The sequence below is a fragment of the Bradyrhizobium diazoefficiens genome (assembly GCF_016616885.1).
Lineage (GTDB): Bacteria > Pseudomonadota > Alphaproteobacteria > Rhizobiales > Xanthobacteraceae > Bradyrhizobium > Bradyrhizobium diazoefficiens_F.
The window spans coordinates 6,522,432-6,751,727 of sequence record NZ_CP067102.1 but is presented as its reverse complement, the minus strand read 5'-3'; the positions used below and the strand labels follow the sequence as shown (position 1 = coordinate 6,751,727).

204 protein-coding genes, 1 tRNA gene and 3 pseudogenes (2 of these 208 running past the window's edge) are annotated in these 229,296 nt (G+C 64.0%); 133 read left to right on the top strand and 75 right to left on the bottom strand.

The features are described 5' to 3' along the window. On the top strand, positions 1-138 hold the 3' end of the coding sequence (locus tag JJC00_RS31405; RefSeq protein ID WP_200474295.1) for a TetR/AcrR family transcriptional regulator. 432 nt of this gene lie to the left of the window's left edge; 138 of the gene's 570 nt are visible here — the last part of the coding sequence; its start codon lies beyond the left edge, outside the window; the stop codon is at positions 136-138. 24 nt (positions 139-162) lie between these two features. Here the strand turns inward: JJC00_RS31405 and JJC00_RS31400 are convergent, their stop codons facing one another. After that, positions 163-405, bottom strand: coding sequence for a DUF1127 domain-containing protein (locus JJC00_RS31400; protein ID WP_200469671.1), 243 nt, complete (start codon positions 403-405; stop codon positions 163-165). A 176-nt stretch (positions 406-581) separates the two neighbouring features. Here JJC00_RS31400 and JJC00_RS31395 point away from each other — a divergent pair, with 176 nt between their 5' ends. From JJC00_RS31395 to JJC00_RS31350, 10 genes and pseudogenes are all read left to right on the top strand, one after another. Further along, complete coding sequence (locus tag JJC00_RS31395) at positions 582-2,147, top strand: winged helix-turn-helix domain-containing tetratricopeptide repeat protein (protein WP_246773982.1); 1,566 nt, start codon at positions 582-584, stop codon at positions 2,145-2,147. A gap of 265 nt (positions 2,148-2,412) precedes the next feature. After that, entirely contained in the window at positions 2,413-3,582 is a 1,170-nt protein-coding gene (locus JJC00_RS31390) for a cytochrome P450 (protein WP_200469670.1), read from the top strand. Between the two features lie 512 nt (positions 3,583-4,094). Beyond that, positions 4,095-5,294, top strand: coding sequence for an IS256 family transposase (locus tag JJC00_RS31385; protein WP_200467897.1), 1,200 nt, complete (start codon positions 4,095-4,097; stop codon positions 5,292-5,294). 90 nt (positions 5,295-5,384) lie between these two features. Then, positions 5,385-6,338 (top strand): sulfonate ABC transporter substrate-binding protein, encoded by a 954-nt coding sequence (locus JJC00_RS31380; protein WP_200469669.1) that lies wholly within the window; start codon positions 5,385-5,387, stop codon positions 6,336-6,338. A 39-nt stretch (positions 6,339-6,377) separates the two neighbouring features. Continuing rightward, complete coding sequence (locus JJC00_RS31375; RefSeq protein WP_200469668.1) at positions 6,378-7,331, top strand: sulfonate ABC transporter substrate-binding protein; 954 nt, start codon at positions 6,378-6,380, stop codon at positions 7,329-7,331. Beyond that, positions 7,328-8,506: an FMNH2-dependent alkanesulfonate monooxygenase gene (gene ssuD / locus JJC00_RS31370; protein ID WP_200469667.1), complete on the top strand. Its 1,179-nt coding sequence runs from the start codon at positions 7,328-7,330 to the stop codon at positions 8,504-8,506. Before JJC00_RS31375 ends, ssuD begins: the two co-directional genes overlap by 4 nt. Next, a complete protein-coding gene (locus JJC00_RS31365; RefSeq protein WP_200469666.1) occupies positions 8,503-9,309 on the top strand; it encodes an ABC transporter permease subunit in 807 nt (268 codons plus the stop codon). Before ssuD ends, JJC00_RS31365 begins: the two co-directional genes overlap by 4 nt. A 208-nt stretch (positions 9,310-9,517) precedes the next feature. After that, positions 9,518-10,153 (top strand): annotated as a pseudogene (locus JJC00_RS31360) (ATP-binding cassette domain-containing protein); the annotation flags it as partial. 32 nt (positions 10,154-10,185) lie between these two features. Beyond that, positions 10,186-10,767, top strand: coding sequence for a flavin reductase family protein (locus JJC00_RS31355; RefSeq protein WP_200469664.1), 582 nt, complete (start codon positions 10,186-10,188; stop codon positions 10,765-10,767). Between the two features lie 99 nt (positions 10,768-10,866). Beyond that, on the top strand, positions 10,867-11,025 hold the full coding sequence (locus JJC00_RS31350; protein ID WP_200474376.1) for a hypothetical protein: 159 nt from the start codon (positions 10,867-10,869) through the stop codon (positions 11,023-11,025). Between the two features lie 130 nt (positions 11,026-11,155). Here the strand turns inward: JJC00_RS31350 and JJC00_RS31345 are convergent, their stop codons facing one another. From JJC00_RS31345 to JJC00_RS31305, 9 genes are all read right to left on the bottom strand, one after another. Further along, entirely contained in the window at positions 11,156-12,304 is a 1,149-nt protein-coding gene (locus JJC00_RS31345) for a M20 family metallopeptidase (RefSeq protein WP_200469663.1), read from the bottom strand. 183 nt (positions 12,305-12,487) lie between these two features. Continuing rightward, complete coding sequence (gene flbD, locus JJC00_RS31340; RefSeq protein ID WP_200469662.1) at positions 12,488-13,873, bottom strand: sigma-54-dependent transcriptional regulator FlbD; 1,386 nt, start codon at positions 13,871-13,873, stop codon at positions 12,488-12,490. A gap of 103 nt (positions 13,874-13,976) precedes the next feature. Beyond that, a complete protein-coding gene (gene fliN, locus JJC00_RS31335; RefSeq protein WP_200469661.1) occupies positions 13,977-14,327 on the bottom strand; it encodes a flagellar motor switch protein FliN in 351 nt (116 codons plus the stop codon). 3 nt (positions 14,328-14,330) lie between these two features. Then, positions 14,331-14,951: a FliH/SctL family protein gene (locus JJC00_RS31330; RefSeq protein ID WP_200469660.1), complete on the bottom strand. Its 621-nt coding sequence runs from the start codon at positions 14,949-14,951 to the stop codon at positions 14,331-14,333. Beyond that, complete coding sequence (fliG, locus tag JJC00_RS31325) at positions 14,951-16,048, bottom strand: flagellar motor switch protein FliG (protein WP_200469659.1); 1,098 nt, start codon at positions 16,046-16,048, stop codon at positions 14,951-14,953. Before fliG ends, JJC00_RS31330 begins: the two co-directional genes overlap by 1 nt. Positions 16,049-16,065: 17 nt before the next feature. Next, positions 16,066-17,679: a flagellar basal-body MS-ring/collar protein FliF gene (gene fliF / locus JJC00_RS31320; protein ID WP_200469658.1), complete on the bottom strand. Its 1,614-nt coding sequence runs from the start codon at positions 17,677-17,679 to the stop codon at positions 16,066-16,068. Positions 17,680-17,870: 191 nt separating this feature from the next. Next, positions 17,871-18,146 carry a DUF1153 domain-containing protein gene (locus tag JJC00_RS31315; protein WP_002714638.1) on the bottom strand — a complete coding sequence of 92 codons (276 nt, stop codon included), beginning with the start codon at positions 18,144-18,146 and terminating at the stop codon, positions 17,871-17,873. A gap of 267 nt (positions 18,147-18,413) precedes the next feature. After that, positions 18,414-19,124, bottom strand: a complete 711-nt coding sequence (locus JJC00_RS31310) for a flagellar hook assembly protein FlgD (RefSeq protein ID WP_200469657.1) — start codon at positions 19,122-19,124, stop codon at positions 18,414-18,416. Positions 19,125-19,137: 13 nt separating this feature from the next. Continuing rightward, positions 19,138-20,790 (bottom strand): flagellar hook-length control protein FliK, encoded by a 1,653-nt coding sequence (locus JJC00_RS31305; RefSeq protein WP_200474294.1) that lies wholly within the window; start codon positions 20,788-20,790, stop codon positions 19,138-19,140. 341 nt (positions 20,791-21,131) lie between these two features. On the opposite strand from JJC00_RS31305, the gene mnmA reads away from it, so the two are divergent. The 4 genes from mnmA (at position 21,132) to JJC00_RS31285 (ending at position 23,987) form a co-directional block, all read left to right on the top strand. Further along, positions 21,132-22,313 carry a tRNA 2-thiouridine(34) synthase MnmA gene (mnmA, locus tag JJC00_RS31300; protein WP_200469656.1) on the top strand — a complete coding sequence of 394 codons (1,182 nt, stop codon included), beginning with the start codon at positions 21,132-21,134 and terminating at the stop codon, positions 22,311-22,313. Between the two features lie 253 nt (positions 22,314-22,566). Further along, the gene (locus JJC00_RS31295; RefSeq protein ID WP_200469655.1) at positions 22,567-23,205 is read left to right on the top strand and encodes a class I SAM-dependent methyltransferase; all 639 of its coding nucleotides are present in this window, start codon (positions 22,567-22,569) and stop codon (positions 23,203-23,205) included. Positions 23,206-23,251: 46 nt separating this feature from the next. Then, complete coding sequence (locus JJC00_RS31290) at positions 23,252-23,614, top strand: hypothetical protein (protein WP_200469654.1); 363 nt, start codon at positions 23,252-23,254, stop codon at positions 23,612-23,614. 296 nt (positions 23,615-23,910) lie between these two features. Further along, positions 23,911-23,987, top strand: a tRNA-Met gene (locus tag JJC00_RS31285). A gap of 264 nt (positions 23,988-24,251) precedes the next feature. Here JJC00_RS31285 and JJC00_RS31280 read toward each other — a convergent pair. After that, positions 24,252-25,457 (bottom strand): IS481 family transposase, encoded by a 1,206-nt coding sequence (locus tag JJC00_RS31280; RefSeq protein ID WP_200469653.1) that lies wholly within the window; start codon positions 25,455-25,457, stop codon positions 24,252-24,254. A 267-nt stretch (positions 25,458-25,724) separates the two neighbouring features. Beyond that, positions 25,725-26,117, bottom strand: a complete 393-nt coding sequence (locus JJC00_RS31275) for a VOC family protein (protein ID WP_200469652.1) — start codon at positions 26,115-26,117, stop codon at positions 25,725-25,727. A gap of 447 nt (positions 26,118-26,564) precedes the next feature. Here JJC00_RS31275 and JJC00_RS31270 point away from each other — a divergent pair, with 447 nt between their 5' ends. The 4 genes from JJC00_RS31270 (at position 26,565) to JJC00_RS31255 (ending at position 31,166) form a co-directional block, all read left to right on the top strand. Further along, positions 26,565-27,041, top strand: a complete 477-nt coding sequence (locus JJC00_RS31270; protein WP_200469651.1) for a hypothetical protein — start codon at positions 26,565-26,567, stop codon at positions 27,039-27,041. A gap of 658 nt (positions 27,042-27,699) precedes the next feature. Then, complete coding sequence (locus JJC00_RS31265) at positions 27,700-29,466, top strand: adenylate/guanylate cyclase domain-containing protein (RefSeq protein WP_246774302.1); 1,767 nt, start codon at positions 27,700-27,702, stop codon at positions 29,464-29,466. 1,113 nt (positions 29,467-30,579) lie between these two features. Continuing rightward, the gene (locus JJC00_RS31260) at positions 30,580-30,741 is read left to right on the top strand and encodes a DUF2934 domain-containing protein (RefSeq protein WP_200469650.1); all 162 of its coding nucleotides are present in this window, start codon (positions 30,580-30,582) and stop codon (positions 30,739-30,741) included. A 131-nt stretch (positions 30,742-30,872) separates the two neighbouring features. Further along, complete coding sequence (locus tag JJC00_RS31255; protein WP_200469649.1) at positions 30,873-31,166, top strand: DUF2934 domain-containing protein; 294 nt, start codon at positions 30,873-30,875, stop codon at positions 31,164-31,166. Positions 31,167-31,414: 248 nt separating this feature from the next. On the opposite strand, the gene JJC00_RS31250 is transcribed toward JJC00_RS31255, so the two are convergent. Further along, the gene (locus tag JJC00_RS31250) at positions 31,415-33,202 is read right to left on the bottom strand and encodes a peptide ABC transporter substrate-binding protein (protein WP_200469648.1); all 1,788 of its coding nucleotides are present in this window, start codon (positions 33,200-33,202) and stop codon (positions 31,415-31,417) included. A gap of 192 nt (positions 33,203-33,394) precedes the next feature. Here JJC00_RS31250 and JJC00_RS31245 point away from each other — a divergent pair, with 192 nt between their 5' ends. Continuing rightward, positions 33,395-35,716 (top strand): molybdopterin guanine dinucleotide-containing S/N-oxide reductase, encoded by a 2,322-nt coding sequence (locus tag JJC00_RS31245; RefSeq protein WP_200469647.1) that lies wholly within the window; start codon positions 33,395-33,397, stop codon positions 35,714-35,716. 2 nt (positions 35,717-35,718) lie between these two features. Here the strand turns inward: JJC00_RS31245 and JJC00_RS31240 are convergent, their stop codons facing one another. Next, the gene (locus JJC00_RS31240; RefSeq protein WP_200469646.1) at positions 35,719-36,297 is read right to left on the bottom strand and encodes a TetR/AcrR family transcriptional regulator; all 579 of its coding nucleotides are present in this window, start codon (positions 36,295-36,297) and stop codon (positions 35,719-35,721) included. 144 nt (positions 36,298-36,441) lie between these two features. On the opposite strand from JJC00_RS31240, the gene JJC00_RS31235 reads away from it, so the two are divergent. The 11 genes from JJC00_RS31235 to JJC00_RS31185 all read left to right on the top strand — a co-directional run bounded on the left by JJC00_RS31235 (position 36,442) and on the right by JJC00_RS31185 (position 49,364). After that, a complete protein-coding gene (locus JJC00_RS31235; RefSeq protein ID WP_200469645.1) occupies positions 36,442-37,896 on the top strand; it encodes an MATE family efflux transporter in 1,455 nt (484 codons plus the stop codon). Positions 37,897-38,059: 163 nt separating this feature from the next. Further along, positions 38,060-38,854, top strand: coding sequence for a MetQ/NlpA family ABC transporter substrate-binding protein (locus JJC00_RS31230; RefSeq protein WP_200469644.1), 795 nt, complete (start codon positions 38,060-38,062; stop codon positions 38,852-38,854). 131 nt (positions 38,855-38,985) lie between these two features. Further along, the gene (locus JJC00_RS31225) at positions 38,986-40,020 is read left to right on the top strand and encodes a putative FMN-dependent luciferase-like monooxygenase (protein WP_200469643.1); all 1,035 of its coding nucleotides are present in this window, start codon (positions 38,986-38,988) and stop codon (positions 40,018-40,020) included. A 32-nt stretch (positions 40,021-40,052) separates the two neighbouring features. Continuing rightward, complete coding sequence (locus JJC00_RS31220) at positions 40,053-40,652, top strand: CMD domain protein (protein WP_200469642.1); 600 nt, start codon at positions 40,053-40,055, stop codon at positions 40,650-40,652. 14 nt (positions 40,653-40,666) lie between these two features. Beyond that, positions 40,667-41,245: an alkylhydroperoxidase domain protein gene (locus JJC00_RS31215; protein WP_200469641.1), complete on the top strand. Its 579-nt coding sequence runs from the start codon at positions 40,667-40,669 to the stop codon at positions 41,243-41,245. 61 nt (positions 41,246-41,306) lie between these two features. Beyond that, positions 41,307-42,464 carry an ABC transporter substrate-binding protein gene (locus JJC00_RS31210; RefSeq protein WP_200469640.1) on the top strand — a complete coding sequence of 386 codons (1,158 nt, stop codon included), beginning with the start codon at positions 41,307-41,309 and terminating at the stop codon, positions 42,462-42,464. 53 nt (positions 42,465-42,517) lie between these two features. Then, on the top strand, positions 42,518-44,341 hold the full coding sequence (locus tag JJC00_RS31205) for an ABC transporter permease (RefSeq protein WP_200469639.1): 1,824 nt from the start codon (positions 42,518-42,520) through the stop codon (positions 44,339-44,341). Continuing rightward, complete coding sequence (locus JJC00_RS31200; protein ID WP_200469638.1) at positions 44,341-45,189, top strand: ABC transporter ATP-binding protein; 849 nt, start codon at positions 44,341-44,343, stop codon at positions 45,187-45,189. The genes JJC00_RS31205 and JJC00_RS31200 overlap by 1 nt, the downstream gene beginning before the upstream one ends. Then, complete coding sequence (locus JJC00_RS31195; protein ID WP_200469637.1) at positions 45,186-45,926, top strand: ABC transporter ATP-binding protein; 741 nt, start codon at positions 45,186-45,188, stop codon at positions 45,924-45,926. The genes JJC00_RS31200 and JJC00_RS31195 overlap by 4 nt, the downstream gene beginning before the upstream one ends. 104 nt (positions 45,927-46,030) lie before the next feature. Continuing rightward, positions 46,031-47,095: a HoxN/HupN/NixA family nickel/cobalt transporter gene (locus JJC00_RS31190; protein ID WP_246773981.1), complete on the top strand. Its 1,065-nt coding sequence runs from the start codon at positions 46,031-46,033 to the stop codon at positions 47,093-47,095. Further along, positions 47,076-49,364 (top strand): TonB-dependent receptor, encoded by a 2,289-nt coding sequence (locus JJC00_RS31185; protein WP_200469636.1) that lies wholly within the window; start codon positions 47,076-47,078, stop codon positions 49,362-49,364. The genes JJC00_RS31190 and JJC00_RS31185 overlap by 20 nt, the downstream gene beginning before the upstream one ends. Positions 49,365-49,371: 7 nt before the next feature. On the opposite strand, the gene JJC00_RS31180 is transcribed toward JJC00_RS31185, so the two are convergent. Then, complete coding sequence (locus JJC00_RS31180; protein ID WP_200469635.1) at positions 49,372-50,883, bottom strand: ATP-binding protein; 1,512 nt, start codon at positions 50,881-50,883, stop codon at positions 49,372-49,374. Between the two features lie 358 nt (positions 50,884-51,241). Here JJC00_RS31180 and JJC00_RS31175 point away from each other — a divergent pair, with 358 nt between their 5' ends. Then, positions 51,242-52,306: a ketopantoate reductase family protein gene (locus JJC00_RS31175; protein WP_200469634.1), complete on the top strand. Its 1,065-nt coding sequence runs from the start codon at positions 51,242-51,244 to the stop codon at positions 52,304-52,306. Positions 52,307-52,869: 563 nt separating this feature from the next. On the opposite strand, the gene JJC00_RS31170 is transcribed toward JJC00_RS31175, so the two are convergent. From JJC00_RS31170 to JJC00_RS31155, 4 genes are all read right to left on the bottom strand, one after another. After that, positions 52,870-53,505, bottom strand: a complete 636-nt coding sequence (locus tag JJC00_RS31170; RefSeq protein ID WP_200469633.1) for a MarR family winged helix-turn-helix transcriptional regulator — start codon at positions 53,503-53,505, stop codon at positions 52,870-52,872. A 674-nt stretch (positions 53,506-54,179) separates the two neighbouring features. Further along, the gene (gene fliI / locus JJC00_RS31165; protein ID WP_200469632.1) at positions 54,180-55,505 is read right to left on the bottom strand and encodes a flagellar protein export ATPase FliI; all 1,326 of its coding nucleotides are present in this window, start codon (positions 55,503-55,505) and stop codon (positions 54,180-54,182) included. A gap of 36 nt (positions 55,506-55,541) precedes the next feature. Beyond that, positions 55,542-56,270 (bottom strand): flagellar basal-body rod protein FlgF, encoded by a 729-nt coding sequence (gene flgF, locus JJC00_RS31160; RefSeq protein WP_200469631.1) that lies wholly within the window; start codon positions 56,268-56,270, stop codon positions 55,542-55,544. 3 nt (positions 56,271-56,273) lie between these two features. Continuing rightward, on the bottom strand, positions 56,274-57,065 hold the full coding sequence (locus JJC00_RS31155) for a DUF1217 domain-containing protein (protein WP_200469630.1): 792 nt from the start codon (positions 57,063-57,065) through the stop codon (positions 56,274-56,276). Between the two features lie 142 nt (positions 57,066-57,207). Between JJC00_RS31155 and motA the strand changes: the two genes are divergently transcribed. From motA to JJC00_RS30965, 38 genes are all read left to right on the top strand, one after another. Beyond that, on the top strand, positions 57,208-58,104 hold the full coding sequence (motA, locus tag JJC00_RS31150) for a flagellar motor stator protein MotA (RefSeq protein ID WP_200469629.1): 897 nt from the start codon (positions 57,208-57,210) through the stop codon (positions 58,102-58,104). Then, positions 58,101-59,042, top strand: coding sequence for a flagellar motor switch protein FliM (locus JJC00_RS31145; protein ID WP_200469628.1), 942 nt, complete (start codon positions 58,101-58,103; stop codon positions 59,040-59,042). The genes motA and JJC00_RS31145 overlap by 4 nt, the downstream gene beginning before the upstream one ends. Beyond that, positions 59,023-59,337, top strand: a complete 315-nt coding sequence (locus tag JJC00_RS31140; protein ID WP_200469627.1) for a hypothetical protein — start codon at positions 59,023-59,025, stop codon at positions 59,335-59,337. The genes JJC00_RS31145 and JJC00_RS31140 overlap by 20 nt, the downstream gene beginning before the upstream one ends. 75 nt (positions 59,338-59,412) lie before the next feature. Further along, a complete protein-coding gene (gene fliN / locus JJC00_RS31135) occupies positions 59,413-59,787 on the top strand; it encodes a flagellar motor switch protein FliN (protein ID WP_200469626.1) in 375 nt (124 codons plus the stop codon). A gap of 2 nt (positions 59,788-59,789) precedes the next feature. Then, complete coding sequence (locus JJC00_RS31130; protein WP_200469625.1) at positions 59,790-60,830, top strand: flagellar motor switch protein FliG; 1,041 nt, start codon at positions 59,790-59,792, stop codon at positions 60,828-60,830. A gap of 13 nt (positions 60,831-60,843) precedes the next feature. Continuing rightward, complete coding sequence (flhB, locus tag JJC00_RS31125; protein WP_200469624.1) at positions 60,844-61,929, top strand: flagellar biosynthesis protein FlhB; 1,086 nt, start codon at positions 60,844-60,846, stop codon at positions 61,927-61,929. Positions 61,930-61,993: 64 nt separating this feature from the next. Then, the gene (gene flgB / locus JJC00_RS31120) at positions 61,994-62,395 is read left to right on the top strand and encodes a flagellar basal body rod protein FlgB (protein ID WP_200469623.1); all 402 of its coding nucleotides are present in this window, start codon (positions 61,994-61,996) and stop codon (positions 62,393-62,395) included. A gap of 11 nt (positions 62,396-62,406) precedes the next feature. Beyond that, complete coding sequence (flgC, locus tag JJC00_RS31115) at positions 62,407-62,823, top strand: flagellar basal body rod protein FlgC (RefSeq protein ID WP_200469622.1); 417 nt, start codon at positions 62,407-62,409, stop codon at positions 62,821-62,823. A 2-nt stretch (positions 62,824-62,825) separates the two neighbouring features. After that, a complete protein-coding gene (locus JJC00_RS31110) occupies positions 62,826-63,155 on the top strand; it encodes a flagellar hook-basal body complex protein FliE (protein WP_200469621.1) in 330 nt (109 codons plus the stop codon). A gap of 17 nt (positions 63,156-63,172) precedes the next feature. Next, positions 63,173-63,964, top strand: coding sequence for a flagellar basal-body rod protein FlgG (gene flgG / locus JJC00_RS31105; RefSeq protein WP_200469620.1), 792 nt, complete (start codon positions 63,173-63,175; stop codon positions 63,962-63,964). Between the two features lie 13 nt (positions 63,965-63,977). Continuing rightward, entirely contained in the window at positions 63,978-64,454 is a 477-nt protein-coding gene (gene flgA, locus JJC00_RS31100; protein WP_200469619.1) for a flagellar basal body P-ring formation chaperone FlgA, read from the top strand. Then, positions 64,451-65,581: a flagellar basal body P-ring protein FlgI gene (gene flgI / locus JJC00_RS31095; protein ID WP_200469618.1), complete on the top strand. Its 1,131-nt coding sequence runs from the start codon at positions 64,451-64,453 to the stop codon at positions 65,579-65,581. Before flgA ends, flgI begins: the two co-directional genes overlap by 4 nt. Positions 65,582-65,648: 67 nt before the next feature. After that, positions 65,649-66,419 carry a MotE family protein gene (locus JJC00_RS31090; protein ID WP_200469617.1) on the top strand — a complete coding sequence of 257 codons (771 nt, stop codon included), beginning with the start codon at positions 65,649-65,651 and terminating at the stop codon, positions 66,417-66,419. Beyond that, positions 66,416-67,111 (top strand): flagellar basal body L-ring protein FlgH, encoded by a 696-nt coding sequence (flgH, locus tag JJC00_RS31085; protein WP_200469616.1) that lies wholly within the window; start codon positions 66,416-66,418, stop codon positions 67,109-67,111. Before JJC00_RS31090 ends, flgH begins: the two co-directional genes overlap by 4 nt. Positions 67,112-67,141: 30 nt before the next feature. Then, positions 67,142-67,585 (top strand): flagellar basal body-associated FliL family protein, encoded by a 444-nt coding sequence (locus JJC00_RS31080; protein WP_200469615.1) that lies wholly within the window; start codon positions 67,142-67,144, stop codon positions 67,583-67,585. Further along, positions 67,582-68,322 carry a flagellar type III secretion system pore protein FliP gene (gene fliP / locus JJC00_RS31075; RefSeq protein ID WP_027535969.1) on the top strand — a complete coding sequence of 247 codons (741 nt, stop codon included), beginning with the start codon at positions 67,582-67,584 and terminating at the stop codon, positions 68,320-68,322. The genes JJC00_RS31080 and fliP overlap by 4 nt, the downstream gene beginning before the upstream one ends. Positions 68,323-68,554: 232 nt before the next feature. Beyond that, positions 68,555-69,460, top strand: coding sequence for a flagellin (locus tag JJC00_RS31070; protein ID WP_200469614.1), 906 nt, complete (start codon positions 68,555-68,557; stop codon positions 69,458-69,460). Positions 69,461-69,730: 270 nt separating this feature from the next. Then, positions 69,731-70,639, top strand: a complete 909-nt coding sequence (locus tag JJC00_RS31065) for a flagellin (protein WP_200469613.1) — start codon at positions 69,731-69,733, stop codon at positions 70,637-70,639. 273 nt (positions 70,640-70,912) lie between these two features. Beyond that, entirely contained in the window at positions 70,913-71,821 is a 909-nt protein-coding gene (locus JJC00_RS31060) for a flagellin (protein WP_200469612.1), read from the top strand. Between the two features lie 302 nt (positions 71,822-72,123). After that, complete coding sequence (fliF, locus tag JJC00_RS31055) at positions 72,124-73,749, top strand: flagellar basal-body MS-ring/collar protein FliF (protein ID WP_200469611.1); 1,626 nt, start codon at positions 72,124-72,126, stop codon at positions 73,747-73,749. Continuing rightward, positions 73,746-74,450, top strand: coding sequence for a hypothetical protein (locus tag JJC00_RS31050; RefSeq protein ID WP_200469610.1), 705 nt, complete (start codon positions 73,746-73,748; stop codon positions 74,448-74,450). Before fliF (JJC00_RS31055) ends, JJC00_RS31050 begins: the two co-directional genes overlap by 4 nt. Positions 74,451-74,457: 7 nt before the next feature. Next, positions 74,458-75,777 carry a MotB family protein gene (locus JJC00_RS31045; RefSeq protein ID WP_200469609.1) on the top strand — a complete coding sequence of 440 codons (1,320 nt, stop codon included), beginning with the start codon at positions 74,458-74,460 and terminating at the stop codon, positions 75,775-75,777. Then, positions 75,774-76,958: a chemotaxis protein gene (locus JJC00_RS31040; protein ID WP_200469608.1), complete on the top strand. Its 1,185-nt coding sequence runs from the start codon at positions 75,774-75,776 to the stop codon at positions 76,956-76,958. The genes JJC00_RS31045 and JJC00_RS31040 overlap by 4 nt, the downstream gene beginning before the upstream one ends. Further along, a complete protein-coding gene (locus tag JJC00_RS31035; RefSeq protein WP_200469607.1) occupies positions 76,955-78,262 on the top strand; it encodes a flagellar hook-length control protein FliK in 1,308 nt (435 codons plus the stop codon). Before JJC00_RS31040 ends, JJC00_RS31035 begins: the two co-directional genes overlap by 4 nt. Continuing rightward, positions 78,213-78,794 carry a transglycosylase SLT domain-containing protein gene (locus JJC00_RS31030; RefSeq protein ID WP_200469606.1) on the top strand — a complete coding sequence of 194 codons (582 nt, stop codon included), beginning with the start codon at positions 78,213-78,215 and terminating at the stop codon, positions 78,792-78,794. Before JJC00_RS31035 ends, JJC00_RS31030 begins: the two co-directional genes overlap by 50 nt. 115 nt (positions 78,795-78,909) lie before the next feature. Beyond that, positions 78,910-80,145 (top strand): flagellar hook protein FlgE, encoded by a 1,236-nt coding sequence (locus JJC00_RS31025; protein WP_200469605.1) that lies wholly within the window; start codon positions 78,910-78,912, stop codon positions 80,143-80,145. A gap of 57 nt (positions 80,146-80,202) precedes the next feature. Next, positions 80,203-81,678: a flagellar hook-associated protein FlgK gene (flgK, locus tag JJC00_RS31020; RefSeq protein WP_200469604.1), complete on the top strand. Its 1,476-nt coding sequence runs from the start codon at positions 80,203-80,205 to the stop codon at positions 81,676-81,678. A gap of 2 nt (positions 81,679-81,680) precedes the next feature. Further along, entirely contained in the window at positions 81,681-82,727 is a 1,047-nt protein-coding gene (locus JJC00_RS31015) for a flagellar hook-associated family protein (protein WP_200469603.1), read from the top strand. Between the two features lie 71 nt (positions 82,728-82,798). Next, positions 82,799-83,143 carry a flagellar biosynthesis regulator FlaF gene (gene flaF, locus JJC00_RS31010; protein ID WP_200469602.1) on the top strand — a complete coding sequence of 115 codons (345 nt, stop codon included), beginning with the start codon at positions 82,799-82,801 and terminating at the stop codon, positions 83,141-83,143. After that, positions 83,143-83,553: a flagellar biosynthesis repressor FlbT gene (flbT, locus tag JJC00_RS31005; protein WP_200469601.1), complete on the top strand. Its 411-nt coding sequence runs from the start codon at positions 83,143-83,145 to the stop codon at positions 83,551-83,553. The genes flaF and flbT overlap by 1 nt, the downstream gene beginning before the upstream one ends. Before the next feature lie 14 nt (positions 83,554-83,567). Then, complete coding sequence (flgD, locus tag JJC00_RS31000) at positions 83,568-83,978, top strand: flagellar hook assembly protein FlgD (protein WP_200469600.1); 411 nt, start codon at positions 83,568-83,570, stop codon at positions 83,976-83,978. A 2-nt stretch (positions 83,979-83,980) separates the two neighbouring features. Next, positions 83,981-84,247 carry a flagellar biosynthesis protein FliQ gene (gene fliQ / locus JJC00_RS30995; RefSeq protein ID WP_200469599.1) on the top strand — a complete coding sequence of 89 codons (267 nt, stop codon included), beginning with the start codon at positions 83,981-83,983 and terminating at the stop codon, positions 84,245-84,247. Between the two features lie 79 nt (positions 84,248-84,326). Next, positions 84,327-86,408 carry a flagellar biosynthesis protein FlhA gene (flhA, locus tag JJC00_RS30990; RefSeq protein WP_200469598.1) on the top strand — a complete coding sequence of 694 codons (2,082 nt, stop codon included), beginning with the start codon at positions 84,327-84,329 and terminating at the stop codon, positions 86,406-86,408. After that, positions 86,405-87,157: a flagellar biosynthesis protein FliR gene (gene fliR, locus JJC00_RS30985; RefSeq protein ID WP_200469597.1), complete on the top strand. Its 753-nt coding sequence runs from the start codon at positions 86,405-86,407 to the stop codon at positions 87,155-87,157. Before flhA ends, fliR begins: the two co-directional genes overlap by 4 nt. Before the next feature lie 6 nt (positions 87,158-87,163). Continuing rightward, a complete protein-coding gene (locus JJC00_RS30980) occupies positions 87,164-87,583 on the top strand; it encodes a hypothetical protein (protein ID WP_200469596.1) in 420 nt (139 codons plus the stop codon). Continuing rightward, a complete protein-coding gene (locus JJC00_RS30975; protein WP_200469595.1) occupies positions 87,580-88,059 on the top strand; it encodes a rod-binding protein in 480 nt (159 codons plus the stop codon). Before JJC00_RS30980 ends, JJC00_RS30975 begins: the two co-directional genes overlap by 4 nt. A 44-nt stretch (positions 88,060-88,103) precedes the next feature. Further along, a complete protein-coding gene (locus JJC00_RS30970; protein ID WP_200469594.1) occupies positions 88,104-88,673 on the top strand; it encodes a flagellar biosynthesis protein FlgN in 570 nt (189 codons plus the stop codon). Continuing rightward, a complete protein-coding gene (locus JJC00_RS30965; protein WP_200469593.1) occupies positions 88,670-89,128 on the top strand; it encodes a hypothetical protein in 459 nt (152 codons plus the stop codon). Before JJC00_RS30970 ends, JJC00_RS30965 begins: the two co-directional genes overlap by 4 nt. Before the next feature lie 116 nt (positions 89,129-89,244). Here the strand turns inward: JJC00_RS30965 and JJC00_RS30960 are convergent, their stop codons facing one another. After that, on the bottom strand, positions 89,245-90,015 hold the full coding sequence (locus JJC00_RS30960; RefSeq protein ID WP_027535948.1) for a response regulator transcription factor: 771 nt from the start codon (positions 90,013-90,015) through the stop codon (positions 89,245-89,247). An 819-nt stretch (positions 90,016-90,834) separates the two neighbouring features. On the opposite strand from JJC00_RS30960, the gene JJC00_RS30955 reads away from it, so the two are divergent. Further along, positions 90,835-91,767 carry a hypothetical protein gene (locus JJC00_RS30955; protein ID WP_200469592.1) on the top strand — a complete coding sequence of 311 codons (933 nt, stop codon included), beginning with the start codon at positions 90,835-90,837 and terminating at the stop codon, positions 91,765-91,767. 13 nt (positions 91,768-91,780) lie between these two features. Here the strand turns inward: JJC00_RS30955 and JJC00_RS30950 are convergent, their stop codons facing one another. Further along, positions 91,781-92,359, bottom strand: coding sequence for a MarR family winged helix-turn-helix transcriptional regulator (locus JJC00_RS30950; protein WP_200469591.1), 579 nt, complete (start codon positions 92,357-92,359; stop codon positions 91,781-91,783). Positions 92,360-92,937: 578 nt separating this feature from the next. On the opposite strand from JJC00_RS30950, the gene JJC00_RS30945 reads away from it, so the two are divergent. Further along, a complete protein-coding gene (locus JJC00_RS30945; RefSeq protein WP_246774301.1) occupies positions 92,938-94,164 on the top strand; it encodes an MFS transporter in 1,227 nt (408 codons plus the stop codon). Between the two features lie 100 nt (positions 94,165-94,264). After that, positions 94,265-95,154, top strand: a pseudogene (locus JJC00_RS30940) (dienelactone hydrolase family protein). Positions 95,155-95,195: 41 nt separating this feature from the next. On the opposite strand, the gene JJC00_RS30935 reads toward JJC00_RS30940, so the two are convergent. After that, positions 95,196-96,053 (bottom strand): SDR family oxidoreductase, encoded by an 858-nt coding sequence (locus JJC00_RS30935; RefSeq protein ID WP_200469590.1) that lies wholly within the window; start codon positions 96,051-96,053, stop codon positions 95,196-95,198. A 145-nt stretch (positions 96,054-96,198) separates the two neighbouring features. On the opposite strand from JJC00_RS30935, the gene JJC00_RS30930 reads away from it, so the two are divergent. Then, positions 96,199-96,930: an HAD family hydrolase gene (locus JJC00_RS30930; protein WP_200469589.1), complete on the top strand. Its 732-nt coding sequence runs from the start codon at positions 96,199-96,201 to the stop codon at positions 96,928-96,930. Between the two features lie 34 nt (positions 96,931-96,964). Here JJC00_RS30930 and JJC00_RS30925 read toward each other — a convergent pair whose 3' ends face one another. Together JJC00_RS30925 and JJC00_RS30920 are read right to left on the bottom strand one after the other, a co-directional pair. Then, complete coding sequence (locus JJC00_RS30925; RefSeq protein ID WP_200474290.1) at positions 96,965-97,372, bottom strand: nuclear transport factor 2 family protein; 408 nt, start codon at positions 97,370-97,372, stop codon at positions 96,965-96,967. A gap of 89 nt (positions 97,373-97,461) precedes the next feature. Beyond that, on the bottom strand, positions 97,462-98,946 hold the full coding sequence (locus JJC00_RS30920) for a mannitol dehydrogenase family protein (RefSeq protein WP_200469588.1): 1,485 nt from the start codon (positions 98,944-98,946) through the stop codon (positions 97,462-97,464). Positions 98,947-99,084: 138 nt separating this feature from the next. On the opposite strand from JJC00_RS30920, the gene JJC00_RS30915 reads away from it, so the two are divergent. The 8 genes from JJC00_RS30915 to JJC00_RS30880 all read left to right on the top strand — a co-directional run bounded on the left by JJC00_RS30915 (position 99,085) and on the right by JJC00_RS30880 (position 106,897). Beyond that, complete coding sequence (locus JJC00_RS30915) at positions 99,085-99,894, top strand: FadR/GntR family transcriptional regulator (protein ID WP_200469587.1); 810 nt, start codon at positions 99,085-99,087, stop codon at positions 99,892-99,894. Positions 99,895-99,974: 80 nt separating this feature from the next. Beyond that, positions 99,975-100,940 (top strand): sialic acid TRAP transporter substrate-binding protein SiaP, encoded by a 966-nt coding sequence (locus JJC00_RS30910; RefSeq protein WP_200474289.1) that lies wholly within the window; start codon positions 99,975-99,977, stop codon positions 100,938-100,940. Positions 100,941-101,076: 136 nt separating this feature from the next. Beyond that, positions 101,077-101,655, top strand: coding sequence for a TRAP transporter small permease (locus JJC00_RS30905; RefSeq protein WP_200469586.1), 579 nt, complete (start codon positions 101,077-101,079; stop codon positions 101,653-101,655). 4 nt (positions 101,656-101,659) lie between these two features. Then, on the top strand, positions 101,660-103,066 hold the full coding sequence (locus JJC00_RS30900; RefSeq protein ID WP_200469585.1) for a TRAP transporter large permease: 1,407 nt from the start codon (positions 101,660-101,662) through the stop codon (positions 103,064-103,066). Next, positions 103,063-104,124, top strand: a complete 1,062-nt coding sequence (locus JJC00_RS30895; RefSeq protein WP_200469584.1) for an L-idonate 5-dehydrogenase — start codon at positions 103,063-103,065, stop codon at positions 104,122-104,124. The genes JJC00_RS30900 and JJC00_RS30895 overlap by 4 nt, the downstream gene beginning before the upstream one ends. Continuing rightward, on the top strand, positions 104,124-105,311 hold the full coding sequence (uxuA, locus tag JJC00_RS30890; protein WP_200474288.1) for a mannonate dehydratase: 1,188 nt from the start codon (positions 104,124-104,126) through the stop codon (positions 105,309-105,311). The genes JJC00_RS30895 and uxuA overlap by 1 nt, the downstream gene beginning before the upstream one ends. A 34-nt stretch (positions 105,312-105,345) precedes the next feature. Then, positions 105,346-106,497 (top strand): alpha-hydroxy acid oxidase, encoded by a 1,152-nt coding sequence (locus tag JJC00_RS30885; RefSeq protein ID WP_200469583.1) that lies wholly within the window; start codon positions 105,346-105,348, stop codon positions 106,495-106,497. 241 nt (positions 106,498-106,738) lie between these two features. After that, positions 106,739-106,897, top strand: coding sequence for a hypothetical protein (locus tag JJC00_RS30880; protein WP_200469582.1), 159 nt, complete (start codon positions 106,739-106,741; stop codon positions 106,895-106,897). Positions 106,898-106,912: 15 nt separating this feature from the next. Here the strand turns inward: JJC00_RS30880 and JJC00_RS30875 are convergent, their stop codons facing one another. Both JJC00_RS30875 and JJC00_RS30870 read right to left on the bottom strand, forming a co-directional pair. Next, positions 106,913-108,244, bottom strand: a complete 1,332-nt coding sequence (locus tag JJC00_RS30875; protein WP_200469581.1) for an MFS transporter — start codon at positions 108,242-108,244, stop codon at positions 106,913-106,915. A gap of 247 nt (positions 108,245-108,491) precedes the next feature. Further along, positions 108,492-109,328 carry a transporter substrate-binding domain-containing protein gene (locus JJC00_RS30870; protein ID WP_200469580.1) on the bottom strand — a complete coding sequence of 279 codons (837 nt, stop codon included), beginning with the start codon at positions 109,326-109,328 and terminating at the stop codon, positions 108,492-108,494. Between the two features lie 210 nt (positions 109,329-109,538). On the opposite strand from JJC00_RS30870, the gene JJC00_RS30865 reads away from it, so the two are divergent. The 9 genes from JJC00_RS30865 (at position 109,539) to JJC00_RS30825 (ending at position 117,752) form a co-directional block, all read left to right on the top strand. Beyond that, positions 109,539-110,456: an NAD(P)-dependent oxidoreductase gene (locus JJC00_RS30865; RefSeq protein ID WP_200469579.1), complete on the top strand. Its 918-nt coding sequence runs from the start codon at positions 109,539-109,541 to the stop codon at positions 110,454-110,456. Positions 110,457-110,472: 16 nt separating this feature from the next. Then, the gene (locus JJC00_RS30860; protein WP_200469578.1) at positions 110,473-110,826 is read left to right on the top strand and encodes a RidA family protein; all 354 of its coding nucleotides are present in this window, start codon (positions 110,473-110,475) and stop codon (positions 110,824-110,826) included. A 129-nt stretch (positions 110,827-110,955) separates the two neighbouring features. Further along, positions 110,956-112,617 (top strand): thiamine pyrophosphate-binding protein, encoded by a 1,662-nt coding sequence (locus JJC00_RS30855; protein WP_200469577.1) that lies wholly within the window; start codon positions 110,956-110,958, stop codon positions 112,615-112,617. 3 nt (positions 112,618-112,620) lie between these two features. Continuing rightward, positions 112,621-113,886 (top strand): NAD(P)/FAD-dependent oxidoreductase, encoded by a 1,266-nt coding sequence (locus JJC00_RS30850; RefSeq protein WP_200469576.1) that lies wholly within the window; start codon positions 112,621-112,623, stop codon positions 113,884-113,886. 9 nt (positions 113,887-113,895) lie between these two features. Next, entirely contained in the window at positions 113,896-114,639 is a 744-nt protein-coding gene (locus JJC00_RS30845; RefSeq protein WP_200469575.1) for an aspartate/glutamate racemase family protein, read from the top strand. Between the two features lie 102 nt (positions 114,640-114,741). Further along, positions 114,742-115,446 (top strand): GntR family transcriptional regulator, encoded by a 705-nt coding sequence (locus JJC00_RS30840; RefSeq protein WP_246773980.1) that lies wholly within the window; start codon positions 114,742-114,744, stop codon positions 115,444-115,446. A 330-nt stretch (positions 115,447-115,776) separates the two neighbouring features. Further along, complete coding sequence (locus JJC00_RS30835; protein WP_200469573.1) at positions 115,777-116,319, top strand: thiamine pyrophosphate-binding protein; 543 nt, start codon at positions 115,777-115,779, stop codon at positions 116,317-116,319. A gap of 5 nt (positions 116,320-116,324) precedes the next feature. Next, positions 116,325-116,915 (top strand): thiamine pyrophosphate-dependent enzyme, encoded by a 591-nt coding sequence (locus JJC00_RS30830; RefSeq protein ID WP_200469572.1) that lies wholly within the window; start codon positions 116,325-116,327, stop codon positions 116,913-116,915. Positions 116,916-116,972: 57 nt separating this feature from the next. After that, entirely contained in the window at positions 116,973-117,752 is a 780-nt protein-coding gene (locus tag JJC00_RS30825; protein ID WP_200469571.1) for an SDR family NAD(P)-dependent oxidoreductase, read from the top strand. Between the two features lie 228 nt (positions 117,753-117,980). Here the strand turns inward: JJC00_RS30825 and JJC00_RS30820 are convergent, their stop codons facing one another. From JJC00_RS30820 to JJC00_RS30810, 3 genes are read right to left on the bottom strand one after another with little or no spacing between them, the layout of a single operon-like run. Beyond that, positions 117,981-118,775 (bottom strand): IclR family transcriptional regulator, encoded by a 795-nt coding sequence (locus JJC00_RS30820; RefSeq protein WP_200469570.1) that lies wholly within the window; start codon positions 118,773-118,775, stop codon positions 117,981-117,983. A 19-nt stretch (positions 118,776-118,794) separates the two neighbouring features. Then, positions 118,795-120,528 carry an FAD-dependent oxidoreductase gene (locus JJC00_RS30815; RefSeq protein ID WP_200469569.1) on the bottom strand — a complete coding sequence of 578 codons (1,734 nt, stop codon included), beginning with the start codon at positions 120,526-120,528 and terminating at the stop codon, positions 118,795-118,797. A gap of 8 nt (positions 120,529-120,536) precedes the next feature. After that, on the bottom strand, positions 120,537-121,751 hold the full coding sequence (locus JJC00_RS30810) for an ABC transporter substrate-binding protein (RefSeq protein WP_200469568.1): 1,215 nt from the start codon (positions 121,749-121,751) through the stop codon (positions 120,537-120,539). Between the two features lie 362 nt (positions 121,752-122,113). Here JJC00_RS30810 and JJC00_RS30805 point away from each other — a divergent pair, with 362 nt between their 5' ends. Next, entirely contained in the window at positions 122,114-123,415 is a 1,302-nt protein-coding gene (locus tag JJC00_RS30805; RefSeq protein WP_200469567.1) for an MFS transporter, read from the top strand. 6 nt (positions 123,416-123,421) lie between these two features. On the opposite strand, the gene JJC00_RS30800 is transcribed toward JJC00_RS30805, so the two are convergent. After that, positions 123,422-124,954, bottom strand: a complete 1,533-nt coding sequence (locus tag JJC00_RS30800; protein WP_246773979.1) for a hypothetical protein — start codon at positions 124,952-124,954, stop codon at positions 123,422-123,424. A gap of 165 nt (positions 124,955-125,119) precedes the next feature. On the opposite strand from JJC00_RS30800, the gene JJC00_RS30795 reads away from it, so the two are divergent. After that, the gene (locus tag JJC00_RS30795) at positions 125,120-125,527 is read left to right on the top strand and encodes a hypothetical protein (RefSeq protein ID WP_200469566.1); all 408 of its coding nucleotides are present in this window, start codon (positions 125,120-125,122) and stop codon (positions 125,525-125,527) included. 76 nt (positions 125,528-125,603) lie between these two features. On the opposite strand, the gene JJC00_RS30790 is transcribed toward JJC00_RS30795, so the two are convergent. Continuing rightward, entirely contained in the window at positions 125,604-126,455 is an 852-nt protein-coding gene (locus tag JJC00_RS30790) for an HpcH/HpaI aldolase/citrate lyase family protein (protein WP_200469565.1), read from the bottom strand. 184 nt (positions 126,456-126,639) lie between these two features. On the opposite strand from JJC00_RS30790, the gene JJC00_RS30785 reads away from it, so the two are divergent. Further along, a complete protein-coding gene (locus JJC00_RS30785) occupies positions 126,640-127,806 on the top strand; it encodes an acyl-CoA dehydrogenase family protein (protein ID WP_200469564.1) in 1,167 nt (388 codons plus the stop codon). A 21-nt stretch (positions 127,807-127,827) separates the two neighbouring features. On the opposite strand, the gene JJC00_RS30780 is transcribed toward JJC00_RS30785, so the two are convergent. From JJC00_RS30780 to JJC00_RS30765, 4 genes are all read right to left on the bottom strand, one after another. Next, complete coding sequence (locus JJC00_RS30780) at positions 127,828-129,390, bottom strand: AMP-binding protein (protein WP_200469563.1); 1,563 nt, start codon at positions 129,388-129,390, stop codon at positions 127,828-127,830. Positions 129,391-129,423: 33 nt separating this feature from the next. After that, the gene (gene upp / locus JJC00_RS30775; RefSeq protein ID WP_200469562.1) at positions 129,424-130,059 is read right to left on the bottom strand and encodes a uracil phosphoribosyltransferase; all 636 of its coding nucleotides are present in this window, start codon (positions 130,057-130,059) and stop codon (positions 129,424-129,426) included. A 161-nt stretch (positions 130,060-130,220) separates the two neighbouring features. Continuing rightward, on the bottom strand, positions 130,221-130,364 hold the full coding sequence (locus JJC00_RS30770; protein ID WP_200474375.1) for a hypothetical protein: 144 nt from the start codon (positions 130,362-130,364) through the stop codon (positions 130,221-130,223). Between the two features lie 38 nt (positions 130,365-130,402). Then, on the bottom strand, positions 130,403-130,870 hold the full coding sequence (locus tag JJC00_RS30765; protein WP_200469561.1) for a hypothetical protein: 468 nt from the start codon (positions 130,868-130,870) through the stop codon (positions 130,403-130,405). 440 nt (positions 130,871-131,310) lie between these two features. Between JJC00_RS30765 and JJC00_RS30760 the strand changes: the two genes are divergently transcribed. The 6 genes from JJC00_RS30760 to JJC00_RS30735 all read left to right on the top strand — a co-directional run bounded on the left by JJC00_RS30760 (position 131,311) and on the right by JJC00_RS30735 (position 139,562). Beyond that, entirely contained in the window at positions 131,311-131,400 is a 90-nt protein-coding gene (locus JJC00_RS30760; RefSeq protein ID WP_128263844.1) for a K(+)-transporting ATPase subunit F, read from the top strand. Between the two features lie 112 nt (positions 131,401-131,512). Continuing rightward, entirely contained in the window at positions 131,513-133,216 is a 1,704-nt protein-coding gene (kdpA, locus tag JJC00_RS30755; protein ID WP_200469560.1) for a potassium-transporting ATPase subunit KdpA, read from the top strand. A gap of 18 nt (positions 133,217-133,234) precedes the next feature. Next, complete coding sequence (gene kdpB / locus JJC00_RS30750) at positions 133,235-135,349, top strand: potassium-transporting ATPase subunit KdpB (RefSeq protein ID WP_200469559.1); 2,115 nt, start codon at positions 133,235-133,237, stop codon at positions 135,347-135,349. A gap of 157 nt (positions 135,350-135,506) precedes the next feature. Beyond that, a complete protein-coding gene (locus JJC00_RS30745; protein ID WP_200469558.1) occupies positions 135,507-136,112 on the top strand; it encodes a K(+)-transporting ATPase subunit C in 606 nt (201 codons plus the stop codon). A 40-nt stretch (positions 136,113-136,152) separates the two neighbouring features. Then, complete coding sequence (locus JJC00_RS30740) at positions 136,153-138,876, top strand: sensor histidine kinase (protein WP_200469557.1); 2,724 nt, start codon at positions 136,153-136,155, stop codon at positions 138,874-138,876. Next, the gene (locus tag JJC00_RS30735) at positions 138,873-139,562 is read left to right on the top strand and encodes a response regulator (RefSeq protein ID WP_200469556.1); all 690 of its coding nucleotides are present in this window, start codon (positions 138,873-138,875) and stop codon (positions 139,560-139,562) included. Before JJC00_RS30740 ends, JJC00_RS30735 begins: the two co-directional genes overlap by 4 nt. Positions 139,563-139,699: 137 nt before the next feature. On the opposite strand, the gene JJC00_RS30730 is transcribed toward JJC00_RS30735, so the two are convergent. After that, positions 139,700-140,587: a Ku protein gene (locus tag JJC00_RS30730; protein WP_200469555.1), complete on the bottom strand. Its 888-nt coding sequence runs from the start codon at positions 140,585-140,587 to the stop codon at positions 139,700-139,702. A 118-nt stretch (positions 140,588-140,705) separates the two neighbouring features. Between JJC00_RS30730 and ligD the strand changes: the two genes are divergently transcribed. Continuing rightward, positions 140,706-143,381: a DNA ligase D gene (ligD, locus tag JJC00_RS30725; protein WP_200469554.1), complete on the top strand. Its 2,676-nt coding sequence runs from the start codon at positions 140,706-140,708 to the stop codon at positions 143,379-143,381. Between the two features lie 99 nt (positions 143,382-143,480). Here the strand turns inward: ligD and JJC00_RS30720 are convergent, their stop codons facing one another. Next, positions 143,481-143,645 (bottom strand): DUF3309 family protein, encoded by a 165-nt coding sequence (locus JJC00_RS30720; RefSeq protein WP_084298933.1) that lies wholly within the window; start codon positions 143,643-143,645, stop codon positions 143,481-143,483. A gap of 182 nt (positions 143,646-143,827) precedes the next feature. Between JJC00_RS30720 and JJC00_RS30715 the strand changes: the two genes are divergently transcribed. Beyond that, positions 143,828-144,145: a polyhydroxyalkanoic acid system family protein gene (locus JJC00_RS30715; protein ID WP_200469553.1), complete on the top strand. Its 318-nt coding sequence runs from the start codon at positions 143,828-143,830 to the stop codon at positions 144,143-144,145. Between the two features lie 3 nt (positions 144,146-144,148). On the opposite strand, the gene treY is transcribed toward JJC00_RS30715, so the two are convergent. The 6 genes from treY to JJC00_RS30685 are packed head-to-tail and all read right to left on the bottom strand — an operon-like array spanning position 144,149 to position 158,160. Continuing rightward, the gene (treY, locus tag JJC00_RS30710) at positions 144,149-146,935 is read right to left on the bottom strand and encodes a malto-oligosyltrehalose synthase (protein WP_200469552.1); all 2,787 of its coding nucleotides are present in this window, start codon (positions 146,933-146,935) and stop codon (positions 144,149-144,151) included. 1 nt (position 146,936) lies between these two features. After that, entirely contained in the window at positions 146,937-148,691 is a 1,755-nt protein-coding gene (gene treZ / locus JJC00_RS30705; RefSeq protein ID WP_200469551.1) for a malto-oligosyltrehalose trehalohydrolase, read from the bottom strand. Further along, entirely contained in the window at positions 148,688-150,766 is a 2,079-nt protein-coding gene (gene glgX / locus JJC00_RS30700; protein WP_200469550.1) for a glycogen debranching protein GlgX, read from the bottom strand. The genes treZ and glgX overlap by 4 nt, the downstream gene beginning before the upstream one ends. Positions 150,767-150,769: 3 nt before the next feature. Next, positions 150,770-152,917: a 1,4-alpha-glucan branching protein GlgB gene (glgB, locus tag JJC00_RS30695; RefSeq protein ID WP_200469549.1), complete on the bottom strand. Its 2,148-nt coding sequence runs from the start codon at positions 152,915-152,917 to the stop codon at positions 150,770-150,772. Continuing rightward, positions 152,910-156,203 (bottom strand): maltose alpha-D-glucosyltransferase, encoded by a 3,294-nt coding sequence (gene treS, locus JJC00_RS30690; RefSeq protein ID WP_200469548.1) that lies wholly within the window; start codon positions 156,201-156,203, stop codon positions 152,910-152,912. The genes glgB and treS overlap by 8 nt, the downstream gene beginning before the upstream one ends. 10 nt (positions 156,204-156,213) lie before the next feature. Continuing rightward, positions 156,214-158,160, bottom strand: a complete 1,947-nt coding sequence (locus JJC00_RS30685; protein ID WP_200469547.1) for a maltotransferase domain-containing protein — start codon at positions 158,158-158,160, stop codon at positions 156,214-156,216. A gap of 205 nt (positions 158,161-158,365) precedes the next feature. On the opposite strand from JJC00_RS30685, the gene malQ reads away from it, so the two are divergent. Continuing rightward, complete coding sequence (gene malQ, locus JJC00_RS30680) at positions 158,366-160,327, top strand: 4-alpha-glucanotransferase (RefSeq protein ID WP_200469546.1); 1,962 nt, start codon at positions 158,366-158,368, stop codon at positions 160,325-160,327. A 30-nt stretch (positions 160,328-160,357) separates the two neighbouring features. Beyond that, entirely contained in the window at positions 160,358-162,163 is a 1,806-nt protein-coding gene (locus tag JJC00_RS30675; RefSeq protein WP_200469545.1) for a glycoside hydrolase family 15 protein, read from the top strand. Between the two features lie 171 nt (positions 162,164-162,334). Here JJC00_RS30675 and JJC00_RS30670 read toward each other — a convergent pair whose 3' ends face one another. From JJC00_RS30670 to JJC00_RS30645, 6 genes are read right to left on the bottom strand one after another with little or no spacing between them, the layout of a single operon-like run. Beyond that, a complete protein-coding gene (locus JJC00_RS30670) occupies positions 162,335-163,147 on the bottom strand; it encodes an HAD family hydrolase (protein ID WP_200469544.1) in 813 nt (270 codons plus the stop codon). Beyond that, entirely contained in the window at positions 163,144-163,686 is a 543-nt protein-coding gene (locus tag JJC00_RS30665) for a gluconokinase (RefSeq protein WP_200469543.1), read from the bottom strand. Before JJC00_RS30665 ends, JJC00_RS30670 begins: the two co-directional genes overlap by 4 nt. Further along, a complete protein-coding gene (gene pgl / locus JJC00_RS30660; RefSeq protein ID WP_200469542.1) occupies positions 163,673-164,422 on the bottom strand; it encodes a 6-phosphogluconolactonase in 750 nt (249 codons plus the stop codon). Before pgl ends, JJC00_RS30665 begins: the two co-directional genes overlap by 14 nt. Then, on the bottom strand, positions 164,422-165,933 hold the full coding sequence (gene zwf, locus JJC00_RS30655; RefSeq protein WP_200469541.1) for a glucose-6-phosphate dehydrogenase: 1,512 nt from the start codon (positions 165,931-165,933) through the stop codon (positions 164,422-164,424). The genes pgl and zwf overlap by 1 nt, the downstream gene beginning before the upstream one ends. A gap of 36 nt (positions 165,934-165,969) precedes the next feature. Beyond that, positions 165,970-166,968 (bottom strand): phosphogluconate dehydrogenase (NAD(+)-dependent, decarboxylating), encoded by a 999-nt coding sequence (gene gnd, locus JJC00_RS30650; RefSeq protein WP_200469540.1) that lies wholly within the window; start codon positions 166,966-166,968, stop codon positions 165,970-165,972. Positions 166,969-166,980: 12 nt separating this feature from the next. After that, on the bottom strand, positions 166,981-169,830 hold the full coding sequence (locus JJC00_RS30645) for a bifunctional transaldolase/phosoglucose isomerase (RefSeq protein ID WP_200469539.1): 2,850 nt from the start codon (positions 169,828-169,830) through the stop codon (positions 166,981-166,983). A 311-nt stretch (positions 169,831-170,141) separates the two neighbouring features. Between JJC00_RS30645 and JJC00_RS30640 the strand changes: the two genes are divergently transcribed. The 4 genes from JJC00_RS30640 (at position 170,142) to JJC00_RS30625 (ending at position 175,534) form a co-directional block, all read left to right on the top strand. Next, positions 170,142-170,462 (top strand): hypothetical protein, encoded by a 321-nt coding sequence (locus JJC00_RS30640; protein WP_246773978.1) that lies wholly within the window; start codon positions 170,142-170,144, stop codon positions 170,460-170,462. A 299-nt stretch (positions 170,463-170,761) separates the two neighbouring features. Continuing rightward, positions 170,762-172,705, top strand: coding sequence for a PrkA family serine protein kinase (locus JJC00_RS30635; protein WP_200469537.1), 1,944 nt, complete (start codon positions 170,762-170,764; stop codon positions 172,703-172,705). Positions 172,706-172,724: 19 nt separating this feature from the next. Beyond that, positions 172,725-174,002, top strand: coding sequence for a YeaH/YhbH family protein (locus JJC00_RS30630; RefSeq protein ID WP_200474286.1), 1,278 nt, complete (start codon positions 172,725-172,727; stop codon positions 174,000-174,002). Beyond that, the gene (locus JJC00_RS30625; protein WP_200469536.1) at positions 173,999-175,534 is read left to right on the top strand and encodes a SpoVR family protein; all 1,536 of its coding nucleotides are present in this window, start codon (positions 173,999-174,001) and stop codon (positions 175,532-175,534) included. The genes JJC00_RS30630 and JJC00_RS30625 overlap by 4 nt, the downstream gene beginning before the upstream one ends. Before the next feature lie 15 nt (positions 175,535-175,549). On the opposite strand, the gene JJC00_RS30620 is transcribed toward JJC00_RS30625, so the two are convergent. From JJC00_RS30620 to JJC00_RS38385, 5 genes are all read right to left on the bottom strand, one after another. After that, entirely contained in the window at positions 175,550-175,990 is a 441-nt protein-coding gene (locus JJC00_RS30620; protein ID WP_200469535.1) for a DUF1801 domain-containing protein, read from the bottom strand. A gap of 13 nt (positions 175,991-176,003) precedes the next feature. Continuing rightward, on the bottom strand, positions 176,004-176,210 hold the full coding sequence (locus JJC00_RS30615) for a hypothetical protein (RefSeq protein WP_200469534.1): 207 nt from the start codon (positions 176,208-176,210) through the stop codon (positions 176,004-176,006). 45 nt (positions 176,211-176,255) lie between these two features. Continuing rightward, positions 176,256-176,687: an SRPBCC family protein gene (locus JJC00_RS30610; RefSeq protein ID WP_200469533.1), complete on the bottom strand. Its 432-nt coding sequence runs from the start codon at positions 176,685-176,687 to the stop codon at positions 176,256-176,258. Then, positions 176,684-177,007 carry an ArsR/SmtB family transcription factor gene (locus JJC00_RS30605; RefSeq protein ID WP_200469532.1) on the bottom strand — a complete coding sequence of 108 codons (324 nt, stop codon included), beginning with the start codon at positions 177,005-177,007 and terminating at the stop codon, positions 176,684-176,686. The genes JJC00_RS30610 and JJC00_RS30605 overlap by 4 nt, the downstream gene beginning before the upstream one ends. A gap of 162 nt (positions 177,008-177,169) precedes the next feature. Continuing rightward, on the bottom strand, positions 177,170-177,559 hold the full coding sequence (locus tag JJC00_RS38385; protein WP_246773977.1) for a DsrE family protein: 390 nt from the start codon (positions 177,557-177,559) through the stop codon (positions 177,170-177,172). Between the two features lie 199 nt (positions 177,560-177,758). On the opposite strand from JJC00_RS38385, the gene JJC00_RS30590 reads away from it, so the two are divergent. From JJC00_RS30590 to JJC00_RS30580, 3 genes are all read left to right on the top strand, one after another. After that, a complete protein-coding gene (locus tag JJC00_RS30590) occupies positions 177,759-178,343 on the top strand; it encodes an STM3941 family protein (protein WP_200469531.1) in 585 nt (194 codons plus the stop codon). Positions 178,344-178,616: 273 nt separating this feature from the next. Further along, a complete protein-coding gene (locus tag JJC00_RS30585) occupies positions 178,617-180,182 on the top strand; it encodes an SUMF1/EgtB/PvdO family nonheme iron enzyme (protein WP_200469530.1) in 1,566 nt (521 codons plus the stop codon). A 41-nt stretch (positions 180,183-180,223) separates the two neighbouring features. Continuing rightward, complete coding sequence (locus JJC00_RS30580) at positions 180,224-180,667, top strand: DUF4399 domain-containing protein (RefSeq protein WP_200469529.1); 444 nt, start codon at positions 180,224-180,226, stop codon at positions 180,665-180,667. Positions 180,668-180,682: 15 nt separating this feature from the next. On the opposite strand, the gene JJC00_RS30575 is transcribed toward JJC00_RS30580, so the two are convergent. From JJC00_RS30575 to JJC00_RS30560, 4 genes are all read right to left on the bottom strand, one after another. Next, positions 180,683-181,738 (bottom strand): 2-oxoacid:ferredoxin oxidoreductase subunit beta, encoded by a 1,056-nt coding sequence (locus tag JJC00_RS30575; RefSeq protein ID WP_200469528.1) that lies wholly within the window; start codon positions 181,736-181,738, stop codon positions 180,683-180,685. Then, positions 181,735-183,582 carry a 2-oxoacid:acceptor oxidoreductase subunit alpha gene (locus tag JJC00_RS30570; protein WP_200469527.1) on the bottom strand — a complete coding sequence of 616 codons (1,848 nt, stop codon included), beginning with the start codon at positions 183,580-183,582 and terminating at the stop codon, positions 181,735-181,737. Before JJC00_RS30570 ends, JJC00_RS30575 begins: the two co-directional genes overlap by 4 nt. Beyond that, positions 183,552-185,351, bottom strand: a complete 1,800-nt coding sequence (locus tag JJC00_RS30565; protein WP_200469526.1) for an FAD-dependent oxidoreductase — start codon at positions 185,349-185,351, stop codon at positions 183,552-183,554. Before JJC00_RS30565 ends, JJC00_RS30570 begins: the two co-directional genes overlap by 31 nt. A gap of 234 nt (positions 185,352-185,585) precedes the next feature. Beyond that, the gene (locus JJC00_RS30560; protein WP_200469525.1) at positions 185,586-186,473 is read right to left on the bottom strand and encodes a LysR family transcriptional regulator; all 888 of its coding nucleotides are present in this window, start codon (positions 186,471-186,473) and stop codon (positions 185,586-185,588) included. A gap of 98 nt (positions 186,474-186,571) precedes the next feature. Between JJC00_RS30560 and JJC00_RS30555 the strand changes: the two genes are divergently transcribed. Beyond that, on the top strand, positions 186,572-187,288 hold the full coding sequence (locus JJC00_RS30555; protein WP_246773976.1) for a nitroreductase: 717 nt from the start codon (positions 186,572-186,574) through the stop codon (positions 187,286-187,288). A 98-nt stretch (positions 187,289-187,386) separates the two neighbouring features. Here JJC00_RS30555 and JJC00_RS30550 read toward each other — a convergent pair whose 3' ends face one another. The 7 genes from JJC00_RS30550 to pqqA all read right to left on the bottom strand — a co-directional run bounded on the left by JJC00_RS30550 (position 187,387) and on the right by pqqA (position 192,503). Next, a complete protein-coding gene (locus tag JJC00_RS30550) occupies positions 187,387-188,070 on the bottom strand; it encodes a DUF4286 family protein (RefSeq protein ID WP_200469524.1) in 684 nt (227 codons plus the stop codon). A 24-nt stretch (positions 188,071-188,094) separates the two neighbouring features. Beyond that, positions 188,095-189,081 (bottom strand): prolyl aminopeptidase, encoded by a 987-nt coding sequence (pip, locus tag JJC00_RS30545; RefSeq protein ID WP_200469523.1) that lies wholly within the window; start codon positions 189,079-189,081, stop codon positions 188,095-188,097. Beyond that, complete coding sequence (gene pqqE, locus JJC00_RS30540) at positions 189,071-190,264, bottom strand: pyrroloquinoline quinone biosynthesis protein PqqE (RefSeq protein ID WP_200469522.1); 1,194 nt, start codon at positions 190,262-190,264, stop codon at positions 189,071-189,073. The genes pip and pqqE overlap by 11 nt, the downstream gene beginning before the upstream one ends. After that, positions 190,261-190,572: a pyrroloquinoline quinone biosynthesis peptide chaperone PqqD gene (gene pqqD / locus JJC00_RS30535; protein ID WP_200469521.1), complete on the bottom strand. Its 312-nt coding sequence runs from the start codon at positions 190,570-190,572 to the stop codon at positions 190,261-190,263. The genes pqqE and pqqD overlap by 4 nt, the downstream gene beginning before the upstream one ends. A 12-nt stretch (positions 190,573-190,584) precedes the next feature. Further along, positions 190,585-191,364 (bottom strand): pyrroloquinoline-quinone synthase PqqC, encoded by a 780-nt coding sequence (pqqC, locus tag JJC00_RS30530; protein WP_200469520.1) that lies wholly within the window; start codon positions 191,362-191,364, stop codon positions 190,585-190,587. Between the two features lie 11 nt (positions 191,365-191,375). Then, positions 191,376-192,305: a pyrroloquinoline quinone biosynthesis protein PqqB gene (gene pqqB, locus JJC00_RS30525; RefSeq protein ID WP_200469519.1), complete on the bottom strand. Its 930-nt coding sequence runs from the start codon at positions 192,303-192,305 to the stop codon at positions 191,376-191,378. Between the two features lie 117 nt (positions 192,306-192,422). Beyond that, on the bottom strand, positions 192,423-192,503 hold the full coding sequence (gene pqqA, locus JJC00_RS30520; RefSeq protein WP_007595659.1) for a pyrroloquinoline quinone precursor peptide PqqA: 81 nt from the start codon (positions 192,501-192,503) through the stop codon (positions 192,423-192,425). 251 nt (positions 192,504-192,754) lie between these two features. Here pqqA and JJC00_RS30515 point away from each other — a divergent pair, with 251 nt between their 5' ends. From JJC00_RS30515 to tarD, 5 genes are all read left to right on the top strand, one after another. Next, positions 192,755-193,012, top strand: a complete 258-nt coding sequence (locus JJC00_RS30515) for a DUF6894 family protein (RefSeq protein ID WP_200469518.1) — start codon at positions 192,755-192,757, stop codon at positions 193,010-193,012. A gap of 80 nt (positions 193,013-193,092) precedes the next feature. Next, entirely contained in the window at positions 193,093-194,493 is a 1,401-nt protein-coding gene (locus JJC00_RS30510) for an amidase family protein (RefSeq protein ID WP_200469517.1), read from the top strand. 2 nt (positions 194,494-194,495) lie between these two features. Continuing rightward, positions 194,496-194,972 carry a glutathione peroxidase gene (locus JJC00_RS30505; RefSeq protein WP_200469516.1) on the top strand — a complete coding sequence of 159 codons (477 nt, stop codon included), beginning with the start codon at positions 194,496-194,498 and terminating at the stop codon, positions 194,970-194,972. Further along, entirely contained in the window at positions 194,969-195,226 is a 258-nt protein-coding gene (locus JJC00_RS30500; protein ID WP_148754636.1) for a DUF3297 family protein, read from the top strand. The genes JJC00_RS30505 and JJC00_RS30500 overlap by 4 nt, the downstream gene beginning before the upstream one ends. Before the next feature lie 165 nt (positions 195,227-195,391). Continuing rightward, complete coding sequence (gene tarD / locus JJC00_RS30495; RefSeq protein ID WP_200469515.1) at positions 195,392-196,561, top strand: D(-)-tartrate dehydratase; 1,170 nt, start codon at positions 195,392-195,394, stop codon at positions 196,559-196,561. A 200-nt stretch (positions 196,562-196,761) separates the two neighbouring features. On the opposite strand, the gene JJC00_RS30490 is transcribed toward tarD, so the two are convergent. The 3 genes and pseudogenes from JJC00_RS30490 to JJC00_RS30480 all read right to left on the bottom strand — a co-directional run. After that, a complete protein-coding gene (locus JJC00_RS30490) occupies positions 196,762-197,907 on the bottom strand; it encodes a DUF418 domain-containing protein (protein ID WP_200469514.1) in 1,146 nt (381 codons plus the stop codon). A 201-nt stretch (positions 197,908-198,108) separates the two neighbouring features. Beyond that, positions 198,109-199,455, bottom strand: a complete 1,347-nt coding sequence (locus JJC00_RS30485; protein ID WP_200469513.1) for a malonyl-CoA decarboxylase — start codon at positions 199,453-199,455, stop codon at positions 198,109-198,111. Between the two features lie 269 nt (positions 199,456-199,724). Then, positions 199,725-200,519 (bottom strand): annotated as a pseudogene (locus tag JJC00_RS30480) (AraC family transcriptional regulator); the annotation flags it as partial. A gap of 59 nt (positions 200,520-200,578) precedes the next feature. On the opposite strand from JJC00_RS30480, the gene JJC00_RS30475 reads away from it, so the two are divergent. Together JJC00_RS30475 and JJC00_RS30470 are read left to right on the top strand one after the other, a co-directional pair. Beyond that, positions 200,579-201,751, top strand: coding sequence for an MFS transporter (locus tag JJC00_RS30475; RefSeq protein WP_200469512.1), 1,173 nt, complete (start codon positions 200,579-200,581; stop codon positions 201,749-201,751). A gap of 372 nt (positions 201,752-202,123) precedes the next feature. Next, complete coding sequence (locus JJC00_RS30470) at positions 202,124-204,391, top strand: cation:proton antiporter domain-containing protein (RefSeq protein WP_200469511.1); 2,268 nt, start codon at positions 202,124-202,126, stop codon at positions 204,389-204,391. Here JJC00_RS30470 and JJC00_RS30465 read toward each other — a convergent pair. Both JJC00_RS30465 and JJC00_RS30460 read right to left on the bottom strand, forming a co-directional pair. Then, positions 204,388-207,546: an efflux RND transporter permease subunit gene (locus JJC00_RS30465; protein WP_200469510.1), complete on the bottom strand. Its 3,159-nt coding sequence runs from the start codon at positions 207,544-207,546 to the stop codon at positions 204,388-204,390. The two genes, JJC00_RS30470 and JJC00_RS30465, sit on opposite strands and share 4 nt — an antisense overlap. Before the next feature lie 12 nt (positions 207,547-207,558). Next, positions 207,559-208,737 carry an efflux RND transporter periplasmic adaptor subunit gene (locus JJC00_RS30460; RefSeq protein ID WP_200469509.1) on the bottom strand — a complete coding sequence of 393 codons (1,179 nt, stop codon included), beginning with the start codon at positions 208,735-208,737 and terminating at the stop codon, positions 207,559-207,561. Positions 208,738-208,995: 258 nt separating this feature from the next. On the opposite strand from JJC00_RS30460, the gene JJC00_RS30455 reads away from it, so the two are divergent. The 4 genes from JJC00_RS30455 to JJC00_RS30440 all read left to right on the top strand — a co-directional run bounded on the left by JJC00_RS30455 (position 208,996) and on the right by JJC00_RS30440 (position 214,336). Then, positions 208,996-209,787, top strand: coding sequence for an ABC transporter substrate-binding protein (locus JJC00_RS30455; protein WP_200469508.1), 792 nt, complete (start codon positions 208,996-208,998; stop codon positions 209,785-209,787). A 159-nt stretch (positions 209,788-209,946) separates the two neighbouring features. Beyond that, entirely contained in the window at positions 209,947-211,104 is a 1,158-nt protein-coding gene (locus tag JJC00_RS30450; protein ID WP_246773975.1) for an alpha/beta hydrolase family protein, read from the top strand. A 160-nt stretch (positions 211,105-211,264) separates the two neighbouring features. Then, entirely contained in the window at positions 211,265-212,974 is a 1,710-nt protein-coding gene (locus JJC00_RS30445) for a phospholipase C (protein ID WP_200469506.1), read from the top strand. A gap of 18 nt (positions 212,975-212,992) precedes the next feature. After that, positions 212,993-214,336 carry a cytochrome-c peroxidase gene (locus tag JJC00_RS30440; protein WP_200469505.1) on the top strand — a complete coding sequence of 448 codons (1,344 nt, stop codon included), beginning with the start codon at positions 212,993-212,995 and terminating at the stop codon, positions 214,334-214,336. Positions 214,337-214,463: 127 nt separating this feature from the next. Here JJC00_RS30440 and JJC00_RS30435 read toward each other — a convergent pair whose 3' ends face one another. The 3 genes from JJC00_RS30435 to JJC00_RS30425 form a co-directional block, all read right to left on the bottom strand. Further along, positions 214,464-215,537, bottom strand: coding sequence for a hypothetical protein (locus JJC00_RS30435; protein WP_200469504.1), 1,074 nt, complete (start codon positions 215,535-215,537; stop codon positions 214,464-214,466). 84 nt (positions 215,538-215,621) lie between these two features. Further along, a complete protein-coding gene (locus JJC00_RS30430; RefSeq protein WP_200469503.1) occupies positions 215,622-216,071 on the bottom strand; it encodes a cupin domain-containing protein in 450 nt (149 codons plus the stop codon). A 271-nt stretch (positions 216,072-216,342) separates the two neighbouring features. Further along, entirely contained in the window at positions 216,343-216,975 is a 633-nt protein-coding gene (locus JJC00_RS30425; RefSeq protein ID WP_200469502.1) for a cupin domain-containing protein, read from the bottom strand. A 203-nt stretch (positions 216,976-217,178) separates the two neighbouring features. Between JJC00_RS30425 and JJC00_RS30420 the strand changes: the two genes are divergently transcribed. The 7 genes from JJC00_RS30420 (at position 217,179) to JJC00_RS30390 (ending at position 225,765) form a co-directional block, all read left to right on the top strand. Further along, on the top strand, positions 217,179-218,870 hold the full coding sequence (locus tag JJC00_RS30420) for a peptide ABC transporter substrate-binding protein (protein WP_200469501.1): 1,692 nt from the start codon (positions 217,179-217,181) through the stop codon (positions 218,868-218,870). A 27-nt stretch (positions 218,871-218,897) separates the two neighbouring features. Continuing rightward, a complete protein-coding gene (locus tag JJC00_RS30415) occupies positions 218,898-219,848 on the top strand; it encodes an ABC transporter permease (RefSeq protein WP_200469500.1) in 951 nt (316 codons plus the stop codon). Positions 219,849-219,851: 3 nt separating this feature from the next. Beyond that, positions 219,852-220,727, top strand: coding sequence for an ABC transporter permease (locus tag JJC00_RS30410; protein ID WP_200469499.1), 876 nt, complete (start codon positions 219,852-219,854; stop codon positions 220,725-220,727). A gap of 43 nt (positions 220,728-220,770) precedes the next feature. Then, the gene (locus JJC00_RS30405) at positions 220,771-222,099 is read left to right on the top strand and encodes an NAD(P)/FAD-dependent oxidoreductase (RefSeq protein WP_200469498.1); all 1,329 of its coding nucleotides are present in this window, start codon (positions 220,771-220,773) and stop codon (positions 222,097-222,099) included. A 7-nt stretch (positions 222,100-222,106) separates the two neighbouring features. After that, positions 222,107-223,033, top strand: a complete 927-nt coding sequence (locus JJC00_RS30400) for a 2-hydroxyacid dehydrogenase (protein WP_200469497.1) — start codon at positions 222,107-222,109, stop codon at positions 223,031-223,033. A gap of 9 nt (positions 223,034-223,042) precedes the next feature. Continuing rightward, positions 223,043-224,911 carry an ABC transporter ATP-binding protein gene (locus tag JJC00_RS30395; protein ID WP_200469496.1) on the top strand — a complete coding sequence of 623 codons (1,869 nt, stop codon included), beginning with the start codon at positions 223,043-223,045 and terminating at the stop codon, positions 224,909-224,911. 338 nt (positions 224,912-225,249) lie between these two features. Further along, positions 225,250-225,765: a hypothetical protein gene (locus tag JJC00_RS30390; protein WP_200469495.1), complete on the top strand. Its 516-nt coding sequence runs from the start codon at positions 225,250-225,252 to the stop codon at positions 225,763-225,765. A 145-nt stretch (positions 225,766-225,910) separates the two neighbouring features. Here JJC00_RS30390 and JJC00_RS30385 read toward each other — a convergent pair whose 3' ends face one another. Further along, positions 225,911-227,134 (bottom strand): polyhydroxyalkanoate depolymerase, encoded by a 1,224-nt coding sequence (locus tag JJC00_RS30385; RefSeq protein WP_200469494.1) that lies wholly within the window; start codon positions 227,132-227,134, stop codon positions 225,911-225,913. A 124-nt stretch (positions 227,135-227,258) separates the two neighbouring features. Here JJC00_RS30385 and JJC00_RS30380 point away from each other — a divergent pair, with 124 nt between their 5' ends. Further along, on the top strand, positions 227,259-227,915 hold the full coding sequence (locus tag JJC00_RS30380; RefSeq protein WP_200469493.1) for a glutathione S-transferase family protein: 657 nt from the start codon (positions 227,259-227,261) through the stop codon (positions 227,913-227,915). Between the two features lie 281 nt (positions 227,916-228,196). Here the strand turns inward: JJC00_RS30380 and JJC00_RS30375 are convergent, their stop codons facing one another. Continuing rightward, on the bottom strand, positions 228,197-228,421 hold the full coding sequence (locus JJC00_RS30375; protein ID WP_027529381.1) for a hypothetical protein: 225 nt from the start codon (positions 228,419-228,421) through the stop codon (positions 228,197-228,199). Between the two features lie 183 nt (positions 228,422-228,604). Here JJC00_RS30375 and JJC00_RS30370 point away from each other — a divergent pair, with 183 nt between their 5' ends. Both JJC00_RS30370 and JJC00_RS30365 read left to right on the top strand, forming a co-directional pair. Then, positions 228,605-228,958, top strand: coding sequence for a hypothetical protein (locus JJC00_RS30370; protein ID WP_200469492.1), 354 nt, complete (start codon positions 228,605-228,607; stop codon positions 228,956-228,958). 87 nt (positions 228,959-229,045) lie between these two features. Then, positions 229,046-229,296: the beginning of an AraC family transcriptional regulator gene (locus JJC00_RS30365; protein ID WP_200469491.1), read on the top strand. It continues 583 nt past the right edge of the window; 251 of the gene's 834 nt are visible here — the first part of the coding sequence; the start codon lies at positions 229,046-229,048; its stop codon lies off the right edge, out of view.

Here is a 229,296-nt window from a genome sequence, read left to right as displayed (position 1 = left end):
TTCGCTGCCGCGCGCGCATCCTCTAGCGCAGCCGCATTGGTCGCCGCCATCGAAGGCGCACGAACGATTGCCCGTGTGGAACGCGCGCCGGTTGTATTCGAGGCGCTGGCGGATATCTTTTGCCAAAGGTGCCTGTGATCTTCCTCCGAAGGAGTGGACGAGTCATCCGACCGATCTTATGCCTCGCGGGTCGGTATTTCGGTTCGAGGCCACGTAGTCGATCTCGCCAAATGCAATCCCGATATCCATGAGCTCCCGATCGCTAAGGCTGCAGAGATCGCGCCGCAGTCGCTCCCATTTCCGCCACTCTTGAAAAGCGGTCCAACAATTCTCGAAAGCGCTGACATTGCGTCGCTGCGAAATGGCCCTCTGGACCAAGTCCGTTGTCTGAAAAATCGTGCTCATTGCAGCATCCTCGGGTATGTTTCCACCCGGACAAGCTCGCAAGATCCGGCCCAGCGCGCTTGACCTGCTGCTTACATTTTCCTTACGGGCGGCTTATTCTTTAACTTTTCAGGTGTTGCCAACTTTCCAGGTGTTGCCCGGCCTGACCGGCGACCGCCCTAAAGGGATTTCGCGTCTTGCGCTATCTCTTCGAACACTACGAACTAGATTCCGGCCGTCGCGAGCTATATCGCGACACAAATATCGTCGCCCTGACGCCACAGGCCTTTGACCTGCTCGACTATCTCATCCGCAACCGCGAGCGCGTAGTTGGCAAGGACGAACTCATCACAGCCATTTGGAAGGGGCGGTGCGTGTCGGATGTCGCGCTGACGACCCGGCTAAATGCCGCTCGGTCCGCAATTGGCGATTCCGGAGAGAAACAGCGGTTGATCAAGACGCTGCCGAGGAAGGGCTATCGCTTTATCGGTGCGGTGCAAGAAACCCCGACCGCAGCAGTGACCGAACCCCAAAGGGACACGGCTCAGCCCGCCTTCGCACTTCCCGACAAACCGTCGCTTGCCGTTCTCCCCTTCACCAATCTGAGCTCAGATCCGGAGCAGGAGTATTTCGCCGACGGGATGGTCGAGGACATCATCACCGGCCTTTCACGGTCCAAATCGCTGTTCGTCATCGCGCGACAATCCACTTTTACCTACAAGGGCAAGGCTATCGACATCAGGCGGGTCGGGCGCGAGCTAGGCGTTCGGTATGTGCTCCAAGGCAGTGTGCGCAAATCCGGCGATCGAGTTCGCATTTCGGGGCAGTTGATCGAGGCCACGACGGGGGCCCATCTTTGGGCGGACCGCTTCGACAGCCAGCTCAACGATATCTTCGATCTGCAGGATCAAGTGACGAGCAGCGTGATCGGCGCCTTGTTTCCTCAATTGGAGCGCGCCGAGATAGAGCGTGCAAAACGTAAGCCAGCCGAAAATCTTCAGGCTTACGACTATTATCTTCGTGCACTCTCGAGCTTCTATCAATTCACCCGCGACCAAAACATTGAAGCCCTCCGACTGACGCGGCTTGCTGTCGAAGTCGATCCCGGCTTGGCCGCCGCATACGCGCTTGGTGCTTATTGCTATCTGCAGCGGAAGGTTTTCGGCTGGACGATCGATGCGGATCAGGAACGGAACGACACCCGACAGTTGGCAAGGCGCGCAATTGAGCTCGACAAGGAAGATCCAACCGTTCTCGTGAGGGCCGGACAGGCTATTGCCGCTGTACTGTACGAGATCGACGATGGCGTGACCCTCGTCTTCCAAGCGTATGAACTCAACCCAAATCTGGCTGTCGCACGATATACTATCGGCTGGGAACACATACGCCGCGGCGATGTAGAGGCGGCGCTGAAGCAGTTTCACTCCGGGCTGCGTTTGAGCCCTATGGATCCGTTTCTTTTTCTGATGCAGACCGGAATAGCGTTTGCGCATTTCTTGACAGATCGATACGAGGAAGGGTCGTCATGGGCGAAATCGGCCGTTCTGCACCGGCCCAACTATCTAAACGCACAATTCATTCTGGCGGCATGCCATGCAATGTCCGGAAGGGTCGAGGAAGCCCGGATGATCGGCGCGCGCTTGACGGAAGCGAGGCCGGCTCTGCGCATTTCCATACTCGTTCCCAAGCTTGCTAGAATTTACACGCCGGAACACCTCGAAAGGATAGCGCGAGCTTGTCATATCATGGGCCTACCCCCATGATTGCGCACGGTGTTCAGGAAATGCTGATCTCATTCCAATTCGCATCACCGTGCAGCATTGAATGCCAGCTTCTGGGCCCTTAACGAACGTTCGCTCATGCGTTTGTCGATGTCTGTCGTTGGGGGCTATAAGGACCTCGCTATCGCGACCGCGCACCAACTTGTGAAGACGCGCCCTGATGTCTGTCCCTATCGCTTGGGACAGACGCCGGCACCCGAGTTCGCTAGTCTGGCCTGGATCACACGAGAATCCTGGGGAGACCGCCTTGAGCACTGCGCCGCGCATCGATATTGACCCCGCCGCGTTCTGGGCCGACCCCTATCCGATGCTTGCGAAGCTGCGGAAGGAGGCGCCGATCGCCTTCGTGCCGCAGCTCGGCTCGACATTGCTGGCCAGCCGCGATGACATCTCGATCTCCGAGAAGCAGATCGATGTGTTCTCCTCGCACCAGCCCGCCGGTCTGATGAACCGGTTGATGGGCCACAACATGATGCGCAAGGACGGCGAGGCACATCAGGTCGAGCGGCGCGCGATGTTTCCGACGGTGTCGCCGAAGACGGTGAAGGCGCACTGGACCGCGCTATTCCAGGCCCACGCCGATCGCATTCTCGATGCGATCGAACCCGGCAACCGGATCGATTTCATGCGCGACTTCGCGCTGCCGTTCTCCGGCGAATGCCTGAAGTCGATCACCGGCCTCACCAATATCGGCTTTGACGACATGGATGCGTGGTCGCAAGGCATGATCGAGGGCATCGCCAATTATGGCGGCGACCCCGCGGTGGAGGCGCGCTGTCATGTGGCGACGTCAGGCATCGATGCTGCGATCGACGATATCCTGCCGGTCATGACGAAGAATCCCGATCAGAGCATTCTCGGCGTGCTGCTCGCCGCGGGCATGCCGATGGAGAGCGTGCGCGCCAATGTCAAGCTCGCGATATCAGGCGGCCAGAACGAGCCGCGCAAGGCGATCGCCGGCACGGTGTGGGCGTTGTTGACGCATCCCGATCAGCTCGAGCTCGTGCGCAAGGGCGAGGTGTCGTGGCTCCAGGCCTTCGAGGAATACGCGCGCTGGATCTCGCCGATCGGCATGTCGCCGCGGCGGATTGCCAAGCCATGGTCGATCCGCGACGTCACGTTCGAGACCGACGAGCGCGTGTTCCTGATGTTCGGTTCCGCCAACCGCGACGAGAAGCATTTTGAGCGCGCCGACCAGTTCGACGTGCGGCGCGACACCTCGAAGAGCGTCGCCTTTGGCGCGGGGCCGCATTTCTGCGCCGGCGCCTGGGCCTCGCGCGCCATGATTGCCGACGTCGCGCTGCCGACGGTGTTCGCGCGTGCCGGGCACATCGAGATCGCCGACAACGAGCCGGTGCGGATCGGCGGCTGGGCGTTCCGGGGCTTGCAGAATTTGCCGGTGAGATGGCTGCAATAGCCCGGCACGGGCGGTCGATTCCGAATGCCGCCATCATGCCATCCTGCTCGTGTTTTGCCCGACGTGTCAAATTTATTTTGGATAATTCGTAAGTTGTTGTTTTTGCACGCCCCGGCTACTGTGCATGGGGTTGTTTTCGAAATTTGTGTTCCGGGCCTGGGAGCGCTGGACCAAATCTGTGCAGCTCTCACATTCGCGTGCGGAAAAAATCCCTCTGCATGAGTGCGACTGCTTGAAAGATTAATCATGCACTCCGCCACGCGCGCAGTGTCCGCATCGCTATTTTTCCGCGCGTCTCGACACCTCCGCTGACCCGCACCATCATTCCCGAACGAGAATGATGACGGCCGCTCGCGGTCGTGTCCCAGCTGATGGTGTAGCTCGGTAGAGCAAAGCCGTCCGCACGCGCGCCCCCACATAGCGCCGTAGCGGGCGGACGGCTTTGCGGTGGTCATCGATGATTCGTCGGTAGGGTCGGGTTGCTGACACCAACCTGATTCGAGGAACCACCGATGACCGACGAGATGATGAACCTGCGCGCGCTCATGGAGAAGACCCCTGATGCCGATCTGTTGCGCGAGATGATCGGCTTTGCGGCCCAGCGGCTGATGGAGCTGGAAGTCGAAGGCCAGACCGGAGCGGGCTATGGCGAGAAGAACCCCGAACGTCTGGCCCAGCGCAACGGCTACCGCGACCGGATCTGGGAGACCCGCGCCGGCGCAGTTGAGCTGCGTATTCCCAAGCTGCGCAAGGGCTCCTACTTCCCGGGCTTCCTGGAGCCACGCCGCATGGCCGAGAAGGCGCTGACCGCCGTGGTGCAGGAAGCCTATGTGCAGGGCGTCTCGACCCGCTCGGTGGACGACCTCGTGCAGGCCATGGGCATGACCGGCATCTCGAAGAGCCAGGTGAGCCGGCTGTGCGGCGAGATCGACGACAAGGTGAAGGCCTTCCTCGCCCGGCCGATCGAGGGCGACTGGCCATATCTGTGGATCGACGCCACCTACGTGAAGGTGCGCCAAAATGGCCGCATCGTCTCGGTCGCGGTGATTATCGCGGTCGGCGTCAACAGTGACGGCCGCCGCGAAGTGCTCGGCATGGACATCGGTCCCTCCGAAGCCGAGACGTTCTGGACGGCATTCCTGCGCAAGCTTGCTCGCCGCGGCCTGCGTGGCGTCAAGCTGGTCGTCTCCGACGCTCACGAGGGCATCAAGGCCACCGTCGCCAAGGTGCTCAACGCCACCTGGCAGCGTTGCCGCGTCCACTTCATGCGCAACGCGCTGGCGCATGCCGGCAAGAGTGGGCGGCGCGTCGTCTCCGCCTTCATTGCCACCGCGTTCGCCCAGGACGATGCCGAGGCCGCGCGAACCCAATGGCGGAAGGTCGCCGATCAACTCCGCCCCAAGCTGCCCAAGCTGGCCGGCTTCCTCGACGAAGCGGAGACCGATGTGCTGGCCTACATGACATTCCCGCCGCAGCATCGAACCAAGCTGCACTCGACCAACCCGATCGAGCGCCTCAACGGCGAGATCAAGCGGCGCACCGAGGTGGTCGGCATCTTCCCCAACGAGGATGCCATCGTCCGCCTCATCGGCGCGATCCTGCTCGAGCAGAACGATGAATGGGCCGTCCAGCGCGCCCGCTACATGACGCTGGAAACCATCGCGCCGTTGAGCGATGATCCAACCGTCAGCTTTCCGGCTATCGCCAGCTGACCAGTCCGGCCCTTGCCGGCGAACGCGGTGTCCCACCGCCAGTTACACCACTCCCTGGGACACGATCCCGCTCGCGGCCGGGAGTGTGGAATGCAACGTCGGGACTTTCTCAAACTCTCTGTTGGAACTGCGGCCGCGGCCGCCTTCGCATCGCGCGCAAATGCGCAAGGCGCGGTGAAGGAAATTCGTGTCGGCTACCAGAAGACCGGCGTGCTGGTGATCACGCGCCAGCGCGCGACCCTGGAAAAACATTTCGCTCCGCAAGGCATCGACGTGAGATGGGTCGAATTCTCCTCGGGGCCCCCGATGATGGAGGCCATGAATGTCGGCAGCGTCGATTACGGTGCGGTCGGCGATTCCCCGCCGGTGTTCGCCCAGGCCGCGGGCGCGGCGATCGTCTACGCCGCCGACCAGCCCATCACCAACGGCCAGGGCATTCTGGTGCCGAAGGACTCGCCGATCCGCGCCATCGCTGACTTGAAGGGCAAGCGCGTCGGCTTCACCAAGGGCTCCAGCGCCCACAACGTCGTGGTGCAGACGCTGGAGAAGGCGGGCCTGACCTACGCGGACATCACCCCGGTCTATCTGACGCCGCCGGATGCCGGTCCCGCCTTTGCCAATGGCAGCATCGAGGCCTGGGCGATCTGGGATCCTTATTTCGCGATCGGCGAGACCAGGCAGAATGGCCGCATCCTGATCAATGCGCGCGAGGTCACCAAGACCAACTCCTTCTACATCGCCAACCGCGACTTCGCGAAGAACCACGGCGCGATCCTGCAACAGATCGTCGACGTAACGACCGCGACCGGAAAATGGGCCGAACAGCACCGCGACGAGGTTGCCAGCTCGCTGGCCGCGATCACCGGCGTCCCGCTGGACATCCAGACCGTGGCGGCCGATCGCGCGAATTTCGTGATCGGCCCCGTCACCGACGACATCGTCGCGACCCAGCAGGGCGGCGTCGCCGATCGCTTCTTCAAGCTTGGCCTGATTCCGAAGCCGATCGTCATCCGCGACATCGTCTGGCGCAACCCGGCAGCGTGAATCGTGCCAACCAGTCTCCCCATTTCAAAAGGTCTGAACATGAGGCGCATCATTCAGCGTCTGATCGCGGCCATCGTGCTCTCGATCGGCATCGTCGCGGCCGCGGTCGGTACCTCCTACGGTCAGGACAAGGTAGTCCGCATCGGCTACCAGAAATACGGCAAGCTGGTGCTGCTCAAGAGCAAGGGCACGCTGGAGCCGAAGCTTGCCGCCAACGGCTACAAGGTGGTGTGGACCGAATTTCCGTCCGGTCCGCCGCTGCTCGAAGCGCTCAATGTCGGCGCGATCGATTTCGGCAACACCGGCGAAGCCCCGCCGATCTTCGCGCAGGCCGCCGGCGCGCCGATCCAGTACGTCGCCTACGAGCCGCCGGCGCCGAAGGGCGAGGCAATCCTCGTGCCGAAGGACAGCCCGCTGAAATCGGTTGCTGATCTCAAGGGCAAGAAGGTCGCGCTCAACAAGGGCTCCAACGTTCACTACCTCCTGCTCAAGGCGCTGGAGAAAGCGGGCGTCAAATATTCGGAAATTGAACCGGTGTTCCTGGCGCCGGCCGATGCGCGCGCCGCCTTCGAGCGCGGCGCGGTCGATGCCTGGGTGATCTGGGATCCGTTCCAGGCCGCAGCCGAAGCGGCGACCGGTGCACGCACGCTCGCTGACGGCGCCGACATCGCCGCGAACTACCAGTTCTATTTCTCCTCGAAGAAATTCCTCGACGCCAATCCTGAGATCGTCGACGCCGTGCTCGCCGAGCTGAGCTCGGTCGACGACTGGGCCAAGGGCGACATCCACGCGGTGGCCAAACAGCTGGCGCCGGCGATTGGCCTGTCCGTCCCGGTGGTCGAGGTGGCGCTGAAGCGGCAGGCCTACGGCATCAAGCCGCTGACCGATGCCGTGATCGCCGATCAGCAGCAGGTCGCCGACGCGTTCTTCGCGCTCAACCTAATTCCCAAATCCATTAAGATTTCCGACGTGGCGCGGAGGCCAGGTTCATGAGCAAGGTCACAAGCAAACAGTCCAACGCCAACATCCTCTGGTTCCTGCCGACCCACGGCGACGGCCGCTATCTCGGCACCGGCATCGGCGGCCGCGAGGTCAATTTCAACTATCTGCGCCAGATCGCGCAGGCGGCCGATCAGCTCGGCTATTTCGGCGTGCTGTTGCCGACGGGACGGAGTTGCGAGGATTCCTGGGTCGTCGCCTCCTCGGTCGCGCCGTTCACGGAGCGGCTGCGCTATCTCGTGGCGGTCCGTCCCGGCTTGCAATCGCCGACCGTGGCGGCGCGCATGACCGCGACGCTCGATCGCATCACCAACGGCCGGCTTCTCGTCAACGTCGTCACCGGCGGTGATCCCGTCGAGAACAAGGGCGACGGCATCTTCCTCGGCCATGACGAGCGCTACGAGGTCACGCGCGAGTTCCTCAACGTCTATAGCGATTTGCTGGCGGGCAAGACCGTCAATGTCGACGGCAAGCACATCCACGTCGAGGACGGCAAGCTGCTGTTCCACCCCGTGCAGTCGCCGCGGCCGCCGCTTTATTTCGGCGGCTCGTCGGATGCGGGCATTGATGTCGCGGTTGACGCCGTCGACAAATATCTCACCTGGGGCGAGCCGCCGGCGCTGGTCGCCGAGAAGGTCGAGAGGGTGAGGGACATCGCCGCCGCGCGTGGCCGAAAGCTCTCCTTCGGCATCCGGCTTCACGTGATCGTCCGCGAAACCAACGAAGAAGCCTGGCGCGCCGCCAACGAGCTGATCAGGCATGTCAGCGACGACACGATTGCCACCGCGCAGAAGAACTTCGAGCGCATGGATTCGGTCGGCCAGCAGCGCATGGCGCAGCTCCATGGCGGCAAGCGCGACAAGCTCGAGATCGCCCCGAACCTCTGGGCCGGTGTCGGCCTGGTGCGCGGCGGTGCCGGCACTGCGCTGGTCGGCGACGCACAGACCGTCGCCGCGCGTACTAGGGAGTATCAGGACATCGGCATCGATACCTTCATCATGTCGGGCTACCCGCATCTGGAGGAAGCCTATCGCTTCGCCGAATTGGTCTTCCCGCTGCTCTCGCTGGAGCGGCCGAGCAACGTGACCAAGCTGCACTTCAACGGCGGTCCCTTCGGCGAGACGGTCGGCAGCGACTACCGTCCGCAGCATCGGGTGTCGCAATCATGAGCCTCATCGACAGCGTCTCTCTCCCCCGCAATTTCCGCCTGCCGCGCGTCGACGGCCTGGTCCAGTGGATCGTCCCGCTCGCCATCATCGCGATCTGGCAAGTGGCGAGCATCACCGGCTTCGTCCCGGCGCGCGTGCTGCCGGCGCCGAGCGATGTCGCGCTGGCGGGCTGGAAGCTGCTGCTGTCCGGCGAGCTCGGGCGCAACATCTGGGTGTCGTTCTGGCGCGCCTCGATCGGCTTCCTGATCGGCGGCAGCATCGGCTTCGCCTTCGGGCTTGCCAACGGCCTGTCGCAGCTCTCGGCAAAACTCACCGACACCACGCTGCAGATGGTGCGCAACGTGCCGCATCTGGCGCTGATCCCGCTGGTCATTCTGTGGTTCGGCATCGACGAGAGTGCAAAACTGTTTCTGGTGGCACTCGGCGTATTCTTCCCGATCTATCTGAACACGTTGCACGGCATCCGTACCGTCGATCCGCAGCTGATCGAAATGGGCCGCATCTACGGCATGCGTGACGGCGAACTGTTCCGCCGCGTAATCTTCCCGGGCGCGCTGCCGTCGATCTTCGTCGGCATCCGCTTCGCGCTCGGAATCATGTGGCTAACACTGATTGTCGCCGAGACCATCGCGGCGTCGTCGGGCCTCGGCTACATGGCGATGCAGGCGCGCGAATTCATGCTGATCGACGTCGTCGTGCTCTCGATCCTGATCTACGCGCTGCTCGGCAAGCTCGCCGACAGTGCCTCCCGCGTGCTGGAGCGCCTGACGCTCTCCTGGCACCCCGCTTTCCAGAAACGTTGAGAGTGACATGCAGACAGCGCTTCGTACGTCCCTTCCCGAGACCGAACTCGCCAGCCGCGCCAATTTTGCATCTCACGCCCGGGTGGCGCGCGAGGAGCGGCCGCTGCATGTGAGTGGCCTGCCGCTCAACATCCGGGGCCTGCGCAAATCCTTCGGCGACAACGAGGTGCTGCGCGGTATCGATCTGCACATTCCGGCCGGCCAGTTCGTCGCGATCGTCGGCAAGAGCGGCTGCGGCAAGAGCACGCTGCTGCGCCTCATCGCCGGCCTGGAAAAGATCGACGCCGGCAGCATCAGTTTTGGTGACGAGGTCCAGGCAGAAGATATCCGCGTGATGTTCCAGGAGCCGCGGCTGTTGCCCTGGGCGCGGGTGCTGTCCAATGTCGAGGTCGGTCTCGGCTGCGATCGTGCCTCCGATGACGCGCAGTCGCGTGCGGAGAAGGCGCTCACCGAGGTCGGGCTCGTCGACAAGCGTGACCAATGGCCCTCGGTGCTGTCGGGCGGCCAGAAGCAGCGCGTCGCACTGGCCCGCGCGCTGGTCTCCCATCCGCGAGTGCTGGCCTTCGATGAACCCCTCGGCGCGCTCGATGCGCTGACCCGGATCTCGATGCAGCGGCTCTTGGAGCGGGTCTGGCGCGACCAGGGCTTTACCGCGATCCTGGTGACCCACGACGTTTCCGAAGCGGTCGCGCTCGCCGACCGGGTGCTGGTGATCGACGAGGGCCGGATCGCGCACGATGTCATGGTTAACACCGCCCGGCCGCGTGCGCGTGGCTCGGTCGAGCTTGCTGGCCTCGAAGGCTCGATCCTGAGCCATCTTTTATCGCCGGACGATCGCACCTAAATAGAAGGGAACCCCGCTTCGGGGAGCATGCCATGAATGTTGTCCCGCGCGATCTCATGACTGAAATTCCCGTCTCGTCCGCCGATTTCCGCGGCGCCATGCGCCACCTCACCGGCGGCGTCAGCGTCATCACCGCCGGTCGGGGCAGGGACATCACCGGCATGACGGTTACATCAGTAACATCGCTGTCGGTCGATCCGCCGACGCTGATCGTCAGCATCAACCGCGATGCCTCGTCATTCCCGCTGATCCGCCGCCACGGTGCCTTCGGCGTGAACATTCTCGCAGCCGATCAGCTCGATGTCGCCGAACGCTTTGCCGGCAAGGGTGGCCTGAAGTGGGCCGATCGTTTCGCCGGCGCCCAGTGGGTCACGGCCGTCTCCGGCGTGCCGCTGCTGGTCGGCGCGTTGTCCGCCGTCGATTGCGAGGTCGAGGAGATCGTCGAGCGGCACTCGCACGGCATCGTCATCGGCCGCGTCAGGGACATCAAGAACTCGCTCCGGACGGCTGCGCTCGCCTATTGGCACGGCCAGTATGTAGCGGTGGACCAGGACGAGGACGCCGCAAGGCTCGCGGAAGTCAGCGTTCCCGCGCGCAGCTTGCGCGGCGCTTGATCGCCGCAGGCATCAAGCTGCGCAGGCTGGCCTTTTCTCCCTCATCGCTCTAGAAGCCGTTCCTGAGCCTCCCGTATCTGGAGGCAACGGAGCGAGATGATGATGAAGCGCGTCGGGACCTGGGCCTTCTATGCCGTCGGCGCGCTGGCGATCGTGTATCTCGCTCTCTATGCCTATGCGATGTTCCGTGGCCAGCCGTTCGTGCCGGGCGATCCCATCCACATTTTCCGCAAGCCCGACGCGCCGAGTTATTCGTAGAACTTGAGAGGTCTCGTAGGGTGGGCAAAGGCGCACTCGCGCCGTGCCCACCATCCCTCGGCATGGCGAAAGGATTGGTGGTGGGCACGCTTCGCTTCGCCCACCCTACGGGACCGTCACCGTGGCACCTTCACCCCCGCAAGATCGCCAGCGCCAGCGTCTGCGCCCGCGGCACGATGCTGTCGAGCTCGAGATATTCCTCCGGCGTATGTGCGAGACCGCCGACCGGTCCGACGCCGCAGATCGTCGGCGTGCCGACCGCCGCCGTGAAGCCGGAATCGGCGCAGCCACCGGAGAACTCGCCTTGCAGCGTGGCGAGGCCGGCCTGTTTCGCCGCGGCCTGATAGTTTTCGAACAGGGCCTTGGAAGCCTCGCTCTGCACCACCGGCACGAACTCGCCCTTGATCGTCAACGTCGCGCTGGTGCCGGGCACGTAAGGCGTCGCGATGATCCGCTCGATCTCGGCCATCACGGTGGCGCGGTCCTTCGGATCGACATAGCGCATGTCGATCTGTCCCTCGGCGTAAGGAGCGGTCGTGTTGACCGACTGGCCGCCTGAGACGAGGCCGACATTGAGTGTGATGCCCTTGGTGAGGTCGGTCAGCGCGTGGATCTGGATGATCTTGTGCGCGAGCTCGCCGATCGCGCTGATGCCCGCGGCAAAATTGGCACCGGAATGCGCCGCCTTGCCGGTGACGGCCATATGCATGAAGATGCCGCCCTTGCGGCTGGTGACGACATTGCCCGTAGGGCGGCCTGGCTCGGAGTTGAACACCGCGCGCGCGGCGCGTCCTTCGCGCTCGATCACCGGCCGCGACGATGGCGAGCCGATCTCCTCGTCCGAGGTGATCAGCACCTTGATCGGATGCGGTGAGCCGCCGAATTTGTGGAAGGCGGTGGCCACGAACACGTTCATGACGAGACCGGCCTTCATGTCGGCGACGCCGGGTCCGTAGGCGCGGCCGTCCTTGATCGCGAACGGGCGCCGTCCGGCCTCGCCCTTGCCGAACACGGTGTCGCGATGCCCCATCAACAGCACCGGCTTCTCGTTGCTGCCGGGCTTTGCCACTTCGGCGTGGAGCGCGTCGCCAAACGTGCCGTGGCTCTCCCGGCGCGAGGGAATGCCGTGCTCGGCAAAGTGCTGCTCGAACCGCGCACCGACCGCATCGACGCCCTCCTTGTCATAGGACCCGGAATCGATGTTCACGACGTCGCGCAACAGATCGATCATCGCCTGCCGCTGCGACGCCAGCCAATCCGTGATTTGAGCTTCAGACATGTGGTTCCTCGCGTGGGCCTCATGCGGCTTATAGGGCCTGGCCTCGCGATGGCCTAGTCACGTGGCGCGGCCCGGTTATGCGAAGGATGCTGTTGAGGCCCGTCATTGCGAGCGAAGCGAAGCAATCCCGAAAGAAAATGCCCGGGACCAGCCCGGGCATTCTTTCAACAAGCGTGGGGCCGCTTACGCCCCCACCATCGGCATCCGCGGATATTCACCCGGCGTGCCGGCCGGCGTGATCGGGATGCCGCCGTCGGCGTATTCGTTGAGCTTGTTGCGCAGCGTGCGGATCGAGATGCCCAGGATGTTGGCGGCATGGGTCCGGTTGCCGAGGCAGTGCTTGAGCGTCTCCAGGATCAGGTCGCGTTCGACGTCGGCGACGGTGCGGCCGACGAGGGCCCGCGTCACCTGCTCGGCGGCCATCGTGGCGTGCGCCACGGCTGGTGCCGTTTTGGCGAGGTCGAGGCGGTCGCCGTCCGGCGTCAGGATTGCATCGGGCCCGATCTCGTCGCCCTGCGCCATCAGCACCGAGCGGTGCATGGTGTTTTCGAGCTCGCGGACGTTGCCCTGCCAGCGGTTGGTGGAGAGCACGCGGCGGGCTTCAGTCGAGATCGGCCGCATCGGCACGCCGTTGGCCTCGGCATATTTCTTCACGAAGTGCTGGGCGAGTTCGAGAATGTCGGCGGGACGCTCGCGCAGCGGCGGAATCTTCAGGTTCACGACGTTGAGGCGGAACAGCAGATCCTCGCGGAACGTGCCTTCGCGCACGGCTTCCGCCAGGTTGCGGTTCGAGGTCGCGATGATGCGGATGTCGACCGGCACCGGCTTGGTGCCGCCGACGCGGTCGATGACGCGCTCCTGGATGGCGCGGAGCAGTTTCGATTGCAGGCGGACGTCCATCTCGGAGATTTCGTCCAGCAGCAGCGTGCCGCCGGTCGCTTCCTCGAACTTGCCGATGCGGCGGGCGATCGCGCCGGTGAAGGCGCCCTTCTCGTGGCCGAACAGCTCGGACTCCAGCAGATGCTCGGGGATCGCGGCGCAGTTGATCGAGATGAACGGACGTTTGGCGCGGGCCGAGCGGGTGTGGACGTAGCGCGCCAGCACTTCCTTGCCGGTGCCGGATTCGCCGGTGATCATCACCGAGGCGTCGGAGCCTGCGATCTGCTGGGCGAGCTTGACGACCTTCGCCATCGCCTCGTCGCGGTAGATCAGCTCGCGGGAATCGTTGGCGACGGCGGCCAGCACGGCGGCGATCAGCTCCGGATCCGGCGGCAGCGGGATGTATTCCTTGGCGCCGGCATGGATCGCGGCGACCGCGGCGCGGGCGTCGTTGGTGATGCCGCAGGCGACGATCGGGGCGTGGATGTGCTCGGCCTCGAGCCGCATCACGAGGTCGCGGATGTCGAGGGCGACGTCGACGAGCAGGAGGTCGGCGCCCTTGCCGCCGCGCAGCACGCGCATCGCCTGCTCGTGATCCTCGGCATGGGTCACGGTGGCGCCGTTTTCCATCGCGATCTTGGTGGCGGTGGTGAGCTGGCCCTTCAATGTGCCAACGATGAGAAGCCGCATGTCAGTCTCCTGTCCGTCTGTTCGCGCTGCCGCGCTTTATTCCTGTGCGCATGATCTCGAAAAGTGCGAAGCGGTTTTCCGACAAGATCATGCTCAAAAAAGCCTAGCCGCGTTCCGTCCTGATGATTTCCGTCATGGTCACGCCGAGCTTGTCCTCGACCAGCACCACCTCGCCGCGGGCGACGAGCTTGTTGTTGACGTAAATGTCGATGGCCTCGCCGACGCGGCGGTCGAGCTCCAGCACGGTGCCGGGCCCGAGCTTCAACAGCTCGCCGACGTCCATCTTGGAGCGGCCGAGCACGGCCGAGACCTGCACCGGCACGTCGAAGACGGCCTCGAGGTCGGCGGCGACGCGCGAGGCATATTCGTCCTCGTTGTAGCTCACATCGGTGCCGGTCGGCGGCAATGGGCCGTTGAGGTCGGGCAGCGGGACCTGTCCGTCGTTGTCGCTCATGGCTTAGTTCCCCCTGCGAGACGCGATATAGCGTCCGACCATGTCGTCGATCTTGGCCGCGATGGCACTGCGCTCCAGCACGACGCCGCCATCGGCCCATTCGATCCGGCAGTCGCCGGTGGCAATTTCGGGCTCGGCCAGGATCACCAGCCGTCCTTCGAAGCCGCTCTGCTTGGCGAGCCGCTCGATCTTTTCGCGCGCGCTGTCGTAGAGCGCGTCGTTGATGCGGACGACGAGATGCGGCGTCGCGACCAGATGCGAGAAGCAATCCTTGACCAGCGCCATGATCTCGCCGAGCGGCTCGGCCGCGACCAGGTCGGCGCAGAGCTTGCGTGCGACCGCGACCGCAACGTCGACCGCCTCGGTCTCCATCTTGCTCTCGATATTGCCGATGCCGGAGGCGATGCCCCGGATCGCGATATTGATCTCTTCCATGGCGAGCGCGACGCGGCGGTCGCTCTCGGCCTTGGCCTCGCGCTGGCCCGCGGCAAAGCCGTCCTGATAGGCGCGCGCTTCGGCTTCCGCGACCTTCTGCGCGATCTCGGCCGCGGTCGCGGCCTTCTCGCGCGTCCGGTCGGGCGCGGCGAAGTCGGTATCGAACAGGAATTTGGCCGGAGCGCCCATCAATACACCAGTTCGTCGTCAGCGCGGTTCTTGGTCAGCATGATCTCGCCCTTAGCGGCGAGGTCCTTTGCGAGATTGACCAGCAGAGCCTGGGCCTCGTCGACGTCGCGCAAGCGCACCGGGCCCATCGCGGCCATGTCGTCCTGCAGCATCTTGGCCGCGCGCGAGGACATGTTGCCGAAGAAGAAGTTGCGGACGTCCTCGTTGGCGCTCTTCAGCGCCACGCCGAGCTTGTCCTTGTCGACGTTGCGCATCAGCGTCTGGGCCGAGCCGGAATCGAGCTTCACGAGGTCGTCGAAGGTGAACATCAGCGCCTTGATCCGCTCGGCGGACTCGCGGTTGTCCTCTTCCAGCGAGGTGATGAAGCGGGTTTCGGTCTGGCGGTCGAAATTGTTGAAGATTTCCGCCATCACCTCGTGGGCGTCGCGGCGGCGGGTCTGCGACAGATTGGACATGAACTCGGTGCGCAGCGTCTTCTCCACGCTCTCGATCACCTCCTTCTGCACCGCCTCCATCTTCAGCATGCGATTGACGACATCGAGCGCGAGGTCCTCGGGGAAGATGCCGAGCACGCGCGCGGCATGCTCAGGCTTGAGCTTCGACAGCACCACCGCGATGGTCTGCGGATATTCGTTCTTGAGGTAGTTGGCGAGAACCTCTTCCTGCACGTTGGACAGCTTCTCCCACATGTTGCGGCCGGCAGGTCCGCGGATCTCGTCCATGATGCCGTTGACGCGCTCGGGCGCCAGATATTGCTGGAGCAGGCGCTCGGTGGCGTCGAAATTGCCCATCAGCGCGCCGGAAGCCGACATGCGCGAGACGAATTCGAGCAGCATGTCCTCCACCGTGTCGACCTCGACGGTGCCGAGCGTCGACATTTCCAGCGACAGCTGACGCACCTCGTCGTCGTCGAGCAGCGACCAGATCTTGCCGCCATATTGCTCGCCGAGCGCCAGCATCAGGATCGCGGCGCGCTTCGGCCCCGCCACCGCTTCGGCCTTGGCGCCGGCCGCTGCGCGGGTGCCGGCACGCTGACCGAGCGTGGAGATCACGCTGGTGATGTCGTTGGAGTTGGCGTTCTGCAAGCTGGCGGCCATGTCAGTTCACTTCTCGATTATTTCGCGGGTTCGGTCAGCCATTGACGAATGATGGCGACGGTTTCGTTGGGGTTGCGCTCGGCGAGCTCGCCGACGCGATGAACGGACTGGGCGTGGACCTGGCCCTGGATGGTGGCGACGTCGATTGCGCTGGCGGCGCCGCTCGGCAGCAGCGCCTGGCCGGCGGCCGGCGCGGCTTCCTCCGAGGCGGAGGGGCCGGAGAGCACGCCGGAGATGGCGGCGGCGACTTCGTCGGAGGCGAGGATGCGCTTCACCAGCGGGCGGATCACCATGAACATCACGACCAGGCCGAGCAGCATCATCACGCCGAGCTCGACGAAGTACATGACGTCGTCCTTGGTGAACTGCAGCGCGCCCAGGAAGCCGCTTGGCTCGGCGATCGGGGCGGTGGAGGGGGCGTCGGCAAAGCGCAGATTGACGACCTCGACCTGGTCGCCGCGCTTCTGGTCGAAGCCGATCGCCGAGCGCACCAGGGTGGCGATGCGGTCGAGTTGCTCCTTGGTGCGGTCGGTGTAGGCGAGCTCGCCCTTGTCGTTCTTGGTGTAGATGCCGTCGACCAGCACCGCGACCGAGATGCGGTTGACCCGGCCGGCCTCGGTCACTTCGGTCTTGGTGGTGCGGGAGATCTCGTAATTGTTGGTCTCTTCGGTCTTCTTGCTCTGGTCCTTCGCCGCCGGGCCGCTGTTCTGCTGCTGGCCGGGGAGCTCGTTGTTGACCGTGACCTGGCCGTTATTGTCGGCGGTCATGCTCTGCTCTTCGCGGGTCTGGGTCGAGCGCAGCACGCGGCCTTCGGGATCGAACTTGTCCGAGGTCTGGGTGACCTTGTTGAAGTCGAAATCGGCGGAGAGCTGGACGCGGGCGCGGCCCGAGCCGACCACGGAGGAGACGATGTCCTCGACCTGCTTGCGCATCCGCTTCTCGAAGGTGGTGCGGCGCTCGTCGCCGAGCGCCTGCTCCGGATCGGTCGCGGCACCGTCGGCGAGCAGCTGGCCGGCTTCGTCGACGATCGAGACCCGCTGCGGCTTCAACCCGTTGACAGCGGAGGCGACGAGGTGGCGGATGGCGCGGATCTGCTGGGCTTCGAGCGAGCCGCGGACCCGGACCACGATCGAGGCCGATGGCTCCGGCGCCTCGCGCGAGAACAGCGGACGCTCCGGCAGCACCAGATGGACGCGGGCGGCCTGGATCCGGTCGATGGCGCGGATGGTGCGGGCGAGCTCGCCCTCCAGCGCACGCAAGTGATTGATATTCTGGACGAAAGAGGTGGTGCCGAGCGCGTCCGACTTGTCGAAGACTTCATAGCCGATGCCGCCGCCCTTGGGCAGGCCGCCCTCGGCGAGCTTCATCCGCAGACGGGTGACCTTGTCTTTGGGCACCATGATGATGCTGCCTTCATTGCGCAGCTCGAACTGGATGCCCTGGCGTTCCAGGTCTTTGATAATGCCGGAGGAATCCTCGACCGACAGGTCGGTGAACAGCGTCGTCATCTGCGGCGTGGTGACGCGCATGATGACGAAGGCAAAGAAGCCGACGAGCGCGGCGGTGACCGCGATCATCGCCCCGAAGCGAGCGGCGCCGATACCTTTTAAAAAGTCCGCAAGACCTTGCAAGCAACCGCCCCGAAGCTTCGACCCGCATTCCAAGAGCGGCCGAGTGGGCAATTATTGCCTAGGTGATGGTTTCGATATGGTTAACGAAGATTAAGAGCTGGGACAAAAGTAGTGCCAAAAGCAAACATGAAAAAAATCGGCCTCGCAGTGCGGGGCCGATTTTCGTCAAAAGCAGCAGATTTCCGGATCGCTTACTGGCGATATTGCTGGATGCGGGTGGTGCGAAGGCCCGCCAGACCGTGCTGGTCGATGGAAAACTGCCAGGAGAGGAATTCGTCAACCGTCAGGGTGTACCGGCTGCAGGCCTCCTCGAGCGAGAGAAGTCCGCCACGAACGGCAGCGACGACTTCGGCCTTGCGGCGGATGACCCAGCGTTTCGTGCCGGGTGCGGGCAGATCTGCAATCGTCAGCGGACTGCCGTCCGGCCCGATGACGTATTTTACCCTCGGGCGATGGGGTTCTGTCATGGCGTACTCACAAACTCTCAACCACTGAACTCACTTCACGACCCTACGCATGCCGGCTTAAAAATCCGCTAAGCCTAAGGCTTCAATACAATTCTCGTTGAAACTTGCGGGAACGCGGTCGGCCCGGGGGCTGAAAACGCAATTTCAGCGGGCCGAGGGGGGTGTTCGTAAGTACTTTACTAACGCCGAATGACTTTGACGGGCTAGCGCGAGCCCGGAACTCGGATCCACCTCTTTCAAAGGGAGAGGTGGCGCACCTCGCGCGCCTTAATTGCTGCTGGTCGCGACGATGCTCTTCACCTGGCTCAGCGTGTAGCTCTGGCCGTCGATGGTAAGCAGCGGCGGCGACTGGGTCAGGTCGACGGACGACACCGTGCCCTGCACCTGCGCGGCGATGCCGACATTGTTGTTCGCGACGTCCTTGCCGGTCGCCGTGATCGTGTATTTGCCGTCAGGCCATTGCGTGCCGTCATTGCCCTGGCCGTTCCAGGTGAAGGGAACGTCGCTGGCGGCACCGGCGGTATATTTGCCGGTGAACACGGTCTGGCCGCTGGAATTGGCGATCGAAATATCGACGGTCGCATTGGTCGGCACGTTGAGATGCCAGGTCGCCGACGAACTCTTCATGGTCGCGGTGGTGCCGTCGACCACGGCGGTCTTGCCGACGAAGCCCAGCGCCTGGGTCGCCTGCGTGGTCTGCTGCAGCGTGACGAGCTGCGACAGCGAGTCGTTGGTCTTGAGCTGCTGCTCGACGCCGGCGAACTGCACCAGTTGCTGGGTGAACTGGTTGGTGTCGAGCGGATCGAGCGGGTTCTGGTTCTTCAGCTGCGTGGTCAGCAGCGTCAAAAAGGTCTGGAAGTTGCCGGCAAGCGTCGCGCCCGTGGACGAGCCCAGGCTCGAGCTCGACGAGGACGACGACGAGGTCTGCGTGGTGCCGGAGACGACGGCAGGCGCGGTGGCGGAATTCGTGGTGGTCATGTCGAATTACTCCTCACACTCTGATGTCGACGCCGCTGCTCGATCCGAGCATGCGGCCATAGCTGCGGCTGACGGGCGCCGCTACTGACTGATCGTCTTCGCTGATGATCAGCCGGCGGGAATTGCCGCTGTTGTCGTTGTTCTGGCCGGAGTTCTGCCCCGACGAATTCTGGTCGCGCAGGCTGAAAGAGAGCCCGTTGCTGCCGGTCTTGAGGCCGGCATCGTCGAGCGCGCGCTGCAATTGCGGCGCGTCCTGCCGCAGCATCTGCAGCGTCTCCGGCTTCTCGACGGTGAGATGCGAAGTGACCTGGCCGTTGCGGTCGACATTGATGCGGACGTCGATGCGCCCCAAGTCGACCGGATCGAGGCTGATGTCGAAGCGCGTCTTGCCGGAGCGCGCGGCGGCCGCGATCTCGACCGGAATGCCGTTGATCGGCACCGCCGTCGAGGTCGCCGCGGTCGCGGTCAGCGTCGCGGTGGACGCGGTGGCCGTCGATGTCGTGTTGGTCAGCGGCGCCTGCACGGCGGAGGCGGCTTGCGCGCTGGCGTCGGTCGCAGCGGCAACGGCTTGCGTGTCGGCATGCGCGTGCGTGGTCGGCGCGGCCGGCGTCGCATCAGCGGTGCGATTGGCCGCATCGGCCTTGGCGTCGACAGCCGTTGCGTCAGCCTGCGGCTTTGCGGCTTGCGGATGCGCGGCGGCATTGGCCGTCGTCGCGGTTGCGGGATTTTGTGCGGTGGTGGCGGCCTGCGCGGTCTTGCCGGTGTCCTGGCCGATGTTGGAGACGTCGCTCTCGCCTTGCGCGGTTACAGCCGCCTTGAACGAGGTCTTCGGCGTGCCCTGGTCGACGGCCGTGAGCTGCGCGGCGTTGGCTTTTGTCTCGGTTGCGGCGGCGTCGGTCGCATCGCCAGCCGCATCGCCGAGCGCAGCCTTGGCGTCGGTGGTCTTGGCGTCGGTGGTCTTGGCGTCGGTCTTGGCAGTCTTGCCGGTGGCATCCGTCTTGGCGCCGGCGATCTGCGCCGCGGTCGAGGCGCTGGCGGCGATGCCGGCCGCGGCAATCGTCAGCGGTGAGGAGGCGGTGTTGGCGGCCTGGTTGGCCGCCGCATTCGGATCGACCGGCACGACCGGCGCGACAACGGGGACAGCGGTCGGATCGACTGCAGTCGCCGGCGTTGCAGCCGCTTGGGCTGCGGCAGCGGCATCGACCGCGGCGGCGAGGCCATCGGCGGTGCCGTCGGTCTTGTCGCTCTTGCTGTCCTTGGAATCCTGCGACTTGTCGCTGGCCTTGGTGCCGGAGGCGTCGCTCTTGTCCTTGGTCTTAGCCGTCGCCTTGGTCGGATCGGCCGTCGTGTCGCTCGCGGCCGTCGTCGAGGAATCCGTGCCGTCGCCCGCCTGGCTCTGCGAGGAGGGGTCGGTCGAGGACGAGTCGCGCGTGCTCCGGTCGGACGAGGAGGACGGCGACGATGATGATGATGAATCGGTCCGCCGCGGCGTGTTGTCCTGGCTCGCGGACGAGGCGCTATTGCTGATGGCCTGGGTGTTGCTGTCGACCAGCGAACCGAAGGAGGAGCTCGGGGTCGTGTCCTTGGAGTTTTGGGAACGGGCAGGCTTTTGCTGTGCGCTGGCGACCTGCGCGCTTGCCGCTACGTCTGACGTGACACCGACCACAGGCAACCCCTTGAAAACATCTTCGGACAAGGAGGTCAGCAAGGAGCGGGCCAATCGTCCACGCCGCTATTTTATATAATGAAATCAATGCTTTGATAAATCGGGGCTGCTCCCACAGGTTCCCCGCCGGCCCCGCCATTTCTGCCGCCCCGGCAAGAATTGCCTTAAAGCTTGCGGCGCGATTGCTTCACCGGAATGCCACCTATATTAAAGGGTGCTCTCAGCCGCTTTCGACCGGGACAGCCGTGCCCTTCGGGAACTCTCAGTTCCCGGGGACCGCCGATGCCCCGGCGCAAGCATCATGAATCGCGGATCGCCGCCGTCACGTCAGCTTAAGTGCCATGCTCAACAGTCTGGATCTCGAAGGCCGTCCTGAGGATACCAGGGTCGTCGTTGCCATGTCGGGCGGCGTCGACTCCTCGACGACGGCTGCGCTGTTGAAGGCGGAAGGTTACGACGTCGTCGGCATCACGCTGCAGCTCTACGACCATGGCGCGGCGACCCACCGCAAGGGCGCCTGCTGCGCCGGCCAGGACATCCACGACGCCCGCGACGTTGCCGCCAAGCTTGGCATCCCCCATTACGTGCTCGATTACGAGGACCGCTTTCGCGAGTCCGTCATCGACAATTTCGCCGACAGCTACGCGCTCGGCGAGACGCCGGTGCCGTGCATCGAGTGCAACCGCTCCGTCAAATTCCGCGACCTGCTGAAGACCGCGCGCGAGTTAGGGGCGCAGGCGCTCGCCACCGGCCACTACGTCGCCTCGCGCCGCCGCGACGACGGCTCACGCGCGCTGGTCTGCGCCGCCGACAGCGACCGCGACCAGAGCTATTTCCTGTTCGCGACCACGCAGTCACAGCTCGATTTCCTGCGCTTCCCGCTCGGCGACATGACCAAGCCGGAGACGCGCGAGCTCGCGCGCCGCTTCGGTCTCTCGGTCGCCGACAAGCACGACAGCCAGGACATCTGCTTCGTGCCGACCGGCCGCTACACCGACATCATCACCCGGCTCCGTCCAAACGCGATGGATCCCGGCGACATCGTCGATCTCGACGGTCGCGTGCTCGGTCAGCATCACGGCATCGCCAATTTCACCATCGGCCAGCGCCGCGGCCTCGGCATCGCGGCCGCCGCGCCGCTGTACGTGGTGCGGCTCGAGGCCGCCAACCGCCGCGTCGTGGTCGGCCCGCGCGATGCGCTGAGGATGCACCGCATCGCCTTGCGCGACGTCAACTGGATCGGCGGCGGCGACATCGATCGCGCGATCGGCTCTGGCCTCGAGCTGTTCGTCCGCGTGCGCTCGACCCGCAGCCCCCAGCCGGCATGGCTGCGGAGTGCCGACGGCCATTACGAGGTCGAGCTCGTCGCCGGCGAAGAGGGCGTCTCGCCCGGCCAGGCCTGCGTGTTCTACGACGCAGCCAGCGGCCAGGCCCACGTGCTCGGCGGCGGCTTCATTCAGAGCGCCGCGGCGAAGCTTGGCGCAGCCACCGCGCGTCCCCTCGCGGAAGCGGTCCGCGGCTGAGGGATGACAAGTTTGGATCGCACGCTAGCGGCAGTGGAGGTGCGCTCCCTCCCCCGCTTGCGGGGGAGGGTTGGGGAGAGGGCTCCATCCACCAGCGATATCTCGCGAGCGGAAACAACCCTCACCCGCCACGCTCTTGCGAGCGTGCCGACCTCTCCCGCAAGCGGGAGAGGCGCTAGACCGAGCGCGGGGCGCGGACCGACATCATCGATGACCATCACTCTTCAGTAGAATATCAGGCAGGGCAGGGGGCATGGCAGCAGACATCTCGCGGGCCGGGGTCGAGAAGGCCTATGGCCGCTGGGCGCCGGTCTATGATCTCGTGTTCGGCAAGGTGTTCGATGCCGGCCGGCAGTCGACCATCGCGGAGGCCGACCGCATCGGCGGCCGCATCCTCGACGTCGGCGTCGGCACCGGGCTTTCGCTCTCGGATTATTCGCGCACCACAAAAATCTGCGGCGTCGACATTTCCGAGCCGATGCTGCGCAAGGCGCAGGCGCGCGTGCGTGCGTTGCGCCTCTCCAATGTCGAAGTGCTCTCGGTGATGGACGCGAAGAACCTCGCTTTCCCGGACGCCGCCTTCGATGCGGTGGTCGCGCAATATGTCATCACCGCCGTGCCCGATCCCGAAGGCACGCTCGACGAGTTCGTGCGCGTGCTCAAGCCCGGCGGTGAGCTGATCCTGGTCAACCACATCGGCGCCGAAAAGGGTTTTCGCAAACTCTCCGAGCTCGCCTTCGCGCCGCTCGCCCGCCGCCTCGGCTGGCGCCCGGAATTCCCGTGGCAGCGCCTGGTCGACTGGGCCGCCAGACACGGCGGAATCACCCTGGCCGAGCGCCGCCCGATGCCGCCGATGGGCCATTTCTCGCTGATCCGCTACCACAAATCGTAATGTTCAGCGGTGGGAACGCCGGGCGGTGCCCCCGCGTTTCCTTCCCATGCGCACGACATCAAACATCATCCTGGCCAGCCTCCTGATCGCCGCCTCAGGCGCCGCGATCGCGCAGGCACCGCCCGCCCCGGCGACGCCGCCGCAAGCGACCGCGCCGCCATCCCCGCAACACGCCGCCAACTGCGTGCCTCAGGACCGCCCGAACCGTCCCACCGCGCCGGATGGCACGACGACCGGCCAGTCCCGGGAACCGCTCGGCGACAAGCTGGCCAAATCGGAGGGCGTGCTCTGCCCGCCCCCCGGCGTCGACCCCGAAATGCACGCCCCCGCGCCGAGCACGGGCGACAGCATGCCCGTCGTCCCGCCCCCCGGCAGCCCCGGCGGCGACCCCACGATCAAGCCGAAATAGGGCATAGTTCCGCACCCCAATTCTCGTCATGCCCGGGCTTGTCCCGGGCATCCACGTTCTTGGCCGCGAATGAAGGCGTGGATGGCCGGGACAAGCCCGGCCATGACGGATAGGGCGGCGACTCTGGCCAAAACCGCCCAATTCGCGCACCCGCGGACCTGTAGCGCCGACTTATCCGCCGGTGCAGGCGAAACCTTTCGCGAGAGCGGAAGCAAACGCGGATTGACTTCCCGCCGCCCCCTTCTTTATATGCCGCGCGTTCGCGAGATCGGCCGTTCCGCCGTTCGCGACCCTGTGGCGGGGTAGCTCAGCTGGTTAGAGCACGGGAATCATAATCCTGGGGTCGGGGGTTCGAGTCCCTCTCCCGCTACCAAACCTACAATTGTCCAGCCCGGAGACATAGGTAACAGGTCGTACCTAAGACATGGGTGACAACCTCGTGCCGAACGGGTTGTCGAAGGGTTGCAGGGTCACTCACTCCACGCATTCGTTGGCATGGCCATTATTGCTCGGCCCGCACTTTCGCCGTCAAGCCCGCGCGCCAAGGGCGCGCCCCCTACGGGGCTTCGGGGGTTGACGGCTCAGCGCGGCCAAGCCGGTGGCTGCCATGCCAAGAATGAGCAAGAGTGCATCTCGGTCAGAGCGACAATGTCGTACCGGGAACATCGGTGACGGGCTTCGGGCCGAATGGATTGTCGAGGGGTTGCAAGGTCTTTTGCTCGAGGTCGAAGTATCCCAGATCGTAGTGCATGAAGCTGACGAGCCAAATGCCATCGTCGACTTCCTTGATGCCGAGCTTCTGGCCGGCCAGCACGCTCGAGATGTTGATCCTCTTGCGATGCAGGCAGAGCCGTCCGCAGGCCGTGACGAGGACGTCGCGGTCATGGAATGGATAGGACAGTTCGGGCAAGCCGTCATAGTGGCGCGGTGAAGCCGCATACAATTCCGCCGGACACTTCATGTCGAGCGCCTCGTGCGGTCTTTCCGTGTTGAATTCGTGAACGAAGGCATCGAAGCGGTCTTGTTGTTGCAGAATATTCGAGCCTGGCGGCCGGGTCGCCTCCTTCTTCAGCGTCAGGTGCATGCGCTCGTGACGGCCATTCTGCTGCGGATGGCCAGGCTTGATGCGTTCGATGGCGATGCCGAGACGAAGCCACCAGACCGAGAGCCTTGACAGGTTGAACAGCGCATTGGGGCTGGCGAACGGTACGCCATTGTCGGAGCGGATCGACAGCGGCAGCCCGCGTTCGGCAAACAGCCGCTCGAACGCCGTAACTGCCAGTTCCTCTCGCGTCGACTCCAGAGCTTCGCACATGAGCAAGAACCGCGAAGCCTGATCGGTCACGGTGAGTGGGTAGCAATAGCGCCCATTGCCGAGCTTGAACTCGCCCTTGAAGTCGGCGCACCAGAGGTCATTGGGCGCAACCGCGGCCGACAACCGCGTGCCCTGCGCCGGGGTCTTCCGTTCACGGGCGCGCTTGACCAGGCCCTGGCGGTCGAGCACGGCATGGATGGTGCTCTTGGCCGGCACCCTGACGTCACCATCCAGCCGCCGGACCAGGAGCTCGCGGATTTTGCGGGCTCCCCAATGTGGCTTCTCGGTTTTCAGGCGTACGATCAGGCTTTCGAGCTGCTGCGGCAGCTGGTTGGCGTAGCGGACCGGCCGCCGCGACCGGTCCGTCAGGGCCTCAAGCCCGTGCTCCTTGTACCGACCAAAGATCTTGTAGCCGGTCTTCCGCGATATGCCGAAATCCCGGCATACGTCCGTCATTGCCTCGCCATCCAACAGCCGGGCAACAAACCGCAGGCGCTCCTCCATCACCGAACTCGCTTTCCACGGCATCCACACCTCCCGCAGAACAAAAGCGGAAAGTGTAACCCATGTGTCCGGTACGTTTTGTCACCTATGTCTCGGGCCGCTCAAATTTTGCACGCCAAGCTGCGATCCGGGCGATTCTTCGCCCCGAAGCCTCTATCCAGCAGAGCGGCCGAGTTATTGGCTGAAGAACTTGTCGGATTCAAAATGTGTCGAGACAGGCTCCGCCGTCGATCAAAGTGTTCTGTCCAGTGATGCAGCTCGCCCGAGCTGAGCAGAGTAAGGCACAACCGGTTACGGATTCCAGCCGCCGCTGCCGTACGGGCGCGTAATGATTTCGAGCAGGTGCCCGTTCAGGTCTTCGAAATAGAGGCCGCGCCCGCCGTCGTGATCGTTGACCTCGGTTGGCTTCTGCTGCGCGGGATCAGCCCAGTAGGTCAGCTTCCGCTTCTGAATCCGATCAAAGATCGCATCGAACTCGGCGTCACCAACCAGGAAAGCGTAGTGCTGACGCGCGAACTCTCCTTGCTTATCCATATAGTCGAGGTTGGCGTCGTTGTCGGTCCTGACCATATAGAACGGCCCCCAGCGCCGCGGCGCCTGCAGCCCCAGCATCTCAGCCAGGAAATCGGCCGACGCCTTGCTATCGCGAGCTGACAGAATCGTATGATTGAAGTCGATAGCCATGTTCAGATCTCTGCAACGCAATGATCGGTGACATCAAAACGAGTCAAACACAGAGGTGGTTCCCACTCGAATGCGCCGACGCGCGAGGACATTCAGTTCCCAGCAACAGGAACGAACCAGTACGTAGGATGGGTAGAGCACTTGCGAAACCCATCGTGCTCATTGTCGCAAAAGGCTTTGATGGGTTTCGCTTCGCTCTACCCATCCTACGCGCTTCAGGCTGTTTTTGTTGCCAGTTGCAAAGCGCTTGCCCGCGTATAGCTCAATCGTCCTGAGCGTCTCGTTCTGGGAAACCTTGTAGCCGAGGACAACCTCGATCGTCTCCGAAGAATACTCGTCACGCGCGTTCTACGAATTCATAGATGGAATCCATTGAGAGAACCGCAATCTTAGGCTTAGTATGCGGCTAATTGCTTCTTCACGCAAAGTATTGGTAGGGATAAGGAAATGAATACAACGCGAATGGTCTCGCGCGCTCTTATCGGCGGATGTATTTGGGTCGCAAGCTTGGTGGGGGCATCCGCGGACTGCGGAAAAAACGCGATGGTCTTCCGAATTCAGGACGGAGCCGACTACCTTATCAAGGTGTCTTACATCGACAATCGCACGTCGGTGTCGGTGAACGGCCAGCAAGTGTTGAACGAAAGTGGAAACGGCACCGTGTCCTATGAGGTGAACATCTCGGCGTATTTTAAGCCAGCACCTGCTAGAAATTTTGTAACTGTCGAAGGATATAACCAAGCATACCCAGGTGGGAACGGCGCAAACCCCGGCCGGCTAGATTTCACGCTCGTGCGCAACACAGCGCCGCCATCGACGATACTTACTGCTTCTTGCACGATGGGTGACTACCGAGGGAATATGGAAGCTCTATTCGTCGGCAAGGGATACGAATTTACCTCTGAATCCGTGCCGACCAATTAGCAGATTGCAAACCTCGATGAAGAGGTCATCCGATAAGACTTTGACGGCTCTCGCTTCGCTCTACCCATCCTTCGAGCTAAGGGTGGGAAGAAACAGTTCATTCTGGCAAGCTCCGAACTGACGTCAGCGCCGCACTACGTTGTGGGTTGCGTTCTCTTCCGTCTAGTGACGGCTAGAGGAGGAGAAATCGCGACAGCTTGGGTGGGGTCTTGGTATATCGACCCCAAGGTCAAGGATAACGAATTCGATGCCGCTCGCACTCCACAAGCGCCCTCTCCCTACAACCGCTCACCGCTTCTGCTTGTAGATCGTTGGAAGCTGCGCTGGTTTTCAGATCAATGAAGCCACCGGAGGGCGCCATCATGAGAACGATAGGTGCTAAGCCGCCAAGACTAGTACTGCGACGCCAAGATGTTGCACGTGGTAGCAATAGCGGGGTAGCCAAGCCCATTTGCTATTGAATTCTCAGGCATTTTTCCATTGCGCTTCGTTTCACCCACGGCATTCCGACCGACCTGCCGCATCTTCATACGACAGAGTGGTTGACCCGGTTCAGCCAGGTCGCGCGTACTCCAAGTCACATCGCGTCTTTTTATCAGCCCTTGCTTCCCAGTTGCGCCCTTGTGCAGAATGCCACGCAAAGGAACGTGGTTTGGCCGTGGAGCAAAAACAGCCAGCACGGGTTGGACGCAGGTTGGCAGCCATAGTCGCCGCTGACGTGGCGGGCTACTCGCGGCTTATGCACCACGACGAAGAGGCCACGCATACTTGCTTCATGGCGCTCCTGAAGGGCGCCATAGAGCCTGCAATCGCGGAGCACGGAGGCCGCATTGTCAAGAGCACTGGCGATGGGTTCTTGGCCGAGTTTCCGAGCGCTGTCGAGGCGGTTCGGGCCGCAGTGCAATTCCAGACCCGCGTCAAGGAACATACGACAGCTGAAACAGAAGACCGGCGTATTGGTTTTCGCGTGGGCGTCAATATCGGTGACGTAATCGTCGAACCCCACGATATCTTCGGAGACGGCGTTAACATTGCAGCCCGGCTTGAGAGCCTCTCAGAACCCGGTGGCATTTGCATCTCGTCTTCCGTCTACGACCAAGTCCGAGGTAAGGTCGGGATTGAGTTCGCCGATCTGGGCGAGCAGAACCTCAAAAACATTGCCAAGCCTGTCCGCGTTTATGCCGTATGTGCCGGAGCCCGCGGCACGGCGATCAGGCGGACAAGTGCCGATCCTCCACTTCCCGACAAGCCGTCGATTGCCGTGCTGCCGTTCGAGAACCTGGGCGCTGATCCTGCGCAAGAATATTTCGCCGACGGTATCGCTGAAGACGTGCTGACCACCTTATCGAAGATCCAAGAGCTGATGGTCATAGCTCGCAATTCGAGCTTTGTATTCAAAGGGCAGACAAGGGACATCCGCGAAATCGGGCGAACACTTGGCGTCCGGTATGTGCTGGAAGGAAGCGTACGTAGGGCCAGCAATCGAGTGAGATTGGCGGCACAGTTGATCGACAGCCTGAACGGCAGCCACGTATGGGCCGACCGTTTTGAGGGCGACCTCGACGACGTATTCGAGCTTCAGGATCGTATAACGCAGGACATCGTTGCCGCGCTCGAGGTCAAGTTGACACTTGGCGAAGAGGCACGGTTGGGCAAACGCTCTGGCAGCCCGTTGGTGTACGAGCATGTCCTTAAGGGTCGGAGCCTGTACGTCAACTTTGCCAAGCATACCCACGCACAAGCACGCAGCCAATTCGAACGGGGTTTGGCAATAAACCCTGTCTATACGCCGGCGCTTAGCTTCTTGGGGCTCACACTGACCGACCAAGCTCGCTTTGGTTGGGAAAAGGACGAGGCGACGACCTACGAAGCGGCGCTGGAATGTGCGGCTCGTGCTTTGAAAATCGACCCCGAGAGCCCTGACGCATACTCGGCGTTGGGTTACACGCGCCTGTTTCAACGTCGCCACGACGATGCCTTGGCTGCTGGAGAGAGGTCAATCGCCCTCGGCCCCAGCGGCGCGGGCGCCTATCATATGGCAGGTATGTTTCACGGCTATTCTGGCGATTTTCGGAAATCCGTTGAGTACGAGCAGCAGGCGCAACGACTTAGCCCTCTTGCCCGCAGCGAGAGTATGGTGGACGAGGCCAGGGCAAGATTTCACCTCGGTGACCTAGTGGCGGCACGAGACATTGCCTCGCGCGTTTTGATCGAGAAGCCACGTTGGCTGACCGCGCAAACGGTCCTTGTGGCTGCGCTCTGGACCCTCGGTAGCGAAGAAGAGGCGCGCATCGCCGTAGGGAAAATTCTGGCCAACCACCCGAACCTGACCACCGGTCGCTGGGCGCAGGGATTGCCCTACCGCCACCAGAAAGACCTCGATGCACTAATAAAGCCGCTACGTCTCGCCGGATTGCCCGAATGAGCCCGATGCGCCGCCTCATTCTCCGTGGTGTACCCGCCTTCGTAGTAACGTGCGCAACGGCTGCGGTCAGCACGCACGGCGTTGCAGGTGGTAGCAAACGGTGGTAGCAACGGGTCAGCAGAAAAGCTGATTTGCCTTTGTTTTTGCGGGACTTCCTGAGTTTCGCTTCGTCTCCCCTAGGGAGCGCCACTCGGAGCAGTCGGCCGTCTTAGCATCCGACCTCCGGATCGACCCGTCGGGCAAAACACCCTTCACCCCGTCAACCCCTCCCCGCAAAAATATTCCACTTTACCGAAATTCGGAAATGTCGTATGTGTCGCGGCATCCCGGCTCATCCTTGAGGGGCGATCTCGTGTCGTCAATTTCGCGAGCCGGGCTTGCGGTGGACGCGGGCAGCGTTGGGTGCGAGAGGTGCGGGCAGGGCGGGTAGTCCCTGTGAGCCCGAAACCGCGTGTCGACGAGCGGCGCTGTCAGGTTCGTCTCGCCGGCGGGTTCTTGGCTTTGTCGACAGGGCCTAAGAAAACTGCGGCGAACCAGCGAGCCGTGCGTACGGCAAAACCGTGTGGTCCTGGCCGTCGTTGCTACGGTCAAGCTGTCGCGGAGGTGTGGAGCGCCCAACCGGGTCAACCGCATCGTCAATTCGCGGAAGTGAGGGAGGCCAGAAGGAACTCGGCTCCCGGGAGAGCACGGCATAAGCCGTCAAACCACTGCGCAGGGAAGGCCGAGTGATTGGCACCACCTGTATGCTGCTGTGCGGTCTCCTTGCGCTACATTTTCGCGCAGCGGACCGCGGGTGCGAGGTCAGCACCCGGTCTTCCCTGCACCCTCTTGGTCAAGAGGGCGGCAAGAGAGTGGAGAGACGAAGCAAAGCTCGGGCAAATTGCGCCGCGAGGCGCCGAGGCGCGTCTGCTGTTTGAAAACCGGGCCAGCGGCAAACTCGTCGGTCAAAAATGAAATCCTTCGGGCGACCGCGTGCCGCAGGAACTCTCAACATCATCGGCGCTTGAATCGGTGGGCCAGCCTCGCCGCCATTGGCTGGCCTGCGTGGGCCCCGCCCCCCCCAGCCCCCCAAAGCCCCCAAGGTGGGGCTGCGCTTCATGACAGGAGGTGCAATTGCCGGAGCCGAGTGAGCAGGAGATCAGGGAGCGCGCGCACCAATTGTGGGAGCGCGCCGGCAAGCCCGAGGGCCGCGAGGACGAGTTCTGGCACGCGGCCGAGCAGGAGCTGCGCAACGAGGACAGGTCGAACCCCCTTCGGACGCCGGATACGCTGTGACGATACGCTGTGATCTGGCATGAGGCGGAATTTCGGCATATCCGCGCGTGTGGAAGGAACGGAGCTTTCCAGAAAGGAATTATGCATTCTTGAGCAGCACGGGCCGGGGTGCAGGCCCGTTCGAAAGGGCAATGTTTGCCGTGGACGAACAGCAGAAGATCGAGCACCAGATCGAACTCGCGACGCGAACGGCCGCGCTCGTGAAAGACGAAACCACCGTCCATCGCTTGAAAACCTTCGCCGAGGAGATGAGCCGGAAGCTGCTGCGCATGATGCGGCGCGGCAAGGTGCGCGCACGCGCCTACGAGCTTTGGGAGCAGGCCGGTCGTCCGGCCGATCGTGACCTGGATTTCTGGCTCGAAGCGGAACGGCAGATCGAAGACGAACACGACGAGCAGAGGCGCCCGGACGGCCCCGAGCGATAGAGGCGGCTTCTCGCGACAAAAAAGAAGCCGCCGGGTTCTCCACCCTGGCGGCTTCGATAAGTCCCAAGCTGTCGATCGCCGCCGCAGCCTCGTGCGTACCGCCGTTACCTTGTTTGCGGCCATGCCAAGGCGTTCTAGGCGAAGGCGCCTGATTCTGCTGTGACCCGAAGCACACAGTGCACAGATGCTGTCGGGAAGCGCGGGAGGCAAAGCCCGAGGAGCGCAGGGGTGGTGACAATGACCCGCCCTCAGGCCCGATACCAGCTCGCCAGATTCCACGTCGTGACGTCCCATCCCGAGATGTCGGTCATGAGGCTGTTGACGGCGCCGCCGACGATGTAGCGCGACAGCAGCGGCAGGAAGATGTTGGCCTCGCAGAAGATCTCGTTGACCTTGATCAGCAGCGCGGCGCGCTTGACCGGGTCGAGCTCCCGTTGCGCGGCCTTGTAGGCCTTGTCGGCCTCCGGATCGGACCAGCGCGAGACGTTGCGGCCGAGCCATTTGTTGTCCTTGTTGGCGATCTCCCAGGAGACGCACTGGTTCAGGAACCGCTCCGGATCAGGCTGCGGCATCGTCGTGTTGTACATCTCCATGTCGCAATAGAATTTCGAGTAGGTGTCGGGGTTGCCGACGTCCGACGAGAAGAACACCGATGCGGTGACCGACTTGAGCTCGATCTCGATGCCGGCCTTCTGGCAGGCCTGCTTGATGATCGCCTGCGTCTTCTGGCGCGGGGAGTTGATCGAGGTCTGGAACACGTATTTGAGCTTCTTGCCGTCCTTCTCGCGAATGCCGTCCGCGCCCATCTTCCAGCCGGCCTCATCAAGGATCTTGTTGGCCTTGTCGACATTGAACTCGTAGGTCAGCTTGCTCGACTTGAACTGCGGGGGCTGGTTGACGAAGCTCGCGGTCGCGACAGCGGCGCGGCCGTAGATGAATTTCTGGATCCCGTCGCGATCGATCAGCAGGTTGAGCGCCCGTCGCACCGCCGGATCGGACAGCGTCGGGTGCCTGGTCTTGGCGCCGGAACGTTCGCCATCGACCTCGGTCCACGGGTCCGTCGTGTTGAGGATGATGAACTCGACGCCGCCGGAGGTCGTGAACTCCACCTTGCCTTTGCCGCCGGCTTCCATGCGCTTGAGGATCTCGTCCTCCACCAGCAGGTTCCAGGCATAGTCGTATTCGCCGGTCTGCAGCACGGCGCGCGCCGCGGAGACCGCGTCACCACCGCCCTTGATCTCGAACGTGTCGAAATAGGGCTGGTTCTTGACGTGATAGTCGGCGTTGCGTTCGGCCCGGACCAGATCGCCCGGCTTGAACTCGACGAACTTGTAGGGACCGGTGCCGACCGGTTTCAGATTGCCCGGCGCATCGCGCGATTTCGCGCCGGCATAGTCGCCGAAGTAATGCTTCGGCAGGATCTGGCCGACCGCGCCGACGAAAGGGTCGGCCCAGAACGGGGTCGGGGCCTTGAAGGTGACCTTGACGGCGTGGTCGTCGATCTTCTCGACCGTGATGTTCTGATACGACCCCGTGGTGTAGGCGGCGGTGGCGAGATCCGCGGCGTAGGCCCAAGTGAAGACGACGTCGTCGGCGGTGAAGGGCTTGCCGTCGTGCCACCTCACGCCCTGCTTGAGCTTCCAGATCACGGTGGTGCCGTCGGCGGAGAGGCCGCCATTGGCCTTGGTCGGGACTTCGGCAGCGAGGCAGGGGATGAGGTTGCCCTCCTTGTCCCAGCCGGCGAGCGGCTCGAAAAACACGCGCGAGGCGATCTGGTCCTTGGTGCCGAGCGCGAAATGCGGATTGAGCAGCGTCGGCGCCTGCCAGACCAGCATCTTGAGCGGACCGCCGCCGCCGGCCTTGGTCGGCTTGTAGGCCAGCGTGGCGTCCGCCATCGCCACGTCGTTCCAGAGCAGGATCTGGCTCGCGACCGGAGCTGCGATCCCGACCGCAGCCATGGTCTGGAGGAACGAGCGTCGCGACAGCGTGCCCTGCTTCACCTCGGCCACCAAGCCTCGGATGTCGTGTTCGTCCATCAGATGACCTCCACCTGCCACAAGAACAGTCGTCACCGGCAGCCCATCATGTTGCATCAGGAGCGAGGCGGCAATGACGACGAGGCGGTTCCGGGCATCGGTAATCCGTTGCCCTGCACGCGTGCCTCATTATATTGGCTCCATGATTGCGACCGGAGCTGCCCGCGGCGCTCCTGCGATGAGGGCCACGCGATGGACGATACGATCGGCTTCCCCGACCCCGGCCTGGATTTGTCGGACGGCTTCAAGCCGCACACCTCGCATTGGGGCGTGTTTTCCGCCCGCAACAGTGCGGCCGGCCTCGAGGTCAGAGCGTATCGCGGCGATCCCGATCCGAACGGCATCATCGACAATTTCCCCGGTGCCTTGCGCCACCAGGCGCGGATCGCCCAGCCTGCCATCCGCCGCGGCTGGCTCGAGCGCGGGCCCGGTCCCGATAACAGGCGCGGCCGCGACGAATTCGTCTCCGTCAGCTGGGAGAAGGCGCTGGACCTGCTCGGCGACGAGCTGATGCGCATCCGCGACACGCGCGGCCCCGGCGCCGTGTTCGGCGGCTCCTATGGCTGGTCGAGCGCGGGCCGCCTCCATCACGCGCAGAGCCAGGTGCATCGCTTTCTCAACATCGCGATGGGCGGCTATGTCCGCTCGGTGAATTCTTATTCGTCCGGCGCGTCCTCGGTGCTGCTGCCGCAGATCCTGGCGGGCTACGAGGACATCACCAAGCGCAACGTCACCTGGGAGCAGATCGCTGATAAGACCGAGATCGTGCTCGCATTCGGCGGCATGGCGCTGAAGAACTCGATGGTGGCCGGCGGCTCGATCAGCAAGCATGTCGAGCGCGGTGCCATGGAAGCGGCTCGGAAGCGCGGCTGCGAGTTCATCCTGATGAGCCCGCTGCGCGAGGATTTGCCTGTGGAAGCCGGCGCCGAGTGGATGACCTGCATCCCCGGCACCGACACCGCGCTGATGCTCGGCATCGTCCACACGCTGGTCAGCGAAGACCTGCACGATCAGGCCTTCCTCGATCGCTACACCGAAGGCTGGCCAGTATTCTTGCGCTATCTCACCGGCGAGAGCGACGGGCAGGCCAAAGATGCCGCATGGACCGCCGCGATCTGCGGCGTCGACGCAGGCGCGATTCGCACGCTGGCGCGGCGCCTTGCCGGCAAGCGCGCGCTCATCACCGTCTCGCATTCGCTGCAGCGCGCCGAGCACGGCGAGCAGCCGGTGTGGATGGGCATGGTGCTGGCGGCAGCCCTCGGCCAGATCGGTCTTCCCGGTGGCGGCTACGCTTATTCGCTGGGCGCGATCGGCTATTACGGTCGCCGCGTCAACGACGTGCCGGGGCCGACGCTGGGGCAGGGGCGCAACGGCGTCCGTGATTTCATTCCGGTGGCGCGCATCGCCGACATGCTGCTCAATCCCGGCAGCACCTATCGCTACAATGGCGAGACGCGCACCTATCCGGATATCCGCATGGTCTACTGGGCCGGCGGCAATCCCTTCCACCATCACCAGGACATCAACCGCCTGCGCAAGGCGTTTGCGAAGGTCGATACGCTCGTGGTGCACGAGCTCGCCTGGACCGCGACCGCGCGCCACGCCGACATCGTGCTGCCCTCGACCATGACGCTCGAGCGCGAGGATATCGGCTATTCCACCAACGATCCCCTGATGGTCGCGATGCACCGCATCGCCGAACCGTTCGGGCTCGCGCGCGACGACTACGAGATCTTTGCCGATCTCGCCGATCGCCTCGGCGCGCGCGAGCCGTTCACGGAGGGACGCACCTCGCGGCAATGGTTGGAGCACCTCTACGAGCCGACGCGCGCTTCGCTCGCCAAGCGTGGGCTCGAGGCCCCGAGCTTCGAGGAGTTCTGGCAGCGCGGCAGCTTGGTCGTGCCGCAACAGCCCGACGATGGCGGCCGGCTGCGCAGTTTTCGCGAGGACCCGGTCGCGCATCCCCTGCCGACACCGAGCGGACGCATCGAGATTTACTCCGCGAAGATCGCCGGACATGGCGATGCGGATTGTCCGGGCCATCCGGTCTGGCTCGAGAAGAGCGACATGCCGAAGTCAGGTGCGCCGTGCTTCCTCGTCGCCAACCAGCCGGTGACGCGGCTGCACAGCCAGCTCGACTTCGGCGGCCATTCGCTCGGCGCCAAGCATCGTGGCCGCGAGGTCGCGCGGATGAATCCGCGCGATGCGAGCGCGCGCGGCATCGCAGATGGCGACATCATCCGCTTGTTCAACGAGCGCGGTGCGTGCCTTGCTGCCGTACACGTCACCGACGGCATCGCGCCCGGCGTGGTGCAGCTGCCGACCGGCGCATGGTACGATCCGATGGATCCCGAGGACGACGCGCCGCTCTGCGTCCACGGCAATCCCAACGTGCTGACCCGCGATATCGGCACCTCGTCCTTCGCGCAGGGCTGCACCGGCCAGCTCACCACGGTGGAGGTGGAGAAGTTCACCGGCAATCTGCCGCCGATCCGGGCGTTCGATCCGGTGTAGCGTCAGCGTTCGTTCGCAATGGCAATCGCAGTCTTCACCGCGTTCTCCAGGATCTCATCGGACAATCGCCGGTCGTTGACCGCCCGCGACAATTGCAGGGCGCCGACCATGATGGCGTAGATCGCGATCGCCTTGTGGCGCCGTTCCTCGGCAGAACCTTGCCTGATCTGCTCCGCCATCAGCGCGATGAGGTCGGACATCTTTCCGGTGAAGGCCTCGCGCGTTGCCTTCGGATGCCGCGCGATCTCGGCGACCAGCGCGGCGGTCGGGCAGCCGGCGCCGGCGTGGTCGCGGTGCCGCGTCGAAAGGTAATCGCGGATCGTGGCCTCGAGCGCGACGCCGTTTTCCACATTGGCCTTGTGCCGCTCCTCGCGCCGGTTGAGCGCCTCACTAAGCATCTCGCGCACCAGCTCCTCCTTGGAGGCAAAGTGGGTGTAGAACGCGCCATTGGTGAGGCCCGCCTCCGACATGATGCCGGCAAGCCCGACCGCGGCGATGCCGCTCTCGCGGAATTGCGTTGAGGCGACATCGAGGATGTGCCTGCGGGTTTCGTCCTTGTGTCCCTTTTCGTAGCGCGCCATCGCCTCCTCCTGCAAACGGGACAGCCCTGGCCGCAAAATCGTAAGCGTCGCCCTATTGCATTATGATCGTAATAGTACATTATGGTCATAATGTAAATGGGGCGGTCGACGAACCGCGCCTTCAGGAACCACAGGATCGTACCCATGTCAGTCGAGGATGCCGCCGCGCCGGCCCCGTCCGCCGCGCAAATCGTAGCCCGCACCGCGGCGCCCCTTCGCCAGGAGGCGACATCCGCGCCGACGCCCGCCGATCAGCGGCGCGCCGCGCTTCTGACCGCGCCGATCCTGCCGACGCTGCTCAAGCTCGCGCTGCCGACCGTCACCGTGTTGGTGGCCCAGACCGCGGTCAATATCGCGGAGGCCTATTATGTCGGTTATCTCGGCACCGATGCGCTGGCCGGTGCTGCGCTGGTGTTTCCGATCTTCATGCTGATGACGATGATGTCGAATGGCGGGTTCGGCTCCGGCGTCGCCTCGTCGGTGGCGCGCGCGGTCGGCGCCGGCCGCCGCGACGATGCCGACGCGGCGCTGTTCCACGCGATCGTGCTTGCAATCATCGCGGGCGCGGTGTTCACCCTAGGGGTACGCCTCGGCGGTCCGGCGCTGTATCGCGCCCTCGGCGGCCGCGACGGCGCGCTCGAGGCTGCCACCGTCTATTCCAACTCTCTCTTCGCCGGCGCGATTCCGGCGTGGATCGTCAACCTCCAGGCCGCTGCTCTTCGCGGCTCCGGCAATGTCAAGGTGCCGGCGCTGGTGACGCTGATCGGCGCGATCGTGACGATCCCGGTTTCGCCGCTGCTGATCTTCGGCTTCGGACCCGTGCCGGGCCTCGGCATCGGCGGCGCCGGTGTTGCCTTCGGCCTCTATTACAGCGCGGCGATGCTGTTCCTGCTGCGCTACATGTCCTCGGGCGCATCCGGCCTGCGGCTGCACATCGTGCCGCTGCGCGCAAAGATCTTCGGCGACATGCTGAAGGTCGGCATCCCCACCGCGTTCAACGCCGTACTGACCAACCTCACCGTCATCCTCGTCACCGGCGCGGTCGGCCTGTTCGGCACCTCGGCGCTCGCCGGCTACGGCATCGCCTCGCGGCTCGACTACATCATGATCCCGCTGCTGTTCGGCATCAGCACGGCGACGCTGACCATGGTCGGCGTCAACATGGGCGCAGGCCAGACCGCGCGGGCGCAACGGATCGGCTGGGTCAGCGGCGCCGCCGGCATGATCATGACCGGATCGATCGGCCTGCTGGTCGCCATCTTTCCGACCGGCTGGCTGCATCTCTTCAGTCACGACGCCGAGGTCGTGAACGAGGGCGCGACATATTTGTGCATCGTGGCGCCGGCCTATGCCGCGCTGGGCTTCGGCTTCGTCACCTCGTTCGCCGCACAAGGCACGGGCCGGGCGATGGGCCCGCTGATGTCCGCGGTCGCGCGCATCCTGATCGGGGCCGGCGGCGGCTGGATTGCGGTTGCATATTTCGGCGCGGGAATGACCGGGCTTGCCGCCATGGTGACGGTGTCGCTTGCCGCCTACGCCGTGATCTGCGTGCTGATCATGGTCTCGCCGTCGACCTGGCGCGCCGAGCTGCACGCCTAGGAAGGGCTTGCGCGCGGCTTGCCGCGGCCCCAATCTGCGTTCGTTTCCTATTTAGCGGTGAACGGAGAAGCGTTGCCCGCCGCAGGCGGCCAATATGGATTTTCATTTCATTGATTTCGCCCGGCGGAGAAGCGAATACGGTTCCAGTCATTGCCGCTGAGACATGGAGACCAAGATGTCGTTTCGTCCCGCCCTGATCCTCGCAACCGTGCTTGCCGCATGGTCGGCCGCAGCAAACGCTGAGACCATCAAGATCGGCGTGACGCCGGGTCCGCATGCGCAGATCTTCGAGGCCGTGAAGCCGGTTGCCGCCAAGCAGGGGCTCGACATCCAGCTCATCGAATTCTCCGACTATGTGGTGCCGAACGCGGCGCTCGATGCCGGCGAGATCCAGGCCAATTCGTTCCAGAACCAGCCTTATCTCGACAACCAGAAGGCCGATCGCGGCTACAAGATCGAGCCGGTCGGCTTGACCGTGAATTTCCCGATCGGCGTCTATTCGAAGAAGCACAAAGCTTTCGCTGACATTCCCGACGGCGGCAAGATCTCGATCCCCAACGATCCGACCAATGGCGGTCGCGTGCTGCTGCTCTTGCGCGACAAAGGACTGATCAAGCTGAAGGACGGCACGGGTTTCAAGCCGACCGTGCTTGATATCACCGAGAATCCGAAGAAGCTGAAGTTCATCGAGGTCGATGCGGCCCAGGCGCCGCGCGCGCTCGACGACGTCGACGCGGCCGCGATCAACACCAATTATGCAACCCAGGCCGGCCTCGATCCCGTCAAGGATCCGATCCTGCGCGAGGACCCCAAGGGCCCCTATGTCAACCTGATCGCGGTGCGCAGTGCCGACAAGGACAAGCCCTGGGTCAAGATCCTGGTCGACAGCTATCACACGCCTGAGGTGAAGGAGTTCATCCTCACCAAGTTCAAGGGCGCGGTGTTGCCGAGCTGGTAGGCAATCTGCCTAGCCAGGGTCCAGCGTGAGGGGACGATCCCGGCGGGCAGCCTTGCGCTTTGCCCGCTTGTCTCGGGCCGCGGCAACCGACATCATCGGGGCCGTGGCCATCCTCGCCCGACAGGGGTCGTATGAAACGCTTTGCAAACCTGAAACGCCTGGGATTCTTCACACGGCTGCTCGATGAGGCGCCGCCGGCGGAACGATATCGCTTCGCCGCCGAGCAGATCGTGCGGGCCGAGAAGGCCGGTCTCGATTCCGCGTGGATCGCCCAGCACCATTTTCACGAGCGCGAGGGTGGCCTGCCGTCGCCCTTCACCTTTCTCGGCTATGTCGCGGCGCAGACCTCGCGCATTCGCCTCGGCACCGGCATCGTCACCTTGCCGCTGGAGAGCGCAGTGCGGGTGGCGGAGGATGCCGCTGTGCTCGATCTGCTCTGCAACGGCCGATTTGAGCTCGGGGTCGGCACCGGCGGCAACCCGTCCGCCTTCGCCGCCTTTGGCCTCGACGGCACCCAGCGCAATGAGATCTTTGCGCGCAATCTGGAGGTCGTCCGCAAGGCGCTGACCGGCAAGCAGCTCGACGGCGGCGACACGCTCTATCCGCAGCGGCCGCAACTGGACAAGCGCATCTGGCAGGCGACGTTCTCGGTGGCGGGCGGCGCGCGCGCCGGCAGGGCCGGCGACGGTCTGCTGCTCTCGCGCACCCAGCCGCGGGCCAAGGACGCGCCAACGGCCACGCTCGCCGAGATCCAGACCCCGATCATCGATGCCTATCTCGCAGCGCTGCCACAGGGCTGCGAGCCACGCATCATGGCATCGCGCAGCGTGTTCGTCGCCGATGATCATCGCGAGGCGATGCGGCTCGCCGATATCGGGCTGCGGCGCGCACTGCCGCAGTTTATGAAGAGCGGTCACCTTCCCCCGGGCGAGACGCTGGAGGAGATGATCATGGCGTTCGACACCCATGTCGGCGGCGCCGATGAGGTCATCGGCTCGCTGCGCACCGATGCGACGCTGGAGCGGGTGACGGACCTGGTCTTCCAGGTCCATTCGGTCGATGCGCCGCACCCCCACGTTCTGCGCTCGATCGAGCTCGTGGCCGACAAGGTCGCGCCGGCGCTGGGCTGGACCAGGGCAGCGCCCGAAGTGGCCTTGGCGGGCTAGCCGGAAATTTATGGATTGCACGAGGCCTTATGATGAGTACGCCTGACATCATCGACACGCTCGCCGGGATCAAGCCTGGATCGGCGCTGGACGCCATTCGCGCCCGGCGCTTGCAGGCGCGCGACAACGCGCAAAAGAGCTATCTCTCCCTGTTTGAGCCGATCGACGCCGGCGACTTTTCGCTGCTCGAACGCGCCGCGGTCGCGGCCTTCGTGACCGGGCTCCACGGCGAGTCCCCCGTTGCCACCTTCTATCGCGACAAGCTTGCAGCGAGCGCGGGTGGCGCGGCTCTCCTTGAAGCGATCGAGGCCGAAATCGCGCGGGGCAAGACCTCGGGGCCGTATGGCTCGTTTCCGGCGGGTCCGCTGTCGGTCGAGAACACGGCCGGTCTCATTTATCGCGTGAGTGCGGCGAGCAAGTCCGTTCTCGGCGCCAGGCTCGTCGCGGCGTTCGAGCATGCGCATCTCCTGGTGTTCCGGCCGCGTGATGCGGCATCCACCGATATGAAGGCGTTGCTTGCCGCTGGCTGGTCGAACACCGGCATCGTCACCTTCTCCCAACTCGTCGCGTTCCTGTCGTTCCAGGTGCGGGTCGTCAGCGGCTTGCGCACGCTCGCCGCTGCGAACGCATAAGAGGAGGCTGCATCATGAGCGCCACCGTCAATCCGCCCGTCGTCTTCACCCAGGACGAGCTCGGCTGGGTCTCCTGGATCGAGCCGCTGCCCGAGGCCGAGCTCACCGAGCGGCATTTCGCCGGCCTGGTCGATCGCGCCCGCGCCAAGTCGGAATATTTCCGTCTGCTGGTGCGTGATCCCGAGGTGCTGGAAGCCCGCACCAAGACCGACAAGGACATCTTCTACAACGTCGCCGACGGCCTGCCGCGCGCAGAGCGTGAGCTCGCCGCGGCTGCGACCTCGCGCTACAACGGCTGCATCTATTGCGCCTCGGTGCATGCGCGCTTCGCCAGCACCTATTCCAAGCGCCGTGAGGACGTGCAGAAGCTGCTGGATGAAGGCGTCAGTGCCGATCTCGGAGAGCGTTGGAATGCCGTGGTCAAAGCCTCGGCGGCGCTGGCGTCGACGCCCATCGCGTTCGGCCCCGACAATATCGCGGAGCTGCGCCGCGCCGGTCTCGACGACGCGGAGATCGTCGACGTCATCAACGGCGCCTCGTTCTTCAACTGGGCGAACCGGCTGATGCTGTCGCTCGGCGAGCCCTCGAAATAGCCGATCTCACCGGCATAAGAATTGCTGCTTGTTTGTAACACCTGACTGGATGGAGCCTCCCATGAGCAACATCAATCGTCGAACCCTGGTCAAGGGCTCGCTGGCCGCCGCAATCGCGGGAACAGCATTTTCGCGCGCGACCCTCGCGGACAACGCCGAGCCGATCCTGCTCGGCGTTAGCGGTCCCCTCACGGGGCCGAACGCGCAATATGGCACGCAATGGAAGCAGGGCTTTGATCTCGCGCTCGACGAGATCCTCGCATCCGGCGGGATCAACGGCCGCAAGCTCGCCTATACCTTCGAGGATAGCCAGAGCGACCCGCGCCAGTCGGTGGCAATCGCCCAGAAATTCGTCTCCGATCCGCGCATCGTCCTGGAGCTCGGCGATTTCTCCAGTCCGGCGTCGATGGCGGCCTCGCCGATCTATCAGCGCGGCGGCCTCGTGCAGTTCGGCTTCACCAATTCGCACCCTGACTTCACCAAGGGCGGTGACTTCATGTGGAGCACGTCTGTCAGCCAGGCCGACGAGCAGCCGCTGCTGGCGGCCTATGCCGTGAAGAAGCTGGGCCTGAAGAAGCTTGCGGTGCTGCACCTCAACACCGATTGGGGCCGCACCAGCCGCGACTACTTCAACAAGGCCGCCAAGGAATATGGCGCAGAAATCGTCGTTACCGAAGGCTATATCGCCGAGGAGCGCGACTTCCGCTCCACGCTGGTGCGCGTGCGCGACGCCAATCCGGACGGGCTGGTCCTGATCTCCTACTATTCCGACGGCGCGCTGATCGCGCGACAGGCGCGGCAGGTCGGGCTGAAGCAGGTGATCTGCGCCGCGAGCTCGGTCTACTCGCCGAAATTTCTCGAGCTCGGCGGCGACGCGGTCGAGGACGTCCATGTCGGCACGCGCTACTTCCCGGAGGACCCGCGGCCCGAGGTGCAGAAATTCATCGCCGGCTTCAAGAAGAAGTACAACGGGGTCGAGCCCGACGCCTTCAACGCCTACGCCTATGATGCCATGAACATGGCCGCTGCCGTGGTGAAGATCGGCGGCACCGACCGCAAGGCGATCCGCGACGCCTTTACCAAGGTCAAGGACGTCCCGAGCGTCATCTTCGGCACCGCGACGTTCGACGTTGCGAGCCGCCGCGTCAAGGGCGCGATGAATGCCGAGCTTGTCGTGCGCAAGGGCCAGTTCGCGCTTTGGGACGGCAAGCCGACCTGACATGATGGCCGGAGCGCTCGCGCCGGCCTTTCTCCGTTCATTAGGAATCCTGCGTGTCTTCCTGGCTCGACTACACCATCAACGGGCTGATCGTCGGTAACGTATACGCCCTTGTTGCGGTCGGGCTCGCGCTGATCTTCGGCGTCAGCCGGCTGATCAACTTTGCGCAGGGATCGATCTATCTCGTCGGCGGCTATATCGGCTGGGTCGCGGTGGTGCAGCTACATACGCCGCTGCCGCTCACCATCATCTTCGTCGCGGTGGCGGCGGCGCTGGTTGGGCTGATCATCGAGCGGTTCGGCCTGCGGCCGCTGCAGAACTCGGTGCGCATCGCGCCGCTGCTGGCGACGATCGGCATCAGCTTCGTGCTCGATCAGCTGGTGATGCTGACCTTCTCGCCCAATCCACGCGCGTTACCGAGCCAGTTGCCGGACGTGCGCTTCCAGGTCGGCGGCGGCACGATCGGGCCGCTTGATCTGCTCATCGCCGGCGTCGGCATCAGTAGTGCGCTACTGCTGTTCGTGTTCCTGCGCTACAGCAAGCTCGGCTGGGCGGTGCGCGCGGCCTCGCAGGATCGCGACGCCGCGATGCAGATGGGTGTCGACGTCAACCGCGTCAATCAGGCGGTGTTCGGCATTGCCGCTGCGCTCGGCGGCGTCTCCGGCCTGCTGGTCGGCATGTACTACAACCAGATCGACACCGCGATGAGTCTGCAGGCGACGCTGAAGGGCGTCGTCGCCGAAGTCGTCGGTGGCGCCGGCAACGTGCCGGGCGCCGTGGTCGGCAGCCTGCTGCTCGGGCTTGTCGAGAGCTACGGCGTTGCCGTGTTCGGCACCAGCTATCGTAATCTGTTCGCCTTCCTGCTCTTGGTCGTCGTTCTCGTGCTGCGGCCGAACGGCCTGTTCGCAAGCGCCCGGCAGGCGCCGCCTGAGCCGCTCACCGGCACGTTCATCGCCCCAAGCCGGCCGGTGCGCATTCCGCGCTGGGCCTTGGCTGTCGCGGTCGCCGTCTTCGCGATCCTGCCGCTGCTTCCGGTGTCCTTTTACGTGCTCCAGACCCTGATCAACGCCTGGCTGCTCGGCTTGCTCGCGCTCAGCCTCACGCTGGTGGCCGGCACGATCGGCCAGGTCTCGCTGGGCCACGCCGCACTGCTCGCGATCGGCGCCTATACGTCGGCGCTGCTGTCACTGACATTAGCCGTTCCCGTCGGTCTCGCCATCATCGCCGGCGGCCTGATGAGCGCGGCGCTCGGCACGCTTCTGATCTCGCCGTCGTTCCGCCTGCGCGGGCATTACGTCTCGATCGCGACACTCGCCATCGGCGAGATCGTGTCGCTGGTGATCTTGAACTGGGAAAGCGTCACCCGTGGCCCGATCGGCATCTCCGGCATCCCGCCGCTGTCGCTGCTCGGCTATGATCTGATCAGCCCCACGTCTGTGTACTGGTTCAGCTTTGGCGTGATGGTCGCGCTGGCGCTGCTCCAGGCGCGGCTAATCTCATCGCATCTCGGCCGCAGCTTTCGCGCTATCCGCGACGACGACATCGCCGCGCGCGCCTATGGCCTCAGCCTGAACCGTTACAAATCGCTCGCCTTCATCTTCGGCGGGTTTGCAGCGGGCGTCAGCGGCGGTATCGCCGCGCATCTCTATTCCTACATCAACCACGAAACCTTCAACACGCAGCAATCCATTTTGGCGCTGACGGTCGTGATCCTCGGCGGCCTCGGCAACGTCGTCGGTGCCGTCGTTGGAGCTGTTGCGCTGGTCGGTCTGCCGGAAGTGTTCCGGATCGCCGCTGAATATCGCATCCTGATCTACGGCATCGTGCTGTTGCTGCTCGTGCGATTCAGGCCGCAGGGCCTGTTGGGGACGATCTGATGGCGGACACGGATGCACCGCTGTTGTCCCTGCGCGGCTTGACCCGGCGCTTCGGCGGCCTCACGGCCGTTGACGGTATCGATCTTGACCTCGCCAAGGGTGGGCTCGTCAGCATCATCGGCCCGAACGGCGCCGGCAAGACCACGCTGTTCAATCTCGTGACCGGGCTCGACCGGCCGGATGCAGGCGAGGTCCGGTTCGAGGGACAGGACATCACCGGGCTTTCGCCGGAACGGCTGGCTGGCCGTGGCATCGCGCGCACGTTCCAGCTCGGCCGCGTCTTCGGCAATCTCAGCGTGATGGACAACGTCCTGATCGGCGCCCATACGCGCCTGCGCGCCGTGAAGCCGGCCGTGCCGGTGATCGGCCCGCTGCTCGAGTTGGGCCTGGCGCTGTTGCGCCCTTCCGGCGTCAAAGCCGAGGAAGAGCGCCTGCGCGAAGAGTTGAAGGCCATTCTCGCCCGCTTTGGCGAGCGGCTGCTGCCACGGATCGACCAACCCGCCTACAGCCTCTCTTACGCCAACCGCCGCCGCGTCGAAATTGCGCGAGCGCTCGCGCTGAAGCCGCGCCTGTTGCTGCTCGACGAGCCCACCGCCGGCATGAACCCGAGCGAGACCGCGGAGATGCAGGGCCTCGTCGCCGAACTGAAGGCGGAGGGGCTGACCATCGTCCTGATCGAGCACAAGCTGGAGATGGTGATGCGCCTCTCCGACCGCGTCATCGTCATGGACGAAGGCAAGAAGATCGCGGAAGGGCGGGGCGACGAGGTTCGCAACGATCCCAAGGTGATCGAGGCCTATCTCGGCCACGGCCTGTCGGGGACCGCAGAGCAGGAGAGTGCGGCATGATGGCGAGCGCACCCGAACCGCTGCTGGCGCTTTCGAACGTCAACACGTTCTATGGCCAGGCCCAGGTGCATTTCGACCTGTCGATATCAGTCGGCCGCGGCCACATCGTCTGTCTGCTCGGCGGCAATGCCAGCGGCAAGTCGACGACGATGAAGATCATCCTTGGTCTGGTGAAACCGCGCTCGGGCGAGGTGACGTTCGACGGCGCCTCGCTGATCGGGCTCACCACGCCGCAGATCGTTCGCCGCGGCATCGCCTCGGTGCCGGAGGCGCGGCGGTTGTTCGCGGACATGAGCGTGCGCGAGAACATCTTGATGGGCGCCTTCGTGCGCAACGACCGCGAGGCGATCGCGCAGGATCTCGACAAGATGCTGACGCTGTTTCCAAAACTCGGGCAGCGGCTGTCGCAGCGCGCGGGTTCTTTGTCCGGCGGCGAGCAGCAGATGGTCGCGATGGCACGCGCGCTGATGAGCCGTCCCAGGATGATCGTGATGGACGAACCGACGATGGGCCTGTCGCCGCTCTATGTCGATCGTGTGCTGGAGCTGATCCGCACCATCAACCAGGAGGGCGTCTCGGTCTTCATGGTCGAGCAGAACGCCAGCCTCGCGCTCGAAATCGCGCACGAGGCCTATGTGCTCCAGACCGGCAAGATCGTGCTGTCGGGCTCGGCCCGGACGCTGAAGGACGATCCCCGCGTGCGCGACGCCTATCTCGGCGGATCTGAAGCGGCGTAAGACGCTATGCACGAAAACTGTCCCGGTGCCGCCGGATTGCACTGGTTAGTATGACCATTTTCTGAAAAGATCATACCATTGACGCAACGAGGCGCGGCGGCGGGATGAGTTTCGTGACGAAGTCTTTGCGGGCGGCCGAGCCCAAAATGGTGCTGATGTTCGGCGGGCTCGTCGCTGCCAACATCGCCGCATGGGCCTGGGCGTTCGCGCTGTTTTCCGACCGGCCGACTGTCATGGCGACCGCGCTGCTCGCCTGGGTGTTCGGCCTGCGTCACGCCGTCGATGCCGACCACATCGCCGCCATCGACAATGTCGTGCGCAAGCTGATGCAGGCGGGCGATACGCCGCGATCGGTCGGGCTCTATTTCGCGCTCGGCCATTCCAGCGTGGTCGCGGTCGCGACCATGCTGCTTGCGCTCGGCGTGGTCAGCCTCGGCGGCGACAGCCTGCTGAGGGAGATCGGCAGCCTGATCGGCACGTCGGTGTCGGCGCTGTTTTTGCTCGTGATCGCAGCGATCAATCTCGTCATCTTCGCCGGCCTGTGGCGAACCTTTCGCGCGGCGCGCGCGCAGGGCGTTCATGACGCAAGCCAGCTCGACGCGCTGCTTGCCCATCGCGGATTTCTCGCGCGCCTGTTCGGTCCGCTGTTCCGCCTGGTGACAAAACCCCGGCACATGTTTCCGCTTGGATTGCTGTTCGGGCTCGGCTTCGACACCGCGACCGAGATTGGCCTGCTCAGCATCTCCGCCACCGAAGCGGCGCGCGGTGCCTCGCTCGCCGACATCCTGGTCTTCCCCGCACTGTTCGCTTCAGGCATGGCGCTGGTCGACACCGCCGACTCCGCGCTGATGGTGAGCGCCTATCGCTGGGCCTTTGTCGATCCCATGCGAAAGCTCTGGTACAACCTCACGGTCACTGGCGCGTCCGTAGCGGTTGCGCTGTTCATCGGCGGCATCGAGGCGCTTGGCCTGATCGCCGATCGCCTCGGCCTTTCCGGTGGCATTTGGTCGCTGGTCGATAGCCTCAACGAGTCGCTCGCCAATGTCGGCTTCGCGGTGATCGCGCTGTTCGCGATCGCCTGGCTCGTCTCAAGCGTGCTCTACCGCCGTATGTTCGCAGACGCGCGCGGCGCCGCGCCGGATGGTCTCGATGCGACCGAGGCTGCCTGAGCGCTGCCGTCGTTGCGTCATTCTCGCGGCGCTTCCGGCCTTCGTCCTCGTCGCAGATGACGGCTGCGCGTTCGCGCAGAGCGAGCTGCCGCCGATCCTGGTCACCGGCGGTGAGGCGCCGCATCGCAAGAGACCGCCCACGCCGCGACGCGCTGTTGAACCGACCGCGGTAACGCGCCATGTCGTCGCCCCGCCGGCGCCTGCTTCCGCAGGCATCGCCTCCGGCGCCAAGGGCCCGCCGAGCATGGCGAGCGAACGCACAATCTCCGGCGAAGCGATCAACGCACGCACCTTCACGCGGCCGGGCGAGGCGCTCGAAGCCGTGCCGGGGTTGATCGTCACCCAGCATTCCGGCGAGGGCAAAGCCAACCAGTATTTTCTGCGTGGCTATAATCTCGACCACGGCACCGATCTCGCGATCTATGTCGACGATGTCCCTGTCAACATACGCACGCATGCACATGGCCAGGGCTATGCCGACCTGAACTGGCTAATCCCTGAGACCATCGGCGCGATGGACGTGCGCAAGGGGCCGTATTTCGCCGACGAGGGTGATTTCGCCTCGGTCGGCAGCATTCATATCGGCCTGATCGACCGCGCCGAAAAAGGCCTCGCGCAAGTGACCGTCGGCAGCTTTGGCTATCTTCGTCTGCTCGGCATGAATTCTACCAAAGTGGGTGATGGGTCGTTGCTCGTTGCCAGCGAGATCGGCACCTATAATGGTCCCTGGGACAATCCGGACAATATGCGCAAGCTCAACGGGCTCGTGCGTTACAGCCAGGGCACCGCGACCGACGGCGTCTCCGTCACCGGCATGGCCTACACGAACAAATGGAATTCGACTGATCAGGTGCCGCAACGCGCGATCACCAGCGATTTTCTCGATCGCTTCGGCGCGGAAGATCCGACCGACGGCGGCAACGCCAACCGCTTTGCGCTGTCGGGCCGCGTGGCGCAGAGCGACGATCTCGGCTCCTGGAAAGCGAATGCTTATGTAGTGAAGAGCCAGCTCGACCTCTTCAACAACTTCACCTACTTCCTCAGCGATCCCGTCTTCGGCGACCAGTTTCACCAGCACGACGACCGCCTGATGGCCGGCGCCAACATCTCACGCATGCTAAACGGCTCGTTCGCTGGCCTGCCGATGCAGACGACATTTGGTTTGCAATCGCGCTACGATGCGATCGACCTCGCGCTCTCCAACACATTCCAGCGCGGTTTCCTGTCAAATATCCGCAGCGACAAGGTGGGCGAGGGCAGCGTCGGCGTTTATGCCGAGAACACCGTGCGCTGGACCGACTGGCTCCGGACCACGGTCGGCTGGCGCGGCGAATACTACGCCGCCGACGTCACCTCGCTGTTCAATTCGAACAACTCCGGCAGCGTCAACGCCTCGCTCGGCAGCCCGAAATTCAGGGTGGTACTCGGGCCCTTCAACCAGACCGAATTCTTCCTCGGCGCCGGCTATGGCATGCATTCGAATGATGCGCGCGGCGCGACAACGACGGAAGACCCGGGCGATCCCGGCACAAAACTCTCGCCGTCACCGCTGCTGGTGCGCACGCGCGGTGCAGAGGTTGGCGTTCGCACGAGAATCATCCCTGGGCTCGATAGCTCCTTCAGCGTCTTTATCCTCGACCAGGATTCCGAGATACTGTTCTCGGGCGATGCCGGCGATACCGAGGCGACACGCGCCAGCCGCCGTTACGGGTTCGAGTGGACCAACCATTACCGCCCAAGATCCTGGATCGACATCGATGCCGACCTCGCGATGACGCATGCGCGCTTTCGCGGCTCCGATAGTGAGCAGGCCGCGGTCTATGCCTCGCTGGCCGGCTATCCGGAGGCACAGATCGGCAATGCGCCCGGCAATTACATTCCGAACGCGCCGCCAATGGTGGCGTCGGCCGGCATCACGCTCGGCGAGAAGACCGGCTGGTTCGGTGGTGTGCGCTGGCGCTATCTGGCAGCGAGCCCGCTGACGGAGGACAACGCGTTCCGCTCATCAGCGACCAGCATCTTCAACGGCCGCCTCGGCTATCGCGCCGACAATGGCTGGCGCATCCAGCTCGACGTGCTCAATCTGTTCAACACGCAGGCAAACCAGATCACCTATGCTTATGGTTCGCTGCTCAAGACCGACACGCTCTACAATCTCTGCACGTCAGGCGTTGCACCGATCGCAGTCTGCCAGAACGGTGTGATGGATTACGTGCTGCACCCGGTCGAGCCGCTGACGTTTCGCCTCACCGTGGCGGGCGCCTTTTAGTGTGCGATCAGGCCGTCGCCGCGCTCGCGACCTGCTCCGCCGGCAGATCGTCGCCATTGGGATCGCCCGGCGCAGTCGCCCAGGCCAATTCCACCAGCGTCACAAACCTGCGTCCGCCGCCGTCGAGCTGGACGACGATCAGGCCCTGCTCCTCCATATAGCCGAGCAGGCGCTGCGCCCGGCGCAGCGAATGCGAGCCGTAGGCGCGCGCGATCGCGGCATCGCCGGGGCAGGGCCAGCCTTCCTTTGCCGCGCGCGCGATCATCATGAACACGCCCTGCATGTCGTCGGGCAGGATCGAGGCGCGCAGCGTCACCTCCTGCCAGGCATCGTCATCGGCGATCTCGGTGCCGAGGCCGGCGCGCGCGTGCGTCAGCATGCGGCGGAATTCGCCGAGGTCGGGGACGGCCGCGCCGAGGCCCTCGATGCGGCAGCGGACCACGAATTCCTGATAGAGCACGCCGATGGCGCGGAAGCCGGCATCGGGCGCGGCCAGCACGGCGCGCAACGTACGATCGACGCGTTCGCGCCGTTCCGCGAGCTCCTCGGGACTGACCGGGATCTCGACCACCTCGGGGCTGACCTCAGGCACTGCCGCCTTTGCCGCGCGGAGCTGCTCGAGCAGGTCCGGCGCCGGTCGGCGCTGCGGCCGGCTCGCATCCGGCGGTGGCGCGGCCAGGATCACGGCGCGCGCATCCTCCAGCATCGCTTCGGGCATCGGCATCAGCCGTGGCGTCGAATTGCGCGGGGAGGTCGTGGTGGGGCCGATGTTCAGCCGCAGCGGACGGCGCGACAGCGCGGGTCCCAGCGCCATGAACTGCCCGCGTTCGAGATCGCGAAAGGCTTCGGCCTGCCGCCGCTCCATGCCGAGCAGATCGGCGGCGCGCGCCATGTCGATGTCGAGGAAGGTCCGGCCCATCAGAAAATTCGAGGCTTCCGCCGCGACGTTCTTGGCGAGCTTTGCCAAACGTTGCGTCGCGATGATGCCGGCGAGGCCGCGTTTGCGGCCGCGGCACATCAGATTGGTCATGGCGCTGAGCGAGAGTTTGCGCGCCTCGTCCGACACTTCGCCCGCGACCGCCGGTGCGAACAGCTGCGCTTCGTCGACGACCACCAGCATCGGGTACCAATGGTCGCGCTCGACGTCGAACAGGCCGCCGAGGAAGGCGGCTGCGCGCCGCATCTGGTTCTCGGCATCCAGCCCTTCGAGATTGAGCACGGTGGAGACCCGATGCAGCCGCGCGCGCTCGCCCGCGACCTGAAGGCCGCGCTCGGTGTGATCCTCGCCCTCGATGACCAGATGGCCGAAGCGCTCGGCCAGCGTGACGAAATCGCCTTCGGGGTCGATGATGGCCTGCTGCACCCAGGGTGCGCTCTGCTCGAGCAGGCGCCGCAACAGATGCGACTTGCCGGAGCCGGAATTGCCCTGCACCAGGAGACGGGTCGCCAGGAGTTCCTCGAGGTCCATGGCCGCCCCGGCGCCCGCCGTGGTCAACCCCATCTCGATCGCAACCGTCATGTCCCGACTCAGGCCCTTCCATTCGCCGAGAGCGGCTTATCAATCGGATCGGGATGCGTCGAGTGAAACACGGCGAACCACGCCGCGTTGCCCACGGCGGATTTCAGTCGAGATTCGAAAACCGTAGAAGTGCGGCCCGGGATGAAGGGCGGATGACCGGCGATCCAGACTTCGGTAAAACAGCATTTACTTCAAGGGGGCCGCGCCGGTGGATTCGTCCGCACAGTGGAATATCCGGTGGCTCCTTGTATGCATTATCCCAGTTGCCATCCCCAGCCAGTTTGCCTTACATGCCGCCAACGCACCTGAGGATGACGCCCGGGGCTCAAAAAACCGCACAATTTGTCGAGGGACGAACATGGCGCGTAACGTTCTGATTCTGGGAGCTTCTTACGGCTCCCTGCTGGGCACCAAGCTGCTGATGGCTGGGCACAACGTGACCCTGGTCTGCCGGTCCAAGACCGCGGAGTTGATCAATCGCGACGGCACCGAGGTGCGCATCAAGCTGCGCGACGAGGCGGTGCATCGCGCGATCTTCTCGCGCGACCTGCCCGGCAAGCTCGACGCGGTCACGCCGCAGAATGTCGACGTCTCGCGCTATGATCTCGTCGGCCTTGCGATGCAGGAGCCGCAATACACCAACCACACCGTCCGCATGCTCATGATCAAGATCGCCGCGGCGAAGCTGCCGTGCCTCTCGATCATGAACATGCCGCCGCTGCCTTATCTCAAGCGCATTCCGGCGCTCGCCAACATGGATCTCGAGGAGGCCTACACCAATGCGCAGGTGTGGGAGCGGTTCGAGCCGGGGCTGGTGACGCTGTGCTCGCCCGATCCGCAGGCCTTCCGTCCGCCGGAAGAGGCGGCGAACGTGCTGCACGTCGGCCTGCCCACGAATTTCAAGGCCTCGGCCTTCGCCGACGAGAAGCACAACAAGGTGCTGCGCGAGCTCGAGGCCGATATCGACGCGGTGACGCTCGACGGTCGTGACGTGCCGGTGAAGCTGAAAATCTTCGAGTCCCTGTTCGTGCCGCTGGCGAAATGGTCGATGCTGCTCACCGGCAACTACCGCTGCATCACGCCGCATGAGCCGCAGTCGATCCGCGACGCCGTGCACGGCGACTTCGCGCGCTCGCAGATGATCTACGACCATGTCGACGCCATCGCCCGCCGCCTCGGCGCCGATCCGAAGGACCAGGTGCCGTTTGCGAAATACGCCAAGGCCGCCGAAAGCCTGCTCAAGCCGTCGTCGGCGGCGCGGGCCGTGGCCGGCGGCGCGCCGTTCATCGAGCGCGTCGACCTTCTGGTGAAATTGATCTCGCATCAGATCGGCGCGCCCAATGCCGAGATCGACCGCACGGTCGATACCGTCGATCAGAAGCTGAACGAAAAGATCGTGCAGGGCGGATCGGGCGCGCAGTAGCGGCGCGGGCGCCCGGCGGGCAAAACACCTGAAAGGGCTGTCAATCCGGGTCGGTAAAGATATTCCACTTTTACCGAAATTCGGATTTTGCGTATGCGTTCGCCCATTCCGGCTCATCTTAAGGGGCGATCGTAAGCCCGGTCTTCCCCTGCGCCCTTGGACAAAGGGTGGAGTGATCAAGCAAAGCTCGGGCGAATTGCGTCGCGAGACTGCGAAGGCGTGTCTGGAGCTGCACACTCGCTGTCATCGCCCGGCTTGCCCGGGCGATCCAGTCCTCCGAGGCGGTTGTAATCGATCCGAGAGGCCGCGGCGTACTGGATTCCCCGCCTGCCGCCTACGCTGAAGCTTCGGCGCGCCAACACGACAAACCTCGGCGAAGCCTTGGCGTAGCCGGGTCGCGGGGAATGACAGCGTCATTTGGAGAGCGAAGCCGTTGCATCATACTCCGTCATTGCGAGCGCAGCGAAGCAATCCAGAATCCCTCCGCGGAAAGACTCTGGATTGCTTCGCTGCGCTCGCAATGACGACGTAGAGGCAGTAATGCGTCACATCGCGCCGTCGCCTCAACTCTGGCTTGCGACGCGCGCGCGATCGAGATGCTCCTCGATCTTGGGGCGGTCACGGGTGCGCTCGAAGCTGGTGCAGAGCAGCTCCGTCTCCTCGAGCGAGATGGGCGCGCGATACAGCCGGCACATGAACTCGGCGGTGGCGCGACCCTTGCCGGTGCCGGGGCTGCGCTCGGCCAGGAACATGCAATCGCGACAAATGCTGGCATCGAGCCGCTGATGGGCTGCGTCGAGATGATTGAGAACCTCGCGGAGCGAGTCGCGCAGCCGGAGGCGTTCGTCCGTCTCGAGGGCACTGACTGCGTTGACAACGTGATTGATCGGATCGTGCTGGCTCAAGCATTTCTCGCCCTGCGCGGTGACGTGGAGCACGACAGAACGCTTGTCTTCCTGCGACGGTTTCCGCACCAGGAAGGATTTGCTCTCGAGCGTCTTCACGATCTGAGATGCGGTCGCCCTGGTCGCGCCGATGAAACCGGCCAGCGCCGATGGTGTGCGCGAGAAACGATTGGCGCGGCCGAGAAAGCGCAGCGCCATCCATTCCCGATCGCGCAACCCGTGTTGATTGCCTTCGAAATACCAGGCTCTGGCCGCCTGAACCAGCAGCTCGACGGCTTCGCGTGCCAACGGCATAAATTCCTACCTCGCCCCGGGAATCGCGTGTGCGGCGCCCCGAAGCCGCTTTCCACCATGGCGCATGCCCGGGCTGCCGTCAGTGCCGGACGATGGATCGGAGTTGTACAACCGAAGCCCCTGAGTTCAAGTCGCACGCAGACGTTCCTTATGTGCGACCGAAACGATGAATGAGCTTCTCAACAAAATCAAGTCAAGACACTCGTGGCGAACAGATGTCGTTGCAGACGAATGTAACGTTCAAGACAAGATCGTTGTTCAGGACACATGATGGTGAACGCAGTGCGCAGTCTAACGCGCTAGATGCACGTCGTTCTACGCCGGTTTGATTGCACGGATATTGCTGTCCGTTGTTGATGCAGGATGATCGAAGCTTGTGCACGACAGGCGCCGCGCAACACGAAAATCATCCACAGCTTCCGCGATCTGCTTTTCGGAATCGTCAGGTTGGCGTCAGTGGAACTCGAGAGGATTACACGTGACGGTTGTTGCAGTGTCGTGGCTGGAGTATCATCCGCGTGTCGTATTCCACGACTATGCTGATCGTCTCGTCCAAATGGTTGAGATTCGCGCGGCGACCATTGCTGGCGAGCAAACGCCTATGCGGTTTGTGCCACGACATGCGCGCATCGAGGGCAAGATGCGCGGACGCGCCCGGCTGGCAGCCTGCGCCGCTAGTCGCCCTTGAGCATGTCCCTGAGCTCGCGGAACGGATCGGCGCTCGGCGGAGCGGAGGCGTCCTGGCGCATGGCGTTGTAGATTCGCGGGACCATGTCGACCGCCTGGTCGAGCCCCGAATCACGTCCCGCCTGGTATCCGCCCATCAGGCGAAGGTCGCGGGTGTCCTCGTATTTGGCGATCAGGGTGCGCAGTTTGCTGACCAATTCACGCTCCTCGGGGTCCCAGACGTTGTGGGCGAGGCGGGAAACCGAGGCCAGCACGTCGACGGCGGGATAGCGCGCCTGGTCCGCAATGTGCCTGGAGAGCACGATGTGCCCGTCCAATGTGCTGCGGATGGTGTCGGCGATCGGCTCGTTATGGTCGTCGCCGTCGACCAGCACGGAGAAGATGCCGGTGATGGTCCCGGATCCTTCCTCGCCGGGTCCGGCGCGCTCCAGCAGGCGCGGCAGGTCGGTGAAAACCGTCGGTGCATAACCGCGCGCCACCGCGGGCTCGCCGGCTGCAAGGGCGACCTCGCGGGCGGCGTGGGCGAAACGGGTGATCGAATCGACCACGAGCAGCACCGATTCGCCGCGGTCGCGGAAATATTCGGCCACGGCCATTGCCGTCTTCGGCGCCAGCCGCCGCATCATCGGGCTTTCATCACCGGTCGATACGATGGTGACAGAGCGGTTGCGGTCGTTGCCGAGCACGTCCTCGATGAATTCGCGCACCTCGCGGCCGCGCTCGCCGACCAAAGCCAGCACGACGGTGTCAAAACCCTGGCTGCGGGCGAGCATCGCGAGCAGCGTCGATTTGCCGACGCCGGAGCCGGCAAAGATGCCGACGCGCTGGCCGGCGCAGATCGGCGCAAACAGATCGATGACGCGGACGCCGGTGCGCAGCGGCTTGTGGACGCGCGCCCGCTTCATCGCCGGCGGCGCGTCCGTCTCCGCCGAGACCGCACGCGATCCCGGGGTGAGCGGACCCATTCCGTCCAGGGGCGCGCCGAGCGCATTGATGACGCGGCCCTTCCAGCTCGGATCCGGCGCGAACGACAAGGCCGGCATGCGGTAGGCGACCGAGCCGAGCCCGCCGGCGAATTGCCGGTCGAACGGCTTTGCGACGATGCCGTCGCTGTCGATCCGCACCACCTCGCCGATCTGGGGCTTGCCGCCGGAATGGACACCGATCAGCTCGCCGAGCTTGACGGCGCGCGACAGGCCGGAGACGCGGAAATGCGTCGGCGCGATCTCGGAGATCGCGCCGCTGACGCTTGCCAGCGGCGTACTCTGCTGGAGCTCGAGCAGCGCCCACTCAAGTTGACGAAGAGCGTTCAAGGAAACCGTCCACCCAAATTACGCGCGACGCGCGGCCTACTTGCTGGGATCGCCCAGCGTCTGAATTGCATTCCGGAGCGTGCTCTCGGTGCCATCGATCAGCGAGTTGGTGCTGTCGAAGGCGCGGGAGGCCGACATCAGCTTTGTCAATTCCATCATCGGATTGGCGCTGGAGCCCTCGACATAGCCCTGCTTGAAGCCGTCCCGGCTGAAATCGCCGATGGCGGTCGCGGGCCGGTCGGGCGTGACGCTGGAATTGCCGTAGCGGTCGAGGTTGGCGTCCGCCGGAATGTTGAACAGGCCGATGGTGCCGATCTCGTTGTTGTCCTGGGTGATGGTACCGCTGCGCGAGATCGAGACCGGTCCGCCGTTCGGGTCGAGCGAGATCTGCGCACCGCCGGAATCGATGACGGGGAAGCCCGACACCGTTTGAAGGTCGCCGTTGGCGGCGAGTTGGAGCCGGCCGTCGCGGGTATAGACCGTGCCGTTGGGGCCGGCGAAGGCGATCCAGCCCTGTCCGACCACGGCGACGTCGAGCGGGTTGCCGGTCTCGGTGATGTTGCCGGCTTCGCGCGAGATGATGTTCTCGCCGGGCGAGGAGAACGCGACCGGGGTCGCGGCAGCCTTGGACAACACCGTCTCGAATTTCACCACGTCGGTGCGAAAGCCGGCCGTGTTGACGTTGGCGACATTGTTGGCGATCGTCTGGAGGCGCTTTTCGAGCGCGACCTGGGCCGACAATCCCACATAAAGAGCCGATTGCATGGCTTACCTGTTGAACTTGATGTTCTGAAGTGTCGTGAGCAAGTCGGTGTCCATGCTGGTCGACGACGTCGACGCGCCGGTGATCAGGACCAGCGCGGGGTTGGTCGAGGTGTCGCTCTGGGCCTGGATCGCGTCCCACATCGCGGCGAAGCGCTGCACGAACTTGGTGACCTTGGTCGGGTCCTGGAAATCGGCGAGATTGATCTTGTCGGTGATCATCTTGGCCTGCATGTCGATGTCGGACGATGAGATCGTCGACGACCAGCCCATCGCGGTCTGCACCACCTGGGTCAGGGCCTTGTCGGCGAGGATCTGGTAGGGGCTCGTGATCGAGGAGACCTTGCGCGTGAAGTAGAGCGCAAGCCGCAGACCCTCGTTCTGGTCGCCGGCATCCTGCTCCAATGTCTGGGTGGCATATTGGCTGGTCGTGCCGGTCGTGGCCGCGGTGCTCTGGGTCGCATTGGCGCCGAGCGCCGCGAAGTTGAAGGCGGCGGCGAAGTCCCGGTAGCGGCTGTCGCTCAGCTTGTTGGCAAAGGCGTCCTTGTCCGTGATGCCTTCGGTCAGCACCTTCCGCATGAACGCCTTGGCGTAGATCATGTCGTCCAGGCCGTAGGCCTTCATTGCATAGGAGTAGAGCTTATAGTTGTTGAGGAAATCGTCGATGCTCTTCACGTTGCCGATATTGGCCAGGTAGTAGGCGGTATCGCGGCTGACGTCAGGTTGCTGCTCGACCTGAGTCAGCGACTTGCTCATGTCCGTGGTCAGTCTGGTGTAATCCGCGATCGTGGATAGCATGGCACGCGTCCCTTTGGCCGCTATTGCGACATCGTCTCAAGCTGCCGCGAATTGCTTGCGCGGGGCTGGCCATGCCGAAGCCAGCTTCGCGCAAGCGTCGCCGACTAGATATTCCCGATGGGATCGGCGATGGAGTGGCGCGTTGCTCAGTTTCGTGGGGATTTTCATCACGGTGGCAGCACTGCTCGGCGGATTTGCCGCCATGGGCGGCCATCTGGCCGTGCTGATGCAGCCGTGGGAATTCGTGATCATCGTGGGCACCGCGGTCGGCACCTTCATCGTGGCCAATCCGTGGAAGACGGTCGTCGATACCGGGGTGGCCTGCATGCAGGCGATCACCGGCGCGGTGCCGGGTGAGCGCTATTATCTCGATCTGCTCGGGGCGCTCCATGCTCTGATGCGCGAGTTGCGCGGCAAAGGCCGCAACGAGGTCGAAGCGCATATCGACGATCCCTCGTCCTCGGAGATCTTCAAGGCGTTCCCGAGCGTGCTCGGCGATCCGGCGTTGCTCCAGTTCATCTGCGATTATGTTCGCCTCATCATCATGGGCAATGCGCGCACCCATGAGATCGAAGCGCTCATGGACGAGGAGATCCACACCATCGTGAAGAGCAAGCTGACGCCCTACCATGCGCTGGTGACGGTGTCCGAGGCGCTGCCGGCGCTCGGTATCGTTGCCGCCGTGCTCGGCGTCATCAAGGCCATGGGTGCGCTCGATCAGTCGCCGAAACTGCTCGGCGGCTTCATCGGCGCGGCGCTAGTCGGCACTTTCGCCGGCATCTTCCTGTCCTACGGCATCATTTCGCCCTTCGCGCTGAAGATCAAAATGACGCGCGAGAAGAAGTGCCGGCCCTACATCATCGTCAAGCAGACGCTGCTCGCGTTCATGAATGGCGCCATGCCGCAGATCGCGGTCGAGCACGGCCGCAAGATGATCGCGAGCGGTGAGCGGCCCTCGATCGACGTCGTCGAGAACGAGACGATCGCGGGTCCAAAAGCCGTCGTGACTGACGCTGAACCCAAGGCCGCACGCGCATGACGATGCAAGACGTCGAGACCGATCAGCGGAAGCAGCTGCCGAACTACCTGCTGGACGCAGCCGGCATCTCGATCGAACGCATGCCGATGCTCAATGTGATCTTCGATCGCATGGCAGCATCGTGCACGGACAGTCTGCAGCCGATAGCCGGAACACCCTGCTACTTCTCGGTCAATGGCATCGTCAACGACCGGGTCGGCGATATTATCAAGGACTACGAGGGCAACGCGGTCGCGGCCGTGCTCTACGCCGAACAGTGGGACTCCCGCGTCATCATCGTGCTCGACCGCGATTTCGTGTTCACGATGGTCGAAGCGATGTTCGGCTCCGACGGCGCCGAACCTCCACTCGACGTCGAGCGTTCGTTCTCGAATATCGAGATTCGCCTGGTCCAGGCGCTGTTCGAGCGGTTCGCCAAGGCGCTGCAAACCGCTTTCGCCGGCACCTCCAACGTCACCTTCCGTGTCGAGCGGGTCGAGACCGCCATGGCGTCGCTGGCGATCGGGCGGAGCGGCAACATGTCGATCTGCGCCAACATCATGCTGCAGGCGCTCTACCGCGGCGGCCAGATGTTCCTGATCGTTCCGCACTCCGCGCTCAACCCGCTGCGGCAGAAGCTCGCCCACGTCGTCGTCAGCGACGGTCGTGCGGCCGACCCGCGCTGGCGCGAGCAGATGGAGAGCGAGGTTCACCGCACCGAGGTGACGCTGAGCGCGGTGCTCGACGAGAAGATGATATCCCTCGAGGACGTCGTGAAGTTCAAGGTCGGACAGGTGCTCGAGCTCGAAGCCACGCCGCGCACGCTGGCGCGGCTCGAGAGCAACAACCAGGTGCTGTTCTGGTGCCAGATCGGCCAGCTAGATGGCTACTACGCCATGCAGGTGGCAGATCCCGTCGATCAGAAGCGGGAGTTCGTCGATGATATCCTATCTCGTTGATGCGGTGTTGCTGATCGCGCTGGCCTTCACCAGCATGCGGGTGACCCGGATGCACCGCGAGCTGGCGCGGCTGCGCAACTATCAGGGCGAATTCTCGACCATCGTTCACGAGACCGCGGGCGCCTTCGATACGGTGATCACCGCGGCGCATGATTCCACGGCAAATCTCGGCCGGCTCGCCAACGTGCTGAGCACGAAGATCGACCAGGCTCACGAGGTGATTGCGGCGCTCGATGCACGAACCGGGCTCCAGCCCGTTGCGACCGCGAACGGCGCTGAGGTCAACAAGCATTAGGGCCGGGACCGGCTGAACGGATAGATCGGAGCGTCGCGGCGCTCCGGGAGCGGAAATACCAAGAGGCGATACCAAATGGCGCAATCCTTCGACTACGAGTCAGCTACCGCATCCGATGATGCCGAGACGTCCCCGCTGGAGCGGCTGGCGGAGATCGCCGCGCGCACCGCGGAGGAGACCGGCAAGTTCGCCAATGTCGATGCCATCCTGCGCATTCCCGTCACCATGCAGGTGGTGCTGGGGTCGGCGACCATCCCGGTGGCGAACCTGATGAAGCTCGGCCGCGGCGCCGTGGTTCCGCTGGATCACCGCGTCGGCGAGCCCGTCGACGTCGTGGTCAACGGCCGTGTCGTCGCCCGCGGCGAGGTGGTCGTCGTTGAAGAGGACAATTCGCGCTTCGGTGTGTCGCTGACGGAGATCGTCGGCCCACTGGGGCAGAGTGATTCCTGACCATGGCGGCACAGGTCGGCATCGCTCCCATCAAGCAGCGAGGCGTTGCCACGCTGCGCGGAACGGAAAAGGTCGCGGCGCTCCTGCTGGCCATGGGCCGGCAGGCGGCCGCGAGCGTGCTCGCGCAGTTCGAGCCGCAGGACATCCGCATCGTCACCAAGGCCGCGGCCGAGCTACGGCCGATCACGGCGCAGGAACTCGAGTCGATCGTCGAGGAGTTCGCCCAGCAGTTCTCGATGGGTGCGAACATTCTCGGCACCCTCGGCGGCCTCGAAGCCGTGCTCGGCGATGTGCTTCCCGCCGATCAGGTCTCGGCGATCATGTCGGACCTGCTCGGCAATTCGAGCCGGTCGGTGTGGGACCGCGTCTCGTCGGTGTCGGAAAACTCGCTGGCGACCTACCTCTCCAAGGAGCATCCGCAGACCGCGGCGCTGATCCTGTCCAAGGTCAAGCCGTCCTGCGCCGCCAAGGTGATGAGCCAGTTGCCGTCAAGTCTGCGCAACGAGCTGATGCGGCGCGTGCTCAGCCTCAAGCCGATCGTCGATGACGCGCTGAAGGTTCTCGAGAAGACGCTGCACGAAGACCTGACGCTCAATTTCGCCCGCAACCTCGGCGCCGACACCTACGCCCGCGTCGCCGACATCATCAACAAGATGGAGCGCGGCCATATCGAGGACATGCTGAAGAGCCTGTCGGAGAAGCGGCCGAAGTCCGCCGAAGTGCTGAAGGAGCTGCTATTCACCTTCGACGACGTCATCAACCTGGCACCGAAGGCGCGCACCATGATCTTCGACCAGGTGCCTACCGATCGCATCGTCGTGGCGCTGAAGGGCACCGACAAGCACTTCCGCGAGTTGATCCTGTCCGCGGTCGCCTCCCGGGTCCGTCGCGTCGTCGAGCACGAGCTCGCGATCGGCGAGCCGTCGAACCAGCGCGATGTGCTGGAGGCGCGCCGCGTCATCACCGATCTCGCCCTCGACCTCGCCGAGAAGGGTGAAATCGAGCTCAATCCCGACCAGGAGGATGAGCTGGTCTTCCGCTGACCGCGAAACGGGCATGGCAGAGACATCCGACCAGGAGAGCAAAACAGAAGAGCCGAGCGAGAAGAAAGTCCGCGATGCGCTCGAACAAGGCAATATTCCGGTCTCTCGGGAGGCGTCCATTTTGGCGACCATGGCGGCGCTGATGGTGATTCAGGCGTTCCTGATCGGCCAGGGCGTGCAGGGGCTGACGCCGACCTTGAGGAGCTTTATCGACGAGCCCGATGGCTTCCCGCTCAGCACCGCGGCCGACGCACTGAATCTTCTCACCGTGGTGGGCCTCGAGGCGCTGCGATTCCTGGTGCCGCTGGTCGTGATCATCGCGGCATTCGGGCTCGCCGCCTCGTTGCTGCAAAACGCGCCACGGCTGGTGCTGCAGCGCATCCTGCCTGACTTCTCCCGAATCTCCCCGGCCAGCGGCTGGAGCCGCATTTTCGGAACGCAGGGTCTGGTGGAGTTCGCCAAGTCGATGTTCAAGCTCGCCTCGGTGACCGCCGTCGTCTGCTTCGTGCTGCGATCGTCGGAGGCGAGGGCGTTCGAGGCGATGTACACCGATCCTGTCGCGTTGCCGGAGATGATCCTCACCATCGCGATGCGGATCGTGTCGGCGATCTGCATTGCGACGATCGTTCTGGTCGCGATCGATCTCGCCTGGGCGCGCTTCCGCTGGCGGCGTGAGCTGCGCATGACCAAGCAGGAGATCAAGGACGAGCACAAGCAGGCCGAGGGCGATCCGCTGATCAAGGCGCGGCTGCGTTCGCTCGCGCGCGACCGCTCGCGCCAACGCATGATCGCCTCCGTGCCGCGCGCGACGCTGGTGATCGCAAATCCGACGCACTTTGCGATCGCATTGCGCTACAACCGCGAGGAAAACCCGGCGCCGCTGGTGGTCGCCAAGGGCATGGACGTGATCGCGCTGAAGATCCGCGAGGCCGCCGAGCAGAACAGGATTCCGGTGATCGAGAACAAGGCTCTCGCACGCGCGCTCTACGAAGCGGTGCAGGTTGATCAGGTCATCCCCGCCGAATTCTTCCGCCCGGTTGCCGAGATCATCTACTTCCTGCAGTCGAAGCAAACGCCGCGGCCCGAGAAGGTTCAGTAGATTTACGAGGATGGTGCTTCGCCCAACAGCTTGACGAAAGCTTAACGCCCTAGGGTTCTCTCCAATGAATCATAATGGGGCTGTCGTGGGACCGCTTTTTCTCTTCGAACTCGCATCGTCGCAGGCGCGCTGGCTCGAGCTTCGTCAGTCGACCATCGCCACCAACGTCGCCAACGCCAATACGCCGGGTTTCAAGGCGCGCGACGTCGAGCCGTTCAACAAGGTGCTCGACGGAATGCCGGTCAGGCTTGCGACGACATCGCCCACGCATATGCAGCTGTCCCCGGCCGAAACCGATACGCGGGCAACCGCGAAAAAGGACAGCTGGGATGTCGTCCACTCCGGCAACTCGGTCAGCCTCGAGCAGGAAATGATCAAGGGTAGCGACGTCAATCGCGACTATTCGATGAACTCGGCGATCGTGCGCTCGTTCAACCGCATGATCCTGACCAGCGCGAAAACCTGAGGTGAACTGAGATGCTGGACGCTCTACAGGCTTCATTGACGGTCGCAAGCTCCGGGCTCGAAGCGCAGTCGACGCGCATGCGGGTTGTCTCGGAAAATCTCGCGAATGCGAGCTCGACCGGGCGCACCGCCGGCGCCGATCCGTATCAGCGCAAGACGATCACTTTCGATGCCGCGATGGATCGTGCCTCGGGCACGCAACTGGCGAAGGTCAAGGAGATCGGGGTCGACACCACGCCCTATCGCGTCGAGTACGATCCGGGACATCCCGCGGCCGACAAGGCCGGTTACGTCAAGATGCCCAACGTCAACATGATGATCGAGATGGCGGACATGCGGGAAGTCAACCGGTCCTACGAAGCCAATCTCCAGGTCGTGAAGCAGGTCAGATCGATGCTCGGCATGACCATCGATCTTCTGAGGAGCTGACAATGCTAGAGGCGATTTCATCCACTGCGATCACGGCAGGGCAGGCGGCATCCCGGATCACCGAGACGCAGACCATTGCGCCCAGCGCGACGTCCCCGGTTCAGGCCGGCGACGATGTTGGCTTCGATTTCGTGATGAAGCAGGTGACCACGGACGCGATCGGCACGCTGAAGGCCGGCGAGAGCGCGTCGATCTCGGCGATGCAGGGCAAGGAATCGACGCGGAAAGTCGTCGAGGCGCTGATGTCGGCCGAGCAGGCCTTGCAGACCGCAGTCGCGGTCCGCGACAAGGTCGTGCAGGCCTACCAAGAAGTCGTTCGTATGTCGATTTGATCTGAAGGAATGACGCTGTGAAATCACTCGCCATCGCGGCCACGGGCATGAATGCCCAGCAGACCAATATCGAAGTCATCGCGAACAACATCGCCAACATCAACACCACGTCGTTCAAGCGCGCACGTGCGGAATTCACCGATCTGTTCTACCAGATGGATCGCATGCAGGGGGTCGCGAACGTCAACGGCGCCTCGCCGATCCCGGAAGGCGCCAATCTCGGCCTCGGCGTCAAGTCGGCCGCGATCCGCAAGCTGCACATCCAGGGCGCGCTGACGCAGACTGGCAACCCCTACGACATGGCCATCAACGGTCGTGGCTGGTTTCAGGTGCTCGGCCCGAACAACGAGGTGCAATACACCCGCGCGGGCTCGTTCAACACCAACGCCACCGGCCAGCTGGTGACGATGGACGGCTACCTGCTGGATCCCAACATCACGGTGCCGCAGGGAACGGTGCAGGTCACCGTCAACCAGACCGGGCAGGTGTTCGCCAAGCTGGACACGGAAGTCAATCCGCGACAGATCGGCCAGCTCAACCTGGCCAACTTCGCCAACGAGGCGGGCCTCGAGCCGCTGGGCAGCAATCTCTATCGCGAGACCACGGCATCAGGCGCGCCGGTCGTTGGCCTCCCCGGCGATGCCGGCTATGGCAAGATCAACCAGCAATATCTCGAGGCCTCGAACGTCGATCCCGTCAAGGAAATCACCGAGTTGATCTCGGCGCAGCGCGCCTACGAGATGAACGCCAAGGTCATCCAGGCGTCGGATGAGATGGCGCAGACGGTGTCGAAGAATCTCAGTCGCTAGTTCCGGTGTATCGATGTTGAACTGGGTGGGTCTGATCGCGCGCGGGTTGGCCGCCGCGCTGCTGGTTCTCGTCTCCGCGCGGCTCGCCGCCGCAGACGAGCGGCGGCTTCCGGTGCCGGCGGTAGCGATCCGGGCCGGCGAGCTGATCAAGGACGACATGATCACCGAGCGCACCTTTGCGCCGAACGTGCTCGGCGTTGCCATGTTCATCGAAGGGCGTCAGGTCCTGGTCGGCCGCATGGCGCGGCGGGCGCTGCTGCCGGGCCAGCCAATCCCGACCAATTCGGTGGAGGATCCCTGGACCATCGCCCGCGGTGCCATGGTCAAGGTCGTGGTCGAGGACTCCGGTCTATCGATCGTGACCTACGGCGCGGCCATGCAATCCGGTGCACCTGGCTCGCTCATTACCGTGCGAAACACCGACACGGGCGTGATGATCAGGGCCATCGTCCAGCCGGACGGCACCGTCAAGGTCGCGGACGGGTCATGATCAGAATCCTGATTGCGCTTCTCCTCATCGTTTCCGCCGCCAGCGCCCAGGCCGCCGTCCGCATCAAGGACATCGCGGACATCAAGGGGCTGCGCGAAAACCAGATCGTGGGCTACGGCCTCGTCATCGGTCTCAACGGCACCGGTGACACCCTCCGCAACGCGCCGTTCACGGAACAGTCGCTGCAGTCGATGCTCGAAAACATGGGCATCAATGTCAGGAATGAGACGACCAGCACGAACAACTCGTCGCGGCCGACCACACTGCGCACGCGCAACGTCGCCGCCGTGATGGTGACCGCGGACTTGCAGCCGTCGATCGGACCCGGCGAGCGGATGGACGTCACGGTGTCGTCGCTGGGAGATGCGACGTCGCTGCTCGGCGGCACGCTGGTGATGACGTCGCTGCGCGCGGCCGACGGTGCAGTCTACGCAGTGGCACAAGGTGCGGTCACGGTCGCCGGTTACAGCGTCGGAGGCCAGGCCCAGAACGTCAGTCAGGGCACGCCGACGGCGGGCCGCATTCCGAACGGCGCGCTGGTCGAGCGAGAGGTGCAGGGCAGCCTCCACGAGATGGAATATCTGGTACTCGAGCTGAAGAACCCCGACTTCGTCACCGCGACGCGAATCCTGGACGCCGTCAATCGCTATGCGGGCGGCCGCTATCGCGCCCAGATCGCCTTCGAGCGCGACTACCGGACCATTGTGCTCTCCAAGCCGCGCTACGTCGGCCCGGTCCGCTTTCTCGCCGAGATCGGCGAGCTCACCGTCGAGCCCGACACGCCGGCGCGGGTGGTGATCAACGAACGCACCGGCACGGTGGTGATCGGACGCGACGTGCGTATCTCCACCGTCGCCGTCACCCACGGCAATCTGACGGTCCGTGTCACCGAGCTGCCCGTGGTGTCGCAGCCGGCGCCGTTCTCGCAAGGCCAGACCGTCGTGGTGCCGCAGACCATAGTCGAGGCCAACGAGGCCGGATCGCAGGTTGCGATCCTGAGCGGTGTCGATCTCCAGCGCCTCGTGCGCGGGCTGAACCAGATCGGACTGAAGCCGTCCGGCATCATCGCGATCCTCCAGGCGATCAAGACGGCCGGCGCGCTGCAGGCTGAAGTCATCGTGCAATGATGCATAAGCGTCGTGCAAGCTTGGTCGCTCAATGCTCTGGTCTCGACCGAGAATCGCACGCGACCCGATGCTGAAGCTGGATCACATAGCGCAACTTCTTCTCCTGGCGGCGATGTTCGCGCTCGCAGGCGCTTCGCCCGCGCTGGCGCTGGATGAGCCGAAGCCGTCGAAGCCGCTCAATCTGCTCTCGTTCGCGCGTGCGCGCGCGCCCGGGCCGCAAAAGCCGCAGGCGCCGGCCACGCCAGTTCCGGGCGATAATTCACGGGCAACCGCCTGGGCGGCCGAAGATTCGGGTCCCGCGATCACAGGAGCGGTTCCGACCGAGGTTCCTCCGCCGGCACCTAGCCCCGCACCTGCGCCGGCGCGTCCGGCGAAGTCCGGCAGCGTTACGGCGCCGCCGAAGCCGGCGCCGGCTCAAGCTGCCGCGCCCGGGGATAACGAAGTTGCGCTGTTCTGCAGCAACGTGGCCGATCCCGCCGTCGACGCCAGGCTCGCCTGGCAACTGAAGGAGCTGGAGAAGGCCGAGAGCCTGCTGCGGGAGCGGATCGCCGAAGTCGAGGCCAAGCGCGCCGAATACGAGAAGTGGATGGCGCTGCGCGACGACTTCCTGAAGAAAGCGGAAGCGAGCGTCGTCGAGATCTACTCGCGCATGAAGCCGGACGCTGCCGCCACCCAGATCGCCGGCATGGCGGACGAGACGGCCGCCGCGGTGCTGGCAAAGCTCAGCCCGAGGAGTTCGAGCGCAATTTTCAACGAGATGGAGACCGGGCGCGCAGCACATCTCGCCGACCTGCTCGGTGGAATGCGTCGCGTGGATGACGGAAGACCAAGTAAATGAAGACGCTGATCCTCATCCTGTCGCTCGTGCTTCTTGGCGGATGCTCACATGATCCGGCAGAACTTCTGACTGGCCCGAAACTGTCGCCCGTGGGCAGCGGCCTGAGGACGCCAGCCGATCCGATCCCGGTGACGCCGCGCATGCGCACGCCCGTCAGCTATCGCTCGACCTGGGATGACGGCACCGATCTCTACCGCGATCCCCGCGCCCGGCGCACCGGCGACGTCGTGACGGTGATCATCTCGATGCAGGACAAGGCCAAGCTCGACAACAAAACCGGCCGCTCGCGCGATTCGCAGATCCAGTTCGGGCTGAACTGGCTGATGGACGTCGCAGGATGGCAGGACAAGGGTCAAGCCAACGCCAACCTCAACACCAATACCCAGATCAAGGGCAACGGCCAGATCGATCGCTCCGAGGACATCAAGCTTTCCATTGCAGCCGTCGTCACCGACGTGTTGCCGAACGGAAATATGATGATCAGCGGATCGCAGGAGTTTGGTATCAACACGGAGCTGCGCGTGCTCAATGTCGGCGGTATCGTGCGTCCGCGCGATATTTCGCGAACCAACACGATCTCCTACGAGAAGATCGCCGAGGCGCGCGTGTCCTATGGCGGTCGCGGAAATCTGTCTGACGTGCAACAACCTGGATGGGGGCACCGGATCTATGACGCCGTGGCACCGTTCTAAGGCTCGCGCGTCGTGGGAACGGGGGGCGTCATGCGCCTGATCGCCGCGATCGTCGTGCTGACCCTGGTCGCGATCGGCGCGGGCGCGCTTGCGGGCCTGCACCTGATCGCCACCGCCGAACGCGTCGCCGACGCAAAGAAGGGCGCCACCCCGCCGCCGGTCGCGTCGAGCTACGCCGGCAGCGCGCGGCTCAGGAAGCTGTCCCCGATCGTGACCAATCTCGCGGCGCCGGCGAACAACTGGGCCCGGGTCGAAGCCTCCATGGTGACCGACAGCATGAGCGACGAGGATGCCGGCATCCTGGCCGCCCATATCAGCGAAGATATCGTCACTTACTTGCGGTCCGCCTCGGTCACGCAGTTCGAAGGCACGCGCGGGCTGCAGCATCTGCGCGACGACCTGTCCGAACGCGCCAGCATCCGCTCGTCCGGCAAAGTCCGCGAATTGATCATTGAGACGTTGGTGATCCAGTGAAATTGAGAGTCCTGCTGCTTGCGTTGTTGCTGGTCGTGCTGCCCGAGGTGGCGTTCGCCCAGATCCCGGACCTCAATTCGCTGCTGCCGCCGGGCAACGGCTCGACCAGCGGCCGCATCATCCAGCTCATGGCGCTGCTGACGGTGCTGTCCGTCGCACCTGGGCTGCTCATCATGGTGACGAGCTTCACGCGCTTCGCCGTCGCGCTCTCGTTCCTGCGCGCCGGCCTCGGCCTTCAGACGACGCCTCCGAATCTCGTGCTGATCAGCCTCGCCATGTTCATGACCTTCTACGTCATGGCGCCGACCTTCGACCGCGCCTGGGAAACCGGCGTGCAGCCGCTGATGAAGAACGAGATCTCGGAGGAGGAGGCTTATCTCAAGATCAGCGATCCGTTCCGCGAATTCATGCTGGCACATGTCCGCGACAAGGACCTGCAGACATTCGAGTCGCTCGCCGCGGAAAGTTTCCGCAGGAAGTTCGACGACAAGCGCATCGACATGCGCGTCATCATCCCGGCTTTCATGATCTCCGAGCTCCGGCGTTCGTTCGAGATCGGCTTCCTCATCATCCTGCCATTCCTCGTCATCGACATGATCGTGGCGACGCTGACCATGTCGATGGGTATGATGATGATGCCGCCATCGATCCTCGCGCTGCCGTTCAAGGTGCTGTTCTTCGTGCTGATCGACGGCTGGAACCTGCTCGCCTCCGGACTGGTGCGATCGTTTTCGTAAGAGCGATCATTCACCTAACGATTGGTTAAGGTTAGCAAAGAGTAATGTTAACCATATGATTTTACAGCGAAATTCAAGCTCGTCTTAATCCGGAGGCAAGATTCGGCGTGCTAGCAATGCGGCACGGCGGGTTGGACCCCAGTCCAAAGGCATGATGCCGCCCCTCCGTACCGGTGAAAGCCCGGTATGTCCCCTCGTGAAAATGTAACGCGTACATAAAGGGACATTCGCAATGTCAAGCCTGCTTACGAACTCGACCGCTATGACCGCCCTCCAGACCCTGCGGTCTGTGAGCTCCCAACTCGCCACCACGCAGACCCGCATCTCCACCGGCCAGCGCGTCTCGACCGCTTCGGACAACGCCGCCTACTGGTCGATCGCGACGTCGATGCGTGCCGACAACGCCGCGCTCTCCGCGGTCTCCGACTCGCTCGGTCTGTCGGCCGCGACCGTCGACACCGAGTACACCGCTCTGACCTCGGTTGTTGGCGACAGCACCGGCGGCTTGACCAAGCTGCAGTCGCTGCTGGTCGAAGCGAAGACCGCCGGTATCGACCGCGCCAAGATCCAGGCTGACGTCACCCAGATCCAGCAGCAGATGAAGGGTACCGCTGATGCGGCGACCTTCAACGGCGTGAACTGGCTCAGCACGACGACGGCCACGCCGACGACGGTCAACCTGGTGTCGTCGTATTCCCGCGTTGGCGGCACGCCGACCACCGGCTCCATCGGCCTGACCGTTGCCAACTACTCGCTCTATACGTCGTCCACCAGCGGCATCCTGGACACGGTGAGCGGCGGTGCATCGGTCAACACGATCGACATCACCTCGCTGACCGACTCGGCGGCTGACCAGACCACGCTCGATGGCTACATCGCACAGGTCACCGGAGCGATCAACTCGGTGGCTTCCGCCGCCGCCAACCTCGGCGCCGTCAAGAACCGTATCTCGACCAACACGGACTTCGTGAAGTCGCTGATGGACTCGGTGAGCCGCGGTATCGGCCAGCTCGTCGACGCCGACATGAACCAGGAGTCCACCCGCTTGTCGGCCCTCCAGGTCCAGCAGCAGCTCGGCGTTCAGGCGCTTTCGATCGCCAACAGCAGCAGCCAGAGCATCCTCTCGCTGTTCCGCTAAGGCTGAAGAACATCTGAGGGGCCGCGCTTCGCGAGAAGCGCGGCCCTTTCGTTTGACCTGGCGTCCGGCCTACGCCGCAATTCCGCCTGCCCTGTTGCAGCCAGGACACAGAGCCACAAGCCTCGCACAAGCTTCGCGGGCTAGGGTCGCCGCTACGACAGGTTGGGCCTTAACCGCTTTTCCGCAGCCCAAAGGCATGACGCCGCCCTGTCGTACCGGTGCAAGTCCGGTATGTCCCCAAATCAACTCAATCTTCAAAGGGACATTAAAATGGGTTCTAGCCTTCTCACCAACTCCGCAGCCATGACCGCGCTGCAGACCCTCCGCAACGTCAGCATGAACTTGCAGACGACTGAAAACCGGATCTCGACCGGCCAGCGCGTGGCCACGGCTTCGGACAATGCCGCCTATTGGTCGATCGCGACCTCGATGCGTGCCGACAACGCCGCGCTCTCCGCCGTCTCCGACTCGCTCGGCCTGTCGGCTGCGACCGTCGATACCGAATATACCGCTCTCACCGCGGTTGTCGGTGACAACACCGGCGGCCTGACCAAGCTCCAGGCGCTGCTGGTCGAAGCCAAGACCGCGGGTATCGACCGCGCCAAGATCCAGGCCGACGTCACCCAGATCCAGCAGCAGATGAAAGGCACCGCCGCTGCGGCGACCTTCAACGGCGTCAACTGGCTGAGCACGACGACGGCCACGCCCGCGACCTTCGACCTGGTGTCGTCGTTCTCCCGCGTCGGTGGCACGCCGACCATCGGCTCCATCACCCTGACGATCTCCAACTACTCGCTCTATACGTCGGGCACCAGCGGCATCCTGGACACGGTGAGCGCCGGTGCGTCGGTCGACACGATCGACATTACCTCGCTGACCGACTCGGCGGCTGACCAGACCACGCTCAGCGGCTACATCACGCAGGTCACCGCTGCGATCAACTCGGTGGCTTCTGCCGCTGCCAACCTCGGCGCCGTCAAGAACCGCATCTCGACCAACACCGACTTCGTCAAGACCTTGATGGACTCGGTGAATCGTGGTGTCGGTCAGCTCGTCGACGCCGACATGAACGCGGAATCCACCCGCCTTCAGGCGCTCCAGACCCAGCAGCAGCTCGGCGTTCAGGCGCTCTCGATCGCCAACCAGAACAGCCAGAGCATCCTCTCGCTGTTCCGCTAAGGCTGAAGAACATCTGAGGGGCCGCGCTTCGCGAGAAGCGCGGCCCTTTCATTTTGGCGTGCGTGTTCGGACGTCAAAGGCGCGATACCGCGCCTCGAATTGCGGTCCGGCCACAGAGCCATAAGCCTCGCGCAAACTTCGCGTGCTATCGCCGCCGTTACGACAGGTTGAGCGCGCTTTTTCGCAGCCCAAAGGCATGATGCCGTCCTGTCGTACCGGTGCAAGCCCGGTATGTCCCAAAAAATTCAATTCGTTTTCAAGGGGACGTCAAACATGAGTTCTAGCCTGCTCACCAATTCCGCAGCCATGACCGCGCTGCAGACGCTGCGCAACGTCAGCTCCAGCCTACAGACCACCGAAAACCGCATCTCGACCGGCCAGCGCGTGGCCACCGCTTCGGACAATGCCGCCTATTGGTCGATCGCGACCTCGATGCGTGCCGACAACGCCGCGCTCTCCGCCGTCTCCGACTCGCTCGGCCTGTCGGCTGCGACCGTCGATACCGAATATACCGCTCTCACCGCGGTTGTCGGTGACAACACCGGCGGCCTGACCAAGCTCCAGGCACTGCTGGTCGAAGCCAAGACCGCGGGTATCGACCGTACCAAGATCCAGGCCGACATCACCCAGATCCAGCAGCAGATGAAAGGCACCGCCGCTGCGGCGACCTTCAACGGCGTCAACTGGCTGAGCACGACGACGGCCACGCCGGCGACCTTCGACCTGGTGTCGTCGTTCTCCCGCGTCGGTGGCACGCCGACCATCGGCTCCATCACCCTGACGATCTCCAACTACTCGCTCTATACGTCGGGCACCAGCGGCATCCTGGACACGGTGAGCGCCGGTGCGTCGGTCGACACGATCAACATCACCACGCTGACCGACTCGGCGGCTGACCAGACCACGCTCAGCGGCTACATCACGCAGGTCACCGCTGCGCTCAACTCGGTGGCTTCTGCCGCTGCCAACCTCGGCGCCGTCAAGAACCGCCTCGCGACCAACACGGACTTCGTCAAGACCTTGATGGACTCGGTGACCCGCGGCGTCGGTCAGCTCGTGGACGCCGACATGAACGCGGAATCCACCCGCCTTCAGGCGCTCCAGACCCAGCAGCAGCTCGGCGTTCAGGCGCTCTCGATCGCCAACCAGAACAGCCAGAGCATCCTCTCGCTGTTCAAGTAAGCTCCAGTCGAAAAACGACCGTGCTCCCAAGGGAGCACGGCCTCGCCGTAACCGGCGGAAGTAACGGCACATGACGTGCCCGCAATCGACCTCTCGACGCCAGACCTGTGCAATACGCTGGAGCCGATCGCGCGGTAACGCGTTCGATCGTCCGTCTGTTGCCATCGACCTGCCTGCGTCGCTCAAAGCTCTTCTAAAATTGCAACGCCTCGCCTGCGAAGCGACACATTCGCGTGTTCGCGCAACCTTCAGACAAGGTTGACAGCGGAATGTCCTCACCGTTAGCATTGGTACGAGGTCATATGCTCAGTCGCGCGCAGCTACAGCAGCTGCTCAACAATCTGCTGGAACTTGGGCCGCGACGTCTGATGGCCTTGGGACTGATCGGCTTCGCGGTCCTCGTTACCGTGGTCGGGGGCGCCTATTATCTGAGCCGGCCCGAATTCGAGACGCTCTATACCGGCCTCAACCGCGAAGACGTGACGCGCATCGGCGCCGCGCTGCGCGAGCAGAGCATCACCTTCGACATCAGCGCGGCCGGCGATGCCGTCTCGGTGCGGCCGAGCCAGACTGCGCAGGCCCGGATGCTGCTGGCCGAGAAGGGGTTGCCCACCAGCGCAAATGCCGGCTACGAGCTGTTCGACAAGATCGGATCGCTCGGATTGACCTCGTTCATGCAGGAGGTCACGAAGCTTCGCGCACTCGAGGGCGAGATCGCGCGTACCGTTCAGCTGATGAAGGGCGTCAAGGCGGCCAGGGTGCACATCGTGATGCCGGTGCGCGGCTCGTTCCGTGCGACGCAGCAGCCGCCCTCCGCGTCGGTCGTGCTGCGCACTGACGGTGCGATCGAGGCTCGCACGGCGCAGTCGATCCGCCACCTCGTCGCGGCCGCGATTCCCGGCATGACGCGCGACAAGGTCACCGTGCTTGATGCCGACGGCTCGATGCTGCTGGCCGAGGAGGACGAGGCCAGCGCCGCGCCGACCAAGATGGCGAGCCTCCAGAAGACAGTCGGCGGAATGGTGCAGGAGAACATTCGCAAAGCGCTGACACCCTATCTCGGCCTGGACAATTTCGAGGTCAGCGTCGCGCCGCAGCTCTCTACCGACAAACGCCAGATCAACGAGACGGTCTACGATCCCGAGACCCGCGCCGAGCGTTCGGTCCGCAATGTCCGCGAAAACGAAAAATCGTCGAACGCCGATCGATCGACGCCAACGACCGTCCAGCAGAACCTGCCGGACCAGCAGGTCAATGCCGGCGGCACCAAGAACTCGAGCGAGGACAAGACGCGCCGCGAGGACGTTACCAATTTCGAGGTCTCGTCCAAGACCACGACGACGGTCAGCGACGGTTATTCGGTCAAGAAACTCTTCATCGCCGTCCTGGTCAATCGCACGCGGCTCGTCGCCGATCTCGGCGACAAGACCAACCAGGCCATCGTCGACAGCAAGCTCGCCGAGATCAGCCAGCTCGCAGCGACCGCAGGCGGACTGGACAAGGCGCGCGGCGACCAGATTCAGGTGACTGCGGTCGACTTCGTGGAGGGCTCGCGCGAGCTCGCGCCGGTGCCGCCGATCAGCTTCGTCGAGATGATGAACAAGCAGCTCGGCAGCGTCATCAACGCGGTGACGATCCTGGCCGTCGCTTCGATGCTGGTCTGGTTCGGGCTTCGACCCGCGGTCAACGGCATTCTGACCCATCGCGCCGCGCAGGAGCAGACCGAGGCGGCCGAGGCCGCCGAGCTCGAGGCTGCTTCGGCCCTCGCATTGGCCGACAGCCAGGATCCCGAGCTCAACCTTGTCGAGGACCTCGAAGGCAAGATGCAGCGTACGCCGCAGAAGCGGCTGGAGCAGATCGTTCGCCTCGATCAGATGCAGGCGGCAGCAATCCTTAAAGACTGGATGCGACGCGAGGAGGCGGCATGAACGCGGCAATCGGAAAACTCCTGACGCAATTCGACGCGAACGGCCGGGCCAAGTCGCCGCCGCCTCCGCCGCCGAAGATCCAGGACGTTCTGACGAGAAAGGAAGTCCGGCGCGAGCCTCAATCGCAGTCGCAGCCTCAACCGCAGCGTCAGGCGCAGGCGCAGCCCCAACTTCAGGCGCCTCCGGCGCCCACGCCGGAGGCCGCGCCGGTCAATCTGCTCGAAGACGCCTATCGGCGCGGCCATACCGCAGGCCTTGCGGAAGGCGAAGCCAAGCTCGCCGAAGAGCGTGTCCGCAGCGCGATCCGGCTCGGCGAGGAGCGGGCCAAATGGTCCGACCAGCAGGCGGTCGCGATCGTCAACGGTTTTGACGCGGCCTGCCGCGAGATCGAGAGCAACATTGCAAGCTCGGTCGCGCGGATTTTGCTGCCGTTCCTCGCCGATGCGGTCCGCGACAAGGCGATCGGATCCCTGGTCGAGCAGATCTCTGCCCTGACCTCGAATTCCCCGGTGCCGGCGTTCCGCGTCACCGGACCCAGCGAGCTCATCGACCTCGTCAGAACGCAACTCAATCTGGCCGGCCGCTCTGGCGTCGAATACCAGTCCGCCGACACCGTCGAGGTTCGCGTCCTCGCCGATCAGACCAAGATCGAGACGCAGATCTCGACCTGGATGGATCGGCTGAACGAGGCGCGCCGGTAGCTTCACCATGGAAGAGGTCAAGCACGAGCTCGTCATTATCCGCCGGCGGAGCGCTTTCGAAGACGAGAAGGCGCACGGTGGCGTTTGGAAGATCGCCTACGCGGACTTCATGACCGCGATGATGGCGTTCTTCCTGGTGATGTGGCTGCTCAATGCGCTGAACCAGGACCAGAAGCAGGTGGTCGCGAGCTATTTCAACCCGATCAAGCTCGCGGAGAACGCACCTGCGCCGAAGGGATTGAAGGATCTCACCAAGAAGGAGCCGACGACGTTCGAGGGGCAGGATGGCAAGCGCCAGCCGTCCGGGCCGAACGAGGAGCGCCGCGGCGACTCGCCGACGGCCGAGAAGCCGCCGTTCTACGAAGAGAAGGTTCTGTTCCGCGATCCCTACGCAACGCTCGCCGAAATCGCGGCGAGCTCGAACCAGGCCTCGGGCCAGCGGCGCGCCGGTGCGCTGACGTCGGCCGAAGAGGATGGCCTCAAGGGCGGTGACGCCTATCGCGACCCGTTCGATCCCGGCTATTGGAAGCTCGCGCCCGAGGCTTCGAAGGAAGCCGACAGGATCATGGATGGCGAGCCGAAGCCGAACGACTCCGCGCGCGACAATTCGGCCGGCACAAATCAGGGCGAGCCGCGCCGCGGCAGGACCGATGATGCCGGCGGCAGCGTGGCGCCCGACGCGCCGGCGTCGTCCGCGAGCCAGTCGCCATTGTTGCCGCCGGGACCGGCGCCATCATCGTCTGCCCGCGACGGCATCGTTCAGCCGAACACGCAGGCCAACCTTCAGGCCAACGCCGCGCCGCAGGCACGTCCGACCGACGCCTCGAAGGACGCCGAGCCGCGTGACGCGGCCCAGACCCAGCAGCCGACGGTCAAGCAGCTTCAGTCTGCGATCGCCGATGCCCTGTCGGATATCAAGGCCGGCGCCGGACCGGTGGCCGAGGTCCGTCAGGTCGAGGAGGGCTTGTTGGTCAGCCTGACCGACGATGCGAGCTTCGGCATGTTCGCGGTCGGATCGGCGGAGCCGCGGCCCGAGCTCGTTCGCGTCATCGACAAGATCGGCCCGCTGATCGCGAAGCGCCGCGGCATGATCATCGTTCGCGGTCATACCGACAATCGGCCCTACAAGTCGGATAACTACGACAATTGGCGGCTGTCCACGGCGCGCGCGCAGATGGCTTACTACATGCTGGTTCGCTCCGGCATCGATGCGCAGCGGATCGAGCATGTCGAAGGCTATGCCGACCGCCGGCCGAAAATCCAGAACGATCCGGCGGCCGCGCAAAACCGACGGATCGAGATCCTGATCCGGGAGAAGCGCCCTTGACCAGGCCGCTGCTCCGCGCCGTGATGCTGATGGTGCTGTCGCTCGTGGCGACACGCGTTTCTGCTGAACCGGCAGCGCCGTCCGGCGAGCCGTTCGAGCTCGTCCGCGCGCTGCAGGCGGTGCAGGACGGCATCGCCAATGGCGACACCGCGGCGCACGCCAGCCACATCGCGCTGATCCGGCAGATCGGCGAAAAGTTTCTCGCCGCCGACGCGAGCGTGTGGAGCAATCCGCAGAACGGCCAGGCGGTCGTGATCTATCTGCTCAGCGGCGGCGCGCCGCAGATCGTCCGCAAGCTGCCGCGCGACAAGATCAATGTGGATTCGCGGCTGTTCGACGGCGCGCTCGCTTATGTCGAAGGCCGGCAGGACGAGGCGAGGGATCTGCTCAAGGACGTCAAGCCGCGCACGATCTCGTCCGGCATGGGCGGGCAGGTCGCACTGGTTCAGGGCGCGTTGTTCGCACGTTCGGAAGCCTCGCTCGCGATCGAGCGGCTCGACGACGCGCGCCTGCTGCTGCCGGGCACGCTGGTCGAGGAGGCGGCGCTGCGGCGCGAGATCCTGCTGGTCGGGCAAGCCGAGGATTTCGACAAGTTCGAGTTCCTGACGCTGGCCTATATCCGCCACTACCGCAAGTCGGTCTATGCCGGCGATTTCTGGCAGCGCTTCTCCACGGGCCTGACGCAATCGAGTCTTGCGCTGGATGATCGCCGTTTTGCGCGGGTCGCAGCGCTGCTGGAACAGGTCGACCGCGCCAGCCGCCTCAAGCTCTATCTGGTGATCGCACGCGGCGCGCTGGTTCGCGGCAAACTCACTGTCACCCGGCTCGCAGGCGAGCGCGCGCTGACGCTCAGCGCCGATGCCACGCCCGATCGCGAGCGTGCCCATTTCTACCGCGGCGCATCCCGCGCGCTCACCGACGAATATGACGGCGGCTTTGCCGAGCTGAAGGCGATCGACCGGGCGAAGTTGGCGGAGCGCGACGTCCTGCTCCTCAATGCAACCCTCCAGCTCGCGCTCGACGTCCGTAAGCCGATTGCAGGTTCAACTGCTGCCATGTCGGCCGACAAGCCGCCGCCCACGCCGGCGCGGATCGATCTGGCGTCGTCGAACGCAATGCTCGCGCGCGCCCAGACGCAGCTCGGCGAACTGGAGCTTCTCATCAAGGATCGCCGTCCATGACCAAGCTTAGCGGAACTTCCGGACAGCTTTTTGCAGGCCTCGCGGAAACGCTTACGCGTGGGGTGTCCCGCTCAGCGAAAGGCACGCCGACGACGGGTGCAAAATCGGCGGACGATTCATCGTTTCACGATCTGCTCCACACGGTCTCGAACATGGCCAAGCGGGCGCTGGACGATCAGGGCAGCGACACCACCGCAAAGGCTGCTTCGGTACGCCCGCGTCTGGCTCAGCTGGCCGAGCCCGATACGCCGAAGGACGAGCTGGTGCACCAGCGCTCCGAGGAGCCGAAGTCGGCCAAGAAAGACCCGGTCGATCAAACGCCGAAGGCTGACGTCCCGAGCAGACTGAGCGTTCCGACGATTGTGGGGCAGGAACTCGCCGCCGCGCAAGTCGTGACGATGCAGACGCCGCAGCCGTCGAATGACAAGAAGGACACCTCGGCCCGCGACGAACGACCCTCCACAGCGAAGCGCGAAGTTCAAGGCATCACCGACGCAAAGGCGGCGACGGCAGATGTCGCGCGATCTGCTGCAGCGTCATCGGCCGTCGCGCGCTCCACGACGGCGGCGACCCGGCAGGCGATGCCGGAGGAAAGCGACGTGCAACCGAAAGCCATGCCCGCCGCCACATCCGGGTTCGAAGCCGTCACGGCGAATGTCGAGCGCGCCGCAAAGTCCGCAGGCCGCGATGCCTTGCCGGAAACAACCAAGGTCACGGTGGTTCAGCAGGAGACGCATCTGCCTCCCGTGCCGCAGTTCAGCGCGACCCAGCAGGTCGCAAACGCCGTGGTGTCGGAGCTGAAGGGCTCGCCTGCGTCGGCCGCATCCGCCGCCGCCGATCTCGTGGGCGGCCAGAACAATACACCGGATCAGCCGCTCAGGATCCTCACCGTCAATCTCGAGCCGCCGGATCTCGGCAATGTCACCATGCGCCTTCGTCTCGTCGGCAACGAGGTGTCGGTTCAGCTCGCTGCCCAACGCAAGGACACCAGCACGATGCTGGACCAGCAGCGCGACCAGATTCGCGACCTGATGCAGTCGGCGGGCTACGTGGCCGACGTCGCGCCCGTGCAGCACGGCTCACTCGACGGATTCCAGGCCGGATCCGGCCAGTCACAGTCGCAGCTCGCGGGCCAGCAACAGCAATCATCCCAGTCGCAAGGCGCGTTCAGCGACGCGGGCACGTCGTCCGGTCAGTCGGACGGCGGAGCCAGGCAAGCCCGGCAGGATCAGCAGCCCAACCAGGAGGCACGCCATGACCAGGACGTGGCGCCGCATACTCGTCGCGGCCCTGTTTATCTGTAGCACCGGCGCCGCCGCGGCGGCGACCGACAGTGCGCGCCCCTGCGAGCGCGAGATGGCGCGCGCCTCGCAGCAGCACGGGATTCCGCTCGGCATTCTCTATGCCGTAGGCCTCACCGAGACCGGCCGGCGCGGCGCGCTCTATCCTTATGCGCTCGGCGCGGAAGGGCAGACCGTGTTCGCCAGGGACATGGATGACGCGATGGCGAATTTCGAAGCGATGCGTAGCAAAGGCATCAAACTGATCGATCTCGGCTGTATGCAAATCAACCATTATTTTCACGGTGACAAGTTCACGTCGGTGCGGGCGATGTTCGATCCTGCCAAGAACGTCGACTACGCCGCGCGCTTCCTCAAGGAGCTGAAGCAACGCGAGGGAAGCTGGACCATGGCAGTCGCCCGCTACAACGCAGGCCCCAACAATCAACCGGCGCAGAAGCGCTATGTCTGCCACATCGTTGCGCATCTTGTCTCCAGCGGCTTCGGCGCGTGGACCGACAAGGCGCGTTCGTTCTGCCAACCCAAAACAACATGAATCAACGACGTGAAATGGCGATGCCTCGCATGAAGTTGTGCATCGTCGCTGACCATCAGCCCCGCGCAAGCAAGACCCCCCATTGTAAACACAACTCACCGAAGGAGCCAAATTCATGAGCCTGTATGGTGTTATGCGCACCGGCGTTTCCGGTATGTCTGCGCAGTCCAACAAGCTGTCGACGGTTTCCGACAACATCGCCAACGTCAACACCACCGGCTACAAGCGGGCTTCGACCGAATTCTCCTCGCTGATCCTGAAGAGCGGCTCCGGCAATTACGATTCCGGCGCCGTTGAGACCGACGTTCGCTACGCCATCTCCGATGCCGGACATACGCAATTCACCACGTCGACGACCGACCTTGCCGTTCAGGGGAATGGCTTCTTCGTGGTTTCGAATGCCGCCAATTCGCAACAATTCCTGACGCGTGCCGGCTCGTTCGTGCCGGACAGCCAGGGCAACCTCGTCAATGCGGCCGGCTACTATCTTCTGGGCAAGTCCGGCCGCGTACCCAATTTCTCGCAGAACAGCCTGTCTGGAATGCAGATCGTAAACATCGCTCAGGTATCGCAGGTGCCTGTGCCCTCGACACTAGCGACAGTGACGGGCAATCTGGATCCCAGCGCGGCCATCGTGCCGCCTGCGTCCCTGCCGCCGGGGCCGACATCGTATTCGTCGAAGAGTTCGATCGTGGCTTACGACAACATCGGAAATGCCAAGACGCTCGACGTCTATATGGCGAAGACCGGTTCAGTTGCCGGTACGGACACCTGGCAGATCCAGGTCTATGATTCGGCTGCGGGCACCCCGCTTGCGGGTGGTCTTGGCACATTCAACTTCGATACAACGGCAGCCGGAAAGGGCAAGATCACCGGCCCAAGCTCGCTGACGGTGCCCGTCCCCAACGGTACGAGCCTCACAATCGACATGTCGGCCATGACGCAGGTAGCCTCGAGCTTCGACTTCAAGGCCAACGTCAATGGCAGCGTTCCCTCCGGCATTGACAAGGTCAACGTCGACACCGGGGGGTTCGTGACCGCCGTGCTGAAGAACGGTCAAACGTTGAACCTCTTCACCATCGGGCTTGCCAACGTTGAGAGCCCCGACAATCTCACGCCCGAAGCGGGGAACGTCTATTCGACCAATCTCAATTCCGGGAACGCGAATGTCGCGAATGCCGGAAGTGGCGGGTTGGGCACGATCCAGTCCGGCGCGCTCGAGGACTCCAACGTCGATCTCGCGGACGAGCTGACCTCGATGATCGAGGCACAGCGCGGCTTCACCGCGAACTCGAAATCGTTCCAGACCGGCGCCGACCTGCTGGATGTCGTCGTCAACCTGAAGCGCTGAGTCCCTCGGCGCCGATCCCGGGCAAGAGAACGTTCAAGAGCACGCCAAGAGCACGCTATGTCCCTTACCTCAGCCCTCGACTCCGCCCGCAATTCGCTCATGGCGTCGGGCGTCCAGTCATCGACCGTCTCGCGCAACATCGCCGGCGCCAGTTCGACCGGCTATTCGCGCAAGATCACGGTGCTGGACAATCTTCCCGGCGCCGGCGTCTATGTGGCTGCAATCCAGCGCGCCGCCTCCTCCGGCCTGTACAGCAACGTTCTGACTGCGACCTCTGCGGCCGCCACGCAGAGCGCGATCTATGACGGTCTTCAAAAGATCGCGTCTGCCACGGTGGACGATCCGCAGCTCGATCAGTCGCCGACGGCGCAGCTCAATGCGCTGAAGCAAGCGCTTCAGCAATATGCCAACGCCCCGGATAATGCCACGCTGGCACAGGCCGCCGTCACGTCCGCCAAGGACATGGCGAGCGCGCTCAACCAGGCAACCCAGACCGTGCAGTCGGTCCGCGAGAGCGCGGATGCCGACATGAATATTTCGGTCCAGAACATCAACCAGCTGCTCTCCCAGTTCCAGACCGTCAATACGGCGGTCGTGAAGGGGACGATCGCCGGCGACGACGTGACCGATTATCTCGACCAGCGCGACAGCATCGTCTCGAAGCTGTCGCAGGAGGTCGGCGTCACGATGTCGATCCGCACCAACGGCGACGCCGCGCTCTACACCGACAATGGCGGGGTGCTGTTCGATAAGGTGGCGCGGACGGTAAGTTTTACGCCGACTGGCGCCTACACGCCGGGCACCACCGGCAACGCGATCTATATCGACGGTGTGCCTGTGACCGGCGCCAATTCGGTGATGCCGATCAAGTCCGGCAAGCTCGCCGGTCTCGCCCAATTGCGCGACAACGACACGGTCACCTATCAGAGTCAGCTCGACGAAGTCGCCCGCGGCCTGATCAATGCCTTCAAGGAAAGCGACCAATCGGGCGCGGGGCTGCTCGACGTTCCCGGTCTCTTCACCTATCCCGGTGCGCCGACGATGCCGGCAAGCGCAACCGTTTCGGTGGGGCTGGCGGGCACGATCTCGGTTGCCGCATCGGTCGATCCGGCGCAGGGCGGCAACCCGAACCTGCTGCGCGACGGCGCGATCAGCGGCAACGTCGCCTACCGGTATAACACCGCCGGCAGCGGCGGCTATTCGACCCGGCTTCAGCAGCTCATCAGCAACATGGATGCGTCGCAGCCGTTCGATGCGACCACGCAGGGCAAGCCGAATGGCAGCCTGATCGACTTCGCGGCGTCGTCGACGAGCTGGATCGAAAACCAACGCAAGACCGCCAACGACAACTCCCAGTACCAGAGCACGTTGCTTGACCGCAGCACGACCGCGTTGTCGAACGTCAACGGCGTCAACATGGACGACGAGATGTCGTTGATGCTTCAGGTCGAGCGTACCTATTCGGCCTCGTCGAAGATCATTTCGACGGTTGATCAAATGTTGCAAGCCTTGCTAGCCGCCGTGGGGAACTAGTCATGATGAGCGCCAACTACATTTCCACCCTGATGTTGTCCTCGTCATTGAGGTATTCGATCACGAACAACCAGGCTGCGCTGAGCAAGGCGTCGACCGAGGCGACCACCGGCCGCTTCGCCGATGTCGGCCTCGAGCTCGGTGCTACGACGGGCGGCGACGTCACCCTGCGGGCGGACTGGAACTTCGCCGGTCAGCTCATCGATACCAACGGGCTCGTCGCGGGACGCCTGGACGTGACCCAGAACCGGATGACCGAGCTCGGCTCGACTGCATCGGACTTCCTCAAGGACCTGATCGCGGCCCGCAGCACCGATGGCGGCGGCCGGATCGTCCTGCCGCCTGCGTCCGCCAACCTCCAGGACCTGATCGGCGCGCTGAATGTCTCCTATAACGGTTCCTATCTGTTCTCGGGCATCAACACGCAGAACCAGCCGATCACGGCCTACACCGCCGGCTCGGCCAGCAAGAACCAAGTCGACGCCGATTTCCTTTCGACCTTCGGCTTCTCGCAATCCTCGCCCAGCGTGAGCAGCATTACCCCCGCTCAAATGCAGACTTTCCTCAACACCACTTTCGATGCCGAGTTCGCGAGCCCGGCCTGGAACACCAACTGGTCATCGGCCACTGATCAGGTCATGCAAAGTCGTATCTCCACGACCGAGATCGTTGATACGTCCGTCAGCGCCAACCAGACTGGCTTCCGCAAGCTTGCCGAGGCCTATACCATGATGTCCGATCTCGGGAACATCAACCTGGACCAAACGACGTTCCAGACCGTCGTGGACAAGGCCATCGGCCTTGTCGGCAGCGCCATCACTGACCTCGCCACGCTCGGCGGCAACGTCGGCGTGGTCCAACAGCGGCTCACCACGGCCACCGACAAGCTCAATGCCCAGAAGGACATTCTGAACAATCAGATCGTCGGCATGGAGAAGGTCGATCCGACGGAGGCATCGGTGCGCGTCAATGCGCTGCAGACCCAGATCCAGACGGCGCTCGCGCTCACCTCGCAGCTTCAGAAGATCAGCCTCATCAACTATCTCTGAGCCCGAGCGGCGGTCGCGTTCGCTCTTAGTTTCTTGTAGTTTCTTGCAATTTTCTGCGCAGAGTTGTCCGGATGACTTTTGAAGCCTACGAAACGGTCGTTGAAGACAGCGGCTACGAGGCGCGGGGGCGCGAGCGCCAGGCGCTCAGCCTCGGCATCGACCGGCTGGAGCGGCTCCAGAACGAACACTACAGCACGGAGGATCAGGTCCAGAGCCTGCTCTACGTCCGGCGGCTGTGGACGATCTTCATCGAGGATCTCGCGCATCCGGAGAACGGACTGCCTGAACAGCTGCGCGCCGACATCATCTCGATTGGCCTGTGGGTCGTCAAGGAAGCCGATCGCCTTCGCGAAGAGCGATCGAACGACGTGATGCAGCTCGTCGAAATCAACCGCATGATCCGAGACGCGCTTTAATGAAGATTTCCTTGCGGGCGGGCGAACGGGTCTACATCAACGGCGCGGTGCTGCGCGTGGACCGCAAGGTCTCGCTCGAGCTCGTCAACGACGTGATGTTCCTGCTCGAGGGGCAGGTCATGCAGGCCTCCGACGCCACCACGGCGATGCGCCAGCTCTATTTCATCGTCCAGCTCATGCTGATGAACCCGACCGATATCGCCGCCGCCGCTTCGCTTTATGGGCAGCACCACGCGGCCCTGCTGGCTGTGTGCGAGAACCGCGAGATGCTGGACGGGCTCTCCGCGATCGACGAGATGGTCGGCGGGACCCGCTACTTCGAGGCGCTCAAACGGATCCGGGCGCTGTTTCCCCTGGAGCAGGCGATCCTCGCCGGCGCCACCACCGAATCTCCATTCAAGGCTGCCTGACAGCGGAGAGGCACATGAACGTCCCCAGCGCGACCGATACCACAAGCACCAATTCGACGTCGTCCACCACGACGAAATCGAGCAACACCGTCGACTACAACACGTTCCTCCAGCTCCTCATCGCCGAGATGAAGAACCAGGATCCGACCAATCCGATGGATACGTCACAATATATGAGCCAGTTCGCCCAGCTGTCGTCGGTCGAGCAGGCGATGCAGACCAATACGAAGCTGGACTCGCTACTGTCCTCGCAGGCGCTGTCGCAGGCGGACGGGCTGATCGGGAAGAACGTCAGCTTCACCGACTCGACCGGAGCGACCTTCACCGGCAAGGTCGCGTCGATCTCCATCAACAGCAATGGCTCGGTCGCGACCCTCGATGACGGCACCAAGGTCGCGGTCGGCCCCGGCCTTACCATCAGCTAGCCATGAACGAGCGGGACGCCCTCGACATCGTCCAGGCGGCGATCTGGACCATCCTTGTCGCCTGCGGACCCGCGGTCGGCGCAGGGATGCTGGTCGGCATCGGTATCGCGCTGATCCAGGCGCTGACCCAGATCCAGGAGGCGACGCTGACCTTCGTTCCGAAGATCGTCGTCATCCTGGTGGTCGTGGCCGTCTCCGGCTCCTTCATCGGCGCGCATATCTCTACCTTCACCGAGATGGTCTATTCGCGGATCGAGCACGGCTTCTGATCAGCGGAACGCTCCGGCCACCACCCTCGCGTAAGCTTTGCGGGGCAAATTGCAGGGCGGACCCTGCTGCCGGTGACCTATGGCCGATACTCTAGCTGCTAGCCTGCCGAACCCGCGACGCTTCGGCGCGGACGCCTTTTTCGCGGGCGGTATCGTGGCCATGCTCACGATCCTGTTCCTGCCGATACCTCCGATCCTGATCGACCTTGGCCTTGCCTTCTCGATCGCGCTGTCGGCCCTGATTCTGATGGTCGCGCTGTGGATTCAGCGGCCGCTCGACTTCTCTGCGTTTCCGACCGTGCTACTGATCGCGACGATCCTGCGGCTGGCGCTGAACGTCGCGACGACCCGCCTGATCCTGTCGCGCGGCGGGGAGGGCGAAACCGCCGCCGGCCACGTCGTCGCCGGCTTCTCGAAGTTTGTCATGGGCGGCGACTTCGTCATCGGCCTGATCATCTTTGCGATCCTGGTCACGGTGAATTTTGTCGTGATCACCAAGGGCGCGACCCGCATCGCGGAGGTCGGCGCCCGCTTCACCCTGGACGCCATCCCGGGCAAGCAGATGGCGATCGACGCGGACCTGTCGGCTGGCCTGATCGACGACAAGGAAGCCCAGCGTCGACGCCGCGAGCTCGAAGAGGAAAGCTCCTTCTTCGGCGCGATGGACGGTGCCTCGAAATTCGTCCGCGGCGATGCCATCGCCGGCCTGATCATCACCGCGATCAACATTTTCGGCGGCATCGTCATCGGCGTCACTCATCACGGTCTGACGCTGTCGCGCGCTGCCGACGTCTACACAAAACTCTCCGTCGGCGACGGTCTGGTCACACAGATGCCGGCACTGATCGTGTCGCTGTCGGCGGGCCTGCTGGTCTCCAAGGGCGGCACCAGGGGCTCGGCGGAGCAGGCAGTGCTCCGGCAGCTCGGCGGCTACCCGCGTGCGGTGTCGGCGGCGTCGTTGATGATGTTCGTGCTCGCCTTGATGCCGGGGCTGCCGATGGCGCCATTCGTGCTCCTGGGCGGCGTCATGGCCTTCGTCGGCTACTCGCTGCCGAAGCGGCAGGCGGCCGCGCAGCAGAAGGAGGCGACGCGCAAGGCGGAAGAGCGTGCGCAGAGCGATGCCAAGGAATCCGTCAAGGAGTCGCTCAAGACCGCCGAGATCGAGCTGTCGCTGGGCAGCCATCTGTCGGTCCACCTGCTCGGCTCGCGCAACGAGCTTGCCCACCGCGTCAGCAAGATCCGCAAGAAGTTTGCCAAGCAGTACGGCTTCGTCGTTCCCGAGATCAAGCTGTCGGACAATTTGTCGATCGATCCCAAGGGCTATCAGATCCGGATCCACGATACCCGCGTCGCCCATGGCGAGCTCAGGATCGGCGAGGTGATGGTGCTGGTGGACAAGGACGGCAAGCCTGATGTGCCCGGCGACGAGGTGATCGAGCCCGCGTTCGGCATGAAGGCGCTGTGGGTGACCGAAGCCTTCACCGACGAGGTCAGGCGGCAGGGCTGCAAGCCGGTGGACAATCTGTCGGTGCTGCTCACCCATCTGAGCGAGGTGCTCAGGGCGAACCTCTCCCAGCTGCTGTCCTACAAGGACATGCGCGGACTGCTTGACCGGCTCGAGCCGGAGTACAAGCGCCTGGTCGACGATCTCTGTCCGTCGCAGATCTCCTATTCGGGCCTGCTGGCGATCCTGAAGATCCTGCTGGGTGAGCGGGTATCGATCCGGAATCTTCATCTGATCCTCGAGGCGATCGCCGAGATCGCGCCTCACGTGCGGCGGTCTGAGCAGGTGGCCGAGCACGTGCGCATGCGTCTGGCTCAGCAGATCTGCGGCGATCTCTCCGACAATGGCGTGCTCAACGTCCTTCGCCTCGGCAACCGCTGGGATCTCGCCTTCCACCAGAGCCTGAAGCGCGATGGCAAGGGCGACGTCGTCGAGTTCGACGCCGACCCGCGGCTGATCGAACAGTTCGCGACCGAAGCCAGTACCGCGATCCGGAAATTCACCGAGGACGGCACCAGCGTGGTGCTGGCGGTGACCCCGGAGGCGCGCCCCTATGTTCGCATGATCCTGGAACGGGTGTTCCCGACATTGCCGATCCTGTCGCATGTCGAGGTCGCTCGCAGCGCCGAGATCCGGGCGCTCGGAGCCATCTCGTGATCAGCGGCCTTACCGACAACGTGCTCGCCACGTTCATCGTGTTCTGCCGCATCGGCTCCTGCCTGATGCTGGTGCCCGGCTATTCCAGCACGAACGTTCCGCCGCAGATCCGCCTGTTCGTCGCGCTTGTTACGACGTTCGCACTGTCGCCAATTCTGGTCTCGGTCCTGAAGCCGCTCGTGGACGATGCGTCCCCGCTGACGCTCGCGCTGCTGATCGGCACCGAAATCCTGGTCGGCAGCGTCATCGGTCTCGGCGGGCGCGTGTTCTTCCTCGCGCTCCAGACCATGTCCACCGTCATGGCGAGCGCGATCGGGCTCAGCAACATCCCGGGCGTGCCGATCGGCGACAACGATCCGACGCCGGCCTCGGTGCCGCTGATCATGGCCGCGGTCACCACGCTGTTTTTCCTGACCGACCAGCATTGGCAGGTCCTGCGCGGATTGATGAACTCCTACGACGTCTGGCATCCCGGCGAGAAGCTGAGCGGCGAGATGGCGCTGAACCAGCTGACGAGCCGCCTTACGGACGCATTCGTGCTGACGCTGCGGATCACCAGCCCCTTCATCGTCTATTCCGTCATCGTCAATTTTTCGGTTGGCCTCATCAACAAGCTGACGCCCTCGATCGCGGTCTATTTCGTCTCGGTGCCGTTCGTCCTGGTTGGCGGTCTCCTGCTGCTCTACCTCACCAGCGACGAAATGCTGACGCAATTCATGCTCGGCATGTCGACATGGCTGGCGGGATGACGGACCATGACCTCGCGCGCGGACAAGCTCGGTCGGATCGTCGCGCTGGTGAAGCTTCAGCTCCGCCTGTCCGAATGGCAGCTCGTGCAATTGCGGCAGCAGGAGCAGACCATGCAGGATGAGCAGGCGTGGCTGGTCGGGACTCTGAACGAGGGGAAACCGCCGGCCGGGTCCTCGAGCGAGTCGCTTGCGAGGCGCCTCAACAGGACGACCGTCGGCGCGCGCGCCGTGCAGGAGCGTGCCGCGATGCAGCTCGACAAGATCCGTTCGGAGAGCCGGCGCGTGAAACAGCTCGAGGAGGTCGCCAAGGTAGCGCTGGCCGAAAAGCTGCGCGACGCCGAGAAGCGCTCGCTCGAGGATATGACGGAGACTCACGCCGCCGTGCGCGATTTGACGCCGCGGCCAGCTAGCCGGAACAAGACATGATCGTGACGGCGACACCCGACCTCGTCCTCGACGTCCTCGACGCCGCCGATCCGGTGGCGCAGCGCACCGCGACCGCGAAGCTCGACGCGCTGAAATCGTCGGGCGCAGATTTCGCCGCGACGATGGACGCCGAGGCCAGCAAGGCGGCCGCGGCAGCGGCCGATCAATCCGCCGCAAAGGTGGCGGAAGCGCAGTCCGGGGTGGTGAACGGGCCGCCGGTGCAGGTGATCAAGAAGCCCGGCCCGGACGAGGTCTATCGCAAGTTCGAGGCATTCATCCTCCAGACCTTCGTCGAGACGATGCTGCCGAAGGAGTCGGAGGAGGTGTTCGGCAAGGGCACCGCCGGCGGCGTCTGGAAATCGATGCTGGCCGAGCAGCTTGGCGCCCAGCTTGCGAAGGGCAAGGGCATCGGAATTGCCAAGCAGCTCGCGTCCGCGCATCCGGCTGGTCCGGATGTGACGGGCAAGTCGGGCTGATGGATCTGGGACATGGGTGACGAAAGTTGAAGGGTGAATTTGCTATGCAGGTGGAACAAGGCGCGACACTTCCAGTGATGGAGCAACCGGGCATTGAACGGCAGGTCTTGGAACGGCAGGTCTTGGAACGGCAGGTCTTGGCCTCCGAGGTGATGACGGGGGCACTGCAGGGCGATGCTCTGTTGCCCGTGCTCCTGCCGAATGTCGGCGGCGACATGCCGTTCGACGACGCTGAAGCGGCAAGATTGGAGGCGACGCGGTCCGAGGAGGTCAGTGGCCTGCTATCGGCGATTCGCCGGCTCGAGACCATCGTCGAGGAAGAAACCGTCGCGCTCGCGACGGGACAGAAGGTCGATTTCGACGATTTCAGCATGCGCAAGAGCCGAAGCATGCTGGAATTCGTCCGCCTGATGCGGGCGCGGATGCATCTCGGCGGTGAGACCGAGATCACCGACGAGATCCAGCGGCTGCGCGAGAAGCTCGAGCGAAACCGTTCGCTCCTCGAAATGCATTACGACGCCGTGCGTGAGGTCGCGACCATCATCGTCAGGGCGATCAAGGACGCCGAGTCGGACGGCACCTACACCGGTCGCGCAGCGCGGGACGGAAAATGATCAAACTGGTGCTGGCCGGGCTCTGGGTATGCATCCTCACCGCGGGCACAAGCTACGGCGTGGCCTATTGGAAGGAAAACGGCACCCTGCTGCCCGCGAAGGACGAATATCTCGACGGGCTGCAATACCAGAAGACCCGGGCGCTGAGCATACCCATGGTCGAGAGCGGCGCCGTGCAGGGCTACATCGTCGCGCGCTTCGTCTACACGGTCGAGGCGCGAACCATGCATCAGCTCACTGTTCCGCCCGAGCCGTTCGTTGTGGACGAGGCCTTCCGCAGAATCTACGCTGACGACAAGCTCGATTTCAGGAAGCTCGCCCGCTACGACCTCTCCGTCCTTACCACCGCGATCAAGCAGCGCGTCAACGAGCGGATGCAGGCCGACATCGTCCAGGACGTGCTGGTCGAGGACTTCAACTACGTCTCCAAGGAAGAATTCCAGCAGAAGCCGTAACGCGCCGGGCCGCGAGGCTGCACCGGCGTAATGACGTTTCTGTCGCTGAATACAAATCGGCCTCTGCGGGTGTCCCGCAGAGGCCGATGGTCGTTTTTGAGCGGCGCTGTGGCGCGTCAGTTGCCGGGCTGGTACGCCGCCGGGGCAGCGTGTGCCCGGTTCAGAAGGATGCCGACCTCGTCGAGCTCCTGCATCGGCTCGTCGATGGCCTCGCTGGCAGGGATGTTGAGCCGGTATCCGACATAGCGCCGTGCCACGATCGCGTCGAAACCGAGCCGGTCACGCAGCTTCTTGCGCAGCTTGCTGACGTGGCTTTCGATCACGCTCTCATCGAACGTGGATTCGAAGATGCCGTAGACCGCGTTGAAGATCTGCGTCTTGGTGATCCACTTGCCGTGATTGCTGACCATATACTCGAGAATGCGCAGCTCGCGGCGGGGCAGGGTGAGGGCGTGGCCCGCGATCTCGGGGTCACGTCCGTTGAAGAAGACCTGGATCCTGGTCTCGCAGGGCCTCGGCAGCTCGCCCACCCGGCGGCGGGCGATCGCGGCCGTTCGGGCGAGGATCTCACGCAGATGAATCGGCACGTGAACCACGTCGTCCACGCCGGATTCAAACAGCTCCAGCGTGTTCTTGAGCATCTTCTGGCCGCTCATGGCGATGATCGGAGCCGTGGACCGCTTACGCATCGCCCGTGGCAAGCTTCCGCGGGCATCGCAGTCCCCCAGAAGGAAGGCATCGACCGCCGCCAGGTCCGATTCGTTCGCGGATTGCAGCCAGTCCCAGAATTCTCCGGAGGAGAAGCCGATCGACGATACACCCTCGCGAACGAGCCCTCCTACGTAGCTGTTCGTGACGCTCTCGCGATCATCAACGATAATATACATCAGTCAGTCGCCCCTGTTTCGCACTTGCAGCGGCCGGGAGGTTCTTGTGATGCCCCGGCGCGACGCCATGCTGTTTGACGATATTTCCCTCCCGCGAACCGTTGTTATGGTTTCGATATTCGCGGGCAGCCCTACGCATTCAGTGCCTGCGTGAGCAGGCCTGCTACTTCGACTCGATACTGAACGCTTACTGCGTGAAGCCCGGCGGGTGTGTTACGGATCACCTTGCGGGGCGGATTGAGAAAGCGACCTGGTACAGTTGCGTTACGTTGCTCATCGCGTCTGAACACTACTGAACTCAGTCGTTCTCCTCACCAACGGGCGAGAATCACTTGAGTAGGACCGTAACAATTGCCGATTTCCGATCAAGCGTGCGGAACAAAGCGTTTGCTACGTGTGCTTGATGCTGTTGGTTTGTTTCTGGTTGTTTCTTTGTAAGTCAAAGCTCATCAGTTGATTTGGTGCTCAAACCACTTTTGCACCGTGACGATCATAATGTTCCATATGCCCGTAGAAACATAGCTATTTTGGGTAGTGCTGCCGGGCAGCCGCGGGGAGGAGTTTTCAACCCCGGATTGACTCTCCTGGTCGCGCACCCGCCTGCGACAATTCGACTCATGTATGGCGGCGAGACTCCAGCTTGGCGAAATCTTGGCGAGTGTGTGTCTTTCGAGTCGCACTTTCGCCTCGTGCATGACGCGTTTGACTCATTCGATGTCGCATTGATTGTGACGAAAAGATTTTTTGATGCGCACGTTTCAGGCAAGCTTCGCCAACTAGCTTCGTTCAACAGATCGAAAACGAACGGAGCATTTTCAAATGTTGTCCGATGGAAAGACGCGTCCCGCCGAAACTGCGGATTTGACCGCAGCGGCGAAGCCGGCTCCGGAAGCGCGAGATACGAAGACCAATGGTGCGCCGCGCGCGGCCAAGCCCGCGTCAGGCGTGAAGCCCCTATCGGCTGCGAGCGACGAAGTTGCAGCCAAAGCAGCGCTGGAGGGATTGAAGCGCATCCGCGCCAAAGCGCGCCTTGATAAGATGGCGATACCAAAGCCTGCGCCGGTGGTGATCAAGCCGGCGGTGATCGTGGCCAAGCCGCCGCCGCCGCGTCCGACATGGGTCGCACCGCTCGCGACATTGGCGGTTGCCGCCATCCTGGTGGTCTGCGCCTGCACCGGCGTCATTGCCTATCTCACCACGCAGCCGAGCCAGACCAATGCCGCGGCCAATGCGGAGATCAGGAATCTGCGCGATACCGTCGCACAGCTGCGCAAGCAATTGTCCGGTGTGTCCGAGAATCTCGACGGCCTGCGAACCGCGGTCGATCAGTCGAGCAAGGCGACCAGCGACCGTTTCGGCCGGTTCGCCGAGAATCTGGATCGCATCGAGCGGGTGAGCTCGTCCTCGACCGCGAAGCTTGACAGGCTCGCCCAGGTCCAGGTCCAGCCGCCGACTCCCGTTGCTGCGCAGCCGTCGCCGGCGATGCCGATGATGGCCTCGGTCGCTGCACCCGAGACCACGGGGTCGGTGGCTCCAGCCGAACGCACCTCGGCGCCGCGAAAGGCGGTCAAGGGCTGGTCGGTCCGCCAGGCTTATGAAGGCATCGCGATCCTGCAGGGGCCGAGCGGTGTCGTCGAGGCCGTGCTCGGCCAGCAGGTCCCCAATCTCGGTCGCATCGAGGAGATCAGGAACGAGAACGGCCGTCTGGTGGTGGAAACCAGTGGCGGTGTCGTCTACTCAGCGCGCAAATAAGCGGCGGACAGTGCTATTGGCGGTGATGCTCGAAGCTGGTGCATAGCAGGTCGACCTCGGCTTCGGCGATCGGCGCGCGAAACAGCCGGCAGGTGAATTCGACCGTCGTCTTGTTCTCGGAAGCAGTGCGGTCCTCCCGGAGGAAGATGCATCGCTTGCACACGTCGGTGTGGTGCCGCTGCTCGGCGGCATCCGCCTGATCGAGCACGTGCCGCAAGGTGTCGCGAAAGCGGATCTTGCCGTCTTCATCGAGGACGGCGATGGCTTCGACGAAGCCATTGACGGGATCGCGCGCCAGGAACTTCTTGCCCTGCTGCGTCACACTCAGCGTCACCGACCGCTTGTCCTTGGTGGAGCGCTTCCGCTCCACATAGCCGAGGCGCTCGAGCTCGCCGATGATGAACGAGGCGGTGCCGCGCGTTGTGCCGACATAGCTTGCCAGCGCTGAAGGCGTCCTTGAGAACCGGTTGGCACGGGAGAGAAAGCGCAGCGCCATCCACTCGCGATCGCGCATGCCGTGCTTGGTGCCTTCGAACCACAGGATTCTCGCCACCTGTCCCAGTAATTCAATTGCTTCGCGCGCCAAATTCATGTCGATGCCAGATCGGATAAAGCTTTATTCAATTGAGCCGGTGGTTGCGCAATCGCCGTGGGTCAGAATGAAGCTGTCGAGCTTCGTTCGAAGCGGAAACAATTGCCGCGCTTGGAAGACGCTTCTCCGTTCTGGAGATGGAACATTCGGCAGTGGAACTAGAGCGTCGCGAAGAAAGTTCGAGTAAATATGACGGCTCAACTGATCTGAAAATTTCAGTCAAATGGCCTGGGCTCGCGCTCAAATATCGGGCGGTGTGCTGTGCCTGGGCAATATGATGTGTCGTTGCGGCCACGATCGAGCCGATTGTTGCGGCGAAAGGTTCGAATTGCGCGAAACCGCACACAACCTGCAACGCGTGATGGCGCCGCGGGCAGCGGGAGAACCCCTTTTTTCGGTTAATGGATGTTGCGACGCAATGCGGTCACGCGGTTAAATCGGGACAATCACCGGGGAATTCGAGAGTGTCGAGAAACGAGCAAGCCAAGCCCTCCCAAGCCAAGCCCTTCCAAGCCAAGCCTCTCCAAGCAAAACCGTTCAGCGTCAAACGCGCCGCACTGGCCGCCACCGTTGGCAACATGCTCGAGTTCTACGACTTCATCACCTACAGCTTCTTCGCGATCCAGATCGGCCACACCTTCTTTCCGACCGGAAGCGAGTATGGCAGTCTGATGTTGTCATTGGCGACCTTCGGCGCCGGCTTCGTGACGCGGCCGATCGGCGGCATCGTGCTCGGCATCTATTCCGACCGGATCGGCCGGCGGCCCGCCATGCTGCTGAGCTTCGCGCTGATGGGGGCGGCGATCCTGACCATCACGTTCACGCCGTCCTACACTACGATCGGCATCGCAGCGCCGATCATCGTGATCGCCGCCCGCATGGTGCAGGGGTTTGCACTCGGCGGTGAGGTCGGGCCGACCACCGCCTATCTGATCGAGATCGCGCCGCCGGAACATCGGGCGCTGGTGGTGGCGTGGCAGCCGGCGAGCCAGGAGATCGCCGCAACGGCAGGCGCCCTTGTCGGCGTCATCCTCAGCAAGAGCATGGCGCCGGAGATGCTGGACGCCTACGGCTGGCGGGTGGCGTTTCTGATCGGCACGGTCTGCCTGCCGTTCGGTGTCTGGATGCGCAGGACTCTGCCGGAGACGATCCCGCAGGCCGAAGCCGGTGCCGCCGCGAAAGAAAGCACGGGCCATTTCTCGCAGGCCCACCGCCACACCGGTCTGATCGTGCTGGCGCTGATGGTTCTGGCCAGCGGCACGATCTCGACCTATGTCACGCAATACATGACGACCTATGCGCAGAACACGCTGCATGTTTCGTCGACGCTCGCCTTTGCCGTGTCGCTCGTCAGCAACGGCATTCAGTTCGCCGGCGCGCTGGCCGGGGGCTGGCTCGCCGATCGTCTCGGCCGCAAGCCCGTCATGATCTGGCCGCAGCTTGCAACGCTGCTGCTGACTTATCCGGTCTTCCTGTGGATCGTCCATGCGCCCGGCACGTTGTCGCTCCTGGTCGGTTTCGGTCTGCTCTCCGTCATCGGCTCGCTGCCTTTCACGGCATTCTATGCGACGTTCACCGAGGCGCTGCCACAGAACATCCGCGGCGGTGTGTTCGCCACCGTCTACGCAGTCGCGATCGCGAGCTTCGGCGGCACGGCGCAGCTCGTGGTCACCTGGCTGCTCCATGTCAGCGGTGATCCGCTGGCGCCGGCCTGGTATCTGCTGCTTGCCGGGATCGTCGGCCTCGTCGCGATGAGCCTGATGCCGGAGACTGCGCCGGTGAAGCAGCGCGATCGCCGGATCTGAAAGTCCGGCGATCGCAGGCTGGTGATTTGCGTTTCGCCGGCAATTATTGGCGAATGCGTCGCCTGAAGGATCAGGGCTAGGCATCAGGAAGGATCAACCGATGAGTATTGAAACCACCATCACACCCGACGTCTTAGGGCTGATCAAGCCGTCGCCGGTCTCGAGTCGCGGATTCATGAGCGCGACCGCGGCCGTCGCCGCCGGCTCTACACGCTTGCGGCAGGTCCCGTCCGCGCCGAGGTGATCACGACCGACACCAGCGGCCTCCAGGCCGGAGATGCCAAGATCAAGGTCGGTTCCGAGGAGATGCCGGCCTATTTCGCCCGTCCGGCCGGCAACACCAAGGCGCCGGTGATCATCGTCGCGATGGAGATTTTCGGCCTGCACGAATACATCAAGGACGTGACGCGGCGCCTCGCCAAGTTCGGCGCATTCGCCGTCGCGCCCGATTATTACTTCCGCAAGGGCACTGACCTCACCAAGGTCACCGACATGAAGGATCTGCTGCCGATCGTCAACGCCAAGCCGGACGCCGAACTGCTGTCGGATCTCGATGCGACGGTGGCCTGGGCGGGATCTCAAGGCGGCGACACTGCGAAGCTCGGCATCATCGGGTTTTGCCGCGGTGGCCGCACGGTCTGGGAATATGCCGCTCATAACGGCACGCTCAAGGCCGGCGTCGCCTTCTACGGTCCGCCGGTCGATGCGCCCAATCCGCTCTGGCCGAAGAGCCCGATGCAGCTTGCGCCCGAGATGAAGGCGCCGGTGCTCGGCCTCTATGGCGGCGCCGACACCGGCATCCCCGTGGCCCAGGTCGAGCAGCTCAAGGCGGCGCTCGAGCAGAACAAGAAGACGGCCGAATTCAAGATCTATCCGGAAGCGCCGCACGGCTTCCATGCCGACTACCGTGGCAGCTATCGCAAGGATGCGGCGGAAGACGCCTGGAAGCAGGCGCAGGCCTGGTTCAAGAAATACGGCGTTCTGAGCTGACGCTGAAGATCAAAGGGCGGCCGATCGGCCGCCCTTTCTTTTTAGCAGCGCAATCGCTCTTCACCATCGCGCCACAGCGCATCGAGGCCATGCCGATAAGTCGGATAGGTCAGCGTGACGCCGAGCTCGTGCTTCAGCCGCGCGTTGGAGACGCGGGCGCTGCTGGCATAGAAGCTGCGCGCCATCGCCGACATCTCGGCGGTCGCGAACGCTTCCTCGGCCGGCGGGGCGATATCCATCAACTGCGCGGCATAGGCGATCACGTCCTGGGGCGGTGCGGGCTCGTCGTCGCAGACATTCCAGGTGCCACTGCTGTTGTGGTTGATCGCGGCCATGATGGCGCTGGCGATATCGTCGACATGAATGCGGTTGAAGACCTGGCCGGGCTTGATGATGCGGCGCGCCGTGCCGCTGCGTAGCGTCACCAGCGCGTTGCGGCCGGGGCCGTAAATGCCGGCAAGCCGCAAGATCGCGACGTCGCCTTGTACTGTGTCCGTCCAGGCCCGTTCCGCTGCGACCCGCATCCGGGCGCGGTCGAGACCTGACTGTGGCGGCGTGCTCTCGTCGACCCATCCGCCGGCGTGATCGCCGTAGACGCCGATGGTGGAGAGATAGACGACCTTGCGGCGGCCCGCCGCGATCACGTCGCCGACCGCCGCGAGTGCGGGATCTCCCGTGCTGCCCGGCGGGATCGAGATCAGAAGGACATCAGCATTGCGGATACGGTCGACCGTGGCGTCAGCCGGTCGGCTGCCGGAAAAGGCGTGCAGCTCGATCCCGGCGAGGTCGTCCCGCCTGGCGGGATCGCGCACCGTGCCGGCGACATGCGAGAAGCTGCCGCCGAATTTGCGGACGAAATGCTGGGCGCTATAGCCGAGGCCGAGGATGAAGAGCCGCATGCGTCTCCCGTGCAGGTCTGAGTTCCCGTTCGCGCTAGCCGCGCACCTCCGCTCATAAGAGATTTTTGGGTCCGGCAAAAGATATTGCGATTTTACTCGCCTGCCGGTGCGGGCGATGGTTGCGCTTTACAGGGGAGGCTCGACCATGCAGGCGGAAGCGGCCACCATTGCGCCATCCGGCGCGGCGGAGTTGGTCCGGAACGCGGCCGCACTGATCTTCGACGTCGACGGGACCCTGGCCGAGACGGAGGAGCTGCATCGGCAGGCCTTCAACCACGCCTTTGCCCGTCATGGCCTCGACTGGCATTGGGACCGTGCCGTCTACACGGAGCTGCTACGGGTGACCGGCGGCAAGGAACGCATCCGCGCCTTCCATACGAGGCACTGGGCCGGGCCGCTCTTGTCGGATGCCGATATCGCCGAGCTTCACCGCATCAAGACCGCCCATTATGCCGAGCTGGTCGAGACCGGTTGCTGCGCCTTGCGGCCCGGCGTGGCGGACCTGCTCACTGCTGCCCAGGCGCGTGGCCAGCGGCTCGCGATTGCGACCACGACCTCGCACGGCAATATCGATGCGCTGCTGTCGCGGGCGCTGGGAACGCGCTGGGCTGCCGACTTTGATGCGATCGTTGCCGGTGATGATGTGAGGCACAAGAAGCCGGCGCCGGATGTCTATCTCGAGGTCCTGGCGCGGCTGAAGCTCAACGCGTCCGACTGCGTCGCGATCGAGGATTCCGCCAATGGGCTGATCGCGGCCTCGCGGGCCGACCTTCCCGTGCTCATCACCCGCAGCTTATTTTTCCGGGATGATGATTTCAGCGCGGCGCGGGTGGTGCTGGACGAACTGTCGGAACTCGACGCCGAACAAAAAACCTGAAAACAACCCCATGCACAGTAGAACGTCGCCGCGGTCAGTGCACCCGGTGACTTGCCCTATCGTCCTCGGCCTGCTCGACAATCTGCGCGATTGGGCTCGACTGGTGATGCACCAGCCGCCAGCCGTCGCCGACGCGCCGAAAATGGTTGGCTGCGGCCAAGGCGGTGCCGTCGACGATCTCAATGCAGAGCACGCGCGCACTGTCGCCGTCGACGATCGCCTGCGGCTCGGCACAGACGATCTGCGGACGTTCCGGGTTCTGCAGGATGTCGCGCCAGCTTCCGATTACGGTGGCATGGCCGACGATCGCGGGCCAGCCGGGATGAATGCAGGAAATGGCGTCGTCATCCGCCCACATCCGCTTCATTTCGTCAAAATCGCCCGACGAAAAGGCGGCGTAAAAAGCCGCGTTCGCGGCGATGACCTTGCTGTCCTTTGCCATGCCTCTCGGGTGGGCCAATGGCAGGTAAAAATCAAGCGCGACTTCAGTCCGACTTTGAACGCAGTGCAGCATTGCTGCCCACTTTATGATCACGCCGAAACGAGCTTCTCCACTGCGCGCCGCGCACCTTCCTTGTAGAGACGGTCGAGCGCCGCGGTCACGGCCTCGCGCAGGCGCGGCTCGGTGCCGAGCGGCCCGAACACTCTTGTGACGCCGAGCAATGCGGGCGCCAGCCGCTCGGCGACGGGACCGGCCTCGCGCGCCAGGCCCGCGAGCTCGGCAGCGAGGGGATCGCGCACGTCGATGGCGCGGCCCTGCTCGTCGCGCGCGGTGACGTAGCGCATCCAGCCGGCGACCGCGAGCGCATGCGTTGCGATCGGCAAATTCGTAGCGAGGCGATCCTGCATCGCGCCGAGCAGGCGCTGCGGCAGCTTTTGCGAGCCGTCCATTGCGATCTGCCAGGTGCGGTGATGCAGCGCCGGATTGGCAAAACGCTTGAGCAGCGAGGCGCGATAGGCGGCGAGATCAGTCCCTGCGGGCATCGTCAGCGTCACCGCGGCCTGTTCCATCACCTGCGCGGCGAGCCGCGCGAAATGCGGATCCTGCATGGTATCGGCGATGGTCTCATAGCCGGCGAGATAGCCGAGATAGGCCAGCGCCGAATGGCTGGCGTTGAGCAGCCGCAGCTTCATCAGCTCGAACGGCTTGACGTCGGTGACGAGCTCGACGCCCGCGGCAGCGAGATCGGGCCTGCCCGCGGCAAAGCGATCCTCGACCACCCATTGCGTGAACGGCTCGGTCATGACAGGCCAGGCGTCACGCATCCCGAGCGCCGCGGCGATCGCATCGCGGTCCGTATCCGTCGTTTCCGGCACGATGCGATCGACCATGGTGCAGGGGAAGGCAACGTTATCCGCGATCCATTTGCCGAGATCCCTTGAGCGAAGCGCGGCGAATTGGGTCACGATCCGTTGCACTGTGTGGCCGTTGGCGGCGAGATTGTCGCAGCACAATACGGTGAAGGGTTGAACGCCGAGCGCTCGCCGGCGCGCCAGCGCGGCCACGATGAAGCCGGGTGCCGAGCGCGGCGCATCGAGGTTGTTGAGATCGTGCACGACGTCGGAATGCCGCTCGTCGAGATCGCCGGTTTGCGGCGTGTGGCAATAGCCCTTCTCAGTGACCGTCAGCGAGACCATGCGAATGGCGGGATCGGCCATCCGCTCGACCAGCGCAGCCGGCTTCTCGCGCGCGACGACGCTGTCGAGCAGCGCGCCGATGACGCGATGCCCGGTGCCCTCAGTGGCGCGCACGGCGACGGTGTAGAGATGATCCTGCGGGGCGAGGGCGTCGCGCGTGTCCGGACTGCGCAGGCTTGCGCCGACGATACCCCAGGACGTGGCGCCGGTGGCCAGGCAATCGTCCATGACGACAGCCTGGTGGGCGCGATGAAACGCGCCAAGGCCGAGATGCACGATGCCGGGCGTCACGCGTGAGCGGTCATAGGCCGGGCGGCGAATGGCCGGCGGCAGCCGGTCGAGATTTGAGCGGCCAAGACGCGTTGAATTAAGCCGCATGGTCGGCTCTCCCTGTGTTTGGCCGCTGCTTGACATGGCACCCGTCCTCGGTCAATGCTCCGGTCAATTGGTAAGGCCAATTATCCAAAATTGGCGGGCCGCCGGATCGACCGGCGCGGCCTCTGGGGGAGGGCCAGCGTGCCGCTGGAAGCTGTGGAGGCGAGACGGCTTTATCGCCAAATCGCCGATCAATTGCGAAGCCTGATCGACAGCGGCGAGTACGCGGTCGGCAGCCGCTTACCGACCGAGCGCGAGCTTGCCGATCAGCTCAAAGTGTCGCGGCCAACGGTGCGCGAGGCGCTGATCGCGCTCGAAGTGGAAGGACGCGTCCGCATCCGCGTCGGGTCCGGCATCTATGTGATCGATCCTTCGGACGCTACGCCGGCGCCGTCCGCCGTCATCGAGGGGCCATTCGAGCTGTTGCGCGCCCGCGAATTCCTGGAAAGCGCGATTGCCGAGCAGGCCGCGCGCGTGGCGACGAAGGACGATATCGCGCGCATCGATGCCGCCCTGATCGCAATGGAGAACGTCGCACATCCCGGCGAAGCCTCGATGGTCCACGACCGCGCCTTCCATATCGCGATCGCAGGCTGTCTCGGCAATGCCGTGCTGGTGCGCGTGGTCGGCGAGCTGTTCGACCAGCGCCTCAATCCCTATTTCGCGCAGCTCGCGCATTATTTCGAAAACCCCGGAACCTGGCGCACTGCGCTCGACGAGCACCGCGCCGTGCGCGATGCCATTGCGGCGCGCCGGCCAATGACAGCTCACGACGCCATGCGCGACCACCTCGCGCATTCGCAGGAACGCTTTGCGCAGAACTTTGGCGCCGAGACCGGCGCAGGGGCGCCGGCGGCGCGGAAGCTGGTGGCGCGATCCGGGACTCAGCCGGCGAAACCAAAGCGACCGTCGAAGAAGCAGGCCAAAAGCGGCAGCGCGCGACGGCGATGAGACTGGGCGGCTCGCCTCGTTTCGGGCGGGTGAACAAGAAGCAGACTTAAGTCAGTGGAGGATATTCAGTGTTGAAGAAGATGACGACGGTGCTGGCGGTCTCGGCCGCGGCGATGCTTGCCACTACCCAGGCCGGCCTGGCGCAGACCAAGTTGAAATGGGCCCATGTCTACGAGACCTCGGAGCCGTTCCACACCGCTTCGGTCTGGGCCGCACAGGAGATCGGCAAGCGCACCAACGGGCGCTACCAGATCGACGTCTATCCGGCGTCGCAACTCGGCAAGGAAGCCGACATCAACCAGGGCCTTTCGCTCGGCTCGGTCGACATCATCATCTCCGGCTCGAGCTTCGCGGCCAAGAGCTTTCCGCCGATCGGCGTGACCTATTATCCCTACACCTTCCGCGACGCCGATCATCTGCTCGCCTACACCAAGAGCGACATCTTCAAGGAGCTCGCCAAGGGGTATGAGGACAAGAGCGGTCATCACATCATCGCGGTGACCTATTACGGCGTGCGCCAGACCTCGTCGAACAAGCCGATCAAGACCTGCGCCGACCTCAAGGGCCTGAAGATGCGCGTGCCCGACGTGCCGGCCTATCTCGCCATGCCGCGCGCCTGCGGCGCCAACACCGCGCCGATCGCATTCGCCGAGGTCTATCTCGCGCTCCAGAACGGCACCGTCGAGGCGCAGGAGAACCCGCTGCCGACGATCGAGGCCAAGAAGTTCTACGAGGTACAGAAGCACATCGTGCTGACCGGCCACATCGTCGACCACCTCAACACCGTCGTCGCTGGCGCGCTCTGGAAGAAGCTCTCGGACGAGGACAAGAAGATCTTCACCGACGTCGCGCAGGAGGCTGCCGCGAAAGCGACCGAGGAGATCAAGCAGAACGAGGCCAAGCTCGTCGCCTTCTTTAAGGAAAAGGGCCTGACCGTGACCGAGGTCGACAAGAACGAGTTCCGCGACATCGTGCTGAAGAACGTTCCGTTCGAGACCTTTGGCTATCGCAAGGCCGATTGGGAACGCATCCAGGCGGTGAAGTGACGGCGTAGCCGTCATTCCGGGGCGGTCCGTAGGACCGAACTCCGGTGCGCAATTGCGCACCGGAGAATCTCGAGGTTCCGGGTTCGATGCTCACGCATCGCCCCGGAATGACGTTCGGGTTTTGAGGAGTAACCACATGTCGACCGCCGAAGCGCACCGGCAGATCACCGGGGACGAGATTGCCCATACCTTCGAGGAGGAGGCCATGCCGAAGGTCGATCTCGGCATTTACGCATTCGAGGATTGGGTGGCGCTGGCGATCTTCTGGGTGATGGCGCTCGCCGTCTTCCTGCAGTTCTTCACCCGCTACGTCCTCAACGACAGCTACGCCTGGACCGAGGAGATCGCGACCTATTGCCTGATCGGCGTGGTCTTCATCGGCGCCTCGATGTGCGTGCGGCTGTCGCGGCACATCCAGGTCGACCTGATCTACCGCTATCTGCCGCATGCCGTGGCGCGCGCGCTGTCGACGGTCATCGACCTGATCCGGATCGCCTTCTTCGGCTACGCCGTCAAGCTGGTCTGGGTCTACATCCAGATCATCGGCGACGAGTCTATGACCACGATCAACTTTCCCAAGAACTACGTCTACTACGCCGTGCTGCTCGGCTTCGTGCTGATGTTCGTTCGCTCGCTGCAGGTCGCGCTGCAACATTTGCGGCAGGGCTATTCGATCCTCGAACGCCCCGGCGCTTACGACGGTTTTGAAGGGTAATTCCATGTTGCTGTTGCTCGGAGGTTTCCTCGTCCTGATGCTGCTCGGCGTTCCCGTGGCGATTGCCATGGCCGCGTCGTCGCTGCTCTACATCCTGGTCAGCGGCGTGACGCCCGATGTCACGCTGGCGCAACGCATGATCGCGGGCGTCGAGAGCTTTCCGCTGCTCGCCGTGCCCTTCTTCATCCTGGCCGGCAATCTCATGAACATCGCCGGCGTCACCGGCCGCATTTACAAGTTCGCGGTTGCGCTGGTCGGCTGGATGCGCGGCGGCCTCGGCCACGTCAACATCATCGGCTCGGTGATCTTCTCCGGCATGTCCGGCACCGCGATCGCGGACGCCGCCGGTCTCGGCACCATCGAGATCAAGGCGATGAAGGACCACGGCTACACCACCGAGTTCTCCGTCGGCGTCACCGCGGCCTCTGCGACGCTCGGGCCCATCATCCCGCCGTCGCTGCCCTTCGTGATCTACGGCATGATGGCAAATGTCTCGATCGGTGCGCTGTTTCTTGGCGGCGTCATTCCCGGCGTGGTCCTGACGCTGCTGATGATGGCGACGGTCACTTACTTCGCCTACCGGAATAAATGGGGCAGCGACACCCCGTTCTCCTGGCCGCAGCTCGGCTCGGCCGGCCTCGAGATCGTCGTCGTGCTGTCTTTCCCGCTCGCGATCTGGCTGATGACGCTGGCCGGCCTATCGACCAACCTCGCGGTCGTCATCGGGCTCGGCGCGCTGCTCGCGATCGACTGGTATTTCGACTTTTCGGCGGTGATGGCGCTGATGGCGCCTGTCATCCTGATCGGCGGCATGACGCTCGGCTGGTTCACGCCGACGGAGGCCGCGGTCGCCGCCGTGATCTGGTCGCTGTTCCTCGGCCTCGTGCGTTACCGCACCATGACCTTGAAGACCGTGGCGAAGGCGACCTTCGATACCATCGAGACCACGGCCTCGGTGCTGTTCATCGTCACCGCCGCCTCGATTTTCGCCTGGCTGCTGACGGTGTCGCAGGCCGCCCAGCTGCTCTCGGACTGGATGCTCAGCATCACCCACAACAAATGGGTGTTTTTGGCGCTCGCCAACGTGTTGATCCTGTTCGTCGGCTGCTTCATCGACACCACGGCGGCGATCACCATCCTGGTGCCGATCCTGCTGCCGATCGTGCTCAAGCTCGGCATCGATCCCATTCATTTCGGCCTGATCATGACGCTGAACCTGATGATCGGCCTGTTGCATCCGCCGCTCGGCATGGTGCTGTTCGTGCTCGCGCGCGTGGCGAAGCTCTCGGTCGAGCGCACCACGGTCGCGATCCTGCCCTGGCTGGTGCCGCTGCTGGTCGCGCTGATCGCGATCACCTACATTCCCGAACTGACCCTCTGGCTGCCGAAATACATGGGACTTTCCAAATGACCTCGACCTCTCTCGCCGCAACCCTGTTCGGCCCCGAAGATCTGCGCATGATCGAGCATCCGCTCGACAGGCTCGCAGACGGCATGGTGCGCATCCGCTTCGGTGCCGGCGGCATCTGCGGCTCGGACATGCATTACTTCCGCCACGCCCGGACCGGCGACTTCGTGGTGAAGTCGCCGCTGGTGCTCGGGCACGAGATCTCGGGCCAGGTCGCGGAGATCGCCGGCTCGGCGGCGAACCTGAAGGTCGGCGACCGCGTCGCCGTCAATCCGTCGCGCTGGTGCGGCCATTGCACTGCCTGTCGCGAGGGTCGTCAAAACCTCTGCGAAAATATCTACTTCATGGGTTCGGCGTCGAAAACGCCGCATATGCAGGGCGGTTTTGCCAACTATTTCGATGCGATCCCGGCGCAGTGCGTGAAGATCCCGGACCATGTGTCCTATCAGGCCGCAGCGCTCGCCGAGCCTCTTGCGGTCTGCCTGCACGCCGTCGCGCGTGCCGGTAACATCCAGGGCAAGCGCGGCATCATCTTTGGCGCCGGTCCGATCGGGCTTCTGACCATGTTGGCCGCGCACCGCGCCGGCATGGCCGATATCACGGTGGCCGACATCGCATCGGCCCCGCTGGCCTTCGCGACCCGGCTCGGCGCATCGCATGTCGAGAACGTCGCAAACGGTGAAGAGGGCCTGAAAGCGCAGGCGGCCTCGCGTCCCTACGATGTCGCGTTCGAAGTCTCTGGCACGGCCGCGGGTCTTGCCAGCGCCATCGGCATTGTCAGGCGCGGTGGTATTGTCGTGCAGATCGGCAACCTGCCGGGCGGCCAGATTCCGACGCCGTCGAATGCGGTGATGGCGAAGGAGATCGACCTGCGCGGCTCGTTCCGCTTTGGGCTCGAATTCATGACCGCGGTGGAACTGATCGGTGCGGGCAGCGTCGACGTGCTGTCGCTGGTCACGGCCGAGCGGCCGCTGTCGACTGCGCCGGACGCGTTGCGGCTGGCGCTCGACCGCTCGCAGAGCGTCAAGGTCGTGCTGACCGCTGACCGGAGAGATCCATGATGCTAGAGGGATGGCGCTGGTACGGGCCGGATGATCCGGTCTCGCTCGACGATGTCAGGCAGGCCGGGGCGACAGATATCGTCTCGGCGCTGCATCAGGTCCCGATTGGGGAGGCCTGGACGCGCAAGGCGGTCGAGGAGCGCAAGGATTTCATCGAGCGCGGCCAGCCCGGCCGCTCGCAGCTGACCTGGTCGGTGGTGGAATCGATTCCGATCCCCGACGACGTCAAGCGCCTCGGGGCCAAGGCAACGAAGTCGATCGAAGCGTGGATCGCGAGCCTGGAGGCGGTGGCCGCTTCCGGCATCAAGATCATCTGCTACAATTTCATGCCTGTGGTCGACTGGTGCCGGACCGATCTGGAATGGGAGCTGCCGAACGGCGCCCGCGCCATGCGCTTCGACCAGGACCGCTTTGCGGCGTTCGAGCTGCATATCCTCAAGCGCCCTGCGGCCGCGCAGGAATATTCGCAGGAAGCGCAGGCGCGCGCGAAGGCGCGGTTCGAGAAGATGAGCCAGGCGGACATCGACTATCTCATCATGGCGATCGCCAGCGCGCTGCCGGGCTCGACCACCGAGCCGATGACCATCCCGCAATTCCGCGATCGGTTAGAGACCTATCGTGACATCACGCCAAAGGTCCTGCGGCAGCATCTCGCCGAGTTCCTCGCGCGTGTCGCGCCGGTCGCCGAGCAACTCGGCGTGTCGCTGACCCTACATCCGGATGATCCGCCGCGCCCGCTGTTCGGCCTGCCGCGCGTCGCCTCGACCGCCGACGACTACCAGGCGCTGTTCGGTGCCGTGCCGTCCCAGGCCAACGGCATCTGCCTGTGCACCGGCTCGCTCGGCGTGCGTGCCGAGAACAATCTGCCTGCGATGGCCGAGCGTTTCGGCCCGCGGATCGCTTTCGCGCATCTGCGTGCGACCAAGCGCGAGGCCGACGGCCTGACGTTCTACGAGTCCGATCATCTCGATGGCGACGTCGACATGGTCGCGGTGCTGAAGGTGCTGTTGAAGGAGAACGCGCGGCGTTCGCCGGACAAGCAAATCGTGTTCCGTCCCGATCATGGCCACCGCATGCTCGACGATCTCGCCGCCACCAAGCGCACCAATCCGGGCTATACTGCAATCGGCCGCCTCCGGGGGCTCGCCGAGCTCCGCGGCGCGATCCGCGCGATCGAGCATCAATAAGAGATCTGTGGCAGTGTGTGAGCGGCGGTGAAAGATGCGACTGGCACAATGTCATAACTTCCACGACTTCCGGCGGCTGGCGCGTCACCGGCTGCCCGGCCCGATCTTCAACTATATCGACGGCGCCGCCGACGATGAGACGACCCATCGCCGCAACAGCGCCAGCTTCGAGCATTGCGATTTGCTGCCCAACGTGCTGCGTGGCGTGCAGCAGGTCGACCTTTCAGTGACGGTCATGGGCCAGAAGCTCGCGCTGCCGTTCTATTGCTCGCCGACCGCCTTGCAGCGGCTGTTCCATCATGACGGCGAGCGCGCAGTCGCCGCGGCGGCTGCGAAATATGGCACCATGTTCGGTGTCTCCTCGCTGGGCACGGTGAGCCTCGAGGAACTGCGCAAGGCCTACGACACGCCGCAGGTCTATCAGTTCTATTTCCACAGGGATCGCGGCCTCAACCGCGCCATGATGCAGCGCGCCAAGGAGGCCGGCGTCGAGGTGATGATGCTGACGGTGGACAGCATCACTGGAGGAAATCGCGAGCGCGATCTGCGCACCGGCTTCAGCATTCCCTTCCGCCTGACGCTTGCCGGCATGCTGCAGTTCGCGATCAAGCCGCGATGGGGCATCGAGTATCTCACCCACGAGAAATTCAGGCTGCCGCAACTGGAGGAGCACGTCGACATGGGTGGCGGCGCCATGTCGATCGGCCGCTATTTCACGGAGATGCTGGATCCCGCGATGAACTGGGACGATGTCGCGGAGATGGTGCGAACCTGGAACGGGCCGTTCTGCTTGAAAGGGATCATGTCGGTGGAAGACGCGCGTCGCGCAGTTGATATCGGCTGTGCCGGGATCGTCCTGTCCAACCATGGCGGCCGCCAGCTCGACGGCTCCCGCTCAGCCTTCGATCAGCTCGCCGAAATCGTCGATGCCGTGGGTGACCGCATCGATGTGATGATGGATGGCGGCATCCAGCGCGGAACTCATATCCTGAAAGCGTTGTCGCTCGGAGCCAAGGCGGTCGGGCTTGGACGATATTATCTGTATCCGCTCGCCGCCGCCGGCCAGCCCGGTGTCGAACGGGCCCTCGGCCTGCTGCGCGCCGAGCTCGAGCGCGGCATGAAGCTGATGGGGTGCACGTCGATCAGCCAGCTGTCGCGCGCCAATCTGCGCTTCCGGCCCGGGTAGCGCGCGGCGAGAAGACACGCGCGACTAGAGCCATTTCCGTTCCGATGGAATCGGAACGGGGCTCTAGATTCTTGTATTGACGCGTTTTCTTGACGCGAACCGGCATCCACTTCGCTTGAAAACGCTCTAGCGCGGGGCCAATAGCCGAGGCCCACCTGTAATCTGCTTCACAGGCAGGCGCGCCGATCTGCGCTAGATGAAGTCAGGCCTCGCGTCCGCGCGGCCGGCTTCGGAGCTGGCGATGATTGCTGCACTGGCAAGGGCAATATCCCGCGCGACGGGAACCAATGTCGACGTCGAAACTCTGAAGATCCTGGTGATCTTCTCGGGCGCGGGCCTGCTGGTCTCGCTCGTGGCCGCGATGATCTACGGACAGGCTCTCAACGCCGCTTTGTTCTGAGCCTGTCGCGATCCGTCAGGCCACCGGGTCCTTGGAGCGGCTCCGTTTCTCCGGCGCCAACGGTGGCGCGCGCTTGAGGGGAGCGTTCTCTTGTGGTGCGGCGTCACTGCCCGAGACGTGCTCGACCGGTGTCGAGCCGCCGTCGCGATAGGCGACGATCCAGATCAGAAAGCCCACGACCGCCAGCGCGGCGCCGACGGGGCCGGTGGAGGTCCAGCCGAGCCCCTGGCGAATGGCGAGGCCGCCGAGGAATGGGCCGAGCGCATTGGCGGTGTTGAACGCCGAATGGTTGAGCGCGGCCGCGAGCGCCTGCGCGTCTCCCGCGACGTCCATCAGCCGCGTTTGCAGCACGGCCCCGAGCGCGACGCTGGCGCCGATCGCAAAAATGTCGATCGCCAGCAGCCAGGGATTGCCGGCGGCCAGCGGAAACACCAGCAGCGCGACGGCTGCAAACAGCAGGATGCCGCCCGCCGTCGGCATCAACGCGCGATCGGCGAAGCGCGGCACGAACAGATTGCCGAGCGTGGCGCCGATGCCGAAGATCGCCAGGAAGAACGGAATGACCTCGGTGCGGACCTTGGTGACCTCGATCAAGGTCGTCGCCAGATAGGTGTAGACGGCGAACATGCCGCCGAAGCCGATGGCGCTGATCGCGAGCGTGATCCAGACGCGGCGGCTTTTGAGCGCGCCGAGCTCGCGCAGTGGATCCGACCGGCCAGCCCGGTCGCGCGGTGCGAACAGCGCGCACAGCAGCATCGTGAGCAGCGCCAGTGCCGAGACGAGGCCAAAACTCGCGCGCCAGCCGACCGCCTGGCCAATCAGATTGGCCAAGGGAACGCCGATGATGGTGGCAACGGTCAGGCCCAGCATCACTTGGCCAACCGCCTGCGAGCGGCGGTGTTGCGGAACAAGCGAGGCCGCAACCAACGCGGCGATGCCGAAATAGGCGCCGTGGGGCAGGCCTGAGAGAAAGCGGGCGGCAATCATCGCGCCAAAGCTCGGCGCAAGCGCGGTGAGGGCATTGCCGAGCGCGAACACCGCCATCAGCACCAGCAACTGCGTGCGCCGTGCGAATCGTGCACCGAGCACGGCAATCAGCGGCGCACCCAGCACCACGCCGAGGGCGTAAGCGCTGATCGCGTGTCCAGCCGTCGGCTCGTCGATGTGAAGGTCGGCCGCGAAGAACGGCAGCAGGCTCATCGATGCGAATTCGGTGGTTCCGATCGCAAACCCGCCCATCGCGAGCGAGAACAGGACGATGGCGAGATGAGGGGGCGCGGAAGCCGAATTCGATGTCGTGCTTTGCGAGTTCGTTTTTGGCGAGGTCGCGTGAGGCGAGGTCGTCATATGTCCTGCATTGGTGGCGTCGAGGGAAACCAGCCCAGCAAACGTCGCCACCCCCGCAGATTTTATCTTACCTACTTAAGCGCGCATGGGTCCGCGTCAACACCGGAAGCTCCACGTAACGCCGTCTGCATATCAGCCTCCCGGTTTGCTCGGGGCATCCCGCGTCAATGTGTCTCGTGAGACCGGTCCAAGAACGCCTTCGGCCGCTCGTTGCGCGGCCGAAAAGGTCCTGGACATACATGGTCGATCAGAACTGCACTTCGCTCGGGATGTCCTCGGCGCTGAGGCCGACGGTTTCATAGGCCTTCAGCAGCCATTCACGAGTCTGGCCCAGCGAACGGTTGTAGTCGGCCCAGGCACTGAGGAAATCCTTGTAGCGAAGATCGGCTTCGGCGCGGATGCCGAGGTTGGTCGGCAGCGTCAGCAGCGGGCGCGGGATCGCGAGTTCGCCAAGCGTCGGATTCTTCTTCAGCGTGAAGACCGAAAGCACCGCCAGCGAGACATTGCAGTCGGCCCGGCCCGTCGACACCGCGAGAATCGCTTCGTCGCGCGTCTTGAAGCCGAGGATGGTCGCCTTCGGGCAGTAATGGCGCGCGATCGTCTCGTGCGTCGAGCCGATGTCGACGGCGATCTTGACCTCGGGCTTGTTGAGCTCGCCCCAGGTCTGAGGCTTGGCGAAGCCCTTCTTGGTGATGACGGTGAAGGAGTGCACCAGGATCGGCGTCGAGAAGTCGATCACCAGTGCGCGCTCCGGCGTCGGGTTCACGGCAAAGGCGAGGTCGATCTTGTCGGCCTGGAGATCGAGGATCTGGTTGCCCCAGGTCGATTCCAGTGTCTCGACCTTGACGCCCAGCTTGCCCGCGATGTCGTTCGCCATGTCGATGCAAGCGCCCGACCATTGATTGGTCGCGAGGTCTTTGTGGAAATAGGGATCCTGACCGGCGATCACTGCGATCCGCAGCACGCCGCTCTTCTTGATGCGGTCGAGCGTGGAGGTCGGGGCGGTGTCGGCCTTGGCCGCTGCTGTCGTGGCCATTGCCGCGCCCGCCAGCGCGACGGTGGTGAGTGCGTCCCTGCGGTTCATGGTCAGTGCTCCCTGGGGAATGATCGACAACTCCGATTCAAGGACTATTTCTGTATTCAGACCGTAATGCAATATGGTATTGCACCTCTGCCGGCAATTTGAGTGATCGGGCGATGGAAGCCTAATCCTCTGGCAAAGCGAGAGAAAATCGCGTGACGCCTGGTGGACCATGGTCTGGTTTTGCGATCCGGGAATGAGAGGAGAAAGTCTGTGCGTGCTGTTTTCGTCGATGCCAACGACACGCTGGCCGCGGTTACCGAGAAGCTGCTCGGCGTGGCGAAACTGCCCGTCGGCATCAACCGCAATCCCTCGATCAAGCCCGATGATCTGCCCGGCCTGCTCGGCGATGCCGAGATCATGATCGTCGATCACACCGCCGTACCCTCAGCCATTGCCGGGAAGTGCGCGAAGCTAAAGCACGTCGTCTTCCTCGGCACCGGCGCGCGCAGCTACATGAACCCGGAGGAGCTCGCCGAGCGCGGCATCGCCGTCCACACCATCAAGGGCTATGGCGACACCGCCGTGGCCGAATGCGCGATCGCGCTGATGTGGGCCTCTGCCAAAAGCTTCGGCGAGATGGACCGCGGCATGCGCGAAGGCAACTGGCTACGGCGTGATGCCGTGCAGCTCACCGGCAAGACCCTCGGCCTGATCGGCTTCGGTGGCATCGCGGCGGAAGCCGCGCGCATGGCGGCGGGCTGCGGCATGAAGGTGATCGCCTGGAACAGGACGCCGAAGACGCATCCGGGCGTCGAATTCGTGTCGCTGGAGAAGCTGCTGGCGGAGAGCCATGTCGTTTCGCTGCATCTTCTGCTCAACGACGAGACCAAGGGCTTTCTGTCGCGCCAGCGCATCGCGCAGATGCGCAAGGGCAGCATTTTGATCAACACCGCGCGCGGCGCCGTCGTGGACGAGGACGCGATGCTCGATGCGCTGCGCTCGGGCCACATTGCCCATGCCGGCCTCGACGTCTTCACCGTCGAGCCGCTGCCCGCTGGGCACGCCCTGACAAAGCTGCCGAACGTGACGCTGTCGGCGCATTCGGCGTTCCGCACGCCCGAGGCGAGCGACAACCTGATCGGCGCGGCGCTCGATCATTGCCGCCGCATCATCGCCACCGGCAAGTAAAGCAATAAGGACCCCCATGTCGGACATCACCCGCATCGACCAGAACGCCCGCCGCAGCCGCGCTTCCGTATTCGGCGATCTCGTTTTCCTGGCGGGACAAGTGGCTGATACCAAGACCGCCGACATCACCCAGCAGACCAATGAGGCGCTGGCAAAGGTCGATGACATGTTGGCGCGCGCCGGCACCGACAAATCGCGACTGCTCAGCGTGCAGGTCTGGCTCAAGACCATGGACGATTTCGACGCCATGAACGCGGTCTATGATGCCTGGGTCGTGCCGGGCAATGCGCCGACCCGCGCCTGCGGCAAGGTCGAGCTCGCCGATCCGGCCTGCCGCATTGAGGTGATCGCAATTGCCGCGCGGCGCTGACATGCGTGCCGATGCCCGCTGCACTGTTTGTTTCGGCCTTGCACCTTATTTCCGCCTGTCCTACGCCACCTCGGAACAAAACTTGCGCGAGGCCATGATGTCCATCGCCAAAGCCTGCAGGGAGCTGTCATGACCATTCGCAACACCCGCACCGGGGGCCAGATCCTGATCGATCAGCTGGTCGCCCAAGGCGTCGAGCGCGTCACCTGCGTGCCGGGCGAGAGCTACCTCGCCGCGCTCGACGCGCTGCATGACAGCCCGATCGACGTCGTGATCTGCCGCGCCGAAGGCGGCGCTGCGATGATGGCGGAAGCCTATGGCAAGCTCACCGGGCGTCCCGGAATCTGCTTCGTCACCCGCGGCCCCGGCGCCACCAACGCCAGCCACGGCGTTCACATCGCGATGCAGGATTCGACGCCGATGATCCTGTTCGTCGGCCAGGTCGATACCGGCATGCGCGAGCGCGAGGCGTTCCAGGAACTCGACTACAAGGCGGTGTTCGGCTCCATGGCGAAATGGGCGGTGGAGATCGATCGACCCGATCGCATTTCGGAGCTGGTCGCGCGCGCCTTCCGCGTTGCGTTGCAGGGCCGCCCGGGTCCGGTCGTGATCGCGCTGCCGGAGAACATGCTGACCGAGACTGCGGCCGTCGCCGATGCCATGCGCATCGAGCCGGCGGTGAGCTGGCCCGCGCCCGCTGACATCGAGCAGGTCAGCGCGATGCTTGCCAGCGCCAAGGCGCCGCTCGTCATCCTCGGCGGCTCGCGCTGGACCGATGAAGCGACCAAAAGCATCGCGCGTTTTGCCGAACGGTTCGACCTTCCGGTCGCGACCTCGTTTCGCCGCGCGTCGCTGATCGACGCCGACCATTCGCATTATGCCGGCGATCTCGGCATCGGGCCGAGCCCGGGCCTGAAGGCGCGTATCGATAACGCCGACGTCATTCTGCTGATCGGCGGCCGCATGTCGGAGATGCCGTCGTCGTCCTACACGCTGCTCGACATTCCGACGCCGAAGCAGAGGCTGATCCACGTGCATCCGAGCTCCGAAGAGCTCGGCCGCATCTATCAGCCCGCGCTCGCGATTCAGGCGACGCCCGCCGCGTTCGCTGCGGCGGTTGAGACGCTGAAGCCCGCAGGCTCAGTTGCCTGGAAGGGCGAGGCCGCCAAGGCGCATGCCGATTACCTCGCCTGGACCGACAAGGCGCGCGAGCTGCCGGGCACGTTCCAGTATGGTCGGGTCATGACCTGGCTGCGCGATCGCCTGCCGAAGGATGCGATCGTCTGCAACGGCGCCGGCAATTATGCCGGCTGGATCCATCGTCATCATCGCTTCCACAGCTTTGCGGCCCAGCTCGCGCCGACCTCGGGCTCGATGGGCTATGGCGTGCCGGCGGGCGTGCTGGCCAAGCGGCAATTTCCGGATCGCGTCGTCGTCGCCTTTGCCGGCGACGGTTGCTTCCTGATGAACGGCCAGGAATTCGCAACGGCCGTGCAGTATGACGCGCCGCTGATCGTGATCGTCGTCGACAATTCGCAATACGGCACCATCCGCATGCACCAGGAGCGTGACTATCCCGGTCGCGTCGTCGGCACCCAGCTCAAGAACCCTGATTTTGCGATGTACGCCAGGGCGTTCGGCGGCCATGGCGAGCGCGTCGAGCGCACCGAAGAATTCGCGCCGGCATTCGAGCGCGCGCTCGCGTCGGGCAAGCCGTCGATCCTCCATTGCATCATCGATCCACGCGCGATGTCGGTCGGCAAGGATTTCACGCCGGCGGTGAAGGCGTAGCCGATGGCAGAGGGCCGCCACGTCGCCATCATCGGAGCCGGCGCGGTCGGTGTGATCAGCGCCATCGAGGCGCTGCGCGAGGGTCATCGGGTCACGTTGATCGATGCAGGCGAGCCCGGCGGCGAACAGGCGGCGAGCTACGGCAATGCCGGCTGGCTCTCCTCGCATTCGGTGATCCCGCCGGCGGAGCCGGGCGTCTGGAAGAAGGTGCCGGGCTATCTGATCGACCCGCTCGGCCCGCTCGCGATCCGCTGGTCTTACTTGCCGAAGGCGCTGCCCTGGCTGATCAAGTATCTGCTGTCGGGCTGGACCGAGGCGCGGGTCGAGAAGACCGCGTTTGCGCTCCGCGATCTCCTGAAGGACGCGCCGCTGCTGCACAGGAAGCTCGCGGAGGAGGCCGGCGTGCCCGAGCTGGTCGAGCGCAACGGCGTGATGCACGTCTTCCCGTCGCGCGGCAATTTCGACAACGATCTCGGCTGGCGCCTGCGCAAGAAGGTCGGCGTCGAATGGATGGAGCTGAACGCCGACGAGATGCGTCAGCGCGAACCGGACCTGCACCCGCGCTACACCTTTGGCGTGGTGGTGGAAGAGGCCGGACGCTGCCGCGATCCCGGCGCTTACGTTGCGGCGCTGGCAAATCATGCACTGGCGAACGGGGCCAAGCTCGTGCGCGCCAAAGCCACCGGGCTGAAGTTGAATGGCAACAAGCTCGTCGCCGTCCTCACCGAGACCGGCGAGATTCCCTGCGATGCTGCGGTGGTCGCGGCCGGCGCGCATTCAAAGCGATTGACGGCATCGATCGGCGATCCGCTGCCGCTCGAGACCGAGCGCGGCTATCACGTCATGATCGAGAACCCGGAATCAGGTCCGCGCGGCTCGATGATGGCGTCTGACGCGAAGATGGTGGTGAACTGGACCGACAAGGGCCTGCGCGCCGCCGGCACGGTCGAGATCGCCGGCCTCGAGGCTGCGCCGAACTGGAAGCGCGCCGAGATTTTGCGCAACAACCTCCTCAGCATGTTCCCAAAACTGCCGAAGGACATCCCGGCCTCGCGCATCAAAACCTGGTTCGGGCATCGGCCGAGCATGCCCGACGGCATTCCCTGCATCGGCTACGCACGCGCGTCGCGTGACGTCGTCTATGCCTTCGGCCATGGCCATATCGGTCTGGTCAGCTCGGCCCGCACCGGCCGCCTCGTCGCGCAGCTCCTGAGCGGCAAGCAGCCAGAAATTCCGCTCGCACCGTTCGCGCCCACCCGCTTCCTCTGAGATCGCACCATGACTTATCCAGCCAACTCGCCTTCTCGTATTGCCCGTGGCGGCAAGGCCATCTACGGCGCGCCGCTCGGCATCCTGATGCTGGAAGCGCGCTTCGCTCGCATTCCCGGCGACATGGGCAATGGCACGACCTGGCCATTCCCGGTGCTCTATCGCGTGGTGAGCGGCGCGTCGCCGGAGAAGGTGGTGTTGAAAGGCGCGGCCGGCCTGTTGCCTGACTTCATCGATGCGGCCAAGCACCTGGTGCGGCTCGGGGCCGAGGCCATCACCACCAATTGCGGCTTCCTCTCGCTGTTCCAGAAGGAGATCGCGGCCGCCGTCGGCGTGCCCGTCGCGACCTCGTCGTTGATGCAGGTGCCGTGGGTGCAGGCGACCCTGCCGCCCGGCAAGCGCGTCGGTCTCGTCACGGTGTCAGGCTCGACCTTGACGCCGGCCCATCTCGAGGGTGCCGGCGTGCCGCTCGATACGCCGCTGGTCGGGACCGAGCACGGCAAGGAATTCTTCCGCGTGCTGATCAAGGCCGAGAAGGACGACATGGACGTCGGCTTGGCCGAGCGTGACGTGGTCGAGGCTGGCAAGCAGCTGGTCGCCAAAAACCCCGATGTCGGCGCGATCGTGCTCGAATGCACCAACATGCCGCCCTATGCCGCAGCTTTGCAGGCTGAAGTGGGGCTCCCGGTCTACGACATCTATTCCATGATCACCTGGTTTCATGCTGGACTGCGTCCGCGCGTCTTCGCCTGATTCCGGCCGTTGCGAAGCGCTTCACGGTCCTCCTCTCGTTTGCATTGCAATCGCTCCCGCAGGCTCGGTATATTGGGCTGTGTTCGGTTATGAATGCAGCTTATGAAGAGCAACGTGGAACTGGCTTCCGATAGTATCGTCGATCGCGTCTATGAACAGCTCAAGGCGATGGCCGTGAGCTATGAGTTCAAACCGGGCGAGCGGCTCAACGAAGGCGAGCTGGCCAAGCGCCTTGGCGTCAGCCGCACGCCGCTGCGCGAAGCGCTCAACCGTCTCAACACCGAGGGCTTCCTGCGCTTCACGCCGGGCAAGGGCTTCTTCTGCCGCGAGCTCGACGCGCACGAGATCTTCGATCTCTACGAGCTGCGCAAGTCGATCGAGGTCGCCTCGGTCCGCCTCGCCATCAAGCGCGCCAAGGACGAGGATATCGACGCGCTGCTGAAATTCCTCGAAGCCACCGGCCCCGATCCCGGCGAGCGCTCCTCGGTGGAGCTCGTCGAGCTCGACGAGACCTTCCACGAGCGGCTGATGAGCATGTCGAACAACGCCGAGATGCTGCGCGTGCTGCGCAACGTCAACGCCCGCATCCGCTTCGTGCGCTGGATCGACATGGACAGCATCAACCGCACCAACACCCAGGCCGAGCACCGCGCTGTCGTCGAAGGGCTGAAGGCGCGGAACGAAGAGGCTTGCGTCTCGGTGCTGGAGAAGCATATCGACCGCCGCCTCGATCGCATCACCTCTGCGATCAAGGAAGGCTACGCGCAGATCTACATGCCGGCCATGGCGAGGTCTGCGGCGAATTAGCTCTCGAGCCGCAGTGACGGTGCCCTCCCTTCTCCCCTTGCGGGAGAAGGTGGCGCCGGATGAGGGGTATCTCTCGGCGCGCATAACTTCGCGTGAGTGCGCGGAGAGATACCCCTCACCCTAGCGAGGATGTGTCGACCTGCTCCGATGCCCTCTCCCGCAAGGGGGCCCGCAAGGGGAGAGGGCGCAGCAATGCGCATCGTGCCTCGGTCCCACAAGGGACAGGAGAACGCAGCTATACAATCCTTCAATACCTGCTCATGCCAGACGGTCAGAGCCTTCGTTCCCGAACACCGCTAGCGTGCCGCTCGAAATTCACGGAGACACGCGGTGCATAGCCCCCAACCCAATCCCGAAGCGCGCAGCAGTGATGACTGGCCGTCCGAGCTCTATCGCGTCCTGAAGGCCGCCGACGTCAGGCAGATGTCGTACGTGCCGGATGCCGGCCACAGCCAGCTGATCCGCATGTTCTCGTCCGACCGTGGCGTCACCACCAATGTGCTGACGACCGAGGAAGAAGGTATCGCCATTGCCGCGGGCGCCTGGCTTGGCGGCCAGCGCAGCGTGCTGTTGATGCAGTCGAGCGGGGTGGGCAATTGCATCAACATGCTGTCGCTGTCGGCGATCGGCCGCTTTCCGCTGCTGATGCTGGTGACGATGCGCGGCGAATGGGCCGAGTTCAATCCCTGGCAGGTGCCGATGAACCGGGCGACGCAGCCCTCGCTGGAAGCGATCGGGCTGAAGGTGATGCGCGCGGAGACGTCTGACGATCTGGTCGAGACCGTCGAATCTGCGGCGTCGCTCGCTTACGAGTCCGACCAGCAGATCGCGGTCCTGATCGGGCAGCGCCTGATCGGCAAGAAGAAGTGGTGATGTTGATGACCGTTTCCTCCCAACTCGATCGCCGCGCCGCCGTCGCAGCGCTGCTGAAGAACCGCAAGGACACGCTGGTCGTCTCCGGCCTGGGCTCGCCGACCTACGATCTGCACGCGACCGGCGACCGCGCCGACAATTTTTATCTCTGGGGCGCGATGGGCGGCGCCGCACTGATCGGGCTCGGCCTCGCGCAGGCCCAGCCGGGCAAGCGCGTGATTGCCTTGACCGGCGACGGCGAGCAGCTGATGGGCCTCGGCGGCATCGCCACCATCGGCGTCGCGCGCCCGCGCAATCTCGATATCGTCGTGATCGACAACCAGCATTTTGGTGAGACCGGGATGCAGGCGAGCCACACCGGCCGTGGCGTCGATCTCGCCGCGATCGCCACGGCCTGCGGCTTTGCGGCAGCCGCCACGTTGCGGACGCTCGAGGAGGTGCAGCGTCTCGCGACGCAGATGGCCGGACCGGCCGGCGGCCCGCGGCTTTTTGTCATCAAGGTTTTGGCCGAGAATCCGCCGCGTTCGCTGCCCTCGCGCGATGCCGTCTTTATCAAGAACCGGTTGCGTGCTCATCTCGGCTTCGCGGCGGCTTGAACGGGAGTCCTCTCCGGGATAGCTCGCTGCATAAGCAGCTATCCTGGAGTGTGTCCTATGAAACTATCCGGCAAAGTCGCCGTCATCACCGGCGCAGCACGCGGTATCGGCAAGGCCTGCGCAAAGCGGTTCCTTGAAGACGGCGTCAAGGTGGTCATCTCGGACGTCGACACCGATGAGCTCGAGAAGACCGTCAACGAGCTGGGCAAACCCAAGGAGCTCTACGCCGTGCCGTGCCATGTCGCACGACGCGCGGACGTGGATCGTGTGGTGGCGACCGCGGTCCGGGAGTTCGGCCGGCTCGACATCATGGTCAACAATGCCGGCGTCGCGCGCAACCGTGACATCCTGGAGATCTCCGAAGAGGAGTTCGACGAAATCATCGGCATCAATCTGAAGGGCGCGTTCTTCGGCGTGCAGGCCGCGGCCAAGCAGATGATCGCGCAAGGCAGCGGCGGGGTCATCATCAACATGTCCTCGGTGAACGCGCTACTGGCGATCCCGGCGCTCGCGACCTACGCCATGTCAAAGGGCGGCATGAAGCAGCTGACCTCGGTGGCCGCCGTCGCACTCGCACCGCACAACATCCGCGTCGTCGCGGTCGGGCCGGGCACGATCCTGACCGACATGGTGGCGTCCTCCATCTATACATCCGAGGATGCCCGCAAGACCGTGATGTCGCGCACGCCGGCCGGCCGCGGCGGCGAGCCGAGCGAGGTCGCCTCGGTCGTGGCGTTCCTTGCGAGCGACGATGCGTCCTACATCACCGGGCAGACCATCTATCCCGATGGCGGGCGATTGGTTTTGAACTACACCGTGCCGGTGAAGGATAAGTAGGGGCTGAAGGTCGCTCCAAACTCGCTGTCATCGCCCGGCTTGCCGCCTTCGCTGAAGCTTCGGCGTGCCGAGCGCCGGCGTGGGCCTCGGCGTAGCCTTGGCGGAGCCGGGACCGAGCGATCCAGCACTCCGAGACAGCCGTGTTAGAACCGATGGGCCGCGGCGTACTGGATTCCCCGCTTTCGCGGGGAATGACACTTGTTGTGAGGCGGGCAGTTATGCCCCTCATCACTCCGCCGCGATCGTCATGCCGTAGCCGAGCCGCTTCGAGATGTGGCCTGCGCAGTCGCGCAGGGCGTGGGCGATCGGGCTGTCCCAGCGGGCATCAAAGGTGCCTTCCGGCCCCATCGCGGTGATCACCAGTGCGACATGGCCGGCATGATCGAACACCGGCGCGGAGAACGCGTTCACGCCGGGGAGGGGATCGCCGAGGGCGCGGGCGAGGCCGTGCTTGCGGACCTCGGCGAGCATCTCGGCGACTTTCGCGCCTTTCACGGTGCGCTTCGGATTGTAGCCGACGCCGTGGCGGTCGAGGCCGCTTTCAAGCGCGGCGTTGATTGTCTTTTCCGGCAGGAACGCCGCGAAGGCGCGCCCCGTGGCGGTCTCCAGCAGCGCCATCACCGAGCCGGCGCGCATCACGATGTGCACGGGCTGGCCTGGCTCCTCTAACTGCACTACGGTCGGTCCATGCGTGCCCCAGACAGCGAGCGAGACGGCATGCCCGATCTGGCTCGCAAGCGCCGCGATCTTCGGCTGGGCGATGCGCACACCGGAGAGGCGGCGCAGGCTGATCAGGCCGAGCTCCAGCGCGAGCGCGCCGATCTCGTAGCGGCCGGTGGTCTCGTCTTGCTCGATCAAGCCGATGCGCGAGAAGCTGGCCAGATAAGGATGCGCCTTGGCCGGCGTCATGCCGGCCTCGCGCGCGAGATCGCGCAGCATCATCGGCTCGCCGCTCTTGGCGAGCGCACGGAGCAATTCTCCGCCGACCTCGATCGACTGGATGCCGCGACTTTCTCTCTTCATGCGCCTCCGATGCGCTCACTTACGCCGCGTCGCGCTTGGCGGCGCTGTCGGCGAGATGACGGCCGGCAATGTAGCCGAAGGTCAGCGCCGGCCCAAGCGTGATGCCGGCACCGGGATAATTGCCGCCCATGATGCTCGTCATGTCGTTGCCGGCGGCATAGAGCCCGGAAATCACCCGGCCTTCGCCGTCGAGCGCGCGTGCGTTCTCGTCGGTGACGATGCCGGCATAGGTGCCGAGATCGCCGATGACCATCTTGATGGCGTAGAAGGGCCCGTTCTCGATCGGCGCGATGCAGGGGTTCGGACCGTGCATGGCGTCGCCCTGGTAGCGGTTATAGGCTTTTGAACCTTTGCCGAACGCGGCATCGTGCCCCTGCGGCGCGCTTGCATTGAACTGCTTGACCGTCTCGGTGAACGCTTTCGCATCGATGCCGGCTTTCACGGCGAGCGCTTCGAGCGTCTCGCCGCGCATGAGATAGCCGGTGTTGAGGTGATGACCGAGCGGCATCGGGAACGGCGGCACGCAGCCGAGGCCGTATTTGCGCAGCGTTGGATGATCGCAGATGAGATAGGCCGCGATCTCTTCGCCTGGCTTGGCGGCCTTGATCATGGCCTGGACGAAGTCGTGATAGGAATTGCCTTCATTGGCAAAGCGCCTGCCGTCGCGCATCACCGCGATCACGCCGGGCTTGGCGCGGTCGATGAAGTGCGGCATCACACCCTTCGAGCCGTCCTTGCGCGTGGTGAGCGACACCGGCACCCACGCCGCCGCGTTGGGCAGGCGGTCCTCGACGTGCCCGCCGGCGCTTTCGGCAAGCCGCAGGCCGTCGCCGGTGTTGCCGGTGGGGCCGGGTGAAAAATGCTCGTTGCCGGTCGGCGCATGCGGGAACATCTTCTTGCGACGCTCGACATCGTGCGGAAAGCCGCCGCAGGCGAGCACGACGCCTTGTCGCGCGCGAACGCGGACGTCGCGGCCCTCGCGCGACACGATCGCGCCGGTCACGGCACCGTTCTCGACCGTCAGCTCGCGCACCGGCGATGACAGCCACATCGGAATCTTCAAATCCTGCACGGATTTTACGAGGCGTCCGGCGAGCGCGTTGCCGTTGGTCAAGGTCATGCCGCGGCCATAGCGCAGCACGCCCATCAAATGCCGCGACAGCCGCTTGGCGACATAGACCGCCGACGTCAGCGACTTGGTCACCCGCATGAAGTGAATGATCTCCTTGCCGGAGCCGAGCATCATGCCGAACACGGTGAGCTCGGGCAGCGGCATGCCCAGCGTCTTGATCTGGTCTCCAAGCTCGCGACCGTCGAACGGCCGCGTCACCATGGAGCGGCCGCCCTGCGTGCCGCCGGGCGCTTCGGCGTGGTAGTCCGGAAACACCAGCGGCATGTCGAAGCGCAGCGCCGTCTTGTTGGTAAAGAAATCGACGGCTTCGGGGCCCGCGCTCAGGAACGCATCGACCCGGGCGGCGTCAAAATTGTTGCCGGCTTCGTGCCGCAAGTATGTTCGGGCCTGCTCCGGCGTCTCCTCGATGCCATAGGCCTTCGCCAGCGACGTGCCGGGGATCCACAGCCAGCCGCCGGAGCGGGCGGTGGTGCCGCCGAAGCAGGGCTCCTTCTCGACGATCAGCACGTCGAGACCGCGATAGCGTGCTGTGATCGCGGCAGACATGCCGGAGCAGCCCGATCCGGCCACGAGCACATCGCACTCGTATGTTTCGCTTGCGTTGCGCTCGTTGCCGGTCATGTCTCACCTCACTTCTTCAAGAGCGGACATTTGGATTCTGAGGCCGGGCGATAGGCGTCCTCGCCCTTCACGGTCTTGATGATCTCCAGGTAATCCCAGGGCTCCCTAGACTGCTCGGGTGACTTCACCCTGGCCAGATACATGTCGCGGATGACGCGGCCGTCCTCGCGCAACTTGCCGCCATGGACGAACATATCCTCGATCGGCAGCTCGCGCATCTTGGCCATCACCTTGGCCGGATCGTCCGTGCCGGCGGCCTTGATCCCTCTCAGATAATGCAGCACCGAGCCGTAGACGCCAGTGTGTATCATTGTCGGCATGACATTGGTGCGGGCGAAGAATTTCTTGGACCAGACACGCGTCGCCTCATCCATGTTCCAGTACGACGCCGTCGTCATGTAGGTGCCCTGCGCGGACTTGAGCCCAATCGCGTGCACGTCGGTGTCGAACATCAGGAGCCCGACGAGCTTCTGGCCGCCCTGGACCAGGCCGAACTCGCTGGACTGCTTGATGGCGTTGTCCGTGTCCTGGCCGGCATTGGCGAAGGCGACGACGTCAGCCTTGGAGCTCTGCGCCTGCAGCGCGAAAGACGAGAAGTCCGCGGTGTTGGTCGGGTGCTTGACGCCGCCCAGCACCTTGCCGCCCATCTCGTTGATGAAGCGGGTGGCGTCCTTTTCGAGCTGCTGGCCGAAGGCGTAGTCCGCAGTGATGAAGTACCAGGATTTGCCGCCTTCCTTGATCACGGCGGAGGCCGTCACCTTCGACAGCGCGTAGGTATCGTAGGTGAAGTGCACGGTGTTCGGGCTGCACAGCTCGTCGGTCAGCGAGCTCGCGCCAGGCCCGGAGAGCAGGGCGATCTTGTTGCGCTCGCGCACCATGTTGTGCACGGCGATCGCAATGCCGGAATTGGGAATGTCGACGACGGCATCGACCTTGCCGTTGTCGAACCAGCCGCGCACGATATTGACGCCGACGTCGGTCTTCATCTGGTGGTCGGCGCTGATGATCTCGATCGGCTTGCCGAGCACGGTCGGCCCGAACTCCTCCACCGCCATTTTTGCGGCCTCGACCGAACCCGGCCCACTGTTGTCGCGGCCCCAGCTCGACAGATCCGTGAGCACGCCGATCCGCACCACGTTATCGGAGACTTGCGCGCGCGCGACTGTGGTCATGGCAGCCGACGTCATGGCCGCGAGCATGGCGCAGGCCAAAAGCCCTCTCATCGTCGTTCCCTCTCTATTATGGGGCCGCTTGGCGCGGCCGATTGTTCTGATAGATAATTAGATATTAGCAAATAGGTTTGTCAATGGTGAATAATGGCGCGTGGGGGGCCGCTCGATGAGTGAGCGGCGACAAGCGCAACTGCTTTCCACAGCCGTCATTGCGAGCGAAGCGAAGCAATCCAGACTGTTTCCGCGGAGGCACTCTGGATTGCTTCGTCGCAAGGGCTCCTCGCAATGACGGGTGCGGGAGCAGCGGCGCGAAAACCTCGCATTGTGATCCCGGTCAAAGGTAACACCTCCGCAGGTTGCAAGCCTCACCTCGATTGGCCATGATGCCCGCTGGAATGATGGGGCGCATGGCAATGACGGCAGCAACGGGGGTCTCCACTGCGGCGGAGAGATCGACAACGGCGCATGTGGTGTGGGCGAGTGCACTCGGCACCGCGATCGAGTGGTACGATTTCCTGATCTACGGCACGGCCGCCGCCCTCGTGCTCAACAAGCTGTTCTTCCCGAGCTTCGATCCCTTTGTCGGCACGCTCGCGGCGTTCTCGACCTATGCGGTTGGCTTCGTGGCGCGGCCGATCGGCGGCGCCATCATCGGGCATTACGGTGATCGGCTCGGACGCAAGAAGATGCTGGTCGCGACCATGATCGCGATGGGGCTCGGTATCTTTCTGATCGGCTGCCTGCCGACTTACAACCAGATCGGTGTCTGGGCGCCGATTTTCCTCGTCATCCTGCGCTTCATCCAGGGCATCGGTCTCGGCGGCGAGTGGAGCGGCGCGGTCGTCATGGTCGTCGAGCATGCCGGCAATCGGCGCGGCTTCTACGGCAGCCTGGTGCAGATCGGCTTTCCCGTCGGAGTCGCCGCCTCCACCGGCATTTTCGGGCTGATGACGCGGCTGCCCGAAGCCGACTTTCTGAGCTGGGGTTGGCGCGTGCCGTTTCTGATCAGCATTCTGCTTGTCGGCGTTGGCTTCATCGTGCGGCTCAAACTTGCGGAGACGCCTCACTTCAAGGAGGTGGTCGAGCGCAAAGAGGTGCTGGCGCAGCCGGTGTGGGAAGTGCTTCGCCGCGATTGGCGCAGCTTTCTGCTCGCCATCGGCATCACGGTCTCGGAAGTCGGACTTGCTTATCTCCTCACCGTCTTCACCGTGGTCTATGCCACGACGAAGCTCGGCCTGCCGCGTCAGGTGATCCTGAATGCGGTGGTCTACGCCGCGCTTGTCGAATTCGCGACGCTGCCGCTGGCCGGTTGGCTGTCGGACATCTTTGGCCGCAAGGCGCTGTATCTCGCCGGCGGTGTGTTTTCGGTGGCGCTGGCGTTTCCACTGTTCTGGTTCCTCGACACCAAAGATCCGGTGCTGATCACGCTCGCGCTCGTGGTCACGATGACGTTGACGCATGCACTGCTGTTCGGGCCCAAGGCCGCGTTCATGCCGGAACTGTTCCGCACCCAGGTGCGCTACAGCGGCGCCTCGCTGGGCGCCAACGTCGCGGCTGCGCTCAGCGGCGGCTTTTCGCCGCTGATTGCGACCGCACTGCTGGCATGGGCCGGCTCGTACTGGCCGGTGTCGGTCTACATCATCGCGCTGTCGATTATCACGATCATCGCAACGCTGATGGCGCCGGAGACGGCGCGGGACACGCTCCAGTCGTGAGAGCCTCTACCGGCAGGCGGGATTCGCGGCGTCCGGAAACGCCAGGAAGGTGATGGTCTCAGGCGCAAGTCGGATCGTGTCGGCGGGTATTGCGTGCGGATCGAGCCGGGGCAGTTCGTCATCAGTCCTCAGCGCGAGCGTCTTGCCATTCATTTGCACGATAGCGCCTTGGAGCCGTGCCGCATGCAGCGTGTATCGTTCGGCGGAAGCTGACAGCGTCACGGCGCGTGATGCGCGCCGCGACGTGTTGATCGCGAGCACCGACACCGCACCGCGCTGGCCTGGATGGCAGTGCGCATAGAGATGCAGATTGGGCGTCGGGCTTCCGCCCACGTCGAGCACGATCGTCCCCATCAGCCGGTGCCAGAGCAGGGCGGCCCAGTAATTCGGCCGCGGACGAAAGGTCTTGTCGTCGAGTAGTGCATAATCGCTGGCGGCGAGCGTGTTGTGCATCACCACCTGGACACCGGCTCTTGCCAGGCGCCCGAGCTGGTCGAGATAGCGGAAGGTATCGAGAAACGTCTTGTCCCAGCGGTTGCCGCCGCAGGCCGCCTCCGCCGTCTCCGTGACCCAGATCGGCTTGCCCGGCTCGTACACGTCGCGCAAAGTCTGGTAGATCGCCAGCGTCGCGTCCGTGCGGGCGAGCCATTGCTCCGTGAGTGCCTGCTTCGGATCGTCGCGGCCGCCGCAGCGCTGCGAGAGCGTGTTGTAGTGATGATAGGAGAAGCGATCGACACCGGAGCCGGCTGCGGCGAGCAAATCGCGCGTGGAGATACCCACGCCGGATGGCGACGGCACGTCGCCGGCAGAACCTGGACCGACGATCATTGTCTCCGGCGCGGCTCGCCGAATCCATTCTCGAAAGATTTTGAAGTCCCGGCCGTAGGCCTTGGCATCATATCCCGGTGGCGCGCCGTTCGTCGCTGCCAGCGTCGGCTCGTTCATGATTTCGGCGGCGGCGATGTGGCCGCCCAACGAATGCGTGTAGTCGACAAGATGTTGCGCCTGATCGGGCGTCCACACACCATCCGCGTCGCGGCTGCCGGTACTGATGGCGAAGGAGGTGACGATCTCCGCATCGACCGCGCGCGCAAAGTCGAGGACGCCACGCCACTGGCCATGGCTAAGCACGGCGTCAAATCCCGGCGGTGGCTTACCCGGCGCTCGGTCCGTGTCCGCAAAAAACGTCGCATTGGCCCAGGTGCCGCTCACGCGCAGATAGGCCGGCGACAGCGCCGCCGCGAGCTTGCGCAGGCGCGCATTGGCCAGATTAATTGGCGGCCTGTAACTGTAACGGTCCCGCTGATCGAACGCGCGCATCGTTCGCGGATAGGCCTTCCAGAACAGCCCACCGGTCACCTCCACCATCTCGATGTTGTAGGATTGAAAGCGCGCATCGATCGCGCCGATCGCCTTCAGCTCCGCAGGCGCGATGGTCGGTTCGCCGGCGCGTGCGCCGGGCGACGTCGCGGTGACCAGCAACGCAACCCCCATGGCGCGGAAGGCGCGCGCATGCCTGCCCTGGTCGACCAATCCCATTGGTTGCACGCCGTGGCGCCTTTCCCGGTTGCCTGCGTGATCGATCATACGCGAAGGCCTTTGAATTGCCGGAGTTCCATCGGCCTCTGCCCAGTGTTGGGCAACGAACAAACTTTGTGCGGCCACATTTGAGTAAGAGTGATCTCCGGTGAGGGAGGCGCTCTGATGAAAAAAGTTCTGCTCACTGTCATCGTGCTGCTGGCTGGCGTGCCGGCAAGCGCCGCTGCGCAGGAGCGCGCTGGCTCTGCGGCGTTAGGCGCCGTGTCCGGTGCAGTCGTGCTCGGTCCGGTCGGTGCCGTCGCGGGCGCAGTGATCGGTTATACCGCCGGGCCTTCGATCGCCCGGTCATGGGGCGTGAGGGGGTCGCGCTCGGCAAGACACCGGCAGCCGCCACGTCGTGGGGCGTACGGGGCCACCGCCACCAGTGCTCCGCCGCGTGCGCGCGAGGCGATGGAGGCCAACAGTCAGATGAGAGCGGCCAGCAATCCGCCGGTGCAAGCCGTGCCCGCGGCGCCGCCTGTCCAGGCTACCCCTGCGGAGACCGCGACGCCGCCCGTTCAGGGGTTCGATTGAGGCTACGATTTTAGGCCGCAGGAGCCGCGCGAGATCGAGTTGCGCAGCTCGGCTTCGACCGCCTCTATGCTGAGATCTAGAGCTGGCCGAGGATCTTCTTCGCGGCGCGAAGATGCGGCTTGTCGATCATCAGGCCGTCGAGCCGCAGCGTGCCGGAGTTCTGATTGCTTGCGAACGCGGCGATCACCTTCACTGCCCAGGTGCGCTCGGCGTCCGTCGGCGCGAATGCCGCGTTGACGATGTCGACATGTTTTGGATGGATCAGCGCCTTCGCCGAAAACCCGTCGCGCCGCGCGGCGCGCGTTTCCTGCTCGAGGCCTGCGAGATTGTCGATGTCGGTGTAGACCGTGTCGATCGGCGTCACTTCCGCCGCGGCCGCCGCCATCAGGCAGAGATCGCGCGCGAGGCGATAGGGGCTGTGGAACACGCCGCCCGAGGCCTTCTCGGTGGCGCCGAGAGACGTGGAGAGGTCTTCCGCGCCCCACATCAGGCCTGAGAGGCGAGGGGAGCAGCCCTTGTAACTGCCGAGCCCGAAGATCGAGCTTGCAGTCTCAGTCGCGATGCAGACGATGCGCGTCGTGCCGACCGTGATGCCGCCGGCCGCTTCCAGGGCTTCGAGCCAGGTCGCGACCTGCCGCACGTCGTCACCGCCCTGCGATTTCGGCAGCACGATGCCGTCGGGCTTGCCCGGCATGACCGCGGCGAGATCCGTCAGCGTCATGCCGGTGTAGAGCGCGTTGACGCGAACATAGAGCTGATGCGGGCCGCGAGAGCCCTCCAGCATCTGAAGCGTCAGCCCGCGTGCCTCCGGCTTCTTGTCGGTGACGACGGAATCCTCGAGATCGATGATCAGCGCGTCGGCCTTGCCTTCGCTCGCCTTCTCGAATTTGCGCGGGGAATCACCCGGCACGAACAGCATCGAACGCATCAGACGGACCTCTTGTGCATCATCGCCGTGCGTCGTTCATATGGTTGACAGCTAAATTCACACATATGTACATTTTCCTCAAGCATTAACGGAGTGAGCGCGGGATGATGGCAGCCGTCTATCATCTCTGGCTGCCCTCGCAGATGGGGCGCTAGGCACAACGAGCCTCCACAAGGAGACCATCATGGATTTCGCGCTCACCGATCAGCAGGAAGCCATTCGCAACGCCATCGCCAAGATCTGCGAAGGTTTTCCCGACGCCTACTGGCTGAAGAAGGACCATGACGGCGGTTTCCCGCATGACTTCCACAGGGCGCTGGCTGATGCCGGCTGGCTCGGCATCTGCGTGCCGGAAGCCTATGGCGGCTCCGGTCTCGGCATCACCGAAGCCGCGATCATGATGCGCGCGATTGCGGAATCCGGCGCCGGCATGTCCGGCGCGTCTGCGGTGCACATCAACGTGTTCGGTCTCAATCCCGTCGTCGTGTTCGGCACCGAGGAGCAGCGCAAGCGTATGCTGCCGCCGATGGTCGAGGGCCGCGAGAAAGCCTGCTTCGCCGTCACCGAGCCCAATACCGGCCTCAACACCACCCAGCTCAAGACCCGCGCCGTCGCCAAGAACGATCGCTACATCGTCAATGGCCAGAAGGTGTGGATCTCCACCGCGCAGGTCGCGCACAAGATCCTGCTGCTGGCGCGCACCACGCCGCTGGAGGAGGTGCGCTCACCCACCCATGGCCTCAGCCTGTTCTACACGGATTTCGACCGCAAGAAGATCAAGGTCCATGAGATCGAGAAGATGGGCCGCAAGATCGTCGATTCCAACGAGCTGTTCTTCGAGGATTTCGAGATCCCTATGGAGGATCGGATCGGCGAAGAGGGCAAGGGCTTCCAGTACATCCTCGAAGGCATGAACCCCGAGCGCATCCTGATCGCGGCGGAAGCGGTTGGTCTCGGCAAGCTCGCCCTGTCGCGCGCGACCGAATATGCCAAGACCCGCGTCGTGTTCAATCGTCCGATCGGCAAAAATCAAGGCATCCAGCATCCGCTCGCGGTGAACTGGGTCGAGCTCGAGGCGGCCTGGTTGATGGTGATGTCGGCGGCCTGGCAATACGACAAAGGCATGCCCTGCGGCGCCGCGGCCAATGCCGCGAAGTATCTGGCAGGCGAGGCCGGCTTCTCGGCTTGCGAGCAGGCGGTGATGACCCATGGCGGTTTTGGCTACGCCAAGGAGTTCCATGTCGAGCGCTATTTGCGTGAGGTGCTGATCCCGCGCATCGCGCCGGTCAGCCCGCAGCTTGCGCTGAGTTTTATTGCGGAGAAGGTGCTGGGGCTTGCCAAGTCGTACTAAGCAGGTTGCTCCGAAGGGCTTCTATTCGGCCGCGATCCGCTCCATCGCCATGGTGCGAAGCCGGGCGCGCTGGATTTTCACGCCGTTGGCGCTGTCTGTCACGGGGAAGGCGTCCACGACATAGATGCGCGCCGGAACCTTGTAGCCGCCGAGCCGCTCGCGCAGGCGTGCGGTCAGCACCTCCTGTTGCGGCGAAGTCCCGGCCGGGATGACGAAGGCGACGCAGCGCGCCTGGCCCTTCAGGTCGACCGCGACGACCTGGGCATCGGCGACGCCGGCGCACGACTTGAGCTCGTCCTCGATCTCGCCGGGCGCGACCAGGAAGCCGCCGAGCCGCATGGCGTCGCCCGCGCGGGTCTCATAGACGAAGGCGCCGTCGCGAAGCCGGCCGATGTCGCCGGTGCGGAAGAAGCCATCCGCGGTGATCGCATCGCGCGTCGCATCGGGGTTGTTGAAATAGCCAAGGAAGCGCGACGGCGCGCTGATCTCGATCTCTCCGGAGACGCCGGGAGCTGCGAGCTCGCCGGTCTCGGTGTCGCGCACGCGGACCTTCGCCTCGGGGGACATTGGCCAGCCGCCGCCCTCGATGCGATCGGCGAAGGCGTCGCTGGCGCGGGCGATCGAGAACAGCGCCTGCACCTCGCTCGAGCCGTAAAGACCAAACAGCGGCAGGCCGCGCGCTTCGGCCTCCGCGGCCAGCTCACGCCAGCCGGGCTGGAACGCGGCGAAGCCGCAGACTTCGAGATGCGGGAAGGGGCGCGGCGCGTCGGTGAGGGCGAGGATGCGGCGGAACATCTCGTCGGAGCCGAAGGCGTGCGTGATCCCATGCTCGCTGAGGATTTTCAGCGCCGGCGTCGCCTCGAAGGCGTCGAGCACGTGGGCGGTGGCGCCGGCTGCGATGAAGCCGAGCAGGCTCGTCATGCCGAACGTGCCGCAGAACGGCAGCATCGCCAGCAGCGAATGACGCTGCGGAGAAAGCTGGAGTGCCTTGGCGACGGCGAAGGCGTGCGTGGCGAGCGTCCGCTGCGAATGCGCGACCAGTTTTGGTCCTTTGGTCGTGCCCGATGTGGTGTAGAGCAGCACGGGGAGATCGATGTCGTCCTGGGCGGGAGCCGGTGGATAGGGCTTGTCGAACGCATCGAAGCGCACGCACGGCCATTGCGCGGGGATCGCATCCGCGCCGACCACCGCGAGCTTTTGCAGCGCGGGGACATCAGCCTTGACGATATCCGTGAGGATCGACGCGAAATCGATCGAGCGGAACGCCGCCTCGACCACCAGCAGCTTGGCACCCGCCAATTTCAGGAGATGCGCGACTTCAGCACTGCGGTAACGCGTATTGACGGCGGCAACGATCGCACCCAGCCGGGCCGCTGCGAACAGCAGCGTGATCCATTCTATCCGATTGACCAGCCAGACCGCGACCACGTCGCCCTTGCCGATACCCTGCGCCGCAAGCCAGGCCGTGGTCTGCTCGATCTTCCCGGAAAACTCCGCGCGCGAGACGGGCGTGCCGTCGAACACGAAGGCGGGGCCGGTCTCCGATCCGATCAGCGAATGCAGTGGAACATCATCGGCGCGCATGGCAACCGGAGTAGCCCGATCGCACAAACCTGTCTACTTGGTGCCGAACATCCGGTCGCCGGCATCGCCCAGGCCCGGCACGATGTAGCCGTGATCGTTGAGCCGCTCGTCGATGGCGGCGGTCCAGACCGGCACGTCTGGATGCTCGCTCTGGAATTTCGAGATGCCCTCGGGCGCCGCCAGAAGGCAGACGAAGCGGATATCGCGGGCGCCGCGGTCCTTGAGCAGGGAGGCGCCGGCGCAGGCCGAATTTCCCGTCGCCAGCATCGGGTCCATCAGGATCACGGTGCGATCGGACAGGTCCTGCGGCGCCTTGAAGTAATATTCCACGGCCTGCAATGTATCGGGGTCGCGGTAGAGCCCGATATGGGCGATGCGGGCCGATGGCATCAGCGCCAGCATGCCGTCGAGGAAGCCGACGCCCGCGCGCAGGATCGGCGCCAGCGTGAGCTTCTTGCCGGCGATCTTTGGCGCCTGCATCGGCGAGATCGGCGTTTCGATCTCGACCAGCTCCAGCGGCAGGTCGCGCGTCACCTCGTAGCCGAGCAGCATCCCGATCTCGTTCAGGATCTCGCGAAAGCTCTTGGTCGAGCGGTCCTTCTCCCGCATCAGGGAAAGCTTGTGCTGGACCAGGGGGTGGGCGACGACGTTGACGCTGCTTGTGCTCATGCAACCGATCTACACGGTTCCACGAAATGGCGCCAGATCGACCGGACGTTTTCCGCAAACCGCGAGGCGGCCTGGCCGGGCCGTGCGACCGCCGTTCGCGCCCGGTTGCTCGCCTCGTAGGCAGCCATGGTCAATTCGCGGTCGATCGCCGTGTCGAGGCTCTAAACCCCGAGCCCGCGCGCGGCGAGCGTGATCACGATCGTCAGGACCGCACCCCAGACCAGGCTCAGCGTCATGGTCAGGATGGTCGTGGTGACCGCGTGCTCGAGATTATTCTTGAATGTCGGGATCTGCATACGCGGCATGTTCAAAACTGCAACAACGCGTGATCAGGCCAGGCCGATCAGCCGTAATTCTCGCAGGCGACCGGCTCATAGAGCGGATCCGGGGCGGGGCGCACGTTGGGAACGCTCGGCCGCGAGACTTCCGCGGCCGCTGCCTGGACTTCGACGAAAGCCGACAGCAACGCGATCGCGAGGTCGCCGTGGCATCCCTCGACAGCCGCGTCGAGCCAATCCGGCAACTCGCGTTCACGCGAGAGCGCGCAATGCCATTCACCTTCGTCATAGGCGATCCGGCGGACGTGCCACAGCGGCAGTTCGAGCTCCATCAACGCCAGTGCGGCGTCGGCCCAGGCCTCCGCGTCTATCAGGCGCATGAGGCGCGCCGTGCGCCCGGTCTGTCCGAGCAAAGGAAAGCGGCGGCAGGCCTTGTCGATGATCGCGAGCATCAACGGCCGCGTCATGCCCTGCGCATTGCGCAAGCGGTCGCTGAGGGAGGGGGAATCATAGTGTCGGAACGCGAGGGTCATATCAGGCCTCCTGGAATTGGCGTCGGTCAGTCGGCCGGCCTCTTCAGGATGGCGGGAAGAGCATTGGAAAACGAGATGGGAAGGGGATGGGAGATATAAAGATTTCATAAGTGCGGGGGCCGTGAGCATGGGACGTTTTGCCAGACCGGCTGCCTCGCCCTTTATGAGATTCCTATAACTTCGCCGTAGCCCACGTCTCGAAAACCTATGCCTGTGGTGGCACTTCAGCACGGTCGAAAGTCCCGCTTAAGGCCGTGGAAATGCGTTGCGCTTCTCTCCACGAGCTCCGCCGGGTCCCCGAGAGAGTGTTGCTCCCGCTAGTCGGACGCAACGAGGAGCAATCCCATGATGGACATTCTGATGCTGGCGCTGGGCTTCGCTTTCTTCGCCCTTGCGATCGGCTACACCTACGCCTGCGAACGGCTGTGAGGGAGCGGATCATGATCTTCGATGATGCGCTCGCCGGTGCCGTCTCGTTCGGCCTCCTGATCTACCTCACCTACGCACTGCTGCGGCCGGAACGATTCTGAGCTGTGCTGCTGCTTGTCGAATTGCTGCTGGCGGACGTTGCGCTCGTCGGCTGCCTGCTTGTGGTGCTCCTGCCGCTGTTGCGCCGGACACCAAGCCTGAAGGGTTGATGCCATGACTATGATCGGTTGGCTCCAGATCATTCTTTATTGCGCTATCATTGTCGCGCTGACAAAGCCGCTCGGCTGGTACATGACGCGCGTGTTCAACGGCGAGAAGACGTTTCTCTCGCCAGTGCTGCGTCCCATCGAGGCCGGCATCTACTGGATTTCTGGCGTCGACGAGAAGCGCGAACAGCATTGGCTGACCTACACGGTCGCCATGCTGCTGTTCCATGTCGGCGGATTCCTCATCATCTACGGAGTGATGCGCTTGCAGGCCGTGCTGCCTTTCAATCCGGCCGGGCAGGGGGCGGTCGCTGCAGACCTCTCCTTCAACACGGCGATCTCCTTCATCACCAATACCAATTGGCAGACCTACGGCGGCGAGAGCACGATCTCTTACCTCGTGCAGATGGTCGGCCTGACGCACCAGAACTTCCTGTCATCTGCCACCGGCATCGCGCTCGCAGTCGCCCTGATCCGCGGCTTCTCGCGCGCTTCGGTCCGCACCGTCGGTAATTTCTGGGTCGACGTCACGCGCACCACTCTTTATGTGCTGCTGCCGATCTGCGTGGTCTACACGATGTTCCTGGTTTCGCAGGGCATTCCGCAGACGCTCGGTGACTATGTCGAGGCCACCACGCTCGAAGGCGCCAAGCAGACCATCGCGGTCGGCCCGGTGGCTTCGCAGGTCGCGATCAAGATGCTGGGCACCAATGGCGGCGGTTTCTTCAATGCCAACGCCGCGCACCCCTTCGAGAACCCGACCGCACTATCGAACTTCGTGCAGATGCTGTCGATCTTCGCGCTGGGCGCCGCATTGACCAACGTGTTCGGCCGCATGGTCGGCAACCAGCGCCAGGGCTGGGCGATCCTCGCCGTGATGGGCGTATTGTTCGTCGCCGGCGTCGCCGTCACCTATTGGGCGGAAGCCAACGGCACCTCGACGCTGCAGGCGCTGGGCCTGACCGGCGGCAACATGGAGGGCAAGGAGGTCCGCTTCGGCATCGTCGCGTCCTCGCTGTTCGCCGTGATCACCACGGCCGCCTCCTGCGGTGCTGTCAATGCCATGCATGACAGCTTCACCGCGCTCGGCGGCATGATCCCGCTGATCAACATGCAGCTCGGCGAGATCATCGTCGGCGGCGTCGGTGCCGGCCTCTACGGCATGCTGCTGTTCGTCGTGCTCGCGATCTTCGTCGCCGGTCTGATGGTTGGCCGCACGCCGGAATATGTCGGCAAGAAGATCGAGGCGCGCGAGGTCAAGATGGCGATGCTCGCGATCCTGGTGCTGCCGTTGATGTATCTCGGCTGGACCGCGGTCGGCGTGGTCTATCCGCCCGCCGTTGCCTCGATGGCGAATGCCGGTCCACACGGCTTCACCGAGGTGCTCTATGCCTATACGTCGGCAACCGGTAACAACGGCTCGGCCTTTGCGGGCCTCACCGGCAACACCTTGTTCTACAACCTCACGCTCGCCAGCGCGATGTTCGTCGGCCGCTTCTTCATGATCGTCCCGGCGATGGCGATCGCGGGATCGCTCGCCGCCAAGAAATCGATCCCGCCGTCGGCGGGCACGTTCCCGACCACCGGCGGGCTGTTCGTCGGTCTCGTCGTCGGCGTGATCCTGATTATCGGCGGCCTCACCTTCTTCCCGGCTCTCGCACTCGGCCCGATCGTCGAGCATCTCGCGATGAACGCCGGTCAAGTCTTCTGATTGTCTGGAGTGACCTCCATGGATACGATGAAATTGCAAAAACGTGCCCCGATGTCGGCGATGCTCGACCCCAGGATCGTCGTGCCCGCGATCCGCGCGTCCTTCACCAAGCTCGACCCGCGGCTGATGATCAAGAACCCCGTGATGTTCGTGGTCGAGATCGTGGCCGCGCTCACCACGGTGATCTTCCTGCGTGACCTCGTCACGGGTGGTGCGAATCTGGGCTTCACCTTCCAGATCATCCTCTGGCTCTGGTTCACGGTGCTGTTCGCGAATTTTGCTGAAGCCGTGGCCGAGGGCCGCGGCAAGGCGCAGGCGGAATCACTGCGCAAGACCCGCACCGAAAGCCAGGCCAAGCTCCTGACCGGCGCGGGCCGGGACTTCAAGCTCGTGCCGGGCACCAGCCTGAAGGTCGGCGACATCGTGCTGGTCGAGGCGGGCGATACCATCCCCTCCGACGGCGAGGTGATCGAGGGCGTCGCGTCCGTCAATGAAGCGGCCATCACCGGCGAATCCGCGCCGGTGATCCGCGAATCCGGTGGCGACCGTTCTGCGGTCACCGGCGGCACGCAAGTGCTGTCCGACTGGATCCGCGTCCGCATCACGGCGGCGCAAGGCTCGACCTTCATCGATCGCATGATCAAGCTGGTCGAGGGTGCCGAGCGGGCGAAGACGCCGAACGAGATCGCGCTCAACATCCTCTTGGCTGGCCTCACCATCATCTTCGTGTTCGCCACCGTTACCATTCCGAGCTACGCGGCCTATGCCGGCGGCTCGATCTCGGTGATCGTGCTGGTCGCGCTGTTCGTGACGCTGATCCCGACCACGATCGGCGCGCTGTTGTCGGCGATCGGCATCGCCGGCATGGACCGCCTGGTGCGCTTCAACGTGCTGGCGATGTCCGGCCGCGCGATCGAGGCCGCCGGTGACGTCGACACGCTACTGCTCGACAAGACCGGCACCATCACACTCGGCAACCGCCAGGCGACCGCGTTTCGTCCGGCGCGTGGCGTCAGCGAGCGGGAGCTGGCGGATGCCGCCCAGCTTGCCTCGCTCGCCGACGAGACGCCGGAAGGCCGTTCGATCGTGGTGCTCGCAAAGGAAAAGTACGGCATCCGTGGCCGCGACATGGCCGAGTTAGGGGCCACCTTCATCCCGTTCACGGCGCAGACGCGCATGAGCGGCGTCGACGCCGGCGGCTCATCGGTGCGAAAGGGCGCGGTCGATGCCATGCTGAACTATGTCGGCGGCGGCGCGCCACTGGCCGTGGCCTCCGGCAACACCGCGCGCGCCATCCAGCCCGCCGGGCTCTCGGAGATCGGGCGCGAGATCCAGACCATCGCGGACGAGATATCGAAAGCCGGCGGCACGCCGCTGGCCGTTGCCAAGGACGGCAGGCTGCTCGGCGTCATCCAGCTCAAGGACATCGTCAAGGGCGGCATCCGCGAGCGCTTTGCCGAGCTGCGCCGCATGGGCATCCGCACCGTCATGATCACCGGCGATAATCCGATGACGGCCGCCGCGATCGCAGCGGAAGCCGGCGTTGACGATTTCCTGGCGCAGGCAACCCCCGAGGACAAGCTGAAGCTGATCCGCGACGAGCAGGGCAAGGGCAAGCTGGTTGCGATGTGCGGCGATGGCACCAACGACGCTCCGGCGCTCGCGCAGGCCGACGTCGGTGTCGCCATGAACACCGGCACCCAGGCCGCGCGCGAGGCCGGCAATATGGTCGACCTCGACTCCAACCCGACCAAGCTGATCGAGGTGGTCGAGATCGGCAAGCAGTTGTTGATGACGCGCGGTGCGCTGACGACCTTCTCGATCGCCAACGATGTCGCAAAGTATTTTGCGATCATCCCGGCGATGTTCCTGGCGTTCTATCCGCAGCTCAACGTGCTCAACGTCATGAACCTGTCGAGCCCGCAGAGCGCCATCCTGTCGGCGATCATCTTCAATGCGCTCGTCATCATCGGGTTGATCCCGCTGGCCCTGAAGGGCGTCGCCTATCGTGCCGTTGGTGCCGGCGCACTGCTCCGCCGGAACCTCTTGATCTACGGCCTCGGCGGCATCGTCATCCCCTTCATCGGCATCAAGGCGATCGACCTCGTGGTTGTCGCGTTACACCTGGCCTGACCCCGACATTGCGAGCGAAGCGAATCTCTCCGTCATTCCGGGGCGCCTCGAAGAGGCGAACCCGGAATATCGAGGTTCCGGGTTCGATGCTTCGCATCGCCCCGGAACGACAGCAGAGATGCTTCGCTCGCAATGACGAACTAATAGGAGACCTAACATGCTCAGAGAAATCCGTCCCGCCATCGTCCTGCTGCTGGTGCTCACCGCCATCACGGGCGTTGCCTATCCACTCGCGATGACCGGCATTGCCGGCGTGATCTTCCCCGCACAGGCGCAAGGCAGCCTGATCGAGAAGGATGGCAAGGTGTTCGGCTCCGCCCTGATCGGCCAGGAGTTCAAGGACGACAAATATTTCCACGGCCGTCCCTCGGCGACGCTTGCGCCGGACCCGAATGATTCGACCAAGACGGTCTCGGCGCCCTACAACGCCGCCAATTCGGGCGGCTCCAATCTCGGCCCGACCAGCAAGGCGCTGGCCGACCGGCTGAAGGAGGACGTCGACAAGCTGAAAGCCGAGAACCCGAACGCTTCCGTCCCCGTGGATCTGGTCACGACCTCGGCGAGCGGGCTCGATCCGGATATTTCCCCGGAAGCGGCGCAATTCCAGGTGCCGCGCGTCGCCAAGGCGCGGAGCATACCGGAGGACCGGCTTGAGCAGATCGTCGCCTCGAACACCCAGGGCCGCCTGCTCGGCCTGTTCGGCGAACCCCGGGTTAACGTTCTTGCCCTGAACCTCGCCCTGGATCGTGCGTCCGCGAAGTAGCGCTCTAGGCCGCGAATGCCCGGATGATTATATTGCGCTGATGGTTCAACAGCGCCGCGATCCCGAACAACGTCCGTCTCCCGAGGCGCTGCTGGAGGCAGCCCGCCGGGAGGAGAGCGCGAGCGGCAAGCTGAAAATCTTCGTCGGGGCCGCCCCCGGCGTCGGCAAGACCTACGAGATGTTGCAAAGCGCCCATGCGAGGCGTAAGTCCGGCACGGATGTCGTGGTCGGCTTCGTCGAGACCCATGGCCGCGCCGAGACCGAGGCGCTGGTGCGCGGGCTCGAAGTGGTGCCGCGCAAGCGACTCGAGTATCGCGGGCAGGTGGTCGAGGAGATGGACCTCGACGCTGTGATCGCGCGGCGCCCGAAGATCGCATTGGTCGACGAGCTCGCCCACACCAACGCCGCAGGCAGCCGCCACCCCAAGCGCTATCTCGACGTCGAGGAGCTGCTGTCCCACGGCATCGACGTCTACACCGCCGTCAACATCCAGCACATCGAGAGCCTGAACGATGTCGTCGCGCAGATCACCCATGTGCGGGTGCGCGAGACCGTGCCCGATTCGATCTTCGATCGTGCCGATGCGATCGAGCTGATCGACCTCACGCCCGACGATCTGATCCAGCGCCTGCGTGAGGGCAAGGTCTATGTTCCCAAGCAGGCCGAGCGGGCGCTGGAGCACTATTTCTCGCCGGGCAATCTGACCGCGCTGCGCGAGCTCGCGCTGCGGCGTACGGCCGAGCGTGTCGACGAGCAGCTGCTCACCCACATGCAGGCCAACGCCATCGCCGGTCCCTGGGCTGCGGGCGAGCGCATCCTCGTCTGTGTCAGCGAGGACCCGCGTGCGGCCGGGCTCGTGCGCTACACCAAGCGGCTGGCCGACCGGCTGCATGCGCCGTTCACCGCGATTTCGATCGAGACGCGGCGCTCGCTTCAGCTCTCGGACCAGGAACGCGACCGGCTGGCCGATACGCTGCGGCTTGCGGAGTCGCTCGGCGGCGAGGCGCTGACCATCCCCGCGGTCGGCCGACGTATCGCCGATGACGTCATCAATTTCGCGCAAGGCAACAACGTCACCCAGATCGTGATCGGCAAGTCGACGCGCTCGCGCTGGTTCGAGATGGCGCGCGGCTCCGTCGTCCACGATCTGGTGCGCCGCGCCGGCAATATCAGCGTTCACGTCATCCCCGGCGACGAGCTGCCGGACGAGGCGGCGCCCAAAACTGCGGTGCAGACCGCGGCGCGATCCGAGCCGTTCAATCCACTGCCCTATCTGAAGGCGCTCGGCATCGTGCTGGTCGGCCTCGGCGCCGCGGTGCTGCTGCAGCCGCGGTTCGGCATCGAGAACGTGGATCTCGTGCTGCTCACCGCAGTGGTGGCTGTCGCGGTGCGCTACGGCCTGTGGCCGTCACTGCTCGCGAGCCTCGCAGCCTCGCTCGCCTATAATTTCTTCTTTCTGCCGCCGGTCTACACCTTCACCATCACCGATCCAACCAACGTCGCGGCGTTCTTCTTCTTCATGCTGATCGCGATCCTGGTCTCGAATGTCGCGGCGCGCGTGCGCACGCAGGCCGACACCGCGATCGGCCGCATCAGGACCACCGAGCAGCTCTATGCCTTCAGCCGCAAGCTCGCCGGCACCGCCACGCTCGACGACGTGTTGTGGGCGTCGGCTTATCAGATCGCGCTGATGCTGAAGGTCCGTGTGGTGCTGCTGCTGCCGGAGGATGGGCTTCTGACGGTGAAATCGGGCTATCCGCCGGAGGACCAGCTCGACCAGGCCGATCTCGCCGCCGCCAACTGGGCCTGGAGCAATGATCGCTCCGCCGGCCGCGGTTCGGATACCCTGCCGGGCGCCAAGCGGCTGTTCCTCCCGATGCGAACCGGGCGCGGCCCGATCGGCGTGATCGGCATCGACGACGACCGCACCGGCCCGCTGCTGACGCCGGACCAGCGCCGGCTGCTGGATGCGCTGGTGGACCAGGGTGCGCTCGCGATCGAGCGCGTGCTGCTGGTCGAGGACATGGACCGGGTCAAGCGTACCGTCGAGTCCGAGCGGCTGCGCTCCGCGCTGTTGACGTCGATCTCGCACGATCTGAAGACGCCACTGGCCTCCGTGCTAGGCGCAGCTTCGACCATGCGCGATCTCGCCGGCGCGCTGTCCGACACCGAGAAGCGCGATCTGCTCGCTACCGTGATCGACGAATCCGAGCGGCTCAACCGCTTCATCGCCAATCTGCTCGACATGACCAAGCTCGAATCCGGCGCCATCGTGCCAAACACGGCGCTGCACGATCTCGGCGAGATCGTCGGCAGCGCGCTGCGGCGGGCATCAAAGATCCTGGCCGCGCACAAGGTCGCGCTGGTTCTGGCCGCCGATCTGCCGATGCTCGAGCTCGACGCCGTGCTGTTTGAGCAGGTGCTGTTCAACCTGCTCGACAATGCCGCGAAATACTCGCTGCCCGAGACCACGATCGCGATCAAGAGCCGGCGCGAACGTGATCAAGTGGTGCTGGAGATCGCCGACGAAGGCGACGGCATTTCGCCCGACGAGCTCGAGAGCGTGTTCGACAAGTTCTATCGCGCGCAGAAGGGCGACCGCGTTCGTCCCGGCACCGGGCTCGGGCTTGCCATCTCGCGCGGCTTCGTCGAGGCGATGCGCGGCACGATCGCGGCCGCCAACCGCAGTGACCGGAGCGGCGCTGTCCTCACCATCCGTCTGCCCGTCCCGACACAGACCAAAGCATTGGATACCGCCGCATGAGTGCTGCCCCGATCAAGGTTTTGGTGATCGACGACGAGCCGCCGATCCGCAAATTGCTGCGGATGGGGTTGTCGACGCAGGGCTACGAGATCCTGGAGGCGTCGAACGGCAAGATCGCGCTGGAGAAGCTCACCGAGGATCCCGCGCTGATCATTCTCGATCTCGGTCTGCCCGACATCCAGGGCCACGAGCTGTTGCGCACCATCCGTGCCCGCAATGAGAGCGTGCCGATCGTGGTGCTGTCGAGCCGCGGCGACGAGGCCGGCAAGGTGCAGGCGCTCGATCTCGGTGCCGATGATTATCTGACCAAGCCGTTCGGCATGGACGAGCTGCTGGCACGGCTGCGCGCCGCGCTCCGTCACCAGCTTCAGGTCCAGGGCGAACGCCCGGTGTTTCGTACCGGCGATCTCTCGGTCGATCTCGTCCGCCGCATCGTCAAGCTCGGCGAGCGCGAGATAAAGCTGTCGCCGAAGGAATATGACCTGCTGCGCGTGCTGGTTCAGCACGCCGGCAAGGTGCTGACCCACCGCTTCCTGCTCAAGGAGCTCTGGGATGAGCTGACCGACGCGCAATATCTGCGCGTCTACGTCCGCCAGCTCCGCCAGAAGATCGAAGCCGATCCGGAGCGGCCGCAATATGTGCTGACGGAGACCGGGATCGGGTACCGGCTGAAGGCGGGGGATTAAGCTCTCGCGTCGACCACGGCTGAGGGTGTAGCGCGAGCCTGCATCAACATCGTCATTGCGAGTGCAGCGAAGCAATCCAGATTGTCTCCGCGGAGGGACTCTCGATTGCTTCGCTGCGCTCGCAATGACGGGGGTCGTTAGCCCGCCTTCCTGTGCCGCGCTGTCGACCGGTGCGCCTTCTTCGCAGTACGGTGCCGCCCCGTTGCCCGCCGCGCATGGGACTTCGCCGCCGTCTTCTTCCCACCACGTCGCTTTAAGCTTTGCTTCAACGCATCCATCAGGCTGACGACGTTGCTCGGGCGCTCCTCGGGCTCCTCCGGCAGCTCGATTGTCTTGCCGCTCGCCTTGCGCTTCACCAGCGCCTTCAACGCGGTCTCATACTCATCCTTGAATTTGCTTGGGTCGAAATGCGCCGTCTTGGTGTGCAGGATGTGGCCGGCGAGCTGGACCATGTCCTTGGTGATCTTCGGGCTCTTGATGTCATCGAAAAACTGATCCTCGTCGCGCAGCTCATATGGGAAGCGCAGCGTGGTGCCGAGCAGACCCTTGCCGAGCGGCTCGATCGCGATGATGTGCTCGCGGTTGGTCAACACGATCTTGGCGAGCGCGACGCGGTCCTGGTCCTTCATGGCGTCGCGGATCACGGCAAAGGCATCCACCGCAGCCTTGCCCTCGGGGGTGATATAATAGGGGTGGTTGAGATAGCGCTGGTCGATCTCCTCGCTCGGCACAAAACTCTCGATGTCGATGGTGTGGTTGCTCTCGATCTGCACCGCCTCGAGCTCCTCCGGCTCGATCTCGACATATTTTCCTTTGCGCAGCTCGTAACCGCGGCCCTTCTGGTCGCTTTCGACGACGTCGCCGGTCTCAGAATCCACCATCTGCTGCTTGAGCCGGTTGCCGGTCTCGCGGTTGATCATGTGAAACCGGGTCTTCTCGGCCGCCGTGGTCGCGGGGTAGAGTGCGACCGGGCAGCTGACCAGCGAGAGTTTCAACGTTCCCTTCCAATAAGCGCGCGGGGCCATTCCGTTCTCCAGTGATTTCAAGGCGTTTTGGAACCCCAACCGCCCCATAGGGTTTTGGTTCCGGGTGGGACTTTTGCCGTGATAGGCTTCAACGCGATTAGAGAATGCGGGACCGGTCGTGCTGCGAAAACTCTCCACTTACCGACAGAAACGCGATTTCGAGAAGACGCCGGAGCCGTCAGGCGAGGCCGCGGTTGCGCCATCGAGGCAGCGCCGCTTCGTGATCCAGAAGCATGACGCGACCCGGCTGCATTACGATTTCCGCCTCGAATTCGACGGCGTGTTCAAGTCCTGGGCGGTGACGAAGGGCCCCTCGCTCGATCCGCACGACAAGCGGCTGGCGGTGGAGGTCGAAGACCATCCGCTCGACTATGGCGATTTCGAAGGGACAATTCCCGAAGGCCAATATGGCGGCGGCACGGTGATGCTGTGGGACCGCGGCACCTGGGAATCCGATGACCCGGAAGCCGGTTTCAAAAAGGGCGACCTCAAGTTCACCCTCCACGGCGAGAAGCTGCATGGCAGCTGGGTGCTGGTGCGGATGCGGCACGACCGCAGCGGCGGCAAGCGCACCAACTGGCTGCTGATCAAGCACCGCGACGAATACGCTAGCGAGGGCGAGGATATTCTGGCGGAGGACAAGTCGGTCGCCTCCGGCCGCGCCATGGACCAGATCGCCGGCGGCAAGGGCCGCGCGCCAAAGCCGTTCATGCTGGCGAAGGGCACCAAGGGCAAGGCCGATGCGGTCTGGCAGTCCAACCGTGCCGAGGAGACCAAGGGGCGGACCGTCAAGCCGGCGCCTCGCGCGGCGCTCAAGAGCGGCGCGGCCGCAAAGGGCAAGGTCGCGAAAGGGAAGGCGACGACCGCGACCACGGCCAGGAAGGTCTCGGAGATGCCGGACTTCGTCGCGCCGCAGCTCTGCACCCTGGTCGAGCGGCCGCCCGCGGCCGATGGCTGGTGCCACGAGATCAAGTTCGACGGCTACCGCGTGCAGCTTCGCGTCGAGGGCGGCGAAGCGACCTTGAAGACGCGCAAGGGCCTCGACTGGACCGACAAGTTCGCTTCGATCGCGAAAGAGGCCGGTGCGCTGCCAGAGGTGCTGATTGACGGCGAGATCGTCGCGCTAGACCACAACGGCGCGCCGAACTTTTCCTCGCTGCAGGCAGCGCTGTCGGACGGCAAGACCGAGGATTTGATCTTCTTCGCCTTCGACCTGCTGTTTGCCGAGGGCCTCGATTATCGCCGTCTGCCGCTTGGCGAACGTAAGGAGCGTCTCAAGGCGCTGCTGGAAGCGCGCAAAAAGAAGACGAGCCAGATCCGTTATGTCGAGCATTTCGAAAGCGGCGGCGACGCGGTGCTGCAATCGGCCTGCAAGCTCGAGCTCGAAGGCATCGTGTCAAAGAAGCTCGATGCACCCTATCGTTCCGGCCGCACCGAGAGCTGGACCAAGGCAAAGTGCCGCGCCGGGCATGAGGTCGTGATCGGCGGCTACAAAACCACCAATGGTAAATTCCGCTCGTTGATGGCCGGCGTGCATCGCGACGACCATCTCGCCTTCGTCGGGATGGTCGGGACCGGATTTGGCGCCGACAAGGTCAAGCGCATCATGCCGTTCCTGAAAGATGCGGCGTCGAGCGAGAACCCGTTCGGCGGCAAAAACGCGCCGAAGAAGACGCGCGACGTGCACTGGGTCAAGCCGGAGCTGGTGGCCGAGATCGAATTCGCGGGCTTCACCGCCGATGGCAATATCCGCCAGGCCGCATTCAAGGGCCTGCGCCAGGACAAGCCGGCCGAAGAGGTCGAGGCGGAAACGCCCGTGGATACCAAGCTCGCGCAGCTTTCCGCCAGAAAGCGCGTTGTAGCAAAGCCTGCCAAAGCGACGGGTACCGCCGAGGTAATGAGCGTCGTCATCTCCAAGCCGGAGAAGGAGCTATGGCCGGACGGCGGCGACGGCGAAGGCGTGACGAAGCTCGATCTCGCGCGCTACTTCGAGGCTGTCGGCCCCTGGATGATCGGACACATCAAGGGCCGCCCTTGCTCGATCCTGCGCGCGCCAGACGGCATCGGCGGGGAGAAATTCTTCCAGCGGCATGCCATGCAGGGTACATCGAACCTGCTCGAACTCGCCAAAGTGTCCGGCGACCGCAAGCCGTATCTCCAGATCGATCGCGTCGAGGGGCTTGCCGCGGTCGCGCAGATCGGTGGCGTCGAGCTGCATCCCTGGAATTGCGCGCCCGATGCCTATGACACGCCGGGCCGGCTGGTCTTCGATCTTGATCCCGCGCCAGACGTCAAATTTGCAGACGTTGTCGAAGCGGCGAAGGAGATGCGCCAGAGGCTGGCCGATGTCGGTATGGAGAGCTTCTGCAAAACCACTGGCGGCAAGGGTCTCCATGTGGTGGTGCCGCTGCTCCACGGCGCGCGCGACAAGGTGAGCTGGAAGGACGCCAAGGCGTTCGCGCAAGGCGTCTGCCAGTGGATGGCCGATGACGATCCCGAGCGCTATCTGCTCAACATGTCGAAGAAGCTGCGCAACGGAAAGATTTTTTTGGATTACCTGCGCAACGACCGTATGTCGACGGCGGTGGGGCCACTATCGCCCCGCGCCCGCGATGGCGCGACCGTGTCGATGCCGGTCACCTGGGCGCAGGTGAAGGCCGATCTCGATCCGAAGAAGTATACAGTGCGGACGGTGCCGGGCTTGCTCGCGCGATCGAAGGCGTGGGAGGGCTACGACGATGCCGCCGCATCGATCAAGGCGGCGGCGAAGAAGCTAGCGGGGAAAATGAAGTAGGGTGGGCAAAGCGGAAGCGTGCCCACCACCTTTATTTGCTGTGGCGAAGAAGGTGGGCACGGCGGGTTGCGCCTTTGCCCACCCTACAAGTGCTCGTGACTAAATCCGCCCCATCAACAGCAAGATCAGCAGAATGATGATGACGAGCCCGAGGCCGCCACCGCCGTAATAGCCGGTACCGTAGAACGGACCGCCGCCGATGCCGCTGAAGCCGCCGAGCAGCGCGATGACCAAAATGATCAGAATGATTGTACCGATAGACATGCTAGTCTCCTCCAGCCCTTTGTTGAAAGGGTCGTTGCACCTGTCCCGTCGTGCGGGGGCAACTTGCCGCATGTTTTAAAGTTCCGGATTTGAAACGGGTCGAGAGGTCCCAACTTGCATGGAACCTTTGACCGTCCGGCCGGCATGACTATGTGAGGATCAGCCACCACGGGCCCGAGACCATGTCAGCACCGCTTGTCGTTTCCATTCCGCATCATCTCGGCCGCGAGGAAGCTGCGCGGCGGCTCAAGACCGGGCTTGGCCGCGCTGCAGCGAGCATTCCCGTGATGCAGGTCGAAGAGGAGCGCTGGAGCGGCGACACTCTGGCCTTTCGCATCCGCGCGCTCGGCCAGATCGCGACGGGGCAGGTCGACGTCGCCGACGACCACGTCAAGGTCGAGGTGGTGCTGCCGTGGCTGTTGCAGCGTTTTGCCGAGATGGCGCAGGCGACGATCCGCAAGCGCGGGCAATTGCTGCTGACCAAGGACGAGGGAAAGTAGGCGTCAGGCGCCCACGCGTTGCCGCGGAGGCCTGATGGGGCTTGCCGCGCGGGCCTCGATGACCGCAGCGGGAAAATCCCGGAAAGCCTGCGCGAGCGGCAATTCGTTGCCCGCAAGATCCGGCGCGGTGTAGCCGCTGATGTCGACAGTTGCGTCAAGGCCTTCGAGCGTGGGCCATTCCCGGCCCGCTTGCGTGAAGGGAGCGAACTGACGTCCGACCACGACGATTGCGGTAGCGCGCCCATGCCGGCGCGAGAAGGCGATGACATGGTCGGCATGCGCGCCACGGACGTCGAGCGGCTGGTAGTGGCCTTGTGCGAAGATGTCAGCGAGTTCGTTGCGCAGCTTGAGGAGGCGCCGCGTCCAGGCGAGCTTGAGCTGCCCGTCCGGCCAGGTCTTGATCAGTCCGCTCCAGTCCGGCGCTTCCAGCGGACCCAGCGCCGCCTGCCGCAAGGCAAAATCCACCGGGCGGCGGTTGTCGGGGTCGACCAGCGACAGGTCCCAGAATTCGGTACCCTGGTAGAAATCGGGAACGCCCGGCAGCGTGGCCTTCAGCGTCAACTGGCTCAGTGAGTTCAGGGCCCCGAGCAGCGCGACGCGGCGGGCGAGGGTTTGCAGCGCGTTCAGGAAGTCGCCTGACAACGCGGGATCGAGAATTTTCTCGATGAAGCCCTTGATGCCGTCTTCATACGCCTCATGCGGATTGAGCCAGCTCGTCTCTTCCTTGCCCTCGCGCGCAGCCTTGAGCGCATAGGCCTGGATGCGCTCGACAAAGCCGGCATCGATCGCGCCTTGAAGCGGCCAGGCGCCGAGCAGGGTCTGGTAGAGCATGTATTCGAACGTGGCCGACGGCGCGCGCAGATTGCCATGAAGCGCAAGGTGGGGCGCGTTCAGCACTTTCCAGCGCGAAACCGCGCTGGTCCATTCGCCGGGAATTTCGCTGAGCGCCGCGATCCGTGCACGCGCATCCTCGCCGCGCTTGGTGTCGTGGGTGGCGGTTGCCGTCATCCCTTGCGGCCATTCCTTGGCGCGAGCCCGCATCGCCTCGTGGAAGGCGGGAATGGTGAGGCCGTGGCTTGCGGGATCGCCGCCGACCTCGTTCAGCGCCAGCAGCCGGTGGAATTGATAGAAGGCCGTGTCCTCCAGCGATTTCGCCATCATCGGCCCGGTGAATTGCTGCACCTTGAGCGCAAAACGACGGACACGCGGGGCGCTGTGCGGCGGGCGACCGGGCTTGAGCAGGTCCATGGTCAGCGCATCGCGCAGGAAGTCGAAAATGCCTTCGTCGGCAGCGAACCATTCGGCGCGGGCGCGCTCGATGGTGTCGTCGATCAGCTTTCGGTCGAGCGCCGTGGGGCCACTATGTGTCAAATAGGTGCGATAGACGGGAAAGTGCAGCACGTACAATTCCAGCGCCTGCCGCAAGCTGTCGGCGGAAAAGTCGCGGGTCGAGTAGTGGCCATTGGCCATGCGGGCGAGCAGCCGGGTCAGCACGGTGAATTCGCTGGTGAGCAGCGTCTCCAGCACGCGCCGCTTGGCGTCCTTGACGTAGGGGCTAAGTCGCGGCGGCCTGTTGCTGATCTGCCGCCAGGTCTCGTCCAGCGCATCCAGCCCCTTGGCGTCGACCAGCACTTGCGTGATGGCGTTCATCCACTCATACCCGGTGGTGCCCTGGACGCCGGCGAAGTGCGGCAGGCGCTCGTGCTCGCACAGGATCTTTTCGATCACGGTGTAGAACGGCTTTGTGTTGCCTTGTGCGTCGCGAACCAGCCGGCGCAGCCGCTGGCAATATTGCGCAGGATCGCGCAGGCCGTCGATGTGGTCGAGGCGGATACCCTGCAGCTTGCCCTCAGCGACGAGCTGCTTCACCAGCCGGTGCGTGGCCGCGAAGGTGCTCGCATCCTCGACGCGCAGGCCGGCGAGCCCGTTGACGTCGAAGAAGCGGCGATAGTTGATGTCGCTGGAGGCCAGCCGCCAATGGCCAAGCTTGTAGTTCTGCCGCTCCAGCAGATGGTGCAGCGCCAGCGTTTGCGCCGGGCGATCTTTCGCCGTGCGATAGGCGGCGAGGCCGTGGGTGATGATGTCGGCGCTGCCTGCGATCTCCTTCAGCTCCGCCTTGAAGCCGGGAGCTTCCTTGCGGTTCGGTCGGCGCAGGCCTGTGTAGCGCGCAGCGAGCGAGAGCAGGTGTTTGCCGGCTGCGGTCTCGGCAGCGTCCGCTTCCTTCACGATCATCCGCAGGATCTCGCCATAGCGCTCCGGCGCGATCGGCAGGCGGTGCTCAAAATACCAGGCGGAAAAACTGCCCTCGTCGGGATCGTAGCGCAGCTCGATCTCGCCGCGCTCCAGCGCCTCGCCATAGGATGAGCCGAGGATCGGCAGCAGCAACCCGCCGCGTGCGCGGAAAGGCAGCAGATCCCAGTCGATGTCGAACGAGACCGCGTGCGGCGAGGCCTGGCCCCATTCCAGCACGTCCAGCCACCAGGGATTGTCGGCAAAGTGCACGCCGACGTGGTTGGGCACGAAGTCGATGATGAGGCCGAGCTCGTGCTGTCTGAGCGCGTCGCTCAGCCGCGCAAAGCCAGCCTCGCCACCGAGTTCGGGATTGAACTGGCTGTGATCGACGGTGTCGTAGCCATGGGTCGAGCCTTTGCGGGCCTTCATCACTGGCGAGGCGTAGAGATGCGTGATCCCAAGCGCCTTGAGATAAGGCACGACTGCGACGGCCTTGTCGAAGTCGAAATCCGCGGTGAGCTGAAGCCGGTAAGTCGCGAGAGGAATCGCGGACGGCATATCAACCTCCGAGATGCCAGATCACCGACCAGGGCGGAAGCTGGTCGCCGCTTGAGCCACCCCAGATCGGCGCGCCCGCATTGCTGCTGGAATGTGTAATTTCGTGGTCCGAAAGATTGGCGGTCAGGTGCAGCGTCGTGCCGTCACCCATGCGCCAATGCGCGGTGAGCAATCCGCCGTCGGCCGCCGCGGCATCGCCGAAGCGCGCGCCCTTCAGCCGCGGCGCAATCTCCTTGCGGCGAAGCGTGAGCAGCTCGCGCACCAGCACAAGCCGCGCATCCTGCGCCGCTGTGCGGCCGGTCCAGTCGAGCACGGCCGATTGCGGCGTGGCCGGATCGAGCGGGTCCGGCACCTCATCGCCGTACTTCTCGTAGGCCCAGGCATATTCCTGCTTGCGCCCCTTGCGCACGGCATCCGCGAGCCCACCCTGGAAATCGCAGAAGAACGGGAACGGGATTTTTGAGCCCCACTCCTCGCCTTGAAACAGCATCGGCACCATCGGCGCGAGCAGGGTCACCGCAAGCGCAGCCCCGATCTGCTGGGGCGATGCCAGGCTCTCGAGCCGGTCGCCGAGCGGGCGGTTGCCGATCTGGTCGTGGTTTTGCAGGAAGTTGACGAAGGTGGCCGGCGGCAGCTCGCCGCTCGCCTCGCCGCGCGGTTTCTTGCCCCAGAATTCCGAGATCTCGCCCTGGTAGATGAAACCCGAGGCGAGCGCGCGTGCCAGATCCATGCGCGGCGTCTGATAGTCCGCGTAATAGCCGGCGAGCTCGCCGGTCAGCATCACATGCCAGGCGTGGTGGTAGTCGTCGTTCCACTGCGCGCGATATTTGCCGTTCGGCGGCTCCTGCGCGGCATCGAGCAGGCTGGCTTGGTTGTCGCCGTTCTCCAGCACGAGATGAATGTGCCGTCCGGTGGCCTTGGCGAGCTCGCCGGTGGCGGCACTGAGGTCCTGCAGCATCGACTGCTCGCCGGGAATCGCCATGATGTGGTTGGCGGCATCCAGCCGCAAGCCGTCGAAGCGATAGTCGGTGAGCCAGGACAGCGCGTTCTCGACCGCGAACGCCCGCACCTGCGACACGCGATAGTCGATCGTGCTGCCCCAGGGCGTGTGCGCGTCGGTGAAGAAGGTCGGCGCGTAGCGGCCGAGATAGTTTCCTTCGGGACCGAAGTGATTGTAGACGACGTCCAGAAACACCATCAGCCCGCGCAGATGGGCTTCGTCGATCAGCGTCTTCAACTCTTCCGGGCGGCCATAGGCGCTGTCGGGCGCATACCAGAGCACGCCGTCATAGCCCCAGCCGCGGCGGCCGGCGAAATCGGCCAATGGCATGAGTTCGAGCGCGGTGATGCCGGTTGCGACGAGATGATCGAGCTTGTCGATCATGGCGCGATAGGTGCCATCACGCGTGAAGGTGCCGACATGGGTCTCGATCAGCACCGTCTCTTCCCAGGGGCGGCCGCGCCAATCCTTCGCGCGCCACGCGAAGCGGTCGTGATCGATCACCTCGCTCGGACCGAACACGTCCTCGGGCTGGAACGCCGACGCGGGATCAGGCACGTCGATCTCGTCGTCGATCCGAAACTTGTAGGTGCTGCCGACGGACAGGCCGGCAATCTCGGCGACATACCAGCCATCCTGCCGGCGCTGCATGGCGCGTCGTCTGTCGAGCAGGAGATCGACACGACGCGCACCCGGCGCCCACAAACGGAACGACACGCCGTCCTTGGTCGGCTTCGCCCCGAAGGATGGCCTCATAGCGCCCCCGCGAAGGCGAGCACGGAGCGCGGCGGCGCCTTGCTGTCGCTTCCGGGCAGGAAATCAACGCTGTTCAGCTTGGCATCCGTCGTGTTGAGGATCTGCTGCCAGCTTTTGTATTCGGGCATTTTGGGCAATTTGAATGCGATCTCTTCGGGGGCGGCGTTCAATACGATAAAGATCGCCGCGCTGCGCGGTTCCATCGGCCCCATCACATAAGAGAGAAACCGCCCCTCCGGGAATTTCCAGTCGTTTTCCGTCATCTCGTCGCCGGCAGGCGTCAGCCACAACGCGCCGTAGGAGATGCCGTCTTTCGGCCGGCCATCCAGCCAGCGATGGCTGCGAAGCTGCGAGAAGCGGCGGCGAATGTCGGCGAGACCTGAGACGAAATCGACCATGTCGTCGCCGTCCTTGCCAAGATTGTCCCAGCCGACCCAGCCCACCTCGTTGTCCTGGCAATAGGCGTTGTTGTTGCCGGACTGCGTGTTGCCGACCTCGTCACCGGCGAGGATCAGCGGAATGCCCTGCGCCAGCATGAGGCAGGCCAGCACGTTCTTGCGAAGCTGTCGGCGCAGGCTGAGGATGTTCGGATCGTCGGTCGGGCCCTCGACGCCGCAATTGTTGCTGTGGTTGTCGTTGGAGCCGTCGCGATTGTCCTCGCCGTTGGCCTCGTTGTGCTTCTCGTTGTAGCTGAAGAGGTCGGCGAGCGTGAACCCGTCATGCACGGTGATGTGGTTGATGCTGGCGCGCGGCCGCCGTCCGTCATGGTTGAACAGGTCGGAGGACGCCGTCATGCGGCTGGAAATGTCGCCGATCAGGCTGCCTTCGCCGCTCCAGTAGCGACGCATGGCGCTGCGATAGCGGTCGTTCCACTCCGACCATTGCGAGGGGAATGCGCCGACCTGGTAGCCGCCAAGCCCAAGGTCCCACGGCTCGGCGACGAGCTTGACGGTCGCCAGCACCGGATCCTGCCGGATCGCCGTGAGAAACGAGATGCCGCGGTCAAATCCGTTCGGGCCCCGTGCGAGAGTAGTGGCAAGGTCGAAGCGGAATCCGTCGACATGGCAGACCTCGACCCAGTAGCGCAGCGAATCCATCACCATCTGCAGCACGCGCGGATGGGCCAAGTTCACCGACGAGCCGCAGCCGGTGAAGTCGTCATAGTAGCGCGGGTTCTCGCGGTTCAGCCAGTAATAGGAAGCGTTGTCGATGCCGCGGTAGCACAGCGTCGGTCCGAGATGGTTGCCCTCGGCGGTGTGGTTGTAGACGACGTCGAGCATCACTTCGATGCCAGCATCGTGCAGGCGCGCCACCGTGGTGCGGAAGGAATCGAGCGCGTTGTCCTGGGCGTAGCGCGGCTCGGGCGCAAAGAAGGACAGTGTGTTGTAGCCCCAGTAATTGGCGAGCTTCTTCTCCACCAGTATGCGATCGTCGACGAAGCTGTGGATCGGCAACAGTTCGACGGTCGTGACGCCGAGCTTCTTTAGATGCTCGATTATCGCCGGCGACGACAGGCCGCCATAGGTGCCGCGCAAATTCGGCGGCACGTCGTCGCGCTTCTGCGTCAGTCCCTTGACATGGGCCTCGTAGATGATGGTGTCTTCCCAGGGAATGTTGGGCCGGATCTCGCGCCGGCCCCAGTTGAAGGTCTCGTCGACCACCACGGCCTTGGGCATGCCGCGCGCGTTGTCGCGCCGGTCGAACGACAGATCCTCGCGCGCCGAACCGGTGCGATAAGCGAAATGCGCGTCACTCCAGACCAGCCGCCCCGACAGTCGCTTGGCGTAGGGGTCGAGCAACAGCTTGTTGGCGTTGAAGCGGTGGCCGTGCTCGGGCTCGTAAGGGCCGTGCACACGATAGCCGTAGAGCTGGCCCGGCGAGACATCGTTGAGATAGCCGTGCCAGACGTCCTCGGTGCGCTCCGGCAGCTCGATGCGCTCGAGCTCGCGGCGGCCCTGGCCGTCGAACAGGCACAGCTCGATCCTCTCGGCATTGGCGGAGAACAGCGCGAAATTGGTGCCGCGTCCGTCCCAGCTTGCACCGAGGCGTGCGGGCGATCCAGCAGTCAGGCGCATCGGTCAGCTTTCCGGAACGAGGAAGATCGCGGCGAGCGGCGGAATGGTGAGGCGGAGCTCGCGCGCCTTGCCGTCAACGGTCTGGACCTCGCCGATGTTCCCGACATTGGTGCCGCCATAATGGGCGGAGTCCGAATTGAATACCTCTTTCCACTTGCCGGCAAAGGGTACGCGAACGCGGTAGTTCCGATAGACGTTGGGCGAGAAGTTCACGACGACGAGACACCGCGCGTGCTCGTCAAAGCCCTTGCGCAGCCAGGCGAAGACGTTGCGGTTGGCGTCATCCGTGATCACCCATTCGAAGCCAGCCTGATCGCAATCCATCTGGTGCAGCGCCGGCACCGCGCGATAAAGCCGGTTGAGGTCGCGGACCAGCGCCTGGATGCCAGAGTGATATTTGTATTCGAGCAGGTGCCAATCGAGCGATTGGTCGTGATTCCATTCGCGGCTCTGCGCGATCTCGCCGCCCATGAACAACAGCTTCTTGCCGGGATGGCCGAACATGAAGCTGTAATAGGCGCGCAAATTGGCAAAGCGCTGCCATTCGTCGCCGGGCATGCGGCCGAGGATCGAGCGCTTTCCATGCACCACTTCGTCATGTGACAGCGGCAGGATGAAGTTTTCCGAGAACGCGTAGTGCAGGCCGAACAGGATCTCGCCGTGATGATGTTTGCGGTGGATCGGATCCTTGCTGATGTAGTTCAGCGTGTCGTGCATCCAGCCCATATTCCACTTGTAGCCGAAGCCGAGCCCGCCGAATTCGACGGGACGCGAGACCTGCGGCCAGGCGGTGGATTCCTCGGCCGCCGTGGTCGCCTGTGGGAAGCGGGCAAACAGCTCGGTGTTGAAACGGCGCAGAAAGTTGATGGCTTCGATATTTTCGCGGCCGCCATACTGGTTCGGAATCCACGCGCCGGGCGGGCGGCTGTAGTCGAGATAGAGCATGGACGCCACTGCATCGACGCGCAGGCCGTCGATGGCGTAGCGCTCCAGCCAGAACAGCGCGTTCGACACCAGGAAGTTCGTCACTTCGGTGCGGCCGTAATTGTAGATCAGCGTGCCCCAGTCGAGATGGCGTCCCTGCAGCGGATTGGCGTGCTCGTAGAGCGAGGTGCCGTCGAAACTGCCGAGTCCGTGCGGGTCGTCGGGGAAGTGACCGGGCACCCAGTCGAGCAGCACGCCGACGCCTTCGCGATGGCAGGCATCCACCAGTGCCGCGAAATCTTCAGGCGTCCCGAAGCGGCTGGTCGGTGCATAGAGGCCGGTCGGCTGATAGCCCCAGGAGCCGTCGAACGGATGCTCGCTCACGGGCAGGAATTCGAGATGGGTGAAGCCCATGTCGCGCGCATAGGCCGGCAGCTGCTCGGCCAGCTCGCGATAGGTCAGCCATTCGTCGCCGTTCTTGCGGCGCCACGAGCCGAGATGAACCTCGTAGATCGACATCGGCGCCGACAGTGCGTTGATGCCGTCGGGGGCGGACCGCGGCCGTGGCAGGTGCGCTTCGTCGAACACGATCGAGGCCGTCTTCGGCCGAACCTCGCTGGCAAACGCCAGCGGGTCGGATTTCAGCGGCAGCAGATGGCCGTGTGGCCCGATGATCTCGAATTTGTAATGGTCGCCGGCCTTGGCGTTCGGGATGAACAATTCCCAATAGCCGGCGCCGCGCACCCGCATCGGGTGACGCCGCCCATCCCAGAAATTGAAATCACCGACCACGGACACGCGTCGCGCATTCGGCGCCAGCACGACGAAGCCGATGCCGTCGATGCCTTCGAGCCGCATCGGATGCGCACCGAGCTTGTCATAGATGCGCTGATGGGTACCTTCACCGAGCAGGTAGAGGTCGAAGTCGGTCAGGATCGGCGGAAAGCGGTAGGCGTCCTCGAACTCGACGACGTTGTCGCCGAATTTGGCGCGGAGCTGGTAATGCTTCGAGCCGTTGGGCAGGGCGCCGATGAACAGGCCTGAATCGTGGACGCGATCGAGCTTTGCCACCTCGCCGTGCTCGCCGACGGCCTCGACATTGGAGGCCTCGGGCAGGAAGGCACGCACAACGCTCTTGCCCCCCTCGGGGTGCAGCCCGAGATAGTGGAAGGGATCGGAGTGGCGGCCCTCGATGATCGCGTAGGCTTCGGCTGGCAGTTTAGGCATGGGCTTCGCTCCTGGCACTGGACAGAATGCGAAGCAGGCCGGTCAGCGGCGCATTGAGCCCCTCCGGCCGGTGGGACAGCTCGTACTCTACCTCGTCGAACGCTCGATCAAGCAGGAAAAACCTTAACATGCTTTCCGCGGAATGCTTCTGTTCCGGCCAGAGCCGCCGATCAGTCATGGCCTCGCGATAGGCGGACAGGAAGGTCGCGGTGGCGCATTCGCGCCATTCGCCGAGCGCGGCCGTGAGTCGGCCCTGCTCGTCGCTGCCCCCGGAGACCGCCCGGTTAAGTGCGGCGTTAACCGAAAGATCGATCGAGCGGATCAGTGCCGCGACGTCGCGCGCGGCAGGCAGCTTGCGCCGCTTGTCGGCCAGCGCGAGATGCGGATCGCCGTCGAAATCGATGATGAAGATGTCGTCCTTCACGATCAGAGTTTGCCCGAGGCGGAAGTCGCCATGATGACGGATGTTCAACCCGCCGATGTCGGATGGCAAGAGCGCGTTGATATGGTCCGGAAGGGTCGCGCGTAGCGCGACCAGCCGGTCGATCAGGGGCCGGTCAGCCTCGCGCAGGCCATCGCGGCTGTCGGCGAGGCGCTCGAAGACCCGCTCGGCCCGTCCCTTGAGGTCGGACGTCCAGCGCTTGACGTCCGCAGGACCAATCGCTTCAGGGGCAAGATCGGCGGACTTTGCTGCGGCGAGCGCCACGTGCAGCTCGGCCAGCCGCCGGCCGGTCTGCGCCATGAAGTGCAGGTAGGGCGCCTGCTCCTGGGTTGCCCGGGGCATCTCGTCCACCGGCCCCAATCGCTGCTCATCGATGTAGCGGTCGAGATAGCCGATGGTCACGGCCCAGCCGTCGCCCTGGTTTTCGACATAGGCGTGCAAAACGCCGACGGCGCTGCGACGATCGCCCTCGACCAGTTCGACACTACCAAGCAGCGCCGGCGCATTGGCGAAGCGGGCGACCTCTGTCAGGTAACAGCCGATCTCGATCTCGGGATTGATACCGCTTTCGAGCTGGCGATGGATCTTGGCGACATACTGGTTGTCGACCAGGGCCGTGCTGTTCGATTGCTCGACCGCCCGGATGCGCGCGGGCTCCTTGATGGTGTATTCCGCGAACCGGCTGGTGGCCTTGAACTCCAGTCGGAGATTGTTTTCGTCCACAACGAGGCTCTGCGACAAGCCTCGCAGGAAAAGCCCGATGAAGATCTGGTCGGTCGCGACGTCGAGCAGCGTACCTTCGCGGGCGCCCTGGCGCACGGCGGCGAGCGCCTTGGGGTTGAAGCGCTCGCGGTCGAACCGCACCCACTCGATCTGCATTGGCAGCACGTAGCGTATCGTGACGTCGTCCTGCGCCGTCTCAAAGAACGCGATCCAGGGCCGGTTGTCACCGATGTCGCTGAACGGCACCGCCGAGGTCAACGTGGCCTTGATGTGCTTGGGATTGTGCTCGGGATACCAGCGTGTCCGCGACAGGAAGCCCGGCAGCACCTCGCGCTCGAACACGCCGCGCTCGCGCGCGAGCGACACCCAATTCGAATTGAGTGGCACCACCAGCGTTTCGAACTCCGGCACCGCGCGTGGCGTCACCGGCTCGGACTTGTCGCGCTCCTGGAGCTGGAACCAGTAGAAGCCGTAAGGCCCGAGCGTGATCATATAGGGCAGCTCGCCGATCGGGGGGAAGCGCGTGCGCCCGAGCATCTCCTGCGGGATGCGGTCCTTCCACGGCGACAGATCGAGCTCGGTCGCTTGCGCGGCGCGCGAGAGGTTGGCGACGCAAAGAATAACCTCGTCGTGATATTGCCGGACATAAGCCAGCACGGCGCGGTTCGCCGGGCGGATGAAGGTCATGGTGCCGCGGCCGAAGGCCAGCGTCGACTTGCGTACCGAGATCAGCCGCTTGGTGGCGCTCAGCAGCGACGACAGGCTGCGCGACTGCGCCTCCACGTTGACCGAATCGTAGCCGTAGACAGGATCCATGATGGGCGGCGCATAGAGGCGGGCCGGATCGGCGCGGGAGAAGCCGCCATTGCGGTCCGGGCTCCACTGCATCGGCGTGCGCACACCGTTGCGATCGCCGAGATAGATGTTGTCACCCATCCCGATCTCGTCGCCGTAATAGATGATCGGCGTGCCGGGGAACGACAGCAGCAGCGAGTTCATCAGCTCGATCTTGCGCCGGTCATTGTCCATCAGCGGCGCGAGACGCCTGCGGATGCCGACATTGATGCGCGCGCGGGGATCGTTGGCATAGGTGGTCCAGAGATAGTCGCGCTCGACGTCGGTGACCATCTCCAGCGTCAATTCGTCGTGGTTGCGCAGGAACAGCGCCCATTGACAGCTCGCCGGAATGTCCGGCGTCTGGCGCAGAATGTCGGTGATCGGAAAACGGTCCTCCTGCGCGATCGCCATGTAGATGCGTGGCATCAGCGGGAAATGGTAGGCCATGTGGCATTCGTCGCCGCGGCCGAAATATTCCTGCACGTCCTCGGGCCATTGGTTGGCCTCGGCCAGCAGCAGCTTTCCCTTGGAGTAGGAATCCAGCTCATGGCGCAGGCGCTTGATGATGGCATGCGTCTCGGGGAGGTTCTCGTTGGAGGTGCCCTCGCGCTCGCAGAGATACGGAATGGCATCCAGCCGGAAGCCGTCGACGCCGGCATCCAGCCAGCGCTTCATCACCTGGATAATGGCGCTGACGACGCGTGGGTTGTCGAAGTTGAGGTCGGGCTGGTGCGAAAAGAAACGATGCCAGTAGAACGCGCCGGCCTCGGGATCCCAGGTCCAGTTGGATTTCTCGGTATCGGTGAAGATGATCCGTGTGTCCTGGTATTTCTGGTCGGTGTCGCTCCAGACGTACCAGTTGCGGGCGCTCGAGCCTGCAGGGCTGCGGCGCGCGCGCTTGAACCAGTTGTGCTGGTCCGAGGTGTGATTGACGACGAGCTCGGTGATGACGCGCAAGCCCCGCTTCTGCGCTTCCTGGATGAAGCGCTTGAAGTCCTTCATCGTCCCGAAATCGGGATTGATCGAGCCGTAGTCGCCGATGTCGTAGCCGTCGTCGCGACCGGGCGAGGGATAGAATGGCAGCAGCCACAGCGCGGTGACGCCGAGATCCTGCAGATAGGCCAGCTTTTCGGTCAGCCCTGCGAAATCGCCGATGCCGTCATTGTTGCTGTCGGCAAACGCCTTGACGTGGAGCTGGTAGATGATGGCGTCCTTGTACCAGAGCTCATCCACGATCTCGGCAGCCTCGGCCTTCTTGGTGTCGACGGAAGACAGTACATTCATGGCGTGATCCTTACGCCAGGCAGCGGAATAGCACCGCCGGATCGCGGTCGGGATCGATACGCAACCTGATCCCGCCCCATTCGATGCGGGACTGTTCGCCTGTCATGAGATTTTCGATTGTCGTGACGTGGCGGCGTTCGCCGCCGACGTCGATCGTGAGGTCGCCGAGCGGCAACCAGAACTCGCGCACATGGCGCGAGAGGGCGATGGCCGCGACAACAGTGTTGGCCGGTTCGGCTGTCTCCTTCACGAAGGCGATGGTCTCGTTGTCCTCGATGCCGAGGACGCGCAGATTGGTGCTCTGCTGAAGCGCCGCGTTGTCGTTGCGGATGCGGTTGAGCGCGGTGATGTAGGGCTTGATATTGCCGGGCTTGTCCCAGTCACGCTGCTTGATCTGGTACTTCTCGGAATCCTGATATTCTTCATGGCCGGGGACGGCGTCGTGCTCGAGCAGCTCGAAGCCGCTGTAGAGGCCGTAATTGCCCGACAGCGTTGCCGCCAGCGAAACGCGCGACTTGAACATCCAGGCTTCGCCACTCTGGAGATGATAGGGCAGCAGATCCGGGGTGTTGACGAACAGGTTCGCCCGGTAGAAGTCGCGCTCGGGATAGTGTGCAAGCTCACCGAGATATTGCTCCAGCTCCCATTTCGCCGTGCGCCAGGGGAAATAGCTGAAGGACTGCGCGAAGCCGAGCTTGGCGAGTCCCTTCATCAGCTTCGGTCGTGCAAAGGTCTTGGAGAACAGGATCACCTCGGGATGCCGCAGGCGAATGTCGCGGATCAGCCACTCCCAGAATGGAAGCGGCGCAGTGTCGTGATTGTCGATCGAAAAGATGGTAACACCATGATCGATCCAGAACAGCATGGCATCGCGGAACGCGTTCCACAGTCCAATCCGGTCGACGGACGCGAAGTCAGGGATGACGATATCGGAATAGGGGCCATCCGCCGTCCGCACCGAGCGGTCCGGCCGCCATTTGAACCATTCCGGATGCTGCGTCAGCCAGGGATGATCCGGCGAGCATTGCACGGCAAAATCGAGCGCGAGCTCGAGGCCGTATTCGAGGCAGGTCGCGACCAGCGCGCGGAAATCCTCGATGGTGCCGAGCTCGGGATGCAGCGTGTCGTGCCCGCCTTCGGCCGCGCCGATCGCGTAGGGTGAGCCGGGCTCGCCCTCGGTTGCGACAGGCGCATTGTTGCGGCCCTTGCGGCGGGTACGGCCGATCGGGTGGATCGGCGTGAAATACAGCACGTCAAGGCCCATGGCGGCGATATCAGGCACGCGGGCGATGCAGTCGCGGAGTGTGCCGTGCCGGCCGGCGACCTGGCTCTGGCTGCGCGGCATCATCTGGTACCAGGCGCCGAAGCGCGCCCTGTCGCGGTCGATGATCAACGGGAAGAGCGGCGAACGGGTCAGGTCGGGGCGAGCCTGGCTCTCGGCCATGGCCTCGCTCAGTTCGGTCGCGAGCAGCGGCGCGACATCCCCGCTGCCGAGATAGTCCTCGCATTGCCTGACGATCACGGCCGCGGCATCCTGCGGCGCGCCGTGCGCCTTGGTCAGGAGGCCCGCTCCCTCGATCGCATCGAGCGTGACGTCGCCGCCGGCCAGCCGCTTGCGCTCGAGCCCGTGACGCCAGGTGGCGAATTCGTCGGTCCAGGCTTCGATGGCATAGACAAACTGGCCGGGCTCGACCGGCGTGAACGCGCCCGACCAGCGGTCATCAGCGTGATGGGTCATCGGTTCGCGCCGCCATTCCCGGTCCTGCTCGCCGCGCCAGATCAGCGCGGCGCTGATTGTGGCGTCGCCGTCGCGGTAGATGTCGGCCCACACCTCGACCCGATCGCCCGCGATCCGCTTCACGGCAAAGCGGCCGCCATCGACCAACGGATAGACGTCTTCGATCAGGAAAGCGCTGCCTGAAGCGGCACTCTCGACAGTTTGAATTGTCTTGTTCACGGTGATGCCATTGACAAGAAAGCAGGGGCCCGTTTCCCTTGTCGGGAACCTATGCTTGATACCTATATAGAAAGCCGCTTGTGTGTCATTGGTTCCCCTGGGAACGGCAGGCGCGGTTTGTGAGTTAAGTGCGACTAACCTCTTCCGCGATCACGTTAAAATCAATGCCCCCCGGCCAGTTGATGGCTTGCAAGCTGCGTGCCGAATGGACCTTTTAGCTCAAGCCCGGATCAAGGGCGTTCAATCCGAATTCGTCGATGCCCTCGGAAAGCTGCGGGTCACCGCGCCCGAGGCGCTCAAATCCATCCTCGACGCCCTGCCGGAGAAGCGGGTTTACCGCTTCGTCAGCGGGCCGGTCGTGGTTCGCGCACTCGGCAATCCCCGCACCGAACTGGCGGCCACCGGCGCTGCGCCGCTGCAATGGAAGGTTACCGGCGACGGCAATGTGATCGCGCAAGGCGAGACGCGCGAGCCGGTGATCGCCTGGCCGGCCGGCCTGCCGCTTGGCTATCACCGGCTGACGCTGACTGATGCCGCTGGTGCGACGGAAGAGGTGCCGATGATCGTGGCACCGGAGCGTGCTTTCGGCGGCGATTTCGACCGCGGCTGGCTCCTCGCCGTGCAGCTCTACAGCGTCCGCTCAGATAGCAACTGGGGCATCGGCGATTTCACCGATCTGGCAGGGCTGGTCAGGCTCGCAAGGCAGCTGGGCGCCGACGGCGTCGGGCTCAATCCGCTGCACGTCCTGTTCGACGATCAGCCGGGCGATTGCAGCCCGTATTCGCCGAACAGCCGGCTGTTTCTCAATCCGCTCTATATCGACGTCGAGGCCATCCCGGAATTTTCGGCCGACCTCATCCCGGACGCGGCAGCGACCGCCGCGCGGCTGCGCGAAGGTGATCGCGTCCCTTATGTTGATATGGCGGCGCTGAAATGGCTGGGCCTGCGCGCCGCCTTTGACAGTTTCGTGAAAAGCGCGAGCGGCGTCCGCCGCAGCCGGTTCGATGCCTTCCGCGCGGACCGGGGGGCGTTGCTGTCCCGCTTTGCCTGCTTCGAGGTACTGCGCCATCGCTTCAACGCGCCGTGGTGGGACTGGCCGGTGGAATGGCAGCAACCGGACGATGCCAAATGCGCGGGCTTGCGCAACGGTCCCGACAAGCGCGAGGTCGAGTTCGTCGAATTCGTGCAATGGACGGCGGACAGCCAATTGCGCGCCGCCAAGGCGCTGTCGGCGGAGCTCAGCATGCGCGTCGGGCTCTATCTCGATGTCGCCGTCGGCGTCCAGTCCAACGGTTTTGATGCCTGGAACGAGCAGACGGCGATCTCCCGCCACCTTGCGGTCGGCGCGCCGCCCGACGTGCTCAATACCGTCGGGCAGGATTGGGGCCTCGCCGGCTTCAACGCCGGCGGCCTGGAGGCACAATCCTTCGTGCCGTTCGCCGACATGGTGGCTGCCTCGATGCGGCATGCCGGTGCGATCCGGCTCGATCACGTGCTGGGACTGAAGCGGTTGTACCTGGTGCCACGCGGCTTCAAGCCCGACAACGGCGCCTATGTGCAAATGCCGCTCGAGGCGCTGCTCGCCGCCGTCGTGCGCGAGAGCGTCACCCATAAATGCATCGTGATCGGCGAAGATCTCGGCACCGTGCCGGAAGGTTTTCGCGAGACCATGCAGGATTTCGGCATCTGGTCGTACCTTGTCATGATGTTCGAGCGGGACGATGCCGGTCATTTCCGCAACACGGACCACTACCGGCCGAACGCACTGGTGACGCTGAACACGCATGATCTCTGCACCTATGCGGGCTGGCGCTCGTTCAGCGATCTCAGGATGAAGCGCTCGCTCGGGCTCGATCCCGGCGAGGACGACCAGGCGCGCTGGGATGCGCTCGGTGGGCTCGACCAGATATTGCGTCAGAACGGCATCAGCGCCAACGATCTCTATTCGGTGCTCAATTTCCTGTCGCGCACGCCGTCGCGGCTGCTCGCAGTGTCGATGGAGGATCTGCTCGGCGTGATCGACCAGCCCAATATTCCCGGCACGATCGACGAGCATCCGAACTGGCGCCAGCGTCTGCCGGTTGCGCTCGACAAGATCGCCTCGAAGGTCGATCTCAAGGCTTTGAAGGCGGCGACGCGGGAACGTTCGTTGCCCGGCGGGAGTTGACCCGCCGGAGATTTTAAGGCTTGCACGACATTGTCAGAGAAGATCGAGAATTATGCGTTGATCGGCGACTGCGAGACCGCAGCGCTGGTCGGGCGCAACGGCTCGATCGACTGGTTGTGCTGGCCGGCCTTCGATTCCGACGCCTGCTTTGCCGCGATCCTCGGCACGCACAAGAACGGCCGCTGGCTGGTCGCGCCGAGCGACGACATCATCACGATCTCGCGCCGCTATCTCGGCGACACCCTCATCCTCGAAACACGGTTTGAAACGAAGAGCGGCACCGTCGCGCTGATCGATTTCATGCCGCCGCGCGGCAAGGCCTCCGACATCGTGCGGCTGGTGCGCGGCGTGAGCGGCACGGTGAAGATGCGAATGGAGCTCGTGATCCGCTTCGGCTTCGGCATCGACATTCCCTGGGTGCGCCGCTGCGAGGACCGCTCGCTGCTGGCGGTCGCCGGCCCTGACATGACCGTGCTGCGCACGCCGGTCGAGACTCGCGGCCAGGATCTGACGACGGTTGCCGAGTTCGTGGTCAACGCCGGCGAGACCGTGCCGTTCGTCCTGACCTATGGTCCCTCGCATCTCGATCCGCCCGAGCCGATCGACGCGGAGATCGCGCTCCAGGAGACCGAGACATTCTGGAAGGAATGGTGCAGCCATTGCACGCGCGACGGCGAGTATCACGATCTCATCCTGCGCTCGCTGATCACGCTGAAGGCGCTGACGTTTGCGCCCACAGGCGGCATCGTCGCCGCGCCCACCACCTCGTTGCCGGAAAAGCTCGGCGGTGCCAGGAATTGGGACTATCGCTTCTGCTGGTTGCGCGACGCCACCTTCACGCTGCTGGCGCTGATGAACTCCGGCTATACCGAGGAAGCCTCGGCCTGGCACAATTGGCTGTTGCGCGCGGCCGCCGGTTCTCCGTCGAGCATGCAGATCATGTACGGCATCTGGGGCCACCGGCGATTGCTGGAATGGGAGGCGGGCTGGCTCGATGGCTATGAAGGCGCGCAGCCGGTGCGCATCGGCAATGCCGCGCATGCGCAGCTCCAGCTCGACGTCTATGGCGAGTTGATCGACGCCTTCCACCAGTCGCGGATGGCGAAACTGAAGCTCGACGACGAGACCTGGGCGTTGGAATGCAACGTGCTCAACCATCTCGCCGAGGTCTGGGACCAGCCCGATCACGGCATCTGGGAGCGCCGCGGCGAGCCCCGGCACTACGTCTTCTCCAAGGTCATGACCTGGGTCGCTTTCGACCGCGGCATCAAGAGCGCCGAGACCTTTGATTTCAAGGCGCCGCTCTTGCACTGGCGCGCCTTGCGCGAGGCCATTCACCGCGACGTCTGCCACATGGGCTTTGACGCGGCGGAGTACGCCTTCGTCGAGTCCTACGGCTCAAAAATGCTCGACGCCAGCCTGCTGCTGCTACCGGCCGTCGGCTTCCTGCCGGCGTCGGATCCCCGCATCCGCGGCACCATCGCGGCCGTCGAGAAATACATGATGCGCGACGGCTTCGTGCTGCGGCACGATCCGCGCGAGATATCCGGGGAAAAGCAGCCGATCGAGGGCGCGTTCCTGGCCTGCACGCTGTGGCTGGCCGACGCCCATGTGCTGGCGGGCAATCTCGACAAGGCGCAAGAGATGTTCGACCGCGTCGCGGGACTTGCGAACGATGTCGGGCTATTGGCCGAGGAATATGATTCCATGGCGCGCCGTCAGACCGGCAATTTTCCGCAGGCATTGACCCACATCGCGCTCATCAACGCTGCGCACAATCTCTCGGCCGCAAGGCACGCAGGCGAGAAGCCGGCGATGCAGCGGTCGAAGCAGTGAGCGCCTTGACTGCGTCACCGGCGCAGGTGCGCTCCCTCTCCCGCTTGCGGGGGAGGACAGGGGTGGGGGTGTTTCCGCGAGCGAGGGCCCCGAGAGGAGAGAGCCCTCACCCGCCGCTACGCGGCGACCTCTCCCGCAAGCGGGAGAGGTTGAAGCCAGCCGGCGGCCCGCCTAACCAACCCCGTTCCGCTTCAAGATCATCTCCATCGCTTCCGCAAAGCCGTCCTGCTCGTTGGTCGCGGTGACGTTGGTGGCCTGCTCCTTGACGCTGTCGGTGGCGTTGCCCATGGCGATCGAGGTGCCGCTGACGCGGAACATGGCGAGATCGTTCTGCATGTCGCCGATGGTGGCGACCGCGTCGGTCGAAATGCCCAGCCGCTTGGCCATGGCCTGCACGAACGTGCCCTTGTCGAAGCCGGGCGGGGTGATGTCGAGATAATAAGTTTGCGAGCGAACCGCGGTGGCCTCGCTGCCGAGTGCCTGCTGCATCGCCTTCTCGCAAGCCTCGAGCCCTGCCGCATCGGCGCTGGCACCGACGATCTTGCAGGCGCTGGCGAGGTGCGGCGAAAAATCCGTCACGATGGTCGGATCGGCGCGGATCGTGCGCTGCTCATGCGCGACATAGCTGCCCCTGGCATTGTCGATCAGCCATTTGTCGGTGGTGAACAGCCAGATGTCGGCGCCGAATTCACGGAGGATCTGCAAGCTCCGCTCGGCCGCGCTTTTCGGGAGCAAATGCTGCTCGACCGGTTTCATCTCGGGGTCGATGATCGAGGAGCCGTTGAACGGGCCGACCGGGAGCCACAGCGCCAGCGGCTCGATCAGGAAGCGCATGCCGATCGCAGGGCGGCTTGAGGTGATGGTGAAGCCGATGCCGGCCTGGTGCAGCTTCTGCACCGCGGACCGCGCGCGGTTCGTCAGCGTCTTGTCCTTGGTGAGCAGCGTGCCGTCGACGTCGGAGACGACCAGTGAGATTTTCGTCATGGCTGAGCCTTATTTTTTGCGCCGTCGAATTTCAGCTGCCGCACGATACCGTCGACGATGGCCTCGACGGTCTCGTCGATCGACGCCGTGATGACGTGCTCGCTCGCCTCCGGCGGCTCCAGCGTGTTGAACTGGCTGGTGAGCAGCCCGGGCGGCATGAAATGGCCCTTGCGATGCGCGAGCCGGTCGGCGATCAGCTCCTGCGTGCCCTTCAGGAAGACGAAGCGCACGTCGTCGCGTCCGCGCAGCAGCACGTCGCGATAGGTGTGCTTGAGCGCCGAACAGGCGATGATGACGTGCTCGTCCTTGTTGCAGACCCGCGCAATCTCGTCGGCGATGGCGTTGAGCCAGGGCCAGCGGTCCTCGTCGGTGAGCGGATGGCCGGCCTTCATCTTCTCGACATTGCTGGCGGGGTGAAAGCTGTCGCCATCCTCGAACCGCCAGCCGAGACGCTCGCCAAGCGCCTTTGCAACTGTGCTCTTGCCCGAGCCCGACACGCCCATCACGATCAACGCACAAGGTGCTTTAACGCCCGCCACGAATTCCCTCCGGAAGCGCGGCCTGGTCGATCAGCCAGACGGTCTCACCATTCGAGCGCGCGCGTACAGCCGGCAAAGTCTCGCCATTGAGCAGGCGCGTCAAGATCGGTTGCTTGTCATGCCCGGCGATCTCGAACAGCATTTCGTAGCACGACGCCAACGCGGGCAGGGTGAGCGAGACCCGCGGCACGAACGGCGCGACATTGGCCTTTGGCACGCCGACGACCCAGCGCGCGGTCTCCTCGGTGGCGGGATAGCCGGGAAACAGCGAGGCGGTGTGGCCGTCAGGGCCCGCGCCCATCAGGACGAGATCGAACAGCGGCCGCGCCGGATCGAGGCTTTCAGCACCGTAGAAGGCCTGCAGTTCGTGCGCATAGGCCTCGGCGCTCCGGTCCGGATTATCAACCCTGGTTGGAATCGGGTGGATATGGCCGGCGGGCGCGTTGCGATCGAGAAACGTCGCGCGCGCGACCGCCATGTTGTTGAGGGCATCGCTGTCGGGGACAAAACGCTCGTCGCCAATGAACCAGTGCACGCGATCCCACGGGATTTTGCTGCGCCTGGCGTCGCTGCCGAGCAGCTGATAGAGCTTCTTCGGGCTCGAGCCGCCGGTCAGGCAGATCGCGATGCGGCCGGGATTGGCCGCAATCCGCGCCATCACTCGTTCGGCCGCGGTTCGCGCCAGCGCCTCAGTGTCAGCGACGACAATCAGCTTCGGCTGGTCGGCCGCGGCCATCACGAAAACTTCCGCCAGCTGCGGCCGTCGCGCCGCAGCAGCTCATCGGCGCAGGCCGGGCCGTCGCTACCGGCATCATAGGTTTCGATGCCGTTGGTGCCTGCGGTCTTCCAGGCATCCAGGAACGGCTGCACCGCCTGCCATCCGGCCTCGATGCCGTCGGCGCGCTGGAACAGGATGTTGTCGCCGATCATGCAGTCGTAGATCAGCGTCTCGTAGCCGGTGGAGGGATCGGCCCGGAAATAGTCGCCGTACTTGAACTTCATCTCGACGCCGTCGATGGTGATGCTCGGTCCCGGGATCTTGGCGTTGAACTGAAGCTCGATCGTCTCGGTCGGCGCAATGCCGATGGTCAGGAAGTTCTGCGACAAGCGATCGACGTCGGTGCCCGAGAACATCGACAGCGGCGCCTGCTTGAACTTGATCGCGACTTCGGTGCGCTTGTGACCGAGCGCCTTGCCGGTACGGAGATAGAACGGCACGCCGGCCCAGCGCCAATTGTCGATCATCAACTTCAGCGCGACAAAGGTCTCGGTGGTGCTGCCGGGCTTGACGTCCTCGGTCTTGCGATAGTCAGTGATCTCGTCGTCGCCGATCCGGCCCGCGAGATATTGCGCGCGCACTGAGTTTCTCAGCGCTTCCTCCTGGTTCGGCTGCTGGATCGCGGTCAGCACCTCGGCCTTCTCGGAGCGGACGGAATGCGCGTCGAAGCGCGCCGGCGGCTCCATCGCGATCAGCGACATCAACTGGAACAGATGGTTCGGCACCATGTCGCGCAGCGCGCCGGTGGCGTCGTAGAACCCGCCGCGGTGGCCGACGCCGAGCTTCTCTTCGACGGTGATCTGGATGTGGTCGATATGGTTGCGATTCCAGATCGGCTCGAACATGCCGTTGGCGAAGCGCAGCACCAGAATGTTCTGCACCGTCTCCTTGCCGAGATAATGATCGATCCGGTAGATCTGGTGCTCCTCCATGATCTTCAGGAGCTCGGCATTCAGCGCCTTGGCTGATGCGAGATCGGTACCGAACGGCTTTTCGATCACCAGCCGCCGCCAGGCGCCGTTCTCCTTCATCATGCCGGTGCGGCCGAGCTCGCGGGCGGTCGGTGCGAACGCGGCAGGCGGGGTCGCCAGATAGAACAGCCGGTTGCCGCCGGTGTCCTGCGCGCATTCCAGCGAATCCAGATGCTCGCGCAAGCGATCGAACGAGGGCGGGTCCTTCGGATCGGCTTCGACGAAGGTGAGACATTGCAGCAGCCTCTCGGCGATATCGTCGTCCACGGGCCGCGTTGCGAATTGCTTCAGGCCCTTCAACAGGCTGTCATGCAATTCGTCATCGGACTGGCCCTTGCGGGCCACGCCGACGACGCAGAACTTTTCCGGCAGCAGGTGCTCGGCGGCCAGATTGTACAGAGACGGCATCACGAGACGGTGCGTGAGGTCGCCGGTGACGCCGAAAATGACGAAGGCGCAATTTTCCGGCTTGCGCTTGGACTGCGGATCTTTTGTCACGATTGGCCTTCGCGTTGTTGCTTGTTACTTCAGCTTTTATTTGGGCTTCGAAGCGTCCGGCTGCTTCGGCTCCTTGTGTCCTCCGAACCCCGCGCGCATCGCCGAGAGAATTTTTTCGGCGAAGGTGTGTTCCTTGCGGGAACGGAAACGTGTGTAGAGCGCCGCGGTCAAAACTTCGGCCGGCACGGCTTCGTCGATCGCCGCATTCACGGTCCAGCGTCCCTCGCCGGAATCCTCGACGAAGCCGGAATACTCCGCCAGTTGCGGGCTGTCGGCGAGTGCGGTCGAGGTGAGATCGAGCAGCCAGGACGGGATCACGCTGCCGCGCCGCCAGACTTCGGCGATGTCGGCGAGGTCGAAATCGTAGCGATGATCTGCGGGCAGCGCATCGATATTGGCGTTCTTGAGAATGTCGAACCCTTCGGCATAGGCCTGCATCAGGCCGTATTCGATGCCGTTGTGGATCATCTTGACGAAATGGCCTGCGCCGACCGGGCCGGCGTGGATGTAGCCCTGCTCAATGCGCGGATCACGTCCATCACGTCCTTCGGTGCGCGGAATATCGCCGGCGCCGGGCGCAAGGGCCGCGAAGATCGGATCGAGCCGGTCGACCACCGGATTCTCGCCACCGATCATCATGCAGTAGCCGCGGTCGAGCCCCCAGACGCCGCCGGAGGTGCCGACGTCGACATAGTGGATGCCGCGCGCCTTCAGCGCCTTGCCGCGCCGGACGTCGTCCTGCCAAAAAGCGTTGCCGCCGTCGATGACGACGTCGCCGTCCTGCATCACGCCCGCGATCGTATCGATGGTTTGCTCGGTGATGCGGCCGGCAGGCAGCATCACCCAGGCCGTGCGCGGCCGCTCCAGTTTCGAGATGAACTCCTCGAGTGTCGCCGAGCCGACTGCGCCGTCCGCGGCGAGACCAGCGACGGCCTTGGCGTCCTTGTCATAGACCACGGTCGAATGGCCGTGGCGCATCAGCCGGCGAACGATGTTGCCGCCCATCCGGCCGAGGCCGATCATGCCGAGTTGCATTTGCGATGTCCTTTAATTCAGCGCGTCAGTGAGCGCCGCATTGAGCGCCGCGAGACCCTTCTTGAGCGGACCCTTCAAGTGCACCCGGAGCGCGCGCCGGCCGCGCTCGGTGAGCACGTCGAAATCGCCGCGCGCCTGCGCCGCCTTGATCACGCCGAAGCTCGCCTTCTGGCCCGGCACGGCCAGGTCCTTGGCATCGTCAGCGGTGATCTGGAGGAACACGCCGCTGTCGGGCCCGCCCTTGTAGGCCTGTCCCGTGGAGTGCAGGAAGCGCGGGCCAAATTCGGCGGCGGTCGCCAGATGTCGCTTCTCGAGCACGGCGGTTCGCATCTCCTGCAGCGCCTCGATCGTCGCCTTGTCGCGCGCGATGTAGCCAAGCAGGGCAAAATAGTCGCCGCGCCGCGAGCGCGTGATATGTGCCCTGAGCCAGGAGGTGAGGTCGCCATTGGCTCCCATCGTGCGCAACGCGGCGGCGTTGGTGTCGTTGGTGTAGAGGTCGAACTCCGCGGTGCTGACCACGGGCTCTTCGGCCGGCAGCGCGCCGGTCTTCTCATACGCGGACGTCAGCTCGCGGGTCTTGATCTTCGCCGCTTCGACGTCGGGCTGGTCGAACGGGTTGATGCCGAGGATCGAGCCCGCCACCGCGGTCGCCATCTCGAAGCGGAAGAATTCCTGGCCGAGATGATCGATCGACTTCATGACGATGCGCACGACGGGATGGCCGGCCGCTTCGATCCCGGCAAGCGCCGAATCGTGTGCGGCGTCTGTCTCGCCCTCGGTGCGGATGTCGATGAAGAAGCGATCGTTGCCGTAGAGCGAGGACGCGCCCAGTGGTTCGCCGGCGATCGGGATCAGACCCTTGCCCTCCTTGCCGGTCGATTCCGCAATGAGCTGTTCGGCCCAGGCGCCGAAATCGGCGATCTTCTTCGATGACAGGATCGTCACTTTGTCGCGGCCTTCCAGGCCCGCAAGGCCCATGGCGAGGCCGAGCTGCACGCCCGGGTTCTCAGCTGGCGGCACGTCCGGTCCGCAGGAGCGCGCCATCGAGAGCGCGTGCTTGATGAAGGTCTTGACGTCGATGCCGGCCGTGGCCGCCGGCACCAGGCCGAACGGCGACAGCACCGAATAGCGGCCGCCGATCGAGGGCTCGCCATGGAAGACACGGGCATAGTTCAGCTTCTTCGCCGCCTTCTCCAGCGAGGAGCCGGGATCGGTCACCGCGATGAAGCGGAAGCCGGTCTTGGCCTTCGGGCCGAGCGCCTGCGCCACGCGCTGATGGAAATAATCCTTCATCGCGTTCGGCTCGGTGGTGCCGCCGGACTTGCTGGAGACGATGAACACGGTGTTGGCGATGTCGATCTTGGCCTCCATCGCCCGCACCTGCGCCGGATCGGTGGAATCCAGCACGTGCAGCTTCGGGAAGCCCGCCTTCCTTGCAAAGGTCTCGGCCAGCACCTCCGGGCCCAAGCTCGATCCGCCCATGCCGAGCACGACGGCGTCGGAGAATTTCTGGCCCTTCACGCGGTTGGCATAGTCCTCATAGTCGGCGACGTCGGCTTTTGCCGCGCTGTCGAGCCAGCCGAGCCATTTGTCCTCGTCCGTCCCGGTCCAGACCGACTTGTCGCGCTGCCACAGCCTGCGGATCTTGGCCGATGCGCGCCATTCCTCGGTGCTTTTGGCCACGGCCTTGCCGAGGCCGTCACCGAGCGAGAGCTGCTGGCGGTCGATCGCGGGTCCGAGTACGGTTGCGCGCTTGTGGGCGACCGCGCCATAGAGCTTGTCGGCGGCATCGGCGAACTGCTTGACGCCGTCCTTGACGAGCTCCTCGGTGATCGCATCGAGCGAGACGCCCGAGCGCTCCAGCTCTTCCAGCACCCGGTGCGCGTCATCGATGTTGTCTTCAAGGCTGTCGCGCAGCTTGCCGTGGTCGCGGAACGCATCCAGCGTCGCCGGCGGCATGGTGTTGATGGTGTTAGGGCCGATCAGCTCCTCGACATAGAGAACGTCGCTGTAGTCCTTGTTCTTGGTGCCGGTCGAGGCCCACAGCATGCGCTGCGGCTTGGCGCCCTTGGCGGCGAGCTTGTCCCAGCGGGGACCTGCGAACAGGCGCTTGTAATCCTGGTAGGCGACCTTGGCGTTGGCGATCGCGACCTTGCCCTTGAGTGCGGCAAGCCGCTCCTTCTCGGATGGATCGTTGGCGCGTGCGATCTTCTCGTCGAGCTGCTTGTCGACCATCGAATCGATGCGGCTGACGAAGAAGCTCGCCACGCTCGAGACATGCGACGGATCGCCGCCGCCGGCGACGTATTTTTCAAGACCGGCGAGATAGGCCTCGGCGACCTCCAGATAGACCGCCTTCGAGAACAACAGCGTGATGTTGATGCTGATGCCGTCGCCGGTGAGCTGCTCGATCGCCGGCAGGCCTTCCCGCGTCGCCGGCACCTTCACCATCAGGTTCTTGCGGTTGACGTCCTTCCAGAGCCGCCGCGCTTCGGCGACCGTGCCGGCGGTGTCCATCGCCAGATAGGGCGAGACCTCGAGGCTGACATAGCCGTCATGGCCCTTGAGGCGGTCATAGACCGGGCGCAGCACGTCGGCGGCATTCTGGATATCCTCGACGGCGACTGCCTCGAACAAATCGGCCACGGTCCGGTCGCCGCGCTTCAGCGCCTTGCCGATCGAGCCGTCGTATTCGTCCGAGCTGCCGATCGCCTTCTCGAAGATCGACGGATTGGAGGTGACGCCCTTGAGGCCGTCGGTGTCGATCAGCCGCTTCAAGTCGCCTTTGGCGATGAAGCCACGGGCGAGGAAGTCCAGCCAGACGGCTTGTCCGTGCTTTTCCAGTTCTTTGACGGGATTCATGATGCTTATTTATCTCCAAGCCTGCGGGCGGAGGGGGTTTCCGCGCCGGTCCTGACGCGCTATCCTTTAGCTCACATGCTCCCGGGAGGGAACCAATCAAGGGTATTGGCGTCATTCTCCGAGAGTAACTCCGTCGCGATCATGGCGATCCAGGCGGCAGTCGTGCTTTTGCGTAATAATAATTTGGCCGGGATGGTTCGGCCGACGTGTTGTTGCGTGAGGACATCTGTCGCGTCGCGGAGTGTCGTCAGCGGTTATCGATCCGTCTGATCGTCATTGGCCGATCGTCATTGGCTCCATCGCGAATGGCCATGCTGGGGGAAAGCATGCACGCACGTCCCGACGCCGTCGCCGATCACCGGCCAACGATCGCGTCGGCCGTCTGCTTCGCCGCATCCCATGATCTGGACATCGGTCAATCCGTCGTGCGGCTCCCGGTCGCGGCGCGCCTCGCGATGGCGCGGCCGCTTGCCGCCACGCAGAACCACGTTATCCGTTCGGAGGGTTTGGCGACCGTTTTTGATACAGCGCTGCGCGCTTGCCGCGACATTCATGCTGCATGCAGCCCATGCACCGCATTGCAGCAGGAAGATGAACGCGGCACGCAAGGTATCGCCCTGCAAGCGTCATAAGTTCGCCGCTGGCAGATCGTCATGTTGCAGTGCCGGAGGCACTCGTCTCCGGTATTGCCCGGATGTGGCGAGCGAGTGACAATTTCTGGAAATGAGCCAAGATAGATAGAGATTCGCACAAATTACAGGCAAGTGCCTGTTCGTAATTCAGCGAGTGCCTACCTTGTACGTTGCGTCGTATCGGCACCCGGGTGTCCAATGATCGTCATGTGCTCACGCTGATTCGTAAAGCGGCCTGAGGAACGGTCCAGTAACTGCTTTCGTTTCAGCTTGTAGCGGAACTCACGCGGAGAGGGATCATGTACAACGATTCTCTATTCAACGCTTTCGCTCGGTCGTTCGAGGCGAGAAGCCAGCACGACATGTCGATGGCGGAATATCTGGAATCGTGTCGAAGCGATCCCATGAAATACGCGAATGCGGCCGAACGGTTACTAGCGGCGATCGGCGAGCCCCAGACGATTGACACGGCCAAGGACCCACGCCTTGGCCGTATCTTTTTGAACCGCACGATCCGCACCTATCCGGCCTTCGCCGGCTTCTACGGCATGGAAGAAACCATCGAGCGGATCGTCGGTTTCTTCCGCCATGCGGCGCAAGGTCTCGAAGAGCGCAAGCAGATCCTCTATCTGCTCGGCCCAGTCGGCGGCGGCAAATCCTCGCTCGCCGAGCGCTTGAAGTCGCTGATGGAAGTGCAGCCGATCTACGTGCTCAAGGCCGGCGATGAACTCTCGCCTGTGTTCGAAAGCCCGCTCAGCCTGTTCGATCCCGATCATCTCGGGCCGATGCTGGAAGAGAAGTATGGCATTCCGCGCCGGCGCCTCACCGGCCTGATGAGCCCGTGGTGCTACAAGCGGCTCGAGGCCTTCGGCGGCGACATTTCCCAATTTCGTGTCGCAAAGATCCAGCCGTCGCGGCTGCGCCAGATCGCGGTCTCAAAGACCGAGCCTGGTGACGAGAACAACCAGGACATCTCCTCGCTGGTCGGCAAGGTCGACATCCGCAAGCTCGAGACCTACGCGCAGAACGATCCCGACGCCTACAGCTATTCCGGCGGTCTCAACCGCGCCAACCAGGGCATCCTCGAATTCGTCGAGATGTTCAAGGCGCCAATCAAGATGCTGCACCCGCTGCTGACGGCGACGCAGGAAGGCAATTATATCGGCACCGAGAATATCGGCGCGATCCCCTTCACCGGCACCATCCTCGCGCACTCCAACGAAGCCGAGTGGGCGAGCTTCAAGTCGAACAAGAACAACGAGGCCTTCATCGACCGCATCTGTGTCATTAAGGTGCCGTACTGCCTGCGGGTCACCGAGGAGCAGAAGATCTACGAGAAGTTGATCCAGGGCTCCGAGCTCGCGGCCGCACCTTGCGCACCTTCGACGCTGGAGACGCTGGCGCGGTTCTCGGTGATGTCGCGCCTGCGCAAGCACGAGAACTCGACGCTGTTCGGCAAGATGCGGGTCTATGACGGCGAGAGCCTGAAGGAATCCGATCCCAAGGCGCGCAGCGTCCAGGAATATCGCGATGCCGCCGGCGTCGACGAAGGCATGGACGGTGTCTCCACCCGCTTCGCCTTCAAGATCCTGGCCGCGACCTTCAACCACGATCCGCAGGAGGTCGCCGCCGACGCCGTGCATCTGATGTACGCGCTGGAGCAGTCGATCCGCCGCGAGCAGCTGCCCGAGGAAGTCGAGAAGCGCTATCTCGAATTCATCAAGGCTGATCTGGCACCGCGTTATGCCGAGTTCATCGGCAACGAGATCCAGAAGGCCTATCTCGAATCCTACTCGGATTACGGCCAGAACCTGTTCGACCGTTACGTCGATTACGCTGACGCCTGGATCGAAGACCAGGACTTCAAGGATCCCGACACCGGCCAGCTGCTGGATCGCGAACTCTTGAACCAGGAATTGACGAAAATCGAGAAGCCGGCCGGCATCGCCAACCCCAAGGACTTCCGGAACGAGGTGGTCAAATTCTCGTTACGGTCCCGGGCCCAGAACGGCGGCAAGAATCCGACCTGGACCTCCTACGAGAAGATTCGCGATGTCATCGAAAAGCGGATATTCTCTCAGGTCGAGGACCTGCTTCCGGTCATCTCGTTCGGGTCGAAGAAGGACGGCGAGACGGAGAAGAAGCACGGCGAGTTCGTCGCACGCATGGTGGAGCGCGGCTACACCGAGCGTCAGGTTCGCCGGCTGGTCGAATGGTACATGCGCGTGAAGCAAGCCGGTTGAGGCGGATGAGAAAGTGGCCATTCACATTATTGACAGGCGCCTGAATCCAGGCGGCAAGAGTCTTGAGAACCGCCAGCGGTTCTTGCGTCGGGCCAAATCCCTGGTGCAGGGCGCCGTCAAGAAGACCTCGCAGGAACGCGACATCAAGGACGTTCTGGAGGGTGGTGAGGTCACGATACCGCTGGACGGCATGCACGAGCCGCGGTTCCGGCGTGAAGGCGGAACGCGCGACATGGTGCTGCCCGGCAACAAGAAGTTCGTCGAGGGCGACTATCTCCAGCGCTCCGGCCAGGGCAGCGCCAAGGATTCCGGTCCCGGCGAAGGCGACAGCGAGGACGCCTTCCGCTTCGTGCTCAGCCGCGACGAATTCGTCGATCTCTTCCTCGACGATCTCGAGCTGCCCGATCTCGCCAAGCGCAAGATCGCGCAGACCGAGAGCGAAGGCATCCAGCGCGCCGGCTACACAACATCAGGCTCGCCCGCCAACATCTCGGTCAGCCGCACCGTGAAGCTCGCGCTCGCCCGCCGCATCGCGCTCAAGCGTCCCAGCAAGGAGGAGATTGAAGAGCTGGAAGCCGCGATCGCTGCCTGCACCGACGAGGACGAACGTGTGGAGCTTGTCGCCCGGCTCGAGAAGCTGAAGGCGAAGACGAAGCGCATTCCGTTCATCGATCCGCTCGACATCCGCTATCGCGCCTACGAGAAGGTGCCGCGGCCGGTGGCGCAGGCCGTGATGTTCTGCCTGATGGACGTCTCCGGCTCGATGTCCGAGCACATGAAGGATCTGGCGAAACGCTTCTACATGCTGCTCTACGTGTTCCTGAAGCGGCGCTACAAGCATGTCGAGATCGTCTTCATCCGCCACACCGACCGCGCCGAGGAGGTCGACGAGCAGACCTTCTTCTACGGCCCGGCCTCCGGCGGCACGCTGGTCTCCAGCGCGCTGCAGGCGATGAACGAGATCGTGCGCGAGCGCTTCAATCCGTCGGACTGGAACATCTACGCAGCCCAGGCCTCCGACGGCGACAATTCCTATTCCGACGGCGAGCTCACCGGCCTGCTGCTGACCGAAAAAATCCTGCCGATCTGCCAGTTCTTCGCCTATCTCGAGGTCGGGGAAGCAGGCGGCAGCGCCTTCGATCTCTCCGATTCCTCGCTCTGGACCCTTTACGATCGCCTGCGCAGCAGCGGCGCACCGCTCTCGATGCGCAAGGTCAGCGAGCGCAGCGAGATCTTTCCGGTGTTCCACGACCTGTTCCAGCGCCGCGAAACATCTCAGGAGAAAGCCGCTCCATGACGGAACGCTTGTTCGAAGGCGCCGATTGGGATTTCCACACCTTGCAGCGCATCACCGATGCCTGCGAGGAGGTGGCGCTGAAGGATCTTGGACTCGACGTCTACCCGAACCAGATCGAGGTCATCACCGCCGAGCAGATGCTGGATGCCTATTCCTCCGTCGGCATGCCGCTGTTTTACAAGCACTGGTCGTTCGGCAAGCATTTCGCGTATCACGAGGCATCCTACCGCAAGGGCCTGATGGGCCTTGCCTATGAGATCGTGATCAATTCCTCGCCCTGCATCTCCTATCTCATGGAGGAGAATACGGCGACGATGCAGACGCTGGTGATCGCGCACGCCGCCTTCGGCCACAACCACTTCTTCAAGAACAATTATTTGTTCAAGCAGTGGACCGATGCGGAAGGCATCCTGGACTATCTGGATTTCGCCAAGAACTACGTCATGCAGTGCGAGGAGCGCTACGGCCGCGTCGAGGTTGAGCGCACGCTGGACGCTGCGCATGCGCTGATGTCGCACGGCATCGACCGCTATCCCGGCAAGAAGAAGCTGGATCTGCGCGAGGAGGAGAAGCGGGCAGGGCGCCGCCGCCAGCACGAGGAGGAAGTCTTCAACGATCTCTGGCGCACCGTGCCCAAGGGCGCCTCGAAGACCAGGTCCGCGATCTCGCTGGAACGGCGCCGCAAGCTGCTCGGCCTGCCGCAGGAAAACCTGCTCTATTTCCTGGAGAAGAGCGCGCCGAGGCTGGCGCCGTGGCAGCGTGAGCTGCTGCGCATCGTCCGACACATCGCGCAGTATTTCTATCCGCAGAGCCAGACCAAGGTGATGAACGAGGGGACGGCGACCTACGTCCACTATCGCATCATGACCCAGTTGCATCAGCAGGGCCGCATCAGCGACGGTAATTTCCTCGAATTCCTGGGGTCGCACACCAATGTGGTGTTCCAGCCCGAATTCGACGACCAGCGCTTCTCGGGCTTCAATCCCTATGCGCTCGGCTTCGCCATGATGCAGGACATCGAGCGCATCGTCACCAATCCGGAAGACGAAGACCACGAGTGGTTTCCCGATATCGCCGGCAAGAACGATGTGATGGGCGTGCTGCGCGACGTCTGGGCCAACTACCGCGATGAAAGTTTCATCGCCCAGTTCCTGAGCCCGAAACTGATGCGGCACTTCCGCATGTTCCACCTCCACGACGACCCCGAGGAGCGCGCGGGCATCCGGGTCGACGCCATCCACGACGATCGCGGCTTCCGCCGCGTCCGGCGCGAGCTGGCGCGGCAGCACGACGTCGGCTACATCGACGCCAATATCGAGGTGGTCGATGTCGACCTGTCCGGCGACCGCCGGCTGATCCTGCATCACCGTGTCATCAAAGGCTCGCAGCTCAACGAGACCGACGCCAAGCGGGTGCTCCAGCATCTGGCCGATCTCTGGACCTATGACGTCGCGCTGATCGAGGTCGATGCCCAGGACAAGGTGCTGCGCGAATACGTCGTCAGCCCGCGTCCGATCACGGCGGCGGCGTAACGCCGCCGTCCAGGCTTAGCTGTTCTTAGCAGGCTTCTTCCTGGCCTTGGACGCGTTCAGCTCCACGGCGGCGCGGATCAGCGCCTTCAATGCCTTCTCGTTGATCTTCGCTCCCTCGCCGATATCGATGGCGCGCCGCACATTGCCGTCGAGGCTGGAGTTGAATAGTCCGGCCGGGTCGTCCAGCGCCGCGCCCTTGGCAAACGTCATCTTCACGACGGCCTTGTAGGTCTCGCCGGTGCAGATGATGCCGTCATGCTCCCACACGGGAACGCCGCGCCATTTCCATTCCTCGACGACTTCAGGATCGGCCTCCTTGATCAGGTCGCGGATTCGCTTCAGCGTCTCGCCGCGCCAGTCGCCGAGCTCCTTGATCCTGCCGTCGATCATTTTGGAGGGCGAAGGCCCGTCCGCGTTCTTCGCGCTGGTCTTCTTTGCAGTCATGGCTTTCTTCATGCTCTCGCCTCGTTCACGCGTTGCTGCGGCGGCCAAGATAGGGCTGCGCGAACATGTAAAGCCCGGTCGCGAGCAACGGAATCAACGGCACGAAGGCCAGCAGGCCGATCCACGTCGCCTGAACCTGCATCGTCAGCGCAACGATGTTGGCGATCACGGCAAGCGTGAAAGCAATCGACAGCCAGCGATGGATCTGTCGAATCCACGTGTTCGAACTCATCTCAACCTCCTGTGAGCATATTGGAAATGGATGCCAGTGGCGGGGCTATTCCGCCCGCGCCAGCAGCTCGTCCAGCTTGGTGAAAAACTGCTTCCAGCCGGCATGCGCGCCGCCAAAGGCCTGCTTCTGGCTGGGACGGAAGCCCGCCTGCTCGACGCGCAGATGCGTGCCTGTCCCTTGCGGGGTGAGCGTGAACGTCACCACGCTCTTGAGGTCGTAGGCCGCATCCTCATGCGTGAAATTCCAGGTGTAGGCGAGCGAGCGCTGCGGCTCGATGGCGAGCACCTCGCAATCCAGCACGCCGCCCCACTCGCCGCGGAGATTGAAGCGGTGACCGACCTCAGGCTTGAAGTCGTTCTTCATCAGCCATTCCTCGATCAGATGCGGCTGCGTCAGCGCGCGCCACAGCCGCTCCGGCGGATAGGCAAATTCGCGCTCGATGACCACGGAACGTGTCTCGGTCGCAGCTTCAGTCATTGGTCCATCCTCTTCAGGAGATCGTCGAGCGCGTCGAGCCGGTTCTGCCAGAAGCCCGCCATCTGGCTGGTCCAGTCGATCAGCGGATTGAGCGCACCGGGCTGCGCGCTGTAGTGCGTCTGGCGTCCCTCGTGGCGGTCGCGCACCAGGCCCGCCTGCTTCAGCGCGCCGAGATGCTTCGAGACCGCCGGTTGGGAAACGCCCGATCGCGTCGTCAGTGCCCCGACCGTCTGCTCGCCCTCGCGGCAAAGCCGCTCGAAGATCGCCCGCCGCGTCGGGTCGGCGAGCGTCCTGAACAGAAGGTCGTGCGCGGCGGACATGCGAGATCCATAACTGGTAGGTTATGGATCAATTCATAACCTTAGAGTTATGGGTGAGTCAAGCGGGATGTGGGGGTTCTCGTTTGCGGAAACACCCTCTCCCCAGCCCTCCCCCGCAAGCGGGCCGCAAGCGGGCGAGGGAGCGCACTGATTTCACGGCGGCTACGGCCGCAAATACAGATTCCCCTGCGACTGCAGCTCGGCCAAACGAACCACGCCGCCTTTCTCCGCGCTGACGAAGCCGGGCAGCAGATCCGTCAGCGCGATGTTCTGCGCCTTCATCGTGTTGCCGCAGGCGGCGAGCTCGACGCCGTCCTTGGAGAAATCGCCGATCCGCTTGCTGACATCCGGATTCGCTTGCGCCAGGTGCTCGGCATCGTAGCGGCGGACGAAGCAGGCATAGGCCGTCTTGCCGGGCGTGCCCGCATATATGCGCGCGTTGAAGGTTTCGGTTTCGGCCTTGCTCGCTTCGCGGATGTCGTCGGCCTCCTCGGCCCGGGCGACGCCGACGAAGGCCGCAAGGACAAGCGGAAGGATGAGGGCAAGCTTCATGGTCGCACCGGATAGTTCAGCCGTTGACGGCCCGCAGCGGGAGGGGTGGGGCCAACTGGCCGTTAGTCGGAAGCCGCATGCCGCGCGTTCAACTGCGGCTCCTGGCGGGCAGCCTCGCGCAAGGTTCCAGGCTTAACCCTTGCAAGGGAGGGGCGTGGATCGACCCCAGATTGTTGCAAATGGCTGGAGGCGATTGAAAATGTCCGAAAGTCAGAACTTGCCCAATCTTGCGATCGGCTATTCGCGGGCCCGGTTGCTGATGTTTTTCGGCGGCAACCTGCTGCTGACGCTGCTCTGTGCCGCACTCGCATTCACCTGGCAGGAAGGCAAGAGCGTCACCACGTTCGAGGTCGCCGCCTGCTATATCGGCGCGGTGTTTTTCGGCCTCGCCACCTGCAGGATGCTCTGGCGGCTGATGTCCGCCAGGCAGCCGGTGGTCTTCATCAGCCGTGTCGGCATTCGCGACACCAGGCTCGCCGACGAGACCATCGCCTGGAGCGCCGTGCGAAAGATCATGCTCTGGGAGCAGCGCGCGCAGAAATTCGTGGTGCTCAAGGTCGATCCTCTTGTCGCCGAGCGATTCTCCGGAGGACTGCTGACGCAGGCCTTGTCGATGATGAACAAGGCGCTTGGCGCCGACGGTGTGATCGTCAATGCGGGCGGCCTGACCATGGACGTCGAAAAATTGCTCGAGACCTGCAAGCAATATTGGGGCGCCGGGCGACCGGCCCATGTCGACCACGCCGTGCCGGAGCCTGAACCCGCGCCGGAGCCTGTCAGCTAAAGCGGCAGGAAACGCGGGGGTCTCGGGCAAGATGCTGCGCATCGTCGCGGCGGACCAGGCAGGCACAGGCCAAAATTGCCGGATGTGTCCGCACGAGCCTTAGTCGCCGTGGGATCACGAAGGTTCAATCCTGACGGCGGTTTTGCCAGGGAACTCGACCCACCAACAACTTCTGCGACATTGTTGCGGTTCATCGATGTGATAGTGTTCACAGACAGCTGCGCTTCGGTGTCGTAAGCTGATCCGCCTTTGCAAGTTTGTGGAGTCTTCGCAGTGGGCGAAATTCGCAACTTCAGATCCGGAAATCACGATGAGCCGCCTCCACACGGCCCAATGCCGCGTCGTCTTGCGGCGATCATCGTCGGTGACATCGCTTCCTACAGCCGCTTGATGCAGGCCGACGAGGAAGGCACGCATGTCCGCGTCAAGCGGATCGAGCGGGATCTCATCCAGCCCAGCATCGTCGAGCACCATGGAACGCTGGTGAAGACCACCGGCGACGGCTTCATCGCGATATTCGACAGTCCCGTCGAGGCGGTTCGCTGCAGCATCGTCATCCAGCAGAATCTCATCGGCCGCAACGCCGCGCTCGCAAAGCCGTCGCGGATCGAATACCGGATTGGCGTCAATCTCGGCGACGTCATCGTCGAGCCGGATGATGTCTACGGCGACGGCGTCAACATCGCCACGCGCCTCGAGGGTATCGCCGAACCCGGTCAGGTCTACATCTCCGGCGCGATCTACGAGCAGATCAAGCACAAGGTCGTGTGCGGCTACGAGTCGCTCGGGGACCGCAAGGTCAAGAACATTACCGATCCGGTGCGCGTCTACCGCGTGCTGCCGGACGCAGATGCGGTCGGGGAGACGCGAGGTCGGCGCGAGAATATCCTGATCTTTCTCCTGGGCGTCACGCTGCTCGTGATTGCCTCCGGCGTGCTGTGGTATCTGCTGGCGCAGCCGCCGGGCAAAGTGGGCAAGCAGGCGGCCGCGCCGACGGCTGCTCCGGTCGCATCACCGAGCCCGCAACCTCCGCCGCGCGAAGCCGCGGCGCCAACGCCACAGCCGTCTCCGTCAGTGGCGTCGGCATCTCCATCGCCCGCTCCGGCGCCAAATCAAGGATCAAGTCAAACCCCAGCTCAAACCCCGAGCCCAACGGCGCCGCCGCTTCGCGAACCCGAGATGATCGCCATTCGCGGCGGCAGCTTTGCGATGGGAAGCAATGACGACCCGACTGAACGGCCCGTTCACCAGGTCACGATCAAGCCGTTCTCGATCGGCAAATACCCGGTGACGGTGCAGGAATGGAACGAATGCGCGGCCGCAAAGGCATGCGGCTTCACGGCCGTCGGTAAGGACGATGCGCCGATCAGCAATGTGAGCTGGACCGACGCACAACAATATGTGGCTTATCTCGCGCAGGCGACCAAGAAGCCTTATCGGCTTCCGAGCGAAGCCGAATGGGAATATGCCGCGCGCGGCGGAACGCAGACCAAATATTGGTGGGGCGACAAGCTCCAGCCGGGCATGGCGGCGTGCAAGGATTGCGGAGACCTCGCGGCCGAGCAGCCGGCGAGGGTCGGCAGCTTCAAGCCGAATCCGTTCGGCCTCTACGACATGGGTGGCAGTATCGATCAGTGGGTCGAGGACTGCTGGCGCAGGACCTATCAGGGCGCAACCGGTGACGGCTCGGCATGGAGCGGCGGGGATTGCGCGTCGCATGTCCTGCGCTCGGGCTCCTGGAAGAACGATTCGAGATATGTGAGGCCGTCCAATCGCGACGGCTACGACACCAATGTTCGTTATCCGACGCACGGCTTCCGCGTCGCGCTCAGTCCTTGAGCGCAGTCCTTTGCAGTCCTTAGAGTGCAGGAGTAGGTTTGATGCAAATCATTCGCTGCATCGCGCTGTCGGCGGTGCTCGTATTGCTTCCCGGCGCCGCCTTTTCGCAAGGCAAGACCGCTCCCAAGGACGCAAAGCTCTATTTCATCACGCCGCATGACGGGCAGAGGGTTCGCGGTGCCTTCCTGGTCCGGTTCGGCTTGCGCAACATGGGTATTACCCATGCCGGCGACGACTATCAGAACGCCGGTCATCATCATCTGCTGATCGACGTCAACGATCCCATCGATCCCAAGGAGCCGATCCTGCAGGACAAGTCGCATCTGCATTTCGGGGCAGGGCAGACCGAGACCCTGCTCGAGCTTCCGCCGGGCACCCACACGCTCCAGCTGGTGCTGGGCGATGCGAAGCACTATCCGTTCGAGCCGCCCGTCGTGTCGGAGAAGATCTCCGTACGCGTCAGGCCGCCCGCTTCGGCGCGGTAGCGCGTTGGCGAGAGATCAGCGCAGGCTGGCGTTGAACTTGTCCAGCGCCGCCGAGCCCGGGCAGAGCGTGTCCGCTTCCAGCGAATTGAGCGGCGTCTCGACCGTGTTGAGATGGCTGTGCAGATCTTCCGCGTCTGGATCGACGTAAAGGAGCCCGGTGACGATCTGGCCCTTGGCGGCGTGCCTCGCGAGGAAGGTCTGGGCGCCGAGCCGGTCATGCGGATCGTAATCGGCGTCGATCTTGCGCAGCGCGATCTTGCTGCCGTCGTGCTGCTCGACCACCTGCACCGTGCCCGGCGCGTAGTCGACAGCGATCGGATCGCGGCCGACCAGCACGTCGAGCCGGTTCACCGCGTCGTTGTGCTCACGGACATAATCAAAGCTCTTGGTCGAGCCGGCGTGGTTGTTGAAGGCGATGCAGGGGCTGATGACGTCGATGAAGGACGCGCCCGTGTGGCCGATCGCGGCCGCGATCAGCGGCACGAGCTGGCTCTTGTCGCCGGAGAACGAGCGCGCCACGAAGGTCGCTCCCAGCTGCAGCGCGATCGCGACGAGGTCGATGGCGTTGTCGGTGTTGGTCACGCCCTTCTTCGACTTCGAGCCGCGGTCGGCGGTGGCCGAGAACTGGCCCTTGGTCAGGCCGTAGACGCCGTTGTTCTCGACGATATAGGTCATGTTGACGCCGCGCCGGATCGAATGCGCGAACTGACCGAAGCCGATCGAGGCGGAATCGCCGTCGCCGGAGACGCCGAGATAGATCAGATCGCGGTTGGCGAGGTTGGCGCCTGTCAGCACGCTCGGCATGCGGCCGTGCACCGAGTTGAAGCCGTGCGAATTGCCGAGGAAATAATCCGGCGTCTTCGACGAGCAGCCGATGCCGGAGATCTTCGCCACCCGGTGCGGCTCGATCGAGAGCTCGTAGCAGGCCTCGATGATCGAGGCCGTGATCGAGTCATGGCCGCAGCCGGCGCACAGCGTCGAGATCTTGCCCTCGTAGTCGCGATGGGTGTAGCCGAGCTCGTTCTTCTTGAGCCCGGGATGATGGAATTTCGGCTTGGCAATATAGGTCATGACACGGCCTTGCGGAGCGGGGTCACCTTGAGGTGATCCTGATGGTCGCCAATGGCTTTCGCAATATAGCGGGCGGTGATCGGGGTGCCGTCATAGTGCACGATCGGCACGAGGCGGACGGGATCGATGCCATTCTCATTGACGATGAGCTGACGGAGCTGGCTGTCGCGGTTCTGCTCGACCACGTAGACGAAATCGTGCTCGGCGAGGAAGCTCGCCACGCTGGAGTGGAACGGAAAGGCGCGGATGCGCAGGCGGTCGAGCTGGTGCCCGCGCGCCTCCAGCAGTCCGATCGCCTCGTCCATCGCCGGCGAGGTCGAGCCGAAATAGATCACGCCATATTTGGTCGGCCGTTCCGCATTGGCCTGCAGCGGCCGCGGCACGAGGTCCTGCGCGGTCTCGAACTTGCGCACGAGCCGCTGCATGTTGTCGGCATAGACCGAGCCTTCCTCGGAATAGCGCGCATAGCGATCACGCGAGGTGCCGCGGGTAAAATAGGAGCCCTTGGTCGGATGTGTGCCGGGATAGGTGCGGTAGGGGATGCCGTCGCCATCGACGTCGAGATAGCGGCCGAAGTCACGTCCCTCGTCCAGCATCTCGGCGGTCATCACCTTGCCGCGGTCATACTGTTTGGCATCGTCCCACTTCAGCGGACGGCAGAGCCGGTGGTTCATGCCGATGTCGAGGTCGAGCATCAGGAAGATCGTGGTCTGCAGCCGTTCGGCGAGATCGAAGGCGGCGGCTGCGAACTCGAACGCCTCGGCCGGATCTTCCGGGAACAGCAGTACATGCTTGGTGTCGCCATGCGAAGCATAGGCGCAGGCGATGATGTCGCATTGCTGGGTGCGGGTCGGCATGCCCGTCGAGGGGCCGGCGCGCTGGATGTTCATGATCACGGCCGGGATCTCGGCGAAGTATGAGAGGCCGATGAACTCGGTCATCAGGGAGATGCCGGGGCCCGAGGTCGCGGTGAAGGCGCGCGCGCCGTTCCAGGACGCGCCGATGACGATACCGATCGAAGCCAGCTCGTCCTCGCCCTGCACGATCGCGTATTTCGCCTTGCCGGTCTCGGGATCATGCCGGAATTTCTTGCAATGGGCCGTGAAAGCCTCCGCCACCGAGGACGACGGCGTGATCGGATACCAGGCGCACACGGTGGCGCCGCCATAGACGGCGCCGAGCGCGGCGGCGCTGTTGCCCTCGATGAAGATGCGATCGCCGACCTTGTCGGACTTCTTCACCCGCAGCCCGATCGGGCATTTCAAATTCTGCAGCGCCCAGTCACGCCCCAGATGCAGCGCATGGACGTTGGAGGACAAGAGCTTCTCCTTGCCCTTGTACTGCTCGCCGATCAGTTGCTCGATCAGCTTAGGATCCATGTCGAGCAGCGCGCTGAGCGCGCCGAGATAGATGATGTTCTTGAACAGCTGGCGCTGGCGCGGATCGGTGTAGGTCGAGTTGGTGATCGCGGTGAGCGGCACGCCGATGACGGTGATATCGTCGCGGAATTTGGTCGACGGCATCGGCTTGGTGGAATCGTAGAACAGATAGCCGCCGGGCTCGATGCCGGCGACGTCCTTGTCCCAGGTCTGCGGGTTCATCGCCACCATCATGTCTACGCCGCCGCGAGCGCCGAGATGGCCGTCTTCGGTCACCCGCACCTCGTACCAGGTCGGCAGGCCCTGGATGTTGGAGGGGAAGATGTTGCGCGGGGACACCGGCACGCCATGGCGCAGGATGGCGCGCGCGAACATCTCGTTGGCGCTGGCCGAGCCCGAGCCGTTGACGTTGGCGAAACGGACGACGAAGTCGTTTACGCTGCTGATCGGCTTTTTGTCGGACATGTCGAACCTGCGTAAGTCATCTCGATGAAATATTTCTGCATGTCCCAGGCCCCGGTGGGACAACGCTCGGCGCACAGCCCGCAATGCAGGCAGACATCCTCGTCCTTGACCATGACGCGTCCGGTCTTGAGGTCGCTGGACACATAGAGGTCCTGGTCCGGATGCGGCGAGGGTGCCTTCAGGCGATGCCGCAGATCGTCTTCCTCGCCATTTTGCGTGAAGGTGATGCAGTCCATCGGGCAGATATCGACGCAGGCATCGCACTCGATGCACAGCGAGGTCGAGAACACGGTCTGGACGTCGCAGTTCAGGCAGCGCTCGGCTTCGCCCAGCGCCAGCTTGACGTCGTAGCCAAGCTCGACCTCGGTGCGGATGTCCTTCAGTGCGATCACCTTGTCGCGATGCGGCACCTTGAAGCGCTTGTCGTTGGAGATGTCGTTGTCATAGCTCCATTCGTGGATGCCCATCTTCTGCGAGGAGACGTGCACCTCCGGCAGCGGCCGCTCGGTAATGTCCTCGCCCGAGAGCAGCTTGTGGATCGACAGCGCGGCGTCGTGCCCCTGCGCCACCGCCCAGATGATGTTCTTCGGCCCGAATGCGGCGTCGCCGCCGAAGAACACCTTGGGATTGGTCGAAACGAAGGTCTTGGGATCGACCTTTGGCATGTGCCATTTGTCGAACTCGATGCCGCAATCCTGCTCGATCCAAGGGAAGGCGTTCTCCTGGCCGACCGCGACCAGCACGTCGTCGCATTCGATGGTCTGGTCCGGCTCACCCGAGGGAACGAGGTTGCGGCGGCCCCTGGCGTCGTATTCGGCCTTCACCTTCTGGAAAATGACGCCGGTGAGCTTGCCATCGTCGTGGATGAACGAGACGGGGACGAGGAAGTTGAGAATCGGGATATCCTCGTGGATCGCGTCTTCCTTCTCCCAGGGCGAGGCCTTCATTTCCTCGAAGCCGGAGCGCACGATCACCTTGACGTCTTCGCCGCCAAGCCGGCGCGCGGTGCGGCAGCAATCCATCGCGGTGTTGCCACCGCCGAGCACGATCACGCGCTTGCCGATCTTGTCGGTGTGGCCGAACGACACGGACGAGAGCCAGTCAATGCCGATATGGATATTGCCGGCGGCCTCTTTCCGACCCGGAATGTCGAGCTCGCGGCCGCGCGGCGCGCCTGATCCGACGAAGATCGCGTCGTATTTCTCCGCGAGCAGGGCCTTCATGCTCTCGATGCGGTGGCCGCCTTTGAACTCGACGCCGAGGTTGAGGATGTAGCCGGTCTCCTCGTCGATGACCGAATTGGGCAGGCGGAATTTCGGGATCTGGGTCCGCATCATGCCGCCGGCTTCCGGATCGCCGTCGAACACGGTGCAGTGATAGCCGAGCGGCGCGAGATCGCGCGCCACCGTCAGGGACGCGGGGCCACCGCCGACGAACGCGACACGCTTGCCGTTCTTCGCAGTCGGGTGCGGCAGACGCTGCTTGATGTCGTCCTTGAAGTCGGCGGCGACGCGCTTCAAGCGACAGATCGCCACCGGCGTTTCCTCGACGCGTCCGCGCCGGCACGCCGGCTCGCAGGGACGATCGCAGGTGCGTCCCAGAATTCCGGGAAACACGTTCGATTTCCAATTGATCATATAGGCGTCGCTGTAGCGGCCTTGTGCGATCAATCGGATATATTCGGGAACCGGGGTGTGCGCAGGACAGGCCCACTGGCAATCGACCACTTTGTGAAAGTAGTCGGGGGCCGCGATATCGGTCGGTTTCATTCCTACCCTGTCCGCACAGGCCCAAAGACCCCGCGGCCTTTTCTTGAGCTTGGCGAACGCTTAACGCGCGTCGATCTGGTTTCTGAATGACGTCATTGGGTTAGCTTATTAGAACCGCTCCGAAGTACAACGGCAAATTTTCGCGCGTCCCCTCTTTCATGGGAGCTGCGCGCGCACAGCATTAACAGGGGCGCACTATGCGGCGATGCAGCATGTGCGATGCGTGCTGGAACGTCAGCCGGCGATGCGCCGGAGGTCCTGAACGAGAACGGCGATCTTCGACAGACTTGCCCGACGATGCGGCCAGGCCGCGAAGACGTTCATCGTCGGCAAGCCCGCGTCAGTGAGAACCTCGACGAGCTCACCAGACGCAAGATCGCCGCGCGCCAGATACGATGGCAGCACGGCGATGCCGGTGCCATCCAGCGTCAGCGACCGCACCGCCATCATGTCGCTGGCGATGATCCGTGGCATGATTTCGATTTCGACGGGCTTGCCAGACCACTCCAATCGCCAGTTGGTGCGCGGCGCGTAGGTTCGCTGCACGATGCAGCTGTGATCGGCAAGATCCTGCGGCGAGGCGACTGGCGCGTGCCGGGCGAGATATTGCGGAGCGGCGCAGATGTGCAGCGTGAAGCGATCGATGCATGCGGCCACGAGGCCCGACTGCGTCGGCTCGGCAATCCGGATCGCGACGTCGAAACCGTCCTCGAGAATGTCGACGTAACGATCCGACAGATCAAGCTCGAGCCGGAGCCGCGGATGACATTTGGCAAGGGCCGCCAGCCGCGGCACGATTATGGTGCGGCCGTAGGCCGTCGGCATGGTGATGCGTAGCAGGCCTTCCGGTTCGCCACCTTCCGACTGCACGCGCCCCTCGGCCTCGGCGAGCCGGGTCAGCACGTCGCGCAGATCGGCGGCGAAGGCGAGACCTGCCTCCGTCAGGCCGACCCGCCGGGTGGTGCGTTCGACCAGCCGCTTGCCGATGCGCAGTTCGAGCGAGGCGATGCGCCGGCTGACGGTGGACTGCGTGACGCCGAGTTCGCGCGCGGCCGCGCCGAACCCACCGCGGTCGGCGACCGTAAGAAATGCCTCTGCTTCCTGAAAGTTAGGCCTATCCATGCAATTAACGGATTTATGATATCGAAATCCTGCCGTATTAATCCGATAATAGCCAGAATAAGCCTGCGCAGCCAGTTATTCATTGAGGGGCCGCATTCATGATCAGCGTGACCCAAGCGATGCGCGAGCGCCGTTCGGCGCGGGCCTATTTGAGCAAACCGGTTCCGGTCGACACCATTCGCGACATCATCATGATCGCCCGCCGTACCGCGTCGTCGAGCAACATGCAGCCCTGGCGCCTTAGCGTGATGGCAGGGGCCGACCTCGACCGCCTGAGGGGCGCAGTGCGGCAAAGCCTTGCCGCCAATCCCTCCGCGGAGGGTTCGGAATACAGGATCTACGCCGCCAATCTGAAGGATCCCTACAACCGCCGACGTATCAAATGCGCCGAGGATCTCTATGGCACGATCGGCATTGCGCGTGAGAACAAGATGGCGCGGCTGATGCAGTTCGCGCGCAACTTCGACTTCTACGGCGCTCCGGTCGGCATGATCCTGTCGATCGACCGCAGCATGGAGCAGGGCCAGTGGGCCGATGTCGGCATGTTCCTGCAATCGATCCTCCTGCTCGCGCACGAACGGGGGCTTGCGACCTGTCCGCAAGCCGCGTGGGCGGCAATGCACGAGACGGTGCGCGCGCACCTTGCTCTTCCGGCGGAGTTCATCGTGTTTTGCGGAGTTTCGCTCGGCTTTGCCGACGCGGCGCACCCGATCAATGGTCTCGTGACCGAGCGCGCGTCGTTCGAGGAGATTGCGGAACTGCGGGGATTCACGAACGCGGATACAAGCGCGACCAAGGTGGAGGCGATCGGCTAGAGCGTTTTCGAGCGAAGTGGATACCGGTTCGCGTAAAGAAAACGCGTCAAAACAAGAATCTAGAGCCCCGTTCCGATTCCATCGGAACGGAAAAGGCTCTAGGCGCGTGGTCGAGGCAAGTCGCCTTTGGCGAGGTCCCACATCAGGCAGTAAGTGCCGACCGAGATCGGCAGCGGGAAGGGCGCGGCCGCAGGGCCGGTGAAGCGTTCGGCGATGACGGCCGAGACCGCGCCGACACGCGTGCCGTCGATCAGCACGAACCAGTCGCGCGCGCCTTCGTTGCGCACCGCCGGAATGTCCGCCGTTGCGCCGGACAATTCTGGTTCGCTTTCGAGCAGATGCATCGAGATGATGCCTTCGCGATCCCCGGGCGCCAGTCTCTCTTGCAGTGCATCACGCCATGCGCCGGCATTGTCGGCCGTCGGGCGCAACCGCACGAGGCCGAGCGCCGCGCCGCGGCCGGTGCCCTTGCTGATGGTGATGCGCGCGACCACGCGCAGCATGTTCTTGAAATGCGCCATGGTCCGCCGCGACCATTCGGTCTGGTTGGCGAGCCGCGCCCGGTAGGCGGGACTGTCGAGCACGTCGAGCGTCACGGTCGAATATAGCGAGAGATATTTGGGATTGGCGGCGTGCGCGACATAGCGCCGCGCTTCCAGGAAACCCTCGATCGCGACGCGCTCTTCCAGATGCTCGCGATCGTACCAGCGATTGAAATCGGCTTCGTCCGTGGCGTCGACGTTCATCGACGTCAGCAGCATGCCTGTCCCGGCGAGCGGCATTTTCTTGTTGTCCTTTTTCGCGCGTTAACGCGCGGCCTTCGACGCGAGGTCGGCGATCGACTTCATGACCGCGTCCCTCACGCCGGCATCATAGAGCGAATGCCCGGCTTCTTCCACGATCCGAATCTCGGAACCCGGCCAAACTTTCGCGAGCCGCGCAGATGTCTCAGGAGGGCACAACAGATCGTAGCGGCCCTGCACGATGATGCCGGAAATGCCTTCGAGCCGGCCGGCGTTTCGCAACAGCTGGTTCTCGCTCATGAAGGAATTGTTGACGAAGTAGTGCGCCTCCATGAACGGCGTCGCCGGCAGCGTGCGCCACACGTTCAGTGACGCCAGGTCGATCCGCGTCTTGGCCGCTTTGTGTTCCGACAAGGCGCGCTCGGTATCGTGCCAGGCGCGCGAGGCGGGACCATGCACGGCGGGATCGGCGTCGAGGATGCGGCGATAATAGGCGTCCACCGGCTGGGCCCGTTCTTCGGGCGACAGCACACTCAGAAAATCCTCGTAGAGCGCGGGATAGAATTGCGCCAGACGCGAGGTGAAGCCGCTCACGACTTCCTCTCGCGTGCCGAGAAAAGTCGCGCGCAGCGCAATGCCGCAGACGCGCTCGGGATGAGCCTGCGCATAAGCCAGCGCCAGTGTCGCGCCCCAGGAGCCGCCGACCACTATCCAACGGTCGAAGCCGAATTTTTCGCGGATCTTCTCCATGTCCGCGATTAGGTGCGCCGTCGTGTTGTGCTCGCGCGATCCTTTGGGGCGGCTGCGGCCGCAGCCGCGCTGATCGAACAGCACCGCGTGCATACGCTCGGGATCAAAAAGGCGGCGATGATCGGGCTGGCAGCCGCTGCCGGGCCCGCCATGCAGATAGATCGCGGGGATGCCGTCAGCGCGGCCGACGCTCTCGACATAGAGCTCATGGCCGTCGCCGACGTCCAACATGTCAGAGGTCAGCGGCGCAAAGGGATCGGCGCGTCTGGCCGATGCGGCCGCGTCGGCGTCAGGCACCATTCTCGGATTCCAGAGTGCCGCCGGCGAAATTGCGGTACACGAAGCGGTTGGTCTCGCCTTCGGCCTCGCGCTCGGCCTGCTTGAAGATGGTCTCGTGCAGCGGCGACAGCGCGCAGGCCGGATCGGTGTTGGCGGCATCGCCGGTCAGCGCAAAGGCCTGGCAGCGGCAGCCGCCGAAATCGATCTCGCGGAATTCGCAGGTCTTGCACGGCTCCTTCATCCAGCCGGTGCCGCGATAGCGGTTGAAGGCGTCGGAGTTCTGCCAGATCCAGGCGATCGAATGGTTCGAGCGCACGGACAAGAAGTCGAGCCCGGTGATGCTCTCGGCGGCGTGGCAGGGCAGCACCTTTCCGGCCGGCGAGATGTTGAAGAACTGCCGGCCCCAGCCGCCCATGCATTTCTTCGGCCGCAGCGCGTAATAATCAGGCACGACGTAGTCGATCGCAAGCGTCCCCTTGAGCCGCTCGCGCGCCTCCTCGACGATGCGAGTGCATTCGTCGAGCTGCGCCACCGTCGGCATCAGCGCGGCGCGGTTCTTCAGCGCCCAGCCATAGTACTGGACATTGGCGACCTCCAAGCGGTCGGCATCGAGATCGATCGACATCTGGATGATGTCGGGGAGCTGGTGCAGATTCTGCCGATGCATCACCGCATTCACGGTGAGCGGCAATTCGAGCTCGCGCGTCCATTTGGCCACTTCGAGCTTCTTGCGATGACCGCCCTTGTAGCCGGCGACGCGATCGGCGGGGCCCTCTTCGATGCCCTGGAAAGAGATCTGGACGTGGCAGAGCCCGGCATCGGCCAACGCGCTGAGCCGCTCGCGCGTCAGCAGCACGGCCGAGGTGATGAGGTTGGTGTAGAGGCCGACGTCGCTGGCATGCTTGACCAGCTCGACGAGGTCCTTTCGCGCCGTCGGCTCGCCGCCGGAGAAATGCACCTGGAGCACGCCGATCTCGGCGAGCTCGCTCAGCACCTTCTTCCACTCGTCCGTGGTCAGCTCCTTGCCGGAGCGGTCGAGCTCGACGGGATTGGAACAGTACGGGCATTGCAGCGGACAGCGGTGCGTGATCTCGAGCAGCACGGCGAGCGGAATGCCGAAGGTCTCCGCGGTCGACCGGCTCTTCTCCAGCACCGCGAGGCTGTCGCTGGCGTCAGGCGGGATGGTCGGGAGCACATCGCTCATGGCGTCTTCTCCCGGGCTTCGGTGAGGAAGCCCTTGTCGGCGAGATCCTGCAGCATGACGATGACGTCGGCGAGGATCGCCTCGCGGGGTGCAGCGTATTTCGCAGCCAGCTGATCGGACACGTCGCCGACATTGCGCTTGCCGTCGCAGAGCTGCAAGACCTCGACTGCGATCTCGTCCGGCGCCAGCACGCGTTCCGGCGCCAGGATCACCCAGACTTTCCGCGTCTCGTCGTATTTCAGCTTGGCGTGCCGCGGCAGCACGGGGCGGCTTGCCTCGCTGACGCTGATGTTCCGCGGCCCGGCCATTGCTCTTGTCCCTCAGCTCGCTTTGGGCACGAACGCGCCCGGCGGAATGTTGCCTTCGACATAGGCGTGCTGGAGCGCGTCGAGCTGCACCCACAGCACGTTGGTCTTGAAGATCAGCGCGTTGCAGACCTGCGCGCGCTGCTCCGGCGTCGTGGCATGCGCCTTGACATAGTCGAGCGCAAAGCCGGCATCGCGCGGCGCCTGCGCCAGCCGGCGCTTGAAATAGCTCATGATGTCAGGGTTGACGAAGTCGTAATGCTCCAGCATGCCGGAGATGCGTTCCTCGTGCAGGTTCGGCGCGAACAATTCGGTCAGCGAGGACGCGATCGCCTCCAGCGGGCTTTTTTCGCGGCAGTAGTGGACATAGGCCTCCACCGCAAAGCGCGTCGCCGGCAAAATGCCTTCGGTCGATTCCACATAGGCCGTGTCGAGACCGAGGCCTTCGGTCAGCTTGAGCCAGCGCTCGATGCCGCCCTCGCTGCCAACATCGCCGTCATGATCCTCGATGCGGTGGCGCCATTCCAGCCGCGTGGCGCGGTCGCGGAAGCGCGAGATCACGACCGCGTCCTTGATCGGGATCGTGCTCTGGTAATAGTAGCGGTTCAGCGCCCAGGCCTGCACCTGGCCCTTGTTGAGCTTGCCGCCGTGCAGGAGCTTATGGAACGGATGCAGGCTGTGATAGCGCGTGGCGCCGATGTGGCGCAACGTCGCCTCCAGCTCCTCTGCCGAGTTGAGCCTGATGTCCTTGCCGACCGAGAGCGCAGTCATTCCAGTCAGTGTCTTGCCAGTCATGGACGCGGCATTCACAGCACGATCTCCGTTCCGTCGGCGGGTATCTGCCATCCCGCATCTTCAGCGGCTTTGCGCTCGGGGGAGGCGGGCAGCAGCGCCGGATTCGAGTTATTGATATGCAGAAACATCTTCCTGCCGATAGTGAGATCGGCCAGCCGCGCAATCGCGCCATCATGACCGGACATCGCGACGTGGCCCATGCTCTTGCCGGTCTTGTGGCCGAGGCCAGCCTTGATCATCTCGTCATCCTGCCAGACCGTGCCGTCGAAGAACACCAGTGCGGCGCCGTCAATCTCGGCCTTGAGCGCATCGGTCACCTCGGCACAGGCGGCGATGAAATAGAAGGCCTTGCCGCTGGCTTTGTCGGTGATCTTCAGGCCCAGCGTATCACCGTCGCCGCTCTCGCCGCCGGGGTGCGCCTTGCCTTCGAGGTACCAGGCCGACTTGCCCGGCACGGCGAAGGGTAGAACTTCGAGGCCTGAGCGCGCACCGTCAGGCAATCGCGGTTCGAACGGCTCGCGGATCAAAATCGGCTGGCGCTTGACGTTCTTCTCGTTCAGCACGTTGAAGATGCTGTTGCTGGCCAGGATCGCCAGCACCTTCTCATGCGCATAGACCGTGAAGGGCGAGCCCTCGCGCATCGACAGCAGCCCCGCGACCGCATCCACTTCGCTGTTGGTCAGGATCACGCCTGCGACAGGCGTATGGCGCAACGCGCCGGCCTTGGGATGCAGCCGCGGCGTGGCATTCAATTGCTGGCGAAGGTCGGGCGAGGCGTTGATCAGGAACCAGTGCTCGCCGTCGCCGCTGAAGGCGACCGAGGCCTGGGTTCGATAAAGCTCGTGGCCGTGGCTACGGGCCGCCCGGCAGCCCTCGCAACCGCAATTCCATTGCGGGACTCCGCCGCCGGCCCCGGCGCCCAGGACGACGACGCGAAGCATGATCCGTCTCCTGGAGGCAACGTCGCCAGGTGGATCTAGGCCAACACAGTTTCCATCAGTCGGAAACCGATCGTGACCGAACGACCCACCTGCGCAGAACGCGTACTCACCAACCGCTTACTTGCGGGTGGCGCTCACATACATGTTGATTTCCATGCCGCAGGGCACTTCGACGATCTTGGGGGCTTTCCAGGCCATTTTGGCTCTCCATTTTCCCGATTTCGGACGTTTACGCCCAAGAGTTAAAGTACTGCGGGCGCAGAAGTTCGCCAGTGAAATTTTCCCGAGAGTGGGCATGTTGCGCCGCGAAAAAATACGCGTGGAACTCCACTTTCTGGCGATACAGCCTTGCGCTTGGCGCATTCGGTCGCGAACCCTGTCCTGATAAAGCAGTTGTGAGTGCAGTGCAGCTTTCAATCCGGTACAGGCGCCTCTAGCTGGATCTCGTGATGCCCAAATATTTCTTCAACACCCGCATCGGCGATGAATTGATCGTGGATCCTGAGGGAGAGGACCTGCGCAACCCAGATCGCGCCTGGGAGGTCGCCCGCCAGATGATCCTGGAGGTGGTGAAGTCCGAAGGCGCCCAGCCGGCGCTGATGGAGGCGGTCATCGAGGTGACCGACGTCGAGGGGGACATCGTGCTGGAATTCCCCTTCACCGAGGCGCTGCTGGACATGCCCGACCAGTCGGCGACGAAGCACTAACCCGCTCTTCATCCCTGCGAAATCCGCATGGCTTTGCTGCGTTCCCGGCGCTAAAAGACGCCGGTCATACGGAGCAAGCCATGCAAGATCTCTGGCGCCTGTCGGCTGCCGACCTCGCCACCCTCGTCAGGTCCAAGAAGGTGTCCGCCCGGGAGGCGGCGAAGGCCGGCCTCGACCGCCTGGACGCCGTCAATCCCAAGCTCAACGCCGTGATCGACCACCGGCCCGAGGACGTGCTCAAGCAGGCTGATGCCGTCGATGCCGCCATTGCCAGGGGCGAGGACCCCGGCGTGCTCGCGGGCGTGCCCGTCACCATCAAGGCCAATGTCGACCAGGAAGGCTTTGCCACCACCAATGGCCTCAAGCTCCAGCGCGACCTGATCGCGCGCGAGGACAATCCGGTGGTCGCCAATTTCCGCAAATCCGGCGCCGTCCTGCTCGGCCGCACCAATTGCCCGGCCTTCTCCTATCGCTGGTTCACCACCAATCTCGTCCATGGCGACACCAAGAACCCGCGCGACGCCGCGCTGACCCCGGGCGGCTCGTCCGGCGGCGCCGGCTCGGCGGTCGCGGCCGGTATCGGCCACATCGCCCACGGCACCGACATCGCCGGCTCGATCCGCTATCCTGCCTATGCCTGCGGCGTGCACGGCCTGCGCCCGACCTTGGGCCGTATCCCCGCCTTCAACCCGGCGCTGCCGGAGCGCCCGATCGGGCCGCAGATCATGGCGGTCTCGGGCCCGCTGGCGCGCACCGTCAATGATCTCAGGATTTCGCTCGCCGCCATGTCCGCTCGCGACGTGCGCGATCCCTGGTATGTGCCGGCGCCGCTGGAAGGCCCGGCAGTGCCGAAGCGCGCGGCGCTCTGCCTCAAGCCGGACGGTCTTGAGACCACGCCAGAGGTGAAGGCGGCCGTGACCGACGCCGGCAAGCGGCTGGAGCGTGCCGGCTGGACCGTCGAAGTGATCGAGAACACCCCGCCGATGCGTGAAGCGGTCGAGTGGCAGCGCAAGCTCTGGCTCGGCGATGCCTATGACGCGCAGCTCGAAATGGCCGAGCGCGAGGGCGATCCCGGTGCACTGGCGTGCCTGCGCGGCAACCGCGCCAAGGTCACGCCGATGGACCAGGCGAATTACGCGCAGGCGCTGACCCGCCGCGCCACGCTGACCCGCGACTGGATGCTGTTCTTCGAAAAATACGCCGTGGTGCTGACGCCGGTCTCCGGCGAGCTGCCGTTCCCCGATCATCTCGACCGCAAGGACGCCGCCTCCTTCGAGCGCGTCTGGGAGGCGCAGCTGCCGCAGATCGCGACGCCCTTCATGGGGCTGCCGGGCCTCGTGGTCTCGACCGGCCTCGTCGGCAAGATTCCGGTCGGCGTGCAGATCGTCTCCGGCCGCTATCGCGAGGATCTGTGTCTGCTCGCAGGCGAAGCGATCGAGGCGGGCGGCGTGCCGCCGTCGCCGATCGACCCCGTGGGTTAGCGATGTCCGCGATTTACGACTTCAAGGCCAATTCGCTTGCCGGCGACGAGGTGCCGATGCGCCAGTTCGAAGGACAGGTGCTGCTGATCGTCAACACCGCGAGCAAATGCGGCTTCACGCCGCAATATCGCGGGCTGGAGGATCTGCATCGCGATCTGTCGCCGCGCGGCTTCTCGGTGCTCGGCTTTCCCTGCAACCAGTTCGGCGCGCAGGAGCCGGGGCAGGCAGCCGAGATCCAGACCTTCTGCTCCACCAACTACGATGTCACCTTTCCGCTGTTCGAGAAGATCGACGTCAACGGCGCCCACGCGCACCCCTTGTATGAGTACCTGAAACGCCAGCAATCCGGCCTGTTGGGCGCCTCCATCAAATGGAATTTCACCAAATTCCTGGTGGACCGTGCCGGCCACGTGATCGCGCGCTACGCGCCGACTGCGCGGCCGGAAGGATTGCGGCAGAAGATCGAGACCCTGTTATGAGCGAGACAATCATGAGCGACGAATTTCCCGACCGCCTGTCGGTCGACCCCAACAGCCCCTATTACAACGCCGACATCCTGTCGCGCGACGTGGGCATCCGCTTCAAGGGCATCGAGAAGACCAATGTCGAGGAGTACTGCATCAGCGAAGGCTGGGTCCGCGTCACCGCCGGCAATGCCAAGGACCGCTACGGCAACCCGCTGACCATCAAGGTGCACGGTCCGGTCGAGCCGTATTTCAGGGATAAGAAATAAGCGCGCCGCGCAGACACTCTCTCCTCGTCATTGCGAGGGGCGCGCGCTCTCCCTCTCCTCGTCATTGCGAGGAGCCCTTGCGACGAAGCAATCCAGACCATTTCCACGGTGACACTCTGGATTGCTTCGCTTCGCTCGCAATGACGAAAGTGAAAGGCCACCCCCATGTCCGTCCGCATCGTCGACGTTCGCGAGATCACCAAACCGATCTCATCGCCGATCCGCAACGCCTATATCGACTTCACCAAGATGACGACGAGCCTCGTTGCGGTCGTCACCGATGTCGTCCGCGACGGCAAGCGCGTCGTCGGCTACGGCTTCAACTCCAACGGCCGCTACGGGCAGGGCGGCCTGATCCGCGAGCGCTTTGCCTCGCGCATCACGGAAGCCGATCCGAAGTCCCTGCTGAATGCTGCCGGTGACAATCTCGACCCCGACAAGGTCTGGGGCGCGATGATGACCAATGAGAAGCCGGGCGGCCATGGCGAGCGCTCGGTTGCGGTCGGCACCATCGACATGGCGGTGTGGGATGCGGTGGCGAAGATCGCGGGCAAGCCGCTGTTCCGCCTGCTCGCCGAGCGTCACGGCGTCGCAGCCAATCCGCGCGTGTTCGTCTACGCCGCCGGCGGCTACTACTATCCCGGCAAGGATCTCTCGATGCTGCGCGGCGAGATGCGCGGCTATCTCGATCGCGGCTACAACGTCGTCAAGATGAAGATCGGCGGCGCTGATATCGGCGAGGACCGCACCCGCATCGAGGCGGTGCTGAAGGAGATCGGCAAGGACGCGCAGCTCGCCGTCGACGCCAACGGCCGCTTCAATCTCGAGACCGGCATCGCCTACGCAAAAATGCTGCGCGATTATCCGCTGTTCTGGTACGAGGAAGTTGGCGATCCCCTCGACTACGCGCTGCAGGCCGCACTCGCAGAGTTCTATCCGGGTCCGATGGCGACAGGCGAGAATCTCTTCAGCCACCAGGACGCGCGCAACCTGATCCGCTACGCCGGCATGCGCCCCGACCGCGACTGGCTGCAATTCGACTGCGCGCTGTCCTACGGCCTGTGCGAATACCAGCGCACGCTGGACGTGCTGAAGACCTACGGCTGGTCGCCCAGCCGCTGCATCCCGCACGGCGGCCACCAGATGTCGCTCAACATCGCAGCCGGCTTAGGCCTCGGCGGCAACGAAAGCTACCCCGACCTGTTCCAGCCCTACGGCGGCTTCCCCGACGGCGTCCGTGTCGAGAACGGCCACATCACCATGCCGGATCTCCCGGGCATCGGTTTCGAAGGCAAGTCCGATCTCTACAAGGAGATGAAGGCGCTGGCGGAGTAGCGTTGGGGGTTGATGCACGACGGCCGCGCCACCCACTCCGCTGTCATGCCCGGCTTGAACGGGGCATCCAGTACGCCGCGGCCGATGTGGCGAGAGCGAGCTGTTCAACGCCAGCCTCTGGAATACTGGATCGCCCGATCAAGGTCGGGCGATGACTCCATGGTTGTCGCCCAGGTGTGTCGGACGTCCGCTGCTCTTCGTCACCCCACCGCCACCACCTCCGCCACCACCATCGGCTGCTGCACTCCATACATCAATGACCGCCACAGCCATTCGAGCGGGCCATAGCGGTAGTGGCGCAGCCACCATGTGCTGAAGCGTACCTGTCCGGCGTAGACGATGATGCCGATGGCCAGCGCCGGGGTGATGCCGAGCCGGCCGAACAGGCCAAGGCCGTAGCCGTAAAAGATCCAACCGAAGACAATGGATTGTGCGACGTAGTTGGTGAAGGCCATCCGGCCGAGCGGCGCGGCCCAGTCAAGTAACGTCTTGCCGCGCTCGAAATGGGCGATGCCGAGGATGGCGGCACCATAGCCTAGCGCGAGCAGGATGGTGCCGAGCGGCTCGCTGCCGCGATAAAGCAAGGCTGCGCCGAGGCCGATTGCGGGAATCGCGATGGCGAACAGGGCGCGGACATTCTGCAGAATGCGGCTCCGCCAGGCCAGCGCGCCGACGAGAAACAACCCGATCGTGCGCAGGAAGACGAACGCGTGTAGGGAGGCGATGAGGGGAATTTCGCGGAAGCGAAACGCCAGCACGTCGAGGAAACCGCCGTTCGCATAGATGCGATTGGCATCCATGACGTCCTGCCAGATCGCGACCCTGCTCGGAAACAATCCGGCCGGCGGAAAGGCCTGCATGGCCAGATACAGCGCGAGAGACACCAGCGCGGCGAGTGTCACCAGCCAGCGCGGACCAAACAGCAACGGCAGCACGATGAATCCGGCAAGCGCATATTCGGTGAGGATATCGCCGTTCCAGATCAGGCACAGATGAATGATGCCGAACACCAGTAGCACGGCGAGCCGGCGCAAGAGCAGCACAGCGCGGCGCTCGCTGGTCGCGAGCCGGTCGAATTGAATGGCAAGACCTGCGCCGAACAGCAGCGAAAACAGCGCGAATGCCTTGAGTTCGACGGCATGGGTCAGGATCGCTTCGATGGCGCGATCGACCGGCGACGCCAGCATCCTGGGACCCAGAAACTGTTCGAAGATCGAAACGCGAAATTCCATCACGAGGTTGATGGCCATGACGCCGAACAGGGCGATGCCCCGCAGCACGTCGATGGCATCGATCCGCTCCGAGGACGGCGTCGGCCTTGGGACTACGGCGCTATGGGAGGTCATGGAAGAATTTCAATTGTGGCTCGGCGACGCGCGATGGGGACGAGGCGCGCCGCCACATTCTCCGTCATTGCGAGCGCCTTGTCCGCCATAGCTCGTAGAGCGACGGCGGAAGCGAAGCAATCCAGAATCGTTCCGCGGAAGCAGTCTGGATTGCTTCGTCGCAAGTGCTCCTCGCAATGACGGTGGGAGCGAGCGTCTGCCTTACGACAGCCGCATATCCAGCAGCCTTCGCCCTTCGCCCTTCAAGAGCTTCTTCACCGCACCGGACGCCACGACCTCGCCGTCATTGGCGTAGGCTTCGTGGTTCTTCTCGATGTCGTCGAGGCGGTAGAGGTAGTTCACCATCACGCCGGCGGATTCGCGCATGCCCTTGGGCGAGAGGTCGCCGAGCCAGTTGATGCGCTCCAGCCGCGCTCCGTTGCCGAGGTGGAAGCGGGCGACGGAATCGATCAGGCGGCCCTTCGGCGTGCGCGCCCTTAGGAAGTAGTACGCGGCGAGCGGCTCGATCACGCTGCGCAGCTGCGCGGTCGTCTCGGGATTCTCGAACCATTTGGGATCGTCGAGGCGCTTCAGGATCTCGCGGTCCTCGTCCGACAGCGGCAGATCCTTCTGCTTCAGCCATGGCATGAAGCCCGGCACCGGCGACAGCGTCACGAAGGTGTCGAGCTTTGGCGTTTCGCGGCGCAGCTCTTCGACCACCTGCTTGATCAGGAAGCTGCCGAAGGAAATGCCGCCAAGGCCGCGCTGGGTGTTGGAGATCGAATAGAACACGGCGGTGCGCGCCTTCTCGATCGGAAGGTATTGGCGATCCACCGCCAGCAGCGGCGCGATCGCACCGGGAATGGTCTCGGTCAGCGCCACCTCGACGAAGATCAAGGGTTCGTCGACCATCGCGGGATGGAAGAAGGCGTAGCAGCGGCGGTCGACCGGATCGATGCGGCGGCGCAGATCGTCCCAGTCGGAGATCTCGTGCACGGCTTCGTAGCGAATGATCTTTTCGAGGATGTTGGCCGGGGTCGACCAGTCAATCCGGCGCAGCACGAGAAACCCCCTGTTGAACCACGAAGAGAGAAGATGCGAGACGTCGCGATCGAGCGCGGCGAGATCGGTGTGTCCGTTCATCATGCCGAGCAGGTCGGCACGCATGGCAACGAGATCGCTGGTGCCACCCGGCGCGCGGTTGAGGCGACGGATCAGCTCCTGCCGGCGTGGCTCAGACGCGAAGTGAAGGGCGCTGGCGTCCTCGTCGGCCGGCTTGGCGCGCCATGCCTCGATCGCCTTGGCCAGACGTTGCCGGTCCGGGCCGAAATCGCGCACCAGCGCTTCGAAGAAGGCGCGGCGTCCTGCCGCATCCAGCTCCTGGTAGACGTCGAGCACTTCTCGCGCCATGGCTGTGCCGGAGGCTTCGCCCCGGCCCGACAGCAGCGCACCGCAGAGCTCGATCAGCCCGTCGGCATCGTGTTTGGTATCGGCCGAATCGCGGCGCAGCAGCGTGCGGCCGCGCTCGGAGATGGTGGCAAGCAGGTCGGAGAAGAAGGCGTTAGCCATCTGGGCCTTTCGAAACCGGGTTTGTGCGGTGCGGAAGCTTACACGGGATTTAAGCGGAAGCCGATCACAATCAAGCGGAGGAATTTGGCAACTTTAGTTAGGCCATGCGCCCCACGGTACACTGTCATGCCCCACCGGTGGCGTTTGGAGGACGGGGCGGCTCCCTCGCACGCCGTCATTGCGAGCGAAGCGAAGCAATCCAGACTGCCACCGCGGAAAGATTCTGGATTGCTTCGCTGTGCTCGCAATGACGAGGTTGGGGCCCCCTGCTTCCCCGCAAACTCCGTCGGCGTCCGTCCCGTCACCTGACGGAAGGCCGCCGAAAAAGCCGGGACGCTGGCATAACCGAGCTGCGTCGCCAGCTGCTTGACCGAGACGCTCGCATCCGTCGACAACCGCTGGATCGCCGCCGCAATCCTCGCGCGCTGGCACCAGCTCTTGAAGCTCAGTTGCGTCTCGGTCGAGAACAGCCGCGACAGCGTGCGCGCGGAGGTTCCGACCTCGCGCGCCAGCGTGTCGATGTCGTGCAGTCCGGTCGGATCGTCGAGCACGATCATCGCGGCGCGCCGGCAGCGCGGCTCGTGGGGCAACGGCACGAAGGTCGCGGAGTCCTCGGCCTGATGCAATTCCAGCATCACCAGGCGCACCAGCAGCTCGGTGCGCTCCTCGGTGTTGCGCGCGTCGAACAGCGCGAGGATCGCCTGATTGAGCAGCGGCGACACCCGCACCACGAATTCCCTGGTCAATCCCTCATAGCGCTTCTCGCGCTTCAGCCAGGCAAGGTCGAAATACAGCGTGCACATCTCGATGTCGGCGAGAAGGTCGATGGCATGCTCGAGCCCGGCCGGGACCCAGACCGCGCGGTCCGGCGGCACCAGCCAGCGCCCCCCGGGCGTGTTCACCTGCATCGTGCCCTTCGCGGCATAGACCAGCTGCGCCTCGCGGTGCATGGGCGGGTCGAGCCGCAGGCCCTTGGGATAATCGCGCGCGACCAGGTGCACGCCCGCGGTGGAGCGGTGGTTGCCCCGGACCTCCCGAAGGATTGGCGTTTCGACGACAGTCATTGGCAGCACCCCGTCATGGCCAAGACATATAACTCATTTCGGAGCAGGAGAGGATTCGTATGAACAGCCCCAGCCGGGTCATCAGTTTCGTCAACGCAGGCCATTTCATCGACCATTATGCGATGCTGATCTTCGCCGCCGCGGTGATCATCATGGGGCCGGCGCTCGGCATGGCTTATTCGGAACTGCTGCATTACGCGACCCCGGGTTTCATCGCCTTCGGCGCCGGCTCGCTGCTCACCGGCTGGCTCGGCGATCGCTGGAGCCGCCGCCACATGATGCTGATCTTCTTCATCGGCATTGGCGCCTCCATGATCTCGGTCGGCTTCGTGCAAACGCCAGTGCAGCTCGGCGCGGCACTGCTTGCGATCGGCATGTTCGCCTCGATCTATCATCCCGTTGGCACCGCGATGATCGTGTCCTATGCCGACCGGCTCGGCCGCGAGATGGGCATCAACGGCGTCTGGGGCAATCTCGGCGTCGCCTCGTCCGCGCTGGTCACCGGCGTGATCGGCCAGTATCTCGGCTGGCGTTTTGCCTTCGTCGTCCCCGGCATCGTCACTATCCTGATCGGCATCGCCTTTGCGATGCTGGTCGTGCATGAGGACCGCAAGGGCTCGAAACAGGCAGCGGCGCAAGCGCGCGTCGCCAAGCAGGACATGTGGCGCGTGGTGCTGTCGCTGCTGATCGTCGTGATCGCGATCTCCACCACCTTCAACGCCGTCACCGTCGCGCTGCCAAAGCTGTTCGCGGAGCGGCTCGCGGACCTGACCAAGAGCCCGGCGCTGCTCGGCGTGATCGCGGCCTGCGTCTACGTGTTCGGCGCCATGACGCAGTACACGATCGGCCGGCTGCTCGACCGCTATTCGTTGAAGACGGTGGCCTTGCCGCTGTCCTTCATGCTGGCGCCGTTCCTCTATCTCGCCGCGAGCCTGTCCAACCTGCCGCTGATATTGGTGTCGATCGGCATCGTCATGGGCGCGTTCGGGCAGGTCACCGTGAACGACGCCATGGTCGGCAAATACACCAGCGAGGAATGGCGCTCGCGCGCCTACGCCGTGCGCTACTTCATCGGCTTCACTGCGGCCGGCGCCTCGGTCGGCCTCGTCGCCTGGCTCTACGAGCAGGGCGGCTTCGTCACCATGCTGCACGCGTTTGCTGCGCTCTGCCTGCTCGCGATTGCGGCGGCGATCATTCTCCCGCGCGAGATCCGGACGCCGGCGGCGGCGTGACGCGTCGTCGTGAGGCGCGCAGCTCGCGCCTCACCGTCATTGCGAGGAGCGCAGCGACGAAGCAATCCAGAATCTCTCCGCGGAGGGATTCTGGATTGCTTCGCTGTGCTCGCAATGACGGGGGGACCGACGCTTCGCCTGACGTCTGCCGATGATGCCATCATGCCGGTGTTTTGCCCGACGGAGCAAGTGATTTCGGCAAGACCGAAGTTTCTCAAGCTTTTTCAACCTGATCTCTACTGTGCATGGGGTTGTTTTCGACTTTCGCCCTTAACCCCCGTGAGAGGCGGGAACCCGCTCGACATCCCGCGGGTTCTATCCCCTGTGGCCCCGGTACCTTGCCGGGACCGGTGAAGGGGAAAAGACACCTGCATGCAGTGGAGCCTGCTCCGACCGGTCGGCCTTGTCCCCGCAGCGCTTGCCCTCACCACCATTGCGGCCAGCGCCGAGGGCGGCAAATCGGCAGGTCCCTCAGAATTCCTGCTGGTGGCGCAGATCGTGCTGCTGATCGCGGTGGGCCGCGGCCTCGGCGAGATCATGCAGCGCATAGGCCAGCCCTCGGTGATCGGCGAATTGCTCGCCGGCATTTTGCTCGGGCCGTCGCTGTTCGGCTGGATCTGGCCGGAGGCGCAGCACGCGATCTTCCCCAAGACGCCCGAGCAGAAGGCGATGATCGACGGCATCGCCCAGTTCGGCATTCTGCTGCTGCTCTTGCTCACCGGCATGGAGACCGATCTCAAGCTGGTGAGGAAGGTCGGCAAGGCCGCGATCGCGATCTCGATCGCCGGCATCGTCGTGCCGTTCGCCTGCGGCTTTGCGCTCGGCGAGTTCCTGCCGGATGCGCTACTGCCCAGGCCGGACCAGCGCCTCGTGGCCTCGCTGTTCATGGGCACGGCGCTGTCGATCTCCTCGGTGAAGATCGTCGCTGTGGTCGTGCGCGAGATGAATTTCATGCGCCGCAATGTCGGCCAGATCATCGTCGCGACCGCCGTGATCGACGACACCATCGGCTGGATCATCATCGCCGTGATCTTCAGCCTGGCCTCGCAGGGCACGCTCGATATCGCCTCGGTGGCGAAAGCGATGCTGGGCACATTCGCCTTCCTCGCGGTCAGCTTCACAATCGGCCGGCGGCTGGTGTTTCAGCTCATCCGCTGGGCCAACGACAACCTCGTCAGCACGGCGGCGGTCATCACCGTGATCCTGCTGTTGATGGGCGTGATGGCGCTGATCACGCACCTGATCGGCGTCCACACCGTGCTCGGTGCCTTCGTCGCCGGCATCCTGGTCGGGGAGTCACCGATCCTGACGCGGCAGATCGACGAGCGCCTGCGCGGGCTGATTTCGAGCTTCTTCATGCCCGTGTTCTTCGGTCTCGCCGGCCTCAGCGCCGATCTGTCAGTGCTGCGGGATCCCAATCTGCTGATGCTCACCGGCCTCTTGGTCGTGATCGCGAGCGTCGGCAAGTTCGGCGGCGCCTTTGTCGGTGGCACGCTGGGTGGATTGAACAGGCGGGAGTCGCTGGCGCTCGCGAGCGCCATGAATGCGCGCGGCTCGACCGAGGTCATCATCGCCACCATCGGCCTGTCGATCGGCGTGCTCAGCCAGAACCTGTTCACGATGATCGTGACGATGGCGATCGTGACCACGATGGCGATGCCGCCGATGCTGCGCGCGGCTCTCGCGAAGCTGCCGATGAACCGGGAGGAGAAGGAACGGCTGGAGCGGGAGGAGTTCGAGAAGCGCGGCTTCCTCGCCAATCTCGAGCGCCCCTTGCTGGCTGTTGACGAGAGCGTCAGCGCCACCTTCGCGTCGCACATCATGGGCCTGATCGCCGGCATGCGCGGCCTGCCGATCACCGTGCTGCATATCGGCAACCGCGCCAGGGAACAGGAGAAGGGTCGCGACGAGGAGGAGAGCCACGAAGCCGTGGTGAAGAAGGCGGCCGAAACTGTCTCCGCCAATGCTGACGGCGACGCCGGCAGCGTCGACGTCGTCACCCGTGCCAGGCGTGCGGAGCTCGGCGAGGCCATCGCCGACGAGGCGCGCAAGGGCTTTGATCTCCTCGTCGTTGGCGTCGACGAGGTCGCCGCCACCAAGGATCGTTTTGATCGGAGGATCGAGGACATCGCCGCGAAATTCGACGGACCGCTCGCGATCGTGGCGGCCAAGGGCAAGCACCTCAAGCAGCCGATGCCTGATGCGCTCAACATCCTCGTTCCCGTCTCCGGTAGCGGCGTCTCCAAGCGCGGCGCCGAGGTCGCGGTCGCGTTGACGCAGGCCGGATCAGGCTCGCTGCGCGTGATCTATGTCGCGACGACGCGGGACAAGGGCGCGCAGCGCGGCGCCTCCCGCGGCCTCAGCCAGGAGGCCGGCATCCTCAAGGACGCCAGCGATCTCGCCGCCCGCTACGATGTTGACATCACCACCACGTTGCGCGTGAACCGGTCGCCGGAGGCTGCGATCCTGCGCGAGATCGATACCACCGATGTCGATCTCGTCGTCATGGGCGTCGACCGCATCCAGGCCGATCATCTCTCCTTCGGCGGCGTTGCGGACGCCGTGCTCAGGCAATCGAAGGTGTCCGTCCTGCTGGTCTCGAGTGGCGAGGCGCGGCAGGCTTCGGCGGAGAATGCCTAGGACTTCACCTCCGCGACCGGCTGCGCCTTCGGCGCCTTCTTCGACGCGCGCCAGTTCTCGAAGCGCTGCATCACCACGAAGAAAGCAGGCACGAACAGCACCGCGAGGCAGGTCGAGGCCAGCATGCCCGAGAATACAGTGATGCCGATCGACTTGCGCGCGCTGGCGCCGGCGCCGGTCGCGATCACCAGCGGCACCACGCCGAGGATGAAGGCGAACGACGTCATCAGGATCGGGCGGAAGCGGGCGCGTGCCGCCTCGATCGCACTTTCCGCGACCGGCTTGCCGTCGCGGCCGTGCAGCTCGAGCCCGACCTCGACGATCAGGATGGCGTTCTTGGCCGACAGCGCGATCAAGAGGATCAGGCCGATCTGGCAGTAGAGATTGTTGTCGATCTTCAGGCCGTTGAGGACCAGCATGGGGCCGATCAAGGACAGCGGCACCGCGAGGATCACCGAGATCGGCGCGTACCAGCTCTCGTACTGGCCAGCGAGCACGAGATAGACCAGCAGCATGGCGAGCCCGAACACCCAATAGATCTGGTTCGAGACGGCTTTCTCCTGGTAGGACATCGCGGTCCATTCGAAGCCGGTGCCCGGCGGCAGCGTCTTGTCCGCGATTTCCTCCATCAGCTTCAGCGATTGGCCGGAGGAGTAGCCCTGCGCCGGCAGGCCGATGACGGTTGACGATGGATAGAGATTGTAGAGGCTGATCAGGGACGGGCCGGTGGCAGGTGTGATGGTGGCGACGGTGCCGATCGGGATCATATCGCCGTTCGAGTTGCGCACCATCATGTTGGCGATGTCGCGCTCGGTGACGCGGAAGGCGGGATCGGCCTGGGTGTAGACCTGGAACACGCGGCCGAACTTGTTGAACTGGTTGACATAGGACGAGCCGAGATAGGTTGACAGCGCCGCGAACACCTGGTCCGTCGTCACGTGCAGCGTCTGGGTCTTGATGCGGTCGATCTCGACGTTGTATTGCGGCACCGAGGAGCGGAACGAGGACTGCACGCGCTGGAGTGCGCTCTGGCTCTGGCCGTTGCTGACCATCGCGCTGGTGATGGCCTGGAGCTTGGCAAAATCGCTGTTGCCATCGCGCAGCTCGACCTGCATCGAGAAGCCGGCGGCGTTGCCGATGCCTTGAATGGGCGGCGGCGGCAGCACCAGTGTGCGCGCCTCCATGATGGTTGCGACCTTGTCGTTCAGGCCGTAGACCAGCGAACGCAAATCTTCGCCGGGGCCTTTACGTGCCTCCCAGTCCTTCAGAATGATGTAGGCGACGCCGGCATTGGCAAGGCTGGCGCTGTTGTCGAGCGCGGAGATGCCGGCAATGGTGATGACCTGCTGGACGCCGGGCGTGTCCTTGATGAGATCGGCGGCCTTGTCGAGCACCCCCTGGGTCCGCTCCAGCGAGGCGCCGTCTGGCAGTTGCACCGCGGCGATCAGATAGCCCTGGTCCTCGATCGGCAGGAAGCCGGTCGGCACCCGCGACAGGCCGTAGCCGCCGATCCCGATCAGCACCAGTGCGAATGCGACAGAGATCGTGGCATGCCCGCATAGGAAGCTGATCAGGCGGATGTAGCCGCGCTCGACGCGGTTATAGACGTTGTTGAAACCGCGATAGAAGAAGTTGCGCTGCTCCGGCGGCACCGCCGGCCGCAGCCAGAGCGCGCACTGCGTCGGCTTCAGTGTCGCCGCGTTGATGGCGGACAACAGCGCCGTCGCCGCAATCACCAGTGCGAATTGCGAATAGATCCGCCCCGTCAGGCCGGCGAGGAACGAGGCCGGCAAAAACACCGAGATCAGCACCAGCGTGATGCCGACGATCGGCGCGAACAGCTGGTCCATCGCGTTGATCGCGGCGTCGTGGCCGTTCATGCCCCGCTCGATGTTGTGAGCCGCGCCCTCCACCACGACGATGGCGTCGTCGACAACGATGCCGATCGCGAGCACGATCGCGAACAGCGTCGACATGTTGATGGTGAAGCCGAGCGCCGCCATCGCAGCGAACGCGCCGATGATGGTGACAGGCACGGTGGTCGCTGGCACCAACATCGCGCGCCAGTCCTGCAGGAACACCAGGATCACGACCAGCACGAGCAGGCCGGCCTCGATCAGGGTCATGTAGACCTCGTGCACGGAGGCCTGCACGAATTTGGTGGTGTCGAACGGCGTGTCGTACTTCATGCCTTGCGGGAAGGCCTTTGCGAGCTCCGCCATCTTCTTCTCGACGGCCTGCTCGACCTGGAGGGCGTTGGCGCCGGGCGACTGGAACACGCCGATGCCGACGGCCGGCTGCTTGTTGAGCGAGAAGATCTGGCTGTAGGTCTGCGCCCCCAATTCGACCCAGCCGACGTCGCGCACGCGCGTGACGTCGCCGCTGGTCCCCGTCTTGACGATGATGTTCTCGAACTCAGTGGTGTCGTCGAGCCGGCCGTTGACGTTGAGCGTGTACTGGAACGCCTGTCCCGGCGGTGTCGGCGGCGCGCCGACCTGGCCTGCGGAAACCTGCTGACTCTGCTGCTGGATCGCCTGGATGACATCCTGCGGCACGAGGCTGCGCACTTGCAGCTTGTTCGGATCGAGCCAGATTCGCATCGAATACTGGCCGGCGCCGAACACCGTGACGTTGCCGACGCCGGGCAGGCGCGAAAGCTCGTCGCGAAGGTTGATGGTGGCGTAATTGCTCAGATAGAGGCTGTCGAACGTCCTGTTCGGCGAGGTCAGCGTCACGAACAGCAGGATCGAGGTCGATCGCTTCTGCACGGTGACGCCCTGGTTCTGCACCGATGACGGCAGTTGCGACAGCGCGCTGGAGACGCGGTTCTGCACCAGCACCTGCGCGAAGTTGAGGTCGGTGCCGATCTTGAAGGTCACGGTCAGCGTATAGGTGCCGTCGGAGCCGCTGTAGGACTGCATGTAGAGCATGTCCTCGACGCCGTTGACCTGCTGCTCGATCGGCAGCGCCACGGTGTCGATCACCGTCTTGGCGCTGGCGCCGGGATAGCGCGTCGTCACCTGCACCGTTGGCGGCACCACATCAGGATACTGCGCGATCGCGAGGTTGAACAGCGCAACGCCGCCGATCAGGATCATCAGGAGCGCGATGACGTTGGAGAGGACCGGCCGCTCGATGAAGAATTTTGAGATCATGACCGGCGGCTCCTACTTGGACGCCTGGGGCTGGTCCATCTTCGTCACCTGCGGGTCGATTTTCTGGCCCGGGATCACGCGCAGCAGCCCCGCGATCACCACGCGGTCGTCAGGCTTCAGACCGCCTTCGATCACGCGCAGGCCATTGTCGACGGGACCGATCTGCACCTTGCGCTGCTCGACAATGTTGTCGGCGCCGACGACGAGCAGATAGCGGCCGCCCTGGTCGCTGCCGAGCGCGGTATCGGGGACGAGGAGGGCGTCCTTCTCCTGGGTGAAGGGCACGCGGACGCGGACGAAATAGCCGGGCAGCAGCACCCGCTTGTCGTTGGGCACGAGGCCGCGCACGGCCAGCGTGCCGGTCGAGGAATTGAGGGTCGGTGCCACGTAGTCGAGATGGCCTTCATGCGGATAGCCGGTCTCGGTCTGGAGGCCTATTTCGATCGGGAATTGCTTGAGGTCGGGGGCAGTCAGCCCGCGCCGTGCGGCCTCGGCGCGGATGCGCAGCACGTCCTGCTCGTTGACGGTGAAGTTCACATAGATCGGATCCATCGCGACGATGGTCGCAAGCTGTGTCGGCGAAGAGACGCCGACGAGCTCGCCGATCGAGACCATGTGCGCATTGACGATGCCGTCGAACGGCGCGCTCACCTTGGTGTAGCCGTAGTTGACCTCCGCAATCCTGGTATTGGCCTGGGCCTGCTGGAGACTGGCCTGGGCGTTGTCGCGGGTCGACGTCGAGGTGTCGAGAGTGGCTTGCGACACGGCCTGCCGCTGCACCAGCTCGCTCTGGCGCCTGAAATCGGCTTCCGCCTGCTTGAGCGAAGCTTGCGCGCCGGCCTCGGCCGCCTGGGCCTGGTCGAGCTTCAGCTTGTAGGTCTCCGGCTCGATCGTGAACAGCTGGGTGCCCTGCTTGACGAAGGTGCCGTCCTGGTAGTCCTGCGATTGCAGAAAGCCCTGCACGCGGGCGACGAGATCGACACTCTTGATCGGCGCGGTGTTGCCGGTGGCCTCGACATAGCGCGTCACCGGGCGCTGCACGGGCGTTGCGACGTCGACCTTCGGCGGCGGGGGCGCCACAAAAGTGTTCTTGTCCTCGCAGCCGGCGAGCGCGACCACGGCCGCTGTGGCCAGCGTCAGACCAAGATGTCTCCACTGTCCGTAGCGTCGAGCGTGAATCGCGCAAGTCATTCGGTGGCCCCCGATAGCTGTCTGTCGGTGCGGCAGGCTACCAACAAATGCCCGGCCGTGGAATACCATAGCCATGGTAGCCGCAGGCCTTGCACTGCAAACGGCGGTGTGGCCTTTGACAGGTTTGTCATGACAAATCGCTTTTCATCGTGTGCATGATCAACCAGAATTGTGTCAAAGGCCGCGCGCTCGGCGCGAGGCGGGCGCACACACTCGGGCAAACAGACAGCACAAGAAGAAACGCGAGGAGACAATGAGATGCCAACGCCATTCTGGTCGGCCTGCGCTGGCCTCGCTCTTGCCGCCGTGGTCGCCATGCCCGCGCTAGCCGATGGCCTGAACGACGAACTCGCGCCGACCGGCAAGCTGCGGGTCGCGATCGCGATCAGCCCGGCGGGCGGTGCATTCTGGTCGACCAAGACCGAAGCCGGCTATGCTGGCGTGCCCGTCGATCTCGGCAAGGACATGGCCGCGCAAATCGGCGTCCCCGTCGAATATGTCGTGTACCAGAATTCCGGACAGATCACCGATGCGGCCGGCAAGGGCAGCTGGGACGTCACGTGGCTGCCGAAAGATCCCGAACGCGAGACCAGGATGATGTTCGGCCCGATCTACGAGGTCGCGGACGCCACCTATATCGTCAAGGCGGATTCGAGCGTCACCAGTTTCGCCACGCTCGACCAACCCGGCATCAAGGTCGCGGCCGTCAATGCCACGACGACGATGCGCGGCGCCGTTGCGCACCTGAAGAACGCGAAGGTCACGGGCTATCAGACCTACGACGAAATATTTGGTCTCCTGAAAAGTGGCGAGATCGACGCCTTCGCGCTGTCGCGCGACCAGCTCAACAAGATGGCGCAGAAGATTCCGGGCTCAAAGGTGTTGGACGAGACGTTCAAGAAGACGGTGACGGCCGTTGCAGTCCCGCTCGGCCATCAACGGGCTTTAACCTTTGTCACAGGGTTCATGAACGAGGCCATGACGAACGGCACCCTGCGCAAAGCCTATGATAATAATGGGCTGAAGGACTCGCCGATCCGCACCGAATAGGTTTATCCTTCCGACATATTGGATTTCGATTGGGCGCACATGCTTGGACGCTGGATTACAACTGCTACTTTTTTGCTGGTATTGATGATGCAAAGCGCCCAGGCACAACCTTTGACGGTCGATCCGGAATCTGTCGTTCCTTTGCCGCCTCGGTTCGACATGGAGCCGCCGGCTTCCGACGTGCCGCCGGAGATCGCTCGCTTCCAAGGCGCGTGGATCGGGACCTGGAGCGACGACATCAGGACCATCATCGTCGTCGAGCGCGTGAAGGCGGATGGACGTGCGGACATGGTGTTCGCGCATGGTGACTCGGCATTCTACGGCACCTACCGCGAATGGTGGCGGACCGAGGCGAAGGTCGTTCATGGCGTGCTGACCATCGCCGGCGATGCCATGAGAATCCCGTGGCTTCGAAGCCTGCAATTCGCATTCGATGGTACAGACCGGCTTTTCCTGACCTCGACCAACCGTTCAGGAGGCGTCGGCTCCGGAGCGCTGGTCCGCGCCGATACGGCCCGTCTTGCTGCGGGCGATCGGCCGAACGACTGGCCGTGGCCTGGCGAGCGCGTCCGGATTCCGCATCTCACGGTTCGGACGCCGGATGTCACGCGGCCGATCATGCTCGAAGCGACGTTCTATTCGCCCGCAGGCTCCGGCCCGGCACCACTCGCGATCTTCACCCATGGATCCGACGCCGGCCGCAATCAGCTCAGGTCGTGGTCGTTCTCGACCGAGGCGCATTGGCTGCGCGACAACGGATTTGCGGTGCTGGTGCTGATGCGCCGCGGACGCGGCAGCTCGGAAGGAATCAACGGTGAAGAAACTTTCGGACGCGATCACGACGGCAGCCTGATCGATGTCTCCGCTGGTGTCGCCGAGGCCGTCGAGGACCTCGACTCCGCTATCGCCTATGGCCGCACGCTGCCGGGCGTCAAGCCGGGCAAGGTGCTGCTCGCCGGCCAGTCGCGCGGCGGCTTCCTCGCCATGCACTATGCCGGCCTCAAGCCCGGCGAGGTGATGGGCGTGGTGAACTTCTGTGGCGGCTGGTACCCGTATGGAGCGGTGACGACGCCATATTATGCGAATGCCGGGCGCGGCGCGGCCGACAAGGTCAAGCAGCTCTGGCTCTATGCCGACAACGACCGGCTCTACAAGGAAGAACTGATCCGCGAATATCAGCAGGCGTTCGCCGCCGCTGGCGGCAACGCGCGCTTCGAGCTGCTGCACGGCGTTCCCGGCGATGGCCATTTGCTGCGGCTCCATCCCGAGCGATGGCGTGCAGTCGCCGACCAGTACCTCGCCTCACTCAATCGCTGAGTCCCGCGGCCGCTCGAGATCGGGGCGCGGCGAGATCTCCACAAGCGCCCGTAAAAATTTTGTCCGAACAACTGTGCAGAGTGTCTCTTGCGTCAAACTGACACAGCTCTGTCACTCGTGATCGCTAGGCTCGCGGGGTCACTCCTTCGGGGCAAAAAAGATGAAATCCAGATTTTTGACGACGGCTGCGATTTTCGCGGCCGCGACGATCCTTGCGTGCAGCATTCCGGTGCTCGCCGACGATTTCGATCGGGACCACGATCGTGATCATCATGCGCATCACATGCATACCGAAACGCCGATCAAGCATCTCGTGATCATCTTCAACGAGAACCGCTCGTTCGACCATTATTTCGCGACGTATCCGAATGCCGGCAATCCCCCGGGCTCGATCCCCTTCGTGCCGAAGCCGCATACGCCCAAGGTCAACAACCTCGCCAATGCCAATCTGCTGGTGAACAACCCGAATACCGACCCGGCCAACGGCGCCGGCGCGACGGATCCGTTCCGCCTCGATCGCACCCAGGCCAACACGCAGTCGCAGAACCACGCCTATACAGCGGAAGAGAAGGCCTATGACAATGGCAAGGCTGATCTGTTCCCGAAATATACCGGGCGCGGCACATCCGGCGGCGCTGGCGCGTTCGGCACGACCGGCCAGGTCATGGGGTATTTCGACGGCAACACCGTCACCGCGTTCTGGACCTACGCGCAGCACTTTTCGATGAACGACAACGCCTACACGGACACCTTTGGTCCGTCGACGGTCGGCGCGCTGAATGTGATTTCTGGCCAGACCAATGGCGCGGTGGCGGTTCTCGGCAATGCCGCGACGCAAATCATCCCGGACGGCCAGGGAGGCCTCACGGTGATCGGCGACCCCGGTCCGGCCTATGATCCTTGCAGCACCCCGGGCTATACGACGCAGGTCACGATGACCGGCAAGAACATTGGCGATCTGCTCAACGATGCCGGCGTCAGCTGGGGCTCGTTCATGGGCGGCTTCGATCTTTCCATGACAAACGCGAACGGCACGACCGGCTGCGCACGCAGCACGTTCTCGACGGTGGTCGGCGCCTCCAAGGCGGACTATATTCCGCATCACGCCTGGTTCCAGTACTATAAGTCCACCGCCAATCCGAACCATTTGCGGCCGAGCTCGGTCCATGCGGTCGGCCACACCTACCAGAAGGACGGCAAGGCCCTCGATCCCGCCAATCACGGCTACGATCTCGAGGATTTCTATGCGGCCGTGAAGGCAGGCAATTTCCCCGCGGTGTCCTACGTCAAGCTGCCGGCCTATCAGGATGGCCACGCCGGCTATTCTGATCCTCTCGACGAGCAGCAGGGAACTGTCGAGCTGATCAACTTCCTCCAGAAGCAGCCCGAGTGGCGCGAGACGGCTGTCATTGTCACCTACGACGACTCCGACGGCTGGTATGATCACGCTTACGCCAAGCCGACCAGCGCCTCCTATGACGCGACCGCCGATCAACTCAACGGCTCCGGCCAGTGCGGTCTCGGCGTCGCCAAGCAGCCTCAACTGAACGGCGTCGGCGGCAAGCCGGTGAACGGCCGTTGCGGTCCCGCCACCCGCGTGCCCTTCATCGTGATCTCGCCCTACGCCAAGACCAACTTCGTCAGCCACACCGCCATCTCGCAGGCTTCGGTGGTGCGGTTCATCGAGGACAACTGGCTGAAGGGCAAGCGTCTCGGCGGCGGCTCGTTCGACGCGACCTCCGGATCGATCATGGATTTGTTCGACTTCGACCATGATCACAGCCATGACTTCCGCACCGACGCGCTGTTCCTCGATCCGACCGCCGGCACGGTGATCGTCAGCCCGCCGGACGAGCACCACCACCACTAGTCCAACGGGACGTCATTAATGCACAGCCGCACTCTGTGGCTCCTCGGCGCCGGCCTGCTCGCTCTGGCCGGCGCCGTCTTTGCGGCCGAGACGCAAGGATTTGCGCAAGCGACTCCGTCGGGTTTCAATCCGAACCCGGTTCGTCTGTATCGCCCGCCGGTCGCACCTCTCTCGTCAATGGCGCAGCTCGGTAAAGAGATCTTCTACGACGCCTCGCTGTCGTCGTCCGGCTCACTCTCTTGCGCGTCCTGCCACAGCCCGGATCACGCCTACGGCCCGCCGAACGACGGACCGGTGATGCTCGGCGGCGCCAATCTGTCGCGGCAAGGCGCGCGCGCCGTTCCGTCGCTGACCTATCTGGAGCGGCAGCCGAATTTCAGCATCGGCCCCGACAAGGGCGACGACGACAACATCATCGACCTCGCGCAGATGGCTGCGCTCGGCCAGCAGGCTGCGCGCACGACCAAGACCGCGGGCGGCACCGGTGCGTCGGCAAACATCGTGCCGCAGGGCGGCCTGTTCTGGGACGGCCGCGCCGACACGCTGCAGGACCAGGCGCTGTTTCCATTGCTCGATCCCAACGAGATGGACGGCGGCAGCGCGGAGATCGTGGCCGACAAGCTGCGCCGTGCACCTTACGTCCAGCGCTTTGTCGAGTTGTTCGGCGCCGGCGTGTTGAGAAACCAGCGGCTCCTGATCGCGGAGGCGATGTTCGCGGTTGCGCGCTATCAGGTCGAGGAGCCGAGCTTCCATCCCTACACCAGCAAGTATGACTACTGGCTCGAAGGCAAGACGCGGCTGTCCGAGAGCGAATTGCGCGGCCTGCAATTGTTCAACGATCCCGACAAGGCGAACTGCGCCGGCTGCCACGCCTCGGCGCCGACCCGCGACGGCTTGCCGCCGCTGTTCACCGATCATCAATATGAAGCGCTCGGCGCGCCGCGCAATGCCGCGCTTGCCGGCAATCGCGATCCCCATTTTTTCGATCTCGGTGTCTGCGGTCCGCAACGCACCGACGTTACCGAGCAGACGCAGTATTGCGGCATGTTCCTGACGCCGACGCTACGCAACACCGCGACCCGCCACGCCTTCTTCCACAACGGCGTTTTCTCGACCCTCGAGCAGGTGATGGAATTCTACAATTTCCGCGATACTAATCCGGAAAAAGTGTTCCGGCGCGGTGCCGACGGCGCGGTGCAGAAATACGACGACATTCCGCAAAAATATCATACCAATATCGACGTGACCGATCCGCCCTTCGATCGCCATCTCGGCGACAAGCCAGCGATGACGGATCAGGATATGGTTGACATCATCGCCTTCCTGAAGACGCTGACGGACGGCTATAAGGTGGAGAACTAGAGCCTTTTCCGTTCCGATGGAATCGGAACGGGGCTCTAGATTCTTGTTTTGACGCGTTTTCTTTACGCGAACCGGTATCCACTTCGCTCGAAAACGCTCTAGACGGCGCGCCGGGCACGGCGTGACCCTAGCGCGGTTTGATCTCCGCGTACTTCACCATCGCCTTCTCGAACTTTCGCTTGAACAGCCACATCGCGCCGAGAATCTCGCGGAAGCTGGCTGAGCTTCGCGCCCGGTCGGTCCTGCCGAAGGCGAAGATGCTGTTGTTGCGCAGATGCTTCATGATGGTGGGATCGGATACCCGGTAGTTCAGCAGGTCGCCCGACTTGAGTGCTGAGCGCGTCGGTGTCGGGATGATCTGGATCAGCTCGAACAGCTTCATCTGGTCGATCGGATCGGGCAGCGTCTTCACGATCGCGGGGATCTCGGCGAACAACTCGGCGTGCGCGTTCATGAGGCCGTCGCGCACATTGGTCCAGTGGTTGAAACGGCGATCGGTGCCGCGGGATCGTGCCTCTTCCTTGTCGTCACGCGCGTTCAGCGCGGGATCGGCGGCCGCGATCGCACTCTTGATCGCCTCCCATTTGCGCTGGCCGTTGCGGTCCTCGGACGGGCCGGTCTGCAGGCTGCCCATATAGGTGTTCGAGCGCGCATTGCGGACGTTCTGCTTGCCATTGGTCTCGGCGTAGAACAGCCCGAGGCTGATGCGGCCGGCAGCCTCAGCATGAACAGGCGCGAGCCCCTTGGCGCGCGCAATCGCGGCGGCGAGGTCGACGACATCCTTGAACGGCGTCGCCGAATTCTGCGCGCTCGCCGGCGGCGCCTCCATGATCTCGAACAGATCAGCATATTCGTCGACCAGCGGCTCGATCGCGGCATCGAAATAGGCCGGGGGAATTTCGAACTTGTTCGGCTTGCCGATCCGCGACGGTATGGCGTCGGTGAGATCCTTGTACGTGCTGATCACCGCGACGCGCGCAAGATAAAGCGCCTGGCCCGGCAGATTCGGCAGTGGCTGCTTCGCCTCGATCTGACGGCGACGCTCCGCAAGGATCGATTTGAAGTCGCCGAGCGCGCGATCGTAGGCGGCTTGCGCCTCCGATTGCTTGGGTTGGAGTGCTTGTGCCCGGCCGACGGCGGACGTCGCGAGCAGCAGCCCGAGCGCCGCTATGGTTGCGATGGCATGACGTCGTGCGCGCATGGCCGGTTCCCCCAACGATTCGTCGGTCAGGAGAACGTAAGCATCAGACGGGATGGCTGGCGAGATGAAATCCCATCCGGCTGCCTAGTCGTTGGCCTCCGGCGGCAGGAAATCGACCTCGTGCAGGGCCGAGATACGCACGACCTCGGCCGGGTCGGTCAAATTGTGGAGCTGGTTGAACAGCGCCTCCAGCTTCTGCATCGGCGAGACCCAGAACAGCGCGCGGCACGGCTTGTCGGATTTGTTGAAATAGCCATGCGGAATGCCGCGCGGCATGCGCACGAGGTCGCCGGCATGGGCCTTGACCCATTGGCCGTCGAGCTTGAGGTCGAGCGTGCCCTCCTGCACCAGGATGAACTCGTCCTGGGTCGGATGGATGTGCACCGGCACGAACTGGCCGGGATCGCTGTTGGTCTCGAACGCGAAGGTGGACTCGGTGACGGCCTTGGGGAAATAGACCTGGCCCAGGATGTTCCAGGTCTTGCCGGCATAACCCGTGCCGTTCGCGGTAATGCCTTTTTCCAGTGACGTCATGGCTCGCCTCCATTTGGGAATTCCGGCCGTCTCGGAGTGTTGCCCAGGTGAGGTGCGGAGTCCATCCGCGCTAGCCGTCGCGGTCAGATGCATGCTTGCGCAAGAACCCTTCGACCTCGGCTTGAACCGAGGGCCGCGCAGCCACCATCTCGTCGGCAAGCTCCCGTCCATTCAAGGCGCCGGCCATCACGGCTCCATGTGAGCTACAGACTCCCTGGGGCGGCGTCGAGGGCAATTTCCGGCGGTATCGGGGCGAGGCGTTGCTTTGAGCTCAACCTGCCGGCGAATCGGTCTGGTGCAGCGTGGTCACCCAGATCACGCGCGCCACCTGCTGGGTCGGGTTGTCGAACATGTGCGGCACGATGCTTGGAAAACGGAAACTGTCGCCGGCCTCGAGCACATGGGCCTGGTTGTCGAGCCACAACCGCAGGCTGCCGGAGAGTATGTAGCCGGCCTTCTCGCCGGTGTGCTGCAGGAAGTCGGTGCCTGAAGAGGCCCCGGGATTGAGCGTGAGCTCGTAGAGCTCGAGCTGTCCCTTGCCTTCCGGCGTCAGCGCTTCCTTGACGACGCCGCTGGCAGTGAGCCGCAGCAGCCGCCGGCTGTTCTTGCGCACGATGTAGCCCTGCACGTCGGCGGCGTCGGTGGTCTCGAAGAAATAGGAGATGGGCACCTCGAGCGCGATGCTGAGCAGGCGCAGCGTGCGGATCGACGGCATGGCGCGCGCGCGTTCGAGCTGGCTGATCATGCCATTGGAGAGGCCGGTCTTGTTGGCGACGTCCTGGATCGAGAGGCCGGCGCGCTGGCGCAGCAGCCGCACGGTCTCGCCGAGGCGCTGGTCCACCGCATCGTCGGTCTCGGTCGTCGGGGCGTTCTTCGGACCGTTCGTGTCGCCGCGACCATCCATGTCGCTCTCCCGTGCATGACCTCACCGCCGGAATGGTCGGCGGTGTGAAAAGGTCGCGCATCCTAGCAATCCGATTGACAGCTGTATTTAGTCGTGATGAACTTTTGATTGAAAAATTTAGAAGCACTAAAGCCCACTCCTGTCCCCTTGCCGGGGTCTCGGGGCGCGGGAGACGGTGCCGCGTGCGGGAACGGAGACTGGTCATGGCAGACAGCACCGGCAAGTTCGGCGTTGGCGGACTGCATCATCTCGGCATTCCAAATCGCCGACAATTCTTCCAGCTCGGCGCAGGCGCCGCGGCCGGATGGACGCTTTCAGGCAGCGCCTTTGCGCAGACGGAGCGTCCGGGCAATCCGCCGGGCAAGCCGCGGGGGCAGGTGATCGCAGCGCTGTCGCAGGAGCCGACCGTCTTTCATCCGCTGATGCCCGGCATCGAAGTCGACCAGGGCCTCTGGTGGCAGGTGTTCTCGCCGCTCTGGTTCATCGATCCCGACGGAAAGTTCGTTCCCGATCTTGCCCGCGAAGTCCCGACGATCGAGAACGGTGGGCTTTCGGCCGATGGCCTCACCTGGAAGATCAAGCTGCGCAGCGATGCGAAGTGGCACGACGGTACGCCGTTCACGGCCGACGACGTCAAGTTCTCGCTCGAGCTGAACAACAATCCCGACTTTCGCGCGCGCAGCCGTGTCGGCCACAACCTGGTCAAGGACATCACGATCGTCGCGCCTGACGAGATTCATTGGCGAATGGAAGCCCCCTATTCGCCCTACATGTCGATCCTGTCGCTCACCTTCATGGTGCCAAAACATATCCTGGAGAAGGCCTCCGACCCGAACGCTTCGCCGTTTCACAATTCGCCGGTCGGCACCGGGCCGTTCCGCTGGGGCGAGCGCGTACCCGGCGACCATATCCAGTTAATTGCCCATGCGGGTTACCACGGCAAGGGACCTTATCTCGAACGCGTGGTCTTCAAATACATCCCGGATCTTACCGTTCTCTACACCCAATTCCGCACCGGCCAGGTCGACTACACCGGCCTGCAAGGCATCCTGCCGAACTTCGTGCAGGAGGCAAAGACGCTGAAGGCGCGCAAGATCTTCGTCTCGTCGACGTCCTCGGTGGAGCACATCGCACCCAATCTGGAGTTCGGCGCCTTCGCCGACCGCACGGTGCGCGAGGCACTCTATCTCGCCATCAACAAGCAAGCGATCATCGATGCGCTCAACTACGGCCTGCCGACGCAGACCGAGAGCTTCGTGCCGCAGCAGGCCTGGTCGTTCCAGCAAGGCCTGCCGCAGCACAAATTCGATCCGACCAAAGCCAATGCGCTGCTCGATGCGGCCGGCTGGGTTCGCGGCTCCGGCGGCGTGCGCGAGAAGGGCGGGGTGAAGCTCGAATTCACCAACTCGACGACATCGGGCAATGCCGTGCGCGAGCAGACCCAGCAACTCCTGATTCAGGACTGGCGCGCGATCGGCGCGGCGATGCGGGTGAACAACATGCCCGCCGCCGTGATCTGGGGCGATTTCTGGCAACAGTCGAAGTTCAACTCGGTGATCGTAGGAGTGAACTTCATGCTGGGCAGCGATCCCGACGTGACGCCGCGCTTCGGCTCCGGTGCGATTCCAGCCAAGGGCGGCCGTGGTTACAACACTTATCAATACCAGAGTGCGGACGCCGATCGGCTGCTCGCGCAAGGCGCCAAGCAATTCGATCTCGCGCAGCGCAAGACCACCTATGGTGATCTGCAAAAGCTCATCCGCAACGACTTCGCGATCCTGCCGCTGTTCCAGGGCTTCATCGCCGAGGGCGTGAAGGAGGGCCTGCAAGGCTTCCGTCCTAACATCAACACCTCGAGCAATTGCTGGAACATCCGCGAATGGTACTGGGCCTGATGCCTCAGGCTGGCTGGATCGCCTGAGATGGCTCGTTACGTTGCCAATCGCCTGGCGCAGGCGGCGATGCTCTTGGTGATCGTCTCCGCGATCGGCTTCGCCCTCCTGCATCTGGCGCCCGGCGGTCCGCTGTCGCAATTCGCGGCCTCCGCACAGATGACGCAGGAGGATCTCGACCGCGTCACCAGACAGCTCGGGCTCGATCGCCCGTTGCCGATCCAGTATCTCGATTGGCTCGGCCGCATGCTAAAAGGCGACTGGGGCAAATCCTATCGCGACGGTGAGGCGGTGCTGTCGGTGATCTCCTCGCATCTCGGCGCGACGCTAGAACTGATGACGACGGCGACCATCATCGCCGTGCTGCTCGGCTGCTGGATCGGCATACTTGGCGCGCTCCGGCGATATTCGCTATTCGACTCGCTCGCGACCGTCGGCGCCATGATCGCGTTGTCGATCCCGACCTTCTGGTTCGGTCTTGTCACTATCTACGTCTTCTCGGTAACGCTCGGCTGGCTGCCGGCGGGAAACCGCGAAACCGTCGGCGACGGCTCCTTCCTCGACCTGCTGCATCACCTGATCGCGCCGGCGATGGTGCTGGCGCTGGTCGAGACCGCGATGTGGGGCCGCTTCATGCGCTCCTCCATGCTCGAGGTCATCAACCAGGATTACATTCGCACCGCGCGTGCCAAGGGCATGCCGGAATGGCGGATACTCACTGTGCACGCGCTGCGCAACGCGCTGCTGCCGATGATCACGGTGGCAGGCCTCCAGTTTCCGACGCTGCTCGGCGGCGCGCTGGTGGCGGAGACCGTGTTCACCTGGCCCGGCATGGGCCGGCTGTTTCTCGATTCCATCGGTTATCGCGACTATCCCGTGGTGATGGGGATTCTGATGTTCTCGGCGACCATGGTGCTGATCGGCTCGCTGATTGCCGACATCCTCTATGGCGTCGTCGATCCGCGCATCCGGGTAGGCTAGGCGATGGCGACGGCTGCTCTCTCCACCGCTCAACCCGCCCCCGGCCAGGCCGCGTGGCGGCGATTCTGCCGCCACCGGCTCGCGCTCGCGGGCGCGGTGATCATTCTGGTGCTCGTCCTCGGCTCGGCGCTCGGTCCCTATCTGCTGCCGTTCGACGACACCTATATCGACATCATGAAGCGGTTTGCACCGCCATTCACGGGCGCGCACATCCTCGGCACGGACGAGCTCGGCCGCGACGTGCTGGCGCGGCTGATGATGGGCGCACGCGTCTCGCTCTCGATCGGCATCGTCGCCATGGTGATGGCGATGATGATCGGCATCGTCGTCGGCGCCTTCGCCGGCTTCTATGGCGGCGTGGTCGGCACGGTGCTGATGCGGCTCGTCGATGCCGTGCTGTGCTTTCCGACCATCTTCCTGCTGCTGGCGCTGGCGGCGCTCACCGAGCCCGGCCTCGTCACTACCACCGTGCTGATCGCGGCGACCGCCTGGATGTGGGTGGCGCGCGTCGTCGAGGCCCAGGTGCGCTCGCTGCGGGAACGCGAGTTTGCGGTGGCTGCACTGGCCTTCGGCTCGTCGAACCTGCGGATCATGTTCCGCGAGCTCGTGCCCAATGCGGTCGCGCCGATCATGGTGGCGGCGACGCTCAACGTCGCCAACGCGATCCTGCTGGAATCCTACCTCAGCTATCTCGGCTACGGCATCCAGCCGCCGGCCGCGAGCCTCGGCAACATGCTCAACAACGCGCAGATCTATCTCACCAGCGCCCCGTGGCTCGCGATCGCGCCGGGCGTCGCCATCACGCTGGCCGTGACGAGCTTCAATTTCCTCGGTGACGGCCTGCGCGACGCGCTCGATCCGCGGATGAACATCCCATGATCGCCAAATTTGCTTCGATCGAACTGAATATCTGGAGTGTCCCGTGTCCCCGCCGCTCAACCGTATAAACAGCGACGAACGCCTGCCGGCGCAGGTGGACGTCGTCGTCATCGGCGGTGGCGTCATCGGCGTCTCCGCTTCCTATCACCTCGTGAAGAAAGGCCTCTCCGTCGCGCTGGTCGAGAAGGGCCATGTCGGCGGCGAGCAGTCGAGCCGCAATTGGGGCTGGTGCCGCCAGCAGGGCCGCGCGCGTGAGGAGATTCCGCTGGCGCGTGAGGCTTTGCGGCTATGGGAGGACATGCAGAACGACGCCGGTGTCGATGCCGGCTTCCGCCGCACCGGCGTGCTGTTCCTGACCAAGAACAAGGACGAGCTCGCGAGCTGGGAGCGCTGGGCCGCGACCGCGCGCGAGATGCAGGTCCATTCGACCGTGCTGACGCCGGCCGAGGTCGCCGAGCGCATGCCGGGCAATACCGACAAATGGGTCGGCGGCCTGCACACCCCGAGCGACGGCCGCGCCGAGCCGTCGATGGCCGTGCCCGCGCTCGCCACCGCCGCGCGAAAGCACGGCGTCACCATCCATCAGGGCTGCGCCGCGCGAGGACTGGAGACGCAAGGCGGGCGCGTCAGCGCCGTCGTCACCGAGAAGGGCACCATCCGCACGCAAGCCGTGCTGCTGTCGGGCGGGGCGTGGTCGTCGCTGTTCTGCCGCCGGCATGGCATCGAGCTGCCGATCGGCCTCGTCAACGCCACCGCATGCCGGACGACGCCGGCGCCGGAGATTACCTCGGGCGCGCTCGGCACCGATCTCTACTGTATCCGCCGCCGTCTCGACGGCGGTTTTACGCTGGCGCTGCGCAACCGTGGCACGGTCGAGCTGTCGCCGGACCTGTTCCGCTATGCGCGCACCTTCTGGCCGACCTATCTGCATCGCCGCAACGGCCTGAAGATGTCGTTCGGCAAGTCGTTCTTCGATCAGCTCGCGCGCGGCACCAGCTGGAGCTTCGACAAGCCGTCACCGTTCGAGACCGAGCGCGTACGCGATCCCGAGCCCGACATGTCGCTGGTCACCGCCGCGCTGGCCTCGCTGATCAAGGCAACTCCTGAGTTGAAGGACATCGAGATCGCGGAAGCCTGGGGCGGCACCATCGATTGCACGCCGGACACGATCCCCGTGATCTCGCCGGTCGATGCGCTGCCGGGCTTCTTCCTCGCCACGGGCTTCTCCGGCCACGGCTTCGGCATCGGTCCCGCCGCCGGCAAGCTCGCCGCCGACATCGTCACCGGCGCGACGCCGCTGGTCGATCCCGCCGCCTACAGCCACAAGCGCATGATCGACGGCCGGCGTCTCGCGCCGGTCAGCCCGTTTTGAGGGCGGCATGACGGTTCTCTACAAGGCCAACATGGTGCGCGGCGCGGAATGGGCGGCCTTCTTCGCCGAGCGCGCGCCGCATCTGCCGTTCCGGCTGTGGCCTGACATCGGCGATCCCGCTGACGTCCGCTATCTCGTGGCGTGGGTCCCGCCGGATGACATCGCAACGATCCTTCCCAACCTCGAACTGGTCTTCTCGGTCGGCGCGGGTGTCGACCAGTTCGACGCCACCAAACTTCCGGCTCATATTCCGCTGGTCCGCATGCTGGAGCCCGGCATCGCCGAGACCATGGTCGAATACGTCACCATGGCTGTGCTCGGCCTGCATCGCGACCTCCTGCAGTTCATCCATCAGCAGAAGGAGCAGGTCTGGCGCGAGATCCGGATCACGCCGGCCAAACGTCGTCGTGTCGGTGTGATGGGGCTCGGCCAGCTCGGCCAGGCCGTGCTTGAACGCCTCAAGGCATTCGAATTTCCGCTTCTCGGCTGGAACCGCTCGCCGCGAGAAATCGCAGGTGTGGCCTGTTACGCCGGCACGGACACCTTGCCAAATTTCCTGGCACAATCCGACATTCTGGTTTGCCTGCTGCCATTGACCGACGAGACCCAGGGCATCCTCAACGCCGATTTGTTCGCGCGCCTGCCGCGCGGGGCAGGGCTCGTCAATGTCGGGCGCGGTCCGCATCTGGTTGAAGCCGATTTGCTCGCGGCGCTCGACAGCGGCGCGCTGTCGGGTGCGGTGCTCGACGTCACCGATCCCGAGCCGCTGCCCGCGGGCCATCCATTCTGGAGCCACCCGCGCATCCTGCTGACGCCGCACAATGCCAGCATGACGAGCCCGGACACGGCCGTCGATTTCGTGCTCAATGTCATCGCACGTCACCGCCGCGGCGAAGAGCTGCCGGGGCTGGTGGACCGTACGCGTGGTTATTAGGGAATCCGCATGAGCGTCGGCGCACCCAGACCTGACCAAGTCGCTGCCGAAGCGCAGGCGTCCGTGCTGTCGGTCTCAGGCCTCACGACCTCGTTCATGCGCGAGCGGCAATCGATCCCGGTTGTTCGCGACGTTTCCTTCGAGATCGCGCCGCGCGAAACCGTCGCGATCGTTGGCGAGTCCGGTTCGGGCAAGAGCGTCACCGCGCTCTCGATCATGCGGCTCATTCCCAAAGAGAGCGGCCGGATCGAGGGCCGCATCATGCTTTCTGGCCGCGATCTGCTGACGCTGCCCGAAGCTGATATGAAGGACATTCGCGGCAACGATGTCGCGATGATCTTCCAGGAGCCGATGACGAGCCTCAATCCGGTGCTCACGATCGGCTTCCAGATCGCGGAAGCGCTGATCCAGCATCGCGGCCTGTCGCGTGCCGCGGCGGAAGCCGAGACCATCCGCCTGCTCGACCGCGTCCGCATTCCCGCGGCAAAATCGCGCTTCCACGAGCATCCGCATCATTTCTCCGGCGGCATGCGCCAACGCGTCATGATCGCGATGGCGCTGGCCTGCAGGCCAAAACTCCTGATCGCGGACGAGCCGACCACCGCGCTCGACGTCACCATCCAGGCCCAGATCCTGGAATTGCTGAAGGAGCTTCAGCAGGAGGAGGGGATGTCGATCCTCTTCATCACCCACGACATGGGCGTGGTCGCCGAGATCGCCGACCGCACCGTGGTGATGTATGGCGGGCAGGCGGTGGAGACCGACGCCACGTCGCGTATTTTCGCCGCACCCTCGCATCCCTATACGCGCTCACTGCTCGCGGCCGTGCCGCGACTGGGCTCGATGGACGGCCGGACGCGGCCGATGCGTTTTCCGATCGTCGACAAGGTCACGGGCACCTCGGACGAACCGGCGGAGACGCCGGACACGGTGTCGAATGCGGAGCGTCCGCTGTTGGAGGTGTCAAATCTCACCACGCGCTTTCCGATCCGCTCGGGCCTGTTCGGAAGAGTGTCGGGCCGCGTCCATGCGGTCGAGAACATCTCCTTCACCTTGCGCGCCGGCGAGACGCTGGCACTGGTCGGCGAATCCGGCTGCGGCAAGTCGACCACGGGCCGCTCCATCCTCAAGCTGACCGAGCCCGACGCCGGCACCGTCCTGATCGACGGCCAGGACGTGCTCGCCATGAACGGCCATACCTTGCGCGATTTCCGCAGGCACATGCAGATCGTGTTTCAGGATCCGTTCGCGAGCCTCAATCCGCGCATGTCAGTGGGAACGGCGATCGCAGCCCCGCTGCTCGCCAACGGTCTCGCCACCGCCGCGCAGGCGCGCGACAAGGTCGCCGATCTCCTCGTGCGCGTCGGCCTCACCGCCGACATGGCCGCGCGCTTTCCGCACGAGTTCTCCGGCGGCCAGCGCCAGCGCATCTGCATCGCGCGCGCGCTCGCGCTCGGGCCAAAATTGATTGTCGCGGACGAAGCGGTCTCCGCGCTCGACGTCTCGGTCAAGGCGCAAGTCGTCAATCTGATGCTCGATCTTCAGGCCAGCATGGGGCTCGCCTATCTCTTCATTTCCCACGACATTGCGGTGGTCGAGCGCATGAGCCATCGCGTCGCGGTGATGTATCTCGGCGAGATCGTCGAGATCGGCCCGCGGGCTGCTTTGTTCGGCAACCCGCAGCATCCCTACACCAAGAAGCTGATGGCTGCCGTTCCCGCGCCCGACCCCGCGCGCCGCGGCACCAGGCGCGAGGTCGCCAACGACGAGATCAGAAGCCCGGTGCGCGCGGCCGACTACCAGCCGCCGGCGCGGCAATATCGCGAGGTCTCACCCGGCCATGTCGTGCAGGTCTGGGGCGAGGAGTGGTCGGCGTGACTGCGAGTTTCCCGCGTCCTCCGGAAATCGTGACCCGATGGAGCGACAGGGAACAGCGGTCTGTGAACCGCTTCATAGTCCATCCCTCACGTTTTGAATTACCACTCCCGCAAGAAATTGCCGCACCCGGAGCTATCGACAGGCACGGGTGAGTTGCAATGCCTGCGCAGCCGCGTGCTCGCAGCTTTGGATTGGCTCCTCGCCTTCGCGAGCAAGCCAGCCTCGTCACTCAGCACAGATCTTTCAGAAATTGGAATCAAGGGCGTCGAGAACCGCGTCGCGGCAGATTCTATTCGGGGTCGGCCAGTAGGCTGCCAATTACTCAGAAGGAGCCCCCAATGAAGATAAGCAGCGCAATTTCCAGCGCATTCTCCCTCACAAGGTACGTCGGCAGTCTTCGGATCGCCCGTTCCAGTCTGATCAAGTCGGCCCATATCCTGGAAAGAATTGGGCTGGCAGCCGTTGGAGCCTCTTGCGGCCTCTATGTGGGTGCGACTCTGTTGCGTCAGAAAGACGGACTGTTTGAAAACGGCTGGATCGTGCTGATAACAATGCTCTACGGAGCTCTCAGCTACTATCTCGGAATTGATTTGTCCGGCAATGTCGCGCGGCGACCGGAATCGAGTATCTCGGAAGATTGGAACGGTTCCGAATCGGCTGAAATCATGAGTGCGGCCGGAACGTTCGGCGCAGCTATTGCCGCAACTCTGTCCGTCAGCATTCTTGTCCTTGATCAAAATCTATCCAATGGCCTGATCAGCTTGGTCGCCGGCTGTTGGGCGGTTGGCTCTTCGCTTCAGGTTGCGGCGGGCACGATGGCCCGCAGCCACGAAGCACCGATGAAAGAGCAATGAAAAAGTGCGCTCACGGAGAGACGTCCCCGTGGCACTTATGTGAGCACGAGCCGCAGAGTTGGTCGGCCTCAGATCTGGAGTGAGTCGTAGCGACTCAGCGCAACCTCTGCCGTCCAACGCTCGTTTTGGCTGCAAGGAATCGCGGTTACGAATTCACGTGCACGAAATCCCGCAGCAGCGGATAGATCTCGTTATTCCAGCGCTTGCCGGAGAACACGCCGTAATGGCCGACGCCAGCCTGCATGTGATGGACGCGGCGATAGGCGCGCACGCCGGTGCAGAGATCTTGCGCCGCGAGCGTCTGGCCGATCGAGCAGATGTCGTCCTTCTCGCCCTCGACCGTCATCAGCCCCATGCGGCCGACGGCCCTGGTATCCACCGGACGGCCGCGATGCATCAGCTTGCCCAGCGGCAGTAGGTGCTCTTGGAAGACGTCGCGCACGGTCTCGATGTAGAACTCGGCGGGCAGGTCCATCACCGCAAAATATTCGTCGTAGAAGGTCTTGATGCTCGCGGCTTTCTCCTTCTCGCCCTTGGCGATGTGGTTGGCGAGGTCCATGTGCTGCTTGATGTGACGCTCGAGGTTCATCGAGACGAACGCGGTGAGCTGCACGAAGCCGGGATAGACTTTCCGCAGCGCGCCGCGGCACTGCACCGGCACGTAGTTGATCAGGTTCTGCTCGAACCATTCGATCGGCTTGCTCTTGGCGAAGTCGTTGACCTTGGTCGGCTGGATGCGCGTGTCGATCGGCCCCGCCATCAGCGTCAGCGTCGCCGGCCGCGACGGATGGTTGCCTTCGCACATGATCGCCGCGGCCGCGAGCGCCGAGACCGAAGGCTGGCAGATCGCCACCATGTGCGGGCGCGGGCCCAGCTGTCCGAGGAAATCGATCAGATGCTCGGTGTAGTCGTCGAGCCCGAAGCAGCCTTCGCTGCGCGGGATATCGCGCGGATTGTGCCAGTCGGTGATGTAGACGTCGTGGTCCTGCAGCAGAGTCTTCACCGTGCCGCGCAGCAGCGTAGCAAAATGGCCGGACATCGGCGCCACCAGCAGCATGCGCGGCTGCTCGGTCACGCCGTCCTTTTTGAAATGCAGCAGCGAGCCGAACGGCGTCGCGTAGGCGACCTCCTCGGTCACGCCGATCTCGCGATTGCCCACCATCACGCTGTCGATGCCGTAGGCCGGGCGATGATAGGTGAGGGTGGAGCGCGAGATCAGCTCCAGCGCGGCCGAGAGCCGGCCGACGACCTGATCCGACATGCCCTGCGGCACCAAATTGAGGAATTTGAGCGCGGACGAAGCTCCCGCCCGCCACGGCGCCGTCAGGTCCATCTGGTTCTGAAAAGCCTGATAATACATCGACATCATACTGAAGCGCCCACCTGTCCGATGTGGTCATGCAATATCGGAGCCAGAAGCGCGTTGGGCCTTTCTCAGAATTGGCACGTCGCTTGCTGCTTGTTCGGCCGGAAACGTGTGAGGGAAGAGCCCTATGGCGAAGGCGACATTGACCATCAGCAGCAAGAACTACTCGTCCTGGTCGCTGCGTGGCTGGCTGCTGACGAAGTTTTCCGGGCTCGATTTCGAGGAGATCGTCACCGCACCGGACGACGCCTCGGCGCGCGCCGAAATTCTGCTGCTGTCATCCTCGATCCTGGTGCCGTGTCTGCGCCATGACGGCGCCACCGTCTGGGATACGCTCGCCATCGCCGAATATCTCAACGAGGTGATGCCGGACGCCGGCCTGTTGCCGGCGGATCGCGTCCAGCGCGCGCATTGCCGCTCGATCTCGGGTGAAATTCATTCCGGCTTCACCACGCTGCGCGCCTCGCTGCCGGTCAATCTGAAGGGACACTTCCCCGGCTTCAAGATCTGGTCGCGCGCGCAGGCCGACATCGACCGGGTCTGGTCGATCTGGCGCGACTGCCTGGTGAAGTCGGGCGGCCCTTTCCTGTTCGGCGAGACGCGCACCATGGCGGATGCGATGTACGCCCCCGTGGTGACGCGCTTCGTCACCTATGACGTCAAGCTCGAGCCACCTCTGAAGGCCTATGCCGATACCATCATGGCGATGGACGAGATGAAGGAATGGATCGCGGCGGCGAAGGAAGAGCCGGCCGAGATCGAGGAGCTCGAGGTCGAATATTAGGCAGACGGCGCCCAGCCCTGCCTGTTTCCAGGGCGGGCTGCGGCCCGCGTCCTCGTCGACCTCTATGTCTTTGCCATCGTTAACTTTTGCTGCCGGTAATTGGCGCGGGCGGTTCTTGCGCCGCGCAGATATTGTGCGCCCCGGCCGCGCCTTGTCGACATCTAGCCGTGAACAGCCGCGTACGGGACCATTCGGCTGATTCGGACGTGATTCGTTCGGGCCGCGTTCCGTTCGTTAAGGCGGAGCGCGGCCCCGTTGCATTTTGAGACAGACGAACGCCGTCAGGCCACGCCAGAATGCTTCATACGCGGCACGCGCCAGCCGATGACGGTGGCTTCCACCGGGACGCCGGCCGCGTCGTTCTGCCAGCGACCTTCGACATAGCGGCAGGCGAACGGCAGTTGGTACGTTCCACTGTGGTCCTCGCACAGCACTTCGACCGGCAGGCCAGGTGGCGGCTCTCCGGCGCCATCGAATTCCGCCAGACGTCTATCACGCGTTGCCATTCCAAAAATCTCCCCTAATCAAAGCCGCGGAAAGAGCGCCCACTTCTCCCGCGCGCGGTTCATTGCTCCCCGTCCGAGGGAACAACCCAAGCTCAACGCGAGAATGCGGTACGAGTGTGGTAGCCTCACGCGGCTGCGCGCAATAGGCGCACATTGCCGTGATTAATTTGATGAGGAACCTGAATGCCGCGCACGCTCGCCGCCGTTTGTTTCGCCATGTTACTGCTCGTCGCGCATACGCGGGCCTTGGCGCAGGACGCGCCCGGCATCGAGATCTGCACGGTCGAGAAGACCATGGAGCGGCGCACCAGCTGCCTGCAGAGCAATGTCGACTTTCTCCAGAAGACCATCACCAAGCTCAATCTCGACCACCAGCAGAAGATCGATGCCGCCAATCGCCAGATCGACGCGCTGAAGGTGACGCTCGCAGGCCTTCAGAAGACCATCGGCGATCTCCAGGCGGCCCAAGTGAAGCAGGCGGACGATCTGAAGAAGAAGCAGGACGCGCCGCCGCCGAAGGATGCGAAGGAGAAGTAGACGCCGCGGCACGAGAGCAATCCCGATCAAGCGAGGCGCAGGGTGACTGCGCATCATTGCAAACGCTTCGAACGAGAGCCGTAACTCATGAACCCAGCCCAGCGCGCGCTCTGGTACATCGAAAGCCATCTGGCCGAGCCGATGACGCTCGACGAGATCGCTGCGATCGCTGGCGTGTCGCGGTTCCACATGGTCCGTGCGTTTGCCGCAGCCACCGGACTGTCGGTGATGCGTTACGTGCGCGCACGGCGGCTAAGTGAAGCGGCGCGCAGTCTCGCCAAGGGCGCGCCGAACATTCTGTCGCTGGCGCTGGAGGCGGATTACGGCTCGCACGAAGC

Bases quoted from the DNA above. Each gene is read 5' to 3' on its own strand.
- JJC00_RS31400 (WP_200469671.1), bottom strand. From the start codon at position 405: ATGAGCACGATTTTTCAGACAACGGACTTGGTCCAGAGGGCCATTTCG.
- JJC00_RS31385 (WP_200467897.1), top strand. From the start codon at position 4,095: ATGACCGACGAGATGATGAACCTGCGCGCGCTCATGGAGAAGACCCCT.
- JJC00_RS31380 (WP_200469669.1), top strand. From the start codon at position 5,385: ATGCAACGTCGGGACTTTCTCAAACTCTCTGTTGGAACTGCGGCCGCG.
- JJC00_RS31375 (WP_200469668.1), top strand. From the start codon at position 6,378: ATGAGGCGCATCATTCAGCGTCTGATCGCGGCCATCGTGCTCTCGATC.
- ssuD (WP_200469667.1), top strand. From the start codon at position 7,328: ATGAGCAAGGTCACAAGCAAACAGTCCAACGCCAACATCCTCTGGTTC.
- JJC00_RS31365 (WP_200469666.1), top strand. From the start codon at position 8,503: ATGAGCCTCATCGACAGCGTCTCTCTCCCCCGCAATTTCCGCCTGCCG.
- JJC00_RS31355 (WP_200469664.1), top strand. From the start codon at position 10,186: ATGAATGTTGTCCCGCGCGATCTCATGACTGAAATTCCCGTCTCGTCC.
- JJC00_RS31350 (WP_200474376.1), top strand. From the start codon at position 10,867: ATGATGAAGCGCGTCGGGACCTGGGCCTTCTATGCCGTCGGCGCGCTG.
- JJC00_RS31345 (WP_200469663.1), bottom strand. From the start codon at position 12,304: ATGTCTGAAGCTCAAATCACGGATTGGCTGGCGTCGCAGCGGCAGGCG.
- flbD (WP_200469662.1), bottom strand. From the start codon at position 13,873: ATGCGGCTTCTCATCGTTGGCACATTGAAGGGCCAGCTCACCACCGCC.
- fliN (WP_200469661.1), bottom strand. From the start codon at position 14,327: ATGAGCGACAACGACGGACAGGTCCCGCTGCCCGACCTCAACGGCCCA.
- JJC00_RS31330 (WP_200469660.1), bottom strand. From the start codon at position 14,951: ATGGGCGCTCCGGCCAAATTCCTGTTCGATACCGACTTCGCCGCGCCC.
- fliG (WP_200469659.1), bottom strand. From the start codon at position 16,048: ATGGCCGCCAGCTTGCAGAACGCCAACTCCAACGACATCACCAGCGTG.
- JJC00_RS31315 (WP_002714638.1), bottom strand. From the start codon at position 18,146: ATGACAGAACCCCATCGCCCGAGGGTAAAATACGTCATCGGGCCGGAC.
- JJC00_RS31310 (WP_200469657.1), bottom strand. From the start codon at position 19,124: ATGACCACCACGAATTCCGCCACCGCGCCTGCCGTCGTCTCCGGCACC.
- mnmA (WP_200469656.1), top strand. From the start codon at position 21,132: ATGCTCAACAGTCTGGATCTCGAAGGCCGTCCTGAGGATACCAGGGTC.
- JJC00_RS31295 (WP_200469655.1), top strand. From the start codon at position 22,567: ATGGCAGCAGACATCTCGCGGGCCGGGGTCGAGAAGGCCTATGGCCGC.
- JJC00_RS31290 (WP_200469654.1), top strand. From the start codon at position 23,252: ATGCGCACGACATCAAACATCATCCTGGCCAGCCTCCTGATCGCCGCC.
- JJC00_RS31280 (WP_200469653.1), bottom strand. From the start codon at position 25,457: ATGCCGTGGAAAGCGAGTTCGGTGATGGAGGAGCGCCTGCGGTTTGTT.
- JJC00_RS31275 (WP_200469652.1), bottom strand. From the start codon at position 26,117: ATGGCTATCGACTTCAATCATACGATTCTGTCAGCTCGCGATAGCAAG.
- JJC00_RS31270 (WP_200469651.1), top strand. From the start codon at position 26,565: ATGAATACAACGCGAATGGTCTCGCGCGCTCTTATCGGCGGATGTATT.
- JJC00_RS31255 (WP_200469649.1), top strand. From the start codon at position 30,873: ATGTTTGCCGTGGACGAACAGCAGAAGATCGAGCACCAGATCGAACTC.
- JJC00_RS31250 (WP_200469648.1), bottom strand. From the start codon at position 33,202: ATGGACGAACACGACATCCGAGGCTTGGTGGCCGAGGTGAAGCAGGGC.
- JJC00_RS31245 (WP_200469647.1), top strand. From the start codon at position 33,395: ATGGACGATACGATCGGCTTCCCCGACCCCGGCCTGGATTTGTCGGAC.
- JJC00_RS31240 (WP_200469646.1), bottom strand. From the start codon at position 36,297: ATGGCGCGCTACGAAAAGGGACACAAGGACGAAACCCGCAGGCACATC.
- JJC00_RS31235 (WP_200469645.1), top strand. From the start codon at position 36,442: ATGTCAGTCGAGGATGCCGCCGCGCCGGCCCCGTCCGCCGCGCAAATC.
- JJC00_RS31230 (WP_200469644.1), top strand. From the start codon at position 38,060: ATGGAGACCAAGATGTCGTTTCGTCCCGCCCTGATCCTCGCAACCGTG.
- JJC00_RS31225 (WP_200469643.1), top strand. From the start codon at position 38,986: ATGAAACGCTTTGCAAACCTGAAACGCCTGGGATTCTTCACACGGCTG.
- JJC00_RS31220 (WP_200469642.1), top strand. From the start codon at position 40,053: ATGAGTACGCCTGACATCATCGACACGCTCGCCGGGATCAAGCCTGGA.
- JJC00_RS31215 (WP_200469641.1), top strand. From the start codon at position 40,667: ATGAGCGCCACCGTCAATCCGCCCGTCGTCTTCACCCAGGACGAGCTC.
- JJC00_RS31210 (WP_200469640.1), top strand. From the start codon at position 41,307: ATGAGCAACATCAATCGTCGAACCCTGGTCAAGGGCTCGCTGGCCGCC.
- JJC00_RS31200 (WP_200469638.1), top strand. From the start codon at position 44,341: ATGGCGGACACGGATGCACCGCTGTTGTCCCTGCGCGGCTTGACCCGG.
- JJC00_RS31195 (WP_200469637.1), top strand. From the start codon at position 45,186: ATGATGGCGAGCGCACCCGAACCGCTGCTGGCGCTTTCGAACGTCAAC.
- JJC00_RS31190 (WP_246773981.1), top strand. From the start codon at position 46,031: ATGAGTTTCGTGACGAAGTCTTTGCGGGCGGCCGAGCCCAAAATGGTG.
- JJC00_RS31185 (WP_200469636.1), top strand. From the start codon at position 47,076: ATGCGACCGAGGCTGCCTGAGCGCTGCCGTCGTTGCGTCATTCTCGCG.
- JJC00_RS31180 (WP_200469635.1), bottom strand. From the start codon at position 50,883: ATGACGGTTGCGATCGAGATGGGGTTGACCACGGCGGGCGCCGGGGCG.
- JJC00_RS31175 (WP_200469634.1), top strand. From the start codon at position 51,242: ATGGCGCGTAACGTTCTGATTCTGGGAGCTTCTTACGGCTCCCTGCTG.
- JJC00_RS31170 (WP_200469633.1), bottom strand. From the start codon at position 53,505: ATGCCGTTGGCACGCGAAGCCGTCGAGCTGCTGGTTCAGGCGGCCAGA.
- flgF (WP_200469631.1), bottom strand. From the start codon at position 56,270: ATGCAATCGGCTCTTTATGTGGGATTGTCGGCCCAGGTCGCGCTCGAA.
- JJC00_RS31155 (WP_200469630.1), bottom strand. From the start codon at position 57,065: ATGCTATCCACGATCGCGGATTACACCAGACTGACCACGGACATGAGC.
- JJC00_RS31145 (WP_200469628.1), top strand. From the start codon at position 58,101: ATGACGATGCAAGACGTCGAGACCGATCAGCGGAAGCAGCTGCCGAAC.
- JJC00_RS31140 (WP_200469627.1), top strand. From the start codon at position 59,023: ATGATATCCTATCTCGTTGATGCGGTGTTGCTGATCGCGCTGGCCTTC.
- fliN (WP_200469626.1), top strand. From the start codon at position 59,413: ATGGCGCAATCCTTCGACTACGAGTCAGCTACCGCATCCGATGATGCC.
- JJC00_RS31130 (WP_200469625.1), top strand. From the start codon at position 59,790: ATGGCGGCACAGGTCGGCATCGCTCCCATCAAGCAGCGAGGCGTTGCC.
- flhB (WP_200469624.1), top strand. From the start codon at position 60,844: ATGGCAGAGACATCCGACCAGGAGAGCAAAACAGAAGAGCCGAGCGAG.
- flgB (WP_200469623.1), top strand. From the start codon at position 61,994: ATGAATCATAATGGGGCTGTCGTGGGACCGCTTTTTCTCTTCGAACTC.
- flgC (WP_200469622.1), top strand. From the start codon at position 62,407: ATGCTGGACGCTCTACAGGCTTCATTGACGGTCGCAAGCTCCGGGCTC.
- JJC00_RS31110 (WP_200469621.1), top strand. From the start codon at position 62,826: ATGCTAGAGGCGATTTCATCCACTGCGATCACGGCAGGGCAGGCGGCA.
- flgA (WP_200469619.1), top strand. From the start codon at position 63,978: ATGTTGAACTGGGTGGGTCTGATCGCGCGCGGGTTGGCCGCCGCGCTG.
- flgI (WP_200469618.1), top strand. From the start codon at position 64,451: ATGATCAGAATCCTGATTGCGCTTCTCCTCATCGTTTCCGCCGCCAGC.
- JJC00_RS31090 (WP_200469617.1), top strand. From the start codon at position 65,649: ATGCTGAAGCTGGATCACATAGCGCAACTTCTTCTCCTGGCGGCGATG.
- flgH (WP_200469616.1), top strand. From the start codon at position 66,416: ATGAAGACGCTGATCCTCATCCTGTCGCTCGTGCTTCTTGGCGGATGC.
- JJC00_RS31080 (WP_200469615.1), top strand. From the start codon at position 67,142: ATGCGCCTGATCGCCGCGATCGTCGTGCTGACCCTGGTCGCGATCGGC.
- JJC00_RS31070 (WP_200469614.1), top strand. From the start codon at position 68,555: ATGTCAAGCCTGCTTACGAACTCGACCGCTATGACCGCCCTCCAGACC.
- JJC00_RS31065 (WP_200469613.1), top strand. From the start codon at position 69,731: ATGGGTTCTAGCCTTCTCACCAACTCCGCAGCCATGACCGCGCTGCAG.
- JJC00_RS31060 (WP_200469612.1), top strand. From the start codon at position 70,913: ATGAGTTCTAGCCTGCTCACCAATTCCGCAGCCATGACCGCGCTGCAG.
- fliF (WP_200469611.1), top strand. From the start codon at position 72,124: ATGCTCAGTCGCGCGCAGCTACAGCAGCTGCTCAACAATCTGCTGGAA.
- JJC00_RS31050 (WP_200469610.1), top strand. From the start codon at position 73,746: ATGAACGCGGCAATCGGAAAACTCCTGACGCAATTCGACGCGAACGGC.
- JJC00_RS31045 (WP_200469609.1), top strand. From the start codon at position 74,458: ATGGAAGAGGTCAAGCACGAGCTCGTCATTATCCGCCGGCGGAGCGCT.
- JJC00_RS31035 (WP_200469607.1), top strand. From the start codon at position 76,955: ATGACCAAGCTTAGCGGAACTTCCGGACAGCTTTTTGCAGGCCTCGCG.
- JJC00_RS31030 (WP_200469606.1), top strand. From the start codon at position 78,213: ATGACCAGGACGTGGCGCCGCATACTCGTCGCGGCCCTGTTTATCTGT.
- JJC00_RS31025 (WP_200469605.1), top strand. From the start codon at position 78,910: ATGAGCCTGTATGGTGTTATGCGCACCGGCGTTTCCGGTATGTCTGCG.
- flgK (WP_200469604.1), top strand. From the start codon at position 80,203: ATGTCCCTTACCTCAGCCCTCGACTCCGCCCGCAATTCGCTCATGGCG.
- JJC00_RS31015 (WP_200469603.1), top strand. From the start codon at position 81,681: ATGATGAGCGCCAACTACATTTCCACCCTGATGTTGTCCTCGTCATTG.
- flaF (WP_200469602.1), top strand. From the start codon at position 82,799: ATGACTTTTGAAGCCTACGAAACGGTCGTTGAAGACAGCGGCTACGAG.
- flbT (WP_200469601.1), top strand. From the start codon at position 83,143: ATGAAGATTTCCTTGCGGGCGGGCGAACGGGTCTACATCAACGGCGCG.
- flgD (WP_200469600.1), top strand. From the start codon at position 83,568: ATGAACGTCCCCAGCGCGACCGATACCACAAGCACCAATTCGACGTCG.
- fliQ (WP_200469599.1), top strand. From the start codon at position 83,981: ATGAACGAGCGGGACGCCCTCGACATCGTCCAGGCGGCGATCTGGACC.
- flhA (WP_200469598.1), top strand. From the start codon at position 84,327: ATGGCCGATACTCTAGCTGCTAGCCTGCCGAACCCGCGACGCTTCGGC.
- JJC00_RS30980 (WP_200469596.1), top strand. From the start codon at position 87,164: ATGACCTCGCGCGCGGACAAGCTCGGTCGGATCGTCGCGCTGGTGAAG.
- JJC00_RS30975 (WP_200469595.1), top strand. From the start codon at position 87,580: ATGATCGTGACGGCGACACCCGACCTCGTCCTCGACGTCCTCGACGCC.
- JJC00_RS30970 (WP_200469594.1), top strand. From the start codon at position 88,104: ATGCAGGTGGAACAAGGCGCGACACTTCCAGTGATGGAGCAACCGGGC.
- JJC00_RS30965 (WP_200469593.1), top strand. From the start codon at position 88,670: ATGATCAAACTGGTGCTGGCCGGGCTCTGGGTATGCATCCTCACCGCG.
- JJC00_RS30960 (WP_027535948.1), bottom strand. From the start codon at position 90,015: ATGTATATTATCGTTGATGATCGCGAGAGCGTCACGAACAGCTACGTA.
- JJC00_RS30955 (WP_200469592.1), top strand. From the start codon at position 90,835: ATGTTGTCCGATGGAAAGACGCGTCCCGCCGAAACTGCGGATTTGACC.
- JJC00_RS30950 (WP_200469591.1), bottom strand. From the start codon at position 92,359: ATGAATTTGGCGCGCGAAGCAATTGAATTACTGGGACAGGTGGCGAGA.
- JJC00_RS30945 (WP_246774301.1), top strand. From the start codon at position 92,938: ATGCTCGAGTTCTACGACTTCATCACCTACAGCTTCTTCGCGATCCAG.
- JJC00_RS30935 (WP_200469590.1), bottom strand. From the start codon at position 96,053: ATGCGGCTCTTCATCCTCGGCCTCGGCTATAGCGCCCAGCATTTCGTC.
- JJC00_RS30930 (WP_200469589.1), top strand. From the start codon at position 96,199: ATGCAGGCGGAAGCGGCCACCATTGCGCCATCCGGCGCGGCGGAGTTG.
- JJC00_RS30925 (WP_200474290.1), bottom strand. From the start codon at position 97,372: ATGGCAAAGGACAGCAAGGTCATCGCCGCGAACGCGGCTTTTTACGCC.
- JJC00_RS30920 (WP_200469588.1), bottom strand. From the start codon at position 98,946: ATGCGGCTTAATTCAACGCGTCTTGGCCGCTCAAATCTCGACCGGCTG.
- JJC00_RS30910 (WP_200474289.1), top strand. From the start codon at position 99,975: ATGACGACGGTGCTGGCGGTCTCGGCCGCGGCGATGCTTGCCACTACC.
- JJC00_RS30905 (WP_200469586.1), top strand. From the start codon at position 101,077: ATGTCGACCGCCGAAGCGCACCGGCAGATCACCGGGGACGAGATTGCC.
- JJC00_RS30900 (WP_200469585.1), top strand. From the start codon at position 101,660: ATGTTGCTGTTGCTCGGAGGTTTCCTCGTCCTGATGCTGCTCGGCGTT.
- JJC00_RS30895 (WP_200469584.1), top strand. From the start codon at position 103,063: ATGACCTCGACCTCTCTCGCCGCAACCCTGTTCGGCCCCGAAGATCTG.
- uxuA (WP_200474288.1), top strand. From the start codon at position 104,124: ATGCTAGAGGGATGGCGCTGGTACGGGCCGGATGATCCGGTCTCGCTC.
- JJC00_RS30885 (WP_200469583.1), top strand. From the start codon at position 105,346: ATGCGACTGGCACAATGTCATAACTTCCACGACTTCCGGCGGCTGGCG.
- JJC00_RS30880 (WP_200469582.1), top strand. From the start codon at position 106,739: ATGATTGCTGCACTGGCAAGGGCAATATCCCGCGCGACGGGAACCAAT.
- JJC00_RS30875 (WP_200469581.1), bottom strand. From the start codon at position 108,244: ATGACGACCTCGCCTCACGCGACCTCGCCAAAAACGAACTCGCAAAGC.
- JJC00_RS30870 (WP_200469580.1), bottom strand. From the start codon at position 109,328: ATGAACCGCAGGGACGCACTCACCACCGTCGCGCTGGCGGGCGCGGCA.
- JJC00_RS30860 (WP_200469578.1), top strand. From the start codon at position 110,473: ATGTCGGACATCACCCGCATCGACCAGAACGCCCGCCGCAGCCGCGCT.
- JJC00_RS30855 (WP_200469577.1), top strand. From the start codon at position 110,956: ATGACCATTCGCAACACCCGCACCGGGGGCCAGATCCTGATCGATCAG.
- JJC00_RS30850 (WP_200469576.1), top strand. From the start codon at position 112,621: ATGGCAGAGGGCCGCCACGTCGCCATCATCGGAGCCGGCGCGGTCGGT.
- JJC00_RS30845 (WP_200469575.1), top strand. From the start codon at position 113,896: ATGACTTATCCAGCCAACTCGCCTTCTCGTATTGCCCGTGGCGGCAAG.
- JJC00_RS30840 (WP_246773980.1), top strand. From the start codon at position 114,742: ATGAAGAGCAACGTGGAACTGGCTTCCGATAGTATCGTCGATCGCGTC.
- JJC00_RS30830 (WP_200469572.1), top strand. From the start codon at position 116,325: ATGACCGTTTCCTCCCAACTCGATCGCCGCGCCGCCGTCGCAGCGCTG.
- JJC00_RS30825 (WP_200469571.1), top strand. From the start codon at position 116,973: ATGAAACTATCCGGCAAAGTCGCCGTCATCACCGGCGCAGCACGCGGT.
- JJC00_RS30820 (WP_200469570.1), bottom strand. From the start codon at position 118,775: ATGAAGAGAGAAAGTCGCGGCATCCAGTCGATCGAGGTCGGCGGAGAA.
- JJC00_RS30815 (WP_200469569.1), bottom strand. From the start codon at position 120,528: ATGACCGGCAACGAGCGCAACGCAAGCGAAACATACGAGTGCGATGTG.
- JJC00_RS30810 (WP_200469568.1), bottom strand. From the start codon at position 121,751: ATGAGAGGGCTTTTGGCCTGCGCCATGCTCGCGGCCATGACGTCGGCT.
- JJC00_RS30805 (WP_200469567.1), top strand. From the start codon at position 122,114: ATGACGGCAGCAACGGGGGTCTCCACTGCGGCGGAGAGATCGACAACG.
- JJC00_RS30800 (WP_246773979.1), bottom strand. From the start codon at position 124,954: ATGGGATTGGTCGACCAGGGCAGGCATGCGCGCGCCTTCCGCGCCATG.
- JJC00_RS30795 (WP_200469566.1), top strand. From the start codon at position 125,120: ATGAAAAAAGTTCTGCTCACTGTCATCGTGCTGCTGGCTGGCGTGCCG.
- JJC00_RS30790 (WP_200469565.1), bottom strand. From the start codon at position 126,455: ATGCGTTCGATGCTGTTCGTGCCGGGTGATTCCCCGCGCAAATTCGAG.
- JJC00_RS30785 (WP_200469564.1), top strand. From the start codon at position 126,640: ATGGATTTCGCGCTCACCGATCAGCAGGAAGCCATTCGCAACGCCATC.
- JJC00_RS30780 (WP_200469563.1), bottom strand. From the start codon at position 129,390: ATGCGCGCCGATGATGTTCCACTGCATTCGCTGATCGGATCGGAGACC.
- upp (WP_200469562.1), bottom strand. From the start codon at position 130,059: ATGAGCACAAGCAGCGTCAACGTCGTCGCCCACCCCCTGGTCCAGCAC.
- JJC00_RS30770 (WP_200474375.1), bottom strand. From the start codon at position 130,364: ATGCCGCGTATGCAGATCCCGACATTCAAGAATAATCTCGAGCACGCG.
- JJC00_RS30765 (WP_200469561.1), bottom strand. From the start codon at position 130,870: ATGACCCTCGCGTTCCGACACTATGATTCCCCCTCCCTCAGCGACCGC.
- JJC00_RS30760 (WP_128263844.1), top strand. From the start codon at position 131,311: ATGATCTTCGATGATGCGCTCGCCGGTGCCGTCTCGTTCGGCCTCCTG.
- kdpA (WP_200469560.1), top strand. From the start codon at position 131,513: ATGACTATGATCGGTTGGCTCCAGATCATTCTTTATTGCGCTATCATT.
- kdpB (WP_200469559.1), top strand. From the start codon at position 133,235: ATGGATACGATGAAATTGCAAAAACGTGCCCCGATGTCGGCGATGCTC.
- JJC00_RS30745 (WP_200469558.1), top strand. From the start codon at position 135,507: ATGCTCAGAGAAATCCGTCCCGCCATCGTCCTGCTGCTGGTGCTCACC.
- JJC00_RS30740 (WP_200469557.1), top strand. From the start codon at position 136,153: ATGGTTCAACAGCGCCGCGATCCCGAACAACGTCCGTCTCCCGAGGCG.
- JJC00_RS30735 (WP_200469556.1), top strand. From the start codon at position 138,873: ATGAGTGCTGCCCCGATCAAGGTTTTGGTGATCGACGACGAGCCGCCG.
- JJC00_RS30730 (WP_200469555.1), bottom strand. From the start codon at position 140,587: ATGGCCCCGCGCGCTTATTGGAAGGGAACGTTGAAACTCTCGCTGGTC.
- JJC00_RS30720 (WP_084298933.1), bottom strand. From the start codon at position 143,645: ATGTCTATCGGTACAATCATTCTGATCATTTTGGTCATCGCGCTGCTC.
- JJC00_RS30715 (WP_200469553.1), top strand. From the start codon at position 143,828: ATGTCAGCACCGCTTGTCGTTTCCATTCCGCATCATCTCGGCCGCGAG.
- treY (WP_200469552.1), bottom strand. From the start codon at position 146,935: ATGCCGTCCGCGATTCCTCTCGCGACTTACCGGCTTCAGCTCACCGCG.
- treZ (WP_200469551.1), bottom strand. From the start codon at position 148,691: ATGAGGCCATCCTTCGGGGCGAAGCCGACCAAGGACGGCGTGTCGTTC.
- glgX (WP_200469550.1), bottom strand. From the start codon at position 150,766: ATGCGCCTGACTGCTGGATCGCCCGCACGCCTCGGTGCAAGCTGGGAC.
- glgB (WP_200469549.1), bottom strand. From the start codon at position 152,917: ATGCCTAAACTGCCAGCCGAAGCCTACGCGATCATCGAGGGCCGCCAC.
- treS (WP_200469548.1), bottom strand. From the start codon at position 156,203: ATGAATGTACTGTCTTCCGTCGACACCAAGAAGGCCGAGGCTGCCGAG.
- malQ (WP_200469546.1), top strand. From the start codon at position 158,366: ATGGACCTTTTAGCTCAAGCCCGGATCAAGGGCGTTCAATCCGAATTC.
- JJC00_RS30670 (WP_200469544.1), bottom strand. From the start codon at position 163,147: ATGACGAAAATCTCACTGGTCGTCTCCGACGTCGACGGCACGCTGCTC.
- pgl (WP_200469542.1), bottom strand. From the start codon at position 164,422: ATGGCCGCGGCCGACCAGCCGAAGCTGATTGTCGTCGCTGACACTGAG.
- gnd (WP_200469540.1), bottom strand. From the start codon at position 166,968: ATGCAACTCGGCATGATCGGCCTCGGCCGGATGGGCGGCAACATCGTT.
- JJC00_RS30645 (WP_200469539.1), bottom strand. From the start codon at position 169,830: ATGAATCCCGTCAAAGAACTGGAAAAGCACGGACAAGCCGTCTGGCTG.
- JJC00_RS30640 (WP_246773978.1), top strand. From the start codon at position 170,142: ATGCTGGGGGAAAGCATGCACGCACGTCCCGACGCCGTCGCCGATCAC.
- JJC00_RS30635 (WP_200469537.1), top strand. From the start codon at position 170,762: ATGTACAACGATTCTCTATTCAACGCTTTCGCTCGGTCGTTCGAGGCG.
- JJC00_RS30625 (WP_200469536.1), top strand. From the start codon at position 173,999: ATGACGGAACGCTTGTTCGAAGGCGCCGATTGGGATTTCCACACCTTG.
- JJC00_RS30620 (WP_200469535.1), bottom strand. From the start codon at position 175,990: ATGAAGAAAGCCATGACTGCAAAGAAGACCAGCGCGAAGAACGCGGAC.
- JJC00_RS30615 (WP_200469534.1), bottom strand. From the start codon at position 176,210: ATGAGTTCGAACACGTGGATTCGACAGATCCATCGCTGGCTGTCGATT.
- JJC00_RS30610 (WP_200469533.1), bottom strand. From the start codon at position 176,687: ATGACTGAAGCTGCGACCGAGACACGTTCCGTGGTCATCGAGCGCGAA.
- JJC00_RS30605 (WP_200469532.1), bottom strand. From the start codon at position 177,007: ATGTCCGCCGCGCACGACCTTCTGTTCAGGACGCTCGCCGACCCGACG.
- JJC00_RS38385 (WP_246773977.1), bottom strand. From the start codon at position 177,559: ATGAAGCTTGCCCTCATCCTTCCGCTTGTCCTTGCGGCCTTCGTCGGC.
- JJC00_RS30590 (WP_200469531.1), top strand. From the start codon at position 177,759: ATGTCCGAAAGTCAGAACTTGCCCAATCTTGCGATCGGCTATTCGCGG.
- JJC00_RS30580 (WP_200469529.1), top strand. From the start codon at position 180,224: ATGCAAATCATTCGCTGCATCGCGCTGTCGGCGGTGCTCGTATTGCTT.
- JJC00_RS30575 (WP_200469528.1), bottom strand. From the start codon at position 181,738: ATGACCTATATTGCCAAGCCGAAATTCCATCATCCCGGGCTCAAGAAG.
- JJC00_RS30570 (WP_200469527.1), bottom strand. From the start codon at position 183,582: ATGTCCGACAAAAAGCCGATCAGCAGCGTAAACGACTTCGTCGTCCGT.
- JJC00_RS30565 (WP_200469526.1), bottom strand. From the start codon at position 185,351: ATGAAACCGACCGATATCGCGGCCCCCGACTACTTTCACAAAGTGGTC.
- JJC00_RS30560 (WP_200469525.1), bottom strand. From the start codon at position 186,473: ATGGATAGGCCTAACTTTCAGGAAGCAGAGGCATTTCTTACGGTCGCC.
- JJC00_RS30555 (WP_246773976.1), top strand. From the start codon at position 186,572: ATGATCAGCGTGACCCAAGCGATGCGCGAGCGCCGTTCGGCGCGGGCC.
- JJC00_RS30550 (WP_200469524.1), bottom strand. From the start codon at position 188,070: ATGCCGCTCGCCGGGACAGGCATGCTGCTGACGTCGATGAACGTCGAC.
- pip (WP_200469523.1), bottom strand. From the start codon at position 189,081: ATGGTGCCTGACGCCGACGCGGCCGCATCGGCCAGACGCGCCGATCCC.
- pqqE (WP_200469522.1), bottom strand. From the start codon at position 190,264: ATGAGCGATGTGCTCCCGACCATCCCGCCTGACGCCAGCGACAGCCTC.
- pqqD (WP_200469521.1), bottom strand. From the start codon at position 190,572: ATGGCCGGGCCGCGGAACATCAGCGTCAGCGAGGCAAGCCGCCCCGTG.
- pqqC (WP_200469520.1), bottom strand. From the start codon at position 191,364: ATGACTGGCAAGACACTGACTGGAATGACTGCGCTCTCGGTCGGCAAG.
- pqqB (WP_200469519.1), bottom strand. From the start codon at position 192,305: ATGCTTCGCGTCGTCGTCCTGGGCGCCGGGGCCGGCGGCGGAGTCCCG.
- pqqA (WP_007595659.1), bottom strand. From the start codon at position 192,503: ATGGCCTGGAAAGCCCCCAAGATCGTCGAAGTGCCCTGCGGCATGGAA.
- JJC00_RS30515 (WP_200469518.1), top strand. From the start codon at position 192,755: ATGCCCAAATATTTCTTCAACACCCGCATCGGCGATGAATTGATCGTG.
- JJC00_RS30510 (WP_200469517.1), top strand. From the start codon at position 193,093: ATGCAAGATCTCTGGCGCCTGTCGGCTGCCGACCTCGCCACCCTCGTC.
- JJC00_RS30505 (WP_200469516.1), top strand. From the start codon at position 194,496: ATGTCCGCGATTTACGACTTCAAGGCCAATTCGCTTGCCGGCGACGAG.
- JJC00_RS30500 (WP_148754636.1), top strand. From the start codon at position 194,969: ATGAGCGAGACAATCATGAGCGACGAATTTCCCGACCGCCTGTCGGTC.
- tarD (WP_200469515.1), top strand. From the start codon at position 195,392: ATGTCCGTCCGCATCGTCGACGTTCGCGAGATCACCAAACCGATCTCA.
- JJC00_RS30490 (WP_200469514.1), bottom strand. From the start codon at position 197,907: ATGACCTCCCATAGCGCCGTAGTCCCAAGGCCGACGCCGTCCTCGGAG.
- JJC00_RS30485 (WP_200469513.1), bottom strand. From the start codon at position 199,455: ATGGCTAACGCCTTCTTCTCCGACCTGCTTGCCACCATCTCCGAGCGC.
- JJC00_RS30475 (WP_200469512.1), top strand. From the start codon at position 200,579: ATGAACAGCCCCAGCCGGGTCATCAGTTTCGTCAACGCAGGCCATTTC.
- JJC00_RS30470 (WP_200469511.1), top strand. From the start codon at position 202,124: ATGCAGTGGAGCCTGCTCCGACCGGTCGGCCTTGTCCCCGCAGCGCTT.
- JJC00_RS30465 (WP_200469510.1), bottom strand. From the start codon at position 207,546: ATGATCTCAAAATTCTTCATCGAGCGGCCGGTCCTCTCCAACGTCATC.
- JJC00_RS30460 (WP_200469509.1), bottom strand. From the start codon at position 208,737: ATGACTTGCGCGATTCACGCTCGACGCTACGGACAGTGGAGACATCTT.
- JJC00_RS30455 (WP_200469508.1), top strand. From the start codon at position 208,996: ATGCCAACGCCATTCTGGTCGGCCTGCGCTGGCCTCGCTCTTGCCGCC.
- JJC00_RS30450 (WP_246773975.1), top strand. From the start codon at position 209,947: ATGGAGCCGCCGGCTTCCGACGTGCCGCCGGAGATCGCTCGCTTCCAA.
- JJC00_RS30445 (WP_200469506.1), top strand. From the start codon at position 211,265: ATGAAATCCAGATTTTTGACGACGGCTGCGATTTTCGCGGCCGCGACG.
- JJC00_RS30440 (WP_200469505.1), top strand. From the start codon at position 212,993: ATGCACAGCCGCACTCTGTGGCTCCTCGGCGCCGGCCTGCTCGCTCTG.
- JJC00_RS30435 (WP_200469504.1), bottom strand. From the start codon at position 215,537: ATGCGCGCACGACGTCATGCCATCGCAACCATAGCGGCGCTCGGGCTG.
- JJC00_RS30430 (WP_200469503.1), bottom strand. From the start codon at position 216,071: ATGACGTCACTGGAAAAAGGCATTACCGCGAACGGCACGGGTTATGCC.
- JJC00_RS30425 (WP_200469502.1), bottom strand. From the start codon at position 216,975: ATGGATGGTCGCGGCGACACGAACGGTCCGAAGAACGCCCCGACGACC.
- JJC00_RS30420 (WP_200469501.1), top strand. From the start codon at position 217,179: ATGGCAGACAGCACCGGCAAGTTCGGCGTTGGCGGACTGCATCATCTC.
- JJC00_RS30415 (WP_200469500.1), top strand. From the start codon at position 218,898: ATGGCTCGTTACGTTGCCAATCGCCTGGCGCAGGCGGCGATGCTCTTG.
- JJC00_RS30410 (WP_200469499.1), top strand. From the start codon at position 219,852: ATGGCGACGGCTGCTCTCTCCACCGCTCAACCCGCCCCCGGCCAGGCC.
- JJC00_RS30400 (WP_200469497.1), top strand. From the start codon at position 222,107: ATGACGGTTCTCTACAAGGCCAACATGGTGCGCGGCGCGGAATGGGCG.
- JJC00_RS30395 (WP_200469496.1), top strand. From the start codon at position 223,043: ATGAGCGTCGGCGCACCCAGACCTGACCAAGTCGCTGCCGAAGCGCAG.
- JJC00_RS30390 (WP_200469495.1), top strand. From the start codon at position 225,250: ATGAAGATAAGCAGCGCAATTTCCAGCGCATTCTCCCTCACAAGGTAC.
- JJC00_RS30385 (WP_200469494.1), bottom strand. From the start codon at position 227,134: ATGATGTCGATGTATTATCAGGCTTTTCAGAACCAGATGGACCTGACG.
- JJC00_RS30380 (WP_200469493.1), top strand. From the start codon at position 227,259: ATGGCGAAGGCGACATTGACCATCAGCAGCAAGAACTACTCGTCCTGG.
- JJC00_RS30375 (WP_027529381.1), bottom strand. From the start codon at position 228,421: ATGGCAACGCGTGATAGACGTCTGGCGGAATTCGATGGCGCCGGAGAG.
- JJC00_RS30370 (WP_200469492.1), top strand. From the start codon at position 228,605: ATGCCGCGCACGCTCGCCGCCGTTTGTTTCGCCATGTTACTGCTCGTC.